General features: G+C 67.0%; 211 protein-coding genes, 4 tRNA genes and 1 pseudogene (1 of these 216 cut by a window edge). 109 read left to right on the top strand and 107 right to left on the bottom strand.

Annotated features, from left to right (window positions below; genetic code table 11):
• Positions 1-3 precede the first annotated feature (3 nt).
• The 15 genes from mgtE to MC375_RS17035 form a co-directional block, all read right to left on the bottom strand.
• Positions 4-1,365 (bottom strand): magnesium transporter, encoded by a 1,362-nt coding sequence (gene mgtE / locus MC375_RS17105; RefSeq protein ID WP_242104613.1) that lies wholly within the window; start codon positions 1,363-1,365, stop codon positions 4-6.
• A gap of 205 nt (positions 1,366-1,570) precedes the next feature.
• The gene (gene ptsP, locus MC375_RS17100; RefSeq protein ID WP_242104612.1) at positions 1,571-3,298 is read right to left on the bottom strand and encodes a phosphoenolpyruvate--protein phosphotransferase; all 1,728 of its coding nucleotides are present in this window, start codon (positions 3,296-3,298) and stop codon (positions 1,571-1,573) included.
• The gene (locus MC375_RS17095) at positions 3,298-3,567 is read right to left on the bottom strand and encodes an HPr family phosphocarrier protein (RefSeq protein WP_242104611.1); all 270 of its coding nucleotides are present in this window, start codon (positions 3,565-3,567) and stop codon (positions 3,298-3,300) included. The genes ptsP and MC375_RS17095 overlap by 1 nt, the downstream gene beginning before the upstream one ends.
• Positions 3,568-3,578: 11 nt before the next feature.
• The gene (locus MC375_RS17090) at positions 3,579-3,971 is read right to left on the bottom strand and encodes a PTS sugar transporter subunit IIA (protein WP_242104610.1); all 393 of its coding nucleotides are present in this window, start codon (positions 3,969-3,971) and stop codon (positions 3,579-3,581) included.
• A 134-nt stretch (positions 3,972-4,105) separates the two neighbouring features.
• Positions 4,106-4,423: a hypothetical protein gene (locus MC375_RS17085; protein ID WP_242104609.1), complete on the bottom strand. Its 318-nt coding sequence runs from the start codon at positions 4,421-4,423 to the stop codon at positions 4,106-4,108.
• A 162-nt stretch (positions 4,424-4,585) separates the two neighbouring features.
• A complete protein-coding gene (gene rapZ, locus MC375_RS17080) occupies positions 4,586-5,458 on the bottom strand; it encodes an RNase adapter RapZ (RefSeq protein ID WP_345779297.1) in 873 nt (290 codons plus the stop codon).
• Positions 5,455-6,402 carry an HPr(Ser) kinase/phosphatase gene (hprK, locus tag MC375_RS17075; RefSeq protein WP_242104608.1) on the bottom strand — a complete coding sequence of 316 codons (948 nt, stop codon included), beginning with the start codon at positions 6,400-6,402 and terminating at the stop codon, positions 5,455-5,457. Before hprK ends, rapZ begins: the two co-directional genes overlap by 4 nt.
• Entirely contained in the window at positions 6,402-6,863 is a 462-nt protein-coding gene (locus tag MC375_RS17070; RefSeq protein WP_242104607.1) for a PTS sugar transporter subunit IIA, read from the bottom strand. Before MC375_RS17070 ends, hprK begins: the two co-directional genes overlap by 1 nt.
• Positions 6,864-6,889: 26 nt before the next feature.
• Positions 6,890-7,213 carry a ribosome-associated translation inhibitor RaiA gene (raiA, locus tag MC375_RS17065; RefSeq protein ID WP_242104606.1) on the bottom strand — a complete coding sequence of 108 codons (324 nt, stop codon included), beginning with the start codon at positions 7,211-7,213 and terminating at the stop codon, positions 6,890-6,892.
• 121 nt (positions 7,214-7,334) lie between these two features.
• A complete protein-coding gene (locus tag MC375_RS17060; protein WP_242104605.1) occupies positions 7,335-8,753 on the bottom strand; it encodes an RNA polymerase factor sigma-54 in 1,419 nt (472 codons plus the stop codon).
• A 45-nt stretch (positions 8,754-8,798) separates the two neighbouring features.
• A complete protein-coding gene (lptB, locus tag MC375_RS17055; RefSeq protein ID WP_242104604.1) occupies positions 8,799-9,518 on the bottom strand; it encodes an LPS export ABC transporter ATP-binding protein in 720 nt (239 codons plus the stop codon).
• Positions 9,518-10,006 (bottom strand): lipopolysaccharide transport periplasmic protein LptA, encoded by a 489-nt coding sequence (gene lptA, locus MC375_RS17050; protein WP_242104603.1) that lies wholly within the window; start codon positions 10,004-10,006, stop codon positions 9,518-9,520. Before lptA ends, lptB begins: the two co-directional genes overlap by 1 nt.
• A gap of 10 nt (positions 10,007-10,016) precedes the next feature.
• Positions 10,017-10,565 carry an LPS export ABC transporter periplasmic protein LptC gene (lptC, locus tag MC375_RS17045; RefSeq protein ID WP_242104602.1) on the bottom strand — a complete coding sequence of 183 codons (549 nt, stop codon included), beginning with the start codon at positions 10,563-10,565 and terminating at the stop codon, positions 10,017-10,019.
• 8 nt (positions 10,566-10,573) lie between these two features.
• Positions 10,574-11,167, bottom strand: coding sequence for an HAD hydrolase family protein (locus MC375_RS17040; protein WP_242104601.1), 594 nt, complete (start codon positions 11,165-11,167; stop codon positions 10,574-10,576).
• Between the two features lie 161 nt (positions 11,168-11,328).
• Entirely contained in the window at positions 11,329-12,324 is a 996-nt protein-coding gene (locus tag MC375_RS17035) for a KpsF/GutQ family sugar-phosphate isomerase (protein WP_242104600.1), read from the bottom strand.
• A gap of 105 nt (positions 12,325-12,429) precedes the next feature.
• On the opposite strand from MC375_RS17035, the gene MC375_RS17030 reads away from it, so the two are divergent.
• Complete coding sequence (locus tag MC375_RS17030) at positions 12,430-12,672, top strand: BolA/IbaG family iron-sulfur metabolism protein (protein WP_242104599.1); 243 nt, start codon at positions 12,430-12,432, stop codon at positions 12,670-12,672.
• Positions 12,672-13,925 (top strand): UDP-N-acetylglucosamine 1-carboxyvinyltransferase, encoded by a 1,254-nt coding sequence (murA, locus tag MC375_RS17025; protein WP_242104598.1) that lies wholly within the window; start codon positions 12,672-12,674, stop codon positions 13,923-13,925. The genes MC375_RS17030 and murA overlap by 1 nt, the downstream gene beginning before the upstream one ends.
• A gap of 919 nt (positions 13,926-14,844) precedes the next feature.
• On the opposite strand, the gene MC375_RS17020 is transcribed toward murA, so the two are convergent.
• Genes MC375_RS17020 through purM form a run of 5 tightly spaced genes read right to left on the bottom strand, consistent with a single transcriptional unit; the run spans position 14,845 to position 18,390 of the window.
• A complete protein-coding gene (locus MC375_RS17020) occupies positions 14,845-15,531 on the bottom strand; it encodes a DUF3108 domain-containing protein (protein WP_242104597.1) in 687 nt (228 codons plus the stop codon).
• 34 nt (positions 15,532-15,565) lie between these two features.
• The gene (locus tag MC375_RS17015) at positions 15,566-16,342 is read right to left on the bottom strand and encodes a DUF3108 domain-containing protein (protein ID WP_242104596.1); all 777 of its coding nucleotides are present in this window, start codon (positions 16,340-16,342) and stop codon (positions 15,566-15,568) included.
• A 52-nt stretch (positions 16,343-16,394) separates the two neighbouring features.
• Positions 16,395-17,054: a phosphoribosylglycinamide formyltransferase gene (purN, locus tag MC375_RS17010; protein WP_242104595.1), complete on the bottom strand. Its 660-nt coding sequence runs from the start codon at positions 17,052-17,054 to the stop codon at positions 16,395-16,397.
• A complete protein-coding gene (locus MC375_RS17005; RefSeq protein WP_242104594.1) occupies positions 17,051-17,365 on the bottom strand; it encodes a hypothetical protein in 315 nt (104 codons plus the stop codon). The genes purN and MC375_RS17005 overlap by 4 nt, the downstream gene beginning before the upstream one ends.
• On the bottom strand, positions 17,365-18,390 hold the full coding sequence (gene purM / locus MC375_RS17000) for a phosphoribosylformylglycinamidine cyclo-ligase (protein WP_242104654.1): 1,026 nt from the start codon (positions 18,388-18,390) through the stop codon (positions 17,365-17,367). The genes MC375_RS17005 and purM overlap by 1 nt, the downstream gene beginning before the upstream one ends.
• A gap of 233 nt (positions 18,391-18,623) precedes the next feature.
• Between purM and MC375_RS16995 the strand changes: the two genes are divergently transcribed.
• Genes MC375_RS16995 through hda form a run of 3 tightly spaced genes read left to right on the top strand, consistent with a single transcriptional unit; the run spans position 18,624 to position 21,591 of the window.
• The gene (locus MC375_RS16995; protein ID WP_242104653.1) at positions 18,624-19,682 is read left to right on the top strand and encodes a DUF2066 domain-containing protein; all 1,059 of its coding nucleotides are present in this window, start codon (positions 18,624-18,626) and stop codon (positions 19,680-19,682) included.
• A gap of 8 nt (positions 19,683-19,690) precedes the next feature.
• Positions 19,691-20,884: an AI-2E family transporter gene (locus tag MC375_RS16990; RefSeq protein WP_242104652.1), complete on the top strand. Its 1,194-nt coding sequence runs from the start codon at positions 19,691-19,693 to the stop codon at positions 20,882-20,884.
• On the top strand, positions 20,881-21,591 hold the full coding sequence (gene hda / locus MC375_RS16985) for a DnaA regulatory inactivator Hda (RefSeq protein ID WP_242104593.1): 711 nt from the start codon (positions 20,881-20,883) through the stop codon (positions 21,589-21,591). The genes MC375_RS16990 and hda overlap by 4 nt, the downstream gene beginning before the upstream one ends.
• Before the next feature lie 4 nt (positions 21,592-21,595).
• Here hda and murU read toward each other — a convergent pair whose 3' ends face one another.
• The gene (gene murU / locus MC375_RS16980) at positions 21,596-22,318 is read right to left on the bottom strand and encodes an N-acetylmuramate alpha-1-phosphate uridylyltransferase MurU (protein ID WP_242104592.1); all 723 of its coding nucleotides are present in this window, start codon (positions 22,316-22,318) and stop codon (positions 21,596-21,598) included.
• Positions 22,315-23,343: a phosphotransferase gene (locus MC375_RS16975; RefSeq protein ID WP_242104591.1), complete on the bottom strand. Its 1,029-nt coding sequence runs from the start codon at positions 23,341-23,343 to the stop codon at positions 22,315-22,317. The genes murU and MC375_RS16975 overlap by 4 nt, the downstream gene beginning before the upstream one ends.
• A gap of 65 nt (positions 23,344-23,408) precedes the next feature.
• On the opposite strand from MC375_RS16975, the gene MC375_RS16970 reads away from it, so the two are divergent.
• Positions 23,409-24,824 (top strand): mannose-1-phosphate guanylyltransferase/mannose-6-phosphate isomerase, encoded by a 1,416-nt coding sequence (locus MC375_RS16970; RefSeq protein ID WP_242104590.1) that lies wholly within the window; start codon positions 23,409-23,411, stop codon positions 24,822-24,824.
• A 17-nt stretch (positions 24,825-24,841) separates the two neighbouring features.
• Here the strand turns inward: MC375_RS16970 and cysG are convergent, their stop codons facing one another.
• A complete protein-coding gene (gene cysG, locus MC375_RS16965) occupies positions 24,842-26,299 on the bottom strand; it encodes a siroheme synthase CysG (protein WP_242104589.1) in 1,458 nt (485 codons plus the stop codon).
• A gap of 300 nt (positions 26,300-26,599) precedes the next feature.
• Here cysG and MC375_RS16960 point away from each other — a divergent pair, with 300 nt between their 5' ends.
• A complete protein-coding gene (locus MC375_RS16960) occupies positions 26,600-27,586 on the top strand; it encodes a LysR family transcriptional regulator (protein WP_242104588.1) in 987 nt (328 codons plus the stop codon).
• 58 nt (positions 27,587-27,644) lie between these two features.
• Here MC375_RS16960 and MC375_RS16955 read toward each other — a convergent pair whose 3' ends face one another.
• The 7 genes from MC375_RS16955 to MC375_RS16925 form a co-directional block, all read right to left on the bottom strand.
• Positions 27,645-28,394, bottom strand: coding sequence for a DUF1080 domain-containing protein (locus MC375_RS16955; protein ID WP_242104587.1), 750 nt, complete (start codon positions 28,392-28,394; stop codon positions 27,645-27,647).
• Positions 28,395-28,429: 35 nt separating this feature from the next.
• Positions 28,430-29,110, bottom strand: a complete 681-nt coding sequence (locus tag MC375_RS16950; protein ID WP_242104586.1) for a gluconate 2-dehydrogenase subunit 3 family protein — start codon at positions 29,108-29,110, stop codon at positions 28,430-28,432.
• Positions 29,110-30,912 carry a GMC family oxidoreductase gene (locus MC375_RS16945; RefSeq protein WP_242104585.1) on the bottom strand — a complete coding sequence of 601 codons (1,803 nt, stop codon included), beginning with the start codon at positions 30,910-30,912 and terminating at the stop codon, positions 29,110-29,112. Before MC375_RS16945 ends, MC375_RS16950 begins: the two co-directional genes overlap by 1 nt.
• Before the next feature lie 247 nt (positions 30,913-31,159).
• Positions 31,160-31,900: a phosphoadenylyl-sulfate reductase gene (locus tag MC375_RS16940; RefSeq protein ID WP_242104584.1), complete on the bottom strand. Its 741-nt coding sequence runs from the start codon at positions 31,898-31,900 to the stop codon at positions 31,160-31,162.
• Between the two features lie 15 nt (positions 31,901-31,915).
• Positions 31,916-33,658: an assimilatory sulfite reductase (NADPH) hemoprotein subunit gene (gene cysI / locus MC375_RS16935; protein WP_345779296.1), complete on the bottom strand. Its 1,743-nt coding sequence runs from the start codon at positions 33,656-33,658 to the stop codon at positions 31,916-31,918.
• Between the two features lie 10 nt (positions 33,659-33,668).
• Positions 33,669-35,477, bottom strand: coding sequence for an assimilatory sulfite reductase (NADPH) flavoprotein subunit (locus MC375_RS16930; RefSeq protein WP_242104582.1), 1,809 nt, complete (start codon positions 35,475-35,477; stop codon positions 33,669-33,671).
• Between the two features lie 300 nt (positions 35,478-35,777).
• Complete coding sequence (locus tag MC375_RS16925; RefSeq protein ID WP_242104581.1) at positions 35,778-36,068, bottom strand: GlsB/YeaQ/YmgE family stress response membrane protein; 291 nt, start codon at positions 36,066-36,068, stop codon at positions 35,778-35,780.
• Between the two features lie 380 nt (positions 36,069-36,448).
• Between MC375_RS16925 and MC375_RS16920 the strand changes: the two genes are divergently transcribed.
• The gene (locus MC375_RS16920; protein WP_242104580.1) at positions 36,449-37,405 is read left to right on the top strand and encodes a hypothetical protein; all 957 of its coding nucleotides are present in this window, start codon (positions 36,449-36,451) and stop codon (positions 37,403-37,405) included.
• A gap of 105 nt (positions 37,406-37,510) precedes the next feature.
• Complete coding sequence (locus MC375_RS16915) at positions 37,511-39,400, top strand: peptidoglycan-binding protein (RefSeq protein WP_242104579.1); 1,890 nt, start codon at positions 37,511-37,513, stop codon at positions 39,398-39,400.
• 140 nt (positions 39,401-39,540) lie between these two features.
• On the opposite strand, the gene MC375_RS16910 is transcribed toward MC375_RS16915, so the two are convergent.
• Positions 39,541-41,064 carry a M20 family metallopeptidase gene (locus MC375_RS16910; protein ID WP_242104578.1) on the bottom strand — a complete coding sequence of 508 codons (1,524 nt, stop codon included), beginning with the start codon at positions 41,062-41,064 and terminating at the stop codon, positions 39,541-39,543.
• A 211-nt stretch (positions 41,065-41,275) separates the two neighbouring features.
• On the opposite strand from MC375_RS16910, the gene MC375_RS16905 reads away from it, so the two are divergent.
• Both MC375_RS16905 and MC375_RS16900 read left to right on the top strand, forming a co-directional pair.
• Complete coding sequence (locus tag MC375_RS16905; RefSeq protein WP_242104577.1) at positions 41,276-41,605, top strand: ComEA family DNA-binding protein; 330 nt, start codon at positions 41,276-41,278, stop codon at positions 41,603-41,605.
• A 145-nt stretch (positions 41,606-41,750) separates the two neighbouring features.
• Positions 41,751-42,347 carry a HutD family protein gene (locus tag MC375_RS16900; RefSeq protein ID WP_242104576.1) on the top strand — a complete coding sequence of 199 codons (597 nt, stop codon included), beginning with the start codon at positions 41,751-41,753 and terminating at the stop codon, positions 42,345-42,347.
• Between the two features lie 278 nt (positions 42,348-42,625).
• On the opposite strand, the gene MC375_RS16895 is transcribed toward MC375_RS16900, so the two are convergent.
• The 10 genes from MC375_RS16895 to MC375_RS16850 form a co-directional block, all read right to left on the bottom strand.
• Positions 42,626-44,791 carry a TonB-dependent siderophore receptor gene (locus tag MC375_RS16895; RefSeq protein WP_242104575.1) on the bottom strand — a complete coding sequence of 722 codons (2,166 nt, stop codon included), beginning with the start codon at positions 44,789-44,791 and terminating at the stop codon, positions 42,626-42,628.
• 121 nt (positions 44,792-44,912) lie between these two features.
• Positions 44,913-45,236 carry a non-heme iron oxygenase ferredoxin subunit gene (locus tag MC375_RS16890; protein ID WP_242104574.1) on the bottom strand — a complete coding sequence of 108 codons (324 nt, stop codon included), beginning with the start codon at positions 45,234-45,236 and terminating at the stop codon, positions 44,913-44,915.
• A 20-nt stretch (positions 45,237-45,256) separates the two neighbouring features.
• Positions 45,257-45,784, bottom strand: coding sequence for a GNAT family N-acetyltransferase (locus tag MC375_RS16885; protein ID WP_242104573.1), 528 nt, complete (start codon positions 45,782-45,784; stop codon positions 45,257-45,259).
• Positions 45,781-46,035 carry a hypothetical protein gene (locus tag MC375_RS16880; RefSeq protein ID WP_242104572.1) on the bottom strand — a complete coding sequence of 85 codons (255 nt, stop codon included), beginning with the start codon at positions 46,033-46,035 and terminating at the stop codon, positions 45,781-45,783. Before MC375_RS16880 ends, MC375_RS16885 begins: the two co-directional genes overlap by 4 nt.
• Before the next feature lie 27 nt (positions 46,036-46,062).
• Positions 46,063-47,340 (bottom strand): cysteine desulfurase, encoded by a 1,278-nt coding sequence (locus tag MC375_RS16875; RefSeq protein WP_242104571.1) that lies wholly within the window; start codon positions 47,338-47,340, stop codon positions 46,063-46,065.
• Complete coding sequence (gene sufD, locus MC375_RS16870) at positions 47,337-48,620, bottom strand: Fe-S cluster assembly protein SufD (protein WP_242104570.1); 1,284 nt, start codon at positions 48,618-48,620, stop codon at positions 47,337-47,339. The genes MC375_RS16875 and sufD overlap by 4 nt, the downstream gene beginning before the upstream one ends.
• On the bottom strand, positions 48,620-49,384 hold the full coding sequence (sufC, locus tag MC375_RS16865) for a Fe-S cluster assembly ATPase SufC (RefSeq protein WP_242104569.1): 765 nt from the start codon (positions 49,382-49,384) through the stop codon (positions 48,620-48,622). The genes sufD and sufC overlap by 1 nt, the downstream gene beginning before the upstream one ends.
• On the bottom strand, positions 49,378-49,812 hold the full coding sequence (locus tag MC375_RS16860) for an ACT domain-containing protein (RefSeq protein ID WP_242104568.1): 435 nt from the start codon (positions 49,810-49,812) through the stop codon (positions 49,378-49,380). Before MC375_RS16860 ends, sufC begins: the two co-directional genes overlap by 7 nt.
• 1 nt (position 49,813) lies before the next feature.
• Entirely contained in the window at positions 49,814-51,256 is a 1,443-nt protein-coding gene (gene sufB, locus MC375_RS16855; RefSeq protein ID WP_242104567.1) for a Fe-S cluster assembly protein SufB, read from the bottom strand.
• A gap of 11 nt (positions 51,257-51,267) precedes the next feature.
• Positions 51,268-51,732: an SUF system Fe-S cluster assembly regulator gene (locus tag MC375_RS16850; protein WP_242104566.1), complete on the bottom strand. Its 465-nt coding sequence runs from the start codon at positions 51,730-51,732 to the stop codon at positions 51,268-51,270.
• Positions 51,733-52,042: 310 nt separating this feature from the next.
• On the opposite strand from MC375_RS16850, the gene MC375_RS16845 reads away from it, so the two are divergent.
• From MC375_RS16845 to MC375_RS16830, 4 genes are all read left to right on the top strand, one after another.
• A complete protein-coding gene (locus tag MC375_RS16845) occupies positions 52,043-52,522 on the top strand; it encodes an SET domain-containing protein-lysine N-methyltransferase (protein ID WP_242104565.1) in 480 nt (159 codons plus the stop codon).
• Between the two features lie 221 nt (positions 52,523-52,743).
• Positions 52,744-53,649: a DUF5916 domain-containing protein gene (locus MC375_RS16840; protein ID WP_242104564.1), complete on the top strand. Its 906-nt coding sequence runs from the start codon at positions 52,744-52,746 to the stop codon at positions 53,647-53,649.
• A gap of 30 nt (positions 53,650-53,679) precedes the next feature.
• Positions 53,680-55,014, top strand: coding sequence for a DUF5916 domain-containing protein (locus MC375_RS16835; RefSeq protein WP_242104563.1), 1,335 nt, complete (start codon positions 53,680-53,682; stop codon positions 55,012-55,014).
• A 134-nt stretch (positions 55,015-55,148) separates the two neighbouring features.
• Complete coding sequence (locus MC375_RS16830; protein ID WP_242104562.1) at positions 55,149-57,371, top strand: DUF5916 domain-containing protein; 2,223 nt, start codon at positions 55,149-55,151, stop codon at positions 57,369-57,371.
• A 36-nt stretch (positions 57,372-57,407) separates the two neighbouring features.
• Here the strand turns inward: MC375_RS16830 and MC375_RS16825 are convergent, their stop codons facing one another.
• The 12 genes from MC375_RS16825 to fusA form a co-directional block, all read right to left on the bottom strand.
• The gene (locus tag MC375_RS16825) at positions 57,408-58,046 is read right to left on the bottom strand and encodes a hypothetical protein (RefSeq protein WP_242104561.1); all 639 of its coding nucleotides are present in this window, start codon (positions 58,044-58,046) and stop codon (positions 57,408-57,410) included.
• Between the two features lie 83 nt (positions 58,047-58,129).
• The gene (locus MC375_RS16820) at positions 58,130-58,846 is read right to left on the bottom strand and encodes a hypothetical protein (RefSeq protein ID WP_242104560.1); all 717 of its coding nucleotides are present in this window, start codon (positions 58,844-58,846) and stop codon (positions 58,130-58,132) included.
• Positions 58,847-58,870: 24 nt separating this feature from the next.
• Complete coding sequence (locus MC375_RS16815) at positions 58,871-59,434, bottom strand: DUF1439 domain-containing protein (RefSeq protein ID WP_242104559.1); 564 nt, start codon at positions 59,432-59,434, stop codon at positions 58,871-58,873.
• Between the two features lie 69 nt (positions 59,435-59,503).
• Entirely contained in the window at positions 59,504-59,929 is a 426-nt protein-coding gene (locus MC375_RS16810) for a hypothetical protein (RefSeq protein WP_242104558.1), read from the bottom strand.
• A 36-nt stretch (positions 59,930-59,965) separates the two neighbouring features.
• Positions 59,966-60,523, bottom strand: coding sequence for a M23 family metallopeptidase (locus MC375_RS16805; protein ID WP_242104557.1), 558 nt, complete (start codon positions 60,521-60,523; stop codon positions 59,966-59,968).
• A gap of 19 nt (positions 60,524-60,542) precedes the next feature.
• Complete coding sequence (locus MC375_RS16800; protein ID WP_242104556.1) at positions 60,543-61,271, bottom strand: tellurite resistance TerB family protein; 729 nt, start codon at positions 61,269-61,271, stop codon at positions 60,543-60,545.
• A gap of 52 nt (positions 61,272-61,323) precedes the next feature.
• Positions 61,324-61,680, bottom strand: a complete 357-nt coding sequence (locus MC375_RS16795; protein WP_242104555.1) for an NIPSNAP family protein — start codon at positions 61,678-61,680, stop codon at positions 61,324-61,326.
• 9 nt (positions 61,681-61,689) lie between these two features.
• Complete coding sequence (locus tag MC375_RS16790) at positions 61,690-62,334, bottom strand: LysE family translocator (RefSeq protein ID WP_242104554.1); 645 nt, start codon at positions 62,332-62,334, stop codon at positions 61,690-61,692.
• 162 nt (positions 62,335-62,496) lie between these two features.
• Positions 62,497-62,868, bottom strand: coding sequence for an HU family DNA-binding protein (locus MC375_RS16785; RefSeq protein WP_242104553.1), 372 nt, complete (start codon positions 62,866-62,868; stop codon positions 62,497-62,499).
• 251 nt (positions 62,869-63,119) lie between these two features.
• The gene (locus MC375_RS16780; RefSeq protein WP_242104552.1) at positions 63,120-63,848 is read right to left on the bottom strand and encodes a hypothetical protein; all 729 of its coding nucleotides are present in this window, start codon (positions 63,846-63,848) and stop codon (positions 63,120-63,122) included.
• Between the two features lie 78 nt (positions 63,849-63,926).
• Positions 63,927-64,379, bottom strand: a complete 453-nt coding sequence (locus tag MC375_RS16775) for a DUF3574 domain-containing protein (protein ID WP_242104551.1) — start codon at positions 64,377-64,379, stop codon at positions 63,927-63,929.
• Positions 64,366-66,429 carry an elongation factor G gene (gene fusA / locus MC375_RS16770; RefSeq protein ID WP_242104550.1) on the bottom strand — a complete coding sequence of 688 codons (2,064 nt, stop codon included), beginning with the start codon at positions 66,427-66,429 and terminating at the stop codon, positions 64,366-64,368. Before fusA ends, MC375_RS16775 begins: the two co-directional genes overlap by 14 nt.
• A gap of 245 nt (positions 66,430-66,674) precedes the next feature.
• Here fusA and MC375_RS16765 point away from each other — a divergent pair, with 245 nt between their 5' ends.
• Positions 66,675-67,109: an OsmC family protein gene (locus tag MC375_RS16765; protein WP_242104549.1), complete on the top strand. Its 435-nt coding sequence runs from the start codon at positions 66,675-66,677 to the stop codon at positions 67,107-67,109.
• Here the strand turns inward: MC375_RS16765 and MC375_RS16760 are convergent.
• Complete coding sequence (locus MC375_RS16760) at positions 67,106-69,055, bottom strand: hypothetical protein (RefSeq protein ID WP_242104548.1); 1,950 nt, start codon at positions 69,053-69,055, stop codon at positions 67,106-67,108. The genes MC375_RS16765 and MC375_RS16760 overlap by 4 nt on opposite strands.
• Before the next feature lie 103 nt (positions 69,056-69,158).
• Here MC375_RS16760 and MC375_RS16755 point away from each other — a divergent pair, with 103 nt between their 5' ends.
• From MC375_RS16755 to MC375_RS16745, 3 genes are all read left to right on the top strand, one after another.
• Positions 69,159-70,037 (top strand): LysR substrate-binding domain-containing protein, encoded by an 879-nt coding sequence (locus MC375_RS16755; protein WP_242104547.1) that lies wholly within the window; start codon positions 69,159-69,161, stop codon positions 70,035-70,037.
• The gene (locus MC375_RS16750; protein ID WP_242104546.1) at positions 70,034-70,714 is read left to right on the top strand and encodes an alpha/beta hydrolase; all 681 of its coding nucleotides are present in this window, start codon (positions 70,034-70,036) and stop codon (positions 70,712-70,714) included. The genes MC375_RS16755 and MC375_RS16750 overlap by 4 nt, the downstream gene beginning before the upstream one ends.
• A 116-nt stretch (positions 70,715-70,830) precedes the next feature.
• Positions 70,831-71,535, top strand: coding sequence for a glycine zipper 2TM domain-containing protein (locus MC375_RS16745; RefSeq protein ID WP_242104545.1), 705 nt, complete (start codon positions 70,831-70,833; stop codon positions 71,533-71,535).
• 183 nt (positions 71,536-71,718) lie between these two features.
• On the opposite strand, the gene MC375_RS16740 is transcribed toward MC375_RS16745, so the two are convergent.
• On the bottom strand, positions 71,719-72,594 hold the full coding sequence (locus MC375_RS16740; RefSeq protein ID WP_242104544.1) for a PhzF family phenazine biosynthesis protein: 876 nt from the start codon (positions 72,592-72,594) through the stop codon (positions 71,719-71,721).
• Positions 72,595-72,668: 74 nt separating this feature from the next.
• Here MC375_RS16740 and MC375_RS16735 point away from each other — a divergent pair, with 74 nt between their 5' ends.
• Genes MC375_RS16735 through MC375_RS16720 form a run of 4 tightly spaced genes read left to right on the top strand, consistent with a single transcriptional unit; the run spans position 72,669 to position 78,979 of the window.
• Entirely contained in the window at positions 72,669-75,287 is a 2,619-nt protein-coding gene (locus MC375_RS16735; protein WP_242104543.1) for a bifunctional aspartate kinase/diaminopimelate decarboxylase, read from the top strand.
• Entirely contained in the window at positions 75,280-76,698 is a 1,419-nt protein-coding gene (murL, locus tag MC375_RS16730; RefSeq protein ID WP_242104542.1) for a UDP-N-acetyl-alpha-D-muramoyl-L-alanyl-L-glutamate epimerase, read from the top strand. The genes MC375_RS16735 and murL overlap by 8 nt, the downstream gene beginning before the upstream one ends.
• A complete protein-coding gene (murD, locus tag MC375_RS16725; protein ID WP_242104541.1) occupies positions 76,646-78,109 on the top strand; it encodes a UDP-N-acetylmuramoyl-L-alanine--D-glutamate ligase in 1,464 nt (487 codons plus the stop codon). The genes murL and murD overlap by 53 nt, the downstream gene beginning before the upstream one ends.
• A 60-nt stretch (positions 78,110-78,169) precedes the next feature.
• The gene (locus MC375_RS16720) at positions 78,170-78,979 is read left to right on the top strand and encodes a dienelactone hydrolase family protein (protein WP_242104540.1); all 810 of its coding nucleotides are present in this window, start codon (positions 78,170-78,172) and stop codon (positions 78,977-78,979) included.
• 67 nt (positions 78,980-79,046) lie between these two features.
• Here the strand turns inward: MC375_RS16720 and MC375_RS16715 are convergent, their stop codons facing one another.
• Positions 79,047-80,045 carry a polyprenyl synthetase family protein gene (locus tag MC375_RS16715; RefSeq protein WP_242104539.1) on the bottom strand — a complete coding sequence of 333 codons (999 nt, stop codon included), beginning with the start codon at positions 80,043-80,045 and terminating at the stop codon, positions 79,047-79,049.
• A gap of 157 nt (positions 80,046-80,202) precedes the next feature.
• Between MC375_RS16715 and ssb the strand changes: the two genes are divergently transcribed.
• The 10 genes from ssb (at position 80,203) to MC375_RS16665 (ending at position 91,876) form a co-directional block, all read left to right on the top strand.
• Entirely contained in the window at positions 80,203-80,670 is a 468-nt protein-coding gene (ssb, locus tag MC375_RS16710; RefSeq protein WP_242104538.1) for a single-stranded DNA-binding protein, read from the top strand.
• Between the two features lie 23 nt (positions 80,671-80,693).
• Complete coding sequence (gene rfbB / locus MC375_RS16705) at positions 80,694-81,764, top strand: dTDP-glucose 4,6-dehydratase (protein WP_242104537.1); 1,071 nt, start codon at positions 80,694-80,696, stop codon at positions 81,762-81,764.
• Positions 81,761-82,648, top strand: coding sequence for a glucose-1-phosphate thymidylyltransferase RfbA (gene rfbA / locus MC375_RS16700; protein WP_242104536.1), 888 nt, complete (start codon positions 81,761-81,763; stop codon positions 82,646-82,648). The genes rfbB and rfbA overlap by 4 nt, the downstream gene beginning before the upstream one ends.
• Positions 82,645-83,202, top strand: coding sequence for a dTDP-4-dehydrorhamnose 3,5-epimerase (rfbC, locus tag MC375_RS16695; protein ID WP_242104535.1), 558 nt, complete (start codon positions 82,645-82,647; stop codon positions 83,200-83,202). Before rfbA ends, rfbC begins: the two co-directional genes overlap by 4 nt.
• Positions 83,199-84,101 carry a dTDP-4-dehydrorhamnose reductase gene (rfbD, locus tag MC375_RS16690; protein WP_242104534.1) on the top strand — a complete coding sequence of 301 codons (903 nt, stop codon included), beginning with the start codon at positions 83,199-83,201 and terminating at the stop codon, positions 84,099-84,101. The genes rfbC and rfbD overlap by 4 nt, the downstream gene beginning before the upstream one ends.
• Before the next feature lie 144 nt (positions 84,102-84,245).
• Entirely contained in the window at positions 84,246-86,216 is a 1,971-nt protein-coding gene (locus MC375_RS16685; RefSeq protein WP_242104533.1) for a S9 family peptidase, read from the top strand.
• A 79-nt stretch (positions 86,217-86,295) separates the two neighbouring features.
• Positions 86,296-88,266, top strand: a complete 1,971-nt coding sequence (locus MC375_RS16680) for an oligopeptide transporter, OPT family (protein ID WP_242104532.1) — start codon at positions 86,296-86,298, stop codon at positions 88,264-88,266.
• A 44-nt stretch (positions 88,267-88,310) separates the two neighbouring features.
• Positions 88,311-90,389 carry a S9 family peptidase gene (locus MC375_RS16675; protein ID WP_242104531.1) on the top strand — a complete coding sequence of 693 codons (2,079 nt, stop codon included), beginning with the start codon at positions 88,311-88,313 and terminating at the stop codon, positions 90,387-90,389.
• A gap of 1 nt (position 90,390) precedes the next feature.
• The gene (locus MC375_RS16670; protein WP_242104530.1) at positions 90,391-91,641 is read left to right on the top strand and encodes a DUF819 family protein; all 1,251 of its coding nucleotides are present in this window, start codon (positions 90,391-90,393) and stop codon (positions 91,639-91,641) included.
• A 49-nt stretch (positions 91,642-91,690) separates the two neighbouring features.
• A complete protein-coding gene (locus MC375_RS16665; protein ID WP_242104529.1) occupies positions 91,691-91,876 on the top strand; it encodes a hypothetical protein in 186 nt (61 codons plus the stop codon).
• A 72-nt stretch (positions 91,877-91,948) separates the two neighbouring features.
• Here the strand turns inward: MC375_RS16665 and MC375_RS16660 are convergent, their stop codons facing one another.
• Positions 91,949-92,776 carry a hypothetical protein gene (locus MC375_RS16660; protein WP_242104528.1) on the bottom strand — a complete coding sequence of 276 codons (828 nt, stop codon included), beginning with the start codon at positions 92,774-92,776 and terminating at the stop codon, positions 91,949-91,951.
• Positions 92,777-93,016: 240 nt separating this feature from the next.
• On the opposite strand from MC375_RS16660, the gene MC375_RS16655 reads away from it, so the two are divergent.
• On the top strand, positions 93,017-93,199 hold the full coding sequence (locus tag MC375_RS16655) for a hypothetical protein (RefSeq protein ID WP_242104527.1): 183 nt from the start codon (positions 93,017-93,019) through the stop codon (positions 93,197-93,199).
• Between the two features lie 6 nt (positions 93,200-93,205).
• Here the strand turns inward: MC375_RS16655 and MC375_RS16650 are convergent, their stop codons facing one another.
• The 8 genes from MC375_RS16650 to MC375_RS16615 all read right to left on the bottom strand — a co-directional run bounded on the left by MC375_RS16650 (position 93,206) and on the right by MC375_RS16615 (position 104,816).
• The gene (locus tag MC375_RS16650) at positions 93,206-93,628 is read right to left on the bottom strand and encodes a DUF3052 domain-containing protein (RefSeq protein WP_242104526.1); all 423 of its coding nucleotides are present in this window, start codon (positions 93,626-93,628) and stop codon (positions 93,206-93,208) included.
• Positions 93,629-93,633: 5 nt separating this feature from the next.
• The gene (locus MC375_RS16645) at positions 93,634-94,281 is read right to left on the bottom strand and encodes a glutathione S-transferase family protein (RefSeq protein WP_242104525.1); all 648 of its coding nucleotides are present in this window, start codon (positions 94,279-94,281) and stop codon (positions 93,634-93,636) included.
• A 229-nt stretch (positions 94,282-94,510) separates the two neighbouring features.
• Positions 94,511-95,737 (bottom strand): XVIPCD domain-containing protein, encoded by a 1,227-nt coding sequence (locus MC375_RS16640; RefSeq protein ID WP_242104524.1) that lies wholly within the window; start codon positions 95,735-95,737, stop codon positions 94,511-94,513.
• 66 nt (positions 95,738-95,803) lie between these two features.
• Entirely contained in the window at positions 95,804-96,511 is a 708-nt protein-coding gene (locus MC375_RS16635) for an ankyrin repeat domain-containing protein (protein ID WP_242104651.1), read from the bottom strand.
• Between the two features lie 384 nt (positions 96,512-96,895).
• Positions 96,896-97,123: a CstA-like transporter-associated (seleno)protein gene (locus tag MC375_RS16630; protein WP_242104523.1), complete on the bottom strand. Its 228-nt coding sequence runs from the start codon at positions 97,121-97,123 to the stop codon at positions 96,896-96,898.
• On the bottom strand, positions 97,095-99,155 hold the full coding sequence (locus tag MC375_RS16625; protein WP_242104522.1) for a carbon starvation CstA family protein: 2,061 nt from the start codon (positions 99,153-99,155) through the stop codon (positions 97,095-97,097). Before MC375_RS16625 ends, MC375_RS16630 begins: the two co-directional genes overlap by 29 nt.
• A 150-nt stretch (positions 99,156-99,305) precedes the next feature.
• Entirely contained in the window at positions 99,306-101,879 is a 2,574-nt protein-coding gene (locus MC375_RS16620) for a glycoside hydrolase family 3 protein (protein WP_242104521.1), read from the bottom strand.
• A gap of 102 nt (positions 101,880-101,981) precedes the next feature.
• On the bottom strand, positions 101,982-104,816 hold the full coding sequence (locus MC375_RS16615) for a TonB-dependent receptor (RefSeq protein ID WP_242104520.1): 2,835 nt from the start codon (positions 104,814-104,816) through the stop codon (positions 101,982-101,984).
• Between the two features lie 191 nt (positions 104,817-105,007).
• On the opposite strand from MC375_RS16615, the gene MC375_RS16610 reads away from it, so the two are divergent.
• Positions 105,008-106,513 carry a glycoside hydrolase family 30 beta sandwich domain-containing protein gene (locus MC375_RS16610; protein ID WP_242104519.1) on the top strand — a complete coding sequence of 502 codons (1,506 nt, stop codon included), beginning with the start codon at positions 105,008-105,010 and terminating at the stop codon, positions 106,511-106,513.
• 38 nt (positions 106,514-106,551) lie between these two features.
• Complete coding sequence (locus MC375_RS16605) at positions 106,552-107,541, top strand: LacI family DNA-binding transcriptional regulator (RefSeq protein WP_343223512.1); 990 nt, start codon at positions 106,552-106,554, stop codon at positions 107,539-107,541.
• 15 nt (positions 107,542-107,556) lie between these two features.
• Here MC375_RS16605 and corA read toward each other — a convergent pair whose 3' ends face one another.
• The 3 genes from corA to MC375_RS16590 are packed head-to-tail and all read right to left on the bottom strand — an operon-like array spanning position 107,557 to position 110,693.
• Positions 107,557-108,579 carry a magnesium/cobalt transporter CorA gene (corA, locus tag MC375_RS16600; RefSeq protein ID WP_242104517.1) on the bottom strand — a complete coding sequence of 341 codons (1,023 nt, stop codon included), beginning with the start codon at positions 108,577-108,579 and terminating at the stop codon, positions 107,557-107,559.
• Positions 108,572-109,771, bottom strand: a complete 1,200-nt coding sequence (locus MC375_RS16595; RefSeq protein WP_242104516.1) for a DUF4105 domain-containing protein — start codon at positions 109,769-109,771, stop codon at positions 108,572-108,574. Before MC375_RS16595 ends, corA begins: the two co-directional genes overlap by 8 nt.
• 40 nt (positions 109,772-109,811) lie before the next feature.
• Positions 109,812-110,693: a transporter associated domain-containing protein gene (locus tag MC375_RS16590; protein WP_242104515.1), complete on the bottom strand. Its 882-nt coding sequence runs from the start codon at positions 110,691-110,693 to the stop codon at positions 109,812-109,814.
• A 205-nt stretch (positions 110,694-110,898) separates the two neighbouring features.
• On the opposite strand from MC375_RS16590, the gene MC375_RS16585 reads away from it, so the two are divergent.
• Positions 110,899-111,387, top strand: coding sequence for a hypothetical protein (locus MC375_RS16585; protein ID WP_242104514.1), 489 nt, complete (start codon positions 110,899-110,901; stop codon positions 111,385-111,387).
• A 128-nt stretch (positions 111,388-111,515) separates the two neighbouring features.
• Here the strand turns inward: MC375_RS16585 and ybeY are convergent, their stop codons facing one another.
• Positions 111,516-112,004, bottom strand: coding sequence for an rRNA maturation RNase YbeY (ybeY, locus tag MC375_RS16580; RefSeq protein ID WP_242104513.1), 489 nt, complete (start codon positions 112,002-112,004; stop codon positions 111,516-111,518).
• A gap of 75 nt (positions 112,005-112,079) precedes the next feature.
• A complete protein-coding gene (locus tag MC375_RS16575; RefSeq protein WP_242104512.1) occupies positions 112,080-113,075 on the bottom strand; it encodes a PhoH family protein in 996 nt (331 codons plus the stop codon).
• A gap of 493 nt (positions 113,076-113,568) precedes the next feature.
• Here MC375_RS16575 and MC375_RS16570 point away from each other — a divergent pair, with 493 nt between their 5' ends.
• The 18 genes from MC375_RS16570 to MC375_RS16485 all read left to right on the top strand — a co-directional run bounded on the left by MC375_RS16570 (position 113,569) and on the right by MC375_RS16485 (position 134,242).
• The gene (locus MC375_RS16570) at positions 113,569-114,210 is read left to right on the top strand and encodes a polysaccharide biosynthesis/export family protein (RefSeq protein ID WP_242104650.1); all 642 of its coding nucleotides are present in this window, start codon (positions 113,569-113,571) and stop codon (positions 114,208-114,210) included.
• On the top strand, positions 114,192-115,595 hold the full coding sequence (locus MC375_RS16565) for a GumC family protein (protein ID WP_242104511.1): 1,404 nt from the start codon (positions 114,192-114,194) through the stop codon (positions 115,593-115,595). The genes MC375_RS16570 and MC375_RS16565 overlap by 19 nt, the downstream gene beginning before the upstream one ends.
• A 425-nt stretch (positions 115,596-116,020) precedes the next feature.
• Positions 116,021-117,469 (top strand): undecaprenyl-phosphate glucose phosphotransferase, encoded by a 1,449-nt coding sequence (locus MC375_RS16560; protein ID WP_242104510.1) that lies wholly within the window; start codon positions 116,021-116,023, stop codon positions 117,467-117,469.
• Positions 117,470-117,557: 88 nt separating this feature from the next.
• Positions 117,558-118,826, top strand: a complete 1,269-nt coding sequence (locus tag MC375_RS16555; RefSeq protein WP_242104509.1) for a polysaccharide biosynthesis protein GumE — start codon at positions 117,558-117,560, stop codon at positions 118,824-118,826.
• A 52-nt stretch (positions 118,827-118,878) separates the two neighbouring features.
• Complete coding sequence (locus MC375_RS16550; RefSeq protein ID WP_242104508.1) at positions 118,879-119,919, top strand: acyltransferase family protein; 1,041 nt, start codon at positions 118,879-118,881, stop codon at positions 119,917-119,919.
• The gene (locus tag MC375_RS16545) at positions 119,916-121,070 is read left to right on the top strand and encodes a glycosyltransferase family 4 protein (RefSeq protein ID WP_242104507.1); all 1,155 of its coding nucleotides are present in this window, start codon (positions 119,916-119,918) and stop codon (positions 121,068-121,070) included. Before MC375_RS16550 ends, MC375_RS16545 begins: the two co-directional genes overlap by 4 nt.
• The gene (locus MC375_RS16540) at positions 121,067-122,122 is read left to right on the top strand and encodes a glycosyltransferase (protein WP_242104506.1); all 1,056 of its coding nucleotides are present in this window, start codon (positions 121,067-121,069) and stop codon (positions 122,120-122,122) included. Before MC375_RS16545 ends, MC375_RS16540 begins: the two co-directional genes overlap by 4 nt.
• A 50-nt stretch (positions 122,123-122,172) precedes the next feature.
• Positions 122,173-123,612 (top strand): lipopolysaccharide biosynthesis protein, encoded by a 1,440-nt coding sequence (locus tag MC375_RS16535; protein WP_242104649.1) that lies wholly within the window; start codon positions 122,173-122,175, stop codon positions 123,610-123,612.
• Positions 123,613-123,638: 26 nt separating this feature from the next.
• Entirely contained in the window at positions 123,639-124,838 is a 1,200-nt protein-coding gene (locus MC375_RS16530; protein ID WP_242104505.1) for a glycosyltransferase family 1 protein, read from the top strand.
• The gene (locus tag MC375_RS16525) at positions 124,828-125,637 is read left to right on the top strand and encodes a polysaccharide pyruvyl transferase family protein (protein WP_242104504.1); all 810 of its coding nucleotides are present in this window, start codon (positions 124,828-124,830) and stop codon (positions 125,635-125,637) included. Before MC375_RS16530 ends, MC375_RS16525 begins: the two co-directional genes overlap by 11 nt.
• Positions 125,638-125,642: 5 nt before the next feature.
• Entirely contained in the window at positions 125,643-126,437 is a 795-nt protein-coding gene (locus MC375_RS16520) for a WecB/TagA/CpsF family glycosyltransferase (protein WP_242104648.1), read from the top strand.
• Positions 126,438-126,515: 78 nt separating this feature from the next.
• Positions 126,516-127,184, top strand: a complete 669-nt coding sequence (locus MC375_RS16515) for a TetR/AcrR family transcriptional regulator (RefSeq protein WP_242104503.1) — start codon at positions 126,516-126,518, stop codon at positions 127,182-127,184.
• Between the two features lie 25 nt (positions 127,185-127,209).
• The gene (locus tag MC375_RS16510) at positions 127,210-128,184 is read left to right on the top strand and encodes an HlyD family efflux transporter periplasmic adaptor subunit (RefSeq protein WP_242104502.1); all 975 of its coding nucleotides are present in this window, start codon (positions 127,210-127,212) and stop codon (positions 128,182-128,184) included.
• 72 nt (positions 128,185-128,256) lie between these two features.
• Positions 128,257-129,183 (top strand): ABC transporter ATP-binding protein, encoded by a 927-nt coding sequence (locus MC375_RS16505; protein ID WP_242104647.1) that lies wholly within the window; start codon positions 128,257-128,259, stop codon positions 129,181-129,183.
• A 133-nt stretch (positions 129,184-129,316) separates the two neighbouring features.
• Positions 129,317-130,426, top strand: coding sequence for an ABC transporter permease (locus MC375_RS16500; protein ID WP_242104501.1), 1,110 nt, complete (start codon positions 129,317-129,319; stop codon positions 130,424-130,426).
• Positions 130,427-130,528: 102 nt separating this feature from the next.
• On the top strand, positions 130,529-131,545 hold the full coding sequence (locus tag MC375_RS16495) for a M15 family metallopeptidase (protein ID WP_242104500.1): 1,017 nt from the start codon (positions 130,529-130,531) through the stop codon (positions 131,543-131,545).
• 47 nt (positions 131,546-131,592) lie between these two features.
• Positions 131,593-132,387 (top strand): hypothetical protein, encoded by a 795-nt coding sequence (locus MC375_RS16490; protein WP_242104499.1) that lies wholly within the window; start codon positions 131,593-131,595, stop codon positions 132,385-132,387.
• A gap of 157 nt (positions 132,388-132,544) precedes the next feature.
• Complete coding sequence (locus MC375_RS16485) at positions 132,545-134,242, top strand: amidohydrolase (RefSeq protein ID WP_242104498.1); 1,698 nt, start codon at positions 132,545-132,547, stop codon at positions 134,240-134,242.
• On the opposite strand, the gene MC375_RS16480 is transcribed toward MC375_RS16485, so the two are convergent.
• Positions 134,225-134,422 (bottom strand): hypothetical protein, encoded by a 198-nt coding sequence (locus MC375_RS16480; RefSeq protein ID WP_242104497.1) that lies wholly within the window; start codon positions 134,420-134,422, stop codon positions 134,225-134,227. The genes MC375_RS16485 and MC375_RS16480 overlap by 18 nt on opposite strands.
• Positions 134,423-134,450: 28 nt before the next feature.
• Complete coding sequence (gene miaB / locus MC375_RS16475) at positions 134,451-135,881, bottom strand: tRNA (N6-isopentenyl adenosine(37)-C2)-methylthiotransferase MiaB (RefSeq protein WP_277929531.1); 1,431 nt, start codon at positions 135,879-135,881, stop codon at positions 134,451-134,453.
• 326 nt (positions 135,882-136,207) lie between these two features.
• Between miaB and MC375_RS16470 the strand changes: the two genes are divergently transcribed.
• The 6 genes from MC375_RS16470 (at position 136,208) to MC375_RS16445 (ending at position 141,258) form a co-directional block, all read left to right on the top strand.
• A complete protein-coding gene (locus MC375_RS16470) occupies positions 136,208-137,056 on the top strand; it encodes a lytic transglycosylase domain-containing protein (protein ID WP_242104645.1) in 849 nt (282 codons plus the stop codon).
• Positions 137,057-137,202: 146 nt separating this feature from the next.
• Positions 137,203-137,856 (top strand): ubiquinol-cytochrome c reductase iron-sulfur subunit, encoded by a 654-nt coding sequence (gene petA / locus MC375_RS16465; protein ID WP_242104496.1) that lies wholly within the window; start codon positions 137,203-137,205, stop codon positions 137,854-137,856.
• 3 nt (positions 137,857-137,859) lie between these two features.
• Positions 137,860-139,119 (top strand): cytochrome bc complex cytochrome b subunit, encoded by a 1,260-nt coding sequence (locus MC375_RS16460; protein ID WP_242104495.1) that lies wholly within the window; start codon positions 137,860-137,862, stop codon positions 139,117-139,119.
• Between the two features lie 58 nt (positions 139,120-139,177).
• On the top strand, positions 139,178-139,870 hold the full coding sequence (locus tag MC375_RS16455) for a cytochrome c1 (protein ID WP_242104644.1): 693 nt from the start codon (positions 139,178-139,180) through the stop codon (positions 139,868-139,870).
• Positions 139,871-140,076: 206 nt separating this feature from the next.
• Positions 140,077-140,712 carry a glutathione S-transferase N-terminal domain-containing protein gene (locus MC375_RS16450; RefSeq protein ID WP_242104643.1) on the top strand — a complete coding sequence of 212 codons (636 nt, stop codon included), beginning with the start codon at positions 140,077-140,079 and terminating at the stop codon, positions 140,710-140,712.
• An 87-nt stretch (positions 140,713-140,799) separates the two neighbouring features.
• Positions 140,800-141,258 (top strand): ClpXP protease specificity-enhancing factor, encoded by a 459-nt coding sequence (locus tag MC375_RS16445; protein WP_242104494.1) that lies wholly within the window; start codon positions 140,800-140,802, stop codon positions 141,256-141,258.
• A 120-nt stretch (positions 141,259-141,378) separates the two neighbouring features.
• Here the strand turns inward: MC375_RS16445 and MC375_RS16440 are convergent, their stop codons facing one another.
• From MC375_RS16440 to MC375_RS16430, 3 genes are all read right to left on the bottom strand, one after another.
• The gene (locus MC375_RS16440; protein WP_242104493.1) at positions 141,379-141,717 is read right to left on the bottom strand and encodes a DUF3301 domain-containing protein; all 339 of its coding nucleotides are present in this window, start codon (positions 141,715-141,717) and stop codon (positions 141,379-141,381) included.
• A gap of 91 nt (positions 141,718-141,808) precedes the next feature.
• A complete protein-coding gene (gene nadC / locus MC375_RS16435; protein WP_242104492.1) occupies positions 141,809-142,726 on the bottom strand; it encodes a carboxylating nicotinate-nucleotide diphosphorylase in 918 nt (305 codons plus the stop codon).
• A gap of 20 nt (positions 142,727-142,746) precedes the next feature.
• The gene (locus tag MC375_RS16430) at positions 142,747-143,016 is read right to left on the bottom strand and encodes a Trm112 family protein (protein WP_242104491.1); all 270 of its coding nucleotides are present in this window, start codon (positions 143,014-143,016) and stop codon (positions 142,747-142,749) included.
• Positions 143,017-143,110: 94 nt separating this feature from the next.
• Between MC375_RS16430 and purE the strand changes: the two genes are divergently transcribed.
• Complete coding sequence (gene purE / locus MC375_RS16425) at positions 143,111-143,644, top strand: 5-(carboxyamino)imidazole ribonucleotide mutase (RefSeq protein ID WP_242104642.1); 534 nt, start codon at positions 143,111-143,113, stop codon at positions 143,642-143,644.
• 12 nt (positions 143,645-143,656) lie between these two features.
• Positions 143,657-144,796 carry a 5-(carboxyamino)imidazole ribonucleotide synthase gene (locus tag MC375_RS16420; protein ID WP_242104490.1) on the top strand — a complete coding sequence of 380 codons (1,140 nt, stop codon included), beginning with the start codon at positions 143,657-143,659 and terminating at the stop codon, positions 144,794-144,796.
• A 166-nt stretch (positions 144,797-144,962) separates the two neighbouring features.
• On the opposite strand, the gene MC375_RS16415 is transcribed toward MC375_RS16420, so the two are convergent.
• Complete coding sequence (locus MC375_RS16415; protein ID WP_242104489.1) at positions 144,963-145,541, bottom strand: Fe-Mn family superoxide dismutase; 579 nt, start codon at positions 145,539-145,541, stop codon at positions 144,963-144,965.
• 147 nt (positions 145,542-145,688) lie between these two features.
• Here MC375_RS16415 and grxD point away from each other — a divergent pair, with 147 nt between their 5' ends.
• The 5 genes from grxD (at position 145,689) to ppnN (ending at position 152,251) form a co-directional block, all read left to right on the top strand.
• Positions 145,689-146,009 carry a Grx4 family monothiol glutaredoxin gene (gene grxD, locus MC375_RS16410; RefSeq protein ID WP_242104488.1) on the top strand — a complete coding sequence of 107 codons (321 nt, stop codon included), beginning with the start codon at positions 145,689-145,691 and terminating at the stop codon, positions 146,007-146,009.
• Complete coding sequence (locus MC375_RS16405) at positions 146,006-146,752, top strand: SDR family NAD(P)-dependent oxidoreductase (RefSeq protein WP_242104487.1); 747 nt, start codon at positions 146,006-146,008, stop codon at positions 146,750-146,752. Before grxD ends, MC375_RS16405 begins: the two co-directional genes overlap by 4 nt.
• Positions 146,749-147,348 carry a YhgN family NAAT transporter gene (locus tag MC375_RS16400; protein WP_242104486.1) on the top strand — a complete coding sequence of 200 codons (600 nt, stop codon included), beginning with the start codon at positions 146,749-146,751 and terminating at the stop codon, positions 147,346-147,348. The genes MC375_RS16405 and MC375_RS16400 overlap by 4 nt, the downstream gene beginning before the upstream one ends.
• A gap of 240 nt (positions 147,349-147,588) precedes the next feature.
• Positions 147,589-150,753: a TonB-dependent receptor gene (locus tag MC375_RS16395; RefSeq protein ID WP_242104485.1), complete on the top strand. Its 3,165-nt coding sequence runs from the start codon at positions 147,589-147,591 to the stop codon at positions 150,751-150,753.
• Positions 150,754-150,841: 88 nt separating this feature from the next.
• Positions 150,842-152,251, top strand: a complete 1,410-nt coding sequence (ppnN, locus tag MC375_RS16390) for a nucleotide 5'-monophosphate nucleosidase PpnN (protein ID WP_242104484.1) — start codon at positions 150,842-150,844, stop codon at positions 152,249-152,251.
• A gap of 87 nt (positions 152,252-152,338) precedes the next feature.
• Here ppnN and MC375_RS16385 read toward each other — a convergent pair whose 3' ends face one another.
• The gene (locus MC375_RS16385; protein WP_242104483.1) at positions 152,339-152,743 is read right to left on the bottom strand and encodes a type IV pilin protein; all 405 of its coding nucleotides are present in this window, start codon (positions 152,741-152,743) and stop codon (positions 152,339-152,341) included.
• A 172-nt stretch (positions 152,744-152,915) separates the two neighbouring features.
• On the opposite strand from MC375_RS16385, the gene MC375_RS16380 reads away from it, so the two are divergent.
• The 5 genes from MC375_RS16380 to MC375_RS16360 all read left to right on the top strand — a co-directional run bounded on the left by MC375_RS16380 (position 152,916) and on the right by MC375_RS16360 (position 158,398).
• Complete coding sequence (locus tag MC375_RS16380) at positions 152,916-153,497, top strand: prepilin-type N-terminal cleavage/methylation domain-containing protein (RefSeq protein ID WP_242104482.1); 582 nt, start codon at positions 152,916-152,918, stop codon at positions 153,495-153,497.
• On the top strand, positions 153,488-154,105 hold the full coding sequence (locus tag MC375_RS16375; protein ID WP_242104481.1) for a prepilin-type N-terminal cleavage/methylation domain-containing protein: 618 nt from the start codon (positions 153,488-153,490) through the stop codon (positions 154,103-154,105). Before MC375_RS16380 ends, MC375_RS16375 begins: the two co-directional genes overlap by 10 nt.
• A gap of 16 nt (positions 154,106-154,121) precedes the next feature.
• Positions 154,122-155,855 (top strand): hypothetical protein, encoded by a 1,734-nt coding sequence (locus MC375_RS16370; protein WP_242104480.1) that lies wholly within the window; start codon positions 154,122-154,124, stop codon positions 155,853-155,855.
• Between the two features lie 18 nt (positions 155,856-155,873).
• Positions 155,874-158,279 carry a prepilin-type N-terminal cleavage/methylation domain-containing protein gene (locus MC375_RS16365; protein ID WP_242104479.1) on the top strand — a complete coding sequence of 802 codons (2,406 nt, stop codon included), beginning with the start codon at positions 155,874-155,876 and terminating at the stop codon, positions 158,277-158,279.
• 42 nt (positions 158,280-158,321) lie between these two features.
• A tRNA-Asn gene (locus MC375_RS16360) sits at positions 158,322-158,398 on the top strand.
• A gap of 97 nt (positions 158,399-158,495) precedes the next feature.
• Here MC375_RS16360 and MC375_RS16355 read toward each other — a convergent pair.
• Complete coding sequence (locus MC375_RS16355; RefSeq protein WP_242104478.1) at positions 158,496-159,032, bottom strand: GspH/FimT family pseudopilin; 537 nt, start codon at positions 159,030-159,032, stop codon at positions 158,496-158,498.
• 351 nt (positions 159,033-159,383) lie between these two features.
• Between MC375_RS16355 and uvrB the strand changes: the two genes are divergently transcribed.
• The 12 genes and pseudogenes from uvrB to MC375_RS16295 all read left to right on the top strand — a co-directional run bounded on the left by uvrB (position 159,384) and on the right by MC375_RS16295 (position 171,306).
• Positions 159,384-161,426 carry an excinuclease ABC subunit UvrB gene (gene uvrB / locus MC375_RS16350; RefSeq protein ID WP_242104477.1) on the top strand — a complete coding sequence of 681 codons (2,043 nt, stop codon included), beginning with the start codon at positions 159,384-159,386 and terminating at the stop codon, positions 161,424-161,426.
• A gap of 159 nt (positions 161,427-161,585) precedes the next feature.
• Positions 161,586-161,660, top strand: a tRNA-Val gene (locus tag MC375_RS16345).
• Positions 161,661-161,881: 221 nt separating this feature from the next.
• On the top strand, positions 161,882-163,780 hold the full coding sequence (thrS, locus tag MC375_RS16340) for a threonine--tRNA ligase (RefSeq protein WP_242104476.1): 1,899 nt from the start codon (positions 161,882-161,884) through the stop codon (positions 163,778-163,780).
• Between the two features lie 71 nt (positions 163,781-163,851).
• The gene (infC, locus tag MC375_RS16335; protein ID WP_242104641.1) at positions 163,852-164,373 is read left to right on the top strand and encodes a translation initiation factor IF-3; all 522 of its coding nucleotides are present in this window, start codon (positions 163,852-163,854) and stop codon (positions 164,371-164,373) included.
• A gap of 483 nt (positions 164,374-164,856) precedes the next feature.
• A complete protein-coding gene (gene rpmI / locus MC375_RS16330) occupies positions 164,857-165,054 on the top strand; it encodes a 50S ribosomal protein L35 (protein ID WP_006449141.1) in 198 nt (65 codons plus the stop codon).
• A gap of 11 nt (positions 165,055-165,065) precedes the next feature.
• Positions 165,066-165,404 (top strand): annotated as a pseudogene (rplT, locus tag MC375_RS16325) (50S ribosomal protein L20); the annotation flags it as partial.
• Between the two features lie 391 nt (positions 165,405-165,795).
• Positions 165,796-166,791, top strand: a complete 996-nt coding sequence (gene pheS / locus MC375_RS16320) for a phenylalanine--tRNA ligase subunit alpha (RefSeq protein ID WP_242104475.1) — start codon at positions 165,796-165,798, stop codon at positions 166,789-166,791.
• A gap of 95 nt (positions 166,792-166,886) precedes the next feature.
• Positions 166,887-169,274, top strand: coding sequence for a phenylalanine--tRNA ligase subunit beta (pheT, locus tag MC375_RS16315; RefSeq protein ID WP_242104474.1), 2,388 nt, complete (start codon positions 166,887-166,889; stop codon positions 169,272-169,274).
• 14 nt (positions 169,275-169,288) lie between these two features.
• Complete coding sequence (locus MC375_RS16310) at positions 169,289-169,594, top strand: integration host factor subunit alpha (RefSeq protein WP_242104473.1); 306 nt, start codon at positions 169,289-169,291, stop codon at positions 169,592-169,594.
• A complete protein-coding gene (locus tag MC375_RS16305) occupies positions 169,587-169,943 on the top strand; it encodes a MerR family transcriptional regulator (RefSeq protein WP_242104472.1) in 357 nt (118 codons plus the stop codon). Before MC375_RS16310 ends, MC375_RS16305 begins: the two co-directional genes overlap by 8 nt.
• A gap of 113 nt (positions 169,944-170,056) precedes the next feature.
• Positions 170,057-170,133 (top strand) — tRNA-Pro (locus MC375_RS16300).
• 123 nt (positions 170,134-170,256) lie between these two features.
• Positions 170,257-171,306: a TraB/GumN family protein gene (locus tag MC375_RS16295; protein WP_242104471.1), complete on the top strand. Its 1,050-nt coding sequence runs from the start codon at positions 170,257-170,259 to the stop codon at positions 171,304-171,306.
• A 12-nt stretch (positions 171,307-171,318) separates the two neighbouring features.
• Here MC375_RS16295 and MC375_RS16290 read toward each other — a convergent pair whose 3' ends face one another.
• The 10 genes from MC375_RS16290 to MC375_RS16245 form a co-directional block, all read right to left on the bottom strand.
• Complete coding sequence (locus MC375_RS16290) at positions 171,319-172,200, bottom strand: hypothetical protein (RefSeq protein ID WP_242104470.1); 882 nt, start codon at positions 172,198-172,200, stop codon at positions 171,319-171,321.
• Positions 172,201-172,307: 107 nt separating this feature from the next.
• Positions 172,308-174,215, bottom strand: a complete 1,908-nt coding sequence (locus tag MC375_RS16285) for a 3-oxoacyl-[acyl-carrier-protein] synthase III C-terminal domain-containing protein (protein ID WP_242104469.1) — start codon at positions 174,213-174,215, stop codon at positions 172,308-172,310.
• Positions 174,216-174,251: 36 nt separating this feature from the next.
• Positions 174,252-174,947, bottom strand: coding sequence for a sterol desaturase family protein (locus MC375_RS16280; RefSeq protein ID WP_242104468.1), 696 nt, complete (start codon positions 174,945-174,947; stop codon positions 174,252-174,254).
• 173 nt (positions 174,948-175,120) lie between these two features.
• The gene (locus MC375_RS16275; protein ID WP_242104467.1) at positions 175,121-175,792 is read right to left on the bottom strand and encodes an ankyrin repeat domain-containing protein; all 672 of its coding nucleotides are present in this window, start codon (positions 175,790-175,792) and stop codon (positions 175,121-175,123) included.
• 20 nt (positions 175,793-175,812) lie between these two features.
• The gene (gene dxs / locus MC375_RS16270; protein ID WP_242104466.1) at positions 175,813-177,726 is read right to left on the bottom strand and encodes a 1-deoxy-D-xylulose-5-phosphate synthase; all 1,914 of its coding nucleotides are present in this window, start codon (positions 177,724-177,726) and stop codon (positions 175,813-175,815) included.
• Positions 177,727-177,844: 118 nt separating this feature from the next.
• A complete protein-coding gene (locus MC375_RS16265) occupies positions 177,845-178,933 on the bottom strand; it encodes a hypothetical protein (RefSeq protein WP_242104465.1) in 1,089 nt (362 codons plus the stop codon).
• A gap of 185 nt (positions 178,934-179,118) precedes the next feature.
• Positions 179,119-179,790 (bottom strand): HNH endonuclease, encoded by a 672-nt coding sequence (locus MC375_RS16260; RefSeq protein WP_242104464.1) that lies wholly within the window; start codon positions 179,788-179,790, stop codon positions 179,119-179,121.
• A gap of 174 nt (positions 179,791-179,964) precedes the next feature.
• Positions 179,965-181,761, bottom strand: coding sequence for an acyl-CoA dehydrogenase C-terminal domain-containing protein (locus tag MC375_RS16255; RefSeq protein WP_242104463.1), 1,797 nt, complete (start codon positions 181,759-181,761; stop codon positions 179,965-179,967).
• A 109-nt stretch (positions 181,762-181,870) separates the two neighbouring features.
• Entirely contained in the window at positions 181,871-182,317 is a 447-nt protein-coding gene (locus tag MC375_RS16250) for an LEA type 2 family protein (RefSeq protein WP_242104462.1), read from the bottom strand.
• A 163-nt stretch (positions 182,318-182,480) separates the two neighbouring features.
• Positions 182,481-182,556: transfer RNA gene (locus tag MC375_RS16245), tRNA-Phe, on the bottom strand.
• Positions 182,557-182,703: 147 nt separating this feature from the next.
• On the opposite strand from MC375_RS16245, the gene MC375_RS16240 reads away from it, so the two are divergent.
• A complete protein-coding gene (locus MC375_RS16240; RefSeq protein WP_242104461.1) occupies positions 182,704-183,144 on the top strand; it encodes a DUF6491 family protein in 441 nt (146 codons plus the stop codon).
• Here MC375_RS16240 and MC375_RS16235 read toward each other — a convergent pair.
• The 4 genes from MC375_RS16235 to ftsY all read right to left on the bottom strand — a co-directional run bounded on the left by MC375_RS16235 (position 183,126) and on the right by ftsY (position 187,398).
• Positions 183,126-183,395 carry an oxidative damage protection protein gene (locus MC375_RS16235; protein WP_242104460.1) on the bottom strand — a complete coding sequence of 90 codons (270 nt, stop codon included), beginning with the start codon at positions 183,393-183,395 and terminating at the stop codon, positions 183,126-183,128. The two genes, MC375_RS16240 and MC375_RS16235, sit on opposite strands and share 19 nt — an antisense overlap.
• 135 nt (positions 183,396-183,530) lie before the next feature.
• Positions 183,531-184,652, bottom strand: a complete 1,122-nt coding sequence (mutY, locus tag MC375_RS16230) for an A/G-specific adenine glycosylase (protein ID WP_242104459.1) — start codon at positions 184,650-184,652, stop codon at positions 183,531-183,533.
• Between the two features lie 79 nt (positions 184,653-184,731).
• On the bottom strand, positions 184,732-186,036 hold the full coding sequence (locus MC375_RS16225) for a hypothetical protein (RefSeq protein WP_242104458.1): 1,305 nt from the start codon (positions 186,034-186,036) through the stop codon (positions 184,732-184,734).
• Positions 186,037-186,090: 54 nt separating this feature from the next.
• Positions 186,091-187,398 carry a signal recognition particle-docking protein FtsY gene (gene ftsY / locus MC375_RS16220; RefSeq protein ID WP_242104640.1) on the bottom strand — a complete coding sequence of 436 codons (1,308 nt, stop codon included), beginning with the start codon at positions 187,396-187,398 and terminating at the stop codon, positions 186,091-186,093.
• Between ftsY and rsmD the strand changes: the two genes are divergently transcribed.
• From rsmD to MC375_RS16175, 9 genes are all read left to right on the top strand, one after another.
• The gene (gene rsmD, locus MC375_RS16215; RefSeq protein WP_242104457.1) at positions 187,280-187,882 is read left to right on the top strand and encodes a 16S rRNA (guanine(966)-N(2))-methyltransferase RsmD; all 603 of its coding nucleotides are present in this window, start codon (positions 187,280-187,282) and stop codon (positions 187,880-187,882) included. The genes ftsY and rsmD overlap by 119 nt on opposite strands.
• A complete protein-coding gene (gene coaD, locus MC375_RS16210) occupies positions 187,879-188,391 on the top strand; it encodes a pantetheine-phosphate adenylyltransferase (RefSeq protein ID WP_242104456.1) in 513 nt (170 codons plus the stop codon). Before rsmD ends, coaD begins: the two co-directional genes overlap by 4 nt.
• Before the next feature lie 42 nt (positions 188,392-188,433).
• Positions 188,434-188,922 (top strand): hypothetical protein, encoded by a 489-nt coding sequence (locus MC375_RS16205; protein ID WP_242104455.1) that lies wholly within the window; start codon positions 188,434-188,436, stop codon positions 188,920-188,922.
• A gap of 116 nt (positions 188,923-189,038) precedes the next feature.
• Complete coding sequence (locus tag MC375_RS16200; RefSeq protein ID WP_242104454.1) at positions 189,039-189,293, top strand: YfhL family 4Fe-4S dicluster ferredoxin; 255 nt, start codon at positions 189,039-189,041, stop codon at positions 189,291-189,293.
• Complete coding sequence (ggt, locus tag MC375_RS16195; protein WP_242104453.1) at positions 189,290-191,068, top strand: gamma-glutamyltransferase; 1,779 nt, start codon at positions 189,290-189,292, stop codon at positions 191,066-191,068. Before MC375_RS16200 ends, ggt begins: the two co-directional genes overlap by 4 nt.
• 94 nt (positions 191,069-191,162) lie before the next feature.
• Positions 191,163-191,903 carry a VirK family protein gene (locus MC375_RS16190; protein ID WP_242104452.1) on the top strand — a complete coding sequence of 247 codons (741 nt, stop codon included), beginning with the start codon at positions 191,163-191,165 and terminating at the stop codon, positions 191,901-191,903.
• A gap of 26 nt (positions 191,904-191,929) precedes the next feature.
• Positions 191,930-192,262, top strand: a complete 333-nt coding sequence (locus MC375_RS16185) for a hypothetical protein (protein WP_242104451.1) — start codon at positions 191,930-191,932, stop codon at positions 192,260-192,262.
• Positions 192,263-192,362: 100 nt separating this feature from the next.
• Positions 192,363-193,253 (top strand): MBL fold metallo-hydrolase, encoded by an 891-nt coding sequence (locus MC375_RS16180; protein ID WP_242104450.1) that lies wholly within the window; start codon positions 192,363-192,365, stop codon positions 193,251-193,253.
• Positions 193,250-193,963: a TMEM43 family protein gene (locus tag MC375_RS16175; RefSeq protein WP_242104449.1), complete on the top strand. Its 714-nt coding sequence runs from the start codon at positions 193,250-193,252 to the stop codon at positions 193,961-193,963. Before MC375_RS16180 ends, MC375_RS16175 begins: the two co-directional genes overlap by 4 nt.
• A 22-nt stretch (positions 193,964-193,985) precedes the next feature.
• Here the strand turns inward: MC375_RS16175 and upp are convergent, their stop codons facing one another.
• Positions 193,986-194,618: a uracil phosphoribosyltransferase gene (gene upp / locus MC375_RS16170; RefSeq protein ID WP_242104448.1), complete on the bottom strand. Its 633-nt coding sequence runs from the start codon at positions 194,616-194,618 to the stop codon at positions 193,986-193,988.
• Positions 194,619-194,703: 85 nt separating this feature from the next.
• On the bottom strand, positions 194,704-196,200 hold the full coding sequence (locus tag MC375_RS16165) for an aminotransferase class III-fold pyridoxal phosphate-dependent enzyme (RefSeq protein WP_242104447.1): 1,497 nt from the start codon (positions 196,198-196,200) through the stop codon (positions 194,704-194,706).
• Between the two features lie 138 nt (positions 196,201-196,338).
• On the opposite strand from MC375_RS16165, the gene MC375_RS16160 reads away from it, so the two are divergent.
• The 6 genes from MC375_RS16160 (at position 196,339) to secF (ending at position 202,518) form a co-directional block, all read left to right on the top strand.
• Positions 196,339-196,770: an Lrp/AsnC family transcriptional regulator gene (locus MC375_RS16160; RefSeq protein ID WP_242104446.1), complete on the top strand. Its 432-nt coding sequence runs from the start codon at positions 196,339-196,341 to the stop codon at positions 196,768-196,770.
• Between the two features lie 92 nt (positions 196,771-196,862).
• On the top strand, positions 196,863-197,915 hold the full coding sequence (gene queA, locus MC375_RS16155) for a tRNA preQ1(34) S-adenosylmethionine ribosyltransferase-isomerase QueA (protein ID WP_242104445.1): 1,053 nt from the start codon (positions 196,863-196,865) through the stop codon (positions 197,913-197,915).
• Positions 197,916-197,982: 67 nt separating this feature from the next.
• Positions 197,983-199,104, top strand: coding sequence for a tRNA guanosine(34) transglycosylase Tgt (tgt, locus tag MC375_RS16150; RefSeq protein ID WP_242104444.1), 1,122 nt, complete (start codon positions 197,983-197,985; stop codon positions 199,102-199,104).
• A gap of 129 nt (positions 199,105-199,233) precedes the next feature.
• The gene (gene yajC / locus MC375_RS16145) at positions 199,234-199,575 is read left to right on the top strand and encodes a preprotein translocase subunit YajC (protein WP_242104639.1); all 342 of its coding nucleotides are present in this window, start codon (positions 199,234-199,236) and stop codon (positions 199,573-199,575) included.
• 54 nt (positions 199,576-199,629) lie between these two features.
• Positions 199,630-201,552 carry a protein translocase subunit SecD gene (gene secD, locus MC375_RS16140; protein ID WP_242104443.1) on the top strand — a complete coding sequence of 641 codons (1,923 nt, stop codon included), beginning with the start codon at positions 199,630-199,632 and terminating at the stop codon, positions 201,550-201,552.
• 15 nt (positions 201,553-201,567) lie between these two features.
• The gene (gene secF / locus MC375_RS16135; protein WP_242104638.1) at positions 201,568-202,518 is read left to right on the top strand and encodes a protein translocase subunit SecF; all 951 of its coding nucleotides are present in this window, start codon (positions 201,568-201,570) and stop codon (positions 202,516-202,518) included.
• 856 nt (positions 202,519-203,374) lie between these two features.
• Here the strand turns inward: secF and MC375_RS16130 are convergent.
• Positions 203,375-204,193: an inositol monophosphatase family protein gene (locus MC375_RS16130; protein ID WP_242104442.1), complete on the bottom strand. Its 819-nt coding sequence runs from the start codon at positions 204,191-204,193 to the stop codon at positions 203,375-203,377.
• Between the two features lie 132 nt (positions 204,194-204,325).
• On the opposite strand from MC375_RS16130, the gene MC375_RS16125 reads away from it, so the two are divergent.
• From MC375_RS16125 to MC375_RS16115, 3 genes are read left to right on the top strand one after another with little or no spacing between them, the layout of a single operon-like run.
• The gene (locus MC375_RS16125) at positions 204,326-205,129 is read left to right on the top strand and encodes an RNA methyltransferase (RefSeq protein WP_242104441.1); all 804 of its coding nucleotides are present in this window, start codon (positions 204,326-204,328) and stop codon (positions 205,127-205,129) included.
• 36 nt (positions 205,130-205,165) lie between these two features.
• Positions 205,166-206,095 carry a phosphate/phosphite/phosphonate ABC transporter substrate-binding protein gene (locus tag MC375_RS16120; RefSeq protein ID WP_242104440.1) on the top strand — a complete coding sequence of 310 codons (930 nt, stop codon included), beginning with the start codon at positions 205,166-205,168 and terminating at the stop codon, positions 206,093-206,095.
• Complete coding sequence (locus MC375_RS16115; RefSeq protein WP_242104439.1) at positions 206,092-208,221, top strand: EAL domain-containing protein; 2,130 nt, start codon at positions 206,092-206,094, stop codon at positions 208,219-208,221. The genes MC375_RS16120 and MC375_RS16115 overlap by 4 nt, the downstream gene beginning before the upstream one ends.
• A 786-nt stretch (positions 208,222-209,007) precedes the next feature.
• Here MC375_RS16115 and MC375_RS16110 read toward each other — a convergent pair.
• The gene (locus MC375_RS16110; protein ID WP_242104438.1) at positions 209,008-209,688 is read right to left on the bottom strand and encodes an exopolysaccharide biosynthesis protein; all 681 of its coding nucleotides are present in this window, start codon (positions 209,686-209,688) and stop codon (positions 209,008-209,010) included.
• Positions 209,678-211,006, bottom strand: coding sequence for a hemolysin family protein (locus MC375_RS16105; RefSeq protein ID WP_242104437.1), 1,329 nt, complete (start codon positions 211,004-211,006; stop codon positions 209,678-209,680). Before MC375_RS16105 ends, MC375_RS16110 begins: the two co-directional genes overlap by 11 nt.
• A gap of 234 nt (positions 211,007-211,240) precedes the next feature.
• Here MC375_RS16105 and MC375_RS16100 point away from each other — a divergent pair, with 234 nt between their 5' ends.
• Both MC375_RS16100 and MC375_RS16095 read left to right on the top strand, forming a co-directional pair.
• Positions 211,241-211,867 (top strand): pit accessory protein, encoded by a 627-nt coding sequence (locus tag MC375_RS16100; protein ID WP_242104436.1) that lies wholly within the window; start codon positions 211,241-211,243, stop codon positions 211,865-211,867.
• Positions 211,868-211,877: 10 nt separating this feature from the next.
• Positions 211,878-212,999 (top strand): inorganic phosphate transporter, encoded by a 1,122-nt coding sequence (locus MC375_RS16095; RefSeq protein WP_242104435.1) that lies wholly within the window; start codon positions 211,878-211,880, stop codon positions 212,997-212,999.
• Between the two features lie 139 nt (positions 213,000-213,138).
• Here the strand turns inward: MC375_RS16095 and MC375_RS16090 are convergent, their stop codons facing one another.
• Positions 213,139-213,549 carry a YbjN domain-containing protein gene (locus MC375_RS16090; protein ID WP_242104434.1) on the bottom strand — a complete coding sequence of 137 codons (411 nt, stop codon included), beginning with the start codon at positions 213,547-213,549 and terminating at the stop codon, positions 213,139-213,141.
• Between the two features lie 47 nt (positions 213,550-213,596).
• Here MC375_RS16090 and MC375_RS16085 point away from each other — a divergent pair, with 47 nt between their 5' ends.
• On the top strand, positions 213,597-213,923 hold the full coding sequence (locus MC375_RS16085; RefSeq protein WP_242104433.1) for an MGMT family protein: 327 nt from the start codon (positions 213,597-213,599) through the stop codon (positions 213,921-213,923).
• Between the two features lie 75 nt (positions 213,924-213,998).
• On the opposite strand, the gene MC375_RS16080 is transcribed toward MC375_RS16085, so the two are convergent.
• Positions 213,999-214,673 (bottom strand): 2OG-Fe(II) oxygenase, encoded by a 675-nt coding sequence (locus tag MC375_RS16080; RefSeq protein WP_242104637.1) that lies wholly within the window; start codon positions 214,671-214,673, stop codon positions 213,999-214,001.
• Between MC375_RS16080 and MC375_RS16075 the strand changes: the two genes are divergently transcribed.
• Positions 214,672-215,325, top strand: a complete 654-nt coding sequence (locus MC375_RS16075) for a rhomboid family intramembrane serine protease (RefSeq protein WP_242104432.1) — start codon at positions 214,672-214,674, stop codon at positions 215,323-215,325. The two genes, MC375_RS16080 and MC375_RS16075, sit on opposite strands and share 2 nt — an antisense overlap.
• 9 nt (positions 215,326-215,334) lie before the next feature.
• On the opposite strand, the gene MC375_RS16070 is transcribed toward MC375_RS16075, so the two are convergent.
• The 3 genes from MC375_RS16070 to MC375_RS16060 all read right to left on the bottom strand — a co-directional run bounded on the left by MC375_RS16070 (position 215,335) and on the right by MC375_RS16060 (position 220,226).
• Positions 215,335-217,401 carry a M13 family metallopeptidase gene (locus MC375_RS16070; RefSeq protein WP_242104431.1) on the bottom strand — a complete coding sequence of 689 codons (2,067 nt, stop codon included), beginning with the start codon at positions 217,399-217,401 and terminating at the stop codon, positions 215,335-215,337.
• 203 nt (positions 217,402-217,604) lie between these two features.
• On the bottom strand, positions 217,605-219,707 hold the full coding sequence (locus MC375_RS16065; protein ID WP_242104430.1) for a M13-type metalloendopeptidase: 2,103 nt from the start codon (positions 219,705-219,707) through the stop codon (positions 217,605-217,607).
• A 153-nt stretch (positions 219,708-219,860) separates the two neighbouring features.
• A complete protein-coding gene (locus MC375_RS16060) occupies positions 219,861-220,226 on the bottom strand; it encodes a hypothetical protein (RefSeq protein WP_242104429.1) in 366 nt (121 codons plus the stop codon).
• Positions 220,227-220,582: 356 nt separating this feature from the next.
• Here MC375_RS16060 and MC375_RS16055 point away from each other — a divergent pair, with 356 nt between their 5' ends.
• Complete coding sequence (locus tag MC375_RS16055; RefSeq protein WP_242104428.1) at positions 220,583-221,965, top strand: DEAD/DEAH box helicase; 1,383 nt, start codon at positions 220,583-220,585, stop codon at positions 221,963-221,965.
• A 90-nt stretch (positions 221,966-222,055) separates the two neighbouring features.
• On the opposite strand, the gene MC375_RS16050 is transcribed toward MC375_RS16055, so the two are convergent.
• From MC375_RS16050 to MC375_RS16030, 5 genes are all read right to left on the bottom strand, one after another.
• Positions 222,056-223,885: a DUF885 family protein gene (locus MC375_RS16050; protein WP_242104427.1), complete on the bottom strand. Its 1,830-nt coding sequence runs from the start codon at positions 223,883-223,885 to the stop codon at positions 222,056-222,058.
• Between the two features lie 92 nt (positions 223,886-223,977).
• Positions 223,978-225,804 carry a DUF885 family protein gene (locus tag MC375_RS16045; RefSeq protein WP_345779295.1) on the bottom strand — a complete coding sequence of 609 codons (1,827 nt, stop codon included), beginning with the start codon at positions 225,802-225,804 and terminating at the stop codon, positions 223,978-223,980.
• Positions 225,805-225,905: 101 nt separating this feature from the next.
• Complete coding sequence (locus tag MC375_RS16040; RefSeq protein ID WP_242104426.1) at positions 225,906-226,676, bottom strand: queuosine precursor transporter; 771 nt, start codon at positions 226,674-226,676, stop codon at positions 225,906-225,908.
• A 157-nt stretch (positions 226,677-226,833) separates the two neighbouring features.
• Positions 226,834-227,550, bottom strand: coding sequence for a DUF502 domain-containing protein (locus MC375_RS16035; protein WP_242104425.1), 717 nt, complete (start codon positions 227,548-227,550; stop codon positions 226,834-226,836).
• Positions 227,551-227,592: 42 nt separating this feature from the next.
• Positions 227,593-227,847, bottom strand: partial view of a bifunctional serine/threonine-protein kinase/formylglycine-generating enzyme family protein gene (locus tag MC375_RS16030; protein ID WP_242104424.1) — the 3' end only. It continues 1,779 nt past the right edge of the window; only the last 255 of its 2,034 coding nucleotides appear in the window; its start codon lies off the right edge, out of view; the stop codon is at positions 227,593-227,595.

Here is a 227,847-nt window from a genome sequence, read left to right as displayed (position 1 = left end):
ACATCAACGCAACAGGATCAGGGTCGCCAGGCCAAGGAAGCTCAGGAAGCCGACCACGTCGGTCACCGTAGTCAGGACCACGCCCCCGGCGAGGGCCGGGTCGATGTCCATGCGCTTTAGGGTAAGCGGTACCAGCACGCCGGCCAGCGCGGCTACGGCCAGGTTGATCACCATCGCCGCGGCGATCACCATCCCGAGCGGGGCGTCCTGGAACCACAGCGCGGCAACGATGCCGACCACCACCGCCCAGACCACGCCGTTGAGCAGGCCGACCAGCACTTCCTTGCGCAGGATCGGACGCAGGTTGCCGCGCGCCACCTGGCCCAGGGCCAGGCCGCGCACCATCAGGGTCAGCGTCTGGGTGCCGGCCACGCCGCCCATGCTGGCCACGATCGGCATCAGTACCGCCAGCGCCACGATCCGCTCGAGAGTGCCCTCGAACCGGCCGATCACCCACGAGGCCAGGAACGCCGTCGCCAGGTTGATGCCCAGCCAGATCGCGCGTCGCTTGGCCGCGCGCGGCACCGGGCTGAACAGGTCCTCGTCCTCGTTCAGGCCGGCCGCGCCCAGCGCCTGGTGTTCGGCCTGTTCGCGGATGATGTCGACCACGTCGTCGATGGTGATGCGGCCGAGCAGCACATTGCCTTCGTCCACCACCGGCGCCGAGACCCAGTCGTTGTCGGAGAATTCGCGGGCGACGTTCTCGTTGGATTCGTCGACATGGATCGACTCGAGTTCCTCGTCGATCAGCTTGTTGATCGGCGTGCTCGGGTCGCTCGTCACCAGGTCCTGGATCGCCACCCAGCCCATCAGCTGGTGACGGCGGTTGACCACGTACAGGTGGTCGGTGTGCTCGGGCAGCTCGCCGCGCAGGCGCAGGTAGCGCAGCACCACGTCGACGGTGGTGTCGGCGCGCACCGTGACCACGTCGGGGTTCATCAGGCGGCCGGCGGTGTCCTCGTCGTAGGACAACACCTGTTCCAGGCGCTCGCGGTTCTCGCGGTCCATCGACTTGAGGACTTCGTCGATGACCGTATCGGGCAGATCCTCGACCAGGTCGGCGAGATCGTCGATGTCGAGGTCCTCGACCGCGGCGACCAGCTCGTCGGGGTCCATGTCCGCGATCAGGCTTTCGCGCACCTCGTCGCCGACGTGGACCAGGACCTCGCCGTCGTCCTCCGGATCGACCAGTCCCCACACGATCTCGCGTTTGCCCGGCGGCAGCGATTCGAGCAGGTTGCCGATCTCTGCGGGAGACAGCGTGTTGACGTGCCGCCGCACGGGTCCAAGACGCCCGCTGTCCAGCGCGTCGGAAAGCAGACGCAGCTGGCGCGCGGTCTTGTCGTGGCGGACGGCTTCGGCCATGGAGGGCTTCCAGGATTCAAAGAAGCATGGTCGCGTCGCAACGACAGAGGGCGCGACAGGGTCAGGCGTTCATGCGCGCATTATCGCCCCTGCTGCGCGGAATGCCCACCCTGCATGGCGGATCGTGCGAGCTCGACCACGCCTCGTGCCGATGGGGCAGACAGCAAGGGTCGTGGTGAGCGGGTCGCGCCCGGCCCGCGGCGCGCTAGACCAGAGGCATTGCCGGACCGTTGGACTTCAGCCACTTTTCGATCGCGTCCCGGTTGCGTGCGCGCAGCAACGGGGCTACCCGCGCGCGAAGCGCGGAGTGATCGCAGGCGCGGATGGCGCGTCGCACCTCCAGCAGTGTTGCCGGATGCAGGCTCAGTTCGTCCAGGCCCAGCGCCAGCAGGATGGGCACGAGCGTCGCGTCGCCTGCCATCTCGCCGCACACTGCCGCTGGTTTGCCGCGTCGCCGCGCGGTGCGGATCACGTCGTGCAGCAGGCGCAGCATGGCCGGATGCAACGGCGTGTACAGCGCGCCCAGTGCTTCGTTGTTGCGGTCGGCCGCCAGCAGGTACTGCACCAGGTCGTTGGTGCCGATGGAAATGAAGTCGATGTCGCCGATGAAGCCCGACAGCGCGATCGCCGCGGCGGGCACCTCGATCATCGCCCCCAGCGGGATGGACTCGGCGATCTCGTGCCCCTGGCTGCGCAGGTCGCGGGTCACGCGCTTGAGCAGGGCGCGGACCGCGAGGATTTCCTCGCGCGTGCTGATCATGGGCAGCAGGATCCGCACCGGACCGTAGCCGGACGCGCGGACCATGGCGCGCAGCTGGGTTTCGAACAGGTCCGCCCGCGACAGCGACAGACGCACGCCTCTCAGGCCGAGCGCGGGATTGGGTTCGTCCCGCAGCGCCAGGCCGGTACCGTCCGCCTTGTCGGCACCCAGATCCAGCGTGCGGATGGTGACGGTGCGACCGGTCATGCCCAGCACCAGGTCGCGATAGGCACGGAATTGCTCTTCCTCGTCGGGCAGCTCGTTGCGTTTGAGGAACAGGAATTCGGTACGGTATAGACCCACCCCGGCCGACCCCAACGCGTGCGCCTCGGCCACGTCGACCAGGGATTCGGCATTGGCATACAGCTTGATGTCGACGCCATCGAGGGTGCGCGAGGGTTCGCGTCGCAGGCGGTTGAGCTGGCGACGCTCGCGTGCCTGCTCCTTCAGCCGTGCGCGGTGCGCGCGCAGGTCGGCAGGCCCGGGTTCGCGCACGATCAGGCCGCTGCCGCCGTCCACTGCCAGGACATCGCCGTCGTTGATCTTCAGCAGCGCATCGGCCGCACCGACGATCAGCGGCAGGTGCAGGCTGCGCGCCAGGATCGCGCTGTGCGAGAGCGCGCTGCCGGCGGCGGTGACCACGGCCATGACCCCCTGCGACTGCAGGTGCGCCAGTTCCGCCGGCGCCACGTCGTTGACGATCAGGATCTCGCCGGCGACGCCCTGAAGTTCGGCGTCGTGGCTGTGCAAGGCGGCATGGATACGGCCGATGACCTGGTCGATGTCGTCGATCCGGCTGCGCAGATAGGCATCGTCCATGCCTTCGAATACGGCGGCGATGCGGTCGCGCTGCAGGCGCAGGGCATAGTCGGCCGAGTAGCGGCCCTTCCTGATCAGCTCGTCCAGGCCCTGGAGGAGCTCGGGATCGTCGAGGAGCAGGGCGTGCAGATCGAGGAATTCGCCGACTTCGTGTGCCAGCGCGCCGTGCAGGCGGTCGCGCAGCGAGCGCATTTCGCCGCGCACGTCGGCGATCGCCGCATGCAGGCGCGCGATCTCGGCGTCGACGTCGTCGATGAGCTCTTCGGCGACGTCGAGCGCATGCGGCTGGCGCACGCGCGCGCGGCCCAGCGCCGCCCCGCGCGAGGCCCCATGTCCCTGCAGCTCGAGCCTCATCAGCCGTCCTCGTCGAAGCGGCGGTCGAACAGCGCGGCGACCGCTGCTGCGGCAGCGGCTTCGTCCTCGCCGTCCACCCGCAGCAGCACCGGGGTCCCGGCCCCGGCGGCCAGCAGCATCACCCCCATGATGCTCTTGGCGTTGACCTCGCGTCCCTTGGCCGAGAGCGTGGCATTGCACCGGAACGACGACAGCGCTTGCACCAGTTTGGCGGTCGCGCGTGCATGCAGCCCCAGGCGGTTGCTCACGATGAACTCGCGTTCAAGCATCGTTGCGGCCCCTAGGCGTCGCCATGGATGACTCCGTTGCGCGCGCCGGCCGCGGCCACTGCAGGCAATTCTTCCAGGCCGAGTTCGGCGTAGTTCATCACCCGCAGCAGCATCGGCAGGTTCACGGCCGACACGCGCCGTACGGGCGTGCCGATGCGGGCGAGTTTCGCCGCCAGGTTGCTGGGCGAGGCGCCGTACAGATCGGTGAGCACCAGCACGCCGTCGCCGCTGTCGACGCGGCGCAGCGCGCTGCTGGCCTGGGGTAGCAACAGGTCGGGGTCGGCATCGAACGGCAGCTCGAACGCCTCGGTCTTCAGCGGCAATTGCCGCAACAGGCGCGTGGCCACCGCCAGCAGTGCGGTGCCGAGCCCTTCGTGGGTCAGGAGGAGAACGCCAACGGCCATGCCAGCAACTTAGCAGAGCCGGGTGACGCCCCGGAAGCGTCCAAAGAAAAACGCTGCGGACCGTGGTGCGGTCCGCAGCGCGGGGTGCGACATGGCGCCTGCCCGCACGATGCAGGCAGGGACGCCTGCGTGGCTTACTGGCTCGGAGGCGTGCTGGGGTTGGCCTCGGGACTCTCGGGCGGCGTTTCCGGCTCGCCGGTAGCGTCGGCCGGGGGCGGCATCGGTGCTTCGTTGCTGGTGCCAGGATCGGTGCCGTCGCTGGGAGGTGGTGTCGTGGTGTCGCTGGGAGGGGCGGTTTCCGGCGGCGGGGCGGTATCGGCCGGCGCGGCCTCCGGTTCCATCGTTTCCGGCGCCGGGGCGGCATCGTCGGCCGGCTTGTTGCAGCCGGCGAGTGCGAGCAACGCCAGCAGCGGCAGGGCCAGCCGAAGGCCGGTGGATCCACTCATGTTCATGCGAAAACTCTCCTTTGTTGCGATGACAACCGGGCGGTTGATCCAACAGGAGACTAAGCGCGCGGATGGAAAGCGAACGCTATCGCAACAGAAAAATTGCGTAAGTTGCGCGTGCCCTGTGTCGCAGGTGCGGCCCGGGGTTCGCCGGGGCGACGTGTTGCGTCAATCGAGTTCGCGGTGATGCACGGCTACTTCGGGCCAGCCGCGCGTGCGCGCGAATTCCGCCAGCTTTTCGGCCAGATACACCGAACGGTGGCGTCCGCCGGTGCAACCGAAGGCGATGGTGGCGTAGCTCCGGGTGCTCGATTTGAGCTTGGGCAGCCACGCATCGAGGAAATCGGAGACGTGTTGCACATACTCGGCGACATCCTCCTGGGCGTCGAGGAAATCGCGCACGTCGGCATCGCGACCCGATAGCGGACGCAGCTGCGGATCCCAGTGCGGGTTGGGCAGGACCCGGGCGTCGAACACGAAGTCGGCATCGGCCGGCACGCCGCGCCGGTAGGCGAAGGATTCGAACAGCAGCGACAGGGTGCTGTCGTCGACCAGGCCGAATCCGGTGATCACTTCACGCCGCAGCTGGTGCACGTTGAGCGCGCTGGTGTCGATGACCACGTCGGCGATCGCGCGCAGCGACTTGAGCACCTTGCGCTCGAGCGAGATCGCGTCGGCCAGCGCCAATCCCAGGTGACTGAGCGGGTGGCGCCGACGCGTGTCGGCATAACGCTTGAGCAGCACGTCGTCGTTGGTGTCGAAGAACACCAGCCGCGGATCCAGGCCCAGTGCACCGACTCTGGCGAGCGACTTCGGCAGGTTGGCCAGGTCCCCGCGGCTGCGCACGTCGATGCCCACCGCCAGCTTCTGCGAAGCCCGGTCCGGATGGGTCGCAGTGCGGATGAAGTCGGGCAGCAGTTCCGCCGGCAGGTTGTCGACGCAGTAGAAGTCCAGGTCCTCGAGGGTGTTGAGCGCGACCGTCTTGCCCGACCCGGACATGCCGCTGACCACGACCAGGGTCGAAGTGCCGTTGCCGCTCACGTCGAACGTTCCAGGAAATGGCTGTGCCGGGCCATGAAGGCCGCTGCCGGGTCGACGCCCTTCGCGCGCAGGATGTGCATGCGCGTCGCCGCTTCTGTGAGCACCGCCAGGTTGCGGCCGGGCATCACCGGCAGGGTGATCAGGGGCACGTCGAGGTCGAGCACGTGGCGCGTGCCCAGGTCGCCGGTCAGGCGTTCGATCCCGGCGGGCTTGGGCTCCAGGTGCGGCCGGGTGAGGTGCACGATCAGGCGCAGGTACTTGTTCCGTTTCACCGCAGTGTCGCCGAACATCTGGCGGATGTTGAGCACGCCCAGGCCGCGCAGCTCGAGCATGTCCTGCAGCATCTCCGGGCAGGTGCCGTCGAGCACGTCGGGTGCAATCTGGGTGAACTCTGGGGCGTCATCGGCGACCAGGCGGTGTCCGCGGGTCACCAATTCCAGCGCCAGTTCGCTCTTGCCCGAGCCCGATTCGCCGGTGATCAGCACGCCGATCGAATAGATCTCCATGAACACGCCGTGCAGCGTGACCCGCGGCGCGAGGGTGCGTGCCAGGTGGTATTGCAGGTGGTTGAGCAACTCGTGCCCGCGGCGCGGCGAGCGCCACAGCGGGGTATCGGATTCCTCGGCGGCGATGCGCAGGTCTTCGGGACAGGCCTGGTCCTTGCTCACCACCAGTGCGAGTGGCCGGAACTGCATGATCCGTTCGATCGTTTCCCAGCGCTGGCGCGAATCCAGCCCGTCGAGCCAGGCCAGTTCCTCGGTACCCAGGATCTGAACCTTGTTGGGATAGATCGCATTGAGATATCCGGCCAGCGAGGGCCGGCGGGCCACGGTATCGACCGATTCGAGCACTCGCTCCGCACCGCGCAGTCCGGCCAGCCAGCGAAGTCCGAGGCGCTCGCCGAGCTGGTCGAACAGGGTCTGGGCGCTGATGCTCTGGGTCATCACGCTGCGGCGGCAGGCCGCGACAGCAGCAGGGCGCGCAGCGTGTCGGTATCCGGTGCGGCGCGCAGCGCGGCGCGGAACCCGGCATCGGCGAAGCGCTCGGCCAGTTCCGCCAGCCATTGCAGGTGCTGCTGGGTGAAATGCTCGGGCACGGCCATGGCGAAGACGAGGTCCACCGGCTGGTCGTCGCCGGCGGCGAACTCCACCGGGCGACCCAGGCGCAGAAAAGCCGCCCGTACGTCGTCGTAGGCGCCGCTGCGGCCATGCGGAATGGCCACGCCGTGTCCGATCGCGGTACTGCCCAGGCGTTCGCGCTGGCGCAGCGCGTCGGCGATGATCGAAGTGTGGGTCGGCGATGCGTCCGCGAGCAGGCGTGCCGCGGCGTCAAGCACCGTGTCACGGTCTCCAGGCTCGGCCAGCAGGCCGATGCGGTCGGCAGACAGCAGATCGGAAAGCGGCATGCTAGGGACAGGCCCTGACCTGCAGGTCAGCCGAAGTCGCGCGCGACGCCGGCGGCGCGCTGGCGGCTGGTGGTCAACTTTTCCTTGTGCTTCATCAGCAGCCGGTCGAGCTTGTCGGCGAGCAGGTCGATCGCCGCGTACATGTCGATGGCGCTGGCATCGGCGTGCAGGGCCTTGCCGGAAATGCTGATCGTCGCCTCGGCCCGGTGATTCGGCTTGTCCATGGTCAGCAGTGTGCGCACCTCCAAGGGATGCTCGTAGTGTCGGCCCAGCCGCGAAAGCTTGCTTTCGACGTAATCGCGCAGTGCCGGGGTGACTTCGATCTGCTGGCCATGGGTTTCGATGCGCATCGCATTCCTCCTGCGGGTGCCCGGGCCCGGATGGGCGAGGGGCTGTGTCTGAAGCATGGCGCGTCGGCGGACCGGTCGGAGTGAAAAAAACGTTGCGCAGGCTGGGCAACCGGTACTGCGATCACTCCAGGCGAACCCGATCATGCGACGAGGGAATGTTCATGGCTTCGCGGTATTTTGCCACGGTGCGCCGCGCCACCGGCACGCCGGTGGCCTTGAGCGTTTCGGCCAGGCGCGCGTCGGAAAGCGGTTTTCGGGGATTCTCCGCATCGATCAGGCGCCGGATCATGGCCTGGATCGCGGTGCTGGAGGCTTCACCGCCGCCCTCGGTGTCGATGCCCGAGGCGAAGAAGCCACGCAAGGGCAGGGTGCCGCGCGGTGTGCGCACGTATTTGCGCGAGATCGCGCGCGAAACGGTGGATTCGTGCAATCCGACCGCGGCGGCGACTTCGCGCAGGGTGAGCGGGCGCAGCGCCTGGGCGCCGAATTCCAGGAATCCGGATTGCTCGCGCACCAGGCAGCGCACTACCTTGAGCAGGGTCTCGCCGCGGGCTTCGATGTTCTTCAGCAGCCAGCGCGCTTCCTGCAGGTGCCCGCGCAGGTAGGCCGCATGGGTACCGGCGCTGCCGTCGTTGAGCATCTGCTCATAGCCGCGGTGAATCACCGGCCTCGGTCGGTGGTTCGCGGCCAGGGCGACCCGCCATACGCCCTGCTGACGCCAGATCACGCAGTCCGGGGTGATGTAGGTGTCCGGAGGCAAGGCCCCGACCTGGGCGCCCGGGCGGGGGTCGAGCGTGCGCAACAGGTGCAGCGCGGCGGTTGCCGCGTCCGGGCTGCAGTGCAGCTCGCGCGCCAGCGCGTCGATCCCCAGCTTGGGCAGGCGCTCGATCTGCCCGGCAGCGATCCGCAGGGCGAGCTCGCGGCCGATAGTCGCCTCCGGCAAGGCCGCCAGCTGCAGCTGCAGGCATTCCCCCAGATCGCGGGCGCCGACGCCGGCCGGGTCGAGCCGCTGGATCTGGTGCAGCACGACCAGCACCTGGGCCTCGTCCACGGTGAGGTCGGGTGCCAGGCTCTCGGCAATGGCTGCGGGCGTTTCGCGCAGATAGCCGTCGTCGTCTAGCGCGTCGATCAGCGCGGCGCCGATGCGGCGGTCGCGCGGCGACAGATGGGTGAGGTGCAGCTGCCACAGCAGGTGGTCGCGCAGGCTCTCGCTCTCGGCCACCCGTTCGGCGGGATCGCCCTCGCTGTCGTCGCCGTCCATCGCCGGGCCGCGTCGCTCTTCCCAGGGCTCGCCCAGACGGTCCCAGGGCTCGGCCTGGTCCGGAACGCTCTCCACCTCGCGCTCCTGTTCCGGGTGGTCTTCACCACCGACCTGGATTGGCTCGGGTTCGGACCAGTCGAGCAGCGGATTGGACTCGACCGCTTCGGCGATCTCGGCTTCCAGTTCCAGGGTCGACAGCTGCAGCAGGTGGATCGCCTGGCGAAGCTGGGGCGTCAGCACCAGATGCTGGCCCAGCGATGTCTGCAGTCTGGCTTTCATTCGCGTACGACAACGGCCCCAGGGGAGGACGTCGGCCGCGAACCGCTACAGGCGGAACGACTCGCCCAGGTATACGCGCCGCACGTCGGGATTGGCCAGCAACGCGTCCGGAGCTCCCTGCGCGAGCACGCTGCCTTCGCTCAGGATATACGCACGGTCGCAGATGCCAAGGGTTTCGCGCACGTTGTGGTCGGTGATCAGCACCCCGATGCCGCGGGCCTTGAGGTGGCCCACGATCCGCTGGATCTCGCCGACCGAAATCGGGTCGACGCCGGCGAAGGGCTCGTCCAGCAGCATCAACCTGGGCCGCGCCGCCAAGGCGCGCGCGATTTCCACCCGGCGGCGCTCGCCACCGGAGAGGCTGGCGCCGATCTGGTCGGCGACGTGCGCGACCTGGAGTTCGTCCATCAAGCCGGCCAGTTCGCGCTCGGCGCCTGCCTTGTCCAGGTCGCTGCGCAGCTCCAGGACCAGGCGCAGATTGTCGGCCACGCTGAGCTTGCGGAAGACCGAAGGCTCCTGTGGCAGATAGCCGACGCCGAGCTTGGCCCGGCTGTACATCGGGTCGGCGGTGATGTCGCGCCCGTCCAGGGTGATGCTGCCGGCGTCCGCCGGCACCAGGCCAACGATCATGTAGAAGCAGGTGGTCTTGCCGGCGCCATTGGGGCCGAGCAGGCCGACCACTTCGCCGGCGTCCAGGGTCAGGCCGAAATCCTTGACGACCTCGCGCGAGCGGTAGCGTTTGCGCAGGCCCTGCGCGACCAGCATCAGCCCTGTCCCTGCGACTTCGGCTGGATCCGCATCTTGACCCGTCCCGCGCCCTCGCCGCCGCTGTTCACCTGTCCGGTCTTGAGGTTGTAGACCACGCGCTCGCCGCTCATGGTGCCGCGCGGCTGTTCGATGGACACGTTGCCGGTGAACACCACGATTTCGGTCTGCAGGTTGTAGTCGACCTTGCTGGCGCGCGCGGTCATCGGCGTGCCATCGTCCATCTGCTGCTTGAGCACCACCGGCCCCCCGGTGAGCACGGCGCGCTGCGGATTGCCGTTCTTCGACAGCGAGATCTCGGCACGGTCCGAACGGATGTCGAGGCTGCCCTGGCGGATGGTCACGCCTTCGGACAGGATCGTGGGCGAGCGGTCGTCGAGCGTGCCTTCCTGGCGGCCGGCATCGATGTCCATCGGCTGGCTGCGGTCGGAGGTCTTCGCGGCGGCGTCGGTTGCGACCAGCCCGCCCAGGACGGCGACGAGCGCCATCGCCAGAAAATTAGCGGTTCGATCGAACATAGCGGGAACGCACCTGCGAAAGGAGTGTGTAGCGCTTGTCGGCCAGATCGGCTTCCAGGCCACGGCCGCGCAGTATAGAGCCGGGCTGGGTGATGGTCACGGCGCTGGCGGACGTGGCGCGGTTCGCATCCGGGAATACGTTCAGTTGCTCGGTCTTCATGTTGACCGGCCGTGCGTCCCCTTCGGGGCTCCGGGCCTCGACGTTACCGCGCAGGCGGATTTCCTCGCGATTGTCGCTGACCCAGCCGGTCTTCGAGCGCACCTCCCAGTAGCCGCCCTGCTTGTCGGGCAGCAGGAACAGCGGCGTCGTGAGATCCATCGTCTTCGCCCCCGGAGTCTGCTGCAGCAGCGGCGCGCGCAAGGTGAACGATTCCTTGCCCGAGTTGTCGAGCGCGATCAGTTCGAAGTCGTGCAGCACGTAACCCGAGCGTCCGGACGCCGCGTGCGCCTGTTCCTCCACGACGCGATCGCGCCAAAGCGACCAGCCCGACAGCGCCGCGGCGATCAGCAGCACAACGCCCAGGATCATGCGCGGACTCATGCCTGCGCCCCATGTTTCAGGGCGGCGTCGAGCAGGCCGCTGCCCTGCGTGGCCTGTTCGATCAGCGCGTCGACATGCCCCTGCGCCGCCAGGATCAGGTCGCACAGTTCGCGTGCCGCGCCTGCGCCGCCGTGCGCGACGGTGCGCCAATGCACGCGTTCGCGGGTCCACGCATGCGCATTGGCCGGTGCCACCGCCAGCCCGGCGGCCGTGAGCGCGGACAGATCGGCCAGGTCATCGCCCATGAAGGCCACCTGGTCCAGGCCGATGCCCATCGCGCCGGCGATCTCGCGCACCTTGGCCAGCTTGTCGTGGACGAACGTGTGCGAGGCCACACCCAGCTCCTTCGCCCTGAGTTCGGCCACCGGGCTACGACGCGCGGTGATGAACGCCACCGAGATTCCCGCCGACTGCAGCAGCTTCAGGCCCAGTCCGTCGGTCGCATGGAAGGCCTTGAATTCCCGCCCTTCGCCGTCGTAGATCAGGCGCCCGTCGGTCAGGGTGCCGTCCACGTCGAAGCATGCGAGCTTCACCTTCGCAGCGCGGGCGAGGATGTCGGACGGGTAATCGCTGGTGTGGGAATAACGCACGGGATTCTGGATTCTGGATCGATTCGAGGTTGGTTCGGGATCGTGGCGCGACACGCCTGCACAGTGCCGGACAGCTGCAGATCGAAGCAGGGCCAGAATGACAGGAAACCAGGCAACCTGCCTTTACCGAGCATCAATCGCGGAGCAGGGACGCGCCGCAGTCACACCACCCGCGCGCGCAGCAGATCGTGGATGTTGAGCGCGCCCACCACCCGGCGCTGGTCGTCCAGCACCAGCAAGGCGTTGATCTGGTGTGCCTCCATCATCCGCGCGGCTTCGACCGCCAGCGCGTCGGAAGCGATCGTCTTGGGCGCGCGGGTCATGACATCGTCGATGCGGGTCGTGCGCAGGTCCACGCTGCGGTCGTCAAGCGTGCGGCGCAGGTCGCCATCGGTGTACAGACCGAGCAGTCGGCCGTCGGCGTCGACCACCGCGGTCATGCCCAGGCGCTTGCGGCTCATCTCCACCAGCGCATCGCTCAGGCTGGTGTCCGAGGCGACGCGCGGAACCGCGTCGCCGCTATGCATCACGTCGGTGATATGCAGCAGCAGGCGCCGCCCGAGCGCGCCGGCCGGATGCGATCGGGCGAAATCATCGGCGGTGAAGCCGCGCGCCTCCAGCAGCGTCACCGCGAGCGCATCGCCCAGCGCCAGCGATGCGGTGGTGCTGGCGGTCGGGGCCAGGTCCAGCGGGCAGGCCTCGGCAGGCACGCTGACGTCCAGATGCACGTCGGCCTCGCGCGCGAGCGCCGAGGCGGGGCGGCCGGTCATCGCGATCACGCGGTTGCCCTGGCGGCGCAGGACCGGCAGCAGCATCAGCAGCTCGTCGTTTTCGCCCGAGTACGACAGTGCCAGCAGCACGTCGGTATCGGTGACCATACCCAGGTCTCCGTGCCCGGCTTCGCCCGGATGCATGTAAAAGGCCGGGGTGCCGGTAGAGGCCAGGGTCGCCGCGATCTTGCGCGCGATATGGCCCGACTTGCCCATGCCGGTGCAGACCACGCGCCCGCGGCAGGCCAGCAGCAACTCGCAGGCAGCCGAAAACGCCCCGTCGATGCGCGCCGATACGGCCTGCAAGCCCTGGGTTTCGATCTCGAACACGCGGCGCCCGCTGGCGGCGAAATCGAACCCTGGCTCGGGGATCGCTTGCGAGGACATGCGAGGGACGGCTTCCGCTAGACTGAGCTATTCATTTTACGCGCACGAGGCTGCACCCCGTCTTTCACGCGGGTCGTTGCCGGCCGGCGCCACCACCGGATGCCCATGAACGCAGAATCCATCCGCCAATTGATCGAACAGGGGCTGCCCGGGGCCCGGGTCGAGGTCCAGGGGGAGGACGGGGTGCACTTCGAGGCCCGCGTGGTCTGCGCCCAGTTCGCCGGCAAGCTGCCACTGGCGCGCCACCGCATGGTCTACGCCACCCTCGGCGAGCGCATGGGAGGCGAGATCCATGCCCTGGCGCTCAGGACGCTGACACCGGAAGAAGCCGCACAGGCGTCCGGCTGATGCAGAAGATCCTGGTCACAGGCGGCCCGAGCCTCACGGGCGAGGTCCGCATTTCAGGCGCGAAGAACGCGGTCCTGCCGATCCTGTGCGCCACGCTGCTGGCCGATGGGCCGGTGGAGGTGCGCAATGTGCCGAAGCTGCACGACGTGCTGACCACGGCGAAGCTGCTGCAGCAGCTCGGCGCCGGCGTCGAGCGCAGCGAAGGCGCCATGACCATCGATCCGCGCGGCGTCAACAGCCACGTGGCGCCATACGATCTGGTCAAGACGATGCGTGCCTCGGTGCTGGTGCTGGGCCCGCTGCTGGCGCGCTTCGGCGACGCGGAAGTGTCGTTGCCCGGCGGCTGCGCCATCGGCTCGCGCCCGGTCGACCTGCACCTCAAGGGCCTGCAAGCGCTGGGTGCGGACATCAGCGTCGATCACGGCTTCATCAAGGCCAGCGCGAAGCGGCTGCGCGGCGCGCGCCATGTCTTCGAGATGGTCAGCGTCGGCGCCACCGAGAATGTGCTGATGGCCGCGACCCTGGCCGAGGGCACCACCGTGCTCGAGAACGCGGCGATGGAGCCGGAGATCGTCGACCTGGCCGACTGCCTGCGGGCGCTGGGTGCGCGGATCAGCGGTGCCGGCACCCCGCGCATCACCATCGAAGGCGTCGACACGCTGCGTGGAGGAAGCCATGCGGTGGTGGCCGATCGGATCGAAACCGGCACCTTCCTGGTCGCTGCGGCGATGACCGGCGGCCGCGTGGTCGCGCGCAATGCGCGGCCGGACACGCTCGACGCCGTATTGGACAAGCTGCGCGAAGCCGGCGCGGACGTCATGGTCGAAGGCGACAGCATCGCCCTGGACATGCGCGGACGCAGGCCGCGCGCGGTCGACATCGTCACTGCTCCGCACCCGGGGTTTCCCACCGACATGCAGGCGCAGTTCATGGCCATGAACTGCATTGCCGAGGGGACCGGGATCATCCACGAGACGATTTTCGAGAACCGCTTCATGCACGTGCAGGAGCTGCTGCGGTTGGGCGCCGATATCCGGGTCGACGGGCATACCGCAGTGGTGCGCGGCATCGAGCGCCTCAGCGGCGCGCCGGTGATGGCCACCGACCTGCGCGCGTCCGCCTCGCTGATCCTGGCCGGTCTGGCCGCCGACGGCGACACTCTGATCGACCGCATCTACCACCTCGATCGTGGGTACGAGAATATCGAGGCCAAGCTGTCGGGGTTGGGGGCGAAGATCCGGCGGCTGGATTAGCGAATCGCTGATCCGTCGTCCCCGCGGGAGCCCGTGGACGTCTCCGTTGTGGTTTCGAGGCAAAACCATCCATTCGGGCACAGAGCTTTCGCCTGCCGGCGAGTTACTTTTCTTTGCTGGTGCAAAGAAAAGTAACCAAAAGAAAGCACCTTCCTCGTGACGTCAAACCCGCTCATGGGATCTGCGGTGTCGTCGCCATTTTCGCAGCGGACATCCGTGTCCGCTTCGAAAACGGCCGGCATCCATGCCGGCCGCCCTCCGGGTGCCCGGATACGAGTCGCATACGCAGAGTGGGGAACGTCAAGGGCTCGAGCCATCAGCCGCTAGCGCGATCGGTGGGTTGGTGGCATCCGCCTTTGACTTTCTTTCTCCGCCAGTAGCCACCTGCGTCCGGAAACCCCGAAGGGGCGGCGGCCATGGATGGCCGCCGTTTTCGGATCGAGCCATGGATGGCGAGTCCGAAAATTGCTTCGGCATCCGCATTCCTTGAGCGATCTGGATCCATTGAGGTGCTTTCTTTGGTTACTTTCTTTGCACCAGCAAAGAAAGTAACTCGCCGGCAGGCGAAAGCTCTGCTCCTAATGGCATGACATCCAGACACCGAAAGGCAGGGGCAGCGTCCTTGGGTCCCCGCCTACGCGGGGATGACGAGATCAGTGGGCCATTCGCGCTTGCGAGCATTCGCTGCAGAGCGCACCAGGAAAGAAAGTAACCCGCATTCAGGCGAAAGCTCTACGCCCGAAGGGCGCATGGTTTTGGCTTCAGATGCACAAGAGTTACTGCCTTGGGACCTCCGTTAATCGGGCTTGGGAGGACGCGTTCTTCGGATGTTTGCAGCAGCCTCGCCGAGCTTGAGAACGCATCACCGAAACGAAAAAAGCCCGCCATCGGCGGGCTTTTTTGATCTGGTACACGACGCTCAGTTCAGCGACTTGATCTTTAGGTCGATCTGGTCCTTGCCGTCCTTGCGCTGCAGGATGCGCGCCGGCACCGGCAATCCGTCCACCACCCAGGCCAGATACTGCTTGTTGCCGTCGGTATGGGTGACCTTGGTGGCCTCGCGCTGCCTGCCGCCGATCTCGATCGTTTCCTTGCCGCTCACCGTGTAGGTCATGCGCTTGACCCGGCCGTCGTCGACCATGCGGTAGTTCATGGGCTTGCCCGCCGCGGCGTCGCGCGCCACCGCCAGGTTCACCAGCATCGCGTCGAGGTCGCCGTCCTGCAGCTTCACCGGCCCGGCGCGCTCGGCCTTGACGTCGCCGCTCCAGCGCGCCTCGCCCTTGGCCCAGTCGTAGCTGGCGGTCTTGTTCGACTTCTTGATCAGCAGCAGCGATGAGTCGGTTCCCGAGAGCGGCCGGAACTCACCGCCCTTGTCTTCGAATGTGGTGCTCTGGACGAGCTGGGCCACGTTGCTGCGGATGCTCATGGTGTATTTCCAGCGGTTGCTGCCCGCAGGTTCGATCCGCATCTGCCCGGCGCCCTGCAGGCCCATGTAGCTGGCGGTGTAGTCGGCCGTGAAGGGCTTGACCGCAAGCGCCGACGCACTTGCGGTCAGGGCCAGTAGGGCTGCGCCGATCAGCAGGGGAGTGGATTTCTTCAGGTCCATGGGGGTACTCCAGGCTCGAAAGCTGTTGTGCGGGTCAGTGATATTCGGTCAGGCGCAGGTCGGTCGTGTCCTTGCCATCCTCGCGCTGCAGGATGCGGATCGGCGTCGGTACGCCGGCGGCGACCCAGATCACGGTCTGCTCGCTGGACGGCGCCGAACCGGCTGGCTGGACGCGCTCGACGCGCATCGCGTCGTAGCTCAGTTCGCCGACCTGGACCAGTTCGGTCTGCGGAGCCACCTGGTAGAAGTGGTCGCGCACGCGGCCGTCGTCGACGAAACGGTACTGCAGGGTCTTGCCCGGTTGGGCGTCGCGGATCACGGCAAGGTTGATCAGCAGCCCGCTCATGTCGCCCGGTTGCAGCGGCACGGGCCGCTGCCGCGTCTTCTTGACGTCGCCGGTCCAGCGCGCGCTGTGCGCGTTCCAGTCGTAGGTACCGATGGTCTTGCGGTTGGACAGGAACACCCGTTTGACCAGGGCCTGGCTGAGCGGACGGTACTGGTTGCCCACGTTGTCGAACAGCGTGCTCTGCTGCAGATTGAGTCCGGTCAGGCGCATCAGGCCACCGCCCTTCAGGTTCAGGTCGACGCGCCAGCGCGCGCCGCCCAGCGGTACGGCCTGCATCGTCGCATTCCCCAGCGCGCGACCGTTGTTGTGGACTTCATAGCTGGCCACGAACGGTTCGAGCGGCCGCGGCGGCTCCTGCGCGCCTTCCATCCCGGGCGCGGGCGCTGGCTGGGATTGCGCAATGGCGGTGCCCGCGAGCAGCAGCAACAGGCCGGCGCAGGCGGTGAGGGCGAACGGGCGAAGCATGGGCTTGCGAGGTCCTGGGTGGCGTTGCCACAAATCTCGTGGAATCAATCGGTTAGGCGCCGCAATCTAGCTGCAGTGGCGTAAACAGGGGATGACCGTCGAGCAGCACACCCTCGCCCTGTTCAGCCACGCGACCTGAAAGGCACAGCGCCAGGACATCGATCAGCAGCCGGTGTTCGCGAGGAAGCAGGCGCTCGGCCAGCGTTTCCGGGGAATCGTCGGGCAGGACCGGGATGCGCACCTGCGCGATCACCGCGCCGGCGTCCAGTTCGGGCACCACGAAATGCACGCTCGCGCCATGTTCGGTGTCGCCAGCCTCGAGCGCGCGCCGATGGGTGTGCAGGCCACGGTATTTCGGCAGCAGCGAGGGATGGATGTTGAGCAGCCTGCCGCGGAACCGGCGCACGAAATCGGCGCCGAGGATGCGCATGTAGCCGGCGCATACGATCCAGTCGGGCTGCACCGCATCCACGGCATCGGCCAGGGCGGCATCGAAGGCTTCGCGGAACGGAAACGACCTGGCGTCCGCGCTCCAGCGCAAGCGTTCGGGCACGCGTTCCAGTGCGTGCGCGCCGGGCTTGTCGGAAAACACGCCGGCGATTTCGGCCGCCAGCCGGCCCTCGGCGATCGCATCCAGGATCGCCTGCAGATTGCTGCCGCGGCCCGAGGCCAGGACCGCGATCCGGCGCGAAGTCGAATCCGCCGACCTCATGCCGCGTGCGTCGGCATCAGGATCTGCGGAAAGCCCACCACGATCACGATCACCAGGATCCAGGGCAGCAGCGCGAACAACGTGGCCACGATCACCTGCGACCGGTTGAGGCGGCCGCGGAAATCCAGCAGGAACGACACCCAGTAGGCGCCCAGCGCCACCACCGCAAGCAGGGCGATCCGCATCAGCCGGATCGCCGGTTCGGGTGCGACGAACAACAAAGTCAGGCAGGCCAGGAAGGCGACACTGGCGCCCGCCAGCAGCCAGCGGCTGCGCCGGCTGAGATCGGATAGCTGGATGCCGATCAGCATCAGCCGATGCGCACGCGACCGCCGCTCCCGGCGGGCACCACCTGGCCGATACGCCGGTGCGACAGCTGCAGGGCGGACAACTCCGCTTCCACCGCGCCCGCGGCATCGGGCGCGACCACCAGTACGAATCCGATCCCGCAGTTGAAGGTGCGCCACATTTCCGCGTCGGCGACACCGCCTTCGTGCTGCAGCCACTCGAACACCGGCGGCAATGCCAGTGTGCCGGCATCGATGTCCAGGCCCAGGGCCTCAGGTACGACGCGAATGATGTTCTCGCTCAGGCCGCCGCCGGTGATGTGGGCCATGGCATGGATGGCATCGCCCTGCGCACCGCGCAGGAGTTCAAGCACCGGCTTTACGTACAGCGCGGTGGGCGCCATCAGCGCGTCGACCAGGCAGGTTCCGCCGAGGTCGAGTTCGCCCGGGCGCCCAGCGCGCTCGAAGATGCGGCGGATCAACGAGTAGCCGTTGGAATGCGGCCCGCTGGAAGCGATCCCCAGCAACAGGTCGCCGGCGCGCACGCGGGCGCCGTCGCGCAGCTGGGATTTCTCCACCGCGGCCACGCAGAAGCCGGCCAGGTCGTATTCGCCCGGCGGGTACATGTCGGGCATTTCGGCGGTCTCGCCGCCGATCAGCGCGCAGCCGGACAGCTCGCAGCCGCGGGCGATGCCGCAGACCACGGCGACGGCGGTGTCGACATCGAGCTTGCCGGTGGCGAAGTAATCGAGGAAAAACAGCGGCTCGGCGCCCTGCACCAGCACGTCGTTCACGCACATCGCCACCAGGTCGATGCCGATGGTGTCGTGGCGGCCGAGCTGCTGCGCAAGCTTGAGCTTGGTGCCCACGCCATCGGTGCCCGAGACCAGTACGGGTTCACGGTACTTGCCGGTCAGGTCGAACAGGGCGCCAAACCCGCCCAGGCCGCCCATGACTTCGGGCCGGAAGCTGCGCCTGACCAGCGGCTTGATGCGTTCGACGAGCTCGTTGCCGGCATCGATGTCGACGCCCGCATCCCGGTAGGTCATCCCGCTGGAAGACGCGGGGCCGGCGGGGTCGGGGGTAGCGGGATGGCTCACGGGCAGTCCGGCAGCGCGTCTGGGGCGCGGCGAGCGGCGATTTTAGCAGCGCGCGCGCGTTCGCATGGACGCGGGAGCGCGCCTGCGGCACCATTTCACAATTCGCCAGCGATTAGGGATGTGCGATGCGGCCAGAAGCGCGGAGCGAGGGACTGCGATTCTCGAGGGTGCGGAACGCGGGCCTGCGCGTCGGGCTGGCGCTGGCGTGCCTGCTGGCCGCGGGCGTGGCGACCGCGCAGCGCGTGGAAGGCGACGTGGCACGTGCCGAGGGCGCCTACGAGGTCGAAGTCCCCGTGCGCAACCAGGGCGCCGCGGAGCGCAACACCGCCTTCGCGCGGGCGCTGTCGCAGGTACTTGGCAAGATTTCCGGTGATCGCAGCGCCGCAGCGCGGCCCGGCGTTGGCGAGGAAATGCGCCGCGCCAGCGAATACGTGCGCAGCTACGATTACCGCCAGGACGAGGGCATTTCCGATGTGTCCGGCGCCCCGAGCTACCAGACCACGCTGATCGTGCGCTTCGACCAGGACAAGGTCGACGGCATCATGTCGGCGCTCGGTCTGCCGATCTGGCCGTCGCCCAGACCCAAGCCGGTCCTGTGGCTGGCCATCGACGATGGCAAGGGTCCGCGCCTGGTCGGGCTGCAACAGGGTGCGGCGGCGCGCGCGGCGCTCGATCGCGCCCAGGCCCGCGGCTATCGTCTCGGGTTGCCGTCGGGCAGCGCGGCGGAGATGGCCGCGGCCGGTGCGATCTGGCGCGGCGACACCGCGGCGATCGCGCGCCTGTCCTCGCGCTACCAGCCGCCGATGCAGCTGCTCGGCAAGCTCTATCGCAACAAGGGCGGCTGGAAAGCGGACTGGATCTTCGTCGATCGCGGCCGCGTGCTGTCGCGCTGGTCGACCGAGAACAGCGATGCCCGTCGCGCGATGCAGGGTGGCGCCGACGGCGCCGCCGACGCCCTGGTGCGGCGCTACGCCAGGCAGAGCCCAGGAACCGGGACGCCGGGTACTTACGCGGTGCTGGTCACGGGCATCGATAGCGCCGATGATTACATCCGGCTCTCGGCGCAGCTGCAGAAGGTATCGGTGGTGAAGCGGTTCGTGCCGGTGCGCGCAACTCCCGATGGCCTGGAGCTGATGCTGGAACTGTCCACGGGCATGTCCGGGTTCAAGCGCCTGATCGACGACGACGTGCTGGTATCGGGCGATAGCGATGCGGTGCCTCAGGTGTTCCAGCTGCGCTGATGGCCGAGATGCAGACGCAGCAATCGCTGCACGAGATCGCCCGCTTCTACCGCCGTCTGCAGGGATCCGCGGTCGCGATCGCGGTGCTGTCGCTGGTGTGGCTGTTGGCGCCGATCCTGACTCCGTTCGTGTTCGCGGGCATGCTGGGCTGGCTCGGCGATCCCATGGTGGATCGACTCGAAGCCGCGGGTCGCTCGCGCAACACCGCCGTGATCCTGGTCTTCTCGCTGATGCTGCTGCTGTTGGTGCTGGCGCTGCTGATCCTGGTGCCGCTGATCGAGCGCCAGCTGTTGACCCTGATTGAATCGATGCCGCGCTATCGCGACTGGTTCATCGGCACGGCGCTGCCGTGGCTGGAGCACCGCACTGGACTGCAGTTGCTCGCCTGGTTCGACACCGGGCGCATCATCGACACGGTGCGCGCGCACTGGCAGGAGGCGGGCGGCTTTGCGGCTACCCTGCTGGGTTACCTGTCGCGCTCGGGCTTCGCGGTGCTGGGCTGGATCGCCAACCTGGTGCTGCTACCGGTGCTGACGTTCTTCTTCCTGCGCGACTGGGACGTCTTCGTCGAGCGCATCGCCGCCCTGGTGCCGCGCAATCAGGAGGCGACGGTGACTCGTCTGGCCAGGGAATCGAGCGAAATGCTCAGCGGTTTTCTCCGCGGGCAGTTTCTGGTGATGCTGATCCTGGGCGTGCTCTATGGTCTCGGCCTGTGGCTGGTCGGTCTGGACCTGGGCATCCTGATCGGGATCATCGCCGGCCTGCTGACCTTCGTACCCTATCTGGGGCCGGCGACGGTGGTCGTGCTCGGCGGCATCGCCGCGCTGGTGCAGTTCGGCGACTGGCAGCATCTGGCGGGTGTGCTGGCGGTGTTCGGCATCGGCCAGGTGATCGAGAGCTACTGGCTCACCCCGAAACTGGTCGGCGACCGTATCGGCCTGCATCCGGTCGCGGTGATCTTCGCGGTCCTGGCCGGAGGCCAGCTGTTCGGGTTCCTCGGCATGCTGCTCGCACTTCCGGTTGCGGCCGTGGCCAACGTGCTGCTGCGCTTTGCGGTCGAACACTATCGCGCCAGTCGCGCCTACGTTGGCGATGGGCCGGCGATCGTGCTTGGCGATGAGCACGTCGAGCAGTCGGGGCTGATCCTGCCCGGGAACGCGGGGGGGCACGCCAAACCAGACCAGGGCTCGCCGCCGGCGTGAGCGGCGCACCCGGTTCCGGCCAGCTGCCGCTGGCGCTGCGTTTCCCGCCGGATCAGCGCCTGGACACCTTCGTGGCGACCGATCCGGTCGTGTTGCCGCAGCTGCGCGCACTGGTCGTTTCGTCGCCGGCGCAATGCGTGCTGGTGGCCGGGGGTGCCAACACCGGCAAGACCCACCTGGCGATCGCCGTCTGTGCCGAGGCCGGCGCCCGAGGCATCGCCGCGGCCTATCTGCCGTTGGCAAGCGCTGCAGGGCGGCTGCGCGCGGCGCTGGAAGCGATGGAGGAACGCGACCTCATCGCGCTGGACGGAGTCGAGGCGATCGCCGGGCGTCGCGACGACGAAGTGGCCTTGTTCGACTTCCACAACCGCGCGCGCGATGCCGGCAAGGCGCTGCTGTACACCGCACGGGAATGGCCCGCCGACCTGCCATTGCAGCTACCCGATCTGCGCTCGCGCCTGTCGCAATGCCTGCGCATCGCGCTGGCGCCGCTGGACGACGCCGGACGCCGGGAGATGCTGCAGCTGCGCGCGCGGCGGCGTGGCCTGCAATTCGATCCGGCGGCGATCGACTGGCTGTTGCGGCGCGTGGATCGCGACCTGGGTAGCCTGGCCGCGCTGTTCGAGCGCCTCGACCGTGCATCGCTGGCCGCGCAGCGGCGGGTGACGGTGCCGTTCCTGCGCGACACGCTGGGCGATCTTGGCTGACGAATCAGCGCGGCTCGGTCGCGTTGCTCCCCTGCAGGGCTGCATCCAATTCCCTCAGCCGCTGCGGGGTGCCGACATCGGTCCAGCGGCCGCGGTGGTGTTCGCCGGTGATCGCACTCGCCGCCATGTGGGCCTTGAGGATGGGCGCCAGCTTGAATCGCGGCGGGTTCTGCGCCGCGCCGGGCTCGTCGCCGACGCTGCCGCGCCAATCATCGAGCAGCTGCGGACGGTAGACGCCCAAGCCGGCGTAGGTGAGCCTGTTGGCGCCGTCCGCGCGCACATGACCGCTGTCGTCCAGGGCGAAATCGCCGTGGGTCGCGTGTTGCGGGCGGTCGACCATCACCAGATGGGCGAACCCAGCCGGCTCGCGCGGCAGCCGTGCGAAGTCGTAATCGGTCCAGATGTCGCCGTTCACCAGCACGAATGGGTCTGCGCCCAGCAGCGGCAGTGCATGCAGCATGCCGCCGCCCGTTTCCAGCGGAGTCGGGCCTTCATGGCTGTAGCGGATCCGCAGGTTCCAGCGCGCGCCATCGCCGAGATCTGCCGGGAACTGCCCGGCGAGCCATGAGGTGTTGATCACCACGTCCCGGATACCGCATCCCGCGAGCTTCTCCAGGTGCCACACGATCAGCGGTTTGCCGCCGGCATGCAGCAGTGGCTTGGGAGTGTGTTCGGTGAGCGGGCGCATGCGTTCGCCCAGGCCCGCTGCGAAGATCAGGGCCTTCATCGCACCGGTCGCCGCGGCTTCGTCGATGTGGATCGCGCTGCGAGCGCGGGTTTCAGCTTGCGCTCGAGCAGTTCGTGCAATGGCGACAGTTCGGCGTGACGCGGCAGGACTTCTTCCAGGTAGCCGACGAATCTGGGGGCATCGGCGAGGTAGCGCGGTTTTCCATCGCGATGGTGCAGACGGGCGAAGATGCCGAGGATCTTGAGGTGTCGCTGCACGCCGAGCCAGTCGGCATCGCGCAGGAACCTCGGCCATTCGGGAACCGGCAGGCCCGCGTCTCGGGCGCGCGCGTGGTAGCGCGCAAGCCAGCCATCCACGCGTGCCAGCGGCCAGCTCAGGAAAGCGTCCTTGAACAGGCTGATCGGGTCGTAGGCAATGGGACCGAGCACCAGGTCCTGGAAGTCCAGGACCGCCGGACCATCAGCGACCGGCATCAGATTGCGCGGCATGAAGTCGCGGTGGGTCAGCACCTGGGGTTGCGATAGCGCGTTGTCCATCAGCCGCCGCTGCACCAGTTGCCACTGTTCCGCCTCGCCGCAGTCCAACGCCAGGCCAAGGTGCGTGCCCAGGAACCATTCCTCGAACAGGCCGGCATCGCGCTGCAGCAGCGCCTCGCCGAAATGCGCCGTGCCAGGCGGCGCCGGGATCGACTGCAGCCGGATCAGCTGCGCAATGGCGGCATCGAAATAAGCGTCGGCATTGTCCAAGTCGAGGATCTGGGCAAGGGTCGGCCCGCCCAGATCCTCCAGCAGCAGGAAACCGTGATCCACGTCCTGTGCAAGCACCTCGGGAACGCGCACGTTGCCGGCCACGAGCAATTCGCGCATGCGCAGCCATGGCCCGACATCTTCCAGGGCGGGCGGCGAATCCATCACGATCCATGTTCCGTCCGCGCCCTGCGTGCGCCAGTAGCTGCGGAAACCGGCGTCGATGGAGGCGCGGACGAGTAGCACGCGCGCATCGCCGAGCGCGGCCCTCGTCCACTTCAGCCGCTCCGCACTGCGCGAATCCGGGTCGGGTGCCACAGTTCTGTCCGAAAGCGTAAAGAAATGACAGGGTAAACTGCAGCACCCGGTTTAACGAGGTGTCCATGGCGCTGCTCCAGCCTGTACTGCTTTCGGGAGGTGCCGGCACCCGGCTCTGGCCACTCTCGCGCGAGGGATATCCCAAGCAGTTCCTGCCGCTGGTCGGCGAAGACACCATGCTCCAGGCGACCTGGCGGCGTATCGCGCCGATCGCCGACCTGCCGCCGATCGTCGTCGCCAACGACGATCACCGATTCCTCGCCGCCGAACAGTTGCGCCTGGTGGGGGTCGAGCATCCGGCGATACTGCTGGAGCCGGTAGGCCGCAATACCGCACCGGCCATCGCTGCCGCTGCCCTGCAGGCGATGCGCGACGGCGCAGACCCTGTGTTGCTGGTGTTGCCGTCGGATCACGTGGTCGCCAACGAAGACGCATTTCGCGACGCGGTCAGGATTGCGATGCCGGCAGCGGATCGCGGCGCCCTGGTGACCTTCGGCATCGTGCCCAGCGCGCCGGAAACGGGCTTCGGCTACATCCAGGCCGATCACGCCCATGGCGAGGCTACGGAGCCGCGGCGCGTGCTGCGCTTCGTCGAGAAGCCCGATGCGGCCACGGCGCAGGGGTACATCGACATCGGCGGTTACTACTGGAACAGCGGCATGTTCCTGTTCCGCGCCTCACGCTATCTGGAAGAACTGGGGCGATTTCATCCGCAGATGCTCGCCGCGGTGCGCACCGCGCTGCTGGAGGGCAAACGCGACGGAGATTTCATTCGTCTCGACAAGGACGCGTTTGGCGCCTGCCCCTCGGATTCCATCGACTACGCAGTCATGGAAAAGACCGATGCGGCGATGGTCCTGCCGGTTGACATCGGCTGGAACGACGTCGGTTCCTGGTCGGCGTTGTGGGACGTGAGCGAACAGGACGGCGGCGGCAACGCGCACCACGGTGACGTGATTTCGGTGGATAGCCGCAACAACTATGCCTACGCGCGGCGCCTGGTGGCGCTGGTCGGCGTGGACGACCTGGTGGTGGTTGAAACCGACGACGCGGTCCTGGTGGCGCGCAAGGACAAGGTGCAGCAGGTCAAGGACGTGGTCGCGCAGCTCAAGGCCGGTCAGCGCAGCCAGGCGGCCCTGCACCGCGAGGTGCACCGGCCCTGGGGCAGCTACGACTCGGTCGACATGGGCGAACGCTTCCAGGTCAAGCGGATCAAGGTCAAGCCCGGCGCGCGGCTCTCGCTGCAGTCGCACACCAAACGCGCCGAGCACTGGATCGTGGTCAGCGGCACAGCCCGGGTCACGCGCGACAACGACGTGTTCGAGCTGTATGCCAACCAGTCGACCTATATCCCGATCGGGGCCAAGCACCGCCTGGAGAACCCGGGGACGGAAACGCTCGAGTTGATCGAGGTCCAGTCGGGCGACTATCTGGGCGAAGACGATATCGTCCGCTACGAGGACGTTTACGGACGGTCCTAGCGGGCGCCGCAGCGCGATCAGGCGGCAGCGGGCAGCTCCGCCACCGGGGCCAGGGGTGGCGTGCCGAACCAGTGCAGCGTCTGTGCGAAGGCTGCGACTTCGCCCACGATCAGCAGCGCTGGCGACTGCACACCGTGAGCCCGGGCGGCGGTCGCCAGCTGTGCGAGCGTGCCGGTGATCACGCGCTGCTCCGGGCGCGAGCCGTTCTCGACCAGGGCGAACGGCGTGGTGGCCTCGCGGCCGTGCGCGATCAGCCGTGCCTGCAGGGTTTCGAGCATCGCCACGCCCATGTACACGGCCAGCGTCTGCCTCTCCTGTGCCAGCGTGGCCCAATCGACGGTATCCGCAGAATCCTTGCAGTGGACGGTCACCAGCCGCACGGATTGCGCATGCTCGCGATGCGTAAGCGGAATGCCGGCATAGGCGGCGCAGGCGATCGCAGCGGTAATGCCGGGCACGACTTCATAGTCGATGCGGTGCGCGCGCAGCACTTCGAGCTCCTCGCCACCGCGTCCGAACACGAACGGATCGCCACCCTTGAGCCGTACCACCCGCCGGCCCGCCTGCGCGTGTCGGATCAGCAGGTCGTGGATCTGGGCTTGGCTGGTGTGATGATTTCCCGCCTGCTTGCCGACCTCGATGCGTTCGGCGTCCCGACGCGCCAACTGCAGCACCTGTTCGCTTACCAAGCGGTCGTGCAGGATCACGTCGGCTTCGTTCAGCACGCGCAACGCGCGCAGCGTCAGCAGGCCTGGATCGCCGGGCCCGGCGCCGACCAGGGCCACCGAGCCGCGCGCCGGAGCGGTGTCACTGGCATCGTTCATGACCTGGTCGAACGCGCGTTCGGCGGCAAACCGGTTGTCTTTGCGCAACAGGCCCTGAAGCGGGCCCGACAGCAGCCGGGCAAACACGCGTCGACGCTGGCCAAGGTCGGGCCAGCGTGCGCGGATCCGCTGGCGTCGCTCGCCCAGGAACTGCGCCAGCGCGCCCAACGAGGCGTCGAATTCGACCTCCAGGCGCTCGCGCACCAGACGCGCCAGCATCGGCACGCCGCCGCCGCTGGAGATGGCGATCTGCAGCGGCCCGCGCTCCACCCGCGCGGGTACGTGGAACCGCGAATGCTCGGCATCGTCGACCGCATTGGCCCAGATCCGGCGTGCGTCGGCGGCTTCGACCACGGCGCGGTTGGTGGCGACATCGTCGGTGGCGGCGATGACCAGCCAGGCGCCGTCGAGCAGGCCGGCATCGATCGAACCGCGTGTGAATCGGCCGACGCGCCGTGCGATGCGGCGGTCCCTTACCCACCGCCGCAGCGTGGCATCGCGCAGTTCGGTCGCGACCAGGGCGACATGGGCGCCGGCTTCCAGCAGGGCCTCGACCTTGCGCCGCGCGACCGCGCCGCCTCCCACCACCACCACGCGGCGGCCGCGCAGGTCGGCGAACAAGGGATAGAGCGGGGCAGTAGGGGCAGCCATGGTGTCGACGCTAGGTCCTCCCGCGCATGCCGGGAAATGGCGGCGAAGCCTGTCCTTATGCCGATCGGGCATGTCCAGGTCCGCGCGGCCGATGGACACCGGCGAGTGGCCACCGTTATATTTATCCCTTCATACGCATATAGCGATATGTTGGAACGGCGTTATCGGTGCCGCCCTCCGGACGGTGCATTCCCGCCATGGCGGTGCCGCGCGTCTGAGCCGATGCGACACTGCGGCGGGTGGCGGACTCCGATTGCCCTCCGAATCTCGTGAAGTGGCGTTCGCCCGGCATCTCTCCACATGACCCTGACCCAGCTGCGCTACCTCGTCGCGATCGCGGATTCCAGCCTCAACATCACGCTGGCAGCCGAACGCGTGCATGCGACCCAGCCGGGGCTGTCCAAGCAGCTCAAGCAGCTCGAGGACGAACTCGGTTTCCAGCTGTTCGTGCGCAAGGGCCGCAGCCTCGAGGCCATCGCGCCCGCCGGCGCCAAGGTGATCGAACATGCGCGCCGGATCCTGGCGGAGGCCGCCAACATCCGCAGCTACGCCGCCAACGAGCGCGGCGAGCATGTCGGCCGCCTGCTGCTGGCCACTACCCATACCCAGGCGCGCTATGTCCTGCCGCCGGTGATTGCGGCGATCAAGCGCGAATTCCCGCAGGTGAGCGTGGACCTGCAAGCCGCGGGCGATGCCGAGGTGCTGCAGAAACTCGCCCACGACGATGCCGACCTTGCCCTGATCAGCAGCGCTGGCGCGGTGCCGACCGGTGGTCTGGCGGTGCCGCTGTACCGTTGGCGGCGGGTCCTGCTGGTACCCAGCGCGCATCCGCTCGCTTCGCTGGGGCGCGCGCCGACGCTCGCCGAACTGGCGCGGCATCCGCTGATCAGCTACGAATCCTCGACCAATGCCGATTCATCCCTGCAGCGCACGTTCGCGTCCGCGGGCGTGGCGCCGCAGGTGGCGATGACCGCGCGCGACGCGAATCTGATCAAGACCTACGTGCGTGCAGGTCTCGGCGCGGGGCTGCTGGCCGAGATGGCCATCGGCAGTCGCGAGGACGCCGACCTGCGCCTGCTCCCCGCGCCCGAGGCGCTGCCCGAATGCATCACATGGGCGGTGATCCCGCGCGGCCGCGTGCTGCGCGAATACGCGCTCGCTCTACTGCACGCGCTCGCCCCGCAGATCGACCGGCGCGACCTGCGCCGGGTGCTGGAAGGCAATCTGGAAGCAGACTGGCCCACGCCGCCGACCTGGACCGAACTGTCGCAGCCGATTACGGTGTAGGTCGGGGCTAGGTCCCCGACATACCACGGCATTCGCCCGTCGGCCGCGCAGGGCCGACCTACGGCAGGGCGCGAATGCGGATGTTGCGGTAATGCACCTCGCTGTCCGGGTCGTGCGCCTGCAGCGCGATGGTGCCGCTGCCGAGCACGCGGCCGGCCATCTCGGCCGGTCGTTGCGGATCGGCCGGTTCGGTGTAGTCCGCGATCGGCTTGCCGTCGACGAACGTGGTGACGTGCTTGCCTTCCACGCGCACCGTCATTTCGAACCATTGCCGGTCGGCGGCCGGGGCCTCGAAGTTGTCTTCCACCGCGTACAGCCCGCCGGTACGCTTGGGGTCGGACTGGGTGTTGTTGACCTGCACCTCGTAGCCCTTGGCCGGCCAGCCTTCGTCCTGCCAGGCGGTGTGGAAGTACACCCCTGAGTTGGCGCCGGGGAAGGTCATCACCTCCAGTCGCAGCTCGAAGTCGCGGAAATCGTGCTGCTGCACCGGCCCGACATAAAACAGGTGCGAGCGCGGACCGCGCACGACGATGCTGTCATCGCGCACCTGGAAACTCCCCGGCTGTTCGCTTGCCCGCCAGCCATCGAGCGTCTTGCCGTCGAACAGTAGCTGCCAGCCCGCGTCGCGCTCGGCCTGCGTCAGCGTGTTGGCGGCCGGCGCGGCCGGGGTCGCGGTGGCGCAGGCGCCGAGCGCCAGACACAGCAAGGCCAGGGCGAGGTGTGCGCCGCGCGCGATGCGGCCAATGCGCGCGTCGCGACTTTGGCGCGCGTCACGCATCCATCCGGACAAGCCAGCCGTATTCTTCATGACGCCTCCCACTGTTGCGAAACTGGATCCCTTCATCAGCCCAAGCCAACACGCTCGAGGACCTCCGGCGGCGGCCCGTCGAAGCGCGGCAGCGGCGTGTTGCCGACGTAGCGCAGATAGGTGCGGCCCTGGGGCGAAGTGCAGAAGCCGCCGGCGGTCAGATCGCGGTAGCGCGCGAAGAACTCGGCCGCCTGCCTGTGCTCGGCCTTGGCTTTGGGCAGATAGCGGATGTCGTCGCAGATCGCGGTCTGCTGCGCTGGCTTCAGCGCGGCGAAGCCAGCGCCGAAGCGCCGCTTCGCTTCGGCATCGATCCAGGCCAGGCCGGGCAGCACCAGAGCACGGTCGCGCCGTTGCACCGGATACGGTGCGCTGATCCACTCGTCGATGAAGTCGACCACGCCCACCTCCACCGCGCCGGGGCCGTCTTCGTCGGCGGGAAGTATCAGCGCACTGAGCGTGGTGGCAGTGGCGCGCTGCGCCTGGTCGAACGTCAGCGGCCAGGTGTCGCCGGGCTTGTAGTCCTTCAGCAGGTCCGCGTCCTTGCCGTAGCCGTCGGCGGTGACGTCCGGGGGCGCGGCCCACGGATCGGCGGACGATGCCGCGCCGCCGGGTGATGCCGGCTCCGAATCGCAGCCGGCCAGCGACAGCACCGGCAGGGTGGCGGCGGCGGACAGCATCCACTTGAGCGTGGTGCGGCGGTCGACGGGTGGGCTCATCACAACTCCCTTGCGCGCATGCGCTCGAGGATCCGGTCGGCGGCGCGCCAGGCCACGGCCATGATGGTCAGGGTCGGGTTCTTGTCCGCGTTGGACGGGAATACCGCGCCATCGGTGAGGTAGAGGTTGTCCACGTCCCAGGTCCGGCACCACTGGTCGGTGACGGATGTCTTGGGATCGTCGCCCATGATCGCGCCGCCGACCTCGTGGATGATGTAGCCGCCGGGCTCGATCGCCTTGGCCCCGTCGGCCTGCACCTCGCCGCGTACCTTGCCGCCCATCGCTTCGATGATCTGGGCGAAGGTCTTCTGCATGTGCGCGGCCTGGCGGGTCTCGTGCTCGGAGAACTGCCAGTGGAAGCGCAGCACCGGGATGCCCCACTTGTCGCGGACCGCGGGATCGATCTCGCAGTACGAGTGCTCGTTGGGAATCATCTCGCCGCGACCGGCAAAGCCCACGAACGAGCCGTAGTAACGGCGCATGTCCTGCTTGAAGCTGCGGCCGTAGCTGCCGCCGGTGAGCCATTCCAACCCGGCAGCGGTGCCAACGCCGGGCATGGTGCGGCCGCCGCCGAATTCGATGTGGTAGCCGCGCGCGAAGTCGAGCTTGCCCGCCGCCTGCTCCTGGTACAGCCACCACGGCACGTACATGTGCCCGCCGTCGGCGCCGTCCTCGTTGTGCGGCGGCAGGTCCTCCAGGATCGGGATCTGCCCCGACAGGCCGGCGCCCACCGTGTCCATCAGGTAGCGCCCGACCTTGCCGCTGGAATTGGCCAGCCCGTCCGGGAACGAGGGCGACTTGGAATTGAGCAGGATCCGCACCGTCTCGCAGGCGCTGGCGGCCAGCACCACCGCGCGCGCGCGGACGCGGTGCTGCTCGCCGCTGGTCTTGTCGATGAAACGCACGCCGCGGGCCTTGCCGTCGGTGCCCAGTTCCACTTCGTGCACCATCGCGTCGCAGACGATGTCCAGCCGGCCGGTGTCCAGCGCAGGCGGCAGGTGCACGGTGGTCGACTGGTAGTTGGCGCCGATCGAGCAGCCGCGGCCGCAGGGCGTGGCCCAGAAGCAGGCGGCGCGGCGCTGCATCGCCTTGCGCAGGATCGCCTGCGCGTGCGCGTTGCCCGGATGCAGCTTCGCGGGAATGTTCTCCGCATCCAGCCGCTGGGTCAGCACGGCGCGATGCGCGGCCACTACCGGAATCCCCAGCTTGGCGGCGCGCTGCTGGACCAGGCGATCGCTGACCCGCGGCGCCGGCGGCGGCATCAGCACTCCCGGCGGCGAATCGGGCGTGTTTTCCAGGCCATCGCGGCTGCCGTAGACGCCGATCAGCATTTCGACTTTGTCGTAATAGGGCGCCAGGTCCTCGTACCCGAGGGGCCAGTCGAAGCCCAGCCCGTCCCGACGCCGGGGCTTGAAGTCGTACGGGCCGTTGCGGAACGACAGCCGCCCCCAGTGGTTCGTGCGTCCGCCAAGCATGCGCGCGCGGTACCACTTGAAATCGCGCCCGCGTTCATTGCTGGCCAGCGTGTACGGTTCGCCGGGCACGTCCCAGCCGCCGTCGACCGTGGCGTCGTGAAAGCCGAAGGGTTTGTCGGGCGTGCTGCTGCCGCCCAGCGGCGCCATGTCCGGAGTCTGGAACATCGGCGTTTCCTGCTCCGGCGTATAGCGGCGGCCGGCCTCCAGCATCAGCACGCGCGCGCCTTCCATGCACAGCGTATAGGCCGTCTGGCCGCCGGCGGCGCCGGAGCCCACCACAATCACGTCATAGTCGGACTTCAGCGCTGCGGCATCGAGAAAGGGCATGGCCGGCGTGGCAAAGGGCGGGGAGCAGAGTGTCTCAGGTTGCGCCACCGCGTGACAAACGCAGGCGCGCGCCCGACGCGGGCGCAGAATCGCCGAATGCGAACACGTTCCTGCCAGAAACAGGACGCCACTCACATCCCACGCAGTGCTCGTGGGAGCGGCCTTGGCCGCGAATGCTCTTGATTTTCCTGATGCCGTATGGAGGGTCGGAAGCAATCGCGAGCGAGCTCGCTCCCACAGGCACCGACTATGCCGCGATGCCGGGCTCGTCGTCGAAATGCAGCCCGCATTCGCGTTTCAGGCCGAAGAAGCGGGTGTCCTCGAGCTCCATGCCCGCCTGCAACGGCCGGGTCGTGTGCACGTCGCCGATCGACACGTAGCCCTGGTCCCACAGCGGGTGGTAGGGCAGGCCGTGTCGTTGCAGATAGTTCCAGACGTCACGATCGGTCCAGTCGGCGATCGGATGCAGTTTCCAGCGGCCGTCGCGCAGTTCCAGGAAGTCGATGCCGGTGCGCGTGCGGGCCTGATCGCGGCGCAGGCCGGCGATCCAGGTGCGTACGCCCAGTTCGTCGAGCGCGCGCTGCATGGGTTCCACCTTGCGCAGCCTGTTGTAGCGATCGATGCCTTCGACGCCCTTTTCCCAGAGTCGGCCCATCCGCGCCTCCATCCAGGCGGCGCCGATCTGCGGGCGGTAGACCTTGAGGTTGAGCCGCAACCGCTCGGTCATGGCATCGACGAAGCGGTAGGTTTCCGGGAACAGATAACCGGTATCGATCAGGATCACCGGGATGTCCGGCCTCTGCCGCGACACCAGGTGCAGCGATGCCGCCGCCTGTGCGCCGAAGCTGGACGAAAGCGCGTGCGATCCGGCGGTGTTCTCCAGCGCCCAGGCGACGCGTTCCTCGGCGCTGCGCATGGCGAGCCAGCGGTTCAGCTCTCGCAGGCTCTGGGCGGATTCGGCGGCGGTGATGGGGTCGGGCGGGCTCATTTCAGGACCTGATGCTCAGGCGGCAACGAGTTCGACGGGAATCGCGGGGCGCGCGTCCTTCCCGGGAATCGCGACTACGCAGGTGCGGACGAGGAAATCGCCGAAGCCTTCGCCGGCATCGCGGTCGCGTGCATAGGCTTCGAACAGCGGATCGAGCGCGGCGAGGATCTGGGTTTCGTCGATGTTCTCGCGGTACAGGGCGTTGAGCCTCTGGCCGCGGTGATCGGCGCCGAGCATTAGGTTGTAGCGGCCCGGCGCCTTGCCGACCAGGGCGATCTCGCCCAGGTACGGGCGCGAGCAGCCATTCGGGCAGCCGCTCAGGCGCAGGTGGATCGGAGCGTCGCCGATGCCGCGCGCATCGAGCAGCGCTTCGACCTTGCCCACGAAATCGGGCAGGTAACGCTCGGCCTCGGCCATGGCCAGGCCGCAGGTCGGCAGCGCCACGCAGGCCAGTGCATCGCGGCGCAGCGGCGTGGCATCGCGATAGCCAGCCAGGCCATACGTATCCACCAGCGCGTTGACCGATGCGCGCAGCGACGGTGGTATCCCGGCAACGACCAGGTTCTGGTTCGGCGTCATCCGAAATTCGGCGCCGGGATCGAGCAGCAGCAGCTCGGCAATGCGGCGCAGGCCGCTCAGATGCAGGACCTCGTCGCCGCGTCCATCGAGCTTACCGTCGATGATGCGCCCGGCCGGGATCCTCAGGGTGAGATGGAGGCGCCCGTCATGGCCTTCGACCCAGCCGAAGCGGTCGCCGTTGTGATCGAAGCCGAACGGCCGTGCCGGGGGGAGAGAGAACCCGGCACGCCGTTCGACTTCATGCTTGAACCAGTCGAGACCGCGATCGTCGATGGTGTACTTCAACCGCGCGCGTTTGCGCACATCACGGTTGCCGAAGTCGCGTTGGGCGGTGACCACTGCTTCAGCCACCGCAATCACCTGTTCCGGAATCACGAAACCGATGACGTTGCCCAGTCGCGGATAGGTCTCCGGGTCGCCATGGGTGGCGCCCATGCCGCCACCGACGCTGACGTTGTAGCCTTGCAGCACGCCGCGATCGTCGAGGATGGCGATGAAACCCAGGTCCTGCGCGAACACGTCCACGTCGTTGGTGGGCGGGATGGCGAAGCCGATCTTGAACTTGCGCGGCAGGTAGCGATCGCCGTAGATCGGCTCGCTCTCCTCGCCGCTGCCGGCGACCCGTTCCTCGTCCAGCCAGATTTCGTAGTAGGCACGGGTATTGGGCAGCAGATGCCGCGACAGTGCCGCGGCCTGGGCCTGCACGTGCGCATGCGCGGCCGAGACGTGCGGGTTGGCCGCGACCGCGATATTGCGGTTGACGTCGCCGCAGGCGGCCAGCGTGTCGATCAGCGCGGCGTTGATCGCCTGCATGGTCGCCTTGAGTTCGGTCTTGATCACGCCGTGGAACTGGAACGCCTGGCGCGTAGTGATGCGCAGGCCGCGCTCGGCGTAGCCGGTGGCGATGGCGTCGAGCTTGAGCCACTGCTCCGGAGAGACCACGCCCCCGGGCGTGCGCGTGCGGATCATGAAGGCGTAGGCCGGTTCCAGCTTCGCCTGGCGCCGTGCGTCGCGCACGTCGCGGTCGTCCTGCTGGTAGCTGCCGTGGTACTTGATCAGGGTCTGGTCTTCCTCGCGCAGGCTGCCGGTGACCGGATCGGCCAGCGAGTCCAGCAACGAACCGCGCAGGCGCGCGCTCTGCGCCTTGATGTCTTCGACCGAATGCGCGCTCATGGGCATGACCCGGACATCAGTACACGTCCCGCGCGTAGCGCCCCTGGCGCGACAGTTCGTCGAGATAAGCCTCGGCCGCCTCGCGGTTGCCGCCGTTGTGCGAGGCGACCGTGTCCAGCAGGGCGGTATGCACGTCCTTACCCATCGCAATGGCGCCGCACACGTACAGATGCGCGCCGTTCTGCAGCCAGTCGTACAGATCGCGCGCGCGTTCGGCGATGCGATGCTGCACGTAGGTCTTGGGTGCGCGGTCGCGCGAGAAGGCGAGGTCGATGCGATCGAGCGCGCCTTCCTTCAGCGCCCGCTGCCATTCCAGCTGGTACAGGAAATCGCTGCGGAAATGCGGGTTTCCGAAGAACAACCAGTTGCGGCCGGGCGCACCTATCGCCTGGCGTTCCTGGACGAATGCGCGGAACGGGGCCACGCCCGTGCCGGGGCCGATCATGATCACGTCGCGCGATGGGTCGCCGGGCAGACGGAAGCGCTCGTTGGCCTCGATATACAGCGGCAGCGCATCGCCTTCATCGCGCGTGGCGAGGAAATGCGAGGCGACGCCCCAGCGCGGGTCGCCATCGCGCAGATAGTCCACATGGGCCACGGTGAGGTGCACTTCTTCGCCGACGGCCTTCTGGCTGGAGGCGATCGAGTACAGCCGCGGCTGCAGCGGTCGCAGCTGCGCCACCAGGTCTTCGGCTGTCCATGCGCCCGGATGCTGGCGCAGCAGGTCGATCACCTGGCGCTCGCCCAGCCATTCGCCCAGCGCCGGATTGCCGGGAACGAGCAGCTCGCGCAGTCCCGCCGCCCCGGAGCGTTCGGCATGCGCGGCGATGAAGGGGCGCGAGAGTCTCGTCAGTTCGCGATGCGTGCCCAGCCATTGGTGCAGGGGCAGGGTCATTTCCCGGTGCTGCACCGGCGTGTCGCCATCGAAGCCGAGGGCGTCGATCACCGCCTCTACCAGGGGCGGGGCATTGCGCGGCCAGACGCCCAGCGCATCGCCCGGTTCGTAATGCAGGCCCGATCCGGCCAGCGCCAGTTCGATGTGGCGCACATCCTTGCCGCTGTCGTGCGCGGTGATGCGCTGGTTGGCGAGCACTTCGGCCTGGAAGGGTTGCTCGCGCGAATGCACCGCCGCCGCCGGGCTGACCGCGGGCGGACGCAGCGGGGTGACGGTCGCGGTGGGCTTGACCGATTCCCGAGCCTTCGCCAGCGCCTGCGCGCGCCAGGGGTCGGCGACCGTGCCGATGTCCAGATCGGCGTCGGCGCGCGGCAGCAGGCGGGTGGCGCCCAGTTCGGCCAGGCGCGCGTCGAGTCGTTCGCCCACGGCACAGAACTTCGGATAGCTCGAATCGCCCAGCCCGAGCACCGCGTAGCGCAGCTGCTCCAGGCGCGGCGCGCGCTTTCCGCCCAGATGGTCGAACAGCTCGCGCGCGTCCTCGGGCGGGTCGCCGTCCCCCTGGGTGCTGATCACCAGGTACAGATGGCGCTCGTTCTTGAGTTCGCGTAGCGGATAGGCATCTGCGCGCAACAGCCGCACTGCGATGCCGGCGGCTTCCGCGTCGGCGGCGAGCTGTTCGGCGACCCGCTTGGCGTTTCCGGTCTGGCTGCCGTAGACGATGCTCAGCGTGTGCGTCGTCGCTACCGTCTCGACGGGGTGCGCCGCGATCCGGGAGCCCGGCGCGATGCGCCCGCGTGCGATCCCGGCCGCATAACCGGACAGCCAGGCCAGACCGGTTCCGTCGAGTTCGTCGGCGATCTCGTGCACACGTGCCAGCTGGCCTTCGGTCAGAGGCAGGGCGGCAGCGGGACTGGACGCGCGGGCGGACATGGGCAACCGGCGAGTGGGGGGAACTCCAGCCTAGGCAGACCCGTGCCCAGGCGGAAAGGACGCATGGTTATGCGCTCATGCCTTTTGCGTGTTGTCTCTGGCGCGAGTCATCCTGTCTGCCAGGAACGCAAGCGCGGTACATGCCCGCTGCGAAGCGCCTCTAGGCGTATCCGAGGAGCACGATTGGGGCCTCAGTGCACGCGATGGCCGTGGGGTCGATTGCCTGGGCCTGACCTTGGCCGACACCGGACGCAGGAAAGTCGCAGCTCTCCGCCTTCCTCTAGTGGGATTCCGTGATCGTCAGCGGCGGGCCACGTCGCGCGTCGGCCGCTTGCGCCGGAACAGGGCCACGACGATCAGGACCACGATCGCGCCGAGCAGTGCGCCGACAAAGCCCGCTGGCTGTCCGGGCGAGTACCAGCCCATTTTCTGTCCGGCCCAGCCCGCAAGGAGCGCGCCCGCGATGCCGACCAGCGTGGTCATGATGATTCCCATGCCGTCGTCGCCTGGCTTCAGGAACCGGGCGAGCAGCCCCACGACGAAACCGATCAGGATGATGACAACCCAGTTGCTGCTGCCGAACAGTTCCATGCCGCCCTCCGCTGGAAAGTTGCGATGAGCTTAGCGCAGTGGCTTCGTGCGAGGACGGAGCTTGAAGAGCACGGCCGCACAGCGGATCGCAGGCGAAGAATTGCTGGACAGGCGTGCGTGCGCAGGGGGTCCGCCGCCCAGCTTCTCAGCTGATTTAACAATTAATTAACTTCACGAAATCGCCGATCCGCAACACTTCGATGGCGCAATACCCGGATCACGGAAGGACCGGACGAGACTCAAGGAGGATTGTCGTTGCACCTACTCCCCGCCCAGAACCCGCCAGCGCAAGCCCGTGCAGCTGCTTGCGTCCCGGACTGTGCGTTGCGCGATGACGCGCGGGCCTCGCGGCCATCTCGTCTCCAACCAGGAAACCATCCATGAAACAGCTCGACAGCCTGCGATCCCTGGCGGGTGCGGCGGGGTGCCTGCTGCTGCTTGCACTGCTGTCCGCCTGCAGGCAGGGCAGCCCGGCACCGGCGACCCAGGACGCCGCGCAATCTGCAGAATCGCGAGCCACCCCTACGCCAGAGATCAACGAGAAGGAAGACAGCAAAGTGGCCGACCATGCATATGAAAAGCAGAGCGCGACCCCGCCTGCACCGGATGCCGTGCTCTATTTCATCTACAACAAGGACGGCGACGGCGCGACTTCGTACGAGATCGAGAACGGCAGCGTCGCCACGTACTGGTACGGGCACCAGTTCGACCTGCGCGGCAAGCATTACTTCGCCGGCTTCGCGTACAGCACGCCAGAAAAGTTCGGGGCGGCCGAAGACGAGCCAAATCCCGCTCCGGGCAGCAAGGTCACGCTGGCCAACGCCACGTTCGTGCTGAGCAAGCCGGGCACCGAGAAGCCGTGGTCGCTGGTCGGAGCCGAGCCCTACAGCGGCGAGTTCGGCGCCTATGAGAAGGGCGACGAAGTCGACCCCAAGCGCAATGCGGTGAGCTATGAAACCGAGGACGGACAGTTCGTGCTCGCGGTGCCGACGACGTCGCTGCAGTCGGGGAGCGAGTTGACTGGTTATGCGGTCCTGCGTTTCCAGCCAGGCGAACTCGAGGACATCGACGATCACCATTGGCGCTACCTGGGAACGATCTGGACCGGAGAGGACAATTCGGCGGCGTGCGACGAAGGCGAAGTCATGCCCTGCGCTGCGAGTTCCGGCACGCTTGCGTTCAAGCCAGGTGGCCAGGCGCTGCCCGATATCTTGGTGACGCCACAAGGAACGACGATTGCGTCCCCGGGCAAGACGCGCACGTTGGGCCCCGAGGACCGCTCCACCTATACCTATGACCCCAGGAAGAAGGAGTACGTAGCCAAGTCAGGCAGCTAGGCGCAAGCCACTCGTGCAGGAGGTTGACCGAGAACAGGAGACTCACGGAGGAGTCCGGTTGACGAATCGCGGTAACCCGCAACCCATCAACCCAAAGGAATGATCATGGCACGCGATTACAGCAGGGCGGAGGTCCTGGACATCATCGAACGCGAAGCGCAGGAACGGAACATCCCGCGCGATGATTTCATGCGCTTCGCCTACATCGAAACGGGCGGAACGTTCGACGAAAGCGTCAGCCGGGGGCCCAACGGCGCGAAAGGGCTGTTCCAGTTCGTGCCCGGGACCGCCGATCAGTACGGCATCCGCGGCAGGGAACTCGATCCGGTCGCCAATACCGACGCTGCGGCCCGGCTGTACCTGGACAACCAGCGGCAACTCGTGCGGCGACATACGCAGGACGGCCGGGTCTATCTCTCGGGTGCGCAGGAACCGGGCGGGCTCGATATGTACCTGGCGCACCAGCAGGGGGCCGCAGGATACCGGTCGATCCAGACCGCGATCGCCACCGGCGAGTTCAGTCGCGACGATACGCGCAGCAAGATCCTCAACAACGTCAGTGCGCGGGACATGCGCGCCGTGACCGGCGTGTCGATGGAAGAATTCCGGTCGATGTCCGACAAGCAGATGGCGGAAACCTTCGTCCGGTATTGGGACACCAAGTTCGATCGGGTGCGCATCCCCGAGAAGGGCATCGAACCGGTCGTCGACGGCCGTACGACGCAACGCCCGGACACGCAACAGCCCACGCCGCAAACGCGCGCCGATTCGCAGGCGCCGTCCGGCATCCATCTCACGGCCGCCCACGCGATGGCGGTCAAGTACGACGCCGTGGGCTACAGGATGGGCGCCAAGAACGTCGAAAGCGGCGTCGTCGACTGCTCCGGCTGGGTGGTAGCGCTGCAGAACCGGACCATGGAGGAGATCAACCGCCAGGCCGGCCGTACGCCTCCCGTGTTCGGGCGGGAAGATCTGTTCAAGCCCGGCTGGGACGGATCGGGCACCATCGTCCAGAAAGCGGCTGCGCGTTCCGGCGCACTGCTCGAAGGCAGGCAGGTCAATGCCGACACGCTCAAGGAAGGCATGGTGATCGGGCTGGATACGGGGCCGGCGCCGCACGACAAATGGAAGGGAATCGACCACGTCGCCATGGTCGTGCGCGACCCGCAGAGCGGCGCGCTCATGGTGACCGAATCGAAAGGCGGAAAGTCCGACCGCGGCGTGCGGATGATCCCGGTCGACGATTTCCTGTCCAGGTACAGCGGCGCCACGCTATACGCGTCCGACCCGCTGGCGAAGGCGCGCGATCTGCTCCAGGACCGGCAGCAGAGCGTCGGCGCGCAGGCGCTGGACGATGGCAAGCTCGGTCATGGCGAACGGGGGGCCGACGTGAAGGGCCTGCAACAGAGCCTGACCGCATTGGGCGTCCGGGCCAACGATGGCACGTTGCTCCAGGGAACGGGCTACTACGGCGACAAGACCCGGGAAGTCGTCGCCAACTTCCAGCGCGCCAACGGCCTGGAGCCGACCGGTACCGCCGACAAGGCCACCCTCGAGGCGATCGGCAAGAAGCTGCCCGACGGCAGGGTGACCGCCGATGCGCGCATCACCGACGTGCGTACCGATGCCAGCGAGCAGCGCGCCCAGGTTTCGATCACGGACGCGCGGCATCCGGGCAACGCGCTTTACGAAGCGATCGCCCGGCAGCTCCCGGCAGGGACCAGGCCGGAGGTCGTGGCGAACGTCACCCTGCAGGCGCAGGAAAACGGAATCACGGGCGTCGACAAGCTGCAGAGCGTGAAGCCGGATCCTGCCAGCAAGAGCGATGTCTGGGTCATCGGGCAGACCCCGGGCGACCGGGTCCGGGTCGACCTCAACGCCCCGACACCGGACTTGCAGGCGATGAGCGAGCACATCGGCCGGCAGGCGCAGGAACAGCAGGTTCAGGAGCGGCAGCGCCAGCAGGTCCAGGCGTCGCCCTCCATGATCACCTGAACGCGACTGTCATGGGCTGCAGAGGCCCGCTTCGGCGGGCCTCGTGTCAGATGCCAACGGCTGCTCCTGCGCGTTGCCGCCGTTCTGCGAGGTTCCGGCGCGGGGAATGTCCTGCCTGGCTTTGCGAATCGAAAACCGGTTCAACAGCAGCCGTGATCGCCCTGGCGGTCCCCGCTGTCGGCCGCGACCGTAGCACCGGTGGTCTCGCCACGCACGCTGGCGGAATGGTGTTCCGCGATGACCCGAGCGACCGAGGCGGTGACCTTCTTGCCCATCGGAATGTGCAGGAATTCGTTCGGGCCGTGCGCGTTGGAATGCGGGCCGAGCACGCCGGTGATCATGAATTGCGCGCCGGGAAACTTCTCGCCCAGCATGCCCATGAACGGAATCGTGCCGCCTTCGCCCATGTACATGGCGGGCTTGCCGAAGAATTCCTCGCTGGCGATGTCGATCGCCCGCTCCAGCCATGGCGCCATCGCCGGTGCGTTCCAGCCGGTCGAAGCCTTCTCCAGCGCCAGCGATACCTCCGCGCCATTGGGCGGGTCACGCAGCAGCGTTTCCTGCAGCAACTCGCCTCCGCGCTTGCCTTCCAGGGTCGGAGGCAGCCGCAGGCTGAGCTTCACCGACGTGAACGGACGCAGGACGTTGCCCGCCGACGATAGCGGCGGCATGCCGTCGGCGCCGGTGACCGACAAGGCCGGACGCCAGGTGCGATTGAGCACCAGTTCGGTCAGGTCGTCGGCCATCGGCGTCATGCCTGGCAGGAATGGAAACTTGTCGTAGACCTCGTCGCCGAGCACCTCGGCCACTTTCTTCGCCTGTGCCAGGCGGTCGGCGGGAATATCGACGTGCAGGCCGTCCACCAGGATGCGGCCGGTGTTCGCGTCCTCGATCCGCGAAAGCAGCTGGCGCAGCAAGCGAAAGCTCGACGGGACGATGCCGGACGCGTCGCCCGAATGCACGCCTTCCTCCAGCACTTTCACCGTGAAGTTGCCGCCGGCCATGCCACGCAGCGAGGTGGTGCACCACAGTTGTTCGTAATTGCCGCAGCCAGAGTCCAGGCAGACCACCAGCGAGGGCTTCCCGATGCGATCGGCCAGATGATCGACGTAGGCGGGCAGGTCGTAGCTGCCCGATTCTTCGCAGGCTTCGATCAGCACCACGCAGCGCGCGTGCGGCGCGCCTTGCTGCTGCAGCGCCTGGATCGCGGCCAGCGAACCGAAGATGGCGTAGCCGTCGTCCGCGCCACCGCGGCCGAACAGCTTGTCGCCCTTAATGACCGGCTTCCAGGGACCTAAGTCGTCGTCCCAGCCGGTCATCTCCGGCTGCTTGTCGAGGTGGCCGTACAGCAGCACGCAGTCGTCGCCGAGCGTGCTTGTCGCCGATGCCGAGGCATCGGCGGCGGGCCCACTGGCGGGGATGTCGATGAAGATCAGCGGCGTGCGGTTTTCAAGCCGCACCACTTCCAGCTGCATGCCGGGGATCGGCTGCGCGCGCGCCCAGGATTCCATCAGCTTGACCGCGTCGTCCATGTAGCCGTGCTTGACCCAATCGGCATCGAACATCGGAGACTTGTTGGGGATACGGATGTACTCGACGAGCTGCGGGACGATGTCGTCGTCCCATTTCTCGGCCACGTAGCGGTCGATCTTGCTGGCGTCCAAGGGGCGTTCCTGCATGACGTTGGTTGCCGATTCTAGCGCCGGCCCCGTTTGCTCGGAGTTTTCCTAGGCCGCCCCGCGGACTTTTCCTGCCAATTCCGCCATGTGAACCGATGCCCCGGACCTGGTGCGCGCAGCACACTGCGCATGCCGGCCCACAACATGGCAGCCGGCCAACCCAGGACATGAATCCACCAACGACAAGGACACCGTCATGAAATCGATCAAGCTGATGACCCATTCGCTGCTGCTTGCACTGGCCCTGGCCGGCAACGCCTTCGCGGCCGAGAAGGTCAACATCAACACCGCCGACGCCGCCACCATCGATCGGGTGCTGCTGAACGTCGGCCCGGCCAAGGCCGAAGCCATCGTCGCCTACCGCAAGCAGAACGGCGCGTTCAAGAGCCCCGAGCAACTCGCGCAGGTCAAGGGCATCGGCCTGAAGACGGTCGAGAAGAACCGCGACCGCATCGCCGTCGGTGGCGCACCGGCCACCCGTACCCCGGCCACCCGCGCGCCGGTCAAGAAGGTCGCTGGCCGCTGACCGACTTCGGCCGGACGCACGGAGGCGGCCCGGCCGTTGCGAAGCAGGATGCTTCACAGGAGAGGGGCCGGAGGGCCCGACAGGGACGTACGCTGTCCGGCCGGCAGGGAAGCGCGGCCGGGCGGCACCTCGCTACACTTTCGTTATGCAGACGCAGCACGCCGACATCCGCGTGATCGCCGCCAACGAGTACCAGCGCGTGCGCTGGAAGAACGGATTGGGCTGGACCCGGGAGATCGTGCGATTTCCCGACAACGACGCGTGGATATGGCGGTTGTCGATCGCCGAGATCGAACGCGATGCGGCGTTCTCCCGATTCCCTGGCGTGGATCGCGAGCTGGTGCTGCTCAGCGGCAACGGGCTGTGTCTGCGGTTCGAATCAGGGGAGGTTCGCGAACTGCTGCCCCCGCATGCCAGCATCCGCTTCGAAGGCCAAGCCGGGGTGACGGGTGAGCTGATCGACGGGCCGACGACGGACTTCAATCTGATGTGGCGCCGCGACGCGGTCGACGCCCAGCTCTGGCATCGGCCGATGGTCGGCGCGATGGTGGTGTTCATCGATCCTGGCGAAACCTGGGCGGTGCATATGCTGTCAGGACACGCCGGATTCGATGGACGTGATGACGGGGCCCATCTGCAGGCCGGCGACACCGCGCTGCTGCAGGCTCGCGACATACGCCGGCGCTGTGTGCTGGAGGGGGCAGGCGAGGCGCTGCTGATCCGGTTGCGGTCGAGGACGTAGCGCCGATCGTGCGATGACCTGACGTAGTGCGGGCCGTCGCCGTCGGGGAAAACGCCAGGTCGATGCGCGCGATCCCGCCCTGCGCCCGTGCAACCGGCGCGCGGTCGGTAAAGCACACCAGCGCCGGCGCATTCCGGCGGTGATGCCGGGAAAGGGGGGCCGAAGCAGGCCAGGTGGAAGCGGCGATGTTGCAGACATGGGCGACTCACCCATGACAAACAAGGCCGCCGATCTCACGGACCCCCGTTGCGGATCGGCGGCCAACGATCGGATGAGGCTCAGAACCTGAAGCGTGCGCTCAGGTAGGCTGCGCGCGGCGATCCTGGCGTGATGTTGTTGTCGTTGTGCGCCGAGACGAAATACTCCTTGTCGAACACGTTCTCCAGATTGAGCTGCAGGCCGATGGTCGGACTGATGTCGAAGAACACCGCCGCGTCGTAGCGGGTGTAACCCTTGACCACGACCTCATTGCTGGTGGACGCGAAGATGTCGCCACGATAGAACGCGCCCAGGCCGATCCCCCAACGCTGATTGAAGTCGTAGCGGTTCCAGAGCGAAGCGGTTTGTTTGGGCAGCTGCGCGGGCTCCAGGTCGCTGTCGGGGATGTCGCCTTCCTGCCAGGCGTAGCCGCCCATCACGCTCCAGGCTTCGGTGATGTTGCCGGCCAGGCCGATTTCCAGCCCCCTGATGCGCTGGCCGTCGATCAGGATCGAGCGGGTCGCGTCGTCGGGATCCGGTGCGATGACGTTCTTGCGTTGCAGGCGGTAGGCCGCAGCGGTCAGGGAAAGGCCGGGAACGACTTCCCATTTCGCGCCAATCTCGTAGTTGCGGAACTCCTCGGGGTCGAAGGCGCGGTTGCTCTCGCTGAGCGATGTCATCTGCTCCCCAGAGCGGGGCAGGTGGGTCATGCTGTAGCTCGCATACAGCGATACGGGCTCGACCGGCTTGTAAACCAGGCCGACGCGCGGCGAGAACAGGTTATCCGTGGCCGCCAGCGTCTCGCCGCTGCGGTTGTTGCGGAAATCGATGTCGAAGCGGTCGTAGCGCACGCCGATCACGGCCTGCCAATGCGGCGTGAGTTCGATCTGGTCCTGCAGATAGACGGCAGCGACCTTGGCAACAGTATGGTTGTCGGCGTCGGTGTCGCTCTGTCGAAACTCGAGCGGGCCGGTGTAGCGTGGATTGGCGAAGGGCACCAGCACCGACGTGACCGTCGATCCCGTGGCGCCGAAATACCCGGTCTGGCGCAGATTGTCGGTCTCCTGCCGGCCCAGCTCGGCGCCGAACAGCAGCGTATGCTTGACGCCGCCGTCGACCTTCCAGACGAAGTCGGTCTGGTTGAAAACGTTCTCGCGCACGGTGGCGTTGTTGTACGCGCGGATATCTGCCAGAGGCGCGCCGCTGGCGTCGAAGGAAATCGGCCCACCGGCATACACGTTCTGGTAGAACTTGTCGTAATCGGCGATGCGGGTGCTGTTGCGCAGGCTGAGGCCGTTGCCGAAGTCGTGGTCGACCAGCGCGCTGAAGGCATCGACGTCGGCGGTGACCGGGCTGCGATCCGGGTCGCCGAAGAAGGTGGACGGATCGGTTTCGACCGGCAAGCGGCGGCCGTTGAACATCGTCGGCGAAGACGGTACGCCGCGGTCGGCCACGCGCTCGTCCTCGAAATGCTCGTAGCCCAGCCTGATCGTCGTGTTTTCGCCGGGGGCGAAGGCGAACGTTGGATTGATACCCCAGCGCTGCGCCTGGTAACCGTCGCGGTAGCTCTCCGAGTCCTCGAACATGCCGGTTACACGGAATGCGGCCCCGTCGCTCATCGCCTGACCGAAGTCGCCGGCGATGCGGCGCTTGTTCCAGGAGCCGAACTGCAGGTCGAGTCCGCGCACGGTTTCCCAGTCGGCCTGCTTGCTTACCCGGTTGAGCACGCCGCCGCTGCCGCCGCGCCCAAAGATCATTGCGTTCGGGCCTTTCAGCGCCTCGACGCGTTCGATGTTGTAGAGATCGCGGAAATACTGGGTGTCGTCGCGGATGCCATCGACGAACATGTCGGCGGTGGACGCGTTGCCGCGCAGCACGGGAGTGTCGCGATTGCCTTCACCCTGCGCCATCGTCGCGCCAGGAACGTAGCGGACCACGTCGGCCAGGTTCTGCATCGCCTGGTCCCTGATCAGGTCCTGGGTCACGACCGTCACTGCCTGCGGAACGTCCTGCAGGTCGGTATCGGTCTTCGTGGCAGACCGGCTGCGCTTCTGCACGTAACCGTAGTCGACCTTGCCGATGACCTCGACACCGTCCAGATCGGTCGGTTCGCGCTGCGGGTCGGCGCTATCGGCGGCCGGCGTCGCGGCGGATGCGGCGGGACCGGTTTGCGCGAAGACGGGGGCGGCGAGCAGGGAGGCGAGGGCGGCCGCCAGCGGGGCGGCCGATAGGGCGGATGGACGCATAGATGGTTCCGGTCGATTCGATAGGGCAGCAGGGCTGCAGCACCGGAAATATTAATGAGAACTATTCGCAGTTACAACATGAATACGCCAATTTTCCTTGCTTTCTGCGGGCCAGGCTGTATTAACCCCGGTCGTCGCGCGTCCAGACGACGCCGTCTTCGACCCGCACCGGAAACTTCGCTACCGGCGCATAGGCAGGCGCATTGAGGGCGCGGCCGTCCCGCACGTCGAACTTCGACCCGTGCAATACGCATTCGATGGTCGCTTCCTCCGCATCGAACGGGCCAGAGGACAGTTCGAAGTCCTCGTGGCTGCAGCGGTCTTCCAGCGCGTAGTAGTCGCCGTCGTAGTTGAACACCAGGATCGGCGTGTCCCCATCCCAGGCGACTTTGGTTTCGCCCGGAAGCAGTTCGGAGGTGGCGCAGACGCGGATCCAGTCGGGCATGGCGGATGGGGCGGACAGTCCTAGAGCGGTTTTTCGAGGATTTCGAAACGCAGGTCGTCGCGTCTGGGGATGCCGAAACGCGGATCGCCATAGGGAAACGGCTTGGTGATTCCGGTGCGGTGGTAGCCGCGCCGCTCGTAGAAGGCGATCAGTTCCTCGCGCAGGTCGATCACGGTCATGCGCATGACCGGCAATCCCCACTCGTCCCGCACCACGCGTTCGGCCTCGGCCATGAGCTGCTTGCCGAGCCCGCCGCCCTGCAGCTCGGGCTGCACCGAGAACATGCCCAGGTAGCCGGCGCCGCCTTCGTCGGCCACGTGGACGCAGGCCAGCATCCGTCCGTCGCGTTCGGCCACGATCACCCGGCTGCGCGGGCGCTCGATGTCGCGCAGCAACACGTCCGGATCGATGCGTTCGCCGTCGAGGATATTGGCTTCGGTGGTCCAGCCCTGACGGCTGGTTTCGCCGCGGTAGGCGGAAGTCACCAGCGCGACAAGTATGGGGACGTCGCCGGCGGTGGCGGCGCGAAAGGAAAGCGGAGCGGTCATCGGATCAGAGCGGACAGATAAGGCCAGAGCATCAGTGCCAGCAGCAGGACCACCAGCGGAATCGCGACCACGAGGATGAACCGCAGCGCCTTGCCGGCGCGCTGCTGCAACGCCTCGGCGCGGGCGTTGATGCGTTCGGCGCGTTCCAGATGTCGCTGGTACAGATCGATGTGCTCCTGCTGCAGGCGCAACGCCTCGCGCTGGTTGTCGCGGATCTCGCGCAGCAGATCCAGTTCGGTTGCATCGGTCATGGCGGCCGTTCCCCGGTGCGGTCCGTGTCAGCCTAGCAGCTTGCGCACCTTGTGCAGGGCGGCGATGAAGCGCTCGACTTCCTCATGCGTATTGTAGAAGGCCAGCGAAGCCCGGCAGGTGGCCGCCACGCCGAAGAACTGCATGAGCGGGTGCGCGCAGTGGTGTCCCGAGCGGACCGCCACGCCCTCCAGATCGAGCAGGGTGGCCAGGTCGTGCGCGTGCGTGCCCTCGAGCAGGAAGCTGACCACCGCCGCCTTGGCCGGCGCGGTGCCGATGATGCGCAGGCCCTCCACCGCACGCAGCTCCTCCTGGAAGTGGGCGAGCAGCTCGGCCTCGCGCGCGGCGACGTTGGCCATCCCGAGCGACGACAGATAGTCGACCGCCGCCCCCAGGCCAATGTGCCCGGCGATGTTCGGCGTTCCGGCCTCGAACTTGTGCGGTGCATCGTTGAACACGGTGCCATCGAAGCGCACCTCCTTGATCATCTCGCCGCCGCCCAAGAACGGAGGCATCGCGTCGAGGTGCTCGCGCCGCGCCCACAGCACGCCCGTCCCGGTCGGACCGCACATCTTGTGCCCGGTGAAGGCGTAGAAGTCGCTGCCGATCGCGGCGATATCCACGGGCATATGCGGCAGCGCCTGCGAACCGTCGACCACCGTGACGATGCCGCGGCGCCTGGCTTCGCGGCAGATCTCGCGCACCGGGTTGACGGTGCCGAGCACGTTGGAGACATGCGCCAGGCCGAGCAGCTTCACATCGGGGGTCAGCGCGGCGTACAGCGCATCCAGGTCGAGCGCGCCTTCCGGCGTGATCTCCGCGACCTTGATCGTGACGCCGGTGCGCGCGGCGACCAGTTGCCATGGAACGATGTTGGCATGGTGCTCCATCCGCGTGAGCAAGATGGTGTCGCCGGGCCCGAGCCGCGGCAACGCCCACGAATACGCCACCAGGTTGATGGCGAACGTTGTGCCGCTGCACAGGATCAGGTCGTCGGCGCGCACGTTGGTGAAGCTCGCGAGCTTCGCGCGTGCAGCCTCGTAGGCTTCGGTGGCTTCGCTGCCAAGCGTATGCACGGCGCGGCTGACATTGGCGTTATGGCGCCGGTAAAACATGTCGACCGTCTCGATCACGCTGGCCGGCTTCTGTCCCGTGTTGGCGCTGTCGAAATACAGCAGCGGCTTGCCGTTGACCTCGCGTTGGAGCAGCGGGAAGTCGGCGCGCACGCGCGCCCAATCGATCGTTGCCGCTGGACTTCCTGTCTGCGCCTGGGGTCGGGCTTGCGGCTGACCGGCAAACGAAGTCATGCCGCCTGCCCCAGCCGTGAGAGGGCTTGATCGAGCGTCCCCTCCAGCAATGCGCGAAGCCCGGCGTCCGCTGCGCCTGCTACGGTTTCCCGGCAGAAAGCTGCCGTCAGCAGCTGGCGTGCCTCGCGCTCGGGCAGGCCGCGCGAGCGCAGATAGAACAGCGTGCCCGGGTCCAGTTGACCCACGGTGGCCCCATGCGCCGCCTTGACTTCGTCGGCATGGATCTCGAGCACCGGCTGGCTGTCGATCTCGGCGCCTTCGGACAACAGCAGGTTCTTGTTCGAGAGGTTGGCATCGCTGCCATCGGCCCCGGCGCGGATCGTGATGCCCCCGTGGAACGCGGCGCGTGAGCGATCGGCCGCAAGTCCGCGCCAAAGCAGATCGCAGGACGTGTCCCGGGCGATGTGTTCGATGTCCAGCCTGGTATCCAGATGCCGGCGCGCGTCGCCGAGCAGGACGCCATTGGCGGAAAGGCGTGCGCCTTCGCCTTCCAGGCGCACGTTCAGCTCATGGCGCGACAGCCCGGCCCCCAGTTCGAGGTCGAAGCGCCGGTAGTGCGCGCCGCGTGCCAGAGCTGCGTCGGTCCGAGTGAACAGGGTCGCTGCGGCGGCCTCGTCCTGGATACGTGCATGCACCAGCGTTGCCCCGGCGGCGAGGTGCACGTGGGTCAGCGCGTTGCCGAGGTTGGCATGCGCGGCCTGTGCGCGATGGTGTTCGACCAGCGTGACCGACGCACCGCGGCGCAGCTCGATCAGATGTCGTGCATGCCAGGCAATATCGGCCTCCGCCGGGGCGCCGATGAAGACCAGGTGGAGCGGCCGGTCCATCCGCACGTTCTCCCCGATCCGCAGCACCGCACCTTCGCGCGCGAGCGCCGCATTGAGGCGGGCAAAAATCTCGTCCGCGCGTTCGAACCGGCGCTCGAGGAAATTCACTTCGCGCGGCGTGCCCTGCGACAGCAGCTCCGACAGGGGATTCAGCTCGACGCCATCCGGCAAATGGCCGATATCGGAGTAAGCGAGGTCGAGAACGCCGTTGACGAACACCAGGCGTGGCGACGGGATATCCGACAGCAGTGCGGCCCCGATCGCAGAAGCCGGTTCCTGCACGGCGATTTTCTGCACCGCGAACGAACGCCGCTCCAGCGGCCGCAACGAGGTGTACTTCCAGGCTTCGCTGCGTGGCCCCGGCAGGCCGTCGCGCAGGGCGGCGTCCAGCGCGGCGCGGCGCGCACCATCGCCCTCGAAACCCGCAGCGATCGATTCGAGCAGGGCGCTCATCAGGCAGCGGCTTGCGGGGCGATGCGGTCCTTCACCCAGGCGTAGCCGTGCGCTTCGAGCTCCAGCGCCAGCTCCGGCCCGCCGGTCTCGACGATGCGGCCGTCGGCCAGCACATGCACCACGTCCGGGCGGATGTAATCGAGCAGGCGCTGGTAGTGGGTGATGACCAGGAAGGCGCGGTCCGGCGCGCGCAGCGCGTTGACGCCTTCGGCCACGTTCTTCAGCGCATCGATGTCCAGGCCCGAGTCGGTTTCGTCCAGGATCGCCAGCTTCGGTTCCAGCACCGCCATCTGGAAGATCTCGTTGCGCTTCTTCTCGCCGCCCGAGAACCCCTCGTTGACGCCGCGCTGCAGCAGCTTGTCGTCCAGGTGCAGCACGGCCAGCTTCTCCCGCACCCGCTTGAGGAACTGCATCGAGTCCAGTTCGGCTTCGCCGCGCGCCTTGCGCTGGGCATTGAGCGCACTGCGCAGGAAGTAGGTGTTGTTGACGCCCGGGATTTCGACCGGGTACTGGAAGGCCAGGAACACGCCGTCGGCGGCGCGCTCCTCGGGCTCCCGCGACAGCAGGTCGCTGCCCTCGAAGGTCACCGAACCGGCGGTGATGTCGTAGCCCTCGCGCCCGGCGAGCACGTTGCCTAGCGTGGACTTGCCGGCACCATTCGGGCCCATGATCGCGTGCACCTCGCCGGCCTTCACTTCCAGGGTGAGGCCCTTGAGGATCTCGCGGTCGCCGATGCGGACGTGGAGGTTATCGATCTTCAGCATGTCGTTTGCTTTGCTTGGAGCCGCGCGAGGGCAGCGAGGGCGTCGTGGCGCCGCGGCCACGGCACGAACAGGTGATCGTGGTGGAAGGCGGATACCGGGTTGCAGGCGATGCCTTCCCGGGCGAGTGCGGCGGAAACCGCGGCGATCAGGCCGACCGCCGACAGGCTCGAGTGCACGCGCAGGGTGATCTGCGCCCATTGCGGGTCGTCGCTATCGGGATTTTCGTCGCCAGGGGCGTCCGCCAGCAGGCAGGTCAGGCCTTCGTCTTCCCGGAACAGCATCACCGGCGCAGGCTGCGACGGTGGGATGTCGCCGTTGGGTACGTGCACGAAGCGCAGCGCCTGCGCATGCAGTTGAGGGTCTAGTCCGGACAGAAGCCGGTCCAGGTCGGTTTCGCCCAGGGCGATCGAGGATGGGATGGCGGCCATCTCAACCCACCGAACCTTCCAGGCTCACTTCCAGCAGCTTCTTCGCCTCCACCGCGAATTCCATCGGCAGCTCGCGGAACACCTGCTTGCAGAAGCCGTCGACGATCAGGCTGACCGCATCCTCTTCGCTGATGCCGCGCGAACGGCAGTAGAACAGCTGGTCGTCGGAAATCTTGGACGTCGTCGCTTCGTGTTCCACCGTCGCGGTCGGATGCTTGACCTCGATGTAGGGGAAGGTATGCGCGCCGCACTGCTTGCCGATCAGCAGGGAATCGCACTGGGTGTGGTTGCGCGCGCCCTCGGCGCTGCGCTCCACCTTGACCAGGCCGCGGTAAGAATTCTGGCCATGGCCGGCGCTGATGCCCTTGCTGACGATCTTGCTCTTGGTGCGCTTGCCGACATGGATCATCTTGGTGCCGGTGTCGGCCTGCTGGCGGTGATGGGTGAGGGCGACCGAATGGAACTCGCCGGTGGAATCGTCGCCCAGCAGCACGCAACTCGGATATTTCCAGGTGATCGCCGAGCCGGTTTCCACCTGGGTCCAGGAAATCTTGCTGCGCGCGCCGCGGCATTCGCCGCGCTTGGTGACGAAGTTGTAGATCCCGCCGCGGCCTTCCTCGTCGCCCGGGTACCAGTTCTGCACGGTCGAATACTTGATTTCGGCATCGTCTAGCGCCACCAACTCGACGACCGCCGCGTGCAGCTGGTTCTCGTCGCGCATCGGCGCGGTGCAGCCTTCCAGGTAGCTGACGTGGCTGCCTTCCTCGGCCACGATCAGGGTGCGCTCGAACTGGCCGGTGTTGATCGCATTGATCCGGAAGTAGGTGCTCAGTTCCATCGGGCAGCGCACGCCCCGCGGGATGAACACGAACGAGCCGTCGGAGAACACCGCGGAATTCAGCGCGGCGAAGTAATTGTCGCCGGTGGGCACCACGCTGCCCAGATATTTGCGCACCAGGTCGGGGTATTCCCTGATCGCCTCGGACATCGAGCAGAAGACGATGCCCTTCTCGGCCAGTTCCTTGCGGAACGTGGTGCCGACGCTGACCGAGTCGAACACCGCATCCACCGCCACGCCGGCCAGCTTTGCGCGTTCGTGCAACGGCACGCCGAGCTTGTCGTAGGTGTCGAGCAGTTCCTGCGGCACCTCGTCGAGCGAGGCGTACTTCGGGCCCTTGGGCGCGCTGTAGTAGCTGATCGCCTGGAAGTCGATCGGCGCGATCTTCAGCTTGGCCCAGTGCGGCACCGGCATGGTGAGCCAGTGGCGATAGGCCTGCAGTCGCCACTGCGTCATCCACTCCGGCTCATCCTTCTTGGCCGAAAGCGCGCGGATGACATCCTCGCTCAGGCCGGGCGGCAGCGATTCGGATTCGATGTCGGTCGTAAAGCCGGCTGTGTAGCGGCGTCCGAGCTGTTCGATGATCTGGGCGTTTTCGACGGCCATGCTCGCCTCCCTTATGCCGACGCCAGGGTGGCGGGAATGCCCTTGCCCGGGCGCGACGCGGCCCGCGCCGGGTGCACGTCGTTCAGCATCTGGGCCAGGCTCACGCCGCGCAGGGCATCGGCGACCACGTCGTTGATCCGTCGCCAGTTCGCACGCACGCCGCAGGAGCTTTCGATGCCGCAGGCGCCGGCATGCACGCTGCATTCGGTCATGCCCAGCGGCCCTTCCATCGCTTCCACGATCTCGACCAGGTTGATCGAAGCCGGGTCGCGTGCGAGCCGGTAACCGCCACTGGCGCCGCGGAAACCATCCACCAGCCCGGCCTGGGCCAGCGGCTTGAGCACCTTGGCCACGGTCGGGATCTCCAGCCCGGCGCGCTCGGCCAACCCGGCCGCGCTCAGCACGGCATCGGGCTCGGCGGCGAGCACGGTGAGGACGACGGTGGCGTAATCGGTGAGTTTAGTGACGCGAAGCATGGTCTTGGCTCGAAGCCGCTGGGGGCGGAATCTGGCTGGATATCAATTCGTACCGAAATTGTACGCTTTAATGAAAGCGCGCTCAAGCCGGGCCGTCCGAACCGGTGGGAGCGGCCTTGGTCGCGACTGCTTTGCCGATCCTCGTTCACTGGCGAAAGGCAAAAAAAGATCGCGGCCAGGGCCGCTCTCACTGCGGTGCTGCCGGGTCCGATGCGTCGAAAACTCGCGGCCGAAGCCGTTCGGGCGGCGATGATTCGCATCCGCGCGCGTAGTCCGCGACAATGCGCTTCCCTTCCTCCTCCGCTCCGGCATGCCCAAGACCAGCAAGCACAAGATCGAAGCCCGTCTGTCACCGATCCACGGCAATGGCGTTTTCGCCATCGAACCCATCAAGAAGGGCGAGCGCATCGTCCGCTACAAGGGCAAACTCCGCACCCACGCCGAAGTGGACGAGGAATACGGCGACGACGACGAGAACGGCCACACCTTTCTGTTCACCCTCAACGACGACTACGTGATCGACGCCAACGTCGACGGCAACATTGCGCGCTGGATCAACCACAGCTGCAAGCCGAACTGCGAATCGGAGATCGAAGAGGACAGCAAGGGCCGCGCGCACAAGGACAAGGTCTATATCCAGGCCATGCGCAACATCAAGGCCGGCGAAGAGCTGACCTACAACTACGGCATCGTCCTGGACGAACCGCATACGGCCAAGGTCAAGAAGCTCTGGGCCTGCAAGTGCGGTGCGAAAAACTGCACCGGAACGATGTTGCAGCCGAAGAAGTAGGGCTTGCCGCCCCGCCTGGCGAGAGCTTTGGCAGGGGCCGCCGGCCTGGGCTGGACGGCGGCCACGCAACACGTGGCCAGACGGGTTATCCATCAGGCCCGGATGCCCGGCTTCCCGATTTGGTTTACATGACTTGTGCCAGTCGGTGCGGGCCGATGGACCGTTTAACGTGCGTGCCGTAGCGGCGCCCCGCACGGTGCGCATCCAGGAATTCGATACGTATGCGCCCGATCCAGAACCGCTCCCGTTGCCGCCTGCTTGGCCTCGTCCTGTTTGCGGTGCTGACCGTGCCCGCACACGCGGTCGAGATCGATGGCCGCATCGACCCGGCCGAGTGGCAGGGTGCGCAGCGCGTGACCGACTTCAAGGTGGTGCAGCCGCTGACCGGCGCAGCGCCAGCGCATCCGGTGGAAGGCTGGATCCTGGCGACACCCGAGGGCCTGGCCGTCGCCTGGCGGGTGAGCATGCCTCCGGATGTGCCGCGCAGCCGCCAGCCGGTGCAGCGCGACTTCGAAGCCCAGGTCGACCGGGTCAACTTCAACATCGATTTCGACGGCGACGGACGGACCGCCTACAACTTCTGCATTTCGTCCACGAATGGCATCGGCGACGGCGTGTTCAGCAACGAAAACGCCTTCAACGACGACTGGGACGGCAACTGGAAGCATGCGGTCAGCGAGGACGATCAGGGCTGGACCGCGGAAGCGCTGATCCCCTGGTACATCGCGCCGATGCGCCAGGGCACCGATGGCAGGCGCCGGGTCAAGGTGAACATGGACCGGGTGATCGGCGCGACCGGTGAGCGTGCGGCGTGGCCGGCGGTCACCTTCGAGCGCTCGCGATTCGTGTCCGACTTCATTCCGATCGAGGTCGCCGAATACAGCCAGTCGTTGTTGGCGGTCACGCCGTACGTCTCGGGGCTGTACGACAACGTCGATGGGCGCAGCGATTTCGACGGCGGCGCGGATCTGTTCTGGAAGCCCAACGGCCAGTTCCAGCTCTCGGCCACGCTCAACCCGGATTTCGGCCAGGTCGAGAGCGACGATCTGGTGGTGAATTTCAGCGCCACCGAAACCTTCATCAGCGACAAGCGCCCGTTCTTCACCGAGAACCAGGGCATCTTCTAATACACCCGGCTTTCGCATTTCTCCCAGCTGTTGAACCCCCGCCGGGGGGGGGGGCCCGCCGACGACGGCAACGGCGCCGGCGACATCGCCGCGGCGGTGAAGCTCAACGGCAACCTGGGCGCGGCCAAGTACGGCGTGTTCTACGCGGACGAACGCGGCGATGTCGGGCGCAGCTTCGGGGCGCTGCGCCTGGTGCGGGACTTCAGCGAGCAGAACCTGGGCATGATGCTGACGCAGGTCGAGCGGCCTTATCTGGACCGGGAAGCGACCGTACTCGGCATCGACCACGACTGGAGGCCGACGCCGCGCTGGAACATCCGCAGCCGGCTGTTCGGCAGCCGCATCGACCAGGACGGGCAAGCGGAAAGCGATCTCGGCGCGACCGTGTGGGCGGACTACGAGATGGATCGCGGCTGGCGCCAGCAATGGATCGCCATGCACTTCGGCAATGCGCTGCAGATCAACGATGCCGGCTACCTGTCGCGCAACAGCCTGAACTACCTGCACTGGCAGGCGTCGCGCCGCTTCACCGATCTGCCGGAAGACTCGCGCTACGCCTCCAAGGACTGGCGCTGGCGCATCAGTGGGACCGACAACAACCACGGCGATCGCCTGCAGCGGCAGTTCCGCATGAGCCGCGACGGCCAGCTGCGCAACGGCAGTTCCGAGTATGCGCAGATCAACGTCAACAGCAGCGGCGTGGACGACCAGATCACGCGCGGCAACGGCAACCTGCGCCGGCCGTCCAATTTCAACGCCTATTACGAATACGGCCGGCCCCGCAAGGGCAGCTGGGCGTGGGAGACGGAGGTCGAAGCCTTCAGCGGCGGCCTGGCGGGCAACGACAAGATCGGCTACCGCGTCGAGTTCTCGCCGACCTACTTCATCAACGATGCCTTCAGCATCATCGCCGGCCTGTCCTATGAGCGCACCCCGGATTGGCTGGTGTGGCAATGCGACGATCCGGATGCGGCCTGCGGGAACCGGATCGGTCGCTTCGACGAACAGGCGCTGGAACTGGATGCAGGCGTCAACTGGAACATCGGCAGCAAGCAGGAGCTGCGGGTGAAGCTGCAGGCGCTCGGCCTGGACGCCGCCCTGCAGCAGGTCGTGCGGGTGCAGCCCGATGGCAGCGCGCTGACCGTCGACGAGGCCGTCGACGATTTCAACGTGCGGACGCTTGGCTTCCAGATCCGGTATCGCTACGAGCTGGCACCGCTGAGCTACCTGTACGTGGTGTACGGCCGCGGCGGCTACCGGCAGGATCCGTATTCGGACGATGTCGGCAATCTGCTCGGCGACAGCTTCGATATCCGCGACGACGAGCAGCTGCTGGTCAAACTGAGCTACCGGTTCGAACTGTAGCGCACGCTCTTCGAACGGCAGGGGGCTCCGCATCCGCGCCGCCGGGTGCCTGCCGTAAGTTGGGTGACCAACGACAGGCGAGCCGCCGCGGGCAAGGGTACAGGCTGTGCGCGACCTTCGACCGGAATGCAGGCATGCGCACGGCTCTTGGCGTTTTCCTGGCCGCGCTGTCCGCGCCTGCCCTGGCCATCGAGATCGACGGACGCATCGACGAGCCGGAATGGCAGCGGGCGCAACGGGTCACCGACTTCCGCCTGACCGAGCCGCTCAGCCGCGAGCCCCTGCAGTTGCCGACCGAGGCGCTGATTCTCGCCACTGAGGAAGGCCTTGCCATTGGCTTCCGCAACAGCCAGCCCGCCAGCGTGCAGCGCAACCGCCAGCGCGGGCAGCGCGACCAGGCCGGCGCGGTCGACCGGGTCAATCTGTACGTGGATTTCGATGGCGACGGGCGCACGGGATACAACTTCACCGTATCGCTGGCCAACAGCATCAACGACACCACCATCACCAACGAAAACCAGTTCAACGACGATTGGGACGGCAGCTGGCGACACGCCACCTCGGAAGACGACGGCGCGTGGTACGTGGAGATGCTCGTGCCATGGCACATCGCGCCGATGCGGGAAGCCCAGGGTGGAAACCGCACCATGCGCGTTGGACTGGACCGGGTGATCGCGCAGACCGGTCAGCGCGGCTCGTGGCCTGCGGTGGGGTTTACCGAACCCCGCTTCCTGACCCAGCTGCAGCCGGTCACTGTACCGGCCTTCAGCCAATCGCTGCTTGCGATCACGCCGTACGTGTCGGGAATCTACGCCGGGGGTGAGCTCGACGAGCGGGGCAGCGATTTCGACGCAGGCGCAGACGTCTTCTGGAAACCGCATGGACGCTTCCAGCTCAGCGCCACCCTCAATCCCGACTTCGGCCAGGTCGAGAGCGACGAGCTGGTGGTCAATTTCAGCGCCACCGAAACCTTCTTCAGCGACAAGCGCCCGTTCTTTACCGAGAACCAGGGGTTCTTCGACGTGCCCTTCGGTTCGCTCAACCAGCGCAGCCGGCTGCTCTACACGCGCCGCGTATCGGGCGACGTGACCGCGGCGCTGAAGCTAAACGGCAGCGTCGCGGGATTCAACTATGGCGCATTCGCCGCCGACGAGGAAGACGGACGCGAGTTCTACGCGCTGCGCGGGACACGCGATTTCGAGGGCGGCGACGCCGGCAGCCACGGCTTCGGGGCAATGGCGACCCGGGTCGAATATCCATCGGGGGTCCGCACGGCGGATGTATACGAGGCGGACCATCGCTGGTCCAATGAACGCTGGAACGTGCGCAGCACCGTTGTCGGGTCCGACGTGGAGCAATCCGGCGTCAACCGGCGGGATTCCGGCGCGCAGGTGCTCATCGACTACGACATGCAGAACACCTGGCGCCAGCAGCTGTACGCGCTGCATGTCGGCAAGGACTTCGCGCTCAATGATTTCGGGTATCTGGAGCGCAACAATTTCAACTACCTGCGTTACGACCTGGGACACCGCGTCACCGACCTGCCTGAGTCCTCGGCCTACACCGGGTTCGACTGGCATTACGCCGCTTCGCACCGCAGCAACGACCAGGGCGAGCGCATCGCCTGGGCTGCGTCCGTCAACCGTCAGGGCAACCGCCGCGACGGCGGCAACGATTTCTTCGATATCGCGATGTGGTCGGCGGGACAGGACGATCTGATCACCCGCGGCAACGGGATCGTCGAGGTGCCGGCCAAACTGTATGCCTACTACGAGCGGTTCCGCCCGCGCAAGGGTGCCTGGCAGCTCTACGGCTATGGGCGCTATGCGGGCGAAGGTCTGGAAGGTCCGGAGCAGGGATCCTTGACCCTCAACATCGAACCGACCTACTTCGTCAATGACGAACTGAGTTTCACCGCCACCCTCGAACTGTCGTACAGCCCGGACTGGTTGCTGTGGCGGGAGGACAACCAGTTGGCGACCTATCGTTCGAACCTGGCCTATCTGGCCGCGGGTGCGACCTGGCTGATCGATCCCAGGCAGGAGCTGCGCGTGCGCCTGGAAGCGATCGGGCTGGATGCGGAGGCACTGCAGTCGTGGCGGGTTATCGATCGCAAAGCGGTCGCCAGCGACGAAGTGGTTCCGGATTTCTCGGTGCGCAACCTGGGTTTCCAGGTGCGCTATCGCTATGAGCTTGCGCCGCTGTCCTATCTTTACGTTGCCTACGTACGCGGCGGCTCGCTGTATCAGGAGGGGCGGGACAATCCGTTCGGGGTCGATGACGAGTTCCGCCAGGCGTTCGACCTGCGCGACAGCGAACAGCTGCTGGTGAAGCTCAGTTATCGGTTCGAGATCTAGCAGCCGCTGCCGTACGCGTTGCGACGGCGGGCAGGATCATTCATCGTCGAGGCTGGTAAAGGCGCGAATCGCCGTCACTTCGAACAGCGCACCAAGGCGGGGGAAGCGCGCATCGTCGCTGGACACGGACATTTCATCGCGCGGGTACCACGACGCCTGGATCGGTGCGGCTGCCGGCGGGGGGCCAAGTTCGACGGCGAAATACATTTCCTCACCTGGACCCACATCCAGAGCCCCGAGCGTGTCGTCGTCCGCATCCAATGACGGACTCCAGGCATCCTGGACAAAGCCCTGCAGCGTGGCGTCGAACCCATAGAAGTAGAACGGCTTGCCATTCGCACGGCGCAGGTCGGCAAAGGACATGCCCACATGCACGTTTTGCTTTCCGCGCCAGCGCGAACCGCGATCACGTACGGTAATGCTCGCAACACCGGTGAGCGCATCCTCGTCGTGGAACGCGACATAGGCACGCCGCGAAGGATCGCCTGGGAACAGGACCAGGCCGCGCGGGGCATCGTCCGTATCGGATAGCGGCGCGACCTGGACGTTTTCCGTTCCGAATCGCGCCTGGAATTCGGCGACCGTCGATTGTTCGGAATAGTCGCCCGGAAGGTGGAAGCCATCGCCCGGCGCGGGCTCGGCGCCATGGGCCGTCGCGCAGGCACTCAGCGCCACGAGCAGGAGTGCGACGCACCGTGTCGCATGTGGCGGCGGCGCTCGCCCATTTCCGTCCTGGCCGACGCGCGGCGTGGAGCTGTTCACTGCTGCACTTCGCGCAGGTCCGCCGAGCGGATCCGCCAGCTGCGTTGCTCCGCCGTGGCGCCATCGACGACGGTGCGCTGGAGGACGTAGCTGCCCGCGTACCGGCGCACGCTGCCATCGGCCTGGGTGGCTCTGACGGAAACGGGCACCTCGACATAGCGCTGGCCGGCCCCCGCATCCTCGCGGCCAGGTGCACCGACTTCCACGGAAACGCCCTGGGTCTGGGCGAAGCCTGCTGCGAATTGTTGCGGCGATTGCCCGCTGGCACTGCCGTTGCCGGACCACTGCCCATGAGCGCGGCCGTAATCGCGTGCGTTGATCGCCGCGTAGTAGTCGCGTATCACCGACACGGCATCGGCAGCGGTTGGTTCGGCCGCACCGGTATCTGCAGTTGGCGGTGCGGTCAGCGGCCCGTCGCCGTCGGGATCGATGCCCACGCCGGTCTCCGGATTGGCGATCGGCGGCAACTCCTGGATCACCAGATCGCCTGCGGGTGGCGTCGCCGGCGGTGCGCCGCCCAGCGATGGCGTCTGGCCCTGTCCACCGGGCGCGATGTCCGCGGTCCCGGTGACTCCCGCCCCGGACACCGGCGCGGGTAACGCATCGCTCTGGGCCTTGGACGCGCCGCTCTGCGTGTCCTTGTCGCGGCCGCCGCAGGCGCACAGCGTCAGAGTGAGGAGCAGAAACGTCGTGCGGGCGATGGTCGCGATCATCGGCAGGTGCTCATTGGCAGGTGTTCATTGGTCGAGGTGGACGACGACTTGGCCGCTCTCGATCGTAGTGGACCCGATGCGACGCGAGGCGAGTTGCTGCATCAGACCGGAGTCGAACTGGTAAACAGGCTCGTCGCGCGCGTAGTCGCTGAGCCAGCGGTTGATCAGCTCGCGCCCGGTGGCGTTCATGCCCCCGCCCAGCTGCGGCACGTCGACCGATTCGAGCGTCGGAGCATCCAGATGCAGGCCGCGCGTCTGCGGGTTCCAGCGCAGGCCGCTCGCTACCGCGAAATGACCGGCCGGCGAGCGGCTGTCCTGGCCGAGGGTACCGAAGCCCACATCGAAATCCAGGCGCAGGCGGCTGCTGCCCTGCGGAATGCTCAGGCGCGGATTGAGCACGCTCAGGGTGACCAGGCCGCCGAGCTTGTCGTAATCGCGCGGAAAACGGCGATTGAGATAGCCCTGCAGCTGGGGCGCGGTGAAGGTGACGCTGTTGCCAAGCAGCGCGCCCATGGCCCCCAAAGTGGAGCAGGCGGACAGGACTGCGCCCACACCCGCCATCAGGACGAACAGGAATACCTTGCGCATGTGCATTCTCCGTCGCGGACAGGCTGGCACGGTGGCGCGCACGCGGTGAACGCGCGGTAAGGATCCCGGCTACAGCGCCACGCGGCGCGGCTGCAGATAACCGAGCAGCAGGCCCAGCACCAGGACCGCGGCAGTTCCGAACAGCATCTGCTTGTGCACCAGGGCCGCCGGCCATGGCTGCACGGCGTAGTAGATCAGGTAACCCGGGAGTGTTGCCGCGGCGGCGAAGCCCGCGCCGAACCGCAGGCCGCGGGTCATCGAGCGCTCCCCGGCGGGAGAAATCTGGCGGTACAGCCAGGTCAGGCCAAAGCCGATCAGCAGATGCGCTGCCACCATGTACGGCAGGAACGCTTGCGCATCCTCGGGCCCGCGCACGAAACCGCTGCCCACGAGCGCCTGGTAGTCGGCTTTCAGCAGCACGCCGTGGATCAGAAAGTCGAGCATCAATGCGGCGACTGACACCACCAGGCCGCAGATCCAGAACCGCTTGTCCATCGTCGTGCCTCGTGCGCTGCCGGGATGGCGCGCATGCTAGCGCGTCGGGGCACCGCCGGCGCCGGCGCGCAGCAGGGGCAGGGCGTCGTAGGCGCCCTGCGGCCCATAGATGCCGTAATGCAGGTGCGGTGGCGTGCCCTTGGCATTGCCGCTGTCGCCGACGAAGCCGAGCACCTCGCCTGCCTGCACGATGCGCCTGTCTGCGAGATGCGGCTCCCAATCCTCGAGATGCGCGTAGTAGTGGCGCTCCCCCGCCGGCCCCAGCACCCAGACCTGGCGCCCGCCCAGCCCGCCTTCGCGCACCGAGACCACGACGCCGTGGGTGGCGCTGCGCACCGGAGTACCGCGGGGCGCGAAAATGTCCACGCCCTGATGCGTACGGTCGCGGCCGCGCGGCGCGCCAAACGTATCGGCGATACGCGCGGCCTCGACACCCTGCACTGGCACTGGCAGAGAGGTGGGCCGGGGCATTCGGGACAGCTCCCAGGTCGTACGCGGAACCTCCATCCAGCGCGAATACCACAACATACGTGCGCCCAGCAGCAGCGCCGCAATCGCCAGCAGCCACAGCAGCACCCGCGCGGCCCCACGCATGATCAGCAGCGCTGCGGAATCAGTCGGCCCGCCGCACTTCCTGTTCCAGCCGCTGCTTCAGCGCCTCGTCCAGCTTCAGTTGGCGCGCCAGCTCGTCCAGGTAGGCACGCTCCATGAAGCTCTGTTCGTCCGCGGCAAGCAGGCTGGCCAGGTACATCTCCGACGCCATTTCCGGCGTGCTCGCGGCTCGCGCGACCTCGGCCGGGTCCAGCGGGCGTTCCAGCTCGGTATGCAACCAGGCCTGCAGCGATGTGTCCGCGTCGATCCGGCGGAATTCGCCTTCGATCACCTCGCGCTCACGCGCGTCGATATGGCCGTCGGCCTTGGCGGCGGCGACCAGCGCCTTGAGGATGGCCTGCGCATGCAGCTCGGCCGCTGCCGGCGGCAGCCGGTCCACGGTCTGGGGCTCGCTCCCTTCACCTGTGCCTGACTGCTGCTGCTTCCAGTCGCCGTAAGCCCGGTAGGCGAGAACGCCGACCGCGGCCACACCGCCGTACAGGGCGAGCTTCTTGCCATACTTGCGCGCCTTCTTGTTGCCCAGCAGCAGGCCCAGCGCGCCACCAGCGAGGGCACCCTTGCCGAAATCGGCATTGAACAAACCGCGATCTTCCTTCGTGCTGCTGGGCTGCGATGTGCGCGTGGCCAATGGCCCGCCGCCGACGTTGCCGAGCAGGTCACCCAGGCCGCCCTGGCCGATGCCCTGCTGCGCGGTCCTGAGCAGATGATCGAGGAAACCCTGGGTCTTCATGCGCGCTCCGCCATCGTTCGAAACCCGATGATGTGGGCGCTTCGCCGACGCTTCAAGACGGCGAAGCGGCGCGCAGCGCATCGATGCATGCCTCGTCGAGCGACATGACGATGCTGGTGTAATGACGGATCGGCGCCAGGATCGCCTGACGCGGCCCGTTGCGCCATTCGTCGCTGCCATAGAACGCGTCCTGGCTCGCATCGCGCTCGGCCACGTCGCGATAGGCGCGGATCAGGAAGTAGCTGTCGGCATCGTGGCCCGAGGGTCCATACGCCACGACATCCACGTTCCAGCGGCGCAGCATCGGCACCGCCTGATCGGACATGAGCGCATGGAACGCCTCGCGGGTTCCGGGCTGCGCCTCGTAACTTCGGATTTCGACTGCTCGCTTGATGCTGCTGGCAGGCATGGCCGGATCCTACGTTGAACTGCGCGACTGCAAGGCCAGGCGCAGGCCGAGGCCGATGAATACCGTTCCCAGCATGCGTTGTCGCCACCGCGCCAGCCGGGTGCTGCGCGCGACGCCATTGCCGATCTTTCCGGCGGCAAGTGCAAGCATGCAGCTATGGGCGAAGCCGATGACGGACAGGAGCGCGCCCAGCACCAGGAACTGCAGCCACGCCAGGCCGCGCTCGGGATGCACGAACTGCGGCAGGAAGGCGAGGAAGAACAGCGCGACCTTGGGATTCAGCACGCCGGTGACGACCGAGTGCAGGTACACGGTGCGAGCGCGCCATGGACCGGCGGCCGGCCGCAAGTTTTGCTGCCCGTCGCGGCCTTCGCGCCATGCCCTGAATCCCAGCCAGACCAGATAGGCCGCACCGGCGTACTTCACCACTTCGTAGGCGACGGCGGAGGTGGCGAGGAGGGCGGACAGGCCAAGGCTGGCCGCCAGCGCATGCAGCAATGTCGCGGTTTCCAACCCCAGGGCGGCGACGAAGCCGCGGCGTATGCCGCCTGCGACGCTCTGCCCCAGGATCCATGCGGTGCCCGGCCCTGGCACCACCACCAGCAGTGCGGCGGCGGCGAGGTAGGTGAGCAGGGTGGTGGTGTCGAAGGGCATCCTGGCAGGCTACATCGTGAGCGACGCGGCGTGCGGCATACCTCCGGAATGCTTCGTCGCACGCCTGCTTGCCGCAAAAGAAGAAGGCCGACCCGTGGGGCCGGCCTTCTTCATGCTGCAACGCAAGGGACGAGCCGATTGCCGCCCGTCGCGTCGACGCGCTTAGGCAGCGGCGTCCTTGAGCTTCTTGAGCGGGCGCACCTTGACCTTGACCGAGGCCGGCTTTGCTGCGAACCACTGCTCTTCTTTGGTGAAGGGGTTGATGCCCTTGCGCTTCGGCTTGGCCGGCACATTGACGGCGGTGATCTTCAGCAGGCCCGGCAGGGTGAAGCTGCCCGCGCCCTTCTTGCTGACCGACGCGTGCACGGCGCCTTCCAGCGCGCCCATGACCGAACGCACGTCCTTCGCCGCTACGCCGGTCTGCTCGGCGATGTGGGCGACCAGGCCCGACTTGCTCAGGGCTTCCTTGATGGGCTTGGGGGCGGCCGGCTTGGCGGCGACCTTCTTTTTGGCGGCGACTTTCTTCTTTGCCATGTGCGTTTGATTCCCTCGTCGAGAAAATATGGTTACAGGTGGGTTTTTCAGCTTGTTCGTCCGGGTCGATGGAGCCGGCAGGCGCAATGTATTGCAAGAAATCCCGGCCGCCAAGTCCTATCGCACCTGTTTTCGGCTTTTTTTTCGGGTTTTCCGCAAACCGCCCGACGACCGGCGCAGCGCGAGCGGGTGCCCGGCTTCATGTCGTGCAAGCGCGCTGCGACGCAACGCATTGAAACCATGGGCGGGAATCAACGGCCGGGCTTGGCGGTGAGCTGGGTGACGTAGTACGTGGTCTGTCCGTCGGGTCCGGAGGTCATCGACTGGCCCATGTCGACGAAACCCAGATCCTTCCACCATTGCGCCGTCCCGAACGCACGCGATGCGTCATCCCAGCCGCCTGGCGGGTTGTGGTCCGAGGTCGGTGCGATGGTGAGGATCTGGCACACGTCGCGGCCGCAGCGCACATCGATGGTGCGAATGCGCCCGCCCGACTTCTCGCCGATGGCGTCGACGGCCGCCTGCAGTTCCCGCTGCGCGAGCGGCGTCCAGCGCGGATCGGGGTTCTTCAGCTGCTCCTGCAGGCGCTGGTTCAGCACGCCGACCGAGTTGCAGCGCATGATCCTGCCATCCGGATCGATCGCCTGGCTACAATCGCCCGGGTCGAGCATTTCGCTGAACTTCTCGGCAATCTGGTCCTTGCCGAGCTCGCGCAGGTAACGCGGCATGTCGGCTCCGGCAACCGCTGCCGAGGGCGAAAGAGTCGGTCGGGCGGCAGCGTCCGCCACGTCCCGCGCACCTGCATCGTCAGGCACTGGTTCGCCGACCGGTGATTGCTGGCGACTTTCGCCCTGTGCGCTGGCAGCGTCGCTGCCCGAAGGTGGAACCACCGCGCGATCCGGGTTCCGAAGCGTGGACCAGGCCATCACCCCGATTGCGGCGACTACGCCGATGGCGACGACTTTGCGGCCGGTGGTCATCGCATTCCTCCGTCGGCTGGCGTTGCTGCCGAACCGATCCTAGCGCCGATCCGGTTCACGTCCCGTCATCGCGGATCGTCAGAAGGCGACGCAGGCGGCGCTGCGTTCGCGCAGCACCGCCTCCTGGCCGAAGCGGCGTTTGTACTCGGCCGCGATGCCGGCCACATCGTTGCGCGAAGCCGCATCACCCGAATGCAGCAGGGTCAGCACCTGCGAGGCTTCCGTTTCGACCTGGCCGCTCGCGCCGCGCCACTGCCCGGTTGCCGAGGCTACGGTGAGCCCGTCGGGGAAACGCGGTGTCACCACCTGGTCCAGGAACGCCTGCCACTGGTCATCCGCGACCTTGCCGCCATCCGGGCGATTGCGGCCGAAGTACAGCACGTCGCGGACCATGGCACTGTCGCCGGCTTGGCAGGACGGGGCGGCAGCGGCCTGTCGCGGCGGCCCATGCAGGCAACCGGCGACTCCGACCAGCATCGCCAGCGGCGCAAGCCGGGCAACCACCGAGTGCTGAAGATCAGTCTTCCTCATGCCGGGGTTTGTACGTCTCGCTCAGCCTTTGCTGCACTTGCGCCGGGACCGGTTCGTAATGGCTGAAATCCAGTGAGTAACGCCCACGTCCGGCCGTCACCGACTTGAGTTCCGCCGCGTAGCCCTCCAATTCCGACAGCGGCACCTGGGCCTTGACCACGATTTCCCCGCCGCGCGCCGAATCAGTTCCGTTGATGCGCGCACGCTTGCTGGCCAGGCCGCCGCTGATGTCGCCCATATGCTGCTCGGGCGCGTTGACTTCGAGATCGACGATGGGCTCAAGCACCTGCGCCCCGGCTTTGGAGATCGCGTCCAGGAACGCCTTTTTGCCCGCCGCCACGAATGCCACTTCCTTGCTGTCGACCGGATGATGCTTGCCGTCGTACACGATCACGCGCACGTCCTGGATCGGGTAGCCTGCGATGGCGCCGGAGGCGAGCACCTGGCGGACGCCTTTTTCGACCGCAGGAAGGAACTGGCCGGGAATGGTGCCGCCCTTGACCTCGTCCACGAATTCGAATCCATCCCCGCGCGGCAGCGGTTCGATGCGCAGGAACACCTCGCCGAATTGGCCGGCGCCGCCGGTCTGCTTCTTGTGGCGGTGGTGACCTTCGGCGTTCGCACTGACGGTTTCGCGGTATGCAATCCGCGGTGGATGCGTCTGCACGTCGACGCCGTATTTTTCCTTGAGCCGCTGCAGGACCACGCGCAAGTGCAGGTCCGACAGGCCATGGATCACCGTTTCGTTGGTTTCGTTCAGGTGTTCGACCTGGAAGCAGGGATCCTCCTCGGAGAGCTTGTGCAGCGCGGTCGCGAGCTTCTGCTCCTGGCCCTTGCTGGCCGCATGAATGGCCAGGCCGAACATCGGGCGCGGGAATTCGGTGGGCGCCAGGTGGATCTGGTCCTCGTCGTGGCTGTCGTGCAACACCGCGTCGAAGTGCAGCTCGTCCACCTTGGCGACCGCGGCGATGTCGCCGGGAATCGCCTGGGCTATTTCCACGTGTTCCTTGCCCTTGAGCTTGAACAGGTGCGCCACCTTGAACGGCTTCTTGCCGTCGTCGACGAACAGTTGGGTGTCCTTTCTGACCGTGCCCTGGTACACCCGGAAGATGCCGAGCTTGCCGACGAAGGGATCGTTGACGATCTTGAACACGTCGGCGATGACGTGCGCATCCGGATCGGGGGCGGCGTGGATCGGCTCGGCCGCATCGCCCGCGCCTTTCACGAATGCCGGTGGGTTGGCCTCGCCCGGATGCGGGAACAGTTTTTCGGCCACGTCCAGCAGTTCGCCGATGCCCGCGCCGGTACGCGCTGACACGAAACACACCGGTACCAGGTGGCCCTCGCGCAGGCATTGCTCGAAGGCATCGTGCAGCTCCTGGCCGCCGAGGCCGTCCTCGCCGAGGTCGAGGTAGCGGTCCATTACCTTCTCGTTGACCTCGACCACCTGGTCGATGATCTTCTGGTGCCAGTCCGCGACCGGACCCAGGTCGGAATCGCCCGTGCGGTTGCCGAAACAGTCGACCACCGCCTTGCCGCCGTCCGCGGGCAGGTTGAGCGGAAGCACTTCTGGGCCGAACTCCTCGCGCAGTTCCTGCAGGACGCGTGCGCAGTCGGCTCCTTCGTGGTCGAGCTTGTTGATCACGATCGCGCGGCACAGGTTGCGTTCCCTGGAGCGCTCCATCATCCGCCGTGTGCCGTATTCCACGCCGGTGCTGGCATCGACCACGATGGCCACGGTTTCCACCGCAGCCAGCGCGGCGAGCGCCGGGCCGCGGAAATCAGGATAGCCGGGGGTATCGATCAGGTTGACGTGGATGGGCTGTTGACCAGGCGCACCATGGTCGGTGCTGGCAATGGCGGCATCGAGCGAGTGGCCGCGTTCCTTCTCTATGGGGTCGAAGTCGGACACGGTGCTGCCGCGTTCGATCGTGCCTGCCGTCTGGATCGCGCCGCCGGCATGCAGCAGGGCTTCGAACAAGGTTGTTTTGCCGGCGCCTGGATGGCCCGCGAGGGCCACATTGCGGATCTGCTCAGTGCTGTAGGACATGCGTCCGTTCTCCCTGGCTGGGGTGGAAGGACGTCATGCTCGTCCGCTGCTTGGGTCAGCGCATCCCTCGAGCAGGATGCTCGGCGGGCGGTCATGGCGGGGATGCCACCTTATCGCCACTGCGTGGCCAGGGTCGCGTTGCGGCGCAGCAAACCACTCCCCGGATACCGGCCGCCATGGCCGTAATCCCGCGCTAACGCGCGCGTCGTTAAGCTGGTTTCTCCAGACACCTCCGAGGAACATACATGGGCATTTCGCGCCACGCGACCGCGCACTGGGAAGGCGACCTCAAGAGCGGCAAGGGCCGGCTCGGCACACCGCAAAGCGGCCTGATGAACGACACGCCGTACGGATTCAACACCCGCTTCGGCGACGTCAAGGGCACCAATCCCGAAGAACTCATTGCTGCTGCGCACGCAGGCTGCTTCACCATGGCGCTGGCGGCGCGGCTGACCGAGGCAGGATTCATACCTGCCTCGCTCGACACCCGTGCGGATGTGGACCTGTCGATGGAAGGCGGTCCCACGCTCAGCGCGATCCGGCTGGTCACCAAGGCGTCGGTCTCGGGCATCGACGAGGCGAAGTTCCGCGCCCTGGCCGACGATGCCAAGCAGAACTGTCCGGTGTCCAAGGCGCTGAGTGCGGTGCCCATCACGCTGGAGGCCGAACTGCTGGCCTAGTCGCCCAGGCTCAGGCTCAGCATCGCCCTGCGCGTGGGCTCGTAGCTCTGCATGCCGCCGCCATCGGCGACCCATGCGTACTTGTCGCCCGCGTTGTAGATCCGCAGCCGGACAGCGGCCGGCAGCGTTCCAAGCCGGAAGCGATAGCGCGTGCCGACATTGAACAGGGTGTACCCCGACGTCCGGGTGCGGTTGAGGGCATCGGCCGGCCGCGGCCCGGAGTAGGTGGCGTCCACGTCGAACGACCAAGACTGCATTGCCGCTGGCCGGTAGGTCAGGCTGGCCAATGCCAGGCGCTCGGAACGGCCGATGGGGCGTTCGCCGACCAGACCTTCGTCCACCGCCGGGCCTTCGAGCCGTGCACGCATCCAGGTGGCGCCGAACAAGGCGTCCAGACCGGGCGTCAGCGGACCGGACATGGAGAGCTCCGCGCCACGATGGCGGACGTCGCTCATGAAACGGTAACGGCCATCCCGGTCGAATCCCGGTTCAGGCTTGCTGATCTCGAACAGCGTGCCGATCAGGGTCATGCCCTGTCCGGCCTGCCACTTCATGCCCAGCTCGGATTGCCGGGCCATCGCCGGGGGGAGCACCTCGAACGCATTCTTGGCGTGTTGCGGCGCAACCCCGGCCTCTTCGATGCCGCGCACCAGAGATGCGGACGCCGTCGCCCGCGAGCCAACCGGCAGCACGGCGGATGCGTTGTACAGCCATGCATGGCCGCCGCGCCCATCGCGGACGCCGCCGGTCGAAGTCGCCGATTCCTCCAGCCCTACCCGGCGCAGACCCAGGTTGAGCGCCGCCCCGTACTGCCATTGGCGCTGCCAGCCCAGGCCGAGCTCCCGTTGCTCGATGCCGGACCGCGCCTGCGCGCGCGCGACAGTCGACGGCTCGCGCATCTGCGGAACCGGATCGAACAGCGACACTTCGCCCAGCGTGTAGGTGTCCACCTGCGGACTGGTGTAGTCCGAGTCGCGCAGGCGGGCCAGCAGCGTGACGCGGTCGCGGCGGTCGGGTGTGGTCCAGTCGCGCCCGGCGCTGGCTTCGTAGGCGCGGGAGAAAACCGCCCGATCGCGCGCCACCGACACCAGTGCGTCAGCCGCACCCTCCGTCGTGACGTCGGAGAAGATGTTGAAGTCCGAGCGCGGACGCTGCACGCGCGAGTGGACGCCAGACAAACGGACATCCCAGCGCCCTTCCCGCGGTTGCGAGGCCAGGATCGTGCCGTAGGTGGTGTTGCGGGTATCGAAGCGTGACCAGCGCTGACCAAGGTACTCGAGCCGGTCGGGGTGGGGCATGCGCCCGGCGGCCGGCTCGAAACCGACGTCCGCCTGATAGCGCTGGTCGTAGTAACCGTAAAAGGCGGTCGCCTTCCAGTGCTCTCCCAGGTCAAGGCGCGGAACGAGGCCGACGCTGTGATAGCGCGCGTTGTTGCCGAAGATATAGCGCGCGCTGGGCGAGCCGATCACGCCACCCGCCAGAGAGAACCGGCCGTCGTCCGGGCGATAACCGAAATGCGTGCGGAGATAGGGCCTCGCGTTCGTGTCCAGCAGATGTTGCAAGCCAAGTTCGATCCTGGCCCGGGTGCGATCTCCAGGCAGCAACTGATACTGGACGATGCCCGAAGGCGCCGGGAAGCCGATGTCCAGCGCATTCGGCCCGACGCGGATCTGCGAGCCGCCCACGAGCGTGTCGGGGGGCGCAGCGGCGCGAACGAAATAGGCATCGCCAAGCAGATAGTTGCCGGCCTGCTGTAGATCGAAGCCGCGCACCAGCGATTCGGAGTACAGGCCGATGCTCTCGATGCCGATCCGGCTGCCGAATGCATCGCTGGCCTGTTCTTTCACGTCGCCTGCGTCAGCGGCCTCGGCGGCGAATGAAGTCAGGGCGAGGGCAAGCGCAAGCGCTCTGGTCGGCTGCTTCGGCGGGATCGGCAGAAAAGTCATCGTTCGCGGACAGGGTGGAATCGCGACCACTCTGCCGCCGCCCCTGCTGTTGACATAGCGCACCGATCGATGCTGAGCTGTGAGTCATATGCACAGCTCGCCCATGCCGCCGATCGAAGGTCTGACCGCGGTGATCGAAGCGCATCGCAGCGGCTCGTTCTCCGCCGCGGCCGAAGCGCTCGGCGTCACCCACGGAGCGATCAGTCGCCGGGTGCATGCGGTGGAGCACTGGTTGGGGACCGCGCTGTTTGAGCGTCACGGACGCGGCGTGCGGCCCACTCCTGCCGGTCAGCGTTTCATCGCCGATGTGGGGCAGGCGTTGTCCGCGATCCGCGATTCGGCGGACCGCTGGCGTCCGCGCCAGGAAATGCCCACGACACGGATCAGCATCGTCCCTTCGTTCGCCCGGCTGTGGTTGATCCCGCGCCTGCCCGCGCTGCAGGGGGTGCCGCCGCAGCTGCGCATCGAACCGGTGATCGAGCACCGGGTAGCGGACCTCGGCGACGGGCGGGTCGACCTTGCCGTGCGTTACGGCCGTGGCCGCTGGTCCGGCGTCGAGGCGCGCTTTCTGTTCAGCGAGCGCCTGTTCCCGGTCGCAGCGCCGGCGCTGGCAACGGCGCTGGGCGGACAGGCGCAAGCCGCGCGCATCGCCGAAGAAGCCCTGCTGCACGATTCGGACACTTCACAGTGGCGCGCCTGGCTTGCGGAGTCGGGCGTGCGTTTCCGCGCCAAGGCCGCCGATCGTCGCTTCGAGGATTACGACCTGGTGCTCGCTGCCGCCCGCGCGGGCCTTGGCGTGGCCTTGTTGCGCTCGCCGCTGGCCGACGACGAGCTTGCGTCCGGCGGCCTGATGCGCGTCTCGCGCACCGTCATCCGCAACGTCTCCGGCCATTACCTGGTGTCGCTACCCGGGGCCCGGCATCCGGCACACGAGCGCGTGGCTGCGGCCCTGCTCGCCCTGACCGTCGGGCTGCGCAGGTGAGCATCCGCACAGCCCTGCTGCTCCATGGTGCGGGCGGCGGGGGGTGGGAATGGAACGTCTGGCGCGAGGTCTTTGCAGCTGGCCACATCAATGCGCATGCGCCGGACCTGCAACCGTCCGTTGCCGGTCTGGCGGCGACCTCGTTTTCAGACTACGCCGCACAGGTACGAGCCGCCCTGTCCGACCTGAGCAGGCCTCGTGCCGTGGTCGGCGCCAGCATGGGCGGGTTGCTCGCGTTGCAGGTGGCTAGTGAAGCCGATGCCCTGGTGCTGGTGAATCCGCTTCCGCCGCGTCCATGGCATGCAAGGCTGCCGCTGCAGGAATGGCCGGCGGTGGTGCGCTGGCACGGCGATGCGCGCCTGGCTTCGACCCGGGCAGCCCTGCCCGACGCGGATCCAGTCACGGCAATGTACGCGTTCCGGAACTGGCGCGACGAAAGTGGGCGGGTGCTGCGCGAAGCCCATGCCGGGATCGATACCGACGCCCCGCTGGTTCCGACCCTGTGCGTGATTTCCGGCCAGGACCGCGATGTGCCGGCGGAAATGACTGAAGCATTCATGGACCAGCTCGCCGCGACCAGGATCGGGCTGCCGGAAGCGAGCCATGTGGGTCCGTTGCTCGGGCGCCAGGCGTCTGCTGTCGCGGCGCAGGTCGTTGCGTGGCTGTCGGCGAGGTAAACGCGAGCGCATGCGGCGGCGCGCTTTGCGCTGCAGCCGGTTCGATTCAGCACGGCTTTACCGTTGCGGCTGGACGATGCACGGGCGCCGCACTCCGCTGGCGCTGGAGCATGCAGATGAACCGGCTTTCCGCCTCGATCCTCGCCCTTGGCCTGGCCGCAGTCGTCGGCAATGCGTCGGCGCAGACCTATTACGACAACGGTCGCGACCCGTATGACACCCGCTACGGAAACGCGTCCCAGGGCCCGACCTATGCTTATGCCCGCGTACTCAGCGTGCGCCCCGTGGTCGACGGCTACCGCTCGTCTTCGGTGAGCTCGTCCCAGCGCTGCTACCAGCGCCAGGACACCTACGCAGGCGGGTATCGCAACGATGGTTACAACGACGGCTATCGCGACGATGGCTACTACGACCGCGACCGCTACTACGACAACGACGGCTACGATCGTGGCTATCGCGGAACCAATACCGGTCGTACGGTGGCTACGGTGCTCGGTGGCGTCGTCGGCGCCGTGATCGGCAGCCAGGTCGGCGGAGGATCGGCACGCTATGCCACCTCGGCCATCGGTTCGATGGTCGGCGGTATCGCGGGCCAGAAGGTGTACGAGAACAGCGTGCGCGATCGCTACCCGCGCGCCGGTACCGTGACCGTCTGCGACCCGGTGCCGGATGACCGCTACTACGACAGCTACGGAACCGGTGGAGTGGGCGCCAACGCCTACGACGTGACCTATGAATACGCCGGCCGCGAATACACCGCGCGCACCAATTACCATCCCGGCGACCGGATCCGGGTGCTGGTCGACGTGCGGCCGCAGTAACCGCGCCGCGCAGGAACGACGAAGGGGCCCTCCGGGCCCCTTCGTCTTTTGGGGAGCGCTTCCGTAGGAGCGGCGTGAATCGCAAACTGTTCGCCGTATCGCGCCAAAAGCTCGCGGCTTACGCCGCTCCTACAGGATGGCGGGTGCAACGCGCCGCAGCACGGAAGAGGCGCGCCGCGCGCGCTACCAGTCGATATGACCTCCCACGACCGTGACGACGCGCCCGCCGGACCAGACCTCCCCATCCGCGTCCACCTGCAACTCGATGATCGCGTCGTGGCCGACCTCGCGGCCCTGACTGACCCGGTAAAACCCGGTATCGCCCGGCAGGGCATCCTGGGAGGCGAGCCATGCGGCCAGGGTGGCGTTGGCCGCGCCGGAGGCCGCGTCCTCGAACGCGGCCGGTGCGCCGACCCAGGCACGCACGGCCAGGTAATAGACCGGATCGTTGCTGCGGGCGAACACGCACAGGCCCATGCTGTCGGTGTCGTGGGCGAGCCTGCCGATCGCATCCCAATCCGGGGTAGCGCTACGCAGCGTCGTCTCGTCGGCGATCTCCGCCAGCCACCAGCGGCGTCCGCCATCCATCAGCGCCGGCGGAAGGGTGCCCAGCGGTATACCTGCCAATGCGCCTCGCAGGCGTGGATCGTCGCCGTCTGCAATTTCCATCACCCGGGCCCGTGGCGTGCGCACGGCGATGGTGCGGGTGGGGCCTTCGCCGGAAACCAGCAGCGGCAGGTCGCCAGCGATGCCGGCCTGCACCAGCAGGCCGTCGCGGGGCTGAGCGATCCCCGCCGAGAGAGCCGCGTGCGCCGTGCCGACGCTGGGATGCCCGGCGAAGGGCACCTCGCGGCGCGGGCTGAAGATGCGGATGCCGTAGCTTGCCGTTGGCCTGGGAGCGGCGAACACGAACGTGGTTTCCGGCAGGCGCGTCCAGCGCGCGATCGCCTGCATCGATGCATCGTCGAGGCCCTCGGCGTCGAGCACCACGGCCAGCGGATTGCCGTCGCCGGCACGGCTGGCGAACACATCGAGTTGCAGATATCGGCGTCGGGGCATCGGGACTCTTCGAAAGACGGGCTTCGTCGTAGAATTGCGCGCTCGTGCCCGCGCGGCGGGCGAACACGCATTCTATGTCCTCCCACCTGTCTTTCGATGGCGCGCAAGCCGAAGCCTGGATCGTGCTCAAGTTCGGCGGCACCAGCGTGTCGAAACGACATCGCTGGGACACCGTTGGAAAGATCGCGGCGCAGCGCGCGGAGCACGCGCGCGTGCTGGTGGTGGTATCGGCGCTTTCAGGTGTAACCAATGAGTTGCAGGCGATCGCCTGCGCACAGGTGGGTGCGAACGACGGTATCTCCGCCCGGATCGATGCGCTGGTCGAGCGCCACCGCACGTTCTGCGCGGAGCTCGGGCTGGATCCGGACGCCGTGCTGCACGAACGCCTCGCCGCGCTCCGGAGCCTGGGCCAGGATGAGCGCGCTGCCTCGCGTGCGCTGGACTGGCAGGCGGAGATGCTGGGCCAGGGCGAGCTGCTGTCTTCCACCCTGGGCGCGGCCTACCTGCGCGCGCAGGGTCTGGATTTCGGCTGGTGCGATGCGCGCGACTGGCTCGACGCGGTGGCGCTGCCGAACCAGAACGCCTGGTCGACGCGGTTGTCAGTATCGTGCCGTCAGGCGGCCGACGACGCCTGGCGGACCCGGTTCGCGGCGCAGCCTGCGCGCATGCTGCTAACCCAGGGCTTCATCGCCCGCCATGCCGAAGGCGGAACCGCGATCCTGGGCCGTGGCGGCTCGGACACTTCGGCGGCCTACTTCGGCGCCCTGCTCAAAGCGCGCCGCGTGGAAATCTGGACCGACGTGCCCGGAATGTTCAGCGCGAATCCGCGCGAGGTGCCCGATGCGCGCCTGCTGGCGCGGCTGGACTATGCCGAGGCGCAGGAGATCGCGACCACCGGCGCCAAGGTGCTGCACCCGCGTTCGATCGGACCCTGTCGCGACGCGCGCGTTCCGATGGCGATCCTCGACACCGAGCGCCCGGACCTGCCGGGCACGCGCATCGATTCCAGCGCCGCGACCGTCTCCGGCGTCAAGGCCGTCAGCCGCCGCAATGGCATCGTGCTGGTGTCGATGGAGAGCATCGGCATGTGGCAGCAGGTCGGCTTCCTGGCCGATGTGTTCGAACGCTTCAAGCGGCATGGCCTGTCGGTGGACCTGATCAGCTCGTCGGAAACCAACGTCACGGTATCGCTCGACCCGAGCGAGAACCTGGTCAGCACCGACGTGCTGGCCAAACTGTCCGAGGATCTCACGCAGATATGCCGGGTGAAGGTGATCGCGCCCTGCGCGGCGATCACCCTGGTGGGGCGCGGCATGCGCTCGCTGCTGCACCGTCTGTCCGACATCTGGGCCGCATTCGGACGCGAGCGGGTCCACCTCATCTCGCAGTCTTCCAACGATCTCAACCTCACCTTCGTCATCGACGAGGCCGATGCCGAAGGCATGGTCGCGCAGCTGCACGCCGAGCTGATCGACAGCGAGGCGATGCCGGTGGGCGACGAAAGCGTGTTCGGGCCGAGCTGGCGCGAACTCGCCCATGGCCGGCCGGTGCGCCCGACGCCCTGGTGGCAGGCACAGCGGCAGGCGCTCCTGGCGATCGCCGCCGCGCCCACGCCCACCTACGTCTACCACTTGCCGACGGTGCGCGCCCGCGCGCGATCGCTGCGCGGCATCGCCGCGATCGACAGGCCTTACTACGCGATCAAAGCCAATTCGCATCCAGACCTGCTGCGTGCGCTGTATGCCGAAGGCTTCGGGATCGAATGCGTGTCGCAGGGCGAGCTCGAACACGCGTTCGCGGAAATCGCAGACCTGGACCCGGCGCGGGTGCTGTTCACGCCCAGCTTCGCGCCGCGCCGCGAATACGATGCCGCGTTCGCGCGTGGGGTGACCGTCACTCTCGACAACGTCGAGGCGCTGCGGCGCTGGCCGGACACCTTCCGCGAGCGTGCGCTCTGGCTGCGCCTGGACCTGGGACGCGGCGATGGCCATCACGCCAAGGTCGTCACCGGCGGCATCGCTTCGAAGTTCGGCCTGCCGCTGCTGGCCTTTGACGACTTCGTGTCCGAAGCAGGCAGGCTCGACATCCGGATCACCGGCCTGCATGCGCACCTGGGCAGCGGCATCGAGCTGCCGGTGCACTGGCGCGAGGTGTATGCCGAACTGGCCGGCTTCGCCGATGGCATCGGCACGGTGGAAACGATCGACATCGGCGGCGGCTTGCCGATTCCGTACAAGCCCGATGCCGAACCGTTCGACCTCGATGCGTGGGCGGACGGCATCGCGGAGATCAAGACGGCCTATCCGCGCTATGCGCTGGCGATCGAGCCGGGCCGCTATCTGGTCGCCGAAAGCGGAGTGCTGCTGGCCCGCGTCACCCAGGTGGTCGAGAAACAGGGCGTGCACCGGGTTGGCCTGGATGCGGGCATGCACACGCTGATGCGGCCGGCGCTGTACGGTGCTTACCATGCCATCCACAATCTCAGCCGGCTCGACGAGGCGCATGAGGCGCCTTGCGACGTGGTCGGACCGATCTGCGAATCCAGCGACGTGTTCGGCACTGCGCGTCGCCTGCCTGCGGCGACCCGCGAGGACGATATCGTGCTCATTGCCGATGCCGGCGCCTATGGCCGCGTCATGAGCAATACCTACAACCTGCGCGGGTTGCCCCTGGAGCATGTCATCGATGACTGAGCGGATCTTCGACCGTGAGGGCGTCGCCTGCTTCCGCTTCGTTGCTTGCAGCTTCGATGCGGCGACGGGCGTGGCGCGGCTGGCGTATGCGTTCGACGACGGCCCGGAACTGGTCGAGACGATCAGCATCCCCGGAGCGCCGTTCGTGATCGATGGTCCCAGAGCCGAGGCGGTGGAACAGGCGCTGCGGCTGCTGCACTTGATCAGTGGAGTGAGCTACTACAAGGCCGCGGTACCGCCTGAGATCCGCATCGACGGCTATGCGATCGATGCGGAAACCGCAGCATTCCTGGAGGAGGTGTACGTCAACGGGCTGGGCGAGTTCGCCTACCGCAATGGACTCACGCTGCGTGGGCGGATCCGCTTTCCCGTTGCAACGGCTGCAGTTGGGAAGGCCGTTCAGCATGAGCCTGCATCGCAGCCGTCACTCGCGGATGGAAGTGCCGTCACGGCGCCGCCGTTGGGCCTGCGTGAACAGGCATTGGTGGCGATCGGTGGCGGCAAGGATTCGCTGGTCAGCATCGAGGCGCTGCGTGCGGCCGGCGTTCCGCAGCAGGTGACCTGGATCGGCGGGTCGCAGCTGATCCGGGCGTGCGCGGAGCGGACCGGTCTGCCGATGCTCAACATCGACCGGCAGCTGGCGCCGCAGCTGTTCGAACTCAACCGCCAGGGCGCGTGGAACGGGCATATCCCGGTCACCGCGATCAACTCCGCGATCCTGGTGCTCGCCGCGGTGCTGGAGGACGCCAACCACGTGGTGTTTTCCAACGAGCGTTCGGCCAGCTACGGCAGCCAGATCGCCGGCACAGGCGAGGTCAACCATCAGTGGTCGAAGGGCTGGGCGTTCGAACATGGTTTCGCCTTGCATGTGCGCCGACACGTTGCGGCGGATCTGCGCTACTACTCGCTGCTGCGATCGTTGAGCGAACTCGCGGTCGCCCGCCAGTTCGCAAAGACCGAGCGCTACGACGCGCATTTCTCCAGCTGCAACCGCAACTTCCACCTGCTCGGCGAACGGCCGGCCAATCGCTGGTGCGGGGTGTGCCCGAAATGCCACTTCGTATTCCTGGCATTGGCGCCGTTCATGCCCAAGCCCCGGCTGGTCGGCATTTTCGGCCGCAACCTGCTCGACGATCCGGCCCAGGTGCCTGGCTACGACGCGCTGCTCGAGTACCAGGACCACAAGCCCTTCGAGTGCGTGGGAGAAGGCAGGGAATCGCGCGCGGCGATGGCCGCCCTGGCCGCGCGGCCGGAATGGCGCGAGGATGCGGTGGTCGAGCGCTTCGCCCTCGAAATCCTGCCCCAGCTGGAAGCGGCCGAACTCGATGTGGCCGCGCTGCTGCAGATCGACCAGGAACATGCCATCCCGCCTGCGCTGTGGGAGCGCGTGCGTGCGCTGTTCGCCGCTTAGGCTGGGAGACCTGGCAGGCCGAAAGGTCGCGCTCTGGGGCTGGGGTCGCGAGGGCAGGGCGGCATATCGCGCGCTGCGCGGCCTGGTCGTGCAGCACCGGAACCCGGAAGCGCAACCGCCCTACCCGGGCGGCCTGACGCTGTTCTGCAATCCCGACGAGGCTGCCGATGCGCTTGCACTGGGCGATCGGCTGCTATCGACCGAACACGAGGTGTCGGCCGACCGCTTAGCCGCTTTCGATGTGGTGATCAAGTCGCCCGGGATAAGCCCATACGGTCCTGAAGCCGTCGCGGCAGCCGAACGGGGCACGTGTTTCGTGGGCGGCACCGCATTGTGGTTTGCCGAACGTCCCGAGGCACGCACGCTTTGCGTCACCGGAACCAAGGGCAAGAGCACCACGACGGCGCTGCTGGCGCACCTGCTGCGGGCGGGCGGGTTGCGCACCGCGCTGGCCGGCAATATCGGCCTGCCTCTGCTCGAATTGCTCGCTGGACAGGCCGAGTACTGGGCCATCGAATTGTCCAGTTACCAGACGCGCGACGTTGCGGCCTCCGGCGTGCGTCCACACCTGGCGATCGTTACCAATGTCTTTCCCGAGCATCTGGACTGGCATCGCGGCGAGCAGCGATACGTGCAGGACAAGCTCGCGTTGTTGACGGAGGCCAGGCCGCGCCTTGCCGTGCTCAATGCGAACGATCCGGTGCTGGCCGCCCTGCGACTTCCCGGATCCGATGTGCGCTGGTACGGCACCGAGGCCGGCTGGCATCTGCGCGGCGATGATCTGTTCCGCGGCGAGGCCAGGATCCTCGATACCCGGCTGGTATCGCTGCCGGGACGCCACAACCGCGGCAATCTGTGTGCGGTGCTGACCGCACTCGAGGCGCTTGGGCTGGACGCGGCCGCGCTTGCCTCTCAGGCCGAACACTTCCAGCCGCTGCCGAACCGGCTGCAGACCCTGGGCGTGCGCGATGGCCTGCTGTGGGTGAACGATTCCATCAGCACCACCCCGCACGCCAGCCTAGCCGCGCTGGACGTGTTTAACGACCGCCGGGTCGCGATCCTGTTAGGTGGTCACGACCGCGGACTCGACTGGACACCGTTCGCCGAGGCGATGTCCACCCATGCGCCGGCCGTCATTGCGACCATGGGACAGAACGGGCCGCGGATTCACCAGTTGCTGGCACCGCTGACTGGGAAGGCTGGCTTCCGGCTGCTCGAGGCAAGCGACCTGGCAGGCGCAGTGGAGGCGGCCCGGGCGGCGCTCGGCGGGGAGGGAGTGATGCTGCTCTCGCCCGGTGCGCCCAGCTTCGGCGCATATCGCGACTATGTCGCCCGCGGCCGCCACTTCGCCCAGCTTGCCGGCTTCGACCCGGACGCCATCAGCGCCATTCCCGGCCTCGGCATCGCCTGACTTCTCCACGCCGCGCCGCCTGCGCTAGGCTAGCCCCGGATCTGGCGAGGAGTGGGATCGATGTCCCCATTTGTGCGTAGCGTGCTGATCGCTCTTTCGATAGCTCTGACGGCCGCGCCGGCGCACGCGGCCATGCAGGAAAAACCGGTCGAGTGGACCATCGGAGAGGAGCGCTACAGCGGTGTCCTGGTTTACGACGACGCCAATGCGATCACGCGTCCCGGACTGGTGATGATGCCCAACTGGATGGGCGTGACCCAGGATGCGATCGCGATGGCGAAGGGCGTGGCCGGCGACGACTACGTGGTGCTGATCGCGGATCTCTACGGCTCGGACATCAGGCCGAAGGACGATGCGCAGGCGCTGGCGGCGGTCAGGGCGACCTATGTCGACGGCGGCAAGACCCTGCGCGCGCGCGCGCAGCGGGCGGTCGAAGTGCTGAAGGCACAAGCAGACACCGCGCCTCTGGACGCGGCCAGGATAGGAGCGCTCGGCTTCTGTTTCGGCGGCGGCGTGGTGCTGGAACTGGTGCGCTCGGGCGCGGACCTGCCGGGCGGAGCGGTGAGCTTCCACGGCAATCTCGACAGCTACCGTCCGGCCGACGGACCGATCACGAGTTCCATCCTCGCGCTGAACGGCGCCGACGACACCAGCGTGACGGCAGAACAGATCATGGGTTTCGAGAAGGAAATGAAGGCAGCCAAGGCCGATTGGCAGTTCGTCAATTTCAGCGGCGCGCGCCACTGCTTCTCGCAGCCTGAGGACGCGGACAACCCGCTCGACGACAACTGCTTGTACAACGAACGCGCCGCCAAGCGCGCGTTCGAGATGATGCACGACTTCTTCCGCGAACGATTCGCCGCGTCATAAGGTGCACTCAGGGGCCGTCTGATCTGTCAGCTGCGTGGCGGACAACCGCGCACGCTTCTGCAACCGGTCAGCGATCTCGCGTGACTGCGTAGCGTGCCAGCCCGCGCAATGCCGCCAGGCCTTCGCTCTCCGGCAACCCCTGCAATGCGGCCTCGGCCGCCTGCGCATACGTCGACGCGCGGCTGCGGCTGTAGGCGAGCGCGTCCGCGGCCTGGATTGCCGCAAGCACTTCGGGCAGCGCTCCGATATCGGCCTGTTCGACGATGGCCCGCAGGCGTTCGCGCAGCGGCGCATCCGCCCAGGCCATGGCGTGGATCAGGGGCAGCGTGGCTTTGCCTTCGGCCAGATCGTCGCCCAGGTTCTTGCCCATGGTTGCGGCATCGGAGGCGTAGTCGAGCACGTCGTCGGCGATCTGGAAGGCGTAGCCCAGGTTTAGGCCGTAGTCGTGCAGCGCCTGCTGGGTGGCGGCGTCCGTACCGGCGAGCAGGGCGCCAAGGCGCGTGGCGGCCGCGAACAGCACGGCGGTCTTGCGTTCTATTACCCGCAGGTAGGCGGCCTCGTCCGTGTCGGGGTTGCGTACGTGCAGCAGCTGCAGCACCTCGCCTTCGGCGATCGCGTTGGTGGTGTCGGCCAGGATCCGCATCACCTCCATGCGCTCGAGTTCCACCATGAGCTGGAAGCTGCGCGAGTACAGGAAGTCGCCCACCAGTACGCTGGCGGCGTTGCCCCATACGGCGTTCGCGGTGCGCCGTCCGCGGCGCAGGTCGGATTCGTCGACCACATCGTCGTGCAGCAGGGTGGCGGTATGGATGAACTCGACCACCGCCGCGAGCTGGTGCGAGTCCTCGCCGCGATGGCCGAGCGCGCGCGCGGCCAGCAACAGCAGCATCGGCCGCAACCGCTTGCCGCCGGCGCCGATGATGTATTCGCCCACCTGGTTGATCAGGACCACGTCCGAGGCCAGCCGGGTCCGGATCAGGGCGTCGACCTGGGCCATGTCGTCAAGGGCCAGGGCCTGGATCGCAGACAGGGAAAGGGCTGGCGGCGGGAGCGGCGCGGAGTTCATTGGGGAGGGCAGTCTGCGTGGGCTGCGATTATAGGGACTCGCCGTGCTTCGGATTTTCCCGAGGCCCGGTTCGGACATCCGCTGATGGCAGGGGCCCGCCCGCTATAATCCAATGATGCCGGCCGCGATCCGCGGTCGGGAACATGAAGGAACCGCAATGGCTCGTGGCGTCAACAAAGTCATCCTGGTCGGCAATCTCGGCAACGATCCCGATGTGAAATACACCCAGGGCGGCATGGCCATCACCACGCTCAGCCTGGCCACCACGACGGTGCGCAAGGACCGCGACGGCAACCCGCAGGAAAAGACCGAATGGCACCGGGTCAAGCTGTTCGGCAAGCTCGGCGAGATCGCGGGCGAATACCTGCGCAAGGGCAGGCAGGTGTACATCGAAGGCCGCCTCGAATACGGGTCGTACGAAAAGGACGGCGTCAAGCATTACACGACCGACATCATCGGCGACGAGATGCAGATGCTCGGCGGCGGCGAGCGCGATGCCGGCGGTGGCGACAGGCCCCAGCGGCCCGCGCCGGCGCAGCGTCGTGAGCCCCAGGGCCAGAGCCGACCGGCCGCCCAGTCGCAGCCGTTCGCGGACGACTTCGCGGACGATGACATCCCGTTCTGAACCGAATTCCAGTGGAGCAAGCAATGCCGACATGGCTGGTTACCGGCGGCGCCGGATTTATTGGGGGCAATTTCGTCCTCGATGCTGTCGCGTCCGGAGTCCGCGTCGTCAACCTCGATGCGCTGACCTATGCGGGCAACCTCGACACCCTTTCTCCACTATCTGACAACTCCAATCATGTCTTCGTCGAGGGAGACATCGGCGACCGGGTCCTGCTTGATGCGTTGCTGGCGGAACATCGTCCCGATGCGGTGATCAACTTCGCCGCGGAAAGCCACGTCGACCGCTCGATCGACGGACCCGCGGCCTTTGTCCAGACCAATGTGGTGGGCACGCTCGTCCTGCTCGAGGCCGTGCGTGATTACTGGAGGGCAATGCCGACTGCGGCGGGCGCCGCCTTCCGCTTCCTGCATGTATCGACCGACGAGGTCTACGGCAGCCTCGGCGACACGGGAAAGTTCAGCGAAACCACCCCCTACGCGCCAAATTCCCCGTATTCGGCGTCGAAAGCGGCGTCCGACCATCTCGTGCGGGCGTTCCACCATACCTACGGGCTACCGGTTCTGACCACGAACTGTTCCAACAACTATGGTCCCTACCAGTTTCCCGAGAAGCTGATCCCGCTGGTCATCGCTAAGGCCATTGCCGGCGAGCCGTTGCCGATCTACGGCGACGGGAAGAATGTGCGCGACTGGCTCTATGTGGCCGACCATTGCGCCGCGATCCGTGCCGTGCTCGAACGCGGACGTATCGGCGAAACCTACAACGTGGGCGGCGATGCCGAGCGTCAGAACATCCAGGTCGTCGACACGATCTGCAGGCTCCTCGATGAGCGCCGCCCGCGCCAGGATGGCAAACCACGTGCCTCGCAGATCACCTATGTCAAGGATCGGCCAGGGCACGATCGCCGCTACGCCATCGACGCAACGAAATTGAAATCCGAACTGGGTTGGGCGCCGCAGCACAGCTTCGAGCAGGGGATCGCGGATACCGTCGACTGGTACCTCGAAAATCAGGCCTGGGTTGGCCGCGTGCTAGACGGCAGCTATCGCCTGGAACGTATCGGTGCAGGGCACGCCGAGGCTGCGGCGTGAGTCCGCGCAAGGGCATCATCCTTGCCGGTGGTTCCGGGACCAGGCTGTATCCGATCACGCGGGCGATCAGCAAGCAGCTGCTCCCCGTCTATGACAAACCGATGATCTACTACCCGCTCAGCGTGCTGATGCTGGCGGGAATAAGGGAAGTCCTGATCATCAACACCCCGCACGAACAGGCGCTGTTCCGCAACCTGCTGGGCGACGGATCGCAGTGGGGCATGAAAATCGAATATGCGGTGCAACCAAGCCCGGACGGTCTGGCCCAGGCCTTCCTGATCGGGCGTGAGTTCCTGGACGGAAGCCCGAGCTGCCTGGTACTGGGCGACAATATCTTCTACGGCCACGGCCTCACCGAACTGCTGCGTAGCGCAGACGCTCGCCATCACGGCGCGACGGTATTCGGTTACTGGGTCCGTGACCCCGAACGCTATGGAGTGGCGGAGTTCGACGCCAGGGGCAAGGTGGTGGGATTGGAGGAGAAACCGGCGCGGCCCAAGTCCAATTACGCCGTCACCGGTCTGTACTTCTATGACGAACGCGTTTGCGATTTTGCAACCGGCCTGAAGCCTTCGTCTCGCGGCGAGCTGGAAATCACCGACCTGAACCGCTGCTACCTGGAAGACGGTTCGCTGCAGCTGGAAAAGATGGGCCGGGGATATGCATGGCTGGACACGGGCACCCATGAATCGCTGGTTGAAGCATCGATGTATATCGAGACCATCGAGAAACGGCAGGGTCTGCGTGTGTGTTGTCCTGAGGAGATCGCCTACTTCAACGGCTGGATCGACGAAGCCAGCCTGCGCGGGTTGGCGCAGCAGCTGGCGAAGAACGGGTACGGCGAGTACCTGTTCAGCCTGCTCGAGCATGGAAGGGTCGAATGAAGACGCGGGAAACCGATCTCCCCGGTTGCATCGTCATCGAGCCGCAGGTCTTCGGCGATGATCGCGGCTATTTCTACGAGTCCTTCAACCTCGACAGGCTGAACGCGGCAGGCATGAACCTGCGCTTCGCGCAGGGCAACGTATCGCGTTCGGTTCAGGGTGTCCTGCGCGGCCTGCATTACCAGTGGCCCAAGCCACAGGGCAAGCTGGTGTCCGTCGTGGAGGGCGAGGTCTGGGATGTCGCCGTGGATATCCGGCGAGGCTCACCGACGTTTGGGAAGTGGACCGCCGTCGTGCTGAGCGCGGACAACAAGCGCCATTTCTGGATCCCTGAAGGGTTTGCGCACGGATTTTGCGTGCTGAGTGAACATGCCACCTTCACCTATCTGTGCACCCAGACCTACGATCGCGACGCCGACGCCGGCATCCGCTGGAATGATGCGCAGATCGCGATCGACTGGCCGATTGCGCAGCCTGCGCTGTCCGACAAGGACGCACGCGCCCCGTATCTGCAGGATATCGCGGAGGATCGTCTGCCGGTGTACGCACCTTGAAGATCCTGTTGCTGGGCGCTGCGGGCCAGGTAGGCACGGAGTTGCGGCGCAGCCTGGCGGCAGTCGGCGATGTGGTACCCGCCACCCGCGGCGGCAAGCTTCCCAATGGTGCCGCCTGTGAAGCCGCGGATCTCGATGCTCCCGAATCGCTGCGACCATTGATACTGCGCACGATGCCCGATGTCGTGGTGAATGCCGCCGCCTATACCGCTGTCGATCGTGCCGAAAGCGAGCCGGAGGCGGCGTTCCGCGTGAATGCGGAAGCGCCAGCGGTTCTGGCCGACGCCTGCAAGGCGTGCGACGCGTTGTTCGTGCATTACTCCACCGACTATGTCTTCGACGGAACCGGCACCCGGCCGTACCGCGAAGACGATCCGACGGCGCCTGTCGGCGTGTACGCGGCGAGCAAGCTTGCGGGCGAAGAGGCGATCCGGAGCAGTGGCGCCCGCCACCTGATCCTGCGCACTGCCTGGGTCTATGCGGCGCATGGCAGCAATTTCCTGCTGACGATGCTGCGTCTGGCGGGGGAGCGCGATCGGCTCAAGGTGGTCGCGGATCAGCAGGGTTCGCCGACCTCGGCCGGATTGATCGCCGATACCACGGCCCGGATCCTGGAGCGGGGAGTCGCGCAGTCGGGCATCAGGCACCTCACCGCCTCCGGCCAGACAAGCTGGCACGGATTCGCCGAAGCGATCTTCGCAGCGGCGATCGCCCGCGGCGTGCTTGAGCGAGCGCCCGTCGTGGATCCCATCGGCACGTCGGACTACCCGACGCCCGCGCGGCGGCCTGCCTACTCGGTGCTGGACAATCGACGCTTGCAGGCTGAATACGCGATTGAGTTACCTGATTGGAGGGACGGGCTCGGCCGGGTCATCGCGGAACTCGCCCCGACTGAGTGACTGGTTTACGCGCTCGGACATGCAAGCCGAGTTCGGGCTGATCCCTACGCTTACCCCATTTCCGCGACGGTCCCGATGCGCTAGCCTGCTGCCGTCGCGGGCGCATGGGGGCGCCCGCCGGGACAGGGAAAAAGGGGAACATCGATGGGGATCTGCCAGCGCGTATTGCTGCTGTGCGTACTGTTGCCTGTGCTGATGCAGCCGGCGCGGGCCGTGGAGGTCGGGCTATTCACTGACACCGAGAAGTTTAAGGAGATCAAGCTGTCGCCGACCGGCGAGTATTACGCCGTCACGATTCCGCTCGAGAACCAGACGGTACTCGCCATCCGGCGTCGCGCCGACCACAAGATGGTGGGTTCGTTCGGGATGGGGACGCGAACCCACGTTCACGATTTCTGGTGGGTCAATTCTGAGCGGGTGGTGTTCAGCATGGCCGAGCGGATCGGATCCCTGGATGAGCCGCGCCTGCTCGGCGAGCTCTACGGCATGCACGTCAACGGTTCCACCCCCGAGATCCTGGTCGGCCAACGCCTGGTGGCGGGCAAGCTGGGCACACGAGTAGGTGCCAAGAAGGAGGAACGGGTCGCCGCGTTGATGATCGACGACCTGCCACGAGACGACCGCCACGTGCTGATCAACGTCTTCCGCTTCATCACGGATCCGGAGTCTCGGGTCGAGAAGATGGATGTGTATACGGGCAAGCGGACCAAGCTGGTGCAGGGGCCGGTGGCCAACGTGGATTTCATCACCGACAACGCTGGCAACGTGCGTTTTGCGCAAGGTGGCGGAATCGACCTCAATACGAAGCTGTACTACCGCGAAGCCGCGGAGGACGCGCCCTGGAAACTGCTGAACGACGAGGCCGCGAGCGGCCACGCGGAGTATGCGATCGGATTCGCGGCGGACAACGCCACCGCTTATCTGCGGGTGGAGCATCCACAGGGGCCGGATTCCATTGACGCGCTCGACCTGGCGACGTTGCAGCGGCGCGAGCTGCTGCGCGATGACAATGTCGATCCGTTCTCCATCCTCTATCGCCCCGGAACCGGCGTGCCGGTTGGCGCGGTCTACATGGACGGAAAGCCGCGGACGGCATTCTTCGATGCCGCCTCGCCGGAAGCGCGCCTGCAGCGCAGCCTGGAAGCTGCCTTCAAGGACCAGGCGGTCGAGGTCATTTCCACCACGTCCGACGGCAAGCTCGCGCTGATCGAGGTGTCCAGTGACCGCAATCCCGGGGACGTCTACGTTTTCGACATCGCCGGCAAGAAGGCCGATTACCTGGTCAGCCGGCGCGAGAAGATCGATCCGGCCACGATGGCCGAGATGCGGCCGGTATCACTGAAGGCGCGCGATCAGCTGACGCTGAATGGCTATCTCACGCTGCCACCGGGTTCTGACGGCAAGCGGCTGCCGATGGTGGTCATGCCGCACGGTGGCCCGTTCGGCATCTACGACGCATGGGGATTCGATCCGGACGTGCAGATGCTCGCGGCTTCCGGTTACGCCGTGCTGCAGGTGGATTACCGCGGCTCTGGTAACCACGGTCGCGCCTTCGAGCAGGCAGGCGCTCGGCAATGGGGCGCGAAGATGCAGGACGACATCACCGATGCCTCCCGCTGGGCGATCGAGCAGGGGTACGCCGACCCCGCCCGCGTCTGCATCTACGGTGCGAGCTATGGCGGTTACGCCGCGCTGATGGGCGTGGCGCGCGAACCGGACCTGTATCGGTGCGCAGTGGGCTACGTCGGCGTCTACGAGCTGTCCGACATGTACACCGATGGCGACATCCAGCGCAGCAGGTCGGGCGAGACCTTCCTGCGCCAGTGGCTCGGCCCGAAGGACGCCCTGACGGCAGTGTCGCCGACCCGGTTGGCGGACAGGATCAAGGCCCCCGTATTCCTCGCCGCCGGTGGCGAAGACGACCGCGCTCCGATCCAGCACAGCAGGCGCATGGAACAGGCCTTGAAGGCGGCCAATGTTCCGGTCGAAACCCTGTACTACCCGAAGGAAGGGCACGGCTTCTACGTGGAAGCCAACAAGCGTGAATTCCAGAACCGTCTGCTCGGGTTCCTCGAGCGCCACATCGGCAACGGCGCACTGGCGGCGGGCAACTAGCCCGCCGCCGCGGCTTCCCGCACTGGACTTGGGGCGGACCACCGCTTAGCTTGTCGCGATTCCACGCGGGGGAGAGGCGATGAACGCAAAATCCGGAGCGGGTACGCCGCAGCTCACGCTGCGGGCGGTGCTGCTTGCAGTGATCCTGGCGGTGATCCTGTCGGCTGCCAATGCCTACCTGGGGCTGTTCGCCGGCCTGACGATCGCGACCGCGATCCCGGCGGCGGTGGTATCGATGGGCGTGCTGCGGCTGCTGGGCGGCGGCACGATCCTCGAGAACAACATCGTGCAGACCGGGGCGTCTGCGGGGTCGTCGATCGCGGCCGGCGTGATCTTCACCATCCCGGCGCTGATCATCATGGGCTACTGGCCCGATTTCAAATACTGGTGGGTGGTGGGCATCGCCGGCCTCGGCGGCCTGCTCGGGGTGCTGTTCTCGGTGCCGCTGCGGCGCACGATGATCGTAGAAAACCCGTTGCCGTTCCCGGAAGGCAAGGCGGCGGCGGAGGTGCTCAAGGCGGGCGAAAACCCGGGGCCTGGCCTGAAGATCCTCGCATTCTCGGCGGCGATCGGCGCGGTGCTCAAGGCTGCGGCCGCCAGCGGCATGCGCATCATTCCCGACACTGCCGCGGGCGCCGGCTTCTTCGGCAAGTATCTGGGCTACATGGGCACCAACCTGTCACCGGCCCTGCTCGGCGTGGGCTATATCGTCGGCCTGAACATCGGCATCGTGGTGCTTTCCGGCAGCATCCTGTCCTGGCATATCGGGATCCCGCTCTACCACGCGATGTTCCAGGGCACCGACCCGGTGCTGGCCGCCAGCAACCTGGGCGCCAGCGCGGAAGACGCGGCGTTCGCGATCTGGTCGACCAAGATCCGCTACCTGGGCGTCGGCGCGATGCTGATCGGCGGCGTGTGGACCCTGTTCTCGTTGCGCAAGTCGCTGCTGTCGGGAGTGAAGAGCGGCATCGCCGCCGCACGCAAGGGCGCCGACGCAAATCTCGCGGAAACAGAGCGGGACCTGCCGATGAAGTGGATGCTGGTGGCGCTGGTCGCCTTCGTCATTCCGTTGCTGCTGTTGTACCAAGCCATCGTCGGCAACTGGGGCGTGAGCATTCCGATGGCGATCATCATGATCGTGGCCGGCTTCCTGTTCGTCTCCGTATCGGCCTACCTCGCGGGCCTGGTCGGTTCCTCGAACAACCCGGTGTCCGGCATCACCATCGCCACCATCCTGTTCGCCTCGGTGGTGCTGATGCTGCTGTTGGGGCGCGATTCGCCGATCGGTGCGGTTGCGGCGATCATGATCGGCGCGGTGGTGTGCTGCGCCGCTGCGGTCGGCGGAGACAACCTGCAGGACCTGAAGGCCGGCTACATCGTCGGCGCCACGCCATGGAAGCAGCAGCTGATGCTCGGCATCGGCGCATTTTCGTGCGCGCTGGTGATGGCGCCGGTGCTGAACCTGCTGGCCCAGGCCTACGGCATCGGCGCACCGACACCCGAGCAGCCCAATTCGCTGTCCGCACCCCAGGCCACGCTGATGGCCTCGGTGGCCAGGGGCATGTTCGGGGGCGAATTGCCGTGGGGCATCATCGCCATCGGCGCAGGCGTGGGCGCGGCGATCATCGCGATCGACGAAGTGCTCAAGGCCCGCGGCGCGAAGTTCCGCGTCCCGGTGCTGGCCGCGGCCATCGGCATCTACCTGCCGCTGGAATTGATGGTGCCGATCTTCCTCGGCGGCCTGCTGTCCTACCTGGTCGAGCGGCGCCACGGCATGGTCGGCACCGAGGACGAAGTGGCCCGCGACCGTCTGCACCGGCCCGGGACGCTGTTCGCCGCCGGGCTGATCACCGGCGAGGCGTTGATGGGCATCCTGATCGCGATCCCGATCGTCGCCTCAGGGCGCGCCGATGTCATTGCGCTCCCGGAGCAGTTCCAGTTCGGCGAGATCGTCGGGCTGGTCGTGCTCACCGTGGTCGGCTGGCTGCTGTACCGCACCGGGGCCAAGGCCAAGCCCGCGCTCGGCGACGTCGAGCCAGGTCCGATGTGATCTCTGGTTCTCTTCCTGTACGCCTTGGACCTGTTGGAGCCGTCATGAACCTGCGCCACGCCATTCTATCCGCCGCCCTCCTGCTTGCTCTCCCCACGTTCGCACACGCCGAGCGCGGCTTCGACGTCCGTGACCTGGCGAAGATGGATCGTTACTCCTCGCCGACGCTCTCGCCGAATGCTCGCAAGCTGGTGTTCGCCAAGCGGGTGGTGGATTTCGATGCCAACAAGGCGAGCACCTCGCTGTGGATCGAGGACCTATTCGCGCGCGACGCGGCTCCGCCGGTGCGCTTGACCCCCGAAGGCTGGAACGTCAATTCGCCTGCGTTCTCGCCCGATGGAACGACGGTGTACTTTCTCAGCGCGAAGAACGGCAGTTCGCAGCTGTATGCGCAGCTCGTGGCGGGCGGTACGCCGAAGCAGCTCACCGCGTTCGCCCTGGATGTCGACGGTTACAAGCTGTCGCCGGACGGCAAGCAGGTGGCGCTGGTGTTTTCGACCTTCCCCCAGTGCGCGTCGGATCTCGAGTGCGCAAAGAAGCAGCTCGACGCCGACGGCAAGAAGAAGACCAGCGGTGTGGTCTTCGACCGCATGTTCATCCGTCACTGGGATACCTGGTCGGACGGGCGCCTGAATCGCGTGTTCGTGGCTGACCTGGGCGGCGCGGCGCCTGCGAAAACCGCGGTCCTGGTCGGCGGCGACGTGGAAGGCGACATCCCGTCCAAGCCTTTCGGCGACCTGTCGGATCTTGCATGGGCTCCCGACGGCAAGACCCTCGTGTTCAGCGCACGCAGGTCGGACCGGGAGGAACCCTGGTCGACCAACTTCGATCTGTACCAGGTCAACGCCGACGGCACCGGCGCCGCCACGAACCTCACCTCGGGAAACCCCGCCTGGGACGCGGGTCCGGTGTTCGGCAAGGACGGCCGCACGCTTTACTACCGCGCGATGAAGCGCCCGGGTTTCGAGGCGGACCGCTTCGCGTTGAAATCGATGGACCTCGCCAGCGGCAACACGCGCGAGATCGCACCGCAGTGGGACCGCTCTGCCGACGGCATCACCGTGTCCGCCGATGGCCGGACCATCTACACCACGGCCCAGGACACGGGAGAACATCCGCTGTTCGCCGTGGATGTGGAAAGCGGCGGGGTCACCAAACTGGTCGGCGATGGCAGTGTATCCGCGTTCGAACTGGCCGACACAGGTCCCACCGGGCCCACCCTGGTGTTCGCACGCAACAGCATGAAGAGCGGGGACCAGCTGTTCACCGGCGGGATCGCCGGCACGCCGGTGCGTGCGATCACGCCCAGCGCGGGCGAGATGCTCGCCGACGTGGCCTGGGGCGAGTACGAACAGTTCGACTTCAAGGGTTGGAGCGGAGATACCGTGCACGGCTACGTGGTCAAGCCATGGAATTACGTGGCCGGCCAGAAATACCCGGTCGCATTCCTGATCCACGGCGGGCCGCAGGGCAGCTTCGGCGACGGCTGGAGCTACCGCTGGAACCCGCAGACCTACGCCGGGCAGGGCTACGCCGTGGTGATGATCGACTTCCATGGCTCCACCGGCTACGGCCAGGCGTTCACCGACGCGATCAGCCAGCACTGGGGCGACCGTCCGCTGGAGGACCTGCAGAAAGGCTGGAAGGCGGCGCTTGCGAAGTACGACTTCCTCGACGCGGAAAAGGCCTGCGCCCTGGGCGCCAGCTACGGCGGCTTCATGGTCAACTGGATCGCCGGTAACTGGAACGAACCGTGGAAATGCCTGGTCAATCACGATGGCGTGTTCGACCAGCGGGCGATGGGCTATGCCACCGAGGAATTGTGGTTCACCGAGTGGGAGCAGGGTGGTACGCCGTACGACGTGCCGAGGAACTACGAGAAGTTCAACCCGGTCAACCATGTCGACGAGTGGCGCGTGCCGATGCTCGTGGTGCATGGCCAGCTCGACTACCGCATCCCGGTGGAGCAGGGCATCGCCACCTTCACCGCGTTGCAGCGCCGCGGGATCGAATCGAAGTTCCTGTACTTCCCCGACGAGAACCACTGGGTGCTGAAGCCGCAGAACAGCGTGCTCTGGCACGACACGGTCAACGGTTGGCTCAAGCAGCACATCGGGCCGTAGGGTGGAGCCGGTCGCCAGCACGGCGCTGATCAGCAACGACATCGTCGTCCTTGGCCTGATCGCCGCGACCCTCGGCGCGGTGTTCTGGACCGCATCGCTCCAGCACGGCTTCTTCCGGAAGTTCTACAGTTTCGTCCCCGCGTTGCTGCTGTGCTACCTGATCCCGGGCCTGTACAACACCTTCGGCCTGATCGACGGCGAAGCGAGCAAGCTCTACAACCCGGTCGCCAGTCGCGTGCTGCTGCCTGCGGCACTGGTGCTGCTCACCCTGTCGATCGACCTGAAGGCGATCCTCAGACTCGGGCCGAAACTGGTGCTGATGTATGCGGCGGCATCGCTGAGCGTGATGGCGGGGGCCGTGCTCGCCTTCCTGCTGTTCCGCGCCGTGCACCCAGAAACCGTGGCCGGCGACACCTGGACCGGCATGACCACGCTTGCCGGCAGCTGGATCGGTGGTGGCGCCAACATGCTGGCTATGAAGGAAATCTTCCAGGTCGACGCCACGACCTTCGGCCAGTTCGCTGTGGTCGATGTGGGCGTGGGCTACGTGTGGATGGCGGTGCTGATCTTCCTGGCCGCGCGCGCGCAGGCCATCGACGCGCGTAGCGGCGCCGATACCCGCGCGATCGAGGAACTCAAGCTCAAGCTGGAAGCGTTCCGCGCCGAACACGGTCGCATCGCCAGCCTGACCGACCTGATGATGATCATCGGGCTGGCGTTCGGCGCGGTCGGCCTGTCCCATTTCGTCGCGGCGCCGGTTTCGGCCTGGTTCGGTGCCCACGTGTCCTGGGCGAAGACGGTCAGCTTGCATGAGCCCTTCGTCTGGATGGTGATGCTGTCGACGTTGATCGGGCTGGGCCTGAGCTTCACCCGTGCGCGCACCCTCGAGGGCGCGGGCGCGTCGAACATCGGTCAGCTGTTGCTGTACTTCCTGATCGCCACCATCGGCATGCAGATGGACATCTTCGCGCTGCTCGACCGGCCGTGGCTGTTCCTGCTGGGGATCGTCTGGATCTCCATCCATATCGTGCTGTTGTGGCTGATGGGCAGGCTGCTGCGCGTGCCGTTCTTCTATTTCGCGATCGGCTCGCAGAGCAATATCGGTGGACCGGCCTCGGCACCGGTCGTGGCGTCGGCCTTCCATCCCGCGCTGGCGCCGGTGGGAGCCCTGCTGGGGACCTTGGGCTACGCCACGGGCACAGGGCTGTCTTACCTGCTGGGCCTGATCCTGCGGGCGCTGGCGACCGGATGAATCACGGCTTTGCGTTTTCTAGTGGAACGGGATGAACGGAGAGCGGCCCATGTTCGAAGTCGAAGACCGGCCAGAACCCTATCGCGGGCCGGAGCGCCGCAGCGGCAAGGAGCGCCGGCAGGGCAGCGATCGGCGCGAGGAATTTCGTTTCGACCTGACCAAGGAGGACCGTCGCAGCGGCAAGGACCGGCGCCGGCAGGGGTCGTGGAACGGGAGCGCGATCGACCGCCGGTAGCGCCCGCAGCGATCATGCGTTCAAAAAAGAAGCCGCGCGAGCGCGGCTTCTTGCATTCCCCGTCGAACGCAGTCAGTTCAGCGGGCAGCCTTGGTTGTTGTAGGCGTCCAGCGTCGTGGACAGGGACAGCATGATCTCGCGATCGTTGCTGGCCAGGGCGGCGGCCACCTGTGAGGTCACGGTCGCGGTCGTGATCGGGTAGTCGACATCCGGCGAGGTCGCACCGAGCAGGGCAGCGACGGCCTGCTTGAGCAGGATGCGCTTGGCGCCGGCGATGCCGGGGCCTCCCTTGTAGTTCAGCGCATTGAGGAAGGAATCGTTGAACGCGTCCGCGCCGAAGGCGACCTGCAGGTTGCTGCCTGGGTAGTACGGAGCCGGCCATGAATCGTGATGCTGGCGCACCTTCCAGTAACCCAGCGTGCAACCCTCGAATCCGGTCTCCTGTGGGGTGGAATAGCAGAACCGTGCGTTCGCGGCCTGCGGGTAGCCGGGCGTGGTCGTCATGGTCTGGAACAGCGCGGTCTGCGGCGCCGGCAGGTGCAGGCCTTCGTCATGCGTCACCGGAGGGTCGTAGCTGTAGAGCACTGCCGAGCCGGCACCGCTGAGGCTGACGTGATGGATCGACTGGCCGGTGCTTTCCTGGATCCAGTACAGCAGCCATCCATTCGTCGATTCGAACGAGATCGTCGAAACTGCCAGTACACCGTCGCCTTGCAAAGTGGGACCTTCAGGCAGCGGACTGACCAGCAGTTCGACCTCATTGAGGATGCCGGCGGTATCGAAGTCCTTGCAGCTCAGATCGACGTCCACGGGGGTGGGGATGCCAACGGTGCCGGTGGCCGACGCGGCGGTGGAAAACAGCAGGCCCAGCAGGCAACTTGCCAGTGTGCTGGAGGCCATCCAGCGAACTTTGGAACGAACGGGAACAGCGGCTTGCATCGACACAGAGAACCCCCTTGTTGGAAGACCGGATGATCCCCGCATCCGCCTTCGGCGTACCGCATGACTGGGATCGTAGCTGTCTCAACGCGGCAACCAGGGGCAAGCGGTCAGGCTTGCGGATGTATTTCATCGGGCGGCCGGTCTTGTCGGGGAATCGCGTTGGGGAGTCATGACTTATGTCGCAAGGAGGTTCGCGCCGTGCCTGACCATGCACCAAAGCCGCCGTACTCCGGACCCGAGCGCCGCGCCAACACCGAGCGGCGCGAGGGCCGCGACCGGCGCGAGGAGATCCGCTTCGACCTGGTGCATAGCGATCGGCGCAGCGGGTTCGATCGCCGCAGGCGTGAGAGCTGGAGCGCCATCACGATCAACCGCCGGTAGCCAGTCCTACCGGCCCGGACGCAACGACCTGCGCACCACCAGCTTCAGCCCGGACCAGACCGGGCTGACCGCGCAGACTTTGACATCGACGAAGCCGAGCGGCAGCGCGACGGCTCGGATCACGTCCTCGCTCACGTCGCTTGCAACCCCGGAGGCCTTCTTCGGCCAGGACACCCAGACCACGGCATCGGGCCGGAGCGTCCTGCGCGCACGCTGCAGCTCCTCGACCAGGGTCGAACGGGACACAACGAAGACATGCACCAGATCGGTGCCCGCCGAAGCGCGCTTATCGAAGCGCACGCCGTCCGGAAGCGGCGACAGCCATTCCAGATAGGGCGACGGCTGGTGCCGCAACAGCACCCGGCACCCGGGCACAAAGCCGAGCTTCCTGGCCAACGGTGTCGCCGAGTATCCGGTCGTCACGGGCATGACCCTCAATCGCGGTCGGGCGCCCCTGGCGGAAAATACGCGCGGTACGGCCGGGCTTCTTCCACTGCGCGCGCGAACGAGGGGCGGGCGAGCAGGCGCTGGCGATAACCGCGCACATTGCCGTGAGCGTCGTCGAGCGGGTGCACCCAGTCCGCGTAGAACAGCGAGGGCGCGGCGGCGCAGTCGGCAAGGCTGAAACCGGACCGGCTTGCCCATTCGCGTCCGGCCAGATGCCGCTCCAGCCAGGCATAAGCGGTATCGAGCATGGCCCTCGCCTCGGCGACACCGCATGCATCGCGCTGGTCCTGTGGACGCAGATGGTCGAACACGATCTTCTGCATCGGGGTCATCACGTAGTTGTCGAAGACGCGATCGAGCATGCGTACTTCCACCGCGTCGTCGCCGTCCGGAATCAACCGGACTGCGCCGGGATGGCGAAGCTGCAGGTGTTCGATGATCGCGCTGGCCTCGAACACGGTCTGCTCGCCGTCCACGAGCACGGGAAAGCGCTTCATCGGCCACAGCGCCTCGAGTTCGGCTTGCGCCTCCTCGCCCTCCAGCAGCCTGTAGTCGAATGGAGTCCCGTTCTCGTACAGCGCGGTCAGGGCCTTCTGGCAATAGGACGAGAACGGGTGGGCGTAAAGCTTCAGCATCGCGGACGGTCTCCGTGCGGGCCAACCCCGGCACTTCCAGGTTCGACGAACGAGGGTGCCCGCAATCGACAACTTTCAGCGCGAGCGCCCCGCGCCGTAGAGTGCCACCATGCGCGGACGAAGCCGAGGCGGTCCATAGGCACGCGGCCGGCCGGGCTGGTGAAGGCGCACATGCGCCAGGCAGGCGTATTAGTCCGGTATTCGGACCGCCGTCCGCGTGACGCGAACCTCAGGCCAATGCCATCCGCCGCTGCTCTTCCTGCTGCCGGCCTTGCGTCACGTGTTCGCCCCCCTGCTCGCGCAGCAGCCAGGCGCTGTCGATCGCCGGCATGCGGCTGGCCACGTCGACATCAACGTGGCTGCGCCGGTGCCCAGCGTCGTCCAGCCCGCCTTCCACTGCGAACACGCTGCGGCCGTTCGGCGCGGCGACCACATGGTCGATGCGCCGCAGGCCGTCATGCCCGGCGGAGGCGGCCATGCCGGCGGCGGCGTTGAAGAAGCGCGCGTCGTCCTGCAGCCCGAGCCGGTCGCGCTGCGGGGCGAGCCCACGGACCGAGTCGTCGAGCAGGCGGTTGACGGTGTCCAACGAGGCATCGCGCGGGCTCCGCGCAGCGCGGTCCGGCTCCGTCGCGTCGAGTGTGTAACCGGCCTTGTCCATCGCCTCCATCACCGCCTCGATGTAGTGGTTGTCCACGCGGTGCGGCAAGTTCTTCCACGGCAGCAGCCGCTCGAAAGTGGTCAGCGGATCCGGGTCGGGCAGGTCGATGCGGGCACCGGGCGCGTCCGGCATCGCCAGCTTGAGCGGGAAGGCGTCTTCCTGCAGGTGGGTCAGGATCTCGTTCTCCACCACGTAGTGCCGCACCAGCCCCAGGTCGGCCTGACGCTTGGCCGCGGCCGCATCCACGCCGTAGCGCTCGACGGTATTGTCATGGACGCCTGCGGCGTTGAAGGTCACCGCCGGGACCTCGTTCACCATCGCGGCGGCCGCTGCCAGACCGCCGCCCAGCGACTGGCCCGACAGTACCAGGCGGCCGCCGAAGGCCAGCTTCGCCTCGCGCGCCATGGCAATGGCCTGGTCGTACTGTGCGTCCTTGAAGCCCAGCCCCTGGCCGAAATTGTGCTTCCAGTCCTGGCCCTCGTCCGTGCCCGCGTAGACCAGGGCCACGTGGCCGCTGGCGTCGCGATAGAACGAGGCGTCGAAGCCACTCTTGGTGTCGTGCAGCAGCGCCGGGTCGATGCCCGCCGCGCGCACTTCCTCGTCGCCCATGCGCGCCCAGCCGGTGGGCAGCGGCCGGTCGACCGGCGGTTGGCCGCGCAGCTGGTCCGCGCGGTCGTAATTGTCCTGGACGAGCGCCGCCAGCGCGCGATCCACGGGTTGCGGGTCCGGGCCTGCGAAACCGTTACGCCCCGAGGACGTGCCGGAATTGGCGGCGATCGTTGCCGACGGTGCATTCATATGCAGCTCCTCCATGGCTGAAGGCGCGCAGCGGAATCGGAGCCGCCCGCGCCGGTCCCTGTCCGGTTACTCGTGCGCGATACCCCTGGCGGCCAGCCAGTCGCGGACCTTCTGACGCGCGCTCCGGCTTTCGGCGTTGAGCCTGGTGTCGGAGCCGGAGAACAGCGCGGCCTGGAAGGTCTGGCCGCGGGCATTGGTCGCGGCCGGATCCACGCCCGCTTCCAGCAGCTGCAGCACGCGCGCCGCGTCGTTGATGTTGGCCGCCACGTGCGCGAGCGTGTTGCCCATCGAATCGGTGCGACGCAGGTCCGCGCCGGCCTTCAGCAGCAGATCCACCTGTGGATCACGACGGCTCTGCACGGCGCGGAAGATCGGCGTCCAGCCTCCGCGCGGGCTGGCGATATCGACCGGCGCGCCGTGGGCAACGAGGACTTGCAGATACTTCGGATCCCGTGCCATCGCGGCCATGTGGGCCACGGTCTCCTGATCCATGCCCGGCGCCGAGGCGTCGGCCCCGGCCTCCAGCAGTGCTGCCAGCGCCTCCGGGCGCTCGTTCCACACCGCCCATTCGAGCAGGGTGACGCCGTCCCTGCCACGCGCGGACAGGTCGGCCGACGGGGCCAGGCGGCGGATGCCGGCGATATCGCCCGCGGCTACAGCTTCGGCCAGCGGCACGATTGCGGGGTCCTGGAAGGGAATGCTGCGTTCCTGCACGGCTGTGGACATCCTGGTTTGCTCCTTTGCACCGGGCGGCTGCGCGGCGCATGAAACCATCGCGATGGAGGTGGCGAGAGCCGCCAGGGCGGATGCGCGCTTGGATACGGGCTTGCGCACTGCGGGGTCCTTTCCGGCTGCGTCGCTGTTTCGCCGCGTGTGTCGATCCGGTGGGCGGCAACCCGATCCTACACCACTCCTGTCGCGGGTTTGCTGCATGCGCACAAACGCGGATGCGGCTTGGCGCGGTGATCTGCGGACGGGCATCCCTGTTTCGCAGCGCAGGTCCGCGCCGTTCGATCTGCGCACGTCTTCGCACGAGTTACGCGCAGCGATACCTGCGGACGCGTCCCAGCTGGCGACGGATGGCGTACCACTCCCGCAACCCGTCAGCTTGCATCGGTGCCCGTGAGCGGGTGACCGATGCGCCACGGGCGCGTGGCCTCAGCAGCAGCGCGAGCGCCCAGCGCCGTAGCGTGCCGCCATGCGCTCGCGGAAGAAGCCGACGCGATCCATCGGCACGCGGTCGGGATGGTGGAGGCGCACATGCGCCAGGTAGGCATCGTAGTCCGGCATCCCGACCGCCAGCCGCGCGGTGCGTGCTGCCAGCGTCCAGGCCCGGCGCAGCCAGGCGCCGGCGTGCTCAGCGGGCGATGGCGTCGAGCGCGACATAGTCGGTCTCCCGGGCGGTAACCACGTCGCTGCGCCGCGCGGCCAGGGCCGCGCGCACTCCGAAGAACAGCGTCAACAGCACCACTGCCATGAACAGCACGCACAGCGCGGCGTCGAGCTGATTGTTGAAGGCGATGCGCCGCATCTCGTCGATCGATTTCGCCGGCGCCAGCAGTTCGCCGCGCGCGGCGGCGTCGCCGAACTTACGGGCATTGGCCAGGAAACCGATCTTCGGATCGGCGTGGAAGAGCTTCTGCCAGCCGGCGGTGAGCGTGCACACCAGCAGCCATGCGGTGGGCAACGCTGGGATCCACAGCCAGCGCTCGCGCTTCATCCGCACCAGCGCCACGCAGCAGAAGATCAGCGCCAGGGCGGCCAGCATTTGGTTGGCGATGCCGAACAGCGGCCATAGGGTATTGATGCCGCCGAGCGGGTCGACCACCCCTTGGTACAGGAACCAGCCCCAGCCAGCCACCGCCAGCGCGGTGCAGGCCAGGTTTGCAGCCCAGCTTTCGGTACGCTGGAACGGCGGATAGGCCAGGCCGATCAGCTCCTGGATCATGAAGCGCGCCACCCGCGTGCCGGCATCGATCGTGGTGAGGATGAACAACGCTTCGAACAGGATCGCGTAGTGGTACCAGAAGGCCAACATGCCCTCGCCGCCGAGCATGCCGTGCAGGATCTGGGCCATGCCCACCGCCAGGGTCGGCGCCCCGCCGGCGCGCGAGAGGATGGTGGATTCGCCGATCTCCTTCGCCGTGCCCGCCAGCACATCGGGCGTGATCACGAAGCCCCACTGCGAAATCGCCAGCGCCGCACTGTCGACCGTGCTCCCGATCAGCGCGGCGGGCGCGTTCATGGCGAAGTACACGCCCGGATCCAGCACGCAGGCCGCGATCAGCGCCATCACCGCGACCGAGGCTTCCATCAGCATGCCGCCGTAGCCGATCAGGCGGATCTCGGATTCGTTCGACAGCATCTTGGGCGTGGTGCCCGACGAGATCAGCGCATGGAAGCCGGACACGGCGCCGCAGGCGATGGTGATGAACAGGAACGGGAACAGGCTGCCCGAGAACACCGGGCCGCTGCCGTCGATGAAGCGCGTGACCGCCGGCATGCGCAGCTCCGGCATCGCGACCAGCACCGCGATGGCGAGCAGGAAGATCGTGCCGATCTTGAGGAAGGTGCTCAGGTAATCGCGCGGCGCCAGCAACAGCCAGACCGGCAGCACCGCGGCGACGAAACCGTAGCCGATCAGCATCCACGCCAGCGCCTTGCCATCGAAGGTGAACAGCGGCGCCCACTGCGGCGACTGCGCGACCAGGCCGCCGAGCCAGATCGACAGCAGCAACAGCACCAGGCCCAGGATCGACACCTCGAGGATGCGACCGGGTCGCCACCAGCGCAGGTAGACGCCCATCAGCAGTGCGATCGGGATGGTCATGGCCACGGTGAACGTGCCCCATGGGCTGATGGCAAGCGCCTTCACCACCACCAGCGCCAGCACCGCGAGCAGGATCACCATGATCGCCAGGATCCCGACCATCGCGGTGTAGCCGGCGGCGTTGCCCAGTTCGCTGCGGATCATGTCGCCCAGCGAACGCCCGTCGCGGCGTACCGACAGGAACAGCACCAGCATGTCCTGCACCGCACCGGCCAGGATCACCCCGAACAGGATCCACAGAAAACCGGGCAGGTAACCCATCTGCGCCGCCAGCACCGGGCCGACCAGCGGGCCGGCTCCGGCGATCGCGGCGAAGTGATGGCCAAACAGCACCGTCTTTTCGGTGGGAACATAATCGAGCCCGTCGTTGCGCCGCCACGCAGGCGTAGCGCGGCTCGGATCGATCTGCAAGGCGCGGGTGACGATGAACCGCGCGTAGAAGCGATAGGCGATGAAGAAGATCGACACCGCCGCCGACACGATCCACAACGCGCTGATGGTCTCGCCGCGGGACAGGGCCACGGTCCCCAGGCAGAACGCCGCGAACAGGGAAAGGACGGCCCAGCCGAGTTTCGCGGGAAGGGTCATGCCGGGGCACCGTGCGTGTGGAGGATGATCGGCAAGCGTCGTCGACGCACCGCATCAGGTCAATGCGCGCTGCAATAAGGCCGCCGCGGTTGTTGCGCAGTGAACCCCGCCCCGACGAAGGGGCAGGGTGTCACGCCTCCTAACGTGGGACTAATCGCACTTCAGGGCGTCGGCATCCTTGGCCGCCCCCGCGACGATGCGGATATTGGCGAAGGCTGCGGCGAAGGGGGCGTTTGCTTCGATCGCGAACGGCGTGTCGATGGCGGCCATGTCCGCGCCGCGCGCGGCGAAGCATTTCAGCGGCGCCTTGATCGTGCGCTTCTGCCCGGTGCCGGCGGTTTTCAGCGCGTCGGTCAGGTCGATCTCGCCGCCGCAGGTCTCGCCGCAGCCCATCGCCAGCGTCACCTTCGCGGTCGGCGCCTGCACCACCGAGACGTCGAAGCTCAACGCTGCGTCCGCCTGCGCCATCGCCGCCAGGTTGTTGCGCGACGGGTTGCGCGAGAACAGGCGCGCCGGTCCCAGCCAGGTCACTTCCTTGGCGTCCTGCTGGGTGTTCACCTGCACGGTGCGCACGCGCACCAGCGGCTTGCCCTGCGGCCATTCCAGCGTGCGGTTGAGGTCGGCGCCCAGGGCCTGCAGCTCCTTGCCCGAGCCCACGTGCAGGGCGAACATCGGCGCATCGAGACGCTCGAAGATCGGCAGCACGGTGGCTACGCCACAGGTTTTCGTATCGTCCAGCGGCAGCTGCGCGACGGCCGCAGGCTTGGCATAGCTCAGGCCGTAGCCGCGCGCGAATTGCGGAGCGGCACCGTCCTTGCCGGCGGCGCGCGGACCAGGACACGCGACCCCTGGCCAGGAGAAGGACAGCGTGCCGCGGAAGTCGTGTGCGGGTTTGCCGTCCGTGCCCGCGAATAGTACGTCGGCCACGCCCTTGCCCTCGGTGCCCGGCAGCCAGGCAGCGACGAAGGCATCGGACAGGTTGATCAGGTCGTTGGTGTACAGCGGGCGGCCCGACAGCAGCACCGTCACCACTGGCTTACCCTTGCCGGACACCGCCTGCAGCACCGCCAGGTCCTCGGGGAAACGGCGGCTGTGGCCGACCGTGTCGGCCGGCACGATGTCGCCGGCGCCTTCGGCATACGGCGTTTCGCCGATCACCGCGATCACCGCGTCGAACTTCGACACGTCCACGCCTTCGGCCTTCTCGCTGAAGGTGACGTTGGCCTCGCCGGCGGCTTCGCGGATACCGGCCAGGATGCTGTCGGCATTGGGGAAATCGGCATTGGTGTTGTCGGTGCCCTGCCAGGTCAGGGACCAGCCGCCGGTCTGGTTGGAGATGCTGTCGGCGCCCTTGCCGACCACCAGGATCTTCCTGCCGCGCGCCAGTGGAAGTGCATTCTTCTCGTTTTTCAGCAGCACCAGCGACTTGCGCACCGCTTCGCGGGCGAGGGCGCGGTCCTGCACGGATTCCAGCTTGCCGGCATGGGGATTGGCGGACGGCTTCTTGTCGTCGAACAGGCCCGCGCGCAGCTTCACCCGCAGGATCCGGCTCACCGCATCGTCGATGCGCGCCATCGGGATCTCGCCGGACTCGACCTGCTTCACGGTATTGTCGATGAAAGCCTTCCAGTCGTCCGGCACCATGATCATGTCGATGCCGGCGTTGATCGCGGCCGGGCAGCTGGCATTGCTGCAGCCGGGGAGCTGGCCGATCGCATTCCAGTCCGACACGATGAAACCGTCGAAGCCCATCTTGGTCTTGAGCGCATCGGTCAGCAGTTCCCCGATGCCGTGCATCTTGCCGTGGTCCTTGCCGCTGTCGGCATCAACCCAGCTGTTGTACGAGGCCATCACCGTCTGTGCGCCCGCGCCGAGCGCGCCGAAATAGCCAGCACCGTGGAGATTGATCAACTCGCCCAGCGTGACCTTGGTGACGCCCTGGTCCTTGCCATTCTCGGTGCCGCCGTCGCCGAGGAAATGCTTGACGCTGGCGATCGCATTGCCATCGTCCGCGAACGTGCCCTGCAGGCCACGTGTATAGGCGGTCGCGTACTCGCGTATCAGCGCCGGATCTTCCGAATAACTCTCATAGGTACGGCCCCAGCGCAGGTCCTGCACCACCGGCACCGCCGGTGCGAACAGCCAGTCGACGCCGGTTGCGCGCACTGCCTTGCCGGTGGCCGCGGCGATTTTCTCCACCAGGGCCGGGTCGTGGGCCGCGCCCAGGCCGATGTTGTGCGGGTAGATGGTGGCGCCGTAGACATTGCTGTGCCCGTGCACCGCGTCGGTGCCCCAGATGATCGGGATCTTCACCTTGAGGTCGGTGGCCATCGAGGCGTCGTAATAGCCATCGGCGAGCGCCGCCCAGTCGGCGACCGCCGCATGCTTGTTCATCGCCGGCCAGGAACCGCCGCCGTTGAGCACCGAGCCGAGGTAGTAATTCCTCACGTCCTCCGGTTTGGTGGTCTTGATCTCGGACTGGGTCATCTGCCCGACCTTCTGCCGCAGGCTCATGCCGGCCAGGATCTCCTTGATCCGTGCCTCGATCGCCGGGTCTGCCTTGATCGCGCTTTCGACCTTGGGCCAGTCGGTTAGGGCGGCATCGGTCTTGAGTGCATCGGCGGTCGCCGCGGTGGAAGTTGCGGGCGCGCCGTCGCGTTTGCAGCTGCTGGCAGTAGCGGCCATCGCGGCGGCGACGAAGAGGGCGATCAAGCGACGTTGCATGCTGGGATCCTCGGTGTTGTCGGCGCCAACGTGGATTCTTCGGCGCCGCAAAATGACAAGGGCCGCAACGGCCCTTGTCGGTAGAGCTGCGGTGCGGGTCTCTTACTGGAAGCTGTAGGTCACGCCGAGCAGGTACTGCCGACCATACAGGTTGTACTCCAATGGAGCCTTGTAGCCGCCGGCAAAGTCGTTGTCCTGCACGGTGCGGTAGGGCGAGTTCGTGATGTTGTTGACCATGAACTGCACTGACCAGCCATCGAGCGCGGTATCCGGCTGAAATGCATAACCCAATTGCATGTCGAGCTGACGGTCGGAAAGCACCCGCGTGTAGCCGCGTTGTGCGAACAGGCTGGCAATCTCCGCATTGAAATCGGATCGATAGCGTTGGCTGATACGCGCCGAAAAACCGTGCTTCTCATAGTAGGCGGTCACGTTGGCGACGATCTTGGACAAGCCGGGGAGCGTGCTGCTAGTGCCCGGGCCGTTCGGATGGATCGAGGTTTCCGTGTAGGACCCGTTCAACAGCACGCCGAACCCATCCAACACCGGAGTGAGCAAGCCGCCTTCAAGTGATGTGCTGATTTCCGCACCCCTGAGATAGCCGCCCTCGCCATTGGCGGGTGTGGAGAAGGTGCCGATATCGGAGATCGCCGGGATGGGGCTGGTGTTGATAAAACCGCTGAAGTCGTAGTCCTCGACTGTCTGCGTGTACACGTAGGTATCGAGGTTCTTGTAGAACAGCGCCAATGCCACATAGCTTGCATCGCCGAAGTACTTCTCCAGCGACAGATCCCCGGAAGTCGCGCGCCAGGGTTCGAGCAGTGGATTGCCGCCGTTGCCGCTCCAGCGACCCGCGTTCTCGCCGGTCTCGGCCACGCTTGCGCTCCCTGAAGCGCGCATGTCGTCGACCCTCGGCCTTGCCAGGGTTTTTGCGGCACCAAGGCGCAGCATCCAGCCGCTGCCGAAGTCGGCCACCAGGTTCAGGCTAGGCAGCACGTCGTCATAGGTTGTGCCGCGAGTGACGCTGCTGTCGATCGTGGCGGTGCTGTCGTCGATGTCGAAGCCCGTCGAAGACTGGTTGGTGTGCACATACTGAAGCCCGACGTTACCGCGCAGCCGGATGCTGCCGATATCGGTATCGATGTTGAGCTTTGCAAACGTTGTTTCGACGTTTTCCCGGACGGTAAAGTCCTTCCTCAAATCGTTGGCATCCATGTGCAATTCGAGGTCATAGTAACGATCGAGCGCGCCGAAGACGTCATATGCAAGCGAACCGGGGAGGCCGATGTAGCCAAGATCGGTTGGTGATCCGAGCAAGTCGTCTTCGACGGCGACGGACGAGGCTCCATTCTTGAGCTGTGCGAAGTACACCGAAGAAGTCTTGTCCTTGATCCGGCGGGTGCCGGCAAATCCGAAATCGATGCCGCTGAAGGGGCCGGAATCGAAGGAACGGCTCAGGCCAAGCCGGATGCCCGACAACTGGTCGTCCTGGTTGGTTTTCTCCAGGCGTCCCTCCCGGCCCCAACCTGCTGGATCACTTAGCGTGATGGTCTCTGGATCCGCGTAATCCAGGCCGGCGCCGAAGGTCGGGAAATCGTTCGATCCCAGGGGATAGTCGAACGTGATGCTATCCAGTGCGGCGCTACCGGCATAGGTTTCAAGCCAGTCCTGATGGCGTTTCGCGCGCGAATAATACACATCCGTCGTTGCTTTCCAGTTGTCCGTCACCTTGAATTCGGTATTCCAGCCGATCGAGTAAAGCGTGTCGTCGCGCTGGTTTGCGTCGTTTCGCACGATGGGCTCCATGTTATGCATGGTGCCGCTGGTGATGATTGGCGTCTGCCCTACCTGGGTGATGCCGGTGTCGGTGTAATAAACGCTATTGCCGGTCCACGGATCGTTGGACCACATCATTCCGCGGGTGGACTCCTTCTGCTCGAACTTCGAGTAATACATGTCCAAGGTGCTGTGGACGAATTCGTTCGGCTTGAACTCCAGTACACCCATTACGCCGTCGCGTACCTGGTCGCGCGAACGCAGCCAGGCTTCGGCACCCTGTTGGGCAACGGTATCGGCGGGTTTGCCCTCGACTGCAGGAAACCAGTCCTCGTTGCCTCCCCACCACCAGGCCTTGTAATGCTGCTCCTGGAACGGGGAATCGAGCCGCGCCACGCCGATGGCCACGCCGATGGTGTTGTCACGGAACTGATCGATGTAGGACGCGCTGACGCGGTAGCCTTGTTTGCTGCCATCGAAATTCTGCTCACCCAGCGAGTTGTATTCGCCCCGCACGTTGGCGACGAACCGCTGTTCCGTGAACGATAGCGGGCGGACCGTTTGCAAGTTGATCGTGCCCGACAGGCCCTGGCCGATCAGCGTCGCATCCGGGGTCTTGTAGACGGTCACTGCGCTCATCAGCTCCGACGGGTACTGGTCGAATTCGACGCCGCGGTTGTCGCCGGTACTCACCTGTTCCCGCCCATTGAGCAGGGTGGCGGCAAAGTCGGGAGATAGACCGCGGATCGCGATCACCTGCGCACGACCGTCGACGCGTTGTGCGGCCAGACCCGGGAGGCGGGCGATGGATTCGGCGATGCTGACGTCGGGCAGCTTGCCGAGGTCTTCGGACGATACCGCCTCAACGATCGAGTCTGAACTGTTCTTGGTATTAACCGACGACATGATGCTGCGCCGGATGCCGGTGACGTGCACGGTACCTAGTGTGTCCACCTCCTCGGCGGTCTGCGGTGCCGTTGCCGGCTGTTCGGTTGTGCTGGCCTGATCGGCCTGCGTCTCCGGTGTTGTTAGCTCGGTTTGGGTCTCTTGCGCATAAGCCGCGCCGGTGGCAGACATCAGGGCCAGATAGCAGGCGGTCGCCAGCGCGGAGCGGCGTGGGGCACGGACAAGAGAGCAGGCGGATTTGAGCTGACTGGGCACGGCGAACCCCTCCCGGGGCGTTGTTGACAGCGTTGTCATACGTGTGAAGAATTCGTGTGTCAAGCGTTAAGCAGACCGCCGGTCGCAATGTCGGCGGCTGCTGTGTGAAACGTAGCGCGGCGTGTCCGCGCAGGCACGTTTACGCTGCACCGCAGCACGGCTGGCGCGCGGCGCCGAGCACGGGAGGCACCATGCCAGAACTCTTGCGTTTGCCATCGCTCCGGCTGCCTGCATGGCTGGGCTTGTTTGCTGGTCTGTTGCTTGCTGTGGGTTGCCAGCTGACCCCCGACCGCCATCTCGACGACGGCGGAGCGACCAACGCACGGCACGACGTATCGGTCTGGTTGACGACTTCCGACCAATCCAGGGCGATGGCGGCGATGCCGCCGGCGATCTTCGCCGCGCAGCCGCCGCTGCCGATCCATATCCATATCGATGAGGGAAAGCGGTTCCAGCGCATGCTCGGCTTCGGCGCCGCGATCACCGACGCCTCGGCGTGGCTGATCCAGCACCGCATGTCGCCGGAACAGCGCGATGCGCTGCTGCGCGAGCTGTTCGGGCGCGAGGGCGCCGGCATCGGCTTCGATTTCACCCGCCTGACCATCGGCGCCTCGGACTTCTCGCGTAGCCATTACAGCCTGGATGACGTGCCCAGTGGCGAGACCGATCCGCAGTTGCGCCGCTTCAGCATCGATCCCAATCGCGACGACGTGATTCCGGTGACACGCGCGGCGATCGGGATCAATCCGGAACTCAAGGTGATGGCTTCGCCCTGGAGCGCGCCGGCGTGGATGAAGACCACGGACAGCCTGATCAAGGGAACGCTGAAGCCGGAGTACTACGACGCATTCGCGCGTTACCTGGTGAAGTACGTCGACGCCTACGCAGGCGCGGGTATCCCCATCTTTGCCCTGACCTTGCAGAACGAGCCGGCGTTCGAACCCGATGACTATCCAGGAATGCGGCTGGACGCACAGGCGCGCGCTGCGATCATCGGACGCCACCTCGGCCCGATGCTTGCCGGCCGAAAGCAGCAGGTCGAGATCTTCGACTGGGACCACAACTGGGACAAGCCGCACGAGCCGCTGGCCGTGCTGCGCGATCCCGCGGCCGCGCCCTACGTGTCCGCCGTGGCCTGGCACTGCTACGGTGGAGAAGTCTCCGCGCAATCGCAGGTGCATGCCGCGTTTCCCGACAAGGATGTCTACCTCACCGAGTGCTCCGGCGGCGACTGGGAACCGGTCAAGAGCGGTGGCCTGACCCTGCAGGCGCGCAGCCTGATCATCGACACCACGCGGCACTGGGCGCGCGGCGTGCTGTTCTGGAACCTCGCGCTGGACGAAAACCGCGGCCCGCATGCCGGTGGTTGCGCAACCTGCCGTGGCGTCGTGACGATCGATTCGAAGACCGGCGCGGTGACCCGCACCGACGACTATTACGCGCTGGCCCACGCCAGCCGCTTCGTCCGGCGAGGGGCGTGGCGGGTCGCTTCCAGCGAAGGCCGTGACGGGGTCGACAACGTCGCCTTCGTCAACGCCGACGACGGATCGCGGGTGCTGGTGGTGACCAATTCGGCTGCGGACGAGCGCAGGTTCTCGGTGGCCACCGGCGACCGCAGCTTCGCCTATACCCTGCCGGCGAGGAGCCTTGCGACCTTCGTATGGCATCCTGAAGGCGGATCAGGGACGGGCAGGTAGACAGCTCGATGGACGCAACGCGAGTCAGGATCGAAGACGTGGCCGCCGCCGCCGGCGTGTCGATGAAGACCGTGTCCCGGGTGCTCAACCACGAGCCGAACGTGCGCGAGGACACGCGCAAGCGTGTCCAGGAAGCCGTTTCGCGCCTGCAGTATCGCCCGCACCATTCCGCGCGCAGCCTGGCAGGGCAGCGGTCCTACGTGGTCACGTTCGCGTACGACAATCCTTCGTTCAATTACCTGATGGAGATCCAGCGCGGCGTGCTGGAGGCCTGCCGTGCGCAGCACTACAACCTGTTGCTGGCGCCGCTCACCTACCGCCAGCGGGAGTCGATCGACGAGATCGACGGCTTGCTGGGCCATTACGGCTCCGATGGGTTCGTGCTGATTCCGCCGTTGACCGACGATCTCGAATTCCTGGCCTATCTGGAACGTCGCGGCATGCCCTACGCCAGCATCTCGCCGCGCGCCGGCAACGGTCATATGGGCGTGACGGTGGACGATCGCGGTGCGGTGCGCGAGCTCATCGCGCACCTGGTGTCGCTCGGGCATCGTCGCATCGCCCACATCTCCGGACACCCGGACCATGGCGCCAGCGAATGGCGGCTGCAGGGTTATCGCGATGCGATGAAGCTGGCCGGGCTCGAGTGCCGGCGGGAATGGCTGTCCCCCGGCGAGTTCACCTTCGAATCGGGCGTACGCGCGGCGCGGCGATTGCTGGCGCTGGATCCGCGCCCGACCGCGATCTTCGCCGCCAACGACGACATGGCCGCAGGCGTGCTGCGGGTGGCGTCGGAGCTGCACCTGTCGGTGCCGCGCGACCTGTCGGTGTGCGGCTTCGACGATGTGCCGATCGCGCACCATGTGACCCCCGCGCTGACCACGGTACGCCAGCCCACCCGCGAAATGGGACGCATGGCGACGCTGGAACTGCTCAAGGCGATCCGTGAACCCGGTGCCGGCCAGATGGTGGCGGTCGACTACACATTGCAGCTGCGGGACTCGACCGGCCGGGCGCCCGACGCGTAACTGCCGGCCGCAGCGCTACAGCCAGCGCACCTTCTTCAGATAGCGGTAAAGCACGAACACCACGACGATCACCGCGCCGATCAGGATGAAGTAGCTGTGGCGCCCGGCGAGCTCCGGCATGTGGCTGAAATTCATGCCGTACCAGCTGGCGATCAGCGTCGGCGCCGCCAGCAACGCAGCCCAGCCGGCCAGCTTCTTGACGATTTCGCCCTGGGCGATGGTCACCAGCGACAGGTTCACGCTCATCGCCGCGGTCAGCATCTCGCGCAGCGTGTCGATCGATTCGTTGAGGCGCACGGCATGGTCGAGCACGTCGCGCAGATACAGCCGGGCCTCCTCCCCGAGCTGGACCACTGGCGTGCGCGCTAGCTGCGCCACGATGTCCTGCATCGGCGCCACCGCCAGGCGCATCTGGGTGAGTTCCTTCTTCAGCTCGTAGAGCTTGAGGATGGTGTTGCGGCGATAGGTCTCGGCGAACACGTCCTGCTCGAGCGCATTGAGCTCGTCGCGGAACTCCTCCACGATCGGCACGTAATTGTCGACGATGAAGTCCAGCACCCCGTAGAGCGCGAATGCCGGCCCTTGCGCCAGCATTTCCGGTTCGCGCTCCAGGCGCGCGCGTACCGGCGCATAGGACAGCGATGCGCCGTGGCGCACCGTGACCAGGAAGCGGGCGCCGACGAACACATGGGTTTCGCCGAAGCGCACGTGAGCATCCACCAGCTGGGCGGTATGCACGGCCAGGAACAGCGAGCTGCCGTAGCCTTCCAGCTTGGGTCGCTGGTGCGCGTTCTGCGCGTCTTCCACCGCGAGATCGTGCAGGTCGAACTCCTCCTGCAGCTTGTCGAGCAGCGCATCCTCGGGTTCGTACAGACCGACCCAGACGAAGCTGCCGTCGTCCTGGGCGAGCACATCGCTGATCTGGTCGAGGCTGACGTCGCGACGCTGGCCGTTGCGGTCGTAGGCCGCGCAGTTGACCACGCAGGTGGGCATGTCGGCCTGGCAGGCCTGGCCAGCGTTGTCGGTCATCTCACGCATGCCGTGCATCCTGCGCCGTGGCCGCCTGGCGGACAAGGCCGGCGCGCGCGTACAGCCACCACAGTGCGGCGTGGGCCGGCAGCATCAGGCCGATCCATGGGGCATTGCGTTGCGGTTGCAGCGGCAGCCACAGCAGGAACAGCGCGAGCATCGCGCCAGCCAGGATCGCGAGCAGCAGGCTGCGGAACAGACGCCCGGGTTCGCGTCGGCGCAACATGCGCACCGCTCCTGGCCACAGCAGCAGGCAGAGCGGGTTGAACAGCAGCAGGTTGTGGTTGGCCCAGCCTGCGCGATGCGCGGTGCAGCACCACAGGAAGGCCATGACCAGTCCCAGCACTCCGCATAGCGTCCACGCGGGCAGGGCGACCCAGAGGGTTGACCTGGGTCCGGCGCGTCCGAGCAGCAACAGGACTGCCGCCACCCCGATCCCGGCGAGCAACCACGGCCACCACCGCTGCGGTTCCGGCCGAGGTTCCGGTGCGATCCGGTGCGGCAGCAGCACCTGTTCGCTGCGCACCAGGGGCCGATCGTCCGCGCGCCGTACGTCGCGTAGTGCGTCGGCCAGGCGCATCGGCACGAAGGCGTCTTCCCAACGCGACCGGGTTACGTCGGCGAATGGCCCCAGTCCGACGTCGAAACCGAGCCACATCCAGTCTGCCGGCGAGGCCAGGCGCACCGCCTCGCTGCGATAGCTGTTGCCCTGCGAGCGCGTTTCCATCTGCCGCCGCAGCTCGCCGCCGAGCGCACGGTCCAAGGCGTCGCGCACGCGGGTGGCGCAGTTGTCGGTGAAGTAGTCGTAGCGGTAGCGCGCATTCTCCGGCTTGGCGTTCTCCGCCAGCGCGACGGCGAGTCGATTGGCTTCGGCATCGCTCAGGTCGAGCCACTGGATCGAAACCCCGCGCCCGGTATCGCGGTAATAGACCAGATCCTCGGCGAAGGGCAGGGCGACCAGCTGGTATTCCATCTCGCCGCGAACGAAACGACCGACGAAGCCTGGTTCGGATAGGTCGAAGAATCCGAAGTTGTACGAAATCGGTGCGCCCGCTGCCGGATCGTCCACCACGATCGAATCGTGGCCGAAGCGCTCCCAGAAGATCTCGCCCGGCAGCATGGTCGCCACGCCGATGCGCGGCGCCGCCTGCGCAAGCGGCGCCAGAACCAGCAGCGCCAGCAGCAACAGCCGCTGACTCAACGTGCTCCTGCCCCCACGCACGGGGGAGGACGCGATGGCATCACCCATCGCTGTGCACGCTGACGTGCAGAGCATGCAGCCGGCGCGCATCCGCGCGCGCCACGCGGAAACCGAACCGGCCCAGCGTGAGCTCCTCGCCGGCTTCGGGCAGGTGGCCGATGGCTGCGGTCACCAGGCCGCCGATGGTGTCGTATTCGTCGTCGTCGAAGTCGGCCGAAAAACGCTCGTTGAAATCCGCGATCGGTGTGAGTGCGTCCACCACGTACTGCCCGTCGGCCTGCGCGGCGATCAGCTTGGTCACGTCCTCGGCCTCGTCGTGCTCGTCGTCGATTTCGCCGACGATCTCCTCCAGCACGTCCTCGATCGTCACCAGCCCGGCCACGCCGCCGTATTCGTCGATCACGATGGCCATGTGGTTGCGCGACTGGCGGAACTCACGCAGCAGCACGTTTAGCTTCTTCGACTCAGGGATCAGCACCGCCGGGCGAAGCAGCTCGCGGATGCTGCCCGGGCCGTTGTCGGCCACCACGCCGCGCAACAGGTCCTTGGCCAGCAGGATCCCCAGGATCTCGTCCTTGTCCTCGCCATGGACCGGAAAGCGCGAATGCCCGGAGTCGACCACCTGCTTCATCAGGTCGAGGAACTTCGCGTCCGCCGACAGGGCCACCATCTGCGCGCGCGACACCATGACGTCGGCCACGCTCAGCTCGGAAACCGAGATCGCGCCCTCCATCATCCGCAGGGTGTCGGCCGCGATCAGGCCGTCGGCCTGCGCATCGCGCAGCAGTTCGATCAGGTCTTCGCGGGAACTCGGCTCGCCGGAAAGCGCGGAACTGATGCGGTCGAGCCAGGACCGGCGGGGCTTCTCGACAGAACGTTCCTGGGGCTCGCTGGGGCTGTAACTAGTGTCGTCCTCGGACATCTCTGCGCTGGGGGCGCCCGCGTCGGGCGTCGCTGGAAAGTCTATCGCGGACCGGTTGCCGGTCGGTGAAACGGTTCTGTCCGGTGCGGAATCGGAAAAATCCGAGCCGTCGCCGGGTAGATCGGCGATGGGGCAAGGCCGGCGGTCCGGGCACAGTGTCGTCCGCGGACCATCCCGCAACTCACCCCTGTCATGGAGGACTGATATGACCCGTTCGCTCTTTACCGCCACGTTCGCCGCCCTCTTCGCCGCCCTGGTGCCGTTCGCAGCGCAGGCGCAGACCAGCCCCAGCTATGTCGACGTCTCCAGCTACGCCTTGCCGGATGCCCAGTACGAGGGCTGGATCAACCTGCGCATCAACCTCAAGCGCGATTTCGATCAGATCTGCGGCGACACGTTCTGCGAAGGCGACTTCACAAATATCGAGCCGCTGAGTTTCCGCTGCTCGGTCGACCAGGCCAGCGGGCGTGTCGGCATGTGCGCGTGGATCTTCGCCGCCAGCAACGAGGAGATCGACCCCTACACAGGCCGCATCAGCGTTTCGCAGCGCGGCTTCTGGCGTTGCCGCACGCCACTGGCCGTAGGCACCACCATCGATCAGTTCATCGACGCCTTGCAGGGCGACCAGCCGCTCTATGCGCCACTGCCGAATTCGACGAGAACCATCATGGACGGCCTGATCGACTGCCTTTGACGGCAGGGGCGCACCCGGAATAGCCAGGATTTGTGCGCCCGGGAAGGCGGGGGGAACGCAGATTCCGCCCGCCTTCCCGTGTGATTTGACGGATACTCTGGGCGTTGTCGACCCTGCGACGAACGGGATCAAGTGGAGAGGTACGGGTCCTCGATACCCAGGCCGGCGAGGATCTCGCGCTCCAGCGCTTCCATGCAGTCGGCATCGCGTTCGTCCTGGTGATCCCAGCCCAGCAAGTGCAGGACGCCGTGCACGGTCAGGTGCGCGTAGTGGGCGGCGAGGGGCTTCTTCTGCTCCTTCGCCTCCTTCGCCACGACCGGCGCGCACAGCACGATATCGCCCAGCAGCGGCAGCTTCACGCCTTTGGGCAACTTCACGCCTTCGGCCATGTCGGCGGGAAAGCTGAGCACGTTGGTCGCGTAATCCTTGCCCCGGTAATGGCGATTGAGCGCACGGCCTTCCCGGGCGCCGACGATGCGGATCGCCAGATCGGCTTCGAGGATGCGCGATGCGAGCGCTGCCGCGACCCATTTGCGGAAGCTCACCGCCGACGGCAGACCGGCGCGCGGCGTGGCGTAGCTGACGGAAACGTCGAGGCGGATGGGACCCTTGGTCACCCGGCGATTGTAGCGTGGGTCCGAGTCCTGCCGGTCACTCGGGAAGGATGCACGGCGAACGTCGCGCGATGCCGGTTACGGGCCGGTCTGCGCGTCCTTGGCATCGCGTGCGTCGTAGGCGCTGACGATCCGCGCCACCAGCGGGTGGCGGACCACGTCGCGTGCCTCGAAGAAGGTGAAGCTGACGCCCTCGACGCCGCGCAGCACCTCGATCGCATCCTTCAGGCCCGACTTCACGTGCCGGGGCAGGTCGATCTGGGTCATGTCGCCGGTGACCACCGCGGTGCTGCCGAACCCCAGGCGGGTCAGGAACATCTTCATCTGCTCGATGGTGGTGTTCTGGGCCTCGTCCAGGATCACGAACGCGTCGTTGAGCGTGCGGCCGCGCATGTAGGCCAGCGGCGCGATTTCGATCACCGACTTCTCCAGCAGCTTCATCACCTTTTCGACGCCCAGCATCTCGTAGAGGGCGTCGTACAGCGGGCGCAGGTAAGGATCGACCTTCTGGCTCAGGTCGCCGGGCAGGAATCCGAGCTTTTCTCCGGCCTCCACCGCTGGGCGAACCAGGATCAGCCGCTGCACCCGGGACTCGTTCAACGCATCCACCGCCATGGCGACCGCGAGGAAGGTCTTGCCGGTGCCGGCCGGACCGACCCCGAAATTGATGTCGTGGGTCGCGATGGCATGCAGATACTTCTGCTGGTTCGGGCCACGCCCCCGGATCGTGCCGCGTTTGACCCGGATCGCCACGTCCTGCGGCACGAATCCGCCATCGACCGCGCGGTCCGCGGCCCGGCTCCCGACCGCGTTCAGGCGCAGATTGATCGCATGGCCGTCGAACGTCTCGTCCTCGGCTTCCTCGTACAGCTCGCGAAGCAATTGCTCGGCTTGCGACACCGGTTCGGCCTCGGGGCCGGTAATCCGGAAGACATTGCCCCGATTGGAGATCTCCACCCCCAGCCGAAGCTCGATCTGGCGCAGGTGGGCGTCGAACGGTCCGGCCAGGTTGGCGAGGCGTTCGGTGTCGGCGGGTTCGAGAGCGAAATCGCGTTGGGCAGGGGATGCAGGCATTGCGCTTGGGCGGATGGGGCGCCAGGGCTGAGGCTTGGGCAGGCCCGTCGTCACTGAAGTGGCGGACGCGCCGTTGGTTGCAGGTGAAATCTTATGTGCCGCGCGGAAGCGATGAGATTCGCCGCAGCGGCGTTGTCATGGTCGCATGACGGCTCCTGGAAGTCGTTTCAACGACCGACCGATGTGATGCATCGCTCAACCTTTGCTTGGTTCACCTTGGATTTAATCTGCGGCAGCGGAAATTTTGCTGCACTGCGGTATACATAGAAGAACAAGTCGCTGCATGCCGTCTCCGCGGCGCTTCTGGTGCTGGATCCGCCGCCAGACAAGGCGGCCCATCAGGATCCGATATCCCTGCTTCCCCAGGAAGGTTCGTCTTGCCCGATTGCGCCTTGTCCACGCCAGCGGATCGCCCCTGTCCCCCGGGCGTCCAACCATCCTTCGGCGCACGCTGCCGATGATTTCCATACGGGCGCTGCTGCTTGCGGTCGCCATGCTGGGGCTGGCCGCATGCGCGAGCAGCGCGCCGGTCGAGGAACTGCCGCCGGGCGATCCGCTGAGCGACGCGCTTGGACGTCCCGAATACCGGCTCGGCCCCGGAGACCTGCTCAAGGTGCAGGTCTTCCAGATCCCGGATCTCGATCGCGACATCCGCATCGACAATGCCGGCCGCATCTCGCTGCCGCTGATCGGCGGCGTGGAGGCGGCGGGGCTGGACATCGCGCGCCTCCAGGAGCGGATCGCGGCGCGTTACCGCGAGCGCTACCTGCAGGATCCGCAGGTGACGGTGTCGCTGCAGGAATCGCCGACCCAGCGGGTCACGGTCGGCGGCGCGGTCACCGAACCGGGCGTGTACCCGATGGAGGCGCCGCACCTGACCCTGCAACAGGCGGTGGCGATGAGCCGGGGCATCACCAACGTGGCCAATCCGCGCAATGTGATCGTCTTCCGTACCGTGGGCGGCAAGCGCGTGTTCGCGCGCTTCGACCTCAAGCAGATCCAGGAAGGCGCGCTGGACGACCCCGACATCCATGGCGGCGACATCGTGATCGTCGACGTCTCGGGCGTGCGGACGGTGCTGCGCACCCTGGTCGAGCTCACCCCGTTCCTGGCCGTGTGGCGCGCATACCGATGACCAGCGACGACCGCCGTACCCGCGCCGCGCGGCGCGAACTCTACGACGCGCCGGCCGAGAGCCATCTGGCCGAATATATGGGCGCGATCCTGCGCCGCTGGTGGCTGGTCCTGCTGGTCGCGGCGATGGCGGTGGCGCTCGCATTGTTCGCGAGTCTGATGATGACGCCGCAGTACCGCGCCACCACCACGCTGCAGATCCAGCGCGAACCGCTGAAGGTGGTGGACATGCAGGACCTGCTGCCGGCCGAATCGCCGATGGACCGCGATTTCTACCAGACCCAGTACGAGCTGCTGATGAGCCGCACCCTCGCGCGTCGGGTCATCGGCAGGGCGCGGCTCGCCACCCATCCGGCGTATGCGGGCCTGGTGGAGGAAGCGCTGGGCAAGCTTGGTGCCCGGGCCGGTTCCGCCCAGCGCCAGGCGGCCGTCGAGCGCGCGTTGGTGCCGGCGGTGCTGGCCGCGTTGCAGGTCGAACCGGTGCGCAATTCCCGGCTGGTGCGACTGCACTTCAGCTCGCCGGATCCGCAGTTGGCTGCGCGCGTCGCCAACGCGTACGCTGCCGAGTTCATCGCCGGCAACCTCGATCGCCGCCTGCAGGCGTCCAGCTTCGCCACCAAATACCTCGCGACCCGGCTCGCCCAGCAGCGCGAGCGGCTGCAGAATTCCGAACGGCGCTTCGTCGCCTTCGCCGGCGCGGAGCGGATCGTCTCGGTGGGCGACGACAAGCCATCGTTGCCCGCGCAGAACCTGGCCGAGCTCAATGCACTGCTTGCATCGGCGCAGGATGCGCGGATCAAGGCAGAGGCGGCGTGGCGGCAGGCCGAGCGTGGCAACGGCAGGGCACTGCCCCAGGTCGTGTCCAATCCGCTGATTCAGGGCCTGGAGCAGAGCCGCTTGCAGCTCAGCGCCGAATACCAGCAGAAGCTGCCGACCTTCAAGCCCGACTATCCGGAGATGCAGCGGCTCAGCGGGCGGATCGGCGAAGCCGATCGTCAGATCACGGCCGAGGTCGCGAGGGTCCGCGCCTCGATCGAGGCCGAGTACGAGGCGGCCCGCCTGCAGGAGCAGATGCTCGAGGCCCGGATCGACAGCCTCAAGACCGATGAGCTGGAACTGCAGGACCGCAGCATCCGCTACAACATGCTCAAGCGCGAGGTCGATACCAATCGCCAGCTCTACGACGGCTTGCTGCAGCGGTTCAAGGAAGTCGGCGTGGTTGGCAACGTGGGGGCGAACAACATCGCCGTGGTCGACCCGGCGGACGTTCCCGGGAAGGCGGATTCGCCGCGGATCGCACTCAACCTGGCACTGGCCCTGCTGTTCGGATTGTTCGGGGGCGTGGTCGCTGCGTTGTTCGCGCATGTCGTGCGGGTCCGGCGGTGAATCCGGGCGGGCCGCGCATTTCGGCATCGCGAACATGGCTCCGGTGGCTGCCTGCGCGCGCCCGGTGTGGGTGCAGTGTGAGTATCTGGTCGCAGAAAAAATGGAACATCGCCAGCACTCGCGCATGTTGATGGGCTGAACCTTCAAACAAGTCGCCCAACGACGCAAAACCTTCAGAAAAATGGGTTATGGTGCAATGCACCATCGCGTAAAGGAGTGCACATGGTCTGAGCACAACGCAAGCGCGGCATGCGCTTCGTCGCATGGCGCCGCGACAGAACTTCCAGTGGAAACGAAAACGACTTGCCGTGATCCGGGGCCGGTACGGGAGGGCATCGGAGAGGACGCGGGCAAGGTGGCAAACAGTACGGTCATGCGGATGTTCCCCCACCTCCTGCATGCCGGCTTGGTTGCGAACAACGCACATGCTGCTGGCAAACCTCAACGCAGGCCTCGCGGGTGCGTCCCCGCGGCTGCTTTCGAAATACTCGGCTGCTGCCGATGTGTTCCTGCGCATCTCGGACATGATCGTCGTCCTGGGCGCGGCCCTCATCGCCTATCGGCTCCGTTCCGGCAGCTGGATGCCAGGCGCCGATTACCGCCTCGTCATCGGCACATCGCTGCTGTTTGCGGTGATCTGCTTCAACGCATTGCCGCTGTACCGCAGCTGGCGGGGGCTCGGGCTGCTGCGTGAGATCGCGGTACTGGGCGCCGCCTGGGGCGGCACCTTCGCACTGTTCTCGATCTACGCGCTGATCCTCAAGGTCGGGCACGAAGTGTCGCGGCTGTGGGTCGGGATGTGGTTTGCGGGGGGATTCGTGCTGCTCGCCCTGTCGCGCACGCTGGTGCGCAGTCTGCTCCACGGCCTGCGCAGCCACGGGGTCGACGTGCAGCGCATCGTGGTGGTGGGGCTGCGGCCCCCGGTCGTGCGTATCCAGCGCTACCTGCGCCAGAACCCATGGGTCGGAATGCGGTTGCTTGGCTACTTCCGCACCCGCGACGACATGGCGGTGGGCGAAAGCTCGGAGATGACCTGTCTGGGCGAACTGCGCGACCTGCCGGCATTCCTCGCCGAAGAGAGCGTCGAAGAGGTATGGGTGTCGATGCCGCTCGACAAGCTGAGCCGCATCAAGCCGCTGCTGTCCCAGCTCGAACATACGCCGATCAAGATCAAGCTGATTCCCGACCTGGTCGAGATCTCGATGCTCAACCAGGCCGGCGAGCAGCTCGGCAACGTGCCGGTGATCAGCCTGCGCCAGGGCAGCGTCGGACGCGAGAGCCAGTTTTTGGTGTTCAAGGCGGTCGTCGACCGTTGCCTGGCGTTTGTCGCGCTGCTGGGACTTGCCCCGGTGATGATCGCGATCGCGATCGCGGTCAAGCTGGACTCGCCCGGACCGGTCTTCTTCCGCCAGCGCCGGCAAGGGCGCGCCGGAAGGGAATTCCAGATGCTGAAGTTCCGCTCGATGCGCATGCATCGCGAAGGCGAGCATCAAGTCACGCAGGCAACACGCCAGGACCCGCGGGTGACACGGGTCGGCGCGTTCCTGCGCCGCACCAGCCTGGACGAACTGCCGCAGCTGTTCAACGTGCTCGGTGGCAGCATGTCGCTGGTCGGCCCGCGTCCGCATGCGATCCCGCACAATCGCCACTATCAGGCGCTGATCAACTGCTATGCGCAGCGCCACTACGTGAAGCCGGGAATCACCGGCTGGGCGCAGGTCAATGGCTTCCGCGGCGAGACGCCGATGCTGCGCGACATGCGCAAGCGGGTGCAGTACGACCTCGACTACATCCGCCGCTGGTCGCTGTGGTTCGACATCAAGATCATGGCGATGACCCTGGTCAAGGTGCTTGGCCAGAAGGGGGCCTATTGAGTCGGCTCCGATTCGTGCGGGGATGCAGGCCAACGACGTGTGTGCTCCGGGTTTCGGTCACAGGTCCCGCTTCCGAGTCCGTGTGCCGATGAGCCCGGGCGACGCCTGGCGCAACCGGATCGCGGCGCTGCTGCTGCTGTTCGCGGTGGGCTACAACTTCCTGCTGGCCATCGTCAACGCGCAGCTGTTCGCGATCGGTCCGTCGGCAGCGTACGCCGCGGAACTGGTCGCCTATGCCGGCTGCTTCCTGCTCGGCGTCGGTACCCTCGATCGCAACGGCATGGCCTTGGTGCTGGCCGGGATCGGCAGCCTCGTGCTGCTCAACCTCGCGCGCACCCTGGTGCTGTGGGAAGTCGACCTCAAGTTTCTGCGCGATGCGCTGGTGCCGTTCGCGTTCCTGATGCTTGGCACGGCCTATCGCGGCTCGCTGCCGCGACTGCTGCTGTGGCTGGCGCTGGTCGTGGTGCTGGTCGCGGCGTTCGAGATGGCATTTCCGACGCTGTATGGCGACCTGGCGGACCCGCGCAGTTACTTCATCAACACCCGCGGCGCGGTCGAGGAGGATTTCTGGAACCCGGACAGCAACCTCAATGTCAATGCCACGCGTCCGGGCGAGCGGATCTGGCTGGCCGGCATGACGCTGCCGCGGGCGTCGTCGATCTTCGTCGAGCCGGTCACGATGGGGAACTTCATCATCTTTTTCGCCGCGGTGGCCTTGACCTTCCGCCGTGCGCTGGGCGTGGGTGGTCAGGTCCTGTCGCTGGCGGTGGTGCTGTTCCTGCTGATCGCATCGGACGGACGGCTGGCCACGGCGACCTGCCTGATGATGCTGGTACTCGCGCCGCTGTTCCGGCGACTGGACCAGTCGCTGTCGATGCTGGTGTTCATGGGGGTGGTGGCGGGCGGCTGGCTGCTGGTGCGGCTGGCGGGCGTCGAGGCGTACGAGGACACGCTGCTTGGGCGGATCTATGTGACCGTCGACGCGCTGAGCAACATGTCGCCGCGCGCATGGCTGGGGCTGGACCTCGGAGCGCCGTATACCTACTCCGACAGCGGCATCGCGTACTTCATCGCATCGCAGTCGCTGGCCACGGTACTGGCCTTCCTGGTCGGGTATGCGTTCCTGCTGCGGATGCCAACGACGCACGGCCAGTTGTTCAAGAACCTCTTCATCTTCGCGTTCGCGCTCAGCCTGCTGGTGTCGAACAGCTACTTCTCGATCAAGACCGGCGCGCTGTGGTGGTTCGCCTGCGGCTACCTGTGGCAGGTGCAGGTGGGGCGGGTTGCGGCGGCGCGGCGCTGGATCGAGGACCGATCCGCACGCGATGGCGCGTTGCATGCGCTGGCACGGGCCTGAGCCGGGCTGCCGCGTCGTGTCGATCGCACAGGCCCCCGCGATGCCCCGCGCCGTGAGCCCGTCACGCCCGCCCGCAGTGCGCGATGCACGTATCGATGCTGCGCGGGCCGTAGCAATCGTGCTGGTGGTACTCGGGCACGCCAAGGGTATTCCAGCCTGGTTCGCGACCGCGGTCTACAGCTTCCATGTACCCGCGTTCTTCGTCCTGTCGGGCTGGTTCGCCGCGCGCCGTGCCGGAGATGAACCGCGTGCGCTCACCATGCGGCTGGCGCGCTCGCTGCTGCTGCCGTATGCGGCGTTCTTTTTCGCCGCATATGCCTATTGGCTGTTGACCCGCGACATCGGAGAGAAGGCGCAGCGCTGGGGCGACGTGCCGTGGTGGGATCCGTTGTCCGGATTCGTCAGCGGCATCGGCCCGCACCTTTATGTGAATCCGGCGCTCTGGTTCCTGCCGGCATTGTTCGTGACCGTGCTGGCGTATGCACTGCTGCGGCGCGTGTTGCCGCCACGGGCGTTGGCGCTGCTGTCGCTGGCGTCCGGACTGGCATGGATCGCATGGTTCCCGCAGGTCGGTATCCGCCTGCCGTTCGCGCTCGACGTGCTGCCGGTGGCGCTGGCGTTCTACGCGGTCGGTGCGGCGGGTGCCGGGGTCCAGGTGCCACGGTGGACGCCGCTGGCCGCGGCCAGCGCGACTGCGCTGCTGCTGTCATGGGCGGCGTTGGCCTGGTTCAACGGCCGCGTCGACATTGTGCAGTTGCGCTTCGGCGCATCGGGCTGGATGTTCTTTGGCGCTGCGCTGCTCGGCACCGCGCTGCTGCTGTCCGCGTCGGCGGCGCTGGTGCGGGTGAGGGCGCTGCAGTGGATCGGCCGCAACACCCTGCTGATCCTGTGCACGCACATGCCGGTGTTCTTCGTGCTCTCGGGGGTGGCGTCGCTGACCGGGTTGTTCGACGGCGGCAAGCCCGGGCCGGCCTGGGCGGTGCTGGTATCGCTGCTGGCGCTGGCCTTGTGCGTGCCGATGCGGGCGCTGCTGGTCGGCTGGGCGCCGTGGGCACTGGGCCTGCGCGCCGGCTTCCGCGAGGCGCGAGCATGAAGGTCGTGCACGTGGTCCGCCAGTTCCACCCTTCCGTGGGCGGAATCGAGGAGGTCGTGGCGAACATCGCCCGTCGCCACCTGGCCGAAGGTCGCGACGAGGTCGAAGTGATCACCCTCGACCGCCTGTTCCGCGGCGATGGCGACCGTCTGCCGGGCAGCGATCTGCACGATGGCGTGCCGGTGCGGCGCCTGTCGTACATCGGTTCGTCCCGCTACCCGTTGTGCCCGCACGCACTGGCTGCAGTGCGTCACGCCGATCTGATCCACGTGCACGGCATCGACTTCTTCTACGACTACCTGGCCGCGACCGCCGTCGTGCACGGCAAGCCGATGATCGTCTCCACCCATGGCGGGTTTTTCCACACCAATTACGCGTCGGCACTGAAGCGGTTCTGGTTCGGCACGGTGACTCGCGCGTCGGCGCGTGCCTACCGGCGCATCATTGCCACCAGTCAGAACGACGGCGACCTGTTCGCGCGCGTGGTCCCGGCCCAGCGGTTGCGGGTGATCGAGAACGGCGTGGACGTGGACAAGTTCGCGGGCCTCGGCAGTGCGGCGCCGGGGCGGACCCTGCTCAGTTTCGGTCGCTGGTCGGTCAACAAGGGCCTGATCGAAACCCTCGACCTGCTGGAGACCTTGCGCGGCGACGGTACCGACTGGCGGCTGCTGCTGGCAGGACGCGAATTCGACCTGAGTGGCGCCGATCTGGAGCGGGAGGTCGCGGCACGCGGACTGCAGCCGGCGGTCGAGATCGTGCATGCACCGTCGCAGTCGCGACTGGCGGAGTTGTTTGCACGCGCGCAGTACTTCGTCTCGCTGTCGCGCCATGAGGGCTTCGGCATTGCAGCGATAGAGGCGATGAGCGGCGGACTGGTGCCGATCCTGAGCGCGATCCCGCCTTACGCAAAGCTGCATGCCGAGTCCGGACTCGGCGCGCTGGTGGACGTGGGCGATCTGCCCGCCGCCGCGGACGCGGTACGCGGGCTTGTGGACATTTCAGAGCAAGGCCATGCGGCTCGACGCGAGCGCGCGATGCGGCACGCCGCCCGCTACCAGTGGCGGCACGCGGTTGCCGCCTATCTGGCGGAGTATCGGGCGGCGTTGGCGCGGCCTGACCCGAATGCGCAGCCGGACGGGGCGTCGCCATGATGCCGGCGCACGCGATGACCGACGTGCGGGCGGCCATGCCGCGCATTGTCGTGCTGCAGTCGATCCCGCCCCCGGACGACACGACCAATCCCTACCTCCGCCAGTTGGTTGCAGCCCTGCCGCGGGAGGTGGAAACCAGGTACTACTCGCTGCGCAGCGCCCTGTTCGCGCACTACGACCTGTTCCATGTGCACTGGCCGGAGTATCTGCTGCGCCACCCCAACCGGCTGCGCGCGCTGCTGAAGCGGCTGGGCGTGGGCGCACTGCTGCTGCGGCTGTGGGCGACGGGCACGCCCGTGGTACGCACCCTGCACAACCTGCAGCCGCATGAGGGCGGTGGATGGACGGAGCGCTTGCTGCTGCGTGGGCTCGACCGCCTGACCAGACGCCGGATCTGCATCAACGCCGCCGGCGACGACGGCAGCGAGGCGACCGACACGATCCTGCACGGGCACTATCGCGACTGGTTTGCGGCGCGGCCGATTCCGCCCACGGTGCCGGGTCGGCTGCTGTATTTCGGCCTGATCCGTCCGTACAAGGGCGTGGAGGCGCTGCTGGAGGCATTCGGCGCATTGCATGATTCCGCATTGCCCGGCAGATCGCCGACGCTGCGCGTCGTTGGCAATCCGGCTTCGGACCGGATGCGCGCGAAGGTGCAGGCGGCCTGCGATGCCGATCCGCGGGTCAGCGCGCTGTTGCGCTACGTCGACGATGGCGTGCTGGCGCGCGAGATCGGCGAGGCGCAGCTGGTTGTATTGCCGTACCGGCAGATGCACAACTCCGGCGCCCTGCTGCTCGCGCTTTCGCTGACGCGACCGGTGCTGGTGCCATGGAGCGAGGCCAATGCGCGCCTCGCCAAGGAAGTCGGGCCCGGCTGGGTGCGGCTCTATCAGGATGTGCTCGATGCAGAAGCACTGGCAGAAGCGCTGCGGATCCCCACGCCACCAGGGCTTCCGGACCTTTCGCGGCGCGACTGGCCCGAGCTCGGCCGTCAGCATCACGCCACCTACGCCAGCGCGTTGCGTGCGGCAAAGCGGTGGAAGGAGCGCTGACGGTGGCTGCGCGCGGATCCGAGCTCAAGACACCACCGTCGCTGGGACGCATGGCGGCCGGCGGCGCGCTGGTCACCATGGGCGGACAGCTGGCGAAGATTGCGGTGCAGTTTGGCGGCGTCATCCTGCTGGCGCGTCTGCTCACGCCGCGCGACTACGGCCTGGTGACGATGGTGCTGGCGATCGTCGGAGTCGGCGAGGTACTGCGCGACTTCGGCCTGTCCTCGGCGGCGATCCAGGCGCGGCACCTGAGCCGCGGGCAGCGCGACAACCTGTTCTGGATCAACACCGCGATCGGGCTGGTGCTGGCCCTGGTCGTGTTCCTGATGGCCGGCCGGATCGCGGCGTTCTATGGCGAGCCCTTGCTGCGCGGCCTGGCGCAGGCGATCGCGCTGACCTTTCTGCTCAACGGTCTGACCACGCAGTACCGCGCCCACTTGACCCGTGAGCTGCGCTTCAAGCGGCTGACCGCGGCCGAAGTCGGTGGGCAGCTGGCGGGGCTGGCGGTGGCGGTCGTGCTGGCGCTGGCCGGTTACGGCTACTGGGCGCTGGTCGTGCAGCAGATCGTGCAGGCGGCGATGATCCTCGCGGTGATGGTCGCCGCAGCGCGCTGGTTGCCCGGCCTGCCGAAGCGCGATGCCGAGGTGCGCAGCTTCCTGCGCTTCGGCGGCAACGTCATGGCCTCGCAGCTGTTGGCCTGGTTCAGCAACAACGTCGGCCAGATCCTGATCGGCAATCGTCTGGGCGCGGCGCCACTGGGTCTGTACAACCGCGCGTTCGCGCTGGTGGCGATGCCGCTGACCCAGCTCAACGCGCCGGCGACCTCGGTGGCGCTGCCGGTGCTGTCGCGGCTGCAGGGCGATCCCGCCCGATACGCAGCGTTTCTGCTGCGCGGGCAGGCGGCGCTGATGCATTTCCTGATCGCGGTGTTCGCATTCGCCTGCGCGCAGGCCGAGCCGCTGATCGTGCTGACGCTCGGCGCGCGCTGGGCGGAGGCGGTGCCGATGTTCCAGGCGCTCGCGGTGGGCGCCGTGTTCCAGTCGGCCGGCTATGCCGCGTACTGGGTGTTCATGTCGAAGGGCCTGACCGCTTCGCAGCTGCGTTACGCCGTGATCAGCCGCACGCTGGTGATCGCCTGCATCGCGTCCGGTGCGCAGTGGGGCGCGCTTGGCGTCGCGATGGGTTACGCCGTCGGCAGCGCCCTGTCGTGGCCACTCGCGTTGTGGTGGCTGGGAAGGATTTCGGATGCGCCGGTGCGCGGCATGGCCGGCAATGGCGTGCGCGCGATCGCCGGCTATGCGCTATGCGGCGTTGCGTCGTACGCAGCCGCCGCGCACTGGGCCACGTCGCTGCCGGCGAAGCTCGCGCTCGGCGCCGTCGCGGGTGCGGTGGCGTTCGCGGCGGTGTGCGCGCTGTGGCCGGGGTTCCGGCGCGACGTCGCCGGCATTCTGCATACGCACACCCTGCTGCGCACGGTGCGCAGCGGATGACTACCGCATCGACGAGGAACCGGACCATGGGCGCAGGCACCGCCACCGCTACTGCCGTAATCCCGCAACCGGCCGCGTACGTCGTACCTCGCAGCGGCGGATTTCTGGTGCTCTCGGCGCACGACTACCGCACGCCGCGGCGTGCGAGCATCCATGCCATTGCCGCCGAGCTCGCCCGTCGCGGTCCGACCCGTTTCTTTTCGCTACGCTACAGCCGGTTGTCGAAGTGGAAACGCGACATCCGCCTGCCCCTGGACGCCAGCGCCAACACCGTGGTCCGCCATCGCGGCGTCGACTGTTTCCTGTGGAAGACCACGCTGCACCCATTCAACACCCGCCGCCGCTGGCTGCGTCCATTCGAGGACGGGCTGTTCCGGCATTACGCCGCCAGGCCGCCCGCGATCCTGCGCCAGTGGATGCGCGAGGCCGACACGATCGTGTTCGAGAGCGGTACGGCGGCGGTGTTCATCGAGCTGGCGCGGCGCACCAATCCGCAGGCCAGGCTGATCTACCGCGCCTCCGACAGCCTGTCGGCCATCGACAGCGCCGACTACGTCGCGCGCGCCCTGGCCCGGATCGCGCCTGCAATGGATGCGATCGCGCTGGTCTCGCCGACGATGGCGGCCGAGATCGCCAGCCGCGACAACGTCTACCACATCGGTCACGGGATCGATCCGGCACTGGCGGAGCAGGGCGATCCATCGCCATATGCCGATGGCGTGCACGCGGTGTCGGTGGGTTCGATGCTGTTCGATCCCGGAGCGATCGCGGCCGCCAGCCGTGCATTCCCCCAGATCGCCTTCCATGTCATCGGGTCGGGGTACGGCCGCCAGCCTGGCTATGGCGACAACGTGAGCGTCTATGGCGAGATGCCGCATACCGAAACCCTGCGTTACATCAAGCACGCGCGCTTCGGCATCGCGCCGTATGCCTCGGCCCGGCTCCCGGCATACCTCGCCGACAGTTCGCTGAAGCTGCTGCAGTACGACTTCTTCGGGGTGCCGGCGATCTGTCCGGAGGCGATCGTCGGCGGCTACGCCTCGCGTTTCGGCTATGCGCCGGGCGACGCCGAATCGATCGCCTCCGCGGTGCGCCGCGCGCTCGCCGCTCCGCGCGTGCGCTCGCGTCGGCCGCTGGACTGGGCGCAGACCGTCGACCGGTTGCTCGACCCCGCGGCGTTTCCCGACACGCGCATCGCAGCTGCGCGCATGCGGCATGCGGGCTGAGGGGGCGCCGGTGTCGATACTCAAGGCCTGGATCGAACGCGAGCAACAGCGCGCCATGTACTGGTGGCGGCCGAAGAACGGCGCGATCAATGTCGGCGACTACCTTGCCAAAGTGATCGTGGAAGCGATGCTTGGCCTGCGCGATCTTGACCTGATCGACAAGCGCGACCGGCGCCACCGGCTGTTCTCGATCGGCTCGGTGCTGCACAACGCCCGTGATGGCGAGGCGGTATGGGGCAGCGGCATCAACGGCAAGATCGACGACGATCGCCACCAGTTCCGCAGGCTCGACGTACGCGCAGTGCGGGGCCCGCTGACGCGCAGTTACCTGCAGGCGCGCGGTATCGCCGTGCCCGAGATCTACGGCGACCCGGCGCTGCTGATGCCGCGGTTCTTCCCGGGAGAGTTGGTTGGCACCGGCTCGCGCAAGGCGTTCGCGGTGGTGCCGCATTTCAACGAATCGCCGGACAAGTACGCGGCCTATCGCGATCACCTGGTGCTGCCGACGTGCAAGCCGCTGGCCTTCGTGCGCGCGCTACTGGGCGCCGACCTGGTGGTGTCGAGCTCGCTGCACGGGGTGATCCTGGCCGAGGCCTACGGCATCCCCGCGGTGTACCTGGACAGCGGCAATGGCGAGCACCGCTTCAAGTATGACGACTATTACCGCGGCACCGGCCGCAGCGAATGGCATGCCGGCGAGTCCGTCGAAGCCTGCCGATCACTCGGCGGCAACGCTGCTTTCGATCTGGCCGGGCTGCAGGACGCGCTGATGGCCGCGTTCCCTTACGACCTGTGGTGACGCCGGTGCGGAACGGCGCGACCGTGGCGGGAACCACGCCTGCCGAAGTTGAGGCGCCGCTGACGCTCGGCGGATATCGGGTGCATTCGCTGGCGCGCGAGGTGCTGGCGCGCGATGTGCTCGCCGCCTGCGAGGGCGGCACCAGGCGCCAGGTGTTTTTCGCCAATACCAACTTCGTGGTGCAGTGCCGTGCGCTGCGGCCGCAGTTGCTGGCGCCGTCCGTGCGCGTGGTCAACGATGGCATCGGCATGGATCTGGCCGCCCTGCTGGTGCACCGCCGTCGCTTTGCGGAAAACCTCAACGGCACCGACTTCGTTCCCTACCTGTGCGCGTGCAGCCCGCGGCCGCTCCGCTTCTTCCTGCTCGGCAGCGCGCCGGGCGTGGCCGAGCGGGCAGGGCGGCACCTGGCCGAATCACTGGGGCAGCAGGTCGTCGGCAGTTGCGACGGGTATGACGAATTCGCCGCGGCCGGCGACGGGCTGGTGGCGCGGATCAACGCGCTGCGACCGGATATCGTGCTGGTGGCGTTCGGCAATCCGCGCCAGGAGGCGTGGATCCTCGACCATCGCGAGGCGCTGACGGCGCCGGTGCTGTTCGGGGTCGGTGCGCTGCTGGATTTTCTCTCCGGCAACGTGGAACGGGCACCGGGGTGGATACGGCGCTGGCGGATGGAATGGCTGTATCGCCTGGCGCGCGAACCGCGGCGGCTGCTCAGGCGTTACACCCTGGACCTGTTCGTGTTCTTCGCTGTATGCCTGCGTGAGGGGCGACGGCTGCCCGGCTTGTCCGGAGCCTCGTAGGACCGACCCAGCCGCCGCTTGCGGCCGAACGCAGGTGAACGACTTGAAATTTAATTAAACATATAATTAAATACAGTCATGGCCACAGCCAAGACCCCGGCAAGACAACGCACCCGCGGCCGCCCCTCCGGGCGCGGCCCCGGCACCGCAGGCCCCGACCTGCGCGAGCGGCTGCTCGATGCGGCGGTCGCCCGCTTCGCTGTGCGCGGCATCGCCGCCACCTCGCTGCGCGACATCGCCACCGAAGCCGAGGTGACCCCGGCCCTGCTGCATTACTACTTCGGCGACAAGGCGCAGCTGCAGGATGCGGTGATCGAGGAGCGGCTGATGCCGCTGTTTGCCGGCCTGCGCGAGACGCTGCTGGCGGCCGGCGACGATGTCGACGAGCTGGTCGCGCGCTTCGTGATCGGCATCGGCCGGCTGGTGGTGCAGCATCCGTGGCTGCCGTCGCTGTGGGTGCGCGAGGTCCTGAGTGAGGGCGGCGCGCTGCGCGATCTTCTCGTCGGCCGGATGGCGCCGCAGGTGCCGCTGCTGCTGGCGCAGCGCTTCGCTGCCGCGCAGGCGCAGGGCAAGCTGAATCCGGATCTCGACCCGCGCCTGCTGGTGGTGTCCTTGGTCGGGCTGACCCTGTTCCCCGCCGCCGGCGCGCCGATCTGGCGCCGCATCTTCGATGCCGACGACCTCGATGCCGACGCCCTGCGCCTGCATACGCTGGCGCTGCTCGATCGCGGCATCGGCGCCGGCTGACCCATATGCACACCGGAGCATCTGCATGAAATTCCTGCGCACTGCGGTCGTCGTCGTGGTGGTCATGGCCGGATGTGCGGAGGACCCGCCGCAGGCGCTCGGCACCCTGGAATACGATCGCGTTGCCCTGCCGGCGCCCGCTGCCGAGCGCATCGTCGCGATCGACGTGCGCGAAGGCCAGCAGGTGGCGGCCGGCGCCAAGTTGCTCACCCTGGAACGCACCCGCACCCAGGCGCAGACCCGCGCGGCGGAAGCCGAGGCGCAGCGGCAGCGCGATGCCCTGGCCGAACTGGAAGCCGGTACCCGCAGCGAGGAGATCGCCCAGGCACGCGCCAACCTCGCCGCAGTGCAGGCGCAGGCACGCGATGCCGCTGCCTATTACGCGCGGCTGCAGCCGCTCGGAAGCCGGCAGCTGGTCGCCGCGTCCGATGTCGACCGCGCGCGGGCCGCCACCGGCAATGCGGCAGCGCAGGTCCGCGCCGCGCAGGCCGTGCTCGAACAGCTGGAGCGAGGTGCGCGCGTCGAGCAGATCGCGCAGGCGCGCGCTGCGGCCGAGGGTGCGCAAGCGCAGGTGGTCGCGCAGCAGGCGACGCTGGACAAACTCGACGTGGTCGCGCCGCGCGCCGGTCGCATCGATAGCCTGCCTTATCGATTGGGCGATCAGGCCCCGGTCGGCGCACCGCTGGCGATCCTGCTCGTGGGCGACGCACCGTACGCGCGCATCTATGTGCCCGAGCCCCTGCGCGCCAGCGTCAAGGTGGGCGACCGCGTGCAGGTCCACGTGGACGGTCGCGATGCCGTGCTGTCGGGCCGGGTGCGCATGATCCGCAGCGAGCCCAGCTTCACGCCGTACTACGCACTGATCGGCGAGGACGCCGCGCGCCTGAGCTATCTCGCTGAAATATCCCTGGGTAAGGACGCCGCGCAGTTGCCGGCGGGCTTGCCGGTGCGCGTCGAGTTCGCGTCCGGACCCACTTCCGCCAAGCCGGGAAAGGATTGAGGGCGCCCGATGACGCGTCCGGAGCCCGCGATCGCGCACGAATCCTCCGATGGAGCGGGAGAATCCATTGCAATCCGCGCGCGCGGCCTGACCAAGCGCTTCGCCGACCTGGTCGCGGTGGACCACGTCGACCTGACCGTGCCCACGGCCCATGTCTACGGCTTTCTTGGCCCCAATGGATCGGGCAAGTCCACCACCATCCGCATGCTCTGCGGATTGTTGACACCGAGCGAAGGCGAGATCGAGGTGCTCGGCCTGCGCATTCCCGAGCAGGCCGACGCGCTGCGCCTGCGCATCGGTTACATGACCCAGAAGTTCTCGCTGTTCGAGGACCTGACCGTGCGCGAGAACCTGGACTTCCTCGCCGCGGTGCAGGGGCTCGACAAGCCGCAGGCCCGGCGGCGGATCGACGAGCTGATCGAGCAATACCATTTCGCCGACCGGCAGAAACAGCTCGCAGGCACCCTGAGCGGCGGCCAGAAGCAGCGGCTCGCCTTGGCCGGTGCGGTGATCCATGAGCCCGAATTGCTGTTCCTGGACGAGCCGACCAGCGCGGTGGATCCAGAATCGCGGCGCGACTTCTGGGAAAAACTCTTCGACCTGGCCGATGCCGGCACCACCCTGCTGGTGTCCACCCACTACATGGACGAGGCCGAACGCTGTCACCGCATCGCCATTCTCGATCGCGGCGCGCTGGTGGCCGACGGCACGCCGGACGAACTGACGTCCGCGCTGGCCGGTCGCACGGTTTCGGTGCTCGCGCAGCAGCCCCGCCGCGCGCAGCAGACGCTGGTCGGTCTGCCGGGGGTGCTCAGCGTCGCCCAGATCGGCAACAGCCTGCGCGTCCTGACCACGGCCGACGGCGATGCAGGCGCGCGCATCCACGCCGCCCTGCGGCAGGCGGGGCTGCAGGCGGAAGTCGCAGCGTCGCAGCCCAATCTCGAAGACGTCTTCGTCTCGGCCACGCGTGGGCGCGAGCCGGACAGGGAGGCGGCATGAGCATGCACATCGGCATTGCGGGCGTGCGGTCTCCGTGGGAGCGGCCTTGGCCGCGAGTCTCTTCTACGCGAACGGGTGCGCAGCCCGGACCGATCACGGCCAAGGCAGCTCCCACGCCCAGCGGAGTGTCGCCATGAACTTCCGCCGCCTGTTCGCCGTCATGCTCAAGGAAATGCGGCAGATGCGCCGCGACCGCATCACCCTGGCGATGATCGTCGGCATCCCGGTCATGCAGCTGGTGCTGTTCGGCTATGCGATCAACCTCAACCTGCGCGGGCTGTCCGCCGGTATAGCCGATCAGGCAGGAACGGCCGGCGCGCGCGCGCTGGTGATGGACATGGTGGCCACCGGCGTGATCGCGCCGACGCAAACGGTCAACACGCCGCAGGAACTGATGGCGAGCCTGCGCCGTGGCGAGATCAGCGTGGGGGTGGTGATCCCACCCGACTTCGAGCGCCGCCGCATCGACGGCCGCGAAGCGGTGCAGGTGCTGGTCGACGGCAGCGACACGGTGGTCCAGAGCGCCGCCGTCCAGCTCGCGCAGATGCCGCTGGACAACAGCGTTGCGCTTGCCAACGCCACGGGCGCGCGCGAAGTCACGGCCCGGCAGATCGCCGTGGTCAGCTTCTACAACCCGGAGCGCCGTTCTGCCGTCAACATCGTGCCCGGGTTGATCGGCGTGATCCTGACCATGACGATGGTCCTGTTCACCGGCGTGTCGATCGTGCGCGAGCGCGAGCGCGGCAACATGGAGCTGCTGATCGCCACGCCGGTCAGCCGCAGCGAGCTGATGATCGGCAAGGTGCTGCCCTACGTCGGCATCGGCCTGGTCCAGACCACCCTGGTGCTGCTGCTCGGCCTGTGGCTGTTCAAGGTGCCTGTGCGCGGAAGCGTGCTGGATGTCTACGTCGCCGCGCTGCTGCTGATCGTCGCCAACCTCACCCTCGGCCTGATGATCTCGACCAAGGCGCAGTCGCAGTTCCAGGCCATGCAGATGAGCTTCTTCGTGTTCCTGCCCTCGATCCTGCTGTCGGGCTTCATGTTCCCGTTCGCCGGCATGCCGCGGGTCATCCAGTGGCTCGCGGAAGTCCTGCCGCTGACCCATTTCCTGCGCCTGATCCGCGGCGTGATGCTGCGCGGTGCGGGGCTGCCCGAACTGTGGCCCGACGTGGCGGCGCTGATCGCGTTCACTGCGGTGATGATGACCCTGGCGATCAGCCGGTTCCGCAAACGGCTCGACTGATGACGAACCTAGGGTGCGCCCCAGGTGGGCGGCGTGCTCGCCGTTGGCTATAAGACAGGCTTGCGCCGAGCGCATCTGGAAAGGCTTCCGGAGGATATCGCCATGGTCGACAGCGTCGGTGGAACCGATCGCAGCAACGAGACATCTTCGCTCAGCGAATCGCTCGCGCGCGAGCAGACCAGCGCGGCCAGCGTCCGCGAACAGGAACTGCGCGCAGAGCTCGCAGCGAATCCGCAGGCTGTCGCAGCCCTCGACCAGCTCAGCGCCAATCTGAACTGCTACAACCTCAGCGACCAGCAGCGGGTAGAGGCGCTGGACGCGTTCGCCGCCGCGCCTAACGCCGCGACCGCGGCCTACGTGGAAGGCACCGTGGCGCAGACGCTGGGGGTTAACCCGGCGGCCACGCAGTCGTTGCTTTCTCCCGATGCGGGCACGCTCACCATCGCCGGGCAGACCTACACGATCGATCACGGCACCCTCATCGGGGCCGACGGGCGCCCGGCGGGCACCATCAACAACAACGGCGAAGTCCAGCTCAGCACCGAACAGCAGCCGCGCAACGTCTACAGCGACCTCAGCGCCCGCGTGCGCATGCAGGAACAGGTGAACGGCGAGCTGCAAACGATGCTGGACCTGCATCCGGCCGATCGCCGCGGCCGGCTCGACGATGCCAACGTCAACCAGGATTTCGCCGATCGCGTCAGGCAGACGCTCGAGCGCGCGCGCCGGGAAGGCATGGACATGCAGACCGACCTGGCCTACCGCACCTTCGCCCAGCAGGACGCGCTGTACGCGCAGGGACGCACGGCGCCCGGCAACCGCGTGACCAATGCGCGCGGCGGACAGTCCTGGCACAACTACGGCCTGGCCGTGGACCTGGTGTTCAGCACTCCCACCGGACAGCCGTCCTGGCCCGAGAACGGCAACTGGACGCGCTATGGCCAGATCGCCGACGGCTACGGACTGACCTGGGGCGGCAACTGGCGCAATCCCGACCGTCCGCACGTGGAGTACCACCCCGGCTTCGGCGCGGGCGATGCTGGTCAGTTCGCCGGCAACATGCGACAGGGCGGACTGGAAGCAGTGTGGGACCGCATGGGCATCGGCCAGCAGCCCTGAAGGCTTCGGGCCGACGCGCGGCCGATCCTCTGGCAGAATCCGGGCTCGTGACTGCACACCGCATGCATTCGATCCGCGGACCCGCCCGCCTGCGGCGCACAGGAGTGGTCGCGCTGGCTGTGCTCATGTTCCTGGCGGCCTGCGCCGGCGCGGACGGAAGCGCCTCGCCGAGCGCCCAGGAGGCAGCTGCATCCGCTGGTGTGGATGCAGCGCGCCCGGATGCATCGAATGCGCCATCCATCGCCGCTCCCTTGCGGATGCTGCCGGGTGCGGGTGCGGTGGCGTTCGATCCTTCGCAACCGCGCGTGGCCTGGGCTGCCGGCGAGGAAATCCGCATGCTCGATCTGGCACAGGATGCGGAGTCCAGGCACCCGGTGGGTGCCTGGGTGACCGACGTGGGTTTCGCGCCGGACGGCGCGCTCTGGGTCATCGCGGGCGACGCGCAGCTCTGGCGCGACGGGGCCGTGGCCTGCCGCGCCGATGTCGAACTGGATCGCCTGCTCGGCATCGACGCGCAGGGAGCGGTTGCCGCCGGATACACGCACGCCGATGGCACTGGCATGCTGCGTCGTCAGATCTGGCTGGATGCCAGCTGCAACGTAAGCAGCGAACAGACCGACCCGGTGCCGGCCGGCGTGTCCGATGCCGAAGCCGACCCCGGCGCGCCGCTGCGGCGGCCATCGCTGCGGGCGCCGCGAATGTCCGTACCCGCCGATGGGGCGGCGGCGCCCACGGACTGGCCCAAGGGCGCACGGCCGATTGCGGTGTCGGCCGACGGTCGCTGGTGGGTGATCGAGGATGCCGCCGGTCGCGCACTCTGGACCCGGCAGTCGCGTCCCTGAACCGACCGCGGTTCGCTTCGGCCGGGCTGCCGGAGTTGGAACGCTCAGCCACCCTCCGCGCATTGCCGTGGCTTCGGCCGAAGCCGGGCGGCCGTCTTTGCCTTGCCCGCGCCGGGGTTTTTGCCCAGAGTCCGGACTTCGCCGACGAGTACCGATCATGCCCAATCCGCGTTTGCCGCTTTCCGTCGTGATGGCCGGCGCCCTGATGGCCGGATCCAGCGTTGCGATGGCCGCCGAGGTGACCGTGGTCAGTGCCGCGCGCATCCACACCGTCGATCCGGATCAACCCCAGGCGCAGGCGATGGCCTACGATGAGGCGGGCAGGATCCTGGCGCTCGGTACCACCGATGCGCTGCTGGCGCGCTTTCCCGAGGCCGCGCGCATCGACGCCGGCGCGGGCACCATCGTCCCCGGCCTGATCGATGCGCACGGCCACGTCGGTGATCTGGGCGAAGCACGGATGATCGCCGACCTGATCGGCGCGGCCGGCAAAGAGGATGTCGTGCAGCGCCTGCAGGCGTTCGCGCAGACCAATCCCGGCGATGGTTGGCTGGTCGGCAACGGCTGGGACCAGAACGACTGGCCGGAACGGCGGTTCCCCACGGCGGCCGATCTGGATGACGCGTTCCCCGAGCGACCGGTGTGGCTGGTCCGCGTCGACGGCCACGCCGGCTGGGCCAACAGCGCGGCGTTGCGCGCGGTCGAGCGCGAGCTGCAGGGCGACTGGCAACCGGAAGGTGGCCGCATCGAGCGCGACCAGCAGGGCAGGCCGACCGGCATTCTGGTCGACGCGGCGATGCAGCTGGTCGACGATGTTCGTCCCGCTCCGGATGCGGCCACGGTCGAGCGCATGCTGACGCTCGGCATGCAGGCCGCGGTCGCCGCCGGCCTCACCGGTGTGCACGACGCCGGCGTGCCGCTGGCCGAACTGCGCGCCTATCAGCGCCTGGCCGATCGCGGCGCGCTGCCCCTGCGCATCACCGCGATGGCCGATGGCGACGACCAGGCGCTGGCAGAACTCTGTCGCACGGGTCGGTACCGGCATGCGTCCGGCCGGCTGCAGATGCGCACGGTCAAGCTGTACGCCGACGGCGCCCTGGGCAGCCGCGGCGCCGCGTTGCTGCAGGACTACAGCGACGATCCCGGCAATCGCGGCCTGATGGTGATGTCGCCGCAGCAACTGCTGGCTGCGGCCGGCAAGGCCAGCCGCTGCGGCGTGCAGGTGGCGACCCATGCGATCGGCGATCGCGGCAACCACGAAGTCCTCGCCGTGTACGAGCAGGTGCTCGGCGAGCAGGCAGCGGGCGATCATCGCTGGCGCATCGAACATGCGCAGGTGCTGGCGCCGCAGGACCTGCCGCGGCTCGCGCAGTTACGCGTGATCGCATCGATGCAGCCGACCCATGCCACCAGCGACATGCCCTGGGCCGAAGACCGGCTCGGAGCGGACCGGATTGGCGGCGCCTATGCATGGCGGCAGGTGCGCGACAGCGGGGCGCGGCTGGCGCTGGGGTCGGATTTTCCGGTCGAATCGGTCGAACCGAGGCTGGGCCTATATGCCGCGACCACGCGCGCCGATGCAGACGGTAATCCGCCGGGTGGCTGGCGCCCGCAGGAAAAGCTGAGCCCGGAAGAGGCCCTGCGTGGCTTCACCCTCGACGCCGCGTACGCCGGTTTCGCCGAAGGCGAAGTGGGCAGCCTGGAGCCCGGCAAGCGCGCCGACTTCGTGATCCTGGGCGAGGATCCGCTGTCGGTTCCGCCGGGACAGTTGCGCACTCTCAGCGTGCGTGCGACCTACGTCGACGGCAAGCCGGTCTACGAAGCGGGCAAGGCTGGCTCAGCGGCTACGCCATAGCGCGATGAGGCCGATCGCGGCCATCGCGATCGAGCCGGCCAGCCACAGCGCGACATCCGGCGCGAACGCGGCGGCGTCCTCGCGCGCCACCTTCATCCACCAGCGCATGAAACCGAGGGCTGCGATCGCGAGGAACCACAGTCCTAGCGCATTGCGCGCGAGCCAGCCGCGGCGCTTCATGACGTGCCGCGGATCGTGATTCCCGCCATCAGGCCCCGCGCTGTGCCGCCACGCGCCCACGCAGGGAATTGCTCATCGCCTCGGTGATGACGACATCGACGAACTGGCCGATCAGGCGCTTCGGTCCGGCGAAGTTCACCGAGCGCATGTTCTCGGTCTTGCCGGTCAGCTCGTTCGCGTCCTTCTTGGACGGTCCTTCCACCAATACCGACTGCACGCTGCCGACCATCGCATTAGAGATCCCGGCCGCGTGTGCGTTGATATGCGCCTGCAGCCGCGACAGGCGCGCATGCTTCTCCTCGCTGGAAACCTTGTCCTCAAGGTCCGCGGCCGGCGTGCCGGGCCGGCGCGAATAGATGAAGCTGAAGCTCTGGTCGAAGCCGACGTCCTCGATCAGCTGCATGGTCTTTTCGAAATCGGCGTCGGTTTCGCCGGGAAAGCCGACGATGAAATCGGACGAGATCGAGATGTCGGGCCGCACCGCGCGCAGCTTGCGGATCTTCTGCTTGAACTCCAGCGTGGTGTAGCCGCGCTTCATCGCCGCCAGGATCCGGTCGCTGCCGGACTGCACCGGCAGGTGCAGATAGTTCGCAAGCTTGGGCACGTCGCGGTAGGCGTCGATCAGCGAGTCGGAAAACTCGAGGGGGTGCGAGGTGGTGAAACGGATCCGGTCGATCCCTTCGATCTCGGCGATCGCGCGGATCAGCAATGCGAGGTCGGCCACGCCGGCCCCGGATCCGTCATCGGCGGGAGTGATCGGTCCGCGATAGGCGTTGACGTTCTGTCCCAGCAGGTTGACCTCGCGCACGCCCTGCGCGGCCAGCTGCAGCACTTCCACCAGCACGTCCTCGAACGGCCGGCTGACCTCCTCCCCACGGGTATAGGGCACTACGCAGAAGCTGCAGTACTTGCTGCAACCTTCCATGATCGACACGAACGCGCTCGGACCTTCGGCGCGCGGTTCGGGCAGGCGGTCGAACTTCTCGATCTCGGGAAAGCTGATGTCGACCTGGGGCTGGCCGGAGGCGCGGCGCGCGCGGATCAGTTCGGGCAGGCGATGCAGGGTCTGGGGGCCGAAGACCAGATCCACATACGGCGCCCGCTTCACGATGGCAGCCCCCTCCTGGGAAGCCACGCAGCCGCCAACACCGATCAGGACCGGGCGGTCGCCCTGCTTGAGGGCGCGCCAACGGCCTAGCTGGCTGAACACCTTTTCCTGCGCTTTTTCGCGGATCGAGCAGGTATTGACCAGGATCACGTCGGCTTCTTCGGCGATCGTGGTCAGCTCCAGCCCGTCGGATGCGGCCAGCACGTCGGCCATCTTGGCCGAGTCGTACTCGTTCATCTGGCAACCGTGGGTCTGGATGTACAGCTTTCCCCGGGCTGGCGACGGTGCTGCAGAGGCGGCGGAATCGGGGCGGGCACGGGCATCGCCCGTGGCAAGGTCGGTTGCGTTCATGTCGGTTCCGGGGCGCGGCGGTGATTCCGGGCCGGTGAGAGGCGGCGAGATTAGCAGACGCCTGCGGGGCATCTGATGCGGCCCGAACGCCCCGCGCGCTGCGCGGGCCCGCCAGCCGGGCCGGGGTTTCCGGAGACCAGAAAGTCGCGCCAGAGCGGCCACGGGACGATTCGGGGGTGCGAGAAGGCGTGTAACCGGTCACGTCCTGTAGTCGCACCGGCATGCGTTTCAGGATCAAGGACTTGGCAACAAGGGCGGACCGGGTGACACTCGCACCGATGGATGGGGGAAGGGGACTACTGAAGGCAGCCTGCCTGCTGGCCGCGATGCTGGCCGGACCGGCCGTGGCCGGAACCGTCTACCGCTGCGAAGGCAAGGACGGCATCCGCAGCTACTCGAGCAAGCGCGTGTCCGGCGCCAGCTGCACCGCCGTCAGCACGTATTCGGAACCCAAGCGCAAACGATCCGCCGCACCCGCGCCGGTCGTAACCCCGGGCGCCGGCGCGGTGACGGCGCCGAACGCGCCTGCGGCCAGCGCCACGGCCGCCGCCGCCACGCCTTCGACCCCGCGCAAGGCGCGTTTCGTGCGCATGGGTTCATCGACGATGTACTCCTACGTGGACGCCCACGGCGTGCGGAACTACAGCAACAAGCGCCCCAAGGGCGTGGCCAACGTCACGGTCAACCGGATCGAGTATCCGATCTTCGAGATGGAAACCTGCTACGCCTGCGGCGTGCAGTCCAAGGTCAACTTCGCCAGCACGCGTCTGAACACCGCCGCCTATCGCGCCGAAATCGCTTCGGCCGCGCGCGACTACGGGGTGGACGAGGCGATCGTGCGCGCGATCATCCACGCCGAATCCGCGTTCCGTCCCAACGCACTGTCGCGGGTCGGCGCCCAGGGACTGATGCAGCTGATGCCGGCCACGGCGCGGCGCTTCGGGGTGAGCAATGCCTTCGACGCCGGCCAGAACATCCGCGGCGGCGTGCAATACCTGTCCTGGCTGCTGAAGCGCTTCAACGGCAATCTGACCCTGGCCGCCGCCGGCTACAACGCGGGCGAGGGTGCTGTGGACAAGTACAAGGGCGTGCCGCCCTACAGCGAAACCCGACGCTATGTCGAGCGGGTCGGGGTGCTGGCCGACCGCTATCGCAGCACGCTCTCCGCTCAGTAAAGGGCCCGTGCGGAGGCCGGAGATTGTCGGCCGATTCAGCGTTCCGTTACACTTGATCGTCTTTGCGGCAGCCGTTCCGCCACCGCGCGCGCACGTCTGCCCGGCCTGTACACGCCCGTATCGCGGGCACGATTTCGGAGTGGCGGATGTCCAACGAAGGGGTGCTGGACCCGGCGGCCGCCGGCCAGCCCGACAACAAGCACGAACACCAGCCCGATAGCCTCGGGCGTCGGCGCTTTCTCACCGGGACCACGCTGGTGGTGGGGGCGGTGGGCGCGGGCTTCGCGGCGGTGCCGTTCATCAAGTCCTGGAATCCCAGCGCCCGGGCCAAACTGGCAGGGGCGCCGGTCACTGCGGACATCAGCGGGCTGCAGGAAGGCCAGCGCCTCGTCCTGGAGTGGCGCGGCCAGCCGATCTGGATCGTCAAGCGTTCCAAGGCCATCCTCGACATCCTGCCCACGCTCGACGGACGCCTGCGCGATCCGAAGTCCGAGAACAAGGACCAGCAACCGGCCTACATCACCGGCGAGGCGCGCTCGATCAAGCCGGACATCTCGGTCCTGGTCGGCCTGTGCACGCACCTGGGCTGCTCCCCGGAAATGGTCGCGGAGATCAAGCCAGAGCCGTTCGATCCGGAATGGAAAGGCGGTTATTTCTGCCCCTGCCACAAGTCCCGCTTCGACATGGCCGGCCGCGTGTTCCAGGGCGTGCCCGCCCCGACCAACCTGCTGGTGCCGCCGCATCATTACCAGAACGACAGCACGATCGTGATCGGCGTCGATCCCACGGGGGCCGCGTAAGCCATGGCGAACGTTTTCACCAAAGCGGCCGACGGCCTGATGGACTGGGTCAACGAGCGGGCCCCCGGCATGATGCCGGTGTACCGCAAGCACATGACCGAGTACTACGCGCCGAAGAATTTCAACATCTGGTACATCTTCGGCGTGCTCTCGATCGTGGTGCTGGTCAACCAGATCGTGACCGGCATCTTCCTGACGATGCACTTCAAACCGAGCGCCGCCGAAGCCTTCGCCTCGGTCGAATACATCATGCGCGACGTGGAGTGGGGCTGGCTGATCCGCTACATGCACAGCACCGGCGCCTCGATGTTCTTCATCGTGGTCTACATCCACATGTTCCGCGGCCTGATGTACGGCAGCTACCAGAAACCGCGCGAGCTGGTGTGGATCCTGGGCATGCTGATCTACCTGGTGCTGATGGCCGAAGCCTTCATGGGCTACGTGCTTCCCTGGGGCCAGATGTCGTTCTGGGGCGCGAAGGTGATCATCTCGCTGTTCGGCGCGATCCCGGTGATCGGCAACGGCCTGACCGAGTGGATCATGGGCGACTACCTGCCCGGCGATGCCACCCTCAACCGTTTCTTCGCCCTGCACGTGATCGCCCTGCCGCTGGTGCTGCTGCTGCTGGTGGTGCTGCACATCGGTGCGCTGCACGAGGTCGGCTCGAACAATCCCGACGGCATCGAGATCAAGAAGGGGCCGAAGGGCAACCGCTGGTCGCCGAGCGCGCCGGCCGACGGCATCCCGTTCCACCCGTACTTCACCGTCAAGGACGGGTTCTACGTCTGCGCCTTCCTGGTCATCGCCGCGTTCGTGATCTTCTTCGCGCCCGCGTTCGGCGGCTGGTTCCTCGAACACGACAACTTCACCGAGGCCAATCGCCTGGTGACGCCTGCGCACATCAAACCGGTGTGGTACTACACCCCGTACTACGCGATGCTGCGCGTGATTCCGCACAAGCTCTCGGGCGTGATCGTGATGTTTTCGGCGATCGCGATCCTGTTCGCGGTGCCGTGGCTGGACCGCAGCAAGGTCCGTTCGCACCGCTACCGCGGCTGGATGACCAAGGTCGCGCTCGGACTGCTGGCGGTGTGCTTCGTGTGGCTGGGCAAGATCGGCGCGGGTCCGGGCACCGATCCGGTCGAGACCCAGATCGGCCGGGTCCTGACGTTCCTGTACTTCGCGATCTTCATCACGATGCCGGTATGGACCAAGTTCGACAAGACCAAGCCGCTGCCGGAACGGGTGACGCTGCATGATTAAGAAATTCGCCCACAAGGCGGCGCTGGTCGCCGCAGGCCTGCTGGCGTCCCTGGCCCTGATGCCGGCCGCTGTGTTCGCCGCGGAAGGCGGCGCGCTGATGCAATCCGGTACCGACCTGGAGGACCGGGCCTCGCTCCAGCGCGGCGCGCAGCTGTTCATGAACTACTGCTCCGGATGCCATTCGCTCAAGTACCTGCGCTATTCGCGCATGGGCGAGGATCTGGGCCTGAGCGAAGACGAGGTGATGCAGAACCTCAACTTCACCGGCGCCAAGTTCGGCGAGCAGATCCAGGTGTCGATGCCGGCCGACGGTTCGGCCAAGTGGTTCGGCAAGGCGCCGCCGGACCTGTCGCTGATCAGCCGCGTGCGCGGCAGCGACTGGGTCTATACCTATCTGAAGTCGTTCTACCTGGACGAGTCGCGGCCGCTGGGCTGGAACAACACGCTGTTTCCCAACGCGTCGATGCCCAACCCGCTGTGGGAGATGCAGGGCCTGCAGCACGCCGAGTTCGGCGCACCCGATGCAACGGGTGAACGGCCGGTGGAAGGGCTGAAGATCGCGCAGCCGGGCACCCAGACGGGCGAACAGTTCGACCAGACCGTGCGCGATATCACCGCGTTTCTGGAGTACGCCGGCGAACCGGCCGCGCTCAAGCGCCAGGGATTGGGTGTGTGGGTCGTGTTGTTCCTGGTCTTCCTGACCTTCCTGGCGTGGCTGCTGAAGAACGAATACTGGCGCGACGTGCACTGACCGCATGTCCGACGCAAGCACCCGCACCCTGCCGGTGCAGGCTTCCCGAAAGGTCGCTGGCCGACCCGCTGCGCCCCCTGTGCGGATCGCGCAAAACCCCCTAGAGTGGGGCCGCGGTGCGGTGGCCAGCCAAACCGGGCGACCGCCCTGCGAGGGGCAGGCGGCGCCATCCGGCCGGCGCGTTCCGGCCCCTGGAGAAGCCCATGGTGGCGGTGAGTTCGCGTATGCGTAATACCCTGACGCTGTTTTCCTCGGTCGACGACGTGCTGTGCCACCGCGCGCGCCTGGTCCTGGCGGCCAAAGGAGTCACCTACGACTTCGTGCCGGTGGATCCGCAGAACCCGCCCGAGGATCTGATCGACCTCAATCCCTATCACTCCGTTCCGACCCTGGTCGAGCGCGAGCTGGTGCTGTACGCGGCCAGTGTGGTCAGCGAATACCTCGACGAGCGCTACCCGCATCCGCCGCTGATGCCGGTGGACCCGCTTTCGCGCGCGCGGCTGCGGTTGGCGATGCTGCGGATCGAGCACGACTGGGTGCCGCAGGTCCAGGCGATCCAGCTGGGCAACCGGCAGCAGGCCGAAGCGGGACGCAAGCGGCTCAAGGAGCTGCTGACCGCGTCGGTGCCGCTGTTCAAGGCCAGCAAGTTCTTCCTCAATTCCGAAATGAGCCTGGCCGACTGCGCCATGGCCCCGATCATCTGGCGGCTGCAGGCGCTGGACATCGCGCTGCCCAAGGACGGCAAGGTGATCGAGGACTATGGCAATCGCATCTTCCGCAATCCCGGCTTCGTCCGCAGCCTCACGCCGCAGGAGAAGCTGCTGCGCGAGCTGCCCGCGTAGACGTGGGGTCCGCATGACGATGCGGTTACGCAGTTTCCCGCTCTGTTCCCGATCGAACCCTGCCATGCGAGCAAGGGCGCGCACGCCATGAGCGAGGACGGCACGCGCATGACCAGCCATCGTCCGTACCTGCTGCGCGCGCTGTGGGAATGGATCGCCGACAACGGCATGACCCCGCACCTGCTGGTCGACGCCAGGCAACCGGGGGTGCGCGTGCCGGCGCATACCGTCAAGGACGGCAAGGTGGTGCTGAACATCGCCGACCGCGCCGTCGCCAAGCTGGAAATGGGCAACGACATGGTCAGCTTCAGCGCCCGCTTCGCCGGGGTGAGCCAATCGGTGCAGGTGCCCGTGACCGCGATCCTGGCGATCTACGCGCGCGAGACGGGACAGGGCATGGCGCTGCCCGAGGAGATGGGAGCTTCGCAGACGGCGTCCGCGCCGGAAGGCGGGGATCCGGAAGCGACCGAGCCTGGCGACAACGGGCCCGATGACGACACGCCGCAGCCGCCGAAGCGGGGCGCACATTTGCGGATCGTGAAGTAGGCAGAAACATGCCTCAGCGACGTAGACCGGGGCTATGTCCCCGACGCACCGTCGCGTCGACGACATATACGCGCGTCCCTACTTGCCGATGCGTCTTGGCGTCGGCCACGTCAGGCCGGCCTAGGTCCCTGCCGGGCGCATGTTCAATACTGCAGCCGCCTGCGCCGGCCCGCTGAAGGACACCAGTTCGCCGCCACGCAGCACCATGCGACCGATGTAACGGTCGCTGCCGTCGATCGAGTATTCGAACCGGAAACTGCGTTCGAAGCCCAGCCGGCCGTCGTGGCGCCGACGCAGGCGCAGGCCGTCCGCATGCACGGTCTGGTCCAGCCACTGCACGCCCGCGGCGCGGCAGGCATTGCGGCCCACCGCTTCGGCCCGCTCGGCGGCACCACGCGCAGCGCTCCAGTAGAAGAAGCCGGCGGCGAACAGCAGCATCAGGACAAGGAGCGTAGGCATGGGCCCAATATTGCCGCAGGCCGGCGCCTTCGCAAGTGGTTGCACCTGCCGACAAGCCGCGACGTGCCCCGTCGCTGCGTGCGGTGAGGTCTTACGCGGCGTTATGCGGATCTCGGGGCGTAGCGGTGACGACCCCGCGCGGCGGCACGCCCAGCTTCAGCGACAGATCGACCGCATGCACGTGCTTGGTCAATCCGCCGATCGAAATGCAGTCCACGCCGTCGGCGGCGATGGCGCGTACGGTCTGCAGGTCGACGCCGCCGGAGACTTCCAGCGGGATGCGTCCGTCGAACGGCGCGGCATGGGCGATGCGCACGGCCTCGCGCCGGCTGGGCGGGTCGAAGTCGTCGATCAGGATCCGGGTGCAGCCCTCGCGGAGCGCCTCCTGCAACTGTACGAGGGTTTCCACCTCCACGATCAGCGGCAGCTGCGGGTAGCGCGTACGCGCGCTGCGGATCGCCGCCGTCAGCGAACCCGCCGCACGCACGTGGTTTTCCTTCAGCATCACTGCATCGAACAGCCCGATGCGGTGGTTGACCCCGCCGCCCACCCGCACCGCGTATTTCTGCGCGATGCGCAGCCCCGGAATGGTCTTGCGCGTATCCAGGATCTGTGGATCAGGCGCCGGCGCACGCGCGCCGCGTACCGCGTCGACGTAGGCCGCGGTGACCGTGGCTACTCCGCTGAGCGTCTGCAGGAAGTTCAACGAAGCGCGTTCGGCGCTCACCAGCGAACGGTTGCGACCCTGCAGCGTCGCCAGCACGCTGCCCCGGGCGACGCGATCGCCTTCGCTGCAGGTCCATTCGATCCGTACCTCCGGATCGAGCGCGCGGTGGCAGGCGTCGAACCAGGGCCGTCCGGCAACGACGCAGTCCTCCTTGCACAGAAGGTAGGCGCTGTCGGCCGCATCCGGCAGCAGCTGGGCGGTGACGTCGCCGCTGCCCAGGTCCTCGCCCAGGGCACGGGCAACGTCGGCCTCGATCACCTCGGGTGGAGGCGCGAGTGGCATGCCCCGCGAAGGCACGCCGCTCACCCGCCAGGAAAGCCGGGCACCTGCGCGGTCGCGATGGCTTCCTCCACCAGCAGCACGGGGATGCCGTCGTCGATCCGGTAGACGGTCTTGCGGTCGCGGGTGATCAGGGCCTCGCGCAGCGGCTCGGCCTGCGGGCTGTCGTCGTTGCGTTTTACGGTGCCGCCGGCCACGGCGTGATTGAGCGTTTCGAGCGCGGCCTTCTCGAGCAGGGCCAGCGGCTGGCGCGTGGCGGGGCAGACCAGGATGTCGAGCAGCTTCTTGTCCATGCGGGCTTCGATATGGGCAGATCGCACGCGCGGTGGCGGATGCCATCCGGGCGCATGCGCGTCTAGAATACGTCTTTAGCGAGCGGGGACCATGATGGCAGGCAATCCCGAAGCGCCGGATGCTGGGACCGCACATGCCGGACCCGTACGTGTCGGCATCGTCATGGGCTCGCGCTCGGATTGGGACACGATGCAGCACGCCGCAGCGAAGCTGGAGGCGCTGGGCATCGCCCATGAAGTCCGGGTGGTTTCCGCCCACCGCACGCCCGATGTGCTGTTCGAATACGCCGCCTCGGCGCAGGCGCGCGGCCTGTACGCGATCATCGCCGGTGCCGGCGGCGCGGCGCATCTGCCCGGCATGCTGGCTGCGAAGACCGCGGTGCCGGTGCTGGGCGTGCCGGTGCAGAGCCGTGCGCTGAACGGACTGGATTCGCTGCTGTCGATCGTGCAGATGCCCGCGGGTATTCCGGTGGCGACCTTCGCCATCGGCCAGGCCGGCGCGGCGAACGCGGCGCTGTTCGCTGCGGCGATGCTGGCGAACGGCGACCCCGCGGTCGCCGCGTCGCTGGCCGGGTTCCGCGCCGCGCAAACCGATGAGGTCGTCGCCAACGACGATCCGCGCAAGTAGCGGCTCTGACGCATGGCGACGGTCGGCATTCTCGGAGGTGGCCAGCTTGCGCGCATGCTGGCGCTCGCCGGCGCGCCGCTCGGCCTGCGCTTCCTGGTGATGGACAGCGCGGACGATGCCTGCGCCGGCCAGTGCGCGCCGATGGTGGTGGGCGACTTCACCGATGAAGCTGCGCTGGCCGAGTTCGCCTCGCGCGTCGATGTGGCGACGTTCGATTTCGAGAACGTGCCGGCGCAAAGCGCACGCTGGCTCAACGAGCGGATACCGGTGTTTCCGGCGCCGCGCGCCCTGGCAGTGGCGCAGGACCGGCTCGCGGAGAAGAGCCTGTTCCGCGAACTGGGGATCCCGGTGCCGGAGTTCGTCGACATCACCTCGCGCGACCAGCTGGAAGAGGCGGTCGCGCGCATCGGCACGCCGTGCATCCTGAAGACACGTCGGCTGGGCTACGACGGCAAGGGTCAGTTCCGGGTCAGGGCGGCGACCGATGTCGGCGAGGCCTGGGAGGCGCTCGGCGCGCAGGCCACGACCGTCGGGCTGATCCTGGAAGCATTTGTGGCCTTCGACCGGGAGCTGTCGGTGGTCGCCGCGCGCGGGCGCGACGGTGAGTTCCGCACCTGGCCGCTCACCGAGAACTGGCATGTCGATGGCGTGCTGTCCGCGAGCCTGGCCCCGGCAATGGTCGACGATGCGCTGCAGGCGCGCGCGGTGGACTACGCCCGGTCGCTGGCCGAAGCGCTCGATTACGTGGGCGTATTCGCGCTGGAGCTGTTCTGCCACGACGGCGAACTGCTGGCAAACGAGCTGGCGCCGCGCGTGCACAACTCGGGGCACTGGACCATAGAAGGCGCGGAGACCTCGCAGTTCGAGAACCATCTGCGTGCCGTGCTCGGACTGCCGCTGGGCGACACGCGGATGGTGGGAGTGGCGTGCATGCTCAACTGGATCGGCGCCATGCCCGACGCCGGCATCGTACTGCGCGAAACCGGCGGCCACTGGCACGACTACGGCAAGGCGCCGCGGGCGGGCCGCAAGGTCGGGCATGCGACGCTGCGCGCGGAGACCCACGCGGAACTGGTCGATGCACTGCAGCGCGTCGGTGCGGCGCTGGGCCGTGAGTCGCAGGTCGCCCCGGTGGTCGCGAGGATGCTGTAGGAGCGCCTCTTAGGCGCGACAGGCGTTACCGCAACATCTCCGGTTCACGCTTTGAAGGCGTGGCGTCGTCCTTGCATTGACCGGGTCGCGCCTAAGAGGCGCTCCTACGAGCGACGGCCGGGCTGCCCCGGCCGTCGCTGGTTGCATCGAAGCGTGCGGTCCGCGGTCACTTCATGTTCGAAGCCACGAAATCCCAGTTCACCAGGTTCCAGAACGCCTCGACATACTTCGGCCGCGCATTGCGGTAATCGATGTAGTAGGCGTGTTCCCACACGTCGCAGGTGAGCAGGGCGGTGTCCTCGCCGGTGAGCGGCGTGGCGGCGTTGGGCGTGCTCGCCAGTGACAGGCTGCCGTCGGGACGCTGCACCAGCCAGGCCCAACCCGAGCCGAAGGTCTTGATCGCGGTGTCGGTGAACTGTTCCTTGAACTTGCCGAAGTCGCCGAACGCCTTGGCCACGGCATCGGCCAGCTTGCCCGAAGGTTCGCCGCCGCCGTTGGGGGACAGGCAGTTCCAGTAGAAGGTGTGGTTCCAGATCTGCGCGGCATTGTTGAACATCGCGCCCTGCGCCTTGCGGATGATGTCCTCCAGCGCCATGTCCGCGAACTCGGTGCCCTCAATCATCTTGTTGAGGTTGTCCACGTAAGCCTTGTGGTGCTTGCCGTAGTGGTAGTCGAGGGTCTCGCCGGAGATATGCGGTTCCAGCGCGGCGCGGTCGTAGGGCAGGGGAGGCAGTTCGATCGCCATGGCAGGGCTCCTGGTGGGCTAGGCGGGGGTGGGCGGGTCCGGGATCGGCGCCGGGTGTCACACGCAGCGCTTACAATGGGAGTTTACCCATTCGCGACGTTGCCGCGCCGTCAAAGGCCGCAACGCTGCATCGCAGGAGATATCCAGATGTCCGTAATGGAACGGATCCAGGCCGAAGTCGAAGGCCACCCGATCGTGCTCTTCATGAAGGGCACGCCACGCTTCCCGATGTGCGGCTTTTCCAGTCGCACGGTGCAGGCGCTCAAGGCCGCAGGCGCCGAGCAGCTGCATACCGTCAACGTACTCGAGGAACCGGAAATCCGCGCCAATCTGCCGGCGTACTCGAACTGGCCGACATTCCCGCAACTGTTCATCCACGGCGAGCTGATCGGCGGCTGCGACATCACGCTGGAGCTGTTCGAATCCGGCGAGCTCGCGCGCATCGTCGCGGAAACGCACAAGGCGTGAGCGAGGTGCCGGTCGACGCCGCCCCGCCGGCACTTGCCGGCAGGGTGATTCTGGTCGCCGGCGCGAACGGCGGGCTGGGCCAGGCGGCATCGCTCGCCTGCGCGCAAGCGGGCGCGCGACTGGTGCTGCTCGGGCGGCGCGTGCCCAAGTTGAACCGGCTCCTTGATGCCATCGAAAAGGCCGGCGCCGAGGCGAGCGCGTATCCGCTGGACCTGGAAGGCGCCGCGCCAGACGACTACGCACAGATGGCCGAGCGCATTGGCGCGGCATACGGCCAGCTGGACGGCGTACTCCATTGCGCCGCCGAGTTCCGCGGCCTGACGCCGCTGCTCCACACAGACCCGGCGGATTTCGCCCGTGCCGTGCACGTCAACCTCACCGCCCGCTGGTGGCTGACCCAGGCTTGCCTGCCGCTGCTGGAACAGCGCGATGATGCGGCGGTGGTCTTCGCGATCGACGACATCTCACGGGTGGGCGGGGCCTACTGGGGTGGATACGGCATCGCCCAGCACGGTCTGATCGGCCTGGTCCATATGCTGCAGGCGGAGCTGGCGCATTCCCCCGTTCACGTCAGCGGCCTGCAACCCGGCCCGATGCGCACGCCGCTGCGCGCGCGCGCCTACGCCGCGGACGAAGACCGGCACGCGCGCGATCCGGCGAACTACGCCGCGCATTGTGTCGCCCTGCTGTCGGCCGCCGGCGCCGTCCATCGCGGCAATGTCTGGGTGCCAACAGCGCCGTGACGATTGTTTCAGCCGCGCTGCTGCTGTTCCTGATCCTCGACCCGCTGGGCAATATTCCCGTGTTCCTGAGCCTGCTGCGCGGGATGCCGCCACAGCGGCAGCGACTGGTGCTGGCGCGCGAACTGCTGATCGCCCTCGCCGTGCTGCTGCTGTTCCTGTGGTGCGGCAAGTACGCGCTGGAGCTCATGCATCTGCGCCAGGAGTCGGTGTCGATCGCCGGCGGCATCGTGCTGTTCCTGATCGGTATCCGCATGATCTTCCCGCCGCCCGAAGGGCTGATGGGGGAGATCCCGGACGGCGAACCGTTCATCGTGCCCATGGCGATCCCGATGGTCGCCGGTCCGTCGGGCATGGCGGCGGTGATGCTGATGGGTAGCCAGGAGCCGGATCGGATGGGTGCGTGGAGCCTGGCCCTGCTGCTGGCCTGGGCCGCCACCGCCGCCATCCTGTTCTCGGCGACCCTGCTCTACAAACGCCTGGGCAGCCGCGCCCTGATCGCGGTCGAGCGGCTGATGGGCATGCTGTTGGTGGCCATCTCGGTGCAGATGCTGCTGGATGGGATCGCCACCTATCTGCAGCTCGCCCTGTCGCCCTGACCAACGATCAGGTACTTGGCCTCAAGACCTCGCGTAGGGCTTAAAAGTCAACCCGGCCAGATACTTACAGGTCCAACGTACGGTCACCGGGCTGTCATAAACGCCGGCTACCGTGTTAACCTGTTGTTAACTCCGGTGACGATCCATACGCCGGGGTAGGGGTTCCCCAAACGGTTACCGAAGCGTGGCGCGCAGATGCGCGCGCCTGCTGCCGCCATTCCTGTCTCGAGGCTAAGAAGCATGATCCGTCACAACCGTCTCCGGCTGTCCAAACTGTCGCTGGGTCTCATCGCCGTCCTCGCCACCGCGCCGGTCTTTGCGCAAAGCACGTCCGCCGGTGTCGGTGGCTTGGTCACCGGGGCCGACGGTCAGCCGGTGGCCGGTGCCGAAGTCACCATCACCCACGTCGAATCCGGCACGGTCAGCCGAGCCATCACCGACGCCAGCGGGCGCTACAACGCACGCGGCCTGCGCGTGGGCGGTCCCTACACGATCACGGTCGTCAAGGAAGGCGCAGGAACCGATACCGAAGACGGCGTGTATCTGGCGCTCAACCAGGTCAGCAACGTCGATGCGCAGCTTGCCTCGGGCGACGCCACCACCCTCGGTGCGGTCAGCGTGACGGCGTCTCGCCTTCTGGGTACCTTCAACGCGGACAACAAGGGCGTTGGCACCAACGTTAGCGGGCGCAAACTCGAGCTGACACCGCAGGGCAACCGTTCGGTGGACGACATCGCGCGCCTCGACCCGCGCATCCAGGTCACCGACGCCGGCGACGGCTCGATCTCGGTCGCTGGCGTGAACAACCGCTACAACACGATCTCGGTCGATGGCATGTCGCAGGGCGACCCGTTCGGGCTGAACGCCAACGGCATGCCCTACATCGGCTCGCCGATCTCGGTGGACACCATCGAGGCGTACGATCTGAAGATCTCCGACTACGACGTCGCTTCCGATACGGTCGGTGCCACGGTCAACGCCGTCACCAAGTCCGGCACCAACGAGTTCCACGGATCGCTCTACGGCGTGATGCGCGACGCCGACTGGATGGGCAAGCTCGACGGCGACGACTACGCCGGTTTCGATACCGACCGCACCTGGGGCGTCACGTTGGGCGGCCCGATCGTCAAGGACAAGCTGTTCTTCTTCGCATCGTACGAAGAGCAGACCATCAAGAACTTCGGCGGATCTTCCACTTCCGATGGCGTCGCCAATGGCGACGTGACCCAGGAAGACGTGGACCGCGCGATCGCCATTGCCACCAGCCTGGGCCTGCAGCCGGGCACCTACGGCTCAACCGGCGCCAACCTGGACATCAAGCGCTACCTGGCCAAGCTCGACTGGAACATCAACGACTACCACCGCGCCAGCCTGACCTACCAGCAGACCGAGGAGTTCCGTCCGACGCCCTACGATGCGTTTTCCGACACGGTCGTCCTGAGCAGCCACTGGTACAACATCGACAACGTCACCAAGAACACCTCGCTGCAGCTGTTCAGCGATTGGAGCGACAACTTCTCGACCGAGGTCAAGCTGAGCCAGCAAAAGTTCGACCAGGTCAATGGCAACCCCGTCGACCAGCCGGAAGTGGAAGTCGAGACCGCAAACGGCGGTTCGATCTTCATCGGCGAGGACAACAACCGCCATGAGAACCAAATCAACACCGAGCGCCTGTCCGCATCGGTGTCGGGCACCCTCTATGCCGGCGACCACACCATCAAGGGCGGCCTGGATTATCTGCGCCACGATGTGTTCAACCTGTACGGACGCGATCTGCACGGCTCTTACGTCTTCGAAAGCCTCGAGGACTTCGAAGCAGGCAATTACGACGTGTACAACCTGCGCACGCCGGCGCCCGGTTTCGGAATCGAGGACACGGCCGCCGCGCTCGTTTACAGCCAGGTCAGTCCGTATCTGCAAGACACCTGGCAGGTTACCGACAACCTGTCGCTGACCTACGGCGTGCGCGTCAACGTCCCGAAGGTCAACAAGGCTCCGGAGCGCGCACCGGGCTTCGAGGAAGCGTTCGGTTACCCGAACGACTTCAAGCTGGGCTCAGACAACAAGGTCGTCCTGCCGCGCATCTCGTTCAACTACCAGTTCGACAGCGACCTGTTCGCCCAGGTGCGCGGTGGATTCGGCGCGTTCCAGAGCGTGCCTCCGTTCGTGTGGCTGGCCAATCCGTACCAGAACAATGGTGGTGTCACGGCGCTGTCCTACCGCAGCTTCGATCCGGCCGATGCGCCGTTCAGTCCCGATCCGTACAACCAGAACGTCCCGACGGTCGGTAGCCCGTCGAACCAGATCGACACCATCGACCCGGACTTCAAGTTGCCTACCGTATGGAAGGCCAGCCTGGGCGTCGACGCCGAATTGCCGTGGTACGGCCTGATTGGCACCGTCGAACTGCAGGCGATCAAGGCGAAGGACGCGGTCCTCTATCAGGCCCTCAACATCGGCGAAGTGCAGGGTACGCTGGCGGACGGCCGCAACTACTACTACTGCGAGCTCGGCAGCCTGTCGAGCTCCAACAAGAACTGCGGTCGTAACCCCGATTTCAGCGCCATTTCCACCGTCATGCGCAACACGGACAAGGGCGGGTCGACGTCGGTGACCTTTGCCCTCGACAAGCCCATGGCCGATGGCTGGTACGCCAACCTCAGCTACACCGCCACCCACGCGACGGAAGTGGGTTCGGACGCAAGCTCGCAGGCATGGTCCAGTTATCAGTACGTGTCGCGTCTCAACCCGAACGAGGAAGTCGCGCGCACCGCCAGCCGCGAGATCGAGCACTCCGTGAAGGCTTCGATCGGTTGGGAGCATGCCTTCTTCGGCGACTACAAGACGAGCTTCTCCGCCTTCTACAACGGACGCAGCGGGCTGCCGTACACCTGGCTGATCAATGGCGATGCCAACGGCGATGGCATCTTCCAGGATCCGGCTTACATTCCGATGCTCAACGATCCGAACGTCAGCTACGGATCGGCGACCGCCGACCAGATCGCCGCGTTCAACGAGTTCATCAACAGCGACTCGTATCTGTCGAAGAACCGCGGCAAGATCGCGAGCCGGAATGCCGACCAGCTTCCCTGGGTCAATCAGCTCGACGTAGGCATCCAGCAGGAGCTTCCCGGCTTCATGAAGGAACACAAGTCGGTCGTTCGTCTGGACATCTACAACTTCCTTAACATGCTCAACAACGACTGGGGCGTGACCGAGGAAATCGGCGGATTCGATACCCGCTACCTGGCCCGTCTGGGTGGCATCAATGCCGATGGCACCTACGTGTACGACCTTGGCAGCCCCGACAATCCTTCGTGGCAGGACCTGCGTGAGTACGAGGGGCGGGTCCCGCGCGTCGTCTCGCGCTGGTCGGCGATGCTGACCCTGCGGTACGAGTTCTGATCCGATCTTTCCCGTGGCTCAAAAGGAACGGCCGGGTATTCCCGGCCGTTTCCGTTTCCGGTCCCGCGTGGGTTAGAGTCCCTGTCCGATGAACAAGACCAACGCATCCGTAACCTCTCCCAAGGGCCATATCGACATCGGCCTTCCCACCGTCGATGCGCACATCTATCCGCGCGGTGGGCTGGACATCCTGTCGCGCGAAGAAGTGGCGCGCCTGCGCGACGCCTCCACCGGGATGAGTGACCTGCTGCGCCGCTGCGCGCTAGCGGTGCTGACCAGCGGCAGCCACAGCGACGATCCGCGCGCGGCCCAGGAGCTGTATCCGGATTTCGACATCCACGTGCTGCAGCAGGACCGCGGCATCCGGATCGAACTGGCCAACGCACCGGCGATGGCATTCGTCGATGGGGTGATCATCCGCGGCGTCGCCGAACTGCTGTTTGCGGTGGTGCGGGACCTGGCCTATACGGCGATCGAACTGGCGCCGGAATTCGCGGCCGACCTGGAGACCTCGGCCGGCGTCACAGACGCGGTGTTCCGCCTGCTGCGCAATGCGCGCCTGCTGCAGCCGGCCGAACCCAACCTGGTGGTGTGCTGGGGCGGGCATTCGATCAACCGCGACGAATACGAGTACACCAAGCACGTCGGCTACCAGCTCGGCCTGCGCGGGCTGGATATCTGCACCGGCTGCGGCCCGGGCGCGATGAAGGGACCGATGAAGGGCGCCAACATCGCCCACGCCAAGCAGCGGCGGCGCCACACTCGCTACATCGGGATCACCGAACCAGGCATCATCGCCGCAGAGTCACCGAACCCGATCGTGAATCACCTGGTGATCATGCCGGACATCGAGAAGCGGCTCGAGGCCTTCGTGCGTATGGGTCACGGCATCATCGTGTTCCCCGGTGGCGTGGGCACCGCGGAGGAGATCCTATACCTGCTCGGCCTGCTGCTGCGCGAGGAGAACGCGCAGCTGCCGTTCCCGCTGGTGTTCACCGGCCCGACCGCGTCGGCGCCGTACTTCGAACAGATCGACCAGTTCATCCGCCTGACCCTGGGCGAGGCGGCGGCCTCGCGCTACGAGATCATCATCGACGATCCGGACCAGGTCGCCAGGCAGATGGTCGCCGGGATCAAGAAGGTGCGCGACTACCGCATCGCGCACAAGGATTCGTTCTATTTCAACTGGGCGCTCGACATTCCGTTCGATTTCCAGCAGCCGTTCGTGCCGACCCACGAGGCCATGGCCACGCTGGATCTGCACCAGGGCCGCAAGGCGCACGCCCTGGCCGCGGACCTGCGACGCGCTTTCTCGGGGATCGTCGCCGGCAACGTCAAGGAAGAGGGGCTGCGCAGGGTCGAGCAGTTCGGTCCGTATCGCATCCACGGCAACCCCGCCATGATGCAGGCGCTTGACGCGCTGCTGCGCGCGTTCGTGAAGCAACGCCGGATGAAGATCGCCGGTGAGTACCGGCCGTGCTACGAGATCGTGGCCTGATACGGGTGTTGTAGGAGCGCCGCTTCGGCGCGACCGGGATCTCCGATGTATTCCCGTTGATTTGACGCAGCCGACGCGATGGCTCGGTCAGTTGTTGCAGTCGGCGTCGCCGGACCAGAGGGGTTTGCCGCTGCCCGCTGTCCAGCTCAGCACAAGATTGCCGCAACGATCGCCTGTCTGCTTGCCCGTTGGCGTGGCTGTAATCGTATATGCCGTTTCCGATTCGCCGCTCGCGGTAATGGTGTAGTACGGCAGCGTAGGAATGGCACCCATCGTCGCCAGCTCGGTCGAGTCCGCGTAGCTGGGATTCTCCGCACGCCAACGTTCCTGGCGGAGCTGCAGCTCACCGACCGCGCTCATTGCTTCCGATCGCCGCCCCTTGCGCGACTGTTCCAGGTAGCTCGGGATGGCAATCGCAGCCAGAATTGCGACCACCATCACCACCACCATCAGTTCGATCAGCGTGAAGCCCCGTGCGCGCCGGCTGTTCATAACCTTATCCCCAGTGTCCCCCCGGATTCGCCAACGATACTAGCATCGCACCTGCGGTGTTGCGGCGCCCGTTGGCGCGTCCATCCATCCTGTTCGACCGCCCATCCCCCGGTGCCTTGCCCGGCGGGCCGCGTCGTCCTAGATTGCGCTGGGGACATCCTGGGGTATCTGCATGCAACTCGGCCACGCCCGCAAGGCCGGCGGTTTCACGCTCATAGAGCTGGTCGTCACGATGGTTGTGCTGGTGATTCTGGCGATGGCGGCGCAGCCGTCGTTGCGCGACTTCTTCGACCGCTACCGTCTGCGCGGGGCAGGCGAGGCGGTCGTCAGCCTGATCAGCAATGCTCGAGCGGAAGCGGTCAAGACCGATCTGGACGTCAATATCAACTTCACCGGCAGCGGCAGCACGTGGTGTGCCGGGGCGAATGCCGCGAGCCCGCCCAGCGGAGGCCAGCCGGCAGGCACGGCTGGCGAGTGCGACTGCACGAATACGGCCCAATGCATGGTGTCCGGCCAGAGGCAAGTCGTTGATGGCAGTGCCTTCAGCGGAGTGACTCTCACGACGTCCATGAGCTCGTTTGGCTTCGACAGCAAGCTCGGCACGGTGGTGCCGCTGGATGACGACTATGGCGTCACCCTTACATCGCCGAGTGGCCGCTACGACGTGGACGTTGCGGTAAACGCTCTTGGGCAGGCGCGTCTTTGCACCCCCAGCGGAGAGCCGACGATGGCGGGGATCCCGGTATGCTCATGATCAAGTCTCGTCCTAGCCGCGCCGCGATGGCTGGCTTCTCGCTGGTCGAGCTGATGGTCGGCAGCGTGATCGGCCTGATCGTGATTGGGGCAGTAACGGCGCTCGTTCTGTCGATGATGCGTTCCAACCGGCAGACCCTGCAAGCGACCCGGCTTAACCAGGAACTGCGGGCGACGCTTGCCGTCATCGCCAACGATATCAAGCGTGCGCGCAGCGTCGAAGACCCGTTCACCATCGCAACCGCAGCAGGCGGCAACCCGTATGAGGTGGTCGACTCCTCGACCGCAGGTTGTGTTCGTTATGCATACTCCGGTGGGCCTGGCGGCGACTGGCGCAGCATCCGGCGTGACACGACGAACCAGCGCCTCGTGCTCTCGGCCGGGTCCGCACAGGGCAACGCGACGTGCGCGACAACCGGGACTGAACTCGGGTCCGACCAGGTCCTCATCACCGCTTTCGATATCCAGCCCGCCGTGTCGAGCGCCACCGCGCGCAGGTACGACATCACGATCACCGGCCGCCTCAACGACCCGGATACCGAACTTTCCGGGATTACCCGGACCATGCGCCAGACGGTCTTCATCCGTTCCATCGGCGACGGCACCTAACGACCAGGAAACGACCATGCGCGTCAATCCTAATTTCGATCATCCGGGGCGCCAGTCCGGCGCCGTCCTGCTGGTGGCGGTGCTGTTGCTGCTGCTTGCGGGCGTGATGACCGTGTTCGCAATGAACGTCGGCTTGTTCGAACAGCGCAGCACCGGCAACGATCTGCGGGCCAAGGCGGTCAATGAAGTCGCCGAAGCCGGCCTCGCGCAAGGCTTCGAGTACCTGATGCGCCAACACTCCGAATTGCTGGAGGACGCTAGCCTATGGCAGAAGTGCACTGCGACGGATATTTCGTTTCCGTGCGGTGCGATTTCAGCTGCGCCGATCGACACCGATGGGGACGGAACGGCCGATACGGCGCGCAGGGCAACGATGTATCGCCTGCACGCGACCAGCCACACCATCCCCGGCCTGGACAATGCGCTTGCCAACTACATGCTCGAGCTTGAGGAGACGTCGAAGATCGACACCGCGGCAAACGGAGCAAGCGTTTCCTACGGCGTGGCACCGGTCGTCTGCTTCATGGCGCGCCCCGCGACGTCAGTGGCCAACCTGCCGATCCAGTGCGGCGCGCCGGGCGCCAGCGGCGTGACAGACCTGAAGGCGGTGACCTTCGTGAGCGTGGCCAAGATCCCGGGAGAATCGGCGAGCGCCACCCTGGTGCAGACGCTGGGCGAGTATCCGACGCTCAACGACCCGATGGGCAAGCCGCCCATCACCGCTTCGGGCAGCGCCGGTGTCACCGGTACGCTGCAGATCGTGACCAATCCCAACGCGGGCGGTCCGGGCGTGCCGGTGTCGGTCTGGAACCGCCTGAATATCACCAAAACCGGTACCACCAACACCTGCTACGCAGACGAGTTCTTCCGCTACACGCAGGGCAGCGCCAATCCGGTGCCCTACCAGGGGACGATACGCTGCGACGATTGCCGATGCGATGCCAACGGCGCGCCGGCCACGCTTAGTTACGACAACAGCGGCAATCTGCAGGCAGAGGGCATCGACATCCTGGACGTGGAAGGCGACTCCAGAGATCGCGGTACGGGGACCAACTACAACGTCAGGAGCGACCAGTACTCGTACCCGACCTGCGAGTTCCCGCCGGATCTGTTCCGCTTCGTCTTCGGCGTCAGGGCCTGGAATGACACCAACAACGACTGTTTCGGCGAAACCAAACTCGCCAACGTCGTCTACCAGAATCCGGACAGCGGTGCGACCGGCAGCGTCGGTCCGGACGAAGCGCACCTGTATGCCAATGCCGACAAGATCATCCCGGCCGATCCGTCGAATCCCAGCCCGTTGATCCGCGCCAGCCAGCTTGGAACCGCGGCGCTGCTTTCCTCATCCGCGACAGCGGGCCTGATCTGGTGCCAGGCGAACTGCGATATCGGCTCCAACGTCCAGGTTGGGACACCGGAAGCACCGGTGATCCTGGTGCTGGACCGCCCGGGGACCGGATCGGTGCGCATCCAGGGCGTCGTATTCGGCATGATCTTCATCCGTGAGACGGGTACGACGATGAACCCTGCTACAGGCAGCAGTGGGACCGGCGCCTGTCCCAGTAACTGCTCACTACAGATGAACGCTGGTGCGGCGATTTACGGAGCGCTGGTGCTGCAGGGACAGATGAACGTCAACGGTACATCGGCGGTCATCCACGACGCCACGGTGCTTCGCACCATCGCCGAGAACGAAGGCACTACGCCGGCAACCCTGCCGGGTGCCTGGAACGACCAGCGTTCGTACTGACGGACCGGAGCGCGAGACATGAGTACAACCAACAGCGGCACTGTCCTTCGTCCGATGCGGGGCTTCAGCCTGATCGAGGTGATGGTCGCGGTCGTCATTCTTGCGACCGGGTTGCTGGCCCTGGCCGCGCTGCAGGGGAGCCTCTCGCGTGCTTCCGCCGACGCCAAGGCGCGTGGTCGAGTGGCCGCGATGCTGACCGCGCGCATGGAAGATCTGCGGTTGCAAAGTGGGGGATTGACTGAAGGCGATGCACCGGAGGAGACGAGCACCACGGATCCATGCGGTGATGGCGACACGACCGATTGGCTCGACTGCACGCGCGCGGAAGCAAACCTCGGATCGCTGACGGTCAACCAGAACGTGACGACGTGGTCCGGCAGCGGCACGTTCACCGCCACGACCACGACCGATCCCGACATGGCCCAGTTCAGGCGCATTACCCTGACAGCGAACTGGACCGATGCGGCCAACAGCGGACATACCCTCACAACCCGCACCGATGTCAGCGCCCTGAGCCTGGTGACATCGCTGGTGCAGCAACCCGATGACTCGGAGTCCGGCGGCAGCAACCCGATCGTGCGTCAGGACAGCCCGGCTACGGCTGGCGTGATTCCAGTCGCGTTGGGCAACGGAGACTCCAGCGCGTCCTCGAACCCGAAACCTGAACTGGTCGGCAGAAACAACAATCAGACCATCGTCGGCACCCGCTTCAACGTGCTGACCTACACGCCGGAAACAGGCGACGCCGCCAGGATCCAGAAGCGGTTCGAAAACGACATCATCAAGTGCACCTGCCAGTACGGGGCAGGCGGCAACAACCTGCCGGAGATCTATCGCACGCCGCAATGGCCCGCGATATGGACGGGCGAACGCTACGACGTCTACGATCCGGACTCGTCGGCGGATGCTCCAGGCCAGACGCTGGCGGCGCCCGCCGGGCCCGCGAGTGGTGTCGAGCAGAGTGAGCTTTGCCAGGAATGCTGTCGCGACCACCACGACACCTCTGCGACCGGGGTGGCGAAGTTCGATCCGGAGCGGGTCAGCACCAGTGGGGAGAGCAACGGACGCGAGAAGTACAACCCCAATGGCAGCGGCACGCTTGTCCTGGCGAACACCACCAACGGGACTTACATCAATTCCTGCAGGCTGATCCGGGTGGATGGCTTCTGGCGTACCGCGGCGGACATGTATTCGCGCCAGTTCGGTTTGCTCGAAACCCAGCCCGTCAGTTCGGTGAGGGCCAAGTCCGGCCTGCCGACGACGGCTGCGACAACCGCCTACACCCAGTTCATCAAGGACTACGTGCGCGGCTACCAGACGACGACCGCGAGCAGTGGCAATGCCCCCGCCGGTGCGCAGGCGCTGTTCGACGAAACCGGTCGCGGCCTGAATGCCACGACCGTGCCGATCGCCGCGCCGAGCAATAGCGACTATCGCTATGTCCATGCACGCGGACTCTACATCGACTATCTCGAAGAGGATGCACGGCAGCGGATCGTCGACATTCTTGCCGATACCGGCGATACCGGGGCCTGTCCGACGGGAGGGCCGAACGCGGTTTCCGACGTGTCCGAATGCATCCTGCCGTATCTTCCCTTCACCACGATCAACATGACCGAGATCGCGACGTGGCTGGCCAGCGACGTGAACGTCCTGACGGTCAATAGCGGCAACCTGCTGGCGACCGATCCGGCTCAGCCGTCGGGCGGCCGAACCGTCGGCACATCCGTGGGCACGGCCAACAATACCGGTTCGGCGCGCAATTCGAACTCAGGGGTCGCCTTCAGCGAAGTGGTGGAGGGCGGGGTCGACCCGCTGGACGCCAGCGGCGAATCCTCCGATGCGCAGGAGTTCGAGGTCGGCGGCACCGTCAACGCAGGTCCGACATTCAACGTGCGGGTGACGGGCGGTGGCACCAACCCGTTCGTGTTCTTCACGCTGGGGACGGATCTCAATGTCGAGTGCACCAAGCCCGCGAGCGGCGACCACCGTTGCGTGACCGCGAACGGCACCGTGCTGCCGCAGGCCGGAACGGTCCGCGTTTCGCACTACTGGACCGAGGCAACGACATCGCAAAGCGTGACCACGGCCGTGTGCGACGGCACCAATGCAACCGATACGATCGCAGTGCCGACATTCCGTAACTACGCGGTCACGACGGCAACAATAGGCGCCACCAACGGCACGATCTCGCCCCCGGTCGATGACAACACCATGGCCGAGTACACGGACATCGCTTTCGGCGCGATCGCGGCCAACAACGTGGTGCAACTCACGCTCGCCGAACAGACCGGCAGCCCGACCAGCGCCACGATCTCGAGCTGCACCACCAACGGCGGCCACAACAAGATCCAGAACGTGCTTTGGAACAAGCCTTGGTGCCCAATTGTCGCGGGCAATCCGCTCAGCGGATGCAGGTCGTGAACGTTGACGTCATCGACAGGCGGCCGCAAAATATGCGGCCCCGCCCGAATAGCTCAGCCGGTTAGAGCACTTGACTGTTAATCAGGGGGTCGTTGGTTCGAGTCCAACTTCGGGCGCCAGACACCTCCAGAAGGCCAGCCGTACAGGCTGGCCTTCTGCTTTCCGGGTCCGCTCGCGTGCGTGGGAGGAGCCCCCAGCATTGGGTCGTGTCAGAGATCAGGGCGCATAAACGCAGTTATTCGCTGCATCCGCGGTCGGCGTGCCCTGGCGCAGCCGACCGCCGTTCGACATCACCAGGGTCGTGGCCCTGGACGGGCCGCGCCCGTCGCACAGGGTGAAGGTGACGTTGGAGCCGGCGTTGCCGCCATGGGGCTGGAACACCAGGCGGGTGCGGCCGGCGGTGCTGCGCATGCGGACGCCGCCGCCCAAGGCTTGCACGGTCCGCAGCAGCGTGTCGGTGGGGTCTCGCACGCGATCGCCGTCCAGGTCGGCGTAGGCGATCCAGCCGTGGCTCCAGTCGGTGCCGCCCGTGCAACCGGCCGCCGTGCCGGGGCAGGCCACGACCTCGGCTCCGGTGAGGACGGCATGGTTGACCGCCGCGAGCCAAGTGTCGAGGAAGGCCGCCTTCGCCGTGGCGGTGTGCACCTCCGCGTTGGCGTTGCGCAGCGCCGGGACGGCGATGCACGCGAGGATGCTGGCCACGGCCAGCACGATCAGGGCTTCGAGCAGGGTAAATCCGCGATTGCGCCGCATGTCCACGCTCCATGTGGGGAGGGCGCAGGATCGCGAAGACGCCTTGGCCAGCCCATCGGCGCAAGGCGCAGCGGGGCCTAGGAATTTGCCGCATCGGGGTCAGGTGCGCCCGGGCGTCTGCAGGGCTCCAGCTCCCCGGCGAGCCAGCAAAGGGGCGTTCCGAACGCCCCCGCCGAGGTTCCGAGCGCCCCGTCGAGGTTCCGGATGTCCCCGTCGAGGTTCCGGATGTCCCCGTCGACCTGCCGCACGCCACGGTCCATATCCTGCAGGGCTCGGCGTCACCGCTCGTGATCGGCTCCGGCCGCCCCCGGGCGAGGCGATAAACTGGACGACCGCCCCCATATGCCCCCGATGAACGCCCGAATCGCCCCCATCGACGCTTCTTCCGGCTTTCAGCTGGTGTCCCCGTTCGGCCCGGCCGGCGACCAGCCGCAGGCGATCGAGAAGCTGATCGCCGGCTTCGAGTCCGGGCTGGCCAAGCAGACCCTGCTCGGCGTGACCGGGTCGGGCAAGACCTACACCATCGCCAACGTGGTCCAGGCGATCCAGAAGCCGACCCTGGTCATGGCGCCGAACAAGACTCTGGCCGCGCAGCTGTACGGCGAGTTCAAGGCGTTCTTCCCGCACAACGCGGTGGAGTACTTCGTCAGCTACTACGACTACTACCAGCCCGAGGCCTACGTGCCCTCCTCGGACACCTACATAGAGAAGGACAGCTCGATCAACGAGCATGTCGAACAGATGCGGCTGTCCGCGACCAAGGCGCTGCTGTCGCGCCGCGACACGATCGTGGTGGCAACGGTTTCGGCGATCTATGGCCTGGGCGCGCCGGAGGACTACCTCTCGCTGCGGCTGATCCTGTCGCGCGGCGAGCGCATCGATCAGCGCGAGCTGATCCGCCATCTGACCATGCTGCAGTACACTCGCAACGAAACCGAACTCACCCGCGGCACCTATCGCGTGCGCGGCGAAACCATCGACGTGCATCCGGCCGAGGAGGACGCCGAGGCGCTGCGCATCGAGCTGTTCGATGGCGAGGTGGAGAAGCTGTCGCTGTTCGACCCGCTGACCGGCGCGGCGATTCGGGTGGTGCCGCGCTACACGGTCTATCCTAAGACCCACTACGCCACGACCCGCGACCGCACGCTCAACGCGGTGGAGACGATCAAGGCCGAGTTGAAGGAGCGGCTGGAACAGCTGTACGCGCAGAACAAGCTGGTCGAGGCGCAGCGCCTGGCCCAGCGCACCCAGTTCGATCTGGAGATGATGGCCGAGGTCGGTTACTGCAACGGGATCGAGAACTACTCGCGGCACCTCACCGGGCACGCGCCCGGCGAGCCGCCGCCGTGCCTGTTCGACTACCTGCCGCCGGACGCGCTGCTGGTGGTAGACGAATCGCACGTGACCATTCCGCAGATCGGCGCCATGTACAAGGGCGACCGTTCGCGCAAGGAGACGCTGGTGGAGTTCGGATTCCGGCTGCCGTCGGCGCTGGACAACCGCCCGCTGAAGTTCGAGGAATGGGAGCTGCGCTCGCCGCGCAGCATCTACGTCTCGGCCACGCCGGGTCCGTACGAGCTGCGCGAAACCGAAGGCGAGATCACCGAACTGGTGGTGCGCCCCACCGGGCTGGTCGACCCGCAGGTCGAGATCCGGCCGGTCGCGACCCAGGTCGACGACCTGCTGTCGGAAATCAACGAGCGCGTGGCGATGGGCGACCGCGTGCTGGTCACCACGCTCACCAAGCGCATGGCCGAGAACCTGACCGAGTACTTGTCCGAGCACAACGTGCGCGTGCGCTACCTGCATTCGGACGTGGAAACGGTGGAGCGGGTGGAGATCATCCGCGACCTGCGCCTGGGCAAGTTCGATGTGCTGGTGGGCATCAACCTGCTGCGCGAAGGCCTGGACATGCCCGAGGTGTCGCTGGTGGCGATCCTGGACGCCGACAAGGAAGGCTTCCTGCGTTCGAGCGGCTCGCTGATCCAGACCATCGGCCGCGCCGCGCGCAACCTGCGCGGCAAGGCGATCCTGTATGCGGATTCGGTGACCAAATCGATGCGTGCGGCGATCGACGAAACCGACCGGCGCCGGCAGAAGCAGGTGGAGTACAACGCCGCGCACGGCATCACCCCCGCGAGCGTGGTGCGCGCGATCATGGACGTGATGGAGGGCGCGCGTGCCGAGCCGGGCGAGGTCCAGCGCGGGCGCGGCCGGGGCCGCAAGGTGGCCGAAGAGGCGGAGGACTACGCGACGCTTTCGCCATCGCAGATCGCCAGCCGGATCAAGGCGCTCGAGCAGAAGATGTACCAGCATGCCCGCGACCTGGAATTCGAGGACGCCGCCCGCGTGCGCGACCAGCTGCGCCGGCTGAAAGATGCCAGCCTGGGGTAGGTCGAGCCTACGGCTGTGGAAGCGGCCTTGGCCGCGATTGCTTTTGACCCGGGCCGCAGTGGAAGGCAATCGCAAGCGAGCTCGTTCCCACAGCCGGGCCCGAAGGTTGTCCGGCAACCGCCCGCCGGGCTAGAATTCGCGCCCCTTGCGGGGTTTTCCGGGCGGTTAGCTCAGCGGTAGAGCACTACCTTGACATGGTAGGGGTCACAGGTTCGAACCCTGTACCGCCCACCACGCGATGCGTGGTTCCCGGTAATTCCGGCAATGCAACGAGGTGCGACATGAGGACTACCGTGCTCCAGCGCTAACGCACCCGAGGCCCAGTTCCAGCGGAAGGCGCCCCCGGGCGCTTTTTTTGTTTCCGGAGCTTTCCGGCCTGCTTGCGGGAGCGACGTCAGTCGCGAGCTCCCGCAAGTCCCAGAATCGCGACTGACGTCGCTCCTACAAAGATCATCATGGTCACGATCACCCTTCCCGACGGCAGCCGCCGTGAGTTCGACACCCCGGTCTCGGTCGCGGACGTCGCCGCATCCATCGGCCCCGGCCTGGCCAAGGCCGCGCTTGCCGGCAAGGTCGACGGCAGGCTGGTCGATACCAGCCATCGCATCAACCACGACGCGGCGCTCGAGATCGTCACCGACAAGCATCCCGATGCGCTTGACGTGCTGCGCCACTCCACCGCGCACCTGCTGGCGCAGGCGGTGCAGCGCCTGCACCCGGGCGCGCAGGTCACCATCGGCCCGGTCATCGAGAACGGCTTCTACTACGACTTCGCCTACGAGCGTCCGTTCACGCCCGAGGATCTGCCGGCGATCGAAGCCGAGATGCAGAAGATCGTGAAGGAAGCGCAGCCCGTCTCGCGTCGTGTGATGTCGCGAAACGAGGCCACCAAGTTCTTCCGCGACATGGGCGAGGAGTACAAGGCGCAGATCATCGAGGCGATCCCCGCCGACGAGGAGCTCTCGCTGTACGCGCAGGGCGAATTCACCGACCTGTGCCGCGGCCCGCACGTACCGTCCACCGACAAGCTGCGCAGCTTCAAGCTGATGAAGGTGGCCGGCGCCTACTGGCGCGGCGACCACAACAACGCGATGCTCAGCCGCATCTACGGCACCGCCTGGCTCAACGACAAGGACCTCAGGGCCTACCTGACCCAGCTGGAGGAAGCCGAGAAGCGCGACCACCGCCGGATCGGCAAGCAGCAGGACCTGTTCCACCTGCAGGAAGAAGCGCCCGGCCTGGTGTTCTGGCACCCCAAGGGCTGGAGCATCTGGCAGGTGGTCGAGCAGTACATGCGCCGCGTCTACCGCGAGACCGGCTATGGCGAGGTGCGCTGCCCGCAGATCCTGGACGTGTCGCTGTGGCAGAAGTCCGGCCACTGGGACAATTACAAGGACAACATGTTCTTCACCGAGTCCGAGAAGCGGACCTATGCGGTGAAGCCCATGAACTGCCCCGGCCATGTGCAGGTTTTCAACCAGGGCCTGCACAGCTACCGCGACCTGCCGATCCGCTACGGCGAGTTCGGCGCCTGCCACCGCAACGAGCCCTCGGGCGCCCTGCACGGCATCCTGCGCGTGCGCGGCTTCACCCAGGACGACGGCCATGTGTTCTGCACCGAGGCGCAGATCGAGTCCGAGGTGACCGCCTTCCACCGCCAGGCGATGCAGGTCTACGCGGACTTCGGCTTCACCGACGTCCAGCTCAAGATCGCCCTGCGCCCCGAGCCGCGGCTGGGCGACGATGCGACCTGGGACCGTGCCGAGGCGGCGCTGCGCAACGCCCTGCGGGCCGCCGGGGTGGACTGGCAGGAGCTGCCGGGGGAGGGCGCCTTCTACGGCCCGAAGATCGAATACCACCTCAAGGACGCCATCGGCCGGACCTGGCAGCTGGGCACGATGCAGGTCGATTTCATGATGCCGGGTCGCCTGGGCGCTGAATACGTGGACGAGCACAGCCAGCGCCAGACCCCGGTGATGCTGCACCGGGCCATCGTCGGGTCGATGGAGCGCTTCATCGGCATCCTGATCGAGCACCACGCCGGCAGCTTCCCGGCCTGGCTGGCCCCGATCCAGGCGGTGGTGGCCAATATCACCGATGCCCAGGCGGACTGGGTCGAGGAGGTGAGAAAAACCCTTGCAAATCAAGGGTTCAGGGTCGAAGCTGATTTGCGCAACGAGAAGATCGGCTATAAGATCCGCGAGCACACGCTGCAGCGCGTGCCGTACCTGCTCGTGGTGGGGGACCGCGAGAAGGAAAGCGGGGCAGTGGCCGTGCGCACGCGCGGCGGGGAAGACCTGGGAACCATGTCCGTGGCCGACTTCGCACAACGCTTGCGTACCGAAGCGCTGTAGCATCTGCGGCGCAAGCCGAGCCCGTCCGCAACGATCGTGCGGTCGGAACGTTCCATTTTGGAGATTGCAACATCAGTACACCGGAAAAGCAGAACCGCCGTAACCAGGAGATCCGCGTCCCACGCGTGCGCGTGATCGGCAGCGACGGCGAGATGATCGGCGTGTTGTCGCGCGACGAGGCGCTGGCCATGGCCGAGGAAGAGGCGTTGGATCTCGTGGAGATCCAGCCCAACGCGGACCCGCCGGTCTGCAAGATCATGGACTTCGGCAAGTTCAAGTTCGAGCTGCAGAAGAAGGCCAACGAGGCCAAGAAAAAGACCAAGCAGGTCGAGATCAAGGAAATGAAGTTCCGCCCGGTCACCGACGAGGGCGACTACCAGATCAAGCTGCGCAACATGCGCCGCTTCCTGGAAGAGGGCGACAAGATCAAGGTCAACATCCGCTTCCGTGGCCGCGAGATGAGCCATCAGGAACTCGGCCGCGAGATGGCGGCGCGGATCGAAGCCGACCTGGGCGATGACATCGTGATCGAATCGCGCCCGCGCCTGGAAGGGCGGCAGATGGTGATGATGATCGCGCCGAAGAAGAAATGAATCCCGCCACCTGCGGGTGGCGATGCCGGCCGCTGCACTCCCCCTGACGAGAGCGCGCAGCCGCAGGGCGGGCCCTGGCCCGCCTTCCCCAAGATCCAGCAACGTAAAGTGGGTCCTGGTGCAGTGTTCTTTGGATCCAGGGATCCCCGGCTTGGCGGCGTCGCCGCTTCGAAGACGCTCCGCCATGCGCGGTCCGGATTTTTATCCGGATGGCGGGCCAGGGCCCGCCCTACAGGCCTGATTTGCAAGGAAAACCGCTACCCTGCATAATGCGCGGCTCGCTGTGCCGGTATGCTCTGGCCATGCGTGTGGACCCGTCGTCTTCCGAACGCCTCGGCCTTTGGGATCAACGACTTACCAACCGGCACGGGCAGGACGGAAAGCCCGGCTTTCGGAGCAAGGCCTTTGCAGGGCCGCGACCCAGTCGCAACGCACCGGGAGCTGGCGCCCAGGCCAGTCATCGATTTCGCAAGGACATCTCTCATGCCCAAGATCAAGACCAATCGGGCGGCGGCCAAGCGCTTCCGGAAGACCGCTTCCGGCAAGTACAAATGCGGCCACGCCAACAGAAGCCACATCCTCACCAAGAAAGCGACCAAGCGGAAGCGCAACCTGCGGCAGACGAACCACGTCCGCCCGGAAGACGCCGGCCGTCTGGACCGCATGCTGCCGTATTTGTGAGGAGATAAGACATGGCACGAGTCAAGCGTGGTGTCACGGCGCGCCGCCGTCACAAGAAAGTCATTCGCCAGGCCAAGGGTTATTACAACGCCCGCCGCAAGGTTTTCCGCGTCGCCAAGCAGGCGGTCACCAAGGCACTGCAGTACGCCTACATCGGTCGCAAGCTGAAGAAGCGCCAGTTCCGCAGTCTGTGGATCGCGCGCATCAATGCCGCTTCGCGCATGTACGGCCTGAGCTACAGCCGCTTCATGAACGGCCTGCAGAAGGCCGGCATCACCCTGGACCGCAAGGTCCTGGCCGACATCGCGGTGCATGACCTCGCCGGTTTCGGCACGCTGGCCGAAGCGGCCGGCAAGGCGCTGAACCTCGAAGTCAAGAAGCCGGTCAGCCTGCCGCGCTTCGTGCGCGAGGTCCCGGCCAAGGCCGAGGCCACGTCGGGCGCTGCTTCGAAGAAGAAGGCGCCGGCCAGGAAGACTGCCGCCAAGGGCGACAAGGCGCAGGACGGCCAGGCCGCAGCGTAAGGCGCGGTCTCCCCGCGAGTCGTCACCAGTGGGGAAGGGCGCAGGTCCTTCCCCATTTTGTTTTCATCGTCGTCATCCCGGTGCAGCCTGCCCCCGAGAGGGCAGGGGTCCAGTGTCCTGAGGCGTCGTTCGGCGCCTGCGACAACAGGTCCATGGGTCCACCCTGTCTCACAGGGCAGCCTTCCGGGTGGCGATTCGGGATTTCGAGGCTGATCGGCGAATGAGCGAAATCGAATCGTTGTCGAAGCAGGCGGTGGCCGACATCGCGGCGGCGCAATCGCCAGACGCGCTGGAAGGACTGCGGGTTTCGTTGCTCGGCAAGCACGGCAGCGTCACCGCGCTGCTGAAGTCGCTGGGAACGCTGCCTGCCGAGCAGCGCAAAGCCGCGGGCGAAGAGATCAACCGTGCGCGCGATGCGATCGGCGCGGCTCTGGCCGCGCGCAAGCTGGCCCTGGACGATGCGGCGCTGGACGCGCGCCTGGCCACCGAAACGATCGACGTGACCCTGCCCGGACGCGATGCCGGGCGCGGCGGGCTGCACCCGATCAGTCGCACCATCGAGCGCATGGAGAACATTTTCGCGCGTCTGGGCTACGAACTCGCCGACGGCCCCGAGATCGAGGACGACTGGCACAACTTCGAAGCATTGAACTTCCCGCCGCACCATCCGGCGCGGGCGATGCACGACACGTTTTATTTCGGCGACGGCCGCCTGCTGCGCACCCACACCTCGGGCGTGCAGGTGCGTTACATGGACGCGCACAAGCCGCCGCTGCGGATGATCGCGATCGGCAAGGTCTACCGGTCCGACTCCGACCAGACCCATACGCCGATGTTCCATCAGTGCGAAGGCCTGCTGGTCGACGAGCACGCTAGCTTCGCCGATCTCAAGGGCACGCTGGTGGAGTTCGTGCGTGCGTTCTTCGAGCGCGACTTCGAGATGCGCTTCCGGCCGAGCTACTTCCCCTTCACCGAGCCATCAGCCGAAGTGGACATCGCCTGGCAGCAGGCCGATGGCTCCACCCGCTGGCTTGAAGTGCTCGGCTGCGGCATGGTCCATCCGAACGTGCTGCGCAATGTCGGGATCGATCCGGAGCGGCATACCGGCTTCGCCTTCGGCATGGGCATCGAGCGCCTGGCCATGCTGCGCTATGGCGTGGACGACCTGCGCAGCTTCTTCGACAACGACGTGCGGTTCCTGCGGCAGTTCGCCTGAAGGCGGGGATTGGGGATTGGGGGTTCGTCAAGGCGGCGACCCCGGCTCCTGATCTCCAATCCAGAATCCAGAATCCCGAATCCCCAAATTTCAGAATGAAATTTTCAGAAAACTGGCTGCGCCAGCACGTACAGACCGACGCGAGCCGCGACGAACTGGCCGCGACGCTGACCGCGATCGGTCTGGAAGTCGAAGAGCTCACGCCGCTGGGCGAAGGTCTTGATGGCGTGGTCGTGGCGCAGATTCTCGGCGCCGAGCCCCATCCGGAGGCCGACAGGCTGCAGGTGTGCAGCGTCGACGCGGGGCAGGGCGCTCCCTTGCAGATCGTATGCGGCGCACCGAACGCGCGCGTGGGCCTGAAGGCGCCGCTCGCCACGATCGGTGCGCAAGTGGGCGAGCTCACGATCAAGGCGGCCACGCTGCGCGGCGTGGAGTCGAACGGCATGCTCTGCTCAGCGAAAGAGCTGGGCCTCGACACCGATGCCTCCGGCCTGCTCGAACTTCCCGACGACGCGCCGGTCGGCAGCCCGCTGGCCGAATATCTCGGCCTGCCCGACGCCAGCTTCGAGCTCAAGCTCACGCCGAACCGCGCCGACTGCTTCAGCGTTCGCGGTATCGCCTATGACGTGGCCGCGGCGAGCGGCAGCGAAGTGGTTGTATTCGACGCCACGCCGATGCCGGCCTTGAACGACAGGACGCTGGTGGTCGAACTGGACGCCGGGCCCAGGGTGCCGCGGTTCGTCGGCCGCGCGATCGAGGGCGTGAATGCCAACGCACGGACGCCGGTGTGGATGGGCGAACGCCTGCGCCGTAGTGGCGTGCGGCCGATCAGCTTCCTGGTCGACGTGACCCAGTATGTGATGCTTGAACTCGGCCAGCCCATGCATGCCTTCGACCTCGATACGCTGGCGCAGCCGATCGTGGTGCGCGCGGCCCGCGCGGGCGAGCAGGTCAGGTTGCTCGACGGCCGCACGGTGGCAGTGGACGAAGATTTCCTGGTCGTCGCCGACAGCCAGGGCGGCCATGGGGCACGCGCTGTCGCGTTGGGCGGCATCATGGGCGGCTACGACACCCGTGTCGCCGACGCCACCCGGAACGTGTTCCTGGAAGCCGCGCACTGGATTCCGTCGGCGATCATCGGCCGCGGCCGCAAGCTCGGCCTGCATACCGATGCCGGTCATCGCTTCGAACGCGGGGTCGACCCGGAACTGCCGCGCCACGCGATCGAGGTGGCGACGCGCCTGATCGTGGAGATCGCAGGCGGTGCGCCCGGCCCGGTCACCGAAGCGGTGCGTGCCGATGTGCTGCCGCAGCCGCGCCGCATCGGACTGCGTCGCGCGCGCCTGGCGCGTCTGCTCGGCACCGCAATCGGCGACGCCGAGGTCGAGCGGATCCTGCGCGCGCTCGGCCTGGAGGTCGCCGCGAATGCCGATGGCTGGGACGTCACGGCGCCGACCCGCCGTTTCGACCTGGCCATCGAGGAAGACCTGGTCGAGGAAATCGCACGCATCCACGGTTACGACGCGATCCCCGCGACGCTTCCAGGCGGGTCGGTGCAGATTGCCGCAGGCACCGAAACCCGGATCGATGAAGCGGCGGTGCGTCGCCAGCTGGCCGCGCGCGACTATCTGGAAGCGGTGAACTACGCCTTCGTCGACAGTGCGCTGCTCGGCAAATGGCGCGCCGATGCCGGTGTAGTGCCGCTGGCCAATCCGCTGAGCGCGGAGCTGGCGGTGATGCGCACGCAGCTGCTGCCCGGGCTGGTGGACGCGCTGGCACGCAATGTCGCGCGCCAGCAGCCGCAGGTCCGGTTGTTCGAGATCGGCAAGGTCTTCGCCGACGATCCGGGCAATCCGCCGCGCGAAACCTTGCGGATCGCCGCGGTCGCCTGCGGCGATGCGCGGCGCGAACAGTGGGGCGTAGCGGCGCGCGGCGTGGATTTCCACGACCTGAGCGGCGATCTGGAGAGCCTGGCGGCCTTGGCTGGTGCCACGCTGGAGTACCGGCCATCGCAGGCACCGCATGGCCACCCGGGCCGGTCCGCCGACGTGTTCCGCGATGGGCATGCGATCGGCTGGATCGGCCAGCTGCATCCGCGGCTGCAGCGTGCGCTGGATATCGACACAGAGGCGGTCGCCTTCGAGCTGGACCTCGAGCCGTTGCTGCGGCGCCGGATTGCCCGTGCGGCCGCGCTGTCGCGTTATCCGTCCGTCCGCCGCGACCTCGCGTTCGTCGTTCCGGACGCCGTGCCATGGGCGTCGGTCTCGGAAACGGTGAAAGCGGCCGCGGGCCCGGTTTTGCGGGAGCTGCGGCTGTTCGACCGCTATCTCGGCAAGGGGGTCGAACCCGGTTTCAAGAGTCTCGCTATAGGCTTGATTCTGCAGGAAGATTCCCGCACCCTGACCGACCGCGATGTAGACGGGGTGGTGGCCGCGGTTATGGCTGCCCTGCAACGCGACCATGCCGCGGCGATCCGCGGCTGACGGGGAAGGCGAAGATGGCGTTGACCAAGGCGGAAATGGCGGAGCGGCTGTTCGACGAAGTCGGGCTGAACAAGCGCGAGGCGAAGGAATTCGTCGACGCCTTCTTCGACGCGCTGCGCGAATCGCTCGAGCGTGGGCGCCAGGTCAAGCTTTCGGGCTTCGGCAATTTCGACCTGCGCCGCAAGAACCAGCGACCCGGCCGCAATCCCAAGACCGGCGAAGAAATCCCGATTTCCGCGCGCACCGTGGTCACCTTCCGTCCTGGGCAGAAGCTCAAGGACCGGGTCGAGGCGTACTCCAGCGGGGTGCCGCATGCTTGATCCGGGCAGCAATCGCGAACTGCCGCCGATCCCGGCCAAGCGCTACTTCACCATCGGCGAAGTCAGCGAGCTGTGCGATGTGAAACCGCACGTGCTGCGCTACTGGGAGACCGAATTCCCCAGCCTCAAGCCGGTCAAGCGGCGCGGCAACCGCCGCTACTACCAGCGCCACGACGTGCTGATGGTGCGCCAGATCCGCGGCCTGCTGTACGAGCAGGGCTACACCATCGGCGGCGCGCGCCTGCGCCTGGAAGGCGACGGAGCGAAGGAGGAATCCGCGCTCAGCTCGCAGATCGTGAAGCAGGTGCGGCAGGAACTGGAAGAGATCCTGCAGCTGCTGCGGCGCTGAACCGCCCCTGGGTGCGCGGGGCCATTGCCGCGATTGCCGTTCTACGCAAAATCCGGCCGGGGAACAGGAATCGCGGCCAAGGCCGCTCCCACAGACGCTATAATCCTGCCCACCGGGGTATAGCGCAGCCTGGTAGCGCACTTGTCTGGGGGACAAGTGGTCGTCGGTTCAAATCCGGCTACCCCGACCAATTCAAGCGATCCATGAAACCTGTTTTCATGAAGCGCTCCGCAACGCCCGGCTCGCCGGGCGTTTTGTTTGGGAGCGCCGATGGCAGGATGCCCGCGGTCCGCAATCTTCCGTGTTGAATGCCATGGCCCTACGCCGTCCCTTGCTGCTGCTGCTCGTCCTTGCGCTCGGGATCGCCGCGACCGCCTCCGCGCAGGACCCGGCACCCGCGCCCGCCGCACCGCCGATAGCGACCCCGACCGCAGGCGCGCCCGAAATTCCGATCCGTGACCTGGAGGCCGTCGTTGTCACCGGCGTGCAGCCCGGTCCCGGGCTGTGGCGGGTCAGCAAGGGCGGCCATGTGATGTGGGTGCTCGGCACGCTCTCGCCGCTGCCGCGCGGAATGCAGTGGGACTCTGGCGCGATCGAGAAGGCGATTTCGCAATCGCAGGAAGTGCTGTTCTCGCCTTCGGTCGAGATCAAGACCGATCGCGGTTTCTTCGGCAACCTCGTTCTGCTCCCGAGTGCGCTCAAGGCGCGGCGCAATCCGGACGGCAAGCGCCTGCAGGACGTGGTCACCCCGGAGCAGTACGCCCGCTGGCAGGTGCTCAAGGCCAGGTACATCGGCGGCGATCGCGGCATCGAGCAATGGCGGCCGGTGTTCGCGGCGTTGGAGTTGTACGACAAGGCGATTCGCAAGTCGGGCATGAGTGCGCGTGGACTGATCGGGCCGACGGTCACGAAGCTCGCGAAGCGCCACGGTGTGAAGGTCAGCAACCCCAAACTCATGATCACCATCAGTCAGCCCAGGCAGGCGCTGAAGGAATTCGCGAACACGTCGCTCGAAGACCTGGACTGTTTCGGCAAGACCATGGACCGGATAGAAACGGACCTGGGCACCATGGTCGCGCGCGCCAACGCCTGGGCCATCGGCGACATCCAGACCCTGCGCGAACTGCCTTACGGCAACCAGTTCACGACCTGTTCGGCGGCCTTCAGCAGCGCCGCGCTCGCACGCAAGCATGGCGTGGCCGACATGGCCGGACAGATGCAGAACAAATGGCTCGCGGCGGCGGAGTCCGCGCTGATGCGCAATCACACGACCTTCGCCACGCTGCCGATCGCCGAGCTGCTGAAGAGCGATGGCTATCTCGCCCGGCTCGAGGCCAAGGGTTATACGGTCGAAGCGCCCTGACCAGCAGCGCTCCTACGGCGCGGAGACCTGCATCGCCGCCTTCTTGCCCATCAGGAAGGCATGCAGCATCTCGGTCGACAGGCCATGCAGGGTCAGGCGAAAACCGGCGCGCAGGGTGGACATGGGCACGAGCGGATGCCGGTTGTTGAGCAGGATCAGATGCTCGCGCGCGTCGAGGATGGTGGCCGAGTACAGGCCGATGGTTTCGTCCAGCTGCAGCGAATTGGTCGCCCGCCAGAAATCGCTGTCGGTCAGCAGCAGCTGGTAGATCGGGGTGAACAGCTCGATCGAGCTTTGCAGATCGAGGAAATTGCGCCGGCGCCGCGGCATGTCGGCGAGTTCCAGTGATGGGCGCACGATCATCGACAGGTCCGGCGCGGGCACGTGCTCCAGGCTGCGCCCGGATTCGCGCAGGTTCTGGTTGAGGCGGATAACGAAGTTGTAGAGGTTGAGGTCGTGGACCAGGAACATGTCCTCGCGCACGTCTTCGATCCTGAGCGGCTTGAGCGGATTGGTCGCGGTGTCGGTGCCGGAGTTGCGGGCGATGAATGCGAGCACCTGCGAGCCCAGATGGAAGTGGCGCAGGATCAGCCAGTTCGCTTCGGGCCGGATGAAGTTCTCCATGCCCCAGGCCAGCAGTCGGTGCAGCTGGCGCGAGAACGCCCAGCGGCGCGGCGTGAACGTCTTGACCACCTGGAACAGCACGATCAGCGTGCGCGCGAACGGGCGCACGAACGGCAGCACGAACTGGCGCGAGCGCGAGCTGGAATCCGCCAGCCAGGCACGCTTCACCTCCTCGTCCAGCGGCGTGCTCCGGTCGAGGTAGAGCGCAAGCCAGGGGCTGGGATCGCGCGGGTCGTAGGCCTGTTCGAGGAAGTCGGGCGTATGTTTCATGGCGGGCTGTCAGGATTCGACCGTGAGGTCGCGACGGCATCGGGGCACCCGGCTCGGCCTGGCGCAGGCACGTTCCGATGTGCGGCGCCTTGCAAGGCGGCCGGGCGTCATGGGGTGATGTGTTCGAACTGCATCAGGTAGAGCTCCGCGGTGCGCCGGGCGGTGTCGATGATCGCACGCGCGCCTGCGCCGTCGGCATCGTGGTCCAGCACGATCTCGACCGCCCGCAGCCAGCGCAGCAGGTGGTGCTCGTCGTTGGCGCCGTGGTACTCGAGAAAGCGGAACGCATCCGCGGGCAGGCCATCTGCAGCGCCGGTCAGGCTGACCTTCATCAGCGGCAGCAGGGCAGGGATGATGCGCTGGCCGGTCCCCTCGATGATGTAGATGGCGCCGAGCAGGCCGAGCGGGTTCGGGGTGGCCGCCAGCGCGTGCAGGTAGCTGTTCAGCGCTTCGCCGCCGGGATTGCGGCGCAGCAGGTCGATGTCCGCGACGCATCCGCCGGCTTTCCGGTAATCCTCGAACAGGATCATGTAATCGTCCTGCTCGTCGCCGGCATGGGTTTCGATCAGCGCGCGCAGGGCGTCGTAGGGCGGAAGGACAGACGCCGCGCCTTCGCGCATCCACTTGCTGCCCTCGCGCACCTGCGGGATCCAGTGCCCCATCCATCGTACATAGTCCGCCTGATCGAAGCGCCGCTCGCGCAGCTTGCGGATCAGCGGCGTACGCCAGGCGCGGGACCGGTAGGAATGCCATACCGCGGCCAGCTCCGCGAGCAGATGACGGAGCGCTTCGGGAGCATCGGCGGGGTCGTGCGGCGGCGCGATGACATCGTCGTCAGCAGCCGGCATCGGAATCCCGGCAGGACGGAAGGAGAAGGATTCGCCGGGGACATCCGCTGCTTCCACTTCGATCAGTGCAAACGCCACGGTGAACCGTCCCGATTCCGGGATGAAGCACAGGATCTGCTGGCCTGGTGCCACCTGGCGAGTGCGCAGGAACTCGTCGAGCATGATGAAGATCGAAGCCGCACCCGTGTTGCCGCGTGTGGTGAGGTTGCTGTACCAGCGCTCGCGGGGGATCGACAGCCCGGCTTTGTGCATCAGCTCGTCGACCACCGGTGCGAACTTTTCGGACGAGTAATGGCAGAGGAAATGATCGACCCGCTCCGGCTCCAGCCATCCATCCTTCGCCAGCTGCGCGTACTCATGGATCCCGACATCGAACAGGTGCGGCAGCAGACGGATGTCCTGGCGCAGGAACAGCGCGCCGTCGGCCTCCGCTTCCTGCCACGATGCGTAGTCCAGATGCGAGCGCGAACGGTCCGGCGTCAGCCCCAGCTGCATGCACACGGGGTAGTCGCCGGAGAACGAGCGCTGGTGCATGAAACGCAGGCGCAGCCGCACCCCGGCGCGCGACTGCGGCGAGGACGTCAGCAGCAGCGAACCGGCGCCGTCGGACAGCATCCAGCGCAGGAAGTGCGCATCGAAATCGGCATCGTAGCCGCGTGCCGCGTAGCGCGAGCGCTTGAACAGGCGCGAAGGCATCTCCGCCGCGGCCACCAGCGCATGCGCATGCGAACCCAGTTCGACCGACGCCGCGGCCGCTTCCCAGGCGCCGACGCCGGAGGCGCAGATCCCGTGGCTGGAGAAGGTCTGCATCGGCGGCGCCGACATCTGCCCGAGCACCATGCTGGCGAAGCCGGGCATCAGCGCATCGCCGCCCGAAGTGCCGCAGGCGAGCAGGCCGATCTCGTCGATACGAAGGCGGGCATCGGCCAGGCAGTCGGCGATGGCGTTGGCGGCCATGGCGGAGCAGGCATGCACGGTGCGGCCTTCGGGATCGATCGCGTAATGGCGTGCGCGGATCCCGTTTTCCGCCAGGATCCGGCGCTTGATGCGACCGGAAAGACGCGTCAACGGGGCGATGTAGGCATCCATGCCGTCGTTGTCGACGGGCGGGCCGGGCAGGAATCGGCCGGTGCCCTGGATCCAGGTGCGTTCGAAGCGGAGTGGCATGCAGCGTCCTGCGAGGGGGAAGGGGTCGAGCCGGCGTCAGCGATGCGGCGCCGCGTCGCCGTCGATTTGAGTGCCCGAAAGCCGGTCGAACACCGGCAGCAGGAACCCGTAGTTGCCGTGGTAGCGCGCGTGGTGCAGGGCATGGCGGCGGCTGGCGCCGAGCAGCCCGCGCGCGGGCGCGCTGCGGCTGAGCTCGTAGTTGGCGTGACCCAGGACGTTGAGCAGGATGCTCAGCACCGGGAGGCACAGCAGCGCCTCGAAGCTGAAATCGTGCAGCAGCATCGGCACCAGCGGCACGCTGCCGAGCAGCAGCGCCTCGACCGGATGGAAGGCGTAGGTCGAGAACGGCGTGGGAACGTGCGAGCGGTGGTGATCGGCATGGAACCGTCGCAGTACCCGTGTGTGGAGCAGGCGGTGGCAGGCATAGAAGTGCAGCTCGTTCCAGAGGAACAGTGCCGCGACCTCGGCAGCGACCCGCACCGCCGACGGATCCGGCGTCAGACTCGCCCAGCCCAGCTTCAGGATGGCCCAGGGGAACACCACCCCGGCACCGAAGATCAAGATCGAAACGCATGCCTGTGCAATCTCGCGGCGGTACTGGTCCGCGGGCAGCTCACGCGGATCGAGTGTCCGCCCGAAGCCGATGCGCGGCAGCGCCACGCGCGTCAGCCACAGGGCCGCCAGTGCCGTCGCGAAATACAGCACGGCGAAGTAGGCGGTTCCTGACGTCATGACCTGCCATGCGTTGCGCGAGACGAACCACTCGCCCACCTGACGTTCCCTGCTCGTTTGCGGTCGCACGCACTATAGCGAAGGCGATCTTGCGATATCAGCACCGCCCGCACCCCGGGTCTGACGAGTCCGGTGGCTCGTGCCGAGACCCCGGCGTCGCCAGGCTGGAGACCTCAGTCGTGAGGCTTGCCCAGCAGGTGCGCGCGCAGGTCGGCGTCGTGGCCGGGAATGCGGAAGGTGCCGTAGCAAAGCAGCCGCAGGATCGCGCGTGGGCGGCGATGCCAGCTGGCCCACGCCAGCGGCGAGTCTCCGTATGCATCCTTCGCGTCCAGCGCCGCGCCTGCGTCGAGCAGCAGGCGGATGGTGCGCTCGCCACCGAACGCAGCAGCGCGATGCAACGGCGTTTCGCCACGGGTGCGGCAATCACGCATGAAAGCACCGGTTTCGGCATGTGGCCGGGTCGCCCGATTGGAATCGGCGCCATGGGCCAGCAGCACCTCCATCGCCAGGTCGTAGCGGACGCGGTCGTCGTTCGCCAACACCGCATGCAACGGCGTCTCGCCGGTATCGGGCAAGGGCCGGTTGGGGTCGGCACCGTGCTCCAGAAGGAACTGGCATAGCTGCCAGTGGCCGTGGAACGCCGCGCCGTTGAGGTCGTGGTTGTCCCCGAGCGAGGCCAGCGACTCGCCATGTTCGAGCAGGTGCCGGATCGCGGACACGTCGCCGTAGTAGGCGCACCAGCGGATCAGCGATACCCCATCCGCATCCGCGGCGGTGGCGAGGCCACCGTGTGCGACGTGGTCGAAGACCAGATCGGTCCGTCCGTTGGCGATGCGCTGGAACATGGTCCCTGCGACGCGGCCGTTTATCCCGCAGCGGCTGAAAGGGGCGTCCGCGGCGCCAGCAGGTCCGGCCAGCGAGCCTGTACCGCGGCGCGGATGCCGTCGGTGTCGAGTCCGGCTTCGCTGAGCAGGTCCTCGCGGCTCGCATGGTGCTGAAATTCGTCTGGCAGCCCCAGGTGCAGGATCGGCATGGAGATGTTCTCCGCAGCCAACAGTTCCGCCACCGCGGAACCGGCGCCGCCCATCACGACATTGTCTTCAAGGGTGACGAAGCCTTCGTGGCTCTGCGCCAGTTCCAGGATCAGCGCGCGGTCCAACGGCTTGACGAAGCGCATGTTGACGACGGTCAGGCCAAATTCCTCGCCCACCTGTTCGGCGGCCGGCACGATCGCGCCGAACGCGAGCAGCGCGATGCGCGAACCGCGGCGGCGAAGCTCCGCCTGGCCGATGGGCAGCGTGTCCAGATCGGCCCGCACGGCAACACCCGGGCCGGTGCCGCGTGGATAGCGCACCGCGGCCGGACCGGCATGCGCGAAGCCGGTGCTGAGCATCTGCCGGCATTCGTTCTCGTCCGCGGGCGCCATCACGACCATGTTCGGCACGCAGCGCAGATAGGACAGGTCGAGGTTGCCGGCGTGGGTGGCGCCATCCGGGCCGACGACGCCACCACGGTCGATCGCGAACAGCACGTCCAGTTTCTGGATCGCAACGTCGTGGACCAGCTGGTCGTAGCCACGTTGCAGGAACGTCGAATAGATCGCGACCACCGGCTTGGCGCCTTCGCAGGCCATGCCGGCGGCGAGCGTGACCGCATGTTGTTCGGCGATGGCGACGTCGAAATAGCGATCCGGATATTCCCTGCTGAAGCGCACCAGCCCGGAGCCTTCGCGCATCGCCGGGGTGATGCCGAGCAGTCTGTCGTCGGCTGCGGCCATGTCGCAGAGCCAGTCCCCGAACACGTCGGTATAGGTCGGTTTCTTCGCGCCCGCCTTCGCCACGACGCCCTGCGACGGATCGAACGGGGACACGGCGTGATAGCCGATCTGGTCGTCTTCGGCGAGCTCGTATCCCTTGCCCTTGGTGGTGATCACGTGCAGCAGCTGCGGACCCTTGAGCTTCTGCAGGGTCTTGAGCGTGGCCACCAGCGCGTGGACGTCGTGCCCGTCGATCGGCCCGGTGTAGTGGAAGCCCATCTCCTCGAACAGGGTGGAGGGCACGAACATGCCCTTCCAGTGCTCCTCCCAGCGGCGCACGAAGCGCGCAGTGCCGCTGCTGCGCTTGTCCCCGAGGATCTTCTTGCCGCCCTCGCGCAGCGCGTTAAGGGTGCGGCTGCCGGTCACGCGCCCGAGCATCCGGGTCATGCCGCCGACGTTCTCGCTGATCGACATGCGGTTGTCGTTGAGGATCACCAGCAGGCTGGGTTCGGGATCCATGCCGCCGGCGTGGTTGAGCGCCTCATAGGCCATGCCGGCGGTCATCGCACCATCACCGATCACCGCGACCACGCGGCGGTCGTTGCCTGCGCGCGCGTTGGCGATGGCCATGCCCAATGCCGCCGAAATCGAGGTCGATGAGTGGCCCACGCCGAAGGTGTCGTAATCGCTTTCCTCGCGCTTCGGGAACGGCGCCACCCCGTCCTTCTGCTTGACCGTGTGGATGCTGTCGCGGCGACCGGTCAGGATCTTGTGCGGATAGCATTGATGGCCGACATCCCAGACGATGCGATCCTCCGGCGTGCGGTACAGGTAGTGCAGGGCAGTGGTGAGTTCGATCACACCCAGCCCGGCACCGAAATGACCACCCGACTTTCCGACCGACTCGATCAGATACGCACGCAGTTCTTCGGCGACCGCCGGCAATTCGGCCTCGTCGAAGGTGCGCAGGTCGGCGGGGCTGTCGATACGCGACAGCCGGGGATAGCGGGTGGAGTCGATCATCCGTGCATTGTAAATCCGCGCGCGGGGGACGGTCGGCACGGCGGCCTGCGTGTTCAGGCCCGCGCCGGTGGGAGCGGTTGCGACCGCGGCCCCGCCGCAGGCCGTGCCCGTGGTGGACTCAGCGGCCGCGCAGACGCCCGAACAGGCCGGCGGCCTTGGGGGATTCGCCAGACTCGGGCGGGGTGGGGGCCACCAGCTCGGCATAGCCGGTGCGCAGGTTCGCGTTGATGAAGTCCGCCACTTCCTCGGCAGGAACTCCGCTGCCCGCGGCGATCTCGGCCACGGTCGCAGGGCCTTTCATCATCGCTGTGGCGATGCGGAAATGCTTCGGGAATTCGCGTTCGGTCTGCGGCCATTTCGCCAGCCGGTACCTGCCGTCCGGATCGTTGCCGGGGAGCAGCGCGCCGTGCCCGGCGAGCAGCCCGGCATACCACTGCAAGCGTGCGAGTGTCTGTGCCGCGCCCATCCCGGCGGTGGCGGAAGTCCAGGCGGCCTGGTCGAGCTGCTGAAGATCGGCCTGGCGGACGACGGCGTCGAACAGCCCGGCGAGCGGCTTGAGCCCGCCCGGGCCGTGATAGAGCCGTGCATCGGCGTCGAACACGATGCCGATGCCGTCACGCTCATAGCGCCAGCGGCCGGCCAGGGCCCCGGGCGCGAACCAGTCGGCAAGCGTCGGATCGCGCGGTGGCGCCGGGGCAGGTTCGGGTTCTGCGACCGACGCGGCAGCGACGGGCTCGAGCGCCGCGGCCGGTTCCGCCGGTGCCATGGCCTCTTCGTCCGTCGCGATGGGTTGTTCTTCCGGCAGCAGGTCCGCCGGAGCGGGGGCCGGCGTGGAGGAGGAGGGTGGGGCCTCGGCATGCGGCTCGGGGATCCCTGGCGCCGCAGGCGTGACGTCCGCCGGCGCATGCGCATCGATTTCCGCCAGTAGCCTGCCCAGCGTGCGGCCGTTGAACGGCCGCTCGAGCCGATGATCGGCCTGGGTTCTCGGCGAGCTCGTCAGTCCGACCACCTGCTTTCCGGCGGCATGCAGGCGGATCCAACTCATCGGACCGTACATGCTGTCCATGTCGACGATGACGGCGTCCGCTTCGGCTTCGCCCGTCAGCTCCCAGCGATCACCCAGGGCTGACCGCGCCTGCTGGAAGGCAGCGCGCAGATCGGCCTCGGTGGTCGAATCCATGCCGGTGATGCCGAGCTTGCGAACCATCCTGTCCTCCCCTGCGGACCAAAGGCGGCAGTCTAGCGGCTTGCGGATCGACGGACTGCGAAACAATGTGCGTTCCGGGCCCGCCAGCACATCCCAGATTCGTTACCTCTGGTGCGCGGGACGCCCGTCCCGCACCGAACGCCCGTGCTTGGACTGGCCGGGCATCCGGCCGACCTGCGGTCGAGTCAGTTGAAGCGGGGTTTGCGCTTGGGCAGATGGTTCTTCAGGAACGCCATCTGGTCGGCCAGGATGTTGCGGTTCGACAGGATCAGGTGTTCCACCCAACTCGGCCGGTAGGGCACCGCAAGCAGCGGCATCGACGCCTGTTGCGGCGTGCGCCCACCCTTGCGCGAATTGCAGTGGAAGCAGGCGGCGACCACGTTCTCCCAGGTGTCGCGCCCGCCCTTGGAGAGCGGCATGACATGGTCGCGGGTGAGCTGCTGGCGGTGGAATTCGCGCCCGCAGTACAGACATAGCGACTGGTCGCGTGCAAACAGGGCGGCGTTGGTCAGCGCCGGTGTCGGATCGAACGACTGCGGGCGCACATGGCCGCGCGCGGCGATGATCGGATGCAGTTGCATGAAGCTGCGCTCGCCGGTCTGGCGGCAAGTGCCGCCATGCACGGTCAGGCACGGATCGCCCAGCGTCCAGGCGACCGCCTCGCGCGCATACAGGCAAGCGGCATCCTGCCAGCTCATCCAGTCGAGCACGCGGCCGTGGGCGTCGAGCGAGAGCAGGCGCACCGCGTCGAGACGGGCCGGAAGGACGAGGGGGGATACGAGGTCGCCGGAATTGTCGATGATCCCGGCGGTGGCCCCGGAACGGATCAGGCGAAGCTTCGCTCTGTCGGTCTCCATGGGAGCAACAGCTTATACGCCTTTGTTTACTTTTTGTGTAGGTCGGCAAAGGGCCTCGGTTGTCCCCGCGTTCCTCTGCGGGCGCGGACCAGTGGCGGGGTGCTTCCGGCTGCTGCTCGACGCCGGGTTGGCGACGCCGCCCGCACCCCGGGGCGAGGTGAGGGCCCGGGGTCGCTACAGGGCGTCTGCCTCGGCTGTCATCAACGGCGCCGCGCCGGAACGGATGCTCGCCGCATGGGCCAGCGTGCGCGGCAGGATGCGCGCGAAGTAGAAGCGGGCGGTTTCGCGCTTGGTGTCCCGGAACGCCTGCGATTGCGCGGAAGCATCGGTCGCCGCGACGCTGCGCGCCCACCAGTAGGCCAGCGCGACATAGCCCGAATAGAACAGGTAGTCCCAGGCCGCCGCGCCGATCTCGTCCGCGTTGGCCATCGCACGCTTGCCGATCTCGAGCGTGAGCTGTTGCCACTCGCCGGCCTTTTCGCGCAGCGGCGCGATGAACTCCGCGAGCGCCGCATCACCCTCGTTGGCCTTGCAGAACTCCTCGATCATGCCGAGGAACACGCGCAATCCCGCCGCCTGCCCCTGGATGGTCTTGCGCCCCATCAGGTCCAGTGCCTGGATGCCGGTTGTGCCTTCGTACAACGTGGTGATACGCGCATCGCGGGCAAGCTGTTCCATGCCGTGCTCGGCGATGTAGCCGTGGCCGCCGAAGCACTGCAGGGCGTGATAGGTGCATTCCACGCCCCATTCGGTGAGGCAGGCCTTGACGATGGGGGTGAGGAAACCAAGCAGCGCATCGGCCTGCGCCTTTTCCTGCTCATCGTTCGAATGCCCGACGACATCGACCAGCGATGCGGCGTGGTAGCCGAGCAGGCGTCCGCCTTCCACCAGCGCCTTCTGGGTCAGCAGCATGCGGCGCACGTCCGGATGCACGATGATCGGATCGGCCGGCTTGTCGGGGAACTTCGCGCCGGAGAGCGAGCGCATCTGAAGGCGTTCGCGCGCGTAGGCGAGTGCGTTCTGGTAGGCGCGGTCGGACAGCCCCAGGCCCTGCAGGCCCACCGCCAGGCGTGCGGTGTTCATCATCACGAACATCGCCACCAGGCCCTTGTGCGGCGCGCCGATCAGCCATCCTTGCGCATCGTCCAGGTTCAGCACGCAGGTGGCCGAGCCGTGGATGCCCATCTTGTGTTCGATCGCGCCGCAACGCACGCCGTTGCGTTCGCCCAGTTCGATCTGCCCATCGTCCTGTCGAACGACCCGCAGCTTGGGCACGATGAACATGCTGATGCCCTTGCTGCCGGACGGCGCGTCCGGCAAGCGCGCCAGCACCAGGTGCACGATGTTGTCGGTGAAGTCGTGCTCACCGGCGGTGATGAAGATCTTGGTGCCGCTGATCGCGTAGCTGCCGTCGTCGTTCGGCACGGCGCGGGTCTTGAGCAGGCCCAGGTCGGTGCCGCAGTGGGGCTCGGTCAGGCACATGGTGCCGGTCCATTCGCCCGATACCAGGCGCTTGAGGAAAACCTCCTTCTGCCAGGCGTCGCCGAAGTGCAGCAGCGCCTCGGTGGCGCCATGCGAGAGCAGAGGGAAGTTGCCCCAGGACAGGTTGGCGGCGTCGATCATTTCCTTGATCGGCACGCCGACGCTGTGCGGCAGGCCCTGGCCGCCGAACTCCGCGGGCGAAACCAGGCCGGGCCAGCCGCCCTCCACGTATTGCCGGTAGGCCTGGCTGAAACCGGGCGGCGTGGTCACCGCACCGGTAGCCTTGTCGTAGCTGCAGCCGACTTCGTCGCCGATGCGGTTGAGCGGGGCCAGCACGGTTTCGTTGAAACGCGCGCCTTCCTCCAGCACGGCATCCACGATGTCGCGCGTGGCGTCGGTGAACCCGAGGCGCTCGAACAGCGCTTCTGCCTGCAGGACGTCGTACAGCGCGAAGCGGATATCGGCCAGCGGGGCCTTGTAGGTGTTCATGCCTAGCTCTCACCAGAAACGATGCCGCAAGCATGGGCCGGCGGGCGAGGATATTTACTCGAATATGGCGCGATCGCGAGTTCGCGCAGCGCGGGTCGGCCGGCGGACGTCAGCGCAGCACGCCCGGCAGCCCCGGCACCGGGTTCAACGAGCTGTTGCGCTTGAGCTCGAAGCTGCGGGGTTTGCCGTCCTCGGGCGTGGCCTGGATCGTGCCTTCGAAGCTGTAGGAGACACCACGGTTGTCGGCGAGGGCGTCGGCCAATGCGATCTTGGCATCGGATCCGGGGATATGGGCCAGGGTGACGACGTCCGCGGATTCGGGGCCGATGCTGATCCCGGCGTTGCCCTGCAGCGTGCCTGCGGGTTGGCCGGCAAGCGTCAGCGGCAGGCTGATCGCATCGAACCGCATCGGAATGCTGCTGAAGTTTTCGATCCGCAGGTCCACCGACCAGCTGCCGTTGGCACGCACGCTGAGTTGCTGGATGCCCGCAGCCGGCTCCGAGACGCGGCGCGGGGGCCCGCCGGCGCAGGCGGCAAGCAGCAGGCACATGGCCATTCCCGATCCGATCGCGCGCTTCCAACCCATGCCGGTCCCCAGTGTCCGCGGAAGTCGGAGAATACTACTTGGCCTGAATCGCGACGGCGCACGGCGTCCGGCAAACAGAAAGGCCGCGCTCGCGCGCGGCCTCTTGCGATGATGACGATTTGTCCGAACGAAATGGTGGCCGGGGAGGGAATCGAACCCCCGACACGGGGATTTTCAATCCCCTGCTCTACCAACTGAGCTACCCGGCCACGGGCCGGTCAAACCGAGGGCGCGATGATACGGACGCGGGCCCTTCGCGGCAACCCGCATGGCCGCTGAATGCTGGGACGGAGCCATGTGGAGTCGCCGCCAGGCAGGCGCATCATCACGTTACACGGCTCCATGAGGAGGATGCCATGCGTCACTCCATTGTGCTGTTCGCAGCCGCGGCCCTGGCCAGTCTGTCCGCCTGCGCCACCGACCGGGCCCAGCGCGATGCCGACAAGCTGGCCTTGTACAACGCCCATGCGGGCGCTCCGGTCAACAAGTTCCGTTACTTCGGGAGCATCAACGGCTGGACGCCGCTCGGCGACGAGGCGATCGCGGTCTGGACGCGTCCGAACGAGGCCTATCTGCTGGATCTGACCGGCCCCTGTCCCGAAATCGAGTTCACCCCGGCGATCAGCATCACCAACACCTTCGGCCAGGTCAGCGTGCCGTTCGACAAGGTGATCGTGTACAGCCGCAGCGCGGTCAACGTGCCCTGCCATATCGCCCGGATCCGCCCGCTCGACATCAAGGCGATCAAGCAGGCCGAACGCACCGCCCGCAGCGCGGCTCAGGCTTCGGGCACGTAGCCGGCAGGCTTGTCGGCGCCGCCGGCGAACAGGAACTTCTCCATCTCGCCTTCGAGGAAGGCGCGGTGCTTGGGATCGAGCGGCGACAGCCGGTTTTCGTTGATCAGCATGGTCTGATGGGCCAGCCAGGCCGCCCACGCGGCCTTGCCGATGTGTGCGAACACGCGCTTGCCCAGCTCGCCGGGCCAGGGGACGAAGTCCAATCCTTCGGTATCGCGTTGTTCGTACTCGCAGAACACCTGGCGGGACATGTGCGTGCCTCGGATCCGGAAACGCCTATTGTAGGAGCGCCGCTTCGGGTGGCGGATTCTGCATGCGGGATGCGCCGGGTATGGGTCGCACGAGGGTTGCGGCCCGATCGTGCCCGTCGCGCCGACGCGGCGCTCCTACAGCGTGGCCTGCAGCAGCTTGCGAATCGGGGCGGGAATGCCCAGTGAGGACAGATCCGCAGGGGCGAACCAGCGCAGGCTGTCGTCGTCGGCGATCCGCGCGCGCAGCCCGACGCCGGCGAGCGCCAGCGGCTGCAGTTGCAGGCGATAGTGGGTGAAGCCGTGCGCGATCGGTTCGAGCGCGGCGATCGAGTCGTAGTCGGCGTCGACGCGGGCTTCGAACCAGGCGCGGGCGCTCGCGGCATCTTCCGCCTCCGGCAGCGACCACAACGCGGCCCAGATGCCGGTGGGTGGGCGGCGTTGCAGCAGCATCCGTCCGTGTGCGTCGCGCAGCAGCAGCACGATCGCATGACGTTGCGGCAGTGGCTTTCCGGGCCTGGGCGTGGGCAGTTCGGCCACGCGACCCTCGCGCAACGCCACGCAGTCGTCCTGCAGTGGACACAGGACGCAATCCGGTTCATGGCGCGTGCACAGGGTCGCGCCGAAATCCATCTGTGCCTGGGCGTAGTCGGCCAGGCGCGCATCGGGCAGCAGCGATCCGGCGATCGTCCACAAGCGCTTCTCGATCGCCGGGGTTCCCGGCCAGCCGTCCACGCCGAACACACGGCTCAGCACGCGTTTGACGTTGCCGTCGAGAATCGGGAAGGAGTCGCCCCAGGCTTGCGACAGGATCGCGCCTGCGGTGCTGCGGCCGATGCCGGGCAGGCGCATCAGCGCATCGAGATCGCGCGGCAGCTCGCCACCATGGCGTTCCACGCACAATTTCGCAGCCGCATGCAGGTTTCGGGCGCGCGCGTAGTAGCCCAGGCCCGACCACAGCGCGAGCACCTCGTCGAGCGGCGCGGTGGCGAGCGCGCGCACGTCGGCCAGCGTGGCGACGAAGCGTTCGAAGTAGGGGATCACCACCCGCACCTGGGTCTGCTGCAGCATGATTTCCGACAGCCACACCCGATATGGCGTGCGCGGATGTTGCCAGGGCAGGTCGTGACGGCCGTGGATGTCGAACCAGGTGAGGAGCTTCGCGGCGAAACCGCTTGATGTTTCGTCGGGTGCAGCCCCGGTCGATGCATCCCGAACGGAAGTCGAAGGCTTTGCGCCGGTTTTGCGCGGTTTGCTCATCGGAGGCGATGTCGGCGGCGATGCTGCGGACGAAGGCGCGGGCGATCGCGAGGCGTATCCGAATACTGCGGCCAACGGGTCACGGCGATCCCTCGACGTCCGGATCGTCGATCTCCACTTCCACGCCGTCCAGCTGCGCGCCGGAGATCTCAAGGCGTGGCGCCGTGATGGTGCCGTCGAGCGGCGGGATCGGCGAGCCGGCGCGCGCAGCCTTCATCCAGGCCAACACTTGGGACAGGCGGAACCGTCCGTCGAATCGGGTGTCGTCGCGGAGCAGGCGCAGGGTCGTGATATCGCTGGCATCGGCCTTGCCGACGTAGCCGAGCCGGAACGGCAGCGGCGAAGCGGACTGTCCGATCGGCGGCGGCAGCGCCGGCCAGGCGTCCTTCCATCCGGGCAGCTGCCCGGCGAGCCGGATGACCAGCCGGCGACCGGATGCGATCGCACCACGCGCATCCAGCGTCGGCAATACACCCTCGCCACGCAGCGCGACACCGACCGGTGCCAGCGTCCAGGTGGCTCCATCGAAGCGCAGGGGCCCGTGTACGCCGAGCACAAATGGCAGCCGGTCGGATGCGGCGGACGTACCGGATTCGTAGACCGCCGACATGGCCAGGCGGACCGGGGTGATGCGCAGCACCTGTTTTCTGCCGCCAGCGAGTTCGCCGCCCAGGTGCATGGGGCCGGACAGCCTGACGCGTGCGGGAAGTCGCCAGTCGTCGCGCGCGAACGTAATCGCGCCGATCGCCGCCGCGCCGACGTGGTTGGTCGGTCGGGTCAGCGCCACGTCGAGATCGAAGGCGATCGACGTCGGCGGATCCAGATAGCGGCCGGCCACGCGGGCATTGACCGGCTGCTCCGGGTGCAGCCGCGGCAGGTCGACTTCGACTCCGTCGATACGCCAGCCATCGCCGTCGACCCGGCCGCGGGTGACGGCCAGGCCATCGGTCAGGGTGGGAATCCTGGTCTTGCCGGGCGGACGTGTCGCCATCCAGTCCTGCAGTGCGCGCAGGTCGAGCACCGGTGCATCGAGTTCGACACGCGAGACCTCCAGCAGTGCGCCGCGCGAGCGGAGCGTCGCCCACGGCACCGCGATGGCGATGCGCTCGGCGCGGAGCAGTGCGGTCTTCGCGCCAGACGAGCGCGCGACGACATCGCGCACGATCAGCTGCGGCGTGCCACGCAGCCGGTATTCGCCGATCCCGGTTGCGGTGATCTCCAGCCCGAGCGCGGTGCCGACCTGTTGCAGGATCAGGCGGGTGACGTTCTCGGGCCGCAGCATCACCCGCAGCGAGAGCGCGAGCAGCAAGGCCAGTATGGCCAGCGCGCCCAGCCCGAGGGTCAGCCTGTGCTTCCTTCGCGCCGCGGCGGCAGGCACGTTCATGGCGTCGGGATCGCGAATGCAGGAAGACGTCTGCGGGCGCGATGTGCTGCCGCGCTACGCATTCCCGTTGCCGAAGCTCTCGCGGGGCGGCAGCAGCGCATCGACGAAGGCGACCGGATCGAATTCGCGCAGGTCTTCGGGCTGCTCGCCGATGCCGGCATAGCGGATCGGAATGCCGAATTCGCGCGCCAGCGCGAACACCACACCGCCCTTGGCGGTGCCGTCGAGCTTGGTGACCACCAGTCCGGTGACGCCGACCGCCGCATGGAACTGGCGCAGCTGCGAAACCGCGTTCTGACCGGTGGTGCCATCGACCACGAGCAGCACTTCGTGGGGCGCGGCGGGATCGAGCTTGGCGAGCACCCGGCGGATCTTGCCAAGTTCGGCCATCAGTCCCTGTTGGGTATGCAGACGCCCGGCGGTGTCGGCGATGAGCACCTCCACGCCGCGGGCCTGGGCGGCCTGCAGCGCGTCGTAGGCGACCGATGCCGCGTCGGCGTTTTGGCCCTGGGCGATCACCGGCACCTGATGGCGCGCGCCCCAGGCCTGCAGCTGTGCCACCGCCGCGGCGCGGAACGTGTCGCCAGCCGCCAGCATCAGGCTGCGGCCTTCGTCGCGGTAGCGACGCGCCAGCTTGCCGATGGTGGTGGTCTTGCCCACGCCGTTCACGCCAACGGTGAGCAGCACGAACGGCTTCACGTCCGCCGGAAAGCGCAGCGGCACGGCGACCGGTCGCAGCATGTCGATCAGATCGGCGCGCAGCGCGCCCAGCAATGCGGCGGCGTCGCTGAACTCGCGCGCCTTCATCCGCTTGCGCAGGTCCTCGACGATCGCGGTCGACGCGGTCACGCCCACATCGGCGGTGAGCAGCGAGGTTTCGATCTCGTCGAGCAGGGCGTCGTCGAGGCGCGGATTGCCGGAGAACACGCCGCCGAAACTGCGCGCGAACAGGCTGCCGCGCAGGCGCTCGCGCCAGCCCTGACGTCCGGGCGCTGCCGCAGCCGCGGCAGGTGGAGCATCGGACGCCAGCGCGGTCGCATCGGATCCGGTGTCCTGCGCATCGATACCGCTGGGGGCATCGCTTGCGGGACGTTCTGCGGAAGGGGCGGGCGCGGCGGCGTCGGGCTTCTTGCGTCGGAACCAGCTGACCATGCGCCGGACGATGATGGAGAATGGACCGCATGGTATCACCGTGGTACGAGCGCCCAGAATGAAGCCACGCCGTTCCGGCAGCGCGGGCGCGGTGCGCATCATCGGCGGGGAATGGCGCGGGACGCGCCTGCCCGTGGCCGACCTCGATGGCCTGCGGCCCACCTCGGACCGTGTGCGCGAAACCCTGTTCAACTGGCTGCAGCCGAAGATCGCCGGCGCGCGCGTGCTGGACCTGTTCGCGGGCAGCGGTGCGCTCGGGTTCGAAGCGGCGTCGCGCGGCGCGCGCGAGGTGTTGCTGGTCGAACGGGAGCCCGGCATCGTCCGGACACTGCGCGGTACCGCAGACCGGCTGAAAGCAGGCGAGCGCGTCCACATCGTCCAGGCCGACGCGCTGGCCTGGCTGCAGGCACCGCTGCATGGACGCTTCGACCTGGTGTTCGTGGATCCGCCGTTCGATGCGGAACTGTGGCCGCGCGTGCTGGAGCGGCTGCCTCCATGGCTGGCCGATGACGCCTGGCTCTACCTGGAGACGCCGGCGCAGGGGGCGACGGCGCCTGGGCCTGCCTGGCAGCCCCACCGCGAAGGGCGCACCCGTGAGGTGCGCTACGGACTGTATCGACGCGTGCGGCCCGCCAGCGAGGCCGTTACACTCGCGCCCGACCCCACGCCGACGGCGCCAATCCCCGACGCATGAGCGCTGCCCGCACCCGTATCGCCGTTTATCCCGGCACCTTCGATCCGATCACCAACGGTCACGTCGACCTGGTCGACCGCGCCGCGCCGCTGTTCGAGCGCATGATCATCGGCGTGGCCGAAAGCCCGGCCAAGGGCCCGGCGCTACCGCTCGAGCTGCGGGTTGGGCTCGCGCGCGAGGCGCTCGCGAGATTCCCGAACGTCGAGGTCCGTGGCTTCAACTCGCTGCTCGCGCATTTCGTCGCCGAGGTCGGCGGCGGCGTGCTGCTGCGTGGACTGCGCGCGGTGTCGGATTTCGAATACGAATTCCAACTGGCCAGCATGAACCGGCATCTCATTCCGGACGTCGAGACCCTGTTCATGACGCCGGCGGAGAAATACGGCTTCATTTCATCTTCGCTGGTCCGCGAAATCTCGCGCCTGGGCGGGGACGTCTCCGCCTTCGTGCCGCCGGCAGTGGCGCGGGCATTGCAAGCCGAATGGCAGCGCGCCGACAATCGCAAGGCATAGCCAGCCCAGTCGTCACCTTTTCGCACCCACCGGGAGCCCGCAATGAACATCCTCAACCGCTTCATGCTGATCGCCTGTCTGGCACTGCCGTTCGCGGCGTGCAAGAAGGAGGAGGCGCCCAAGGAGACCGTGAAGGCGCCGATGAGCGCACCCACGACCGACGATCGCCAGGCCTGGCTCAACTACCTGCAGGACGTGGTCGGGCGCAACATGGACGGGATCCAGAACCAGCCCTTCGTGTACATGGTGCCGTCCGAATCGCTGCCGGACTTCGCCGACCAGTACGAGCGCCTGCTCGAGAAGGCCAGGATGGATGTGGCCCGCGGCATCATCTCCGGCAACCTGCTGGCCTATGGCGGACATTCCTCGACGAAAGTCGCGGACCTGGTGGTGGAATCGTTCAAGACCGTCGAGCCCAACAGCATGAAGGGCGTCAAAGTGCTGTTCATCGGCAGTGCCGCCGACAACGAGCGGGTCAAGGCCGCGGTCACGCCGGCTGGCGTGGACTACGTGTTCGTCGAGGCCAAGTAAGACGCGGGTACGCGTATCGTTTCTTCCGCCAGCGGCGGGATCCGGGCGCGACCGCCCCACAACGGTCGCGCCCCAGGCAATCGGATCGAATCCGGGGCAGGCTCTACAATGGGCGCATGTCGCTCCGGATCAACGAACTCTGCGTCAACTGTGACGTCTGCGAGCCGGTCTGCCCGAACAAGGCGATCACGCAGGGCGAAACCATCTACGTGATCGATCCGGCGCTGTGCACCGAATGCGTCGGCCATTACGACGAACCGCAGTGCGTGGCGGTGTGTCCGGTGGAATGCATCGATCCGGATCCCGAGCATCCCGAATCGCAGGAAGCGCTGCTGGCCAAGCTGCAGCGGCTGCAGGAGAACGCTGCATGAGCCAGTCAACGCGCACGGCCGGATGCGCCCGGGTCCTCGCCATCCTGCTCGTGGCGCTGCTGTTGCCGACGCTAGCGAGCGCTCGCGATACGCGTCCGGCGCAGGCTTCTGCATCTCCTCCATCGGCCAGGCCGCCCGGTGCCGCGATCGCCTCCGCGCACGCGCTCGCCACCGACGCCGGTCTCGAGACCCTGCGCGCCGGCGGCAACGCCTTCGACGCCGCGGTCACGGTGTCGTCGGTGCTGTCCGTGGTGGAACCGATCAGCTCCGGCCTGGGAGGCGGCGGGTTTTTCCTGCTGCACGACGCGAAGTCCGGGAAAGATGTCTTCGTCGACGCCCGCGAAATCGCGCCCAAGGCGGCAACGCCGGAAAAGTACCTGACCGCGGATGGCGAACTGGACGAGGACCGCGCCCAGAACGGCCCGTGGTCGGCCGGCATCCCGGGGCTGCCGGCCGGGCTGGTTCATTTGCAAACCAGGTATGGCCGGCTGAGGCTCGAGCAGACGCTGGCGCCGGCGATCCGCATCGCCCGCGACGGCTTCCCGGTGTACGCGCGATTCGCACGCGGCTATGCGGCCAAGCGCAAGGTGATGGAGCGTTATCCCGGCACGCGCGCGGTATTTCTGGCCAACGGTGCGGCGCCAACGGAAGGCGATGTATTCAGGCAGCCCGACCTGGCGCGCACGCTGGAACTGCTCGCGGAGCGCGGCTTCGATGGCTTCTACAAGGGCGATGTCGCGGAGAAGCTGGTGGCCGGCGTCAACGCGCAGGGCGGCGAATGGACCCCGGGCGAACTGGCCGGGTACCAGGTGCGCGAGCGCGAACCGGTCCGTTTCGAGTACCGCGGCTGGAACGTCACCACGGCACCGCCGTCCTCGTCGGGCGGGATCGCGCTTTCGCAGATGTTGCAGGTCCTGGAACCATGGGACCTGCACAAGCTCGATGCCGCACACCGCACCCATCTGGTGGTCGAAGCGATGCGCCGCGCCTTCCACGACCGCACCTTCTACCTGGGCGATCCCGACTTCGTCGAGGTGCCGCAGCGGCTGCTGACCAGCGCGGACTATGCGGCCGGGCTGCGCGCCACCATCCATCCGGAGAAGGCGACGCCAAGCGATCTGCTTGCCGGCACGCCGACGCCGCTGGAGGACGAGGAGACCACGCATTTCTCGATCATCGACGCCGAGGGCAATCGCGTCGCGGGCACGCAGACGGTGAACCTGCTGTTCGGTTCGGGTCTGATCCCGCCCGGCACCGGTGTCCTGCTCAACGACGAGATGGACGACTTCGCGCTCAAACCGGGTACGCCCAACGCCTTCGGCGTGATGGGCTTCGAGGCCAATGCGCCAAAGCCGGGCAAGCGGATGCTCAGCTCGATGACCCCGACCTTCATGGAATCGAAGGACAAGGTCGCGGTGCTTGGCACACCCGGCGGCAGCCGCATCATCACCATGGTCCTGCTCGGCATCCTCGGCTACGACGCGGGGCTCAGCGCGCAGGAGGTGGCCGCATTGCCGCGCTACCACCACCAGTGGCTGCCGGACGTGATCGAGGCGGAATCGGGCACGTTCACCGCCGAGGTGGCGCAGGCGCTGCAGGCCATGGGGCATGCGCTCAAGCTCCCACCGGAGGAGGCCGAAGGCGGCCGCGGCTCCAGTCACGTCTGGGGCAATCTGCAGACGGTGGAATGGGACCGGACGAACAACACCCTGCAGGGCGGCAGCGACCCGCGCAACAGCGTGGGCAAGGCGGCGGTGCTGGCGCCGCCCCGATAGACCATCGCGTCGCCGGGTAAACGCGGCTTCTGGCAACATCCGGGCGCGGCGACAGGCGGGCCGAACGTGTCCGCGCCCGACCGCAGGAACGACGATGAACCCCGATCCCCCTTCCAAACCACCTGGCGAAGGCGAGCCACCAGCCGATCGCTCCGCCGAGGCCTGGCGCAGCGCCGCGCGCGATCGCGCCGATCGCCTGCACCAGCGTCCAGCGCAGCGCGAAGAGCACAAGCCCTGGTTCCAGCAGCTTCCGGCCAAACTGGCCGGTGGAGTCGTGTTCCTGGTGGCCCTGACCACGCTGCTGGGCAATCTGCTGGAGCTGCGCGAAAAAGGCCGCGATGTGCTGCCGACGGTCGCGCCGACGCCGGCGTCCTCCGCATCGGCCGGCTCCGAATCGGCGGGCTCCGAAACGACAGGCACCGCCAGCGCGCCGGCGCCATCGGCGACTCCCAGCGGGCCGGTGCGCCTGCGCGTCGTGCTGGACCGGATCGCGGTCCAGGACGACGGCTCGCCCGGCACCACCGACTGGCGCTTCACGGTGGAGGCCGACGGCCAGCCGCTGCTGGCCTTCGAGCAGGACGATCTGGACGACGCCGGCGGCCGCAACGTCGTCCGACCGAAAGATCTGGACGCGCGGCTGCGACTACCGCCGGACAGGCCGGCGCGGCTGGCCATCAAGGGCTGGCGACTGAGCCGTTTGCGCTTGCAAGGCCAGCCGGACGCGGTAGGTGAGGGCGTCCTGCCGACCGATGGCGCGGAAGTGGCGATCCGGGTCGCGGCGCCCGAGATTTCGGGCGGTGCATTCGTGTTTTATGTTTCGGCGGATCAACAGTAATCCGTAATCGGCGTCTGGTCGTCGGCATGACCAGGACCGCGATCGTTTGCTTCGTTGTGGCGCTGATCCTCACCGGACTTGCGCTGTTGCAGTTGCGGAGCATCCGTCTCGGCCTGCCTCGCGCGAGTGGGTTGCCAGAGGCCGGATCGTGCGCATTCGTGGACGACGACGGCAGCGACGACGAAGGCGGCGAGTTGCTGCATTCGGCGAATGTCCGGTACGTCTACAACGTGGGACGCCGGGAATCCGCATCCACCCGGCTCTGCGAGGGCCCGACACGCAAACTGCGCCGTGGGGACATCACCCGTTGCGCGATGTCCCTCCTTCTGGCGGTTGCGGTGGCCGTCTGGTCCTGGTGAATCCGGTCGTCGGAGCGCAACAGGGCCCCGATGGAAGAACGTGCGTCTCCGCGTGGTCCCGGAGCGGCCCCGCAGCGGTCGTCGGGCGTAGAATCGGCGCATGAAGCTCTGGTCCATTCTCGGCAACTCGCAGAAGCTCGACGGTGGCGCCATGTACGGCAACGCACCCAGGGCGATGTGGTCGAAATGGTCTCCCGCGGACGATGCCAATCGCATCGACCTGGCCTGCCGCGCGCTGCTGGCGAGTCCGCTGAACGGCAAGACGGTGCTGTTCGAAACCGGGATCGGTGCGTTCTTCCCGCCGGACCTGCGCCAGCGCTACGGGGTGGTCGAGGATCGCCACGTCCTGCTGGACTCGCTGGCCCAAGCGGGCTTCTCGCACGAGGACATCGACGTGGTGGTGCTATCGCATCTGCATTTCGACCATGCCGGCGGATTGCTCGCGCCATGGCGCGAGGGTGCGGCGCCGCAGCTGCTGTTTCCCAATGCCACGTTCGTGGTGAGCGCCGCCGCCTGGGATCGCGCGTGCGCGCCGCATCCGCGCGACCGCGCCAGCTTCATTCCGGAACTGCCGGCGCTGCTCAAGGCGAGCGGGCGGCTGGAAATCGTCGACAGCACCCACTCGGAGGCGCTCGGCGAGGCGGTGCGCTTCCATTTCAGCGACGGGCACACCCCAGGGCTGATGCTGTCGGAGATCGTGGGGCCCGAGCGCGTGAACGGCGAATCGCATGGCGGAGTGGTGTTCTGCGCCGACCTGATCCCCGGACGACCGTGGGTGCACGTGCCTATCACGATGGGCTACGACCGCAACGCAGAGCTGTTGATCGACGAGAAGCGCGAGTTCCTGGAAGACAAGCAGGCGCGCAACGTGCATCTGTTCTTCACCCACGACCCGGGCTGCGCGCTGGCGCAGGTCACGCGCGATGCGAAGGGCCGCTTCGGCACCGCGCACGAGGTGCCCGCGCTGCACGCCAGGCCGCTGGCCGCATGAGGGCGGGCCTCGCGGCCGGGTTGCTTGCCTTCGCAGGCATCGCCGCGGCCCAGGAACCGGTACCGCAGGGCGAACCGGTCGCGGCGGAGCGGCTGCGCGACGCGGAATTCGGCGTTTCCACCCGCCAGTTCGGCCTGCAGCGCCGGGTCGAGATGTTGCAGTGGCGCAGGCAGGGCGCCGGCTACGCCAGGGTCTGGACATCGGAGCCGGTCGATTCATCGGGATTCGATGCCCGGCATGCGAACCCGGGCGGGTTCCCGATTGAAACCCGCTACTGGATCGCCCCGCGTGTCACCGTGGATGGCAGGCCGGTGGACGAGGACGTGCTCAAGGCGCTGGGGCAGTGGCGCGGCTTCAGGCCGGGATTCTCGGCCCTGCCCGGAAACCTTTCGGCCACGTTCCAGCCCGAGGGCGATGGCTTGGGTAGCGCCGAAAACCCGCTGGATCCGCAGATCGGGGACCTGCGCATTACCTGGCATGAAATGACGCTGCCGCCCCTGGCGGGCCGGGTTGCGCTGCGCAATGCGGTCTGGGTGCTGAAACCCGGTGCCGCCGTCGCGGATGCCGGTGCCGCGCCCGCTCGGGATCCGGCGTTGGCGGGGCGGGAAACCGCGCACCGCTATCTGCTCCCGGTCGGGGCCGGTGCACTGCTCGTGTTCGCGCTGCTCGCCCTGATCCGGCGGCGGCGCGGGACCAGGCGCCGGCACTGAGGCGATGGCCGAGTCCTGGGCCCTAGCCGGGCCGGGTGCCGAAGATGCGGTCGCCCGCGTCGCCCAGCCCGGGCAGGATGTAGCCACGTTCGTCCAGCCGCTCATCGACAGCGGCGGTATAGACCTCGACCTCGGGATGCGCGGCTTCCAGCGCGCGCAGGCCTTCGGGCGCGGCCACAAGGCACAGGGCCTTGATGCGGGTGCAGCCGGAGGACTTGAGCAGGTCGAGCGTCGCGATCAGGGTGCCGCCGGTGGCCAGCATCGGGTCCAGGACCAGTGCGGTGCGGTCGGCGAGGCTGCCGACGAAGTTGTCGTAATAGGGCTCCGGCGTCAGCGTGCGCTCGTTGCGGCGCATGCCGACCACGCTCACCTTGGCCGCGGGGATCATCTGCAGGACACCGGGCAGCAGGCCCAGGCCCGCGCGCAGGATCGGCACCAGGGTCAGCTTGCGTCCGTGGATGCGGCGTACCGGCACCGGACCGGCCCAGCCGGCTTCCTCGCCGTCTTCCAGCGCGAGATCTGCGGTCGCCTCGAAGGTGAGCAGCATCGCCACTTCCGCCGCCAACTCACGGAAGGTCTTGGTGCTGCTGTCGGCGCGGCGCATCAGGCCGAGCTTGTGCTGCAGCAGCGGGTGACGGCACTCGACGACTTTCATGCCGCGACTTTACCGCCCCGTGCGGACACGCGGCGATTTCCACTACGCGCGAATGAGGCGAGGCGCGCGCCGCGCGCGGGTCCCACTACGCGGCGGCGGCCTGCCGCTGGCGCGGGCCCTCGAGCAGTGCGCGCTTGACCAGGTCGAAGACCAGGTCCAGCTCCGCGCTGGTCACGGCGAAGTGCGGGGTGAAGCGCAGCGAATTCTCGCCGCCGTGGATGACGCCCAAGCCGCGTTCGCGCAGCCATTCCTCGGTCGATCCGGCGCCATAGCCCTTGAAATCGCGGGTCAGTTCGCACGAGAACAGCAGGCCGGTGCCCTGGACCTTGGTGATCAGGCCGGTCTCGGCCCGCAGCGCCTCGAGCTTGGCAATGGCTTCCTTGCCGCGTTCGCGGATATTGGTGCGCAGTTCCGGCGTGAGCAGCGCCAGCGTGGCGCAGGCCACGTCGAGTGCGCGCGGATTGCTGGTCATGGTGTTGCCGTAGGTGCCCTTGCGGTACAGGCCCGCGGCCAGTTCGCCCACGGCCAGCACCGACAGCGGGAACTGGGCGGCATTGAGCGCCTTGGAATAGGTCTCCATGTCCGGCGCTTCCTGGCCCTCGAAACCCGGATAGTCGACGATCGACAGCACGCCGTTCGCGCGCAGGCCGGCCTGGATCGAATCCACCAGGAACAGCGCGCCGTGCTCCCTGGTGAGTTCGCGCGCCGCGGCGTAGAACTCCACCGGCACGCTGCGGCCCGGATCGCCTTCGCCCATCACCGGCTCGAGGAACATCGCCTCGATGAACCAGCCGTTGCGGTCGGCATCGGCGAAGACCTGGCGCAGCGCCTCGATGTCGTACGGCGCCACGGTGAGCAGGCTGTCCTCGCCGCGATAGCTGGCCAGGTGCTGCAGATAGGTCTTGCGCGAGGAATCCGAATACAGCGCGGGCCGTTCGGTGCGCCCGTGGAAGGCGCCCTTGACCACCAGCCGCTTCACCGTGCGTCCGGCGTGGCGACCGCCCGGGTCGGTCATCAGCTTGGTGTTGACGTCGGCGATGCGCGCGGCCAGCGACACCGACTCGGAGCCGGAGTTGAGGCACATGAACTTCACGTAGGGGCAGCCGGTAGCGCGTGCATGGCCGATTTCCCTGCGCAGTGCGCGCTCGAAGCGCAGCTGCGACAAGTTGGGGGTCATGATGTTGGCCATGGCCTGCGGCCGCGCCATCGCCTCCAGCACCGCCGCGGGCGTGTGGCCGAAACCGAGCATGCCGTAGCCGCCGGTGTCGTACTGCACGGCGCCCTTGAGCGTGACCAGCCAGGGGCCGCGCGCGGCCAGGGCCACGTACGGATTCACCGCGTCCTCGGGGTAGAAATTGATGTAGCCGGCCTGCACCGCGCGCACCTGCGCGTCCTCATCCAGGTCCAGCAGATCGGCGAACTCGCCTCGGATGCGCGCGTACTCGGCCACGGCCGCGTCGATGGCGTCGACCAGGTCGGGGTGGCTGGCGGCGAAACGCTCGACGACGGCGTCGGCCAGGCCCTGGGTGCGGCGCTGGCCCGCGTGGGCGCGTAGCGGTGCGAGTTTCTCGGTAACGGTCATCGTGGCTCCCCGGCGCGTGCTGGCACGCGGCGATCAATTGGTCATCCAGCCATTATCGGGAATCTGTCGGCGTTTGGTAGGTCCGATTTGTGCGGATTTGCCTGGAATTTCGTCGATTCGACGATTATTCTCGTCCAAATGAAGCCCACACCCGCCGATGAGGCACTGCTCTCGCTGCTGCGCGAGGATGCGCGCGCCCCGACTGCCGAGATCGCACGCCGTCTGGGGCTCTCGCGGACCACGGTGCAGAGCCGGATCGACCGGCTGGAACGCGAGGGCGTGATCCAGGGCTATACCGTACGCGTCGCCGACGATCTCGAGCAGGGCCTGATCCGTGCCCACATCATGATCATGGTGCTGCCCAAGCGCATGGCCGAGGTGGTGCGCGAGCTGCGCGCGATGCCCGAGATCCGCACCCTGCAATCGGTCAGCGGCGGCTGGGACCTGATCGCGGTCGGCGTGGTGCGCAACGTGGGCGAAATGGACGAGCTGACCGACCGGATCGGGGCGATCGACGGTGTCGAACGCACCACGTCCTCGATCGTGCTGTCGACCAAGTTCGCGCGGTAGCGCATGACCGTGGGAGCGGCCAAGGCCGCTCCCACGGTGCGCCCGCCTACAATTGTCGGCCCGCGCGCGTCTGCATCCACCTCTTTTCCGTCTTGAAGAAATCCGATTTCCACTACGAGTTGCCCGAGGCGCTGATTGCGCAGGCGCCGCTGCCGGAGCGCTCGGCCAGCCGGCTGCTGGTGGTGCCGCCGGACGAGGGCGGCTTCGACGATCTGCACGTGCGCGACCTGCCGGACCTGCTGCGGGCGGGCGACCTGCTGGTGTTCAACGACACCCGGGTGATCCCGGCACGATTGTTCGGACACAAGGCCAGCGGCGGCCGGGTCGAAATCCTGATCGAGCGCCTGCTGCCGGGCAACGAGGCGCGCGCCCAGATCGGCGCCAGCAAATCGCCCAGGGCCGGAAGCCGGATCGCCCTGGATCCCGGCGGCGCCGCCGAAGTGCTCGGTCGCGACGGCGAGTTCTATCGCCTGCGCTTCGAGGTGGACGATGCGCTGGAGTCCTGGTTGCTGCGGGCAGGTCGGCTACCGCTGCCGCCCTATATCCGGCGCGAGCCCGGAGCGGACGACGCCGAGCGCTACCAGACGGTGTTCGCGCGCGAAGTGGGCGCGGTCGCGGCGCCGACCGCGGGCCTGCACTTCGACGACGCCCTGCTCGATGCGCTGCGCGAGAAAGGCATCGAGTTCGGCCACGTGACCCTGCACGTTGGCGCGGGGACGTTCCAGCCGATGCGCGTGGATGACGTGCGCGAGCACCGCATGCATAGCGAATGGATCAACGTCGGCGCCGAACTGGTTTCGCAGGTGCGCGCGGCGCGCGCCCGCGGTGCGCGCGTGATCGCGGTCGGCACCACCGTGGTGCGTGCACTGGAGTCGGCGCTGCGCGACGGCGAACTGCAGCCCTTCGCGGGCGAGACCAGCATCTTCATCTTTCCCGGCTACCGCATCGATTCGGTCGATGCGCTGCTGACCAACTTCCATCTGCCGGAAAGCACGCTGCTGATGCTGGTGTCGGCATTCGCGGGCAAGGCGCGCGTCTTCGCCGCATACGAACATGCGGTGCGCGAGCGCTACCGGTTCTTTTCGTACGGGGATGCGATGCTGCTGTTTCCGCGCCGCGATGGCTCGCAGGACCCGAGCCAATGAAGGCGTCGCAACGCGCCACAAAGACGCACCTGCGGGCTCCTCGCAGATCGCCTGCCATCGGAGCCCCATGAGCCGCATGTCGTTTCAGCTACTGGCCAGCGACGGCGCCGCACGGCGCGGTCGGCTCACGTTTCCGCGCGGCACGGTGGAAACGCCGGCGTTCATGCCGGTTGGGACCTATGGTTCGGTCAAGGGCATGCTGCCCGAACAGCTGCGCGCCCTGGGCGCGGAAATCATCCTCGGCAACACCTTCCACCTGTACCTGCGGCCGGGCCTGGAGGTAATCGAGGCCCACGGCGGCCTGCACGGTTTCACCCGCTGGGACGGGCCGATCCTGACCGATTCGGGCGGCTTCCAGGTGTTCTCGCTGGCGCACCGGCGCAAGATCAGCGAGGCCGGCGTCACCTTCGCCGCGCCCACCGACGGCAGTCAGGTGTTCCTCGGCCCCGAGGAGAGCATGCGCATCCAGCGCGTACTCGATTCGGACATCGTCATGATCTTCGACGAATGCACGCCCTATCCGGCCACCGAGGAGGTGGCACGCAAGTCGATGGAGCTTTCCCTGCGCTGGGCAGAACGCTCGAAGCGCGCGCACGAAGGCAACGACGCGGCGCTGTTCGGCATCGTCCAGGGCGGGGTGCATCCTGCACTGCGCACGCGCTCGGCCGAGGCGCTGCAGCGGATCGGATTCGACGGCTACGCCATCGGCGGACTGGCGGTGGGCGAGCCGGAGGCGGAGCGCAATGCGATGCTCGAACACTGCTGCCCGCAGCTTCCGGCCGACCGGCCACGCTATCTGATGGGAGTGGGGCGCCCGCTGGATCTGGTCGAGGCGGTGGCCCGAGGCGTGGACATGTTCGACTGCGTCATGCCCACCCGCAACGCGCGTAACGGACACTACTTCGTGCATGGCGGGGTGGTGCGGATCCGCAATGCGAAGTATGAGCGCGACCTGCGCCCGATCGAGGAAGGCTGTGGTTGTCCGACCTGCACCGGCGGCTATACCCGCGCCTATCTGCGGCACCTGGACCGCTGCAACGAGATGCTAGCGCCGATCCTGGGCACCCTGCACAACCTGTGGCACTACCAGAAGCTGATGGCGGACATGCGCGCGGCCATCGCAGCGGGAACCTTCGCCGCGTTCCGCGAGTCCTTTCTTGCCGCCCAGCGGCCCGCAGCCACGGGCTGAAACCCGCCCGCTCGGGCACTTCGGCGGCCTGGGGACGCCGCCGGCGCCGGGTCGGACGCGTCCGCACGGGCATCGGTGGCCATGCCGCATGGCATAATCGCCCGCTATTTTTCCGTGGAAATCCGCCCGATGAACCTGCTCGACCTGCTGATCGCCCCTGCCTACGCACAGGCCACCCCTTCCGCTGGTGCCGGCGGCATGATGGGCTCGCTCCTGTTCCCGATCGTGCTGATCGCGATCATGTACTTCCTCATGATCCGTCCGCAGATGAAGCGCGCCAAGGAACACCGCGCCATGCTCGAGAAACTGTCGGTGGGCGATGAGGTGATCACCAACGGCGGCATCGCGGGCACCGTGCGCACGATCGGCGAGAGTTTCATCCACGTCGAGGTCGCAAGCGGTGTGGAACTTCGTGTGCAGAAGGGCGCGGTGGCCAACGTCCTGCCCAAGGGCACCCTCAAGGCCGCCTGACCCGTCGTCGTTCCATGACCGGCGCGGCCCCGGGGCCGCGTCCTGGACCTGTCCATGCTCGAATATTCACGCGTCAAGTACTTCATCATCGCGTTCGTGCTGGCGCTCAGCGCGCTGTACGCGGTCCCCAATCTGTTCCCGCCGGATCCGGCCGTGCAGATCACCGCCAACCGCGGTGCCAAGATCGACGCTGCGCTGACGCAGCGGGTCGAAGCGGATCTGAAGAAGGTCGGCATCGCACCCAAGGCGGTGGCGATCGAGGGCGACAACCTGGTGGTGCGCCTGGCCAGCGCCGAGCAGCAGGGCCGGACCTCCGATCTGCTGCAGGACACGCTGGGCGGCAGCTACGTCTCCGCGCTGAACCTGGCCTCGACCGCGCCCGCGTGGCTCGACGCGATCGGTGCCCGGCGCATGCTCATGGGCCTGGATCTGCAGGGCGGCGTGCACTTCCTGATGGAAGTCGACCGCAAGGCGGCGCTGGACAAGCGCATGGACGCCTACGCCGAAGACCTGCGTGTGCTGCTGCGGGACAAGCGTCTGACCTACCAGTCGGTCGAACGCCGCCCGGACAACACGTTCCTGATCACCCTGGCCAAACCCGGCGACCGCGATGCCGCACGTACCGCGATCCAGACCGACCTGGCCACGGTCAGCAGTGGCGCCTCCGGCTCGGGCGTGCTCGCCAGCGGCGTGCCGATGGTCGAAGTCGAGCCGGCCGGAACCAACCAGCTGGTGATCAGGCCGGCCGAGCAGGACCTGCAGCAGATCACCGCTGGCGCGATCGAGCAGAACGTCGGCACGTTGCGCAACCGCATCAACGAGCTGGGCGTGGCCGAGCCGGTGATCCAGCGCCAGGGCGCAGAGCGGGTGGTCGTGCAGCTGCCCGGCGTGCAGGACACCGCGCAGGCCAAGCGCATCCTCGGTGCCACGGCGACGCTGGAATTCCACGGCGTGTACGAGGGCGGCGACATCCTCGATGCGGTGACCACCGGCAACGTGCCGCCCGATGCGAAGCTGTATTACCGCCAGGAACTCGGACCGGATGGCAAGCCGATTCCGATCCTGCTGAAGAAGCGGGTCATCGTGTCGGGCGAGCAGCTGGTCGGCGCGACTTCCGGCCGCGCTCCGGACGACGGCTCGCCCGCGGTCACGATCAACCTCAACGGGATCGGCGGCCAGCGCATGTTCGACTACTCGAGCGAGAACGTGAACAAGGGGCTCGCGGTGGTGTTCATCGACCGGATTCCCGAAGTGCGGATGGTCGACGGCAAGGAAGTGCGCAGCTCGCGGATCAACGAGCGCGTCATCTCGGTCGCCAACATCCGCGAACCGCTGGGCAAGACGTTCCAGACTTCGGGCCTGGAAAGCCCGAAGGAAGCGGCGGACTTGGCCCTGCTGCTGCGTGCGGGCTCGCTGGCCGCGCCGATGGACTTCGTCGAGCAGCGCGTGGTCGGTCCTAGCCTGGGCAAGGAGAACGTGGAGCGCGGCCTGCGCGCGGTGCTGTACTCGTTCGCCTTCGCGCTGGCGTTCTTCCTGATCTATTACCGCATGTTCGGCGTGATCACCTGCGTGGCGCTGCTGATCAATCTGCTGATGGTGGTCGCGGTGATGTCGTTCCTGGAGGCCACCCTGACCCTGCCTGGCTTGGCGGGCATTGCCCTGACCGTGGGCATGTCGGTGGACGCGAACGTGCTGATCAACGAACGCATACGTGAGGAACTGCGCGCCGGGGTGCCGCCGCAGACCGCCATCGCCAGCGGTTACGACAAGGCCTCGGGCACGATCGCGGACGCCAACATCACGGCCATGCTCGCGGGTATCGCGCTGTTCGCCTTCGGTACCGGCCCGGTGAAGGGCTTCGCGGTGTCGCTGATCGTCGGTATCGCCACCTCGATGTATACCGCGGTGTCGGTCTCGCGCGGTATCGCCACCCTGATTTACGGACGTCGGCGCAAGCTGAAGTCGGTCGCGATCTGACGGAGCACGACCATGATCAAGCAGTTCAATGTGTTTCCGCACGACAGCAACTTCAACTTCATGCGCCTGCGTTGGGTGTCGCTGGTGATCGCGGCGCTGATCATGTTCGTCGGCATCGGCGCCATGTTCACCAAGGGCTTCAACTTCGCGCTGGACTTCACCGGCGGCACCGCGGTGGAGCTGCGCTTCGCCAAGCCGGCGGACGTCGACGACCTGCGCGCGCGCCTGGCTTCGGCCGGGTTCGACCATGCCCAGGTCCAGGCTTACGGAACCGGCAGCGACCTGCTGGTGCGGTTGCAGCCGCGCGAGGGCGCCGGACGCGACGACACCAGCCAGACCGCCGACCTGGTGGTGCAGGCGGCCTCGACGCCCGACAACCCGGCCCAGCGCCTGAGCAGCGGCTATGTCGGTCCGCAGGTGGGCAAGGAACTGGCGCTCAACGGCCTGTACGCGCTGCTGTTCGTGGTGATCGGGTTCCTGGTCTACATCTCGTTCCGGTTCGAATGGAAGTTCGCGGTCGCCGCGATCATCACCACCCTGCACGACGTGGTCGTCGTCGCCGGCTGGTTCGCACTGACCGGCCACGAATTCGACCTGACCGTGCTCGCCGGCGTGCTGTCGGTGATGGGGTACTCGATCAACGACACCATCGTCGTGTTCGACCGCGTGCGCGAGAACTTCAAGTCGATGCGCGTGGAACCGCGCGCGGTGCTGAACAAGTCGATCAACCAGACCCTGTCGCGTACGGTGATCACCTCGTTCGTGGCGTTCCTGACCGTGCTGGCGCTGTATCTGTATGGCGGCGGCTCGCTCAAGGGCATGGCCGAATCGCAGATGATCGGCATCATCATCGGCACCCTGTCCTCGATCTTCGTGGCCTGCCCGATCCTGCTGTGGCTGGGTGTGAGCAAGCAGGACCTGATGCCGAAGGCGCGCGACGAGGCGGCGTTGGCGCGCAGGCCCTGACTTTTCCTGTCAAGTTCTAGCCAGGGGCCGCTTATGCGGCCCTTGGTTTTTTGGGGCGCGCGGAATTTGGCGCCGCAGTGCTCGTTTTGTCATCTCCGCGAAGGCGAAGAGCCAACGATCCGTGGGTCCGGAATTACAGCCGTTAGGAGCAGAGCTTTCGCCTGCCGGCGAGTTACTTTTCTTTGCTGGTGCAAAGAAAAGTAACCAAAAGAAAGCACCTTCCTCGACAGATCGCTCAAGGCGTGTGAGTGACGAAGGAATTTTCGGACTCGGCCTCCTGCCTCGGTCCGAAAACGGCGGCCATCCATGGCCGCCGCCCCTCCGGGGTTTCCGATCGCTGGTGGCTGCTGGTGGAGCAAGAAGGTCAAACGCTGAGAAGCTGCAACGACCCAATCACCAGAACGCGCCTGCGGCTCATGGCTCGACCAGGCCTTTGACCTTCCCAACGCCGCGCACGCGGCCAACATCCAGACACCCGGAGGGCGGCCGGCATGGATGCCGGCCGTTTTCGGACCGAGCCATGGATGGCGAGTCCGAAAATGGCGAGCGCACCACACATGCCCTGAGCGGTGTTGACTTCACGAGCAGGTGCTTTCTTTGGTTACTTTCTTTGCACCAGCAAAGAAAGTAACTCGCCTTCAGGCGAAAGCTCTGCTTCTATTGTGCGCGTACGAGCAAGTGTCGAACTACCAGGTATCGGCAGGCTTTCGACAGACGGAGCTCTTGTTTGACCTGCAGATGTCGTTGATCTGGGAGGAGCGAAACAGCACGCTCTTGGATCACAGCCTCGGGTTCAAGCTCGACTCGCAGGAACCGATTCTCGCGCGCGATTCGCCGTCGCCGTCAGCCAACACCCCTAATCGAACGCCTTCGCATAGCCAGAACTGACCACCAACTGCTGCAACGGCTCGACCAGCTTCACGTTGCCGGCGATGATCTGGGTGCCGCTGGCCATCGCCACATCCATCCGCCCCGGCGCACGCCCGCGGTAGTCGCACAGACGTCCGCCGGCCTCGCGCACGAGCAGGGCGCCGGCGGCGATGTCCCAGGGCTGCACACCGGCTTCGAAATAAGCATCGGCGCGACCGGCGGCGACCCAGGCCAGGTCCAAGGCCGCCGAGCCGGTGCGACGCAGGTCCTCGGCTTCGGCCATCAGCGCTTTCACGCAATCCAGATGTGGCCCCAGGCGGCTGCGCTCGCGCGGCGGGAAGCCGGTGATCAGCATGGCGCCGGCGATGTCCCGACGTTCGGCCACGCGGATCTTCTTGTCGTTGAGCACCGCGCCCTTGCCACGCGTGGCGATGAACAGCTCGTTGCGCAGCGGGTCGAAGATCACCCCGTGCAGAGGTTCGCCGTTCTCCACCAGCGCGATCGATACGCACCAGTGCGGCATGCCGTGCAGGTAGTTGCTGGTGCCGTCGAGCGGGTCGATCACCCAGGTGTAGCGGTGCTTGCCCTGGGCTCCGCCTTCTTCGCCCAGAAACGCGTAGGCGGGATGGAAGCGTCGCAGCTCCTTGACGATCTCCGCCTCGGCCAGGCCGTCGACTTCGCTGGCATAGTCCATGCGCTGCTTCTCGACCACGTTGAGCGCGTCGAGCCGGTGCATGTGCCGCAGGAGGACGTTGCCACCCGCGCGGGCCGCCTTGACCATGATGTTGACGGCGGGCTGTAGCATCGGCGGGCTCCATGGCGGGTCGAGGCGTCTGCCGGGCGTGCGGCGGCTGCGCGCGTGGCCGGGCGGATCGAAGGGGCGGCGGAAAAGAACATCCCGGCGCAGGGCCGGCGGCGCAGTTTAACATCCGACCCGATGAACACCGGAGACTTCGACGCCCAGGCCGCCGCGCGCATCCGCATCGTCCTGGTGGGTACCCAGCATCCGGGCAACATCGGTTCAGCCGCGCGCGCCCTCAAGACTATGGGCCTGTCGCGCCTGGTGCTGGTGCAGCCCGAACGCTTTCCCCACAGCGAGGCGGACGCGCTGGCGGCCGGCGCCGATGACGTGCTCGCGCGTGCGCACGTGGCCGATTCCCTGGCCGATGCGGTATCCGACTGCCGGCTGGTACTCGGCTGCACCGCGCGCGATCGGCGCATCGCACTACCCCAGTGGACGCCGCGCGAGGCGGCGGCGCAGGTCGTCGCCGCTGCGCGCGACGGCGGCGAGATCGCGCTGCTGTTTGGGCGCGAGCGCACCGGGCTGGAGAACGAAGAGCTGCAGCTTTGCCATGCTGCGATCCACATCCCGGCCAACGCCGACTACAGCTCGCTGAACCTGGCGATGGCAGTGCAAGTGCTGGCCTACGAACTGCGCCTGGCGCTGCTGCAGGGTGCGGCAGCGCGGCTGCCCGCACCGCACGATCCGCCCGCCAGCCATGCGCAGCTGGAAGGGCTGTTCGCACAGCTGGCCCAGACCCTGGATGACATCGATTTCCACAAGGGCCGCGCACCAGAGTCGGCGATGCGCAAGCTGCGCAGGTTGTTCCTGCGCGCGAGCCTGGACGAGCGCGAGGTCCGGTTGCTGCGCGGTGTGCTGGCCGACGCGCAGCGCATGGCGCGGCTGGCCGGCGAAGCAGGGCCAACGCCCCCCCTGTCGCCGCCGGGGGGTTTGGGCTAGGCTCGCCGGGCCTTCAATCACCGGCCTTCGAACCACGTGACCTCGCGCCTGCGCTCGCTGTGGATGGCCGTTGCCTTGCTCTCGGCCCTGCTGCTGCCGCGCGCACCGCAGGCGGCGGATGGGGACGGTCAGGTGCTGGTGCTGGGCCGGATCAGCGACGACCCCAAGGCGCACTACGAGCAGCTCAAGCCGCTGCTGGACTACGTGGTACCGCGCATGGCCGATGTGGGCATCCGCGAAGGCCGGATCCTGATGGCGCGCGATCCGCAGCAGATGGCCAGCTATCTGCGCCGCGGCCGGGTCGACTGGGTCACCGAGACCAGCGGCACCGGCATGCAGCTGGCGCAGCGCGCGGGTGCCAAACCGCTGCTGCTGACCGAGCGCGACGGGGTCAGCCGATACCGGACCCTGTTCGTGGCGCGCCGCGACAGCGGTATCCGCAGCATCGAGGCGCTGCGGGGCCGGAGCATCGCGTTCCAGGCCGCCGAATCGACCAGTTCCTATTTCGTGCCCGCGGCTGCGCTGCTCGAGCGCGGCCTGCCACTGACCCTGCTGCTGTCCCCGCACGACCGGCCCGATCCCGATGCGGTGGGTTATGTGTTCGCCCGCTCCGAGCTCAACGTGTCGACCTGGGTGCACAAGCGCCTGGCCGACGCAGGCGCAATGAGCAACCTCGATTGGGATAACCCCGCCAGGGTGCCGCCGAGCTACCGGCGCGATCTGGTGATCTTCCATGAAACGGACCCGTATCCGCGCGCGCTTGAAATGGTGCGTGGCGATCTTGATCCGAAGGTGCAGGCACGCCTGTATCAGGTCCTGAGCCAGGCCGCGGACGATCCCGATGCGCGCGAGGCCCTGCTGCGCTTCTTCAAGACCACACGCTTCCTGCCGATCGACCCGCCATCGATGCAGGCGCTGCAGAAGGTCGGCGCCGGCGTCGGCCGGGTCCGGGCGGAAGTCGAATGATGACCTGGCGGATGGGGCTATCGGCCAAGTTCGGCGCGCTGATCGCGATCGCGCTGGTGGTGCTGCTGGGAGTCGTGCTGCTGATGCTGCAGCGGCAGCATGCGATGCAGGCGGAGGTGGTCAGGGTCGGCGGCGACGCGATGCGCACGCTGATCATGTCGCGGCTGCGCAAGCGGGGCGAGGCGACCATCGGCCAGGTCGCCGACTCGCTGGTCAACCCGCTGTACTACTTCGACCTGGATTCGATTGGCGGCATCGCCCGGGACGTGATGCGGCAGCCGGATGTGGCCTATGTCCTGGTCTACGACACCAATGGCGACATCATCCACGACGGATCGGGCGACATCCCCACCTACGGCCAGGCGATGAACGATCCGCTCGCCTACGAGGTGGTTTCGGCGCGCGGCGAGCACACCCAATTGACCGCTGGCGTGCTCGACGTGTCGGCTCCGATCAGCGTGGGCGAGCAGCGCCTGGGCGGGGTGAGGATCGGGTTTTCCCTGACCTCGGCGCGGGCCGACGAGGAGCAGGCTTCCGCGCGCATGTCCCAGCGCCTCAACGAAATCGGCAAGCGCCATCTGCAATGGATCGTGGTGCTGCTGTTGTCGCTGGTCGGATTGGCGGTGCTGGTGAGTTACGCCCTGCAGCGCGCGTTGGTGCGGCCGATCCGGCAGCTGGCCGGCGCGGCGCGCGAGATCGAGGCGGGCAACTTCGCCGCCGAGATCCCGGACAGCCGGCGCCAGGACGAGGTCGGCGACCTGCTGCGCGCGTTCGGACGCATGAGCGAAAGCATCGGCCGGCACGATCGCGACATCCGGCGCATGGCCTATACCGATCCACTGACCGGGCTGGCCAACCGGCTGGCATTTCGCGAAAACCTGGACCGGCGCGTGGTCCAGCTGCAGGGCGCCGGTCGGGAAATGGCGCTGCTGTTCGCGGACATCGACGATTTCAAGCGCGTGAACGACAGCCTTGGCCACGACGCCGGCGACGAGGTGCTGGTGCAGTTCGCCAACAGGATCCGCGAAGCCGTGAGCCGCTACGGGGGCAGCGATGCGATGCTGGCCCGCTTCGGTGGCGACGAGTTCGTGGTGCTGCTGCAGGCCGACGAACGCCACGGCGCGGATATGCGTGCGCTCGCCAGCAGCGTCGCCGAGAACCTGGTGTCGGAGCTGAGCCGGCCGATCCGGGTGCAGGAGCGGCAGGTGTTCCTGGGCACGTCGATCGGCATCACGCTGTTCCCCGATGACGCGCGCGAGGCAGCGACGCTGATGAAGAACGGCGACATCGCGATGTACCAGGCCAAGGTCGCGGGCAAGAACTGCTTCCGTTTCTTCAGCCGCGCGATGGACCAGGCGGTGGCGCGCCGCATCCGCATGGAGACCGACCTGCGCGGCGCCTGGGAACGGGGCGAGCTCTCCCTGGCCTACCAACCGGTGTACCGGCTCTCCGACCGCCGGCTGGTGGGCGCCGAGGCGCTGCTGCGCTGGCAGCACGAGGAGCAGGGCGCGATCGCGCCGTCGGCCTTCATAGATGTCGCCGAACAGAGCGGATTGATCGAACGGATCGGGCCGGAAGTGCTGCGCGCAGCCTGCCGCGATGCGGCGTCATGGAGTGCCGCCAATGGCGAGGCGCTGTTCGTATCGGTGAACGTGTCGCCGCGACAGCTGCGCAGCGGCGATCTGCCGCGGCACGTGACCCGGGCGCTGCAGGAGTCCGGCCTGGCCCCGCATGCGCTGCACCTGGAGCTGACCGAGACCACGATCATCAGCGACGAGAAACAGGCGAGCGCGATGCTGTCGAAGCTGCGCGGCGAGGGAGTGCGGGTATGGCTGGACGATTTCGGCACCGGCTTCTCGGGCCTCAGCCACTTGCGCCGGGTGCCTGTCGACGGGGTCAAGATCGACCGCAGTTTCGTGTCCGACGTGACCCGCGATCCGGACGATCTGGCGCTGACCACGGCGATCATCGCCATGGCCCATTCGCTCGGAATCATCGTTGTGGCCGAGGGGATCGAGGACGAGCAGCAATATGCCTTGCTCAAGCAGCGCAATTGCGACCTGGGGCAGGGCTACTGGTTCGGCCGCCCGGTAGCGGCGCGTGAGTTCGCCAAGCTGATCGCTTGATGCGAGACCCAAGGACGTGCCGCTGGGTTGGTAGCGTCGGGGGTAACCTCTTTAAGAGCAGAGCTTTCGCCTGCCGGCGAGTTACTTTTCTTTGCTGGTGCACTGCGCCGGAGGCGCGAACGGCGAAGCCGGCCCGAAGGGCGAGCACCGCAGGTGCGAGTAAAGAAAAGTAACCAAAAGAAAGCACCTTCCTCGTGACGTCAAACCCGCTCATGGGATGTGCGGTGTCGTCGCCATTTTCGCAGCGGACGTCCCTGTCCGCTCCGAAAACGGCCGGCATCCATGCCGGCCGCCCTCCGGGTGTCCGGATACGCGTCGCACGAGAAGCCTCGAGAAGATCAAAGGCTAAAGGTCCAGGCAGCCAGGAGCGGGCGCGGGCTGGCGCCGGCGGCCCACGCCTTTGACTTTCCTGGTCCCGCAGTAGCAACCAGCACCCGCAAACCCCAAAGGGGCGGCGGCCATGGATGGCCGCCGTTTTCGGATCGAGGCAGGATGCCGAGTCCGAAAATTCCTTCGTCACTCACATGCCTTGAGCGATCTGGATCCACTGAGGTGCTTTCTTTGGTTACTTTCTTTGCACCAGCAAAGAAAGTAACTCGCCTTCAGGCGAAAGCTCTTGCTTTACCGCCGCCGCGGGTTCGGCATGAAGTGACTTCTTCGGCGCGCCAGTTCAACAGAGCGCAAAAAGTAACGCCCTTGGTTTACCGCCCCGCCTTTACGGGGCAGGCTCTTCGCGGGCATGACGGCATCGCGCTTTCACTCCTGGGCTGCGCCCCGCCGCCGCGCTCACACCAGCAAATCGATCCACCGCGCCGCCATGGCCGCGAGATTGCCCGAGAGCACGCCGAACACCGCGATCGATACCGCTCCAGCGACCCAGGCGACGATCATGAGCGCGCCGTCGCGTTCCAGTAGCGCAAGCGCGAACAGAAGCAGCAGTACGCCGAAGATCCCGTTGGTCAGCGGAATCGGCAGCGCCAGCAGCAGTCCCAGCAGCACCAGGATCACGCCGCTCACGATGCTGGCCATGCGGTGGTCGAGCAAAGCGGTCATGCGCGGTTTGATCACCCTTTCCAGCCTGGCCAGCCACGGCGCAAACCAGCGGTCGAACTTGATCAGCACGCTCCGGTGCGGGCCGCGCGCCGCCAACCACTTGGGCAGCCACGGCCGGCGCAGGCCGCCCATCAGCTGCACGCCCACCAGCACCACGATCGGACTGCTGATGACACCGGCCACGCCGGGAATGAAGGACGGGGGAATGGCCAGGAACAGCAGCACGCCGAAGGCGCGCCGGCCCAGGCCGGTGAGCAGGTCGCCGAGCTTGAGCTGATCGTCCGGATCGCCTTCGGCCAGCTGGTCGAGCAGGGCGCGGGTGCCGCGCTCGGCCGCGCGCCGCCAGCTGCGCCAGCGTCGGCGCCTTGATCCCGGATCGCCCGGTTCGGCCGGTTCGCGCGGCTCAGGCGTCATCGTCGTGTTCCGCTGGCGACTCGGCCATCCGCTGCAGCAGCAGCTTGTCGATCCGCGGCCCGTCCAGGTCGATCACCTCGATCCGCCATCCGGCCCAGTCGAAGTGTTCGCCCGGATTTGGGATGCGGCCGAAGCGGGCGATGATCATGCCCGCCGCGGTGTGGTAGTCGTGCTCGTCCTCGTCGGGCAGCCTGCCGCCGCCGATCAGGTCGCGAAATTCGTCCACCGGCAGGCTGCCGTCGACCAGCAGCGAGCCGTCGTCGCGGGCGATCACCAGCGCCTCGGCGTCGGCGCTTTCGCCCGACTGGATCCGCCCCAGCACCGCACCCATCAGGTCGTTCAGGGTGACCATGCCGGTGACGTCGCCGTATTCGTCGACCACCAGCGCCAGCGACTGCTGCTCCTCGCGGAAGATTTCCAGCAGCTTGAGCGCGTGGGTGGACTCGGACACGAAGACCGCCGGGCGCAGTTCCTTGAACAGGTCCGGCGCCAACTGGTCGAGGCGATCCAGCAGCGATTTCACCTCGAGCACGCCGAGCACGTCGGCGTCGCTGCCGCGATACACCGGATAGCGCGAATAGGGCGTTTCGCGCATTTCGGCGAGGTTTTCCTCGAAGCTCGCAGCGGCGTCCAGCCAGATGATCCGGGTGCGTGGCGTCATCAGGCTTTCCGCCGTGCGATCGCCCAGGCGCATCACCCGGTGCATCATGTTGCGTTCGTCGTCGTCGATCACGCCCTGCTCGTGGCCTTCGCTCACCAGCAGGCGGATTTCCTCCTCGGTAATGGCGTTGCGGGCATCGTCGCGGATGCCGAGCACCCGCAGCACCAGGCGGTTGATCGCGCCCAGGACGAACACGGCCGGCTTGGCCGCCCGCGCCAGCATGTGCAGCGGAATGGCAACGACGGCCGCGATTCCCTCCGGATTCGTCAGCGCCAGGCGCTTGGGGATCAGCTCGCCGAAAATCACCGAGCCGGCCGTGATCAGGGTCACGGCGGTACCGATGCCGATGGGCCTTGCGTATTCGCGCGCGGCCGGGAGCACATTGTCCAGCCAGTCGGCGATCTGCAGGCCGATCGCCTCTCCGCCGAACACGCCGGTCAGCACGCCAATCAGGGTGATGCCGATCTGCACGGTCGACAGCAGGTTGTCAGGATGTTCGGCCAGCGCCAGCGCCTTGCCGGCCCCCCGGCTGGGACGCAATGGATCCTCGGCCATCTGCTTGAGCCGCAGCTTGCGCGAGGTCATCACCGACATTTCCGACAGCGCGAAAAACCCGTTGAGCAGGATCAGGGCGATGACGACGAACAGCTCAATCATGGCCGCTCCGGGGGAAGCACCGGAGCGGCTCGAAACCGCACAGGCCCGCCCGGGATGCCGTCGGCGATGCAGGGCGGGCGGGCGGAGGTCGGGAGTCGTCGTCCATAGGGTGCGCCGCAGGCGCCGGGGGATGATATCAGGGCAGGTTGGGGCACTTTTCCTCAGCCCAAGTCACGAAACCGTCATAATCCCGACATAGGGTTGTCACCCGATTGCAACCTTCAGGGCCTCGGTATGTTCTCGCTGCAGACGATCTTCGGTTCCGGCAAACAGTTCTACGCACTCCTGGACGAGGCCGCGGACGCGGCTCACGACGCCGCAAAGGCCCTGCACATGATGATGCGGGAACCCGACCGGGAGCCTGCGCTGGACGCGTTCAAGCTCGCCCGGCAGCGCGAGCGCGCCACCTCCGACAAGATCGGCAAGGCCCTAGTCGACAGCTTCATCACCCCGATCGAGCGCGAGGATATCGAGGCGCTCGGTTCGGCGCTGTACAAGATTCCCAAGCAGATCGAAAAGTTCGCCGACCGCTATTCGCTGGCGGTGCAGCATCTGGAGGGCATCGATTTCGCTCCGCGCTCGGCGATGCTGGAACAGGCCTCCGCCGTGGTCCAGGAAATGGTCCACGACCTGTCGAGGCTCGATATCGACCGCATGACCAAGCTCAACGAGAAGTTGCGCGCGATCGAGAACGAAGCCGACCGGCTGATGCTGGAACTGTACCGCGACATCTACTCGGGCAAGCTCGACAGCCAGCAGATGTTCCTGCTCAAGGAATTCTTCGAGATCCTGGAGAAGGCGATCGACCGCTGCCGCGAGGCGGGCGTGGTCGCCTACCAGATCGTGCTGAAGAACTCGTAAGGCGCCCGCCATGCTCACCCTGCTGCTGGTGGTGATCCTCACCGCGCTGCTGTTCGAGTTCATAAACGGCTTTCACGACACGGCCAACTCCATCGCCACCGTGGTGGCGACCAAGGTACTCACCCCGGGGCAGGCGATCATCCTGGCCGCCGTCACCAACCTGATCGGTGCGTTCATGGGCACCGCCGTGGCCAAGACCATCGCCTCGGGCCTGGTTGACACCGACGTGGTCGTGGTCACCTCGCAGGTGCTGATCTGCGCGCTCTCGGGTGCGATCATCTGGAACCTGATCACCTGGTGGCGCGGGCTGCCGTCCTCCTCGTCGCATGCGCTGATCGGCGGTCTGTGCGGCGCCGCACTGGCGGCCGCCAACAACGATTGGGCCGCGCTGATCTGGTCCAAGGCCAGCGGCGGCGGGTGGACCGAGAACAAGGGCCTGCTGTGGAAGGTGGTGGTGCCGATGGTCAGCTCGCCGATCGCCGGGTTCATCCTGGGCGTGCTGATCATTACCCTGCTGTACATCCTGATCGCGGGGCTGACCCGGGCAGGCGGCCCGCTGGCGCGCATGGCGCGCCCGCGCTGGGTCAACGCGTTCTTCGGCAAGGCCCAGTTGATGTCGGCGGCCTACATGGGGTTCGCGCACGGGCGCCAGGACGCGCAGAAGACCATGGGCATCATCGCCCTGGCGATCTTCGGCGCGCAGTCGGCCGGCACCCTTGACGCGTTGCCGCCATGGCTGCAGTTCCTGCATCCGGATGGAGGCAAGGATGGCATCGACAGCTGGGTGATCGCGACTTGCGCGCTGGTAATGGCGGCCGGTACCGCGGCAGGTGGCTGGAAGATCATCAAGACCCTCGGTCACAAGATGGTGAAGCTGCATCCCATCGATGGCTTCGCCGCGGAAACCGCCTCGGCCACGATCCTGGTCACCGCGGCGCATTTCGGCATGCCGGTGTCCACCACCCACAGCATCTCCACCGCGATCATGGGCGTCGGCTTCGCCAAGAACCCGCGCGCGCTCAAGCTGGGCGTGATCGAACGCATCATCTGGGCCTGGATCCTGACGATCCCCGCTGCCGGCGGCGTGGCTTACGGACTGTTCGAGCTGTTCGATGTGATCGGCTGGACGTAGGGCGGGCCCAGGCCCGCCGAACAGGCCGAACCGGCCGAACCGGCCGAACCGGCCGAACCGATTATTGGGATGACGGGCTTGAGACCGCCATGCGGGAGATCGCCGGCTCGCGGGCCGGGATGGCGGGCTTGAGCCCTCCCTAGAGCAGGTCGCCGCCTGCGGAGAGTGCGCGTTCCAGGCGGTCGCCCATGCCGCCGATTTCCAGGATCAGACGGTCGACCTCGGCTGCCGTCAGCCCCTCGTAGGGACGGTTCTCGCATAGCTGGATGTAAGGCACCCCGTCGAGATCGCCGATCGCCAGGTAGCCCACGCGGCTCTCCCAGTTGAACGCGAGCGCGCGCCGGCAGTCGACGCCGGTGATGGGAGCGATCACGGTGCTCGCGCGCAGATAATTGCGACCGTCATCGTCCTGCAGTTCCGACAGGAAGATCGCCTGGTGGCGCTTGCCATTGTCCAGCGACAGCTCCACGCAGACCACGTAGGGGTCCTGCATGGTGACCTTGTAGCGTCCGGAGGCCAGATGGCTGCGGATCTTCTCGAAGTTCTGCATGTCGGGGGCAGCGAAGGGTGCGAAAGATGCGGCTATCCTAAACCGCGATGGCCGACCTGTCTGCCGCGGAGCGAATCCTTGCCACGATCCGCGCGATCCCGCGCGGGCAGGTCGCCGGCTATGGCGAAGTCGCGCGTCGCGCAGGCTTGCCGGGTCGCGCGCGACTGGTGGCGCGCGTGCTGAGCGAAAACCAGGATGCCGGACTGCCGTGGCATCGGGTGCTGCGCAGCGATGGCCGGATCGCGTTTCCGGAAAATTCCCGGGCATGGCGCGAGCAGGCGCGCAGGCTGCGTGCAGAAGGCGTGATCGTGGAGAAGGGACGGGTACGCGGACAGCGGGCGGCGGCGACGCTCGACGAACAGGTCTGGGGCTGACGACGCGATAGTGGTGCGCCGTGCGACCGGCACCGCACGGCCGCGCGCGATGCGAGACGTACCTGTCTCATGCAGCTAATTGCCGTCACGACGGAACCAGGCAGCAATACTGAGACGCTCGCGGACGGCCGGGAGCACTTCGTGTTCGATTTCGCTCAGGAAGCATACGGTCGTGTGCTCCTGCGGCAGCACGTCGATCGCGCCATCGGTCATGTGCAGGCGCAGCGCGCCACCTTCGGCCGGCATCCAGTCGGTGTTGAGATAGCTCACCAGCGACAGCACGCGCGCCGCGCCGCGCATTGACGACGCATCATCGCGGAACCGGTCGCGGTGACGCGCGTATTGCGCGCCTGCCGGATAGGCTGCGTAATGGGCTTCGACCAATCGCATGCCCAGAAACAGGCGGCGGTTCAATTCGGTTCGCAGCGCATCCAGGTGCTTAAGATGGCTGATCGCGGCGGCGGAGCAGCGCGGATCGTCGAGCCACAGGGTTCGGTCACCTCGGATCTCCTCGCGCATCCGGCGATCGCCGGCGCGCCCGATCGCCGCGGGCTGCAGGTGTCCGGCATCGCGGAGCCGCAACAGATCCGCGCGCAGCGCAGCGGACGCCGAAGGCGTGGGGAAGCCCTGGAGCAGGCATGCCCCCGACTCGCGTAATGCAAACGCCAGCGCCTGATGGTCGCGGCAGTCGGCACGGGGTAGCTCGGGCATCCCGTTATGATAGGTCCACGCCATCGACCGGACCCGCATGTTCTCCAATCTTCCGCCTGTCACCAAGGCGCTGCTGATCGCCAACGGCCTGGTGTTCCTGCTGCAATGGGTCGCCGGTCCGGCACTCGCCCCGCTGATGCTTTGGCCGTGGGGCGGCGATGGCGCGGGCGGCATGGATTTCATGCCCTGGCAGCTGCTCAGCTACGGCTTCATGCACGATCCGAACGGATTCGCGCACCTGATCTTCAACATGCTCGCGCTGCTGATGTTCGGCGCGCCGCTGGAATACGTCTGGGGCAATCGCCGCTTCCTGACGTATTACCTGACCTGCGTCGCCGGCGCCGGCCTGTGCCAGCTGGTGGTCGGTTCGTGGGCGGTGATGCAGGGCGGCGTCGCGTATCCCACCATCGGCGCTTCCGGCGGCGTGTTCGGCCTGCTGCTGGCCTACGGCATGCTGTTTCCGAACCAGCGGGTGATGCTGCTCATTCCGCCGATCCCGATGAAGGCGCGCACCTTGGTCTTCGTCTACGGCGCGATCGAACTGCTGCTCGGCTTCACCGGCCTGCAGCCGGGCGTGGCGCACTTCGCCCACCTGGGCGGGATGCTGTTCGGCTACCTGCTGATCCGCCACTGGCGCGGACAGCCGCCGTTCGGGCGCGGGGGCCCGCGGCGGCCGCGGATCGTACGCTAGCCAGCGCGATTACTTCTTCGACTTCGCTTTCGGGTCTTCAGGCGTCTCGACCGCGGGCGCCAGGCCCCAGACCTGGATCGGTTGCTGATCCTTGGCCAGCACCATCTTCGCCGGCGGTTTGCATGCGAACGCGGTGGCGAAGCTGGTCTGGTTGATCAGCGGCCCGTTGGTGCGCCACTGGCCCGGGGCATGGACGTCGGTGGCGGCCTGCAGGGCGGCGACGTCGGCGGACATCTGCTGGGGCCAGAGGCGTGCCCATCCGCCGTAGAAGGCCTTGGCGTCGGCGCCCGGCTGCGCGGCCTGCAGTGCGTCCCAGGCCAGTTCCACGCCGCCGAGGTCGGCCACGTTCTCGTCGCGGGTCAGCGTGCCGTTGACATTGGTGCCGGGCGCGTTGGGATAGGGGAAGACATTGAACTGCGCGGCGACCTGGTTGGCGCGCGCGTCCCAGGCCGCGGCGTCGACCGGCGTCCACCAGTCGCGCAGGGTTTCGCTGGCGTCGACCAGGCGGCCCTTGTTGTCGAAGCCATGACTCAGTTCGTGGCCGACCAGCGCGCCGTAGGAGCCGTAATGGCTCACCGAATCCTGGGCCATGTCCAGCACCGGCGCCTGCAGCATCGCGGCAGTGACGATCAGCCGGTTATGGGCGATGTCGTAGGCCAGTGCAGGTTCCTGCGGAAGCACGTCCCAGCGGCGGTCGGCGTTGCCGCGGCCGATCCGCTTCATCTCCTCGCGATGGCGCCAGGTGGACGCGATCAGCATATTGCCGCCGAAGCTGCCGCGGCCCATCGGCTGCACGCTGTAATCCAGGTCGCGCGCGGGGGCGCCGATCTCGATCCTGAGCTTGGCCAGCTTGGCCTTGGCCTGTTCCTTGGTCGGAGCGCTCATCCAGGTATTGCTGTCGATGCCGCGGCCGAGCGCATCGCGCACCTGCTTGGCCACCTCGTCCGCGCGCGCGCGGGTGGCGGCGGGCAGGTAGCGGGTGACGTAGTCGCGCCCGAGCATCGGACCGGCCGCAAGGTTGATCGCGTCCAGCACCTGCTTCTGGCGGGGACCGGGTGCGACCTCGCCACGCAGCACGCGGCCGCGGAATTCGAAGTCGGCATCGCGCCAGGCTTTCGACAGGTACGGTGCCATCGCCGCGCCCACCTGGTAGCGCAGGTAGGCCTTCCATTGGTCGGCTTTGAGCGTATCCACCAGCGTGTCCAGCTGCGCGAACAGCTGCGGGTCGGCCATCGACACGCTTTCGTCGGTCACGCCCTGGGCCTTGAGAAAGTCGAGCAGCTGCAGTTTCTTGTACTGCTTGCCCAGGTTCGCGGTGGGCACCAGTGCATAACTGGCGCGCGGATCGCGCATCAGCGTGATCGGCTTGGAGATGCCGGCGATGCGCTTCTCCAGGTCCAGGACCGCCGCCAGGTCGGCGTCCAGTTTCTCGGCAGAGGATCCGGTCAGGGTCAGGATCTGCTTGACGTAGTCCTGGTAACGGCTGAAAAGCGCGGCGGTGTCGGGATCGTTGCGCGTGTACCAGGCCGGATCCGGCAGGCCCAGGCCGCCCTGGGTGAAATAGCCGATGTGGCGCTCGAGGTCGTTGAGATCGATGTTGGCGCTGAAGTTGAACAGCGCGGGGATGCCGACCTGATGCAGCGCCGCGATCGCCGGGGCGATGTCCTTGTCGCGGCGGATGCCGTTGATCCGGTCGAGCAGGGGTGCGATCGGGTTGGCGCCGTCGGTTTCCACCGCGGCCTCGTCCAGGCCGCTCGCCCAGAAATCGCCCAGTAGCTTGCCGATGCCGCCCTGCGCCGTCTGCATGTCGCTGTTGAGCAGGTCGATCTGCTGCTGCAGCGCCCGCTCGCGCAACTGGCTCATCGCCGTGGTCATGCCTGAACCTGCGACATGCAGGTTCGCGTCGAGCCAGGCCTTGTGGGTGTAGGTATAGAAATCGCTGCAGGCGTCGATCTTTTCCACCACGGGCTTCTTGGCCGTGGATCGTTTCTTCTTCTGCGCCTGGGCGTCGGTGGCGCCCACGGCGACCAGCAGGCTCAGGGCGAAGGCGAGGGTCGACGGGCGCAGATTCGGCATTTACCCAGATTCCAGGCAGAAAAGTCGGCGAAGTTTAACAAGGCCCCGCATATCCACCTGAACACCGGAATCACGCGCGGGCGATCCGGTTCTGCGCAGCTCTCCGCAACCGGCCGCGCATCCCAGCCGCGCTCAAAAGGAAAGGCCCGGACGAGCCGGGCCTTTCCGCACTCCCGTGGGGGAGGCTCACCACTTGCGATGCGTCACCAGATCTGGATGCTCTTGTCGCCGTCGCGCACCATCTTGTCGCCGGCCTTGCACTGGAACGCCTTGGCGAACGCGGGCATGTTGGACGGCGCGCCGATGGCACGGAAGTTCGCAGGCGCATGCGGATCGGTGGTCAGGCGCACGTTGAGTTCTTCCGGCTTGAAGCTGCGGCGCCATACCGTGGCCCAGTTGGCGAAGAAGCGCTGGTCGCGGGTCATGCCGACCTCGCTGCTGCTCTGGTCCGGCTGCGCCCGCTGCAGGGCATCGTAGGCCACGGCCAGCCCGCCCAGGTCGGCGATGTTCTCGCCCAGGGTGAGGTTGCCGTTGACATGCTTGCCGGGCATCGCCTCGTACTCGTCGAACTGCTGCACCAGCTTGTTGGTCAGGTTCTTGAAGCCGGTGCTGTCGGTTTCGGTCCACCAGTTCTCGAAGTTGCCGGTCGGCCCGAACCGCGATCCTTGGTCGTCGTAGCCGTGGATCATCTCGTGGCCGATGACCGCGCCGATCCCGCCGTAGTTGTAGGCATCGTCTGCCTTGGCGTCGAAGAACGGCGGCTGGAGGATCGCGGCCGGGAACACGATCTCGTTCTGCAGCGGGTTGTAGTAGGCGTTGACCGTCTGCGGGGTCATGCCCCACTCGGTCTTGTCCACCGGCTTGCCGATCTTGGACAGGTTCCACTTGTAGTTGAATTCGTTGGCCGCCAGCACGTTGCCGATGTAGCTGTCGCGGCTGGTCTGCAGACCGCTCCAGTCGCGCCACTTGTCCGGATAGCCGATCTTGGGCGTGAAGCTGGCCCACTTCTCCATCGCCTTCTTCTTGGTATCCGGGCTCATCCACGCCAAGTTCTCGAGCCGCACCTTCAGCGCGTCGCGCAGGTTCTGCACCAGCTTCTCCATCCGCGCCTTGGACTCGGCGGGAAAGGCCACCTTCACGTAGATCTGGCCGAAGGCTTCGCCGGCCTGGTTCTCGATGGTGTCGAGCACGCGCTTCCAGCGCTCCTTGATCTGCGCCTGGCCGCGCATGGTCTTGTTGTAGAAGTTGTAGTTCTCCTGCACGAACGCATCGCTCAGGAAGGGCGAAGCGCTGTCGACCATGTGGAAGCGCAGATAGCTCTTCCACTGGTCCACCGGCATGTCGCCCAGGGCCTTGCTCACTTCCTGGTGGAAGGCCGGGATGGCGAGCGAGAACTTCGCAGGTGCAGCGATGCCCTGGGCCTTGAAGAATTCGGTCCAGGAGAAGTTCGGGGTGAGCTTGTCGGCCTCGGCCGCGCTGACCGGGTTGTAGTACAGCGACACGTCGCGCGAGAGTTCTTCGCTCGACTTCGACGCCTTGGCCAGGCGCGTTTCAAAGGCGACCACGTCCTTGGCCTGCTTGGCGGCGTCGGCGGCGGGGACGCCGGAAAGCTCGAGTACCTTGGCCACGTGCTGCTCGTACGCAGCCAGCTTGTCCTTCTTGTCCGCGTCGAAGTAATAGCCCTTGTCCGGCAGGCCCAGCCCGCCCTGGCTGGCGTAGGCGATGTTCATCGCCGAGTCCTTGAAGTCGGCTTCCGGGCCGAAGCCGAACAGCTGGCCTTCGCCCTTGGCGTACGAGGCGCGCAGGTAATTGGCGACCGCGGCGCCGTCGGTGAGCGCATCGATCTCGGCCAGGCGGCTTTCCAGCGGCTTGATGCCCTGGGCGTCGATCTTGGCCTGATCCATACCCGTGGCGTAGAAGTCGCCCACGATCTTGTCTACGCCCGTGGCATCGCTCCTGGCGGCAGCCTGTTCGGCCAGCTGGTGCTGGATGCCGTTGGACCGCTCGTCGAGCATCTCGAACGCGCCCCAGCTGGTGCGGTCGCCGGGAATCTTGTTCGCGGCCAGCCACTTGCCGTTGACATAGCCGGCAAGGTCGTCGCACGCGTTCTTGGTGGTGTCGAGGTCGGCCACGTCGAAGCGGTTGACCGGCGGCAGCTTGCTCTCGTCGAGCGTGTAGGCTGGTGCCTCTGCCGGTTTCGCGGCGTCGGCCGAGGCGGTCGCCGCCGGGTCCACTGCGCGGTTGCAGGCGGCCAGCGCCAGGGTGATCGACAGGGACAGCAGCAGGAACTTCGGGGTTTTGCTCACGTGGGACGGGCTCCGCTCGGATGGGGTCGGCCCCGGCTGGGGCAGGTCGCGCGACTCTACGCGCCGGGGCCGCCGCCAGCGAATGTCGAAGGTCATGCGGGGCGGCCGCGGGGCTCGCGCTTCGCGGGGCCTGCGGGCGAGAGTGCGTGACGGCTAGCGCCGGTGGCGGCGGTGGTCGCTTCCCGCAGTCATGGCGATCAGCAGCAGGCCTCCGACGAAGCCGATGTTCTTCATGAAGTGCAGCAGCTGGGCGCCCTGGGCCTGCCCGGCCAGGCCCCAGAAACGGTGCGACAGCGCCGCATCGGCCAGCATCAGGATTGCGGCGAGCGCCGCGGTTACGCGCAGCTTCCAACCCCAGGCGAGCAGCAGGCCCAGCACCAGCTCGATGGCGCTGAAGGTCAGGGTCGATCCCGGCGTCGGAACGCCCTTGTACGCGCCCCACAGCCGGTAGGCGCCCATCACGATGAAGACGCTGGCCATGAGCAGCCGCGCCATCGTGGTTCCCGGATGTCGTTGCATCGGTGGATGCTCCCGATGGATCGGGCGCACAGGGTCGCACACCTGCGCAGCGGTCGCATCTGCCAGTGGCGGCGGATTCCGGCGCTTGAGCAAAGGTGTGGTTCAGGCCCCGGGTGGCGGCGCGGGGCGCATTCGCGTAGAGTGCGCCCCGTACCGCGCACGGCTGGTCCGTTTTTCCAGGCAGCCCGCCGCCGATCCAGGCTCGATGAGCCATCGCCGGCACTTCCCCGCACGTCTTTCGTCGCGCAGACACGATCCGGAGCATCCGGCATCGTCAAACCCTACTCGCAGCGCGGTTTTGGATAGCTCCGGGTAACGCTTCGCGCCATCGCGCGCAGCTTCCAATGGAGTTCCACATGACGTTTGAAACCCTCGGGCTTTCGCCCGCGCTGCTGCGTTCGCTTGCCGAACACGGTTACACCTCCCCGACCCCGATCCAGGTGCAGGCGATCCCGCTCGCGCTGGGCGGCCACGACCTGCTGGGCGGCGCCCAGACCGGCACCGGCAAGACCGCGGCCTTCGCCCTGCCGCTGCTGCAGCGCCTGTCGAAGGAGACCCCGCCCAAGAACACGCACATCAGCGGCGGGCGCAAGCCACGCGCGCTGGTGCTGGTGCCCACCCGCGAACTCGCGGTGCAGGTGGCGGAAAGCTTCAAGACCTACGGCAGGCATCTGCGCCTGAACGTGACCACGCTGTACGGCGGCGTGGGCATGCAGCCGCAGATGGACAACCTGCGCCGTGGCGTCGACATCCTGGTGGCCTGCCCGGGCCGCCTGCTCGACCACCTCGAGCGCGGCACCGCCAAGCTCGACGCGGTGGAAGTGCTGGTGCTGGACGAAGCCGACCGCATGCTGGACATGGGCTTCCTGCCGGCGATGAAGCGGATCCTCGGCCGCGTGCCCAAGGACCGCCAGACCATGCTGTTCTCGGCGACGTTCGAAGCGCAGATCAAGGCGTTGGCCATGGAATTCATGCGCAATCCGCAGCAGGTGCAGGTGGCGGCACAGAACACCATCGCCGAGACCATCGTGCACCGCGCCCATCCGGTCGATGCGGTGAAGAAGCGCGACCTGCTGGTCGAGATCCTGGCTGCGCGCCATACCGAGCAGGTGCTGGTATTCGGCAAGACCAAGCATGGCTGCAACCGCCTCGCCGAGCAGCTGGAGCAGGCCGGCTTGCCGTCGGTCGCAATCCACGGCAACAAGAGCCAGGCGCAGCGGCAGAAGGCGCTGGCGCAGTTCAAGTCCGGCAAGGCCCGGATCCTGGTGGCGACCGACGTGGCCGCACGCGGCCTGGACATCCCCAATCTGCCGCTGGTGATCAATCACGATCTACCGATGGTGGCTGAAGACTACATCCACCGGATCGGACGCACCGGCCGCAACGGCGCCACCGGCGAAGCGCTTTCGCTGGTCTCGCCGGAAGAGGGCGCGTTGCTGCGCGACATCCAGAAGGTACTCAAGGCCGAGATCGAGATGCAGGTGGTGCGCGGCTTCGAGCCGAGCCGCCCGATCCGCCTGGACGTGGCCAGACCGCCGAACGGTGGTCGCGGCCAGCAGGCCCGGGCCCAGCCGGGTCGTGGCAAGCCCGCCGGCCAGCAGCCCCCGCGCCGCAGCGGTGCACCGGGCAAGCCTGCGCACCGTGCGCATGGCAAGCCGCAGTCGCGCGGCGCGCAGGCCCATGCAGGTCCCAAGCAGCATCGCGGTGGCGGCAATGCGCGGCGCGACGTGCGCGCATAAGCGCACACCCGCATCCTGGGGCAAAAGAAGAAGGCCGGCATTGCCGGCCTTCTTCCGTTGGGGAACCGCGCGGGCGCGAAGCAGGCCCGGTCAGGCCGCCTTCTTCGCGGCAATCCAGCGGTCGATCTTCTGTTCCAGCACGTCCAGCGGCACCGAGCCGTCCTTGAGTACCTCGGCATGGAACTCGCGGACGTCGAACTTCGGCCCAAGCTCCTTTTCTGCCTTCGCCCGGACTTCCTTGATCTTCAGCTCACCGATCTTGTACGCCAGCGCCTGTCCGGGCCAGGCGACGTAGCGCTCGGCTTCGGCGGTGGCCTGGGTTTCGCTTTCGGCGGAGTTGTCGAGCATGTACTTGATCACCTGCTCGCGGGTCCAGCCCTTGCTGTGCAGGCCGGTGTCGGTGACCAGGCGGATCGCGCGCCATAGTTCGTTCTGCAGGTAGCCGAAGTAGTTGTAGGGATCGGTATAGACGCCCAGGTCCTTGCCCAGCGACTCGGAGTACAGGCCCCAGCCTTCGGCGAACGCGGTTTCGCCGCCCCAGCGCCGGAACGTCGGCATGTCCTTCAGCTCGATCTGCAGCGCCAGCTGGAAGTGGTGGCCCGGAATCGCCTCGTGCAGGTACAGGTCCTCGGCGTCCCAGGTCTTGCGCGTGGGCAGGTCGTAGGTGTTGACGTAGAAGATGCCCGGCCGGCTGCCGTCCTCGCTCGGAATCATGTATTCGCCGCCGGCGGCGGACTTCTCGCGGAACGGCTCGATCGGCCGGATCTCGAACGGCGCCTTCGGGACCAGCGAGAACTGCTCGGGAATCTTCTGGTTGATCCTGTCTTCCAGCGCGCGGTAGTGCTCCAGCAGCGCCTTCTGGTCCTTGAAGCTGAAGCGCGGATCGGTCTGCATGAACTTGAAGAAGTCCTGCATCGATCCCTCGAACTTGACCTCGGCCATGACCTTGCGGATCTCGCCATGGATGCGCGCGACCTCGTCCAGCCCGATCTGGTGGATTTCGGCCGGCGACTTGTCCGTGGTGGTGCTCTGGCGCGCGTTGAACGCGTACCAGGCGGCGCCGTCGGGCAGCTTGTCCAGGCCCACGCTGTCGCGGGTCTTGGGCAGGTATTCGTTGGCGATGAAGTCGCGCTGCTTCTGGTAGGCAGGGTTGATCTGCTCGAGGATCAGCTTGCGGAACGCCTCGGTCAGGCGGGTGCGGTCGGCCTCGGGGAATTCCTTCGGCATGCTCGTGATCGGGCCCCAGAACAGGGATTCCTCCGGCTTGTCCTTGATCAGCGCGTCGAGTTGCGGGATCACGTCCTCCATCAGCGCGCGCGGCATGACCACGCCGGTCTTCATCCCTTCGCGCATGTTGGCGATCTCGGTGTCAAGCAGCACCGGCAGGCGGCCGGCGCGTGCCAGCCAGTTGTCGTAGTCCTTGACCGTCTTGAACGGCTGCGCACCGGTACCCGAGCCCAGCTGCACCGCAAGCGTCGCGGTGCTGCGCATCTGGTTGACCGGCATCTGCCAGTCGGGGTACTGAAAACCTTCCAGCGTGTCCTTGGAATCGGCGACGAAGATTTCGTAGCTGAGCAGGTCCTGTCCGCTCAGTCCGGCCGAGCCGATCGCTTCGGCCTTCTTCAGCCATTCTTCGGTGAACTGCTGCATCTGCTGGCGGTAGGCCGCCGAGCCCGAATCCGGCAGCTGGTCGTTGTAGCGGTTGTCGCCGGTGAACGTTGCAATCACCGGGTTGAGCTTGAGCAACGCTTCCCAGTAGTCCGCGTAGAGCTGCTTGAGCTGGGAAGCCTTCGCGGCGGCGTCCGCGGTGCTGACGTTGGCGGTTGGCGTGGTCGTCGCGGCATCGGTGGACGGCGCGCGGTCGCAGGCGGCAAGCGCGCCGGCGATGGCAAGGGAGAGCAGAAGCGGGCGTAGCGTCACGTGGGATCTCCTGGTGGAAGCGATGGAACTGCGGTGTGTATCGATGGGTTATGGATTGGAAGGCGTCGTTGCGCGGACGCAGCAGATGGGATTCAAGGCATCTGCTTGGCGCGTCCGCTCACCCAGCGGTCGATCTTCTGCTCCAGCACGTCGAGCGGGACCGAGCCGTCCTTGAGCACTTCGGCGTGGAACTCGCGGACGTCGAACTTCGGCCCAAGCTCCTTTTCAGCCTTCGCCCGGACTTCCTTGATCTTCAGCTCGCCGATCTTGTAGGCCAGGGCCTGCGCGGGCCAGGCGATGTAGCGTTCGGCTTCGGCGGTGGCCTGGGTTTCGCTTTCCGCGGAGTTGTCGAGCATGTATTTGATCACCTGCTCGCGGGTCCAGCCCTTGCTGTGCAGGCCGGTGTCGGTGACCAGGCGGATCGCGCGCCATAGTTCGTTCTGCAGGTAGCCGAAGTAGTTGTACGGATCGGTGTACACGCCCAGGTCCTTGCCCAGCGACTCGGCATACAGGCCCCAGCCCTCGATGAAGGCGGTCTCGCCGCCGAAGCGCCGGAACTTGGGCAAGTCGGTCAGTTCCTGCTGCAGCGCCAGCTGGAAGTGGTGGCCCGGGATCGCCTCGTGCAGGTAAAGATCCTCGGCGTCCCAGGTCTTGCGCGTGGGCAGGTCGTAGGTGTTGACGTAGAAGATGCCGGGGCGCTTGCCGTCCTCGCTGGGGCTCATGTACGAACCGCCCGCAGCGGACTTGGCGCGGTAAGGCTCGACCGGGCGGATCTCGAACGGCGCCTTCGGGACCAGCGAGAACTGCCCGGGGATCTTCTCGTTGATCTTGTCTTCCAGGGAACGATAGTGCTCGAGCAGCGCGCCTTCGGTCTTGTACTCGAATCGCTTCTGGGTGCGCATGAACTTGAAGAAGGCCTGCAGGTCGCCCTTGAAGCCGACCTGGCGCATCACCTTGCCGATTTCGCCGTGGATGCGCGCGACTTCGTCCAGCCCCAGCTGATGGATCTGCGCCGGCGTCATGTTGGTCGAGGTGCTGTTGCGCACGTTGAACGCGTACCAGGCCGCGCCGTTGGGCAGCTTGTCCAGGCTCACGGTCGTACGGGTGGCGGGCAGATACTCATCGGCGATGAAGGCACGTAGCCTCTTGTACGCCGGCATCACCCGCTGCCCGATCATGTCGCGGTACGCGGCGGTCAGGCGCTGCTTGTCGGCATCGCTGAAATCGGCCGGCATGCTCCTGACAGGCCCCCACAACAGCGTGTCTTCGGGCCTGTCCTTGATCAGCGCGTCGAGCTGCGGGATCACCTTCTCCATCAACGGTCTAGGCTGGACGACCCCTGCTTTGATGCCTTCGCGCATGTTGGCGATCGAGGTGTCGAACAGCGCCGGCAGCCGGTTGCCGCGTGCCAGCCAGTTGTCGTAATCCTTGACCGTCTTGAACGGCTGCGCACCGGTGCCCGAGCCCAGCTGCACGGCGAAGCTGGGTATGCCGCCCATCTGGTTGATCGGCTGCATCCAGGTGGGGTACTGGTCGGCTTCGAGCGAGTTCTTCGCATCGCGCACGAAGATCTGGTAGCTCAGCAGCGCCTGCCCCTGCAGGCCGTCCGCACCGATGGCTTCCACCCGCTGCAGCCAGTCCTGGGTGAACTTGCGCGACTGCGCGCGGAACTGCGCGGTGCCAAAGTCGGGCAGCTGGTCGTTGTAGCGGTTGTCTCCCTGGAACGTGGCCTGGACCGGATTGAGCTTGAGCAGCGCTTCCCAGTAGTCCGCGTACAGCTTGTCCAGCCGCGCGGCCTTGTCCGAGCGCGGGAAGGCGAGCTCGTCGGCCGTGCCCGTGCGGGTGCCGTCGGGAGCCGTGGTGGCGCAGCCGACCAGGGCGATCGCGAGGGCGGCGGCGAGCAGGACGCGTACGGGCATGGGGGCTCCGGGGGCAGGGCAAACCCCAAGCCTCGCCGCTGCGGGGCGACGGGCCATGGGCCAAAGGTCACTTGCGGCGCATCAGCACCGCCGATTGCGGCTCAAAGCGCGGCCTGGTGGCGCAGCTCCGTGGCGCGCTGGGCGCCGAGGTAACGGGTGATGGCCCGCCGCATCAGGTACAGCAGCGGGATCATCGCCACGGCCGCGCCCATCTTGTAGACATAGTTGACGCTGCCGATGGCGAAGAACTGTGGCATCGGCCAGTGCTGTGGCCCCAGCACGAAGGCGATGTACAGCACCACGAAACTGTCCACCAGCTGCGATACCGCGGTGGATCCGGTCGCGCGCAGCCACACCCAGCGCTCGCCCGTCGCCTTGCGGATGCGGTGGAACACGCTGACGTCGATCAGCTGGCCCAGCAGGAAGGCGATGATCGAACCGACGATGCTCCACTGGCCCTGGCCGAACACCGCCGCATACGCCGCCTGGTAATCAGGCACGCCCTGTTCCTGCGCCGCGCCGACCCACCAGCCTGCAGGCGCCAGCGCGATGCCGGCGAAGGCGAACACGAAACCGTACGCGATCAGCGCCACCGCGATCCACGACACGAAGCGCACGCCACGCATGCCGAAGAATTCGTTGATCACGTCGGTGAACACGAACACGAACGGCCACAGCAGGGTGCCCACGGTGAAGTTGAGCGAACCGCTCTGGCCGAACAGGTTCCACTCGAACGGCGCCAGTCCCAGCGTCTCCTCCAGCGCGAAGATCTTGACCCCGATGAACTCCGCCAGCACGGCGTTGACGCAGAAGAAGGCGGCCAGGCCGATGTACAGACGGGTGGCGCGGTCGTCGAGGGGTCGCTGGGTCATGGCTTGTGGGTCATCAATCGAAGAAATGATGCGGCGGTGCTGCGGGCGCTGCGTCGACGCGATCCGTAAGTATCCGGACCGCTGCTTCATCGATGTCGACGATGCCCGCTACGAGGCAGGGCGTACGCATCCCCGGATGCGCGCAGTGCCGCACCGGTCAGCGGTCCGGCACCACAGGCGCCGGCACCGAGAACGGAATCGAGTCGGGCGACACCGCGCCGCCGGAGATGATGAAGCTCATCGCCTGGTCCACGGTCCAGTCGGTGGGCGTCATCTTTTCGACCGGCACGATCTCGAGGTAGCCCGAAGTCGGATTCGGCGTGGTGGGCACGTACACGGCCGCCAGTTCGCGCCCGCTGCCGTGCTCCCGGATCACCCGGGTCACGAAGCCGACCGATTTCATTTCGGTGTGCGGGAAGTCGATCAGCACCACACGCTGGGTGCCGTCGGGCGCGGTCTGCAGGATGTCGAGCAGTTTGCGGGCGCTGCCGTAGATCGTGTTCGCCAGCGGCACGCGCGCAACCAGCGCTTCGAACCAGCGCAACAGGCGCTGGCCGAATACGCGCCGCGCCATCACCCCGGACAGCAGGATCACCGCCAGGGTGGCCAGCAGTCCGATGGACATCTGCACCCAGGCTTGCTGCAGCCATGCGAACGCCTGGGGGTTGGTCACGGCGAGGTTGCGCAGCAACGGATCGACCAGCGGCCGGCTGGTATCCGAGAGCAGCACGAACACGAACTTCACCACCACCCAGGTCAGCCAGATGGGCAGCAGGGTGAGCACGCCGGTCAGGAAGATCTTCTGCAGGCTGGGGCGTTGCGCATTGTGCGTGCGTGGCGGAATCGCATGCGGCGGGACGGGGGGCGTGGTCATGCCGCGATTGTAGGCGGGAGGCGAGCCGCCCATGAGCGGGCGCTAGAGATCCCGTGCGAGACGGAAACCGACATCGTCGTAGCCGCGGTCGGGCTGCAGGCGGCGCTCGGCTTCCTCGCCCGCGCCGTCGCCGATGGCCAGGCGCTGCGCGCAGGTCTCGCCGCAGGCGTCCGACCAGGAGCCGATCGCGCCGCTGCCGGCGGCCGGAGCCGCACGCAGTTCTTCCGCACTGGCCAGCCGGTAGCGCCGGCCATCCCGCGCGCCCAGCCAGCGCGCATAGGCTTGCGCGTCCTGCCA

The organism is Lysobacter sp. M2-1, from assembly GCF_022662495.1.
GTDB lineage: Bacteria > Pseudomonadota > Gammaproteobacteria > Xanthomonadales > Xanthomonadaceae > JAKPBU01.
This window is presented reverse-complemented; position numbering and strand designations above follow the sequence as displayed.

Coding starts and splice junctions, on each gene's coding strand:
- MC375_RS16805 (WP_242104557.1), bottom strand. CDS start 60,523: ATGCGTGGGGCCGCGCGGGTGCTGCTGTGGCTGCTGGCGATTGCGGCG.
- MC375_RS16660 (WP_242104528.1), bottom strand. CDS start 92,776: ATGGCCTCCAGCACACTGGCAAGTTGCCTGCTGGGCCTGCTGTTTTCC.
- MC375_RS16200 (WP_242104454.1), top strand. CDS start 189,039: ATGTCGCTCCGGATCAACGAACTCTGCGTCAACTGTGACGTCTGCGAG.
- MC375_RS16090 (WP_242104434.1), bottom strand. CDS start 213,549: ATGCAGAACTTCGAGAAGATCCGCAGCCATCTGGCCTCCGGACGCTAC.
- MC375_RS16640 (WP_242104524.1), bottom strand. CDS start 95,737: ATGAATGCACCGTCGGCAACGATCGCCGCCAATTCCGGCACGTCCTCG.
- MC375_RS16290 (WP_242104470.1), bottom strand. CDS start 172,200: ATGAAACATACGCCCGACTTCCTCGAACAGGCCTACGACCCGCGCGAT.
- rfbC (WP_242104535.1), top strand. CDS start 82,645: ATGAAGACGCGGGAAACCGATCTCCCCGGTTGCATCGTCATCGAGCCG.
- MC375_RS17005 (WP_242104594.1), bottom strand. CDS start 17,365: ATGCTGATCGGCATCCAGCTATCCGATCTCAGCCGGCGCAGCCGCTGG.
- MC375_RS16765 (WP_242104549.1), top strand. CDS start 66,675: ATGGGCATTTCGCGCCACGCGACCGCGCACTGGGAAGGCGACCTCAAG.
- MC375_RS16460 (WP_242104495.1), top strand. CDS start 137,860: ATGGCGAACGTTTTCACCAAAGCGGCCGACGGCCTGATGGACTGGGTC.
- MC375_RS16085 (WP_242104433.1), top strand. CDS start 213,597: ATGGCCGACCTGTCTGCCGCGGAGCGAATCCTTGCCACGATCCGCGCG.
- MC375_RS16780 (WP_242104552.1), bottom strand. CDS start 63,848: ATGACCACCGGCCGCAAAGTCGTCGCCATCGGCGTAGTCGCCGCAATC.
- MC375_RS16585 (WP_242104514.1), top strand. CDS start 110,899: ATGACCCGTTCGCTCTTTACCGCCACGTTCGCCGCCCTCTTCGCCGCC.
- MC375_RS16785 (WP_242104553.1), bottom strand. CDS start 62,868: ATGGCAAAGAAGAAAGTCGCCGCCAAAAAGAAGGTCGCCGCCAAGCCG.
- tgt (WP_242104444.1), top strand. CDS start 197,983: ATGAGCCGCATGTCGTTTCAGCTACTGGCCAGCGACGGCGCCGCACGG.
- MC375_RS16095 (WP_242104435.1), top strand. CDS start 211,878: ATGCTCACCCTGCTGCTGGTGGTGATCCTCACCGCGCTGCTGTTCGAG.
- miaB (WP_277929531.1), bottom strand. CDS start 135,881: ATGAACGCAACCGACCTTGCCACGGGCGATGCCCGTGCCCGCCCCGAT.
- secD (WP_242104443.1), top strand. CDS start 199,630: ATGCTCGAATATTCACGCGTCAAGTACTTCATCATCGCGTTCGTGCTG.
- MC375_RS16885 (WP_242104573.1), bottom strand. CDS start 45,784: ATGACCGCTCCGCTTTCCTTTCGCGCCGCCACCGCCGGCGACGTCCCC.
- MC375_RS16610 (WP_242104519.1), top strand. CDS start 105,008: ATGCCAGAACTCTTGCGTTTGCCATCGCTCCGGCTGCCTGCATGGCTG.
- MC375_RS16420 (WP_242104490.1), top strand. CDS start 143,657: ATGGCGACGGTCGGCATTCTCGGAGGTGGCCAGCTTGCGCGCATGCTG.
- MC375_RS16630 (WP_242104523.1), bottom strand. CDS start 97,123: ATGTCGCGCTCGACGCCATCGCCCGCTGAGCACGCCGGCGCCTGGCTG.
- MC375_RS16810 (WP_242104558.1), bottom strand. CDS start 59,929: ATGGACAAGCGGTTCTGGATCTGCGGCCTGGTGGTGTCAGTCGCCGCA.
- MC375_RS16255 (WP_242104463.1), bottom strand. CDS start 181,761: ATGAACACCTACAAGGCCCCGCTGGCCGATATCCGCTTCGCGCTGTAC.
- MC375_RS16590 (WP_242104515.1), bottom strand. CDS start 110,693: ATGTCCGAGGACGACACTAGTTACAGCCCCAGCGAGCCCCAGGAACGT.
- MC375_RS16185 (WP_242104451.1), top strand. CDS start 191,930: ATGACCAGGACCGCGATCGTTTGCTTCGTTGTGGCGCTGATCCTCACC.
- MC375_RS16930 (WP_242104582.1), bottom strand. CDS start 35,477: ATGTCCGCCCGCGCGTCCAGTCCCGCTGCCGCCCTGCCTCTGACCGAA.
- MC375_RS16735 (WP_242104543.1), top strand. CDS start 72,669: ATGTCCTCCCACCTGTCTTTCGATGGCGCGCAAGCCGAAGCCTGGATC.
- MC375_RS16180 (WP_242104450.1), top strand. CDS start 192,363: ATGAAGCTCTGGTCCATTCTCGGCAACTCGCAGAAGCTCGACGGTGGC.
- MC375_RS17035 (WP_242104600.1), bottom strand. CDS start 12,324: ATGTCCTCGCAAGCGATCCCCGAGCCAGGGTTCGATTTCGCCGCCAGC.
- MC375_RS16355 (WP_242104478.1), bottom strand. CDS start 159,032: ATGCGGCGCAATCGCGGATTTACCCTGCTCGAAGCCCTGATCGTGCTG.
- MC375_RS16950 (WP_242104586.1), bottom strand. CDS start 29,110: ATGAGCCCACCCGTCGACCGCCGCACCACGCTCAAGTGGATGCTGTCC.
- MC375_RS16880 (WP_242104572.1), bottom strand. CDS start 46,035: ATGACCGATGCAACCGAACTGGATCTGCTGCGCGAGATCCGCGACAAC.
- MC375_RS17085 (WP_242104609.1), bottom strand. CDS start 4,423: ATGAACATGAGTGGATCCACCGGCCTTCGGCTGGCCCTGCCGCTGCTG.
- MC375_RS16040 (WP_242104426.1), bottom strand. CDS start 226,676: ATGACCCAGCGACCCCTCGACGACCGCGCCACCCGTCTGTACATCGGC.
- MC375_RS16110 (WP_242104438.1), bottom strand. CDS start 209,688: ATGACGCCTGAGCCGCGCGAACCGGCCGAACCGGGCGATCCGGGATCA.
- MC375_RS16650 (WP_242104526.1), bottom strand. CDS start 93,628: ATGCCCGTGACGACCGGATACTCGGCGACACCGTTGGCCAGGAAGCTC.
- MC375_RS17090 (WP_242104610.1), bottom strand. CDS start 3,971: ATGGCCGTTGGCGTTCTCCTCCTGACCCACGAAGGGCTCGGCACCGCA.
- rfbB (WP_242104537.1), top strand. CDS start 80,694: ATGCCGACATGGCTGGTTACCGGCGGCGCCGGATTTATTGGGGGCAAT.
- MC375_RS16895 (WP_242104575.1), bottom strand. CDS start 44,791: ATGCGTCCATCCGCCCTATCGGCCGCCCCGCTGGCGGCCGCCCTCGCC.
- mutY (WP_242104459.1), bottom strand. CDS start 184,652: ATGAGCAAACCGCGCAAAACCGGCGCAAAGCCTTCGACTTCCGTTCGG.
- MC375_RS16370 (WP_242104480.1), top strand. CDS start 154,122: ATGCGCGTCAATCCTAATTTCGATCATCCGGGGCGCCAGTCCGGCGCC.
- MC375_RS16045 (WP_345779295.1), bottom strand. CDS start 225,804: ATGCCCGTACGCGTCCTGCTCGCCGCCGCCCTCGCGATCGCCCTGGTC.
- MC375_RS16850 (WP_242104566.1), bottom strand. CDS start 51,732: ATGCTTCGCGTCACTAAACTCACCGATTACGCCACCGTCGTCCTCACC.
- MC375_RS16240 (WP_242104461.1), top strand. CDS start 182,704: ATGCGTCACTCCATTGTGCTGTTCGCAGCCGCGGCCCTGGCCAGTCTG.
- MC375_RS16920 (WP_242104580.1), top strand. CDS start 36,449: ATGAAACAGCTCGACAGCCTGCGATCCCTGGCGGGTGCGGCGGGGTGC.
- murL (WP_242104542.1), top strand. CDS start 75,280: ATGACTGAGCGGATCTTCGACCGTGAGGGCGTCGCCTGCTTCCGCTTC.
- MC375_RS16130 (WP_242104442.1), bottom strand. CDS start 204,193: ATGCTACAGCCCGCCGTCAACATCATGGTCAAGGCGGCCCGCGCGGGT.
- MC375_RS16575 (WP_242104512.1), bottom strand. CDS start 113,075: ATGCCTGCATCCCCTGCCCAACGCGATTTCGCTCTCGAACCCGCCGAC.
- MC375_RS16080 (WP_242104637.1), bottom strand. CDS start 214,673: ATGCGGGTCCGGTCGATGGCGTGGACCTATCATAACGGGATGCCCGAG.
- MC375_RS16890 (WP_242104574.1), bottom strand. CDS start 45,236: ATGCCCGACTGGATCCGCGTCTGCGCCACCTCCGAACTGCTTCCGGGC.
- MC375_RS16380 (WP_242104482.1), top strand. CDS start 152,916: ATGCAACTCGGCCACGCCCGCAAGGCCGGCGGTTTCACGCTCATAGAG.
- MC375_RS16415 (WP_242104489.1), bottom strand. CDS start 145,541: ATGGCGATCGAACTGCCTCCCCTGCCCTACGACCGCGCCGCGCTGGAA.
- thrS (WP_242104476.1), top strand. CDS start 161,882: ATGGTCACGATCACCCTTCCCGACGGCAGCCGCCGTGAGTTCGACACC.
- MC375_RS16365 (WP_242104479.1), top strand. CDS start 155,874: ATGAGTACAACCAACAGCGGCACTGTCCTTCGTCCGATGCGGGGCTTC.
- MC375_RS16685 (WP_242104533.1), top strand. CDS start 84,246: ATGGGGATCTGCCAGCGCGTATTGCTGCTGTGCGTACTGTTGCCTGTG.
- MC375_RS16560 (WP_242104510.1), top strand. CDS start 116,021: ATGCTGCTGGCAAACCTCAACGCAGGCCTCGCGGGTGCGTCCCCGCGG.
- MC375_RS16845 (WP_242104565.1), top strand. CDS start 52,043: ATGCCCAAGACCAGCAAGCACAAGATCGAAGCCCGTCTGTCACCGATC.
- MC375_RS16285 (WP_242104469.1), bottom strand. CDS start 174,215: ATGCCACTCCGCTTCGAACGCACCTGGATCCAGGGCACCGGCCGATTC.
- MC375_RS16940 (WP_242104584.1), bottom strand. CDS start 31,900: ATGAGCCCGCCCGACCCCATCACCGCCGCCGAATCCGCCCAGAGCCTG.
- MC375_RS16840 (WP_242104564.1), top strand. CDS start 52,744: ATGCGCCCGATCCAGAACCGCTCCCGTTGCCGCCTGCTTGGCCTCGTC.
- coaD (WP_242104456.1), top strand. CDS start 187,879: ATGAGCGCTGCCCGCACCCGTATCGCCGTTTATCCCGGCACCTTCGAT.
- MC375_RS16540 (WP_242104506.1), top strand. CDS start 121,067: ATGATGCCGGCGCACGCGATGACCGACGTGCGGGCGGCCATGCCGCGC.
- MC375_RS16485 (WP_242104498.1), top strand. CDS start 132,545: ATGCCCAATCCGCGTTTGCCGCTTTCCGTCGTGATGGCCGGCGCCCTG.
- MC375_RS16745 (WP_242104545.1), top strand. CDS start 70,831: ATGAACCGGCTTTCCGCCTCGATCCTCGCCCTTGGCCTGGCCGCAGTC.
- sufC (WP_242104569.1), bottom strand. CDS start 49,384: ATGCTGAAGATCGATAACCTCCACGTCCGCATCGGCGACCGCGAGATC.
- grxD (WP_242104488.1), top strand. CDS start 145,689: ATGTCCGTAATGGAACGGATCCAGGCCGAAGTCGAAGGCCACCCGATC.
- MC375_RS16510 (WP_242104502.1), top strand. CDS start 127,210: ATGAAATTCCTGCGCACTGCGGTCGTCGTCGTGGTGGTCATGGCCGGA.
- MC375_RS16820 (WP_242104560.1), bottom strand. CDS start 58,846: ATGATCGCGACCATCGCCCGCACGACGTTTCTGCTCCTCACTCTGACG.
- MC375_RS16430 (WP_242104491.1), bottom strand. CDS start 143,016: ATGGACAAGAAGCTGCTCGACATCCTGGTCTGCCCCGCCACGCGCCAG.
- petA (WP_242104496.1), top strand. CDS start 137,203: ATGTCCAACGAAGGGGTGCTGGACCCGGCGGCCGCCGGCCAGCCCGAC.
- lptB (WP_242104604.1), bottom strand. CDS start 9,518: ATGCTGGTCGCGCAGGGCCTGCGCAAACGCTACCGCTCGCGCGAGGTC.
- MC375_RS16715 (WP_242104539.1), bottom strand. CDS start 80,045: ATGAACTCCGCGCCGCTCCCGCCGCCAGCCCTTTCCCTGTCTGCGATC.
- murD (WP_242104541.1), top strand. CDS start 76,646: ATGCCATCCCGCCTGCGCTGTGGGAGCGCGTGCGTGCGCTGTTCGCCG.
- MC375_RS16495 (WP_242104500.1), top strand. CDS start 130,529: ATGGTCGACAGCGTCGGTGGAACCGATCGCAGCAACGAGACATCTTCG.
- MC375_RS17060 (WP_242104605.1), bottom strand. CDS start 8,753: ATGAAAGCCAGACTGCAGACATCGCTGGGCCAGCATCTGGTGCTGACG.
- MC375_RS16385 (WP_242104483.1), bottom strand. CDS start 152,743: ATGAACAGCCGGCGCGCACGGGGCTTCACGCTGATCGAACTGATGGTG.
- MC375_RS16680 (WP_242104532.1), top strand. CDS start 86,296: ATGAACGCAAAATCCGGAGCGGGTACGCCGCAGCTCACGCTGCGGGCG.
- MC375_RS16545 (WP_242104507.1), top strand. CDS start 119,916: ATGAAGGTCGTGCACGTGGTCCGCCAGTTCCACCCTTCCGTGGGCGGA.
- MC375_RS17030 (WP_242104599.1), top strand. CDS start 12,430: ATGAACGCAGAATCCATCCGCCAATTGATCGAACAGGGGCTGCCCGGG.
- cysI (WP_345779296.1), bottom strand. CDS start 33,658: ATGCCCATGAGCGCGCATTCGGTCGAAGACATCAAGGCGCAGAGCGCG.
- MC375_RS16175 (WP_242104449.1), top strand. CDS start 193,250: ATGAGGGCGGGCCTCGCGGCCGGGTTGCTTGCCTTCGCAGGCATCGCC.
- MC375_RS16310 (WP_242104473.1), top strand. CDS start 169,289: ATGGCGTTGACCAAGGCGGAAATGGCGGAGCGGCTGTTCGACGAAGTC.
- MC375_RS16720 (WP_242104540.1), top strand. CDS start 78,170: ATGTCCCCATTTGTGCGTAGCGTGCTGATCGCTCTTTCGATAGCTCTG.
- MC375_RS16740 (WP_242104544.1), bottom strand. CDS start 72,594: ATGCCCCGACGCCGATATCTGCAACTCGATGTGTTCGCCAGCCGTGCC.
- ggt (WP_242104453.1), top strand. CDS start 189,290: ATGAGCCAGTCAACGCGCACGGCCGGATGCGCCCGGGTCCTCGCCATC.
- MC375_RS17020 (WP_242104597.1), bottom strand. CDS start 15,531: ATGGACCTGAAGAAATCCACTCCCCTGCTGATCGGCGCAGCCCTACTG.
- pheT (WP_242104474.1), top strand. CDS start 166,887: ATGAAATTTTCAGAAAACTGGCTGCGCCAGCACGTACAGACCGACGCG.
- MC375_RS16905 (WP_242104577.1), top strand. CDS start 41,276: ATGAAATCGATCAAGCTGATGACCCATTCGCTGCTGCTTGCACTGGCC.
- MC375_RS16295 (WP_242104471.1), top strand. CDS start 170,257: ATGGCCCTACGCCGTCCCTTGCTGCTGCTGCTCGTCCTTGCGCTCGGG.
- MC375_RS16115 (WP_242104439.1), top strand. CDS start 206,092: ATGATGACCTGGCGGATGGGGCTATCGGCCAAGTTCGGCGCGCTGATC.
- MC375_RS16250 (WP_242104462.1), bottom strand. CDS start 182,317: ATGGCCATGTGCCTGCTGCTTGCCGCCTGCGCCGGCGGGCCCCCGCGC.
- MC375_RS16280 (WP_242104468.1), bottom strand. CDS start 174,947: ATGACGTCAGGAACCGCCTACTTCGCCGTGCTGTATTTCGCGACGGCA.
- MC375_RS16635 (WP_242104651.1), bottom strand. CDS start 96,511: ATGGTTTCATGCGCCGCGCAGCCGCCCGGTGCAAAGGAGCAAACCAGG.
- ptsP (WP_242104612.1), bottom strand. CDS start 3,298: ATGAGGCTCGAGCTGCAGGGACATGGGGCCTCGCGCGGGGCGGCGCTG.
- MC375_RS16530 (WP_242104505.1), top strand. CDS start 123,639: ATGGGCGCAGGCACCGCCACCGCTACTGCCGTAATCCCGCAACCGGCC.
- MC375_RS16555 (WP_242104509.1), top strand. CDS start 117,558: ATGAGCCCGGGCGACGCCTGGCGCAACCGGATCGCGGCGCTGCTGCTG.
- MC375_RS16100 (WP_242104436.1), top strand. CDS start 211,241: ATGTTCTCGCTGCAGACGATCTTCGGTTCCGGCAAACAGTTCTACGCA.
- MC375_RS16815 (WP_242104559.1), bottom strand. CDS start 59,434: ATGCGCAAGGTATTCCTGTTCGTCCTGATGGCGGGTGTGGGCGCAGTC.
- MC375_RS16915 (WP_242104579.1), top strand. CDS start 37,511: ATGGCACGCGATTACAGCAGGGCGGAGGTCCTGGACATCATCGAACGC.
- MC375_RS16225 (WP_242104458.1), bottom strand. CDS start 186,036: ATGAACGTGCCTGCCGCCGCGGCGCGAAGGAAGCACAGGCTGACCCTC.
- MC375_RS16875 (WP_242104571.1), bottom strand. CDS start 47,340: ATGACTTCGTTTGCCGGTCAGCCGCAAGCCCGACCCCAGGCGCAGACA.
- MC375_RS16515 (WP_242104503.1), top strand. CDS start 126,516: ATGGCCACAGCCAAGACCCCGGCAAGACAACGCACCCGCGGCCGCCCC.
- MC375_RS16480 (WP_242104497.1), bottom strand. CDS start 134,422: ATGAAGCGCCGCGGCTGGCTCGCGCGCAATGCGCTAGGACTGTGGTTC.
- MC375_RS16760 (WP_242104548.1), bottom strand. CDS start 69,055: ATGACTTTTCTGCCGATCCCGCCGAAGCAGCCGACCAGAGCGCTTGCG.
- hprK (WP_242104608.1), bottom strand. CDS start 6,402: ATGACCCAGAGCATCAGCGCCCAGACCCTGTTCGACCAGCTCGGCGAG.
- MC375_RS16105 (WP_242104437.1), bottom strand. CDS start 211,006: ATGATTGAGCTGTTCGTCGTCATCGCCCTGATCCTGCTCAACGGGTTT.
- MC375_RS16970 (WP_242104590.1), top strand. CDS start 23,409: ATGGCGCTGCTCCAGCCTGTACTGCTTTCGGGAGGTGCCGGCACCCGG.
- MC375_RS16800 (WP_242104556.1), bottom strand. CDS start 61,271: ATGAAGACCCAGGGTTTCCTCGATCATCTGCTCAGGACCGCGCAGCAG.
- MC375_RS16955 (WP_242104587.1), bottom strand. CDS start 28,394: ATGAAGAATACGGCTGGCTTGTCCGGATGGATGCGTGACGCGCGCCAA.
- MC375_RS16190 (WP_242104452.1), top strand. CDS start 191,163: ATGAACCCCGATCCCCCTTCCAAACCACCTGGCGAAGGCGAGCCACCA.
- MC375_RS16755 (WP_242104547.1), top strand. CDS start 69,159: ATGCCGCCGATCGAAGGTCTGACCGCGGTGATCGAAGCGCATCGCAGC.
- MC375_RS16075 (WP_242104432.1), top strand. CDS start 214,672: ATGTTCTCCAATCTTCCGCCTGTCACCAAGGCGCTGCTGATCGCCAAC.
- murU (WP_242104592.1), bottom strand. CDS start 22,318: ATGAAGGCCCTGATCTTCGCAGCGGGCCTGGGCGAACGCATGCGCCCG.
- yajC (WP_242104639.1), top strand. CDS start 199,234: ATGAACCTGCTCGACCTGCTGATCGCCCCTGCCTACGCACAGGCCACC.
- MC375_RS16260 (WP_242104464.1), bottom strand. CDS start 179,790: ATGGAGACCGACAGAGCGAAGCTTCGCCTGATCCGTTCCGGGGCCACC.
- MC375_RS16960 (WP_242104588.1), top strand. CDS start 26,600: ATGACCCTGACCCAGCTGCGCTACCTCGTCGCGATCGCGGATTCCAGC.
- dxs (WP_242104466.1), bottom strand. CDS start 177,726: ATGATCGACTCCACCCGCTATCCCCGGCTGTCGCGTATCGACAGCCCC.
- MC375_RS16445 (WP_242104494.1), top strand. CDS start 140,800: ATGAGCGAGGACGGCACGCGCATGACCAGCCATCGTCCGTACCTGCTG.
- MC375_RS16945 (WP_242104585.1), bottom strand. CDS start 30,912: ATGCCCTTTCTCGATGCCGCAGCGCTGAAGTCCGACTATGACGTGATT.
- MC375_RS16060 (WP_242104429.1), bottom strand. CDS start 220,226: ATGCAACGACATCCGGGAACCACGATGGCGCGGCTGCTCATGGCCAGC.
- MC375_RS16665 (WP_242104529.1), top strand. CDS start 91,691: ATGTTCGAAGTCGAAGACCGGCCAGAACCCTATCGCGGGCCGGAGCGC.
- MC375_RS16205 (WP_242104455.1), top strand. CDS start 188,434: ATGAACATCCTCAACCGCTTCATGCTGATCGCCTGTCTGGCACTGCCG.
- MC375_RS16645 (WP_242104525.1), bottom strand. CDS start 94,281: ATGCTGAAGCTTTACGCCCACCCGTTCTCGTCCTATTGCCAGAAGGCC.
- MC375_RS16795 (WP_242104555.1), bottom strand. CDS start 61,680: ATGCCTGCCAGCAGCATCAAGCGAGCAGTCGAAATCCGAAGTTACGAG.
- pheS (WP_242104475.1), top strand. CDS start 165,796: ATGAGCGAAATCGAATCGTTGTCGAAGCAGGCGGTGGCCGACATCGCG.
- MC375_RS16525 (WP_242104504.1), top strand. CDS start 124,828: ATGCGGGCTGAGGGGGCGCCGGTGTCGATACTCAAGGCCTGGATCGAA.
- mgtE (WP_242104613.1), bottom strand. CDS start 1,365: ATGGCCGAAGCCGTCCGCCACGACAAGACCGCGCGCCAGCTGCGTCTG.
- MC375_RS17070 (WP_242104607.1), bottom strand. CDS start 6,863: ATGCCGCTTTCCGATCTGCTGTCTGCCGACCGCATCGGCCTGCTGGCC.
- MC375_RS17015 (WP_242104596.1), bottom strand. CDS start 16,342: ATGCTTCGCCCGTTCGCCCTCACCGCCTGCGCCGGCCTGTTGCTGCTG.
- MC375_RS16455 (WP_242104644.1), top strand. CDS start 139,178: ATGCCGGCCGCTGTGTTCGCCGCGGAAGGCGGCGCGCTGATGCAATCC.
- MC375_RS16125 (WP_242104441.1), top strand. CDS start 204,326: ATGAACACCGGAGACTTCGACGCCCAGGCCGCCGCGCGCATCCGCATC.
- MC375_RS16265 (WP_242104465.1), bottom strand. CDS start 178,933: ATGGTTCGCAAGCTCGGCATCACCGGCATGGATTCGACCACCGAGGCC.
- nadC (WP_242104492.1), bottom strand. CDS start 142,726: ATGCCACTCGCGCCTCCACCCGAGGTGATCGAGGCCGACGTTGCCCGT.
- MC375_RS16440 (WP_242104493.1), bottom strand. CDS start 141,717: ATGCCTACGCTCCTTGTCCTGATGCTGCTGTTCGCCGCCGGCTTCTTC.
- MC375_RS16275 (WP_242104467.1), bottom strand. CDS start 175,792: ATGTTCCAGCGCATCGCCAACGGACGGACCGATCTGGTCTTCGACCAC.
- ssb (WP_242104538.1), top strand. CDS start 80,203: ATGGCTCGTGGCGTCAACAAAGTCATCCTGGTCGGCAATCTCGGCAAC.
- sufB (WP_242104567.1), bottom strand. CDS start 51,256: ATGGCCGTCGAAAACGCCCAGATCATCGAACAGCTCGGACGCCGCTAC.
- MC375_RS16570 (WP_242104650.1), top strand. CDS start 113,569: ATGCTGGGGCTGGCCGCATGCGCGAGCAGCGCGCCGGTCGAGGAACTG.
- MC375_RS16305 (WP_242104472.1), top strand. CDS start 169,587: ATGCTTGATCCGGGCAGCAATCGCGAACTGCCGCCGATCCCGGCCAAG.
- MC375_RS16395 (WP_242104485.1), top strand. CDS start 147,589: ATGATCCGTCACAACCGTCTCCGGCTGTCCAAACTGTCGCTGGGTCTC.
- MC375_RS16160 (WP_242104446.1), top strand. CDS start 196,339: ATGAAGCCCACACCCGCCGATGAGGCACTGCTCTCGCTGCTGCGCGAG.
- rpmI (WP_006449141.1), top strand. CDS start 164,857: ATGCCCAAGATCAAGACCAATCGGGCGGCGGCCAAGCGCTTCCGGAAG.
- MC375_RS16830 (WP_242104562.1), top strand. CDS start 55,149: ATGCGCACGGCTCTTGGCGTTTTCCTGGCCGCGCTGTCCGCGCCTGCC.
- purE (WP_242104642.1), top strand. CDS start 143,111: ATGGCAGGCAATCCCGAAGCGCCGGATGCTGGGACCGCACATGCCGGA.
- MC375_RS16675 (WP_242104531.1), top strand. CDS start 88,311: ATGAACCTGCGCCACGCCATTCTATCCGCCGCCCTCCTGCTTGCTCTC.
- corA (WP_242104517.1), bottom strand. CDS start 108,579: ATGCGTGAGATGACCGACAACGCTGGCCAGGCCTGCCAGGCCGACATG.
- uvrB (WP_242104477.1), top strand. CDS start 159,384: ATGAACGCCCGAATCGCCCCCATCGACGCTTCTTCCGGCTTTCAGCTG.
- MC375_RS16235 (WP_242104460.1), bottom strand. CDS start 183,395: ATGTCCCGCCAGGTGTTCTGCGAGTACGAACAACGCGATACCGAAGGA.
- MC375_RS16070 (WP_242104431.1), bottom strand. CDS start 217,401: ATGCCGAATCTGCGCCCGTCGACCCTCGCCTTCGCCCTGAGCCTGCTG.
- MC375_RS16925 (WP_242104581.1), bottom strand. CDS start 36,068: ATGGAACTGTTCGGCAGCAGCAACTGGGTTGTCATCATCCTGATCGGT.
- MC375_RS16625 (WP_242104522.1), bottom strand. CDS start 99,155: ATGACCCTTCCCGCGAAACTCGGCTGGGCCGTCCTTTCCCTGTTCGCG.
- MC375_RS16375 (WP_242104481.1), top strand. CDS start 153,488: ATGCTCATGATCAAGTCTCGTCCTAGCCGCGCCGCGATGGCTGGCTTC.
- cysG (WP_242104589.1), bottom strand. CDS start 26,299: ATGGCTGCCCCTACTGCCCCGCTCTATCCCTTGTTCGCCGACCTGCGC.
- MC375_RS16165 (WP_242104447.1), bottom strand. CDS start 196,200: ATGACCGTTACCGAGAAACTCGCACCGCTACGCGCCCACGCGGGCCAG.
- MC375_RS16055 (WP_242104428.1), top strand. CDS start 220,583: ATGACGTTTGAAACCCTCGGGCTTTCGCCCGCGCTGCTGCGTTCGCTT.
- sufD (WP_242104570.1), bottom strand. CDS start 48,620: ATGAGCGCCCTGCTCGAATCGATCGCTGCGGGTTTCGAGGGCGATGGT.
- upp (WP_242104448.1), bottom strand. CDS start 194,618: ATGAAAGTCGTCGAGTGCCGTCACCCGCTGCTGCAGCACAAGCTCGGC.
- lptA (WP_242104603.1), bottom strand. CDS start 10,006: ATGGCGCTCGTCGCCGTCCTGGGCGGGCTGGTCGCAACCGACGCCGCC.
- ppnN (WP_242104484.1), top strand. CDS start 150,842: ATGAACAAGACCAACGCATCCGTAACCTCTCCCAAGGGCCATATCGAC.
- purM (WP_242104654.1), bottom strand. CDS start 18,390: ATGACCTACCGGGATGCGGGCGTCGACATCGATGCCGGCAACGAGCTC.
- purN (WP_242104595.1), bottom strand. CDS start 17,054: ATGAGGTCGGCGGATTCGACTTCGCGCCGGATCGCGGTCCTGGCCTCG.
- MC375_RS16035 (WP_242104425.1), bottom strand. CDS start 227,550: ATGACCACGCCCCCCGTCCCGCCGCATGCGATTCCGCCACGCACGCAC.
- MC375_RS16535 (WP_242104649.1), top strand. CDS start 122,173: ATGGCGGCCGGCGGCGCGCTGGTCACCATGGGCGGACAGCTGGCGAAG.
- MC375_RS16990 (WP_242104652.1), top strand. CDS start 19,691: ATGCAGACGCAGCAATCGCTGCACGAGATCGCCCGCTTCTACCGCCGT.
- murA (WP_242104598.1), top strand. CDS start 12,672: ATGCAGAAGATCCTGGTCACAGGCGGCCCGAGCCTCACGGGCGAGGTC.
- lptC (WP_242104602.1), bottom strand. CDS start 10,565: ATGATCCTGGGCGTTGTGCTGCTGATCGCCGCGGCGCTGTCGGGCTGG.
- MC375_RS16900 (WP_242104576.1), top strand. CDS start 41,751: ATGCAGACGCAGCACGCCGACATCCGCGTGATCGCCGCCAACGAGTAC.
- MC375_RS16775 (WP_242104551.1), bottom strand. CDS start 64,379: ATGAGGAAGACTGATCTTCAGCACTCGGTGGTTGCCCGGCTTGCGCCG.
- MC375_RS17095 (WP_242104611.1), bottom strand. CDS start 3,567: ATGCTTGAACGCGAGTTCATCGTGAGCAACCGCCTGGGGCTGCATGCA.
- MC375_RS16500 (WP_242104501.1), top strand. CDS start 129,317: ATGAACTTCCGCCGCCTGTTCGCCGTCATGCTCAAGGAAATGCGGCAG.
- raiA (WP_242104606.1), bottom strand. CDS start 7,213: ATGCGCATCGAAACCCATGGCCAGCAGATCGAAGTCACCCCGGCACTG.
- MC375_RS16790 (WP_242104554.1), bottom strand. CDS start 62,334: ATGCCCTTCGACACCACCACCCTGCTCACCTACCTCGCCGCCGCCGCA.
- MC375_RS16860 (WP_242104568.1), bottom strand. CDS start 49,812: ATGGCCGCCATCCCATCCTCGATCGCCCTGGGCGAAACCGACCTGGAC.
- MC375_RS16620 (WP_242104521.1), bottom strand. CDS start 101,879: ATGCAACGTCGCTTGATCGCCCTCTTCGTCGCCGCCGCGATGGCCGCT.
- MC375_RS16470 (WP_242104645.1), top strand. CDS start 136,208: ATGCTGGCCGGACCGGCCGTGGCCGGAACCGTCTACCGCTGCGAAGGC.
- fusA (WP_242104550.1), bottom strand. CDS start 66,429: ATGTCCTACAGCACTGAGCAGATCCGCAATGTGGCCCTCGCGGGCCAT.